Raw genomic sequence first — 230,686 nt, 5'->3', positions numbered from 1 at the left:
ACCCACGAGCCGGCCAACCTCGACGGTGTGGACACCGTGGTCTACTCGTCGGCGATCCCGGCCGACCACCTGGAGATGGTGGAGGCCCGGCGACGCGGCCTGCGGGTGCTGCACCGCTCCGAGGCGCTCGCGGCGGCGATGACCGGCCGGCGGGCGGTGGCGATCGCCGGTACCCACGGCAAGACCACCACCACCTCGATGGTGACGATGGTGCTCCAGCAGGCCGGGGAGGACCCGTCGTTCGTCATCGGCGGGGAGATCTCCGAGGTGGGCTCGGGCGCGCACCACGGCACCGGGCAGTACTTCGTGGTGGAGGCCGACGAGAGCGACCGGTCGTTCCTGATCTACCGGCCCTTCGTCTCGGTGATCACCAACATCGAGCCCGACCACCTGAACACCTACGGCGACTTCGCCACGCTGAAGGCGGCCTTCGCCGACTTCGCCCGACTCACCGACCCGGCGGGCTTCATCGTCACCTGCGCGGACGACCCGGCCGCCCGGGAACTGGCCGCGACGCTGCGGGCCGAGGGGCGCCGGGTCTACACGTACGGCGAGTCGCCCGACGCCGACCTGCGGGTGACCGGCATGTCGTCGTCGGCCCGGGGGGCCCGCTACCTGGCCGAGGTGGACGGACGCGCGCTCGGGGAGATCCGCCTGCCGGTGCCCGGCCGCCACATGGGACTCAACAGCGCCGCAGCGGTGCTCACCGCGTACCTGCTGGACCTTCCGCTGACCGCCACCACGGACGCGCTGGCGGCCTTCCCCGGCGTCCGGCGGCGGTTCGAGCGCAAGGGCGTGGCCGACGGCGTCCTGGTCTACGACGAGTACGCCTACCACCCGACCTCGATCACCCTCGCCCTGCGGACGCTGCGCGAGGTGGCCGGGGACGGCCGGTTGATCGTGGTGTTCCAGCCCTACCGGCTCTACCGCACCCGCGACCTCCAGGCGGAGATCGCCGAGGGGCTCGCCATCGCCGACGAGGTGGTGCTGCTGGAGGTCTTCGGCCCGGGTGAGCTGCGCCAACCGGGGGAGGGGTCGGCCGCCCTGATCGAGGCGATCGACCTGCCGGCCGAGCGGAAGGTCTTCGTCGACTCGTGGGAGGCGGCGCCGGTGGAGGTGGCCCGCCGGGCCCGGCCCGGCGACGTGGTGGTCACCATGGGCGCGCCGCCGATCTCGCTGATGGGCGACCAGCTCCTCGACGCGCTGCTGGCCCGCACGGGCACCCCCGGTGCGGCCGGCCCGGCGGTATCCGGGGCTCCGGTCGGCACCACTCCGGCGGCCTCCGAGGCCCCGGTCGGCACCACCACCGCCCCGGTGACCGACGCCACCGGGGCCACCCCGGCGGCCGGTACGGACGGCGCGTCGCCCGCGGCCGGATGAGTCCCGGCCCGGCGCGGGGGCGGACGGCCGGCGCGGAGCCCGGGGGGCGGCGCGGCCCGGCCCGCCGGTGGCAGCTGGTCCGGGCCGGCACGGACGCGGTGCCGCCGTCGACCCGCCGGTTCATGCAACGGGCCCGGCAGCGTCGGCTGCGCGCCGCGCTGCCGTGGGCGCTGGCGGGCGGGGTGCTGCTCCTGGCCGGGCTGGTCGCGTGGGTGCTGCTCGGCACCGGCCTGTTCGGGGTCCGCGAGGTGCGGGTGGTCGGGGCCGACCTGGTGACGCCGGTGCAGGTCCGTCAGGCGGCGGCGGTGCCGGACGGTGTCCCGCTGGCCCGGGTGGACCTGGCGGACACGGCCCGCCGGATCGGCGAACTGCCGCCGGTGGAGCGGGCCACGGTGACCCGGGACTGGCCGGGCGCCCTGGTGGTACGGGTGGTGGAGCGGACGCCGGTGGCGGTGGTCCCACAGGGGGAACGGTTCGTCGTGGTGGACCGGTTCGGGGTGGCGTTCCGTACGGAACCGGCGCGCCCGGCGGGTCTGCCGTTGGCGCGGGTGGCCCGTCCCGGACCGGACGACCCGGAGACCCGGGCGGCGCTGGAGGTCCTCGCCGCGCTCACCCCGCAGCTGCGTGAGGCGCTGGTGGACGTCACGGTGGAGGGACTGGCCCGGATCACGGTCCGCCTCTCCGGTGGACGCACGATCGTCTGGGGCGACGCGACCCGGGGCGAGGACAAGGCCCGGGTGGCGACCACCCTGCTCGGTCGGAATGCCGACACCATCGACGTCAGCGCCCCCGACGTGGTGACGTTCCGGTGAACCGGGACGCTGGGAAGGGTGAGCCTGCCCGCTCTCCACGACGACACGCCGGTCAGGTCCTTGGTTCATCGCGTAGGGACGCTTACGTTGCCCGGAAGAGGATCAGTAGTTGACATAACTGTAAGCCTCTAGTAGAGGGTGAAGGTTAGCCCTTCGTCTTCACGGGTGATAGTTGACGTCGACGGCGATCCGGGGCGAGCCGTCGGTCGGCGTGGCCAATCTCGAAGGGAAAGGACCGGAGATGACACCTCCGCACAACTACCTGGCGGTCATCAAGGTCGTCGGCATCGGGGGCGGCGGCGTCAACGCCGTCAACCGGATGATCGAGGTTGGGCTCAAGGGCGTCGAGTTCATCGCGATCAACACCGATGCGCAGGCGCTGCTGATGAGTGACGCCGACGTCAAGCTCGACGTCGGTCGTGAGTTGACCCGGGGGCTCGGCGCGGGCGCCAACCCCGACGTGGGCAAGAACGCCGCCGAGGACCACCGCGACGAGATCGAGGAGGTCCTCAAGGGCGCCGACATGGTCTTCGTGACCTGCGGCGAGGGCGGCGGCACCGGCACCGGGGGCGCGCCGGTCGTGGCCAACATCGCCCGCAAGCTGGGGGCGCTGACCATCGGTGTGGTCACCCGGCCGTTCTCCTTCGAGGGCAAGCGGCGGCAGGTGCAGGCCGAGTCCGGCATCGAGGAACTGCGCAACCAGTGCGACACGCTGATCGTCATCCCGAACGACCGGCTGCTGGCCCTCGGCGACCGGGGCATCAGCATGATGGACGCCTTCCGCCAGGCCGACCAGGTGCTCCTCTCCGGTGTGCAGGGCATCACCGACCTGATCACCACGCCCGGTCTGATCAACCTGGACTTCGCCGACGTCAAGAGCGTGATGAGCGGCGCGGGCAGCGCGCTGATGGGCATCGGCAGCGCCCGGGGCGAGAACCGCGCGGTCGAGGCGGCCGAGGCGGCCATCTCCAGCCCGCTGCTGGAGCAGAGCATGGACGGCGCGCGCGGCGTGCTGCTCTCCATCGCCGGCGGCTCCGACCTGGGCCTGTTCGAGATCAACGACGCGGCCCAGCTGGTCACCGACGCGGCCCACCCGGACGCGAACATCATCTTCGGCGCGGTCATCGACGACGCCCTCGGCGACGAGGTGCGGGTGACCGTGATCGCGGCGGGCTTCGACGGTGGCGCGCCGGCGTACAAGGCGGTCGAGTCGGGGCGCAAGAGCAACCAGAACCAGCCGACCACCCCGCCCTCGCCGGTGCCGCCGCAGACCACGATGCCCCCGCCCACCCAGTCGCCGCGCCGGGTCCTCTTCGACGACGTCGACGTGCCCGACTTCCTCAAGAACGGGTCCTGAGTCGCGCCCATGACCGACCGAACCACCCCGGTACGACCCGACCGCCGCGCCGAACTCGCCGCCGGGCTGGCCCGGGTACGGGCGCGGATCGCCGAGGCATGTGCCGCCGCCGGGCGGGACCGCGCCGAGGTGACGATGATCGCGGTGACCAAGACGTACCCGGCCGGCGACGTGCTCGCGCTGGCCGGGCTCGGCGTCGTGGACGTGGGGGAGAACCGCGACCAGGAGGCGTCCGACAAGGCCGCCGAGGTGGCGGCGGCCGGGGTGCGTCCCCGGTGGCACTTCATCGGGCAGCTCCAGCGCAACAAGTGCCGCTCGGTGGTCCGCTACGCCGACGTGGTGCACTCAGTGGACAGCGTCCGGCTGGCCGACGCGCTCGGTGCTGCGGCCAGCCGGGAGCGGGACCAACCACTGGAGACGTTGGTGCAGGTCAGCATCGACGGTGACCCCGGCCGGGGTGGAGCGCTGCCGGATTCCGCCGACCCGGACCGGGGCCTGCACCGGGTGGCCGAGGCGGTGGCCGGGACCGGTCCGCTGCGGCTGGCGGGGCTGATGGCGGTGGCGCCGCTGGGCTGGGAGCCGCAGCGGGCGTTCGCCCGGCTCGCCGAGGTGGCCGAGGAGTTCCGGACCGTCCATCCGGGGGCCACCGCACTCTCCGCCGGCATGAGCGGCGACCTGGAGGTCGCGATCGCGTACGGCGCGACACATGTCCGCGTCGGCAGCGCGTTGCTCGGAATGCGTCCCACGCTGCGGTAGCCTTCGCGGGAAAGCAAATTACATCAGTGTTGTTTGGGCCGGCGTCCCACGTCGGGGGTCAGGCGGACGACCGCGAATCGTCCGCTGTGGTTGCCGGCCCGGTCCGGTGGGCAAGGGGAGTCCCACACGCGACACGCGACACGGGCACGGGGGCGCGTGCCGCACTGCGGACGGAAGGGCGCGGCGATGGGTGCACTGCGCAAGGCGGGGGTCTGGCTCGGTCTCGTCGAGGAGGACGACGAGCGGGGCTACGACGACGGCGGCTACGAGAAGGGCAGCTACCGCGACTCGCGGTACCGGCAGAGCCGGTACGCCGAGGAGTTCGCCGAGGACGACGAGGACGAAGCCGACGACCCGCCGGCTCCCCGGCCACGGCCGGGTGAGCGGAGCCGGCTGAGCGAGCGGGCGACCACCCGCACGGAGAGCGACCGTGGGGACGGCGACCGGTTGGAGCGTGCCGACCGGACGGAGCGGGCGAGTGTCCGCTCGATCACCCGCTCCGGCGCCGGTGAGGGTTCCGGCGTGGCCTACCACACCCGGGACAACCTCGCCCTGGCGCCGCAGACCCAGCCCCGGGAGCGGACCGTGGTCGCCGAGGAGGAGCAGCGTTACCAGATCACCACGCTGCACCCGACGACCTACCGCGAGGCCCGGACCATCGGTGAGCACTTCCGCGACGGCGTTCCGGTGATCATCAACCTCACCGAGATGGACGAGGCGGATGCCCGCCGTCTGGTGGACTTCGCCGCCGGTCTGGCGTTCGGGCTGCGGGGTACGATCGAGCGCGTGACCAACCGGGTGTTCCTGCTCTCGCCGGCCAACGTCCAGGTCACCGCGGAGGACAAGGCCAAGATCGCTGAGGGTGGCTTTTTCAGCCTGGGGTAACACCCCCCGACCGAGGGACGTCGCCTGCTGTGTTGTCGATCCTGCTCCAAGTGCTGTACCTGATCCTGTACGTCTTCCTGCTCCTCCTCCTGGCCCGTTTCGTGCTCAGCGCCGTCCTCCAGTACGGTCGCCGCTGGCAGCCCGGTCGGGGAGCGTCGGCGGGACTGGAATCCGTGTGGAGCGTCACTGATCCGCCTCTCAGGGCGTTGAGGCGGGTGATCCCTCCGCTGCGGATTGGTACCGTGAGCATCGACCTGGCTTCCCTTGTGCTCCTGGTTATCCTGTTCGTGCTGATGGAGTTCGTGTTAAGGCGGCTGATCCTCGGGTGATTGCCCGGTGACAGCCCGCTACGCGGCCGCAACTGACCCGAGGAGTTTCGATGCCGCTGACCCCGGCCGACGTCCACAACGTCGCCTTCAAAAAGCCGCCGATCGGCAAGCGGGGGTATGACGAGGAGGAGGTTGACGCCTTCCTGGACGAGGTCGAGCGCGAGCTGGCCCGTCTGATCGAGGAGAACAACGAGCTCCGCGCCCAGGTGGAGCGCGGTGGTCGAGGTGGTGCCCCGGCCGGCCCCGGTGCCGACGCCCGGCTCGCCGCCGAACTCAACGACATCAAGGCCCAGCTCGACCGGGCGCAGCGGGACAAGGCTGCCGCCGAGCAGGCCGCCCGCGCCATGCAGGCCGAGCTGGAGCAGGTCCGCTCCCAGGGTGGCCCGGCTCCCGCCGGGGACGGTGAGCAGCAGGCGCTGCGGGTGCTGATGATGGCCCAGCGCACCGCGGACGACCACCTCTCCGACGCCCGCCGCGAGGCCGACCAGCTCCTCTCCGAGGCCCGGACGAAGGCCGAGGAGGTCACCCGCGAGGCCCGCAACAAGGCCGACGCGCTGGAGCGGGACGCCCGGCAGCGGCACCAGGAGGCGATGGGCGGGCTGGACGCCAAGCGCACCGCCCTGTCCAAGCACATCGAGGAACTCAAGCAGTTCGAGCGGGAGTACCGCACCCGGCTCAAGGCGTACCTGGAGAGCCAGCTGCGTGACCTCGGTGCCCGGGGGCAGGACATCGAGGCCGACATCAACGGCGGCGAGGGTGGCCGCAGCGTCGGCAGCGGTGGTCTGGCGACCGCCGGTCTCGGCGGGTCGTACAGCGGGAGCCGCACCAACGCTCTCGAAGCCGGCCACTGAGCCCTCGACCAGCTGATCCGGATCAGCACGACGCGACGGGGGTGAGCCGTGATAGTGGGAAGTCTCCTGCTCATCCTCGTCGCCGTCGTGCTCCTGGTGGCCGGTCTCGTCGGCGGCTCCAGCGTCCTGCTGATCGCCTCGATCGGGGCCAGCCTCCTGGCCGCCGTGGCTCTCGTGGTGGGTGCCCGCCAGGTGGCCGCCGCCCGGGCGGCGGCGGATCCGACGGGCCCGCCCGCCCGTCCGGCCGACCTTAGGCGTGAGCCGGCGGCGACCGGGACGACGTCGACCGACGCCCGGCGTACCGTCGGGCCGACCGTACCGACCCAGTTCGCCTCCGCGACGGACGGCACCGGTGGCAGCGGGTGGCGGCAACCGCCCGGGTCGCCGGTGGCCGGCCCGGAGCCGCACGCCCCGCCCGGATCACCGGTCGACGCGCCCCGGGACGACGACCCCGGGGCGGCGGTCGACGAGCCCGGCGTGCAGGAGGTCTCTCCGGCCGACGCGGCCCGGGTGGCCCGCCTCGCCACCGAGGTCCAGGTGGTCGACGGTCGGCCCCGCTACCACGTCGCCGACTGCCTGCACCTGCTCGGCCGGGAGCCCGAGCCGCTGCCCGCCTCCGAGGCCGTCGAGCTGGGTTTCACCCCCTGCGCGGACTGCGCGCCGGACACCGCCCTACTCGCCGACTCCCGCCCGTCCTGACCGGTCGCCGTGCCCGGGGAGGAGACGCTGTCCGTCGCGGTCCGGGTCAAGCCCGGCGCGTCCCGGGCGCGGGTGGGTGGGCGTTTCGACGGTCCACACGGGCCGGCCCTGGTGATCGCGGTGAACGCCCCGGCGGTGGACGGCCGGGCGACCGAGGCGGCCCGTCGGGCGCTGGCCCGTGCGCTCGGCGTACGACCGGCCGCGGTCTCCCTGCGGGCCGGCGCGGCGAGCCGCGACAAGCTCTTCCTGGTGGCACACCCCGAGCCGGCCGTGTCCGCGCTGCTGTCCCGGCTGCGCGACGGACCGGACGGGTGACGGCCGTCCGGGGCCGACGCCCGTGACGCACAACCTGGACGTCGCGCTGCTGGTCGGCGCGGCGGTCCTGTTGGTCGCCATCGGCGCGGTCCGCTTCTCCACCCGGCTGGGTGTGCCGAGTCTCCTGGTCTACCTGGCGCTCGGCATGGTGATCGGCCGGTCCGGTCTCGGCATCCGGTTCGACGACGCCGAGCTGACCCGGATGCTCGGCTTCTGCGCGCTCATCGTGATCATCGCCGAGGGCGGGCTCACCGCCCGGTGGAGCACCCTTCGTCCGGTGCTCGGGCTGGCCACCGCGCTCTCCACGGTGGGCGTGCTGGTGAGCATCCTGGTGGTCGGGTTCGCCGTCCACCTCCTGCTCGGCCTGGACTGGCGGCTGGCCCTCCTCTACGGCGCGGTGCTCTCCTCGACCGACGCGGCGGCGGTCTTCGCCACCCTGCGCCGGCTGCGCCTGCCGCCCCGGCTGGTGGCCACCCTGGAGGCGGAGTCGGGGATGAACGACGCCCCGGTGGTGCTGCTGGTGGTGCTGCTGTCCCGGGGCTTCCCGCTGGCCCACCCGTGGTGGTACGAGCTGCTCCTGGTCGGCTACGAGCTGGCGGCCGGGGCGGCGGTGGGCTTCGCCGCCGGGTACCTCGGCCGGCTGGCGTTGCGCCGGGCCGCGCTGCCCTCGGCGGGGCTCTACCCGATCGCGGTGGTGGGGTTCACCGTGCTGGCGTACGCGGTCGGGGCGTCGGTGCACGCCTCGGGGTTCCTCGCCGTCTACGTGGCCGGGGTGCTGCTCGGCAACGCCCGGCTACCGCACCGGCAGGCGATCCTCGGCTTCGCCGACGGGCTGGCCTGGCTGGCGCAGATCGGCCTCTTCGTGCTGCTCGGCCTCCTGGTGACCCCGGCCCGGCTGGACGAGGCGATCCTGCCGGCCGTGGTGGCGGGCCTGGCGCTGCTCTTCGTCGCCCGTCCGCTCAGTGTGGCCGCCTCGGCCCTGCCGTTCCGGTTCGGGCTACGGGAGCAGGCCTTCCTCTCCTGGGCGGGGCTGCGGGGCGCGGTGCCGATCGTGCTCGCCACCATTCCGCTCTCCACCCGGGTGCCCGACGCGGACCGGCTCTTCGACTCGGTCTTCGTGCTTGTGGTGATCTTCACGTTGGTGCAGGCCGGGACGTTGGCCCCGGTCGCGCGCCGGCTGCGGGTGACCGCGCCGGCCGAGGCGGCGGAGATCCGGGTGGAGACGGCCCCGTTGGAGCGGATGCGGGCGGACCTGCTCCAGCTGGAGGTGCCGGACGGCTCCCGGCTGGCCGGGGTGCACGTCGACGAGTTGCGGCTGCCGCTCGGGGCGTCGGTGACCCTGGTGCTGCGGGACGGCACCGGATTCGTGCCCGGCCCGGACACCCGGCTCAAGGTCGGGGACAGCCTCTTGATCGTGGCGACGGCCGGGGTGCGGGACGAGACGGAGCGGCGGCTGCGGGCGGTCAGCCGCCGGGGCCGGTTGGCCCGGTGGTTCGGGGAAAGCGGGGATGACCGGAGCGACTGACCTGGTATTGTCCTTTTGCCCCGATTGAGGATTGTTCGGGGATGAAATAGGGGATATCGGTGCGGCACGTTGTCGGACGCCTGTACGTTCCGTATTCTTCTGAATCTCTGGAGTGCGCGACGACTGTCGCGCGCCCCTTTTGTTCATGGGGGACGCCACCGCCGGCGGACCCCGTCCAGGCACCGGGGACCGCCGCGGCTGCCGCGGCCGAGGGAGTGACGATGGCGAAGCCAGACACCAGGACCGCCGGCCGGAAACCGACGGCGAAGTCCCCCCGCAGCGCCGCCGAGACCGAGAAGATCCGGGCGGCCCTGGCGGCACGGCGTGACGAGTTGCGCGCCGAGTACGATCACACCCTGAGCGAGATCACCGAGCTCCAGCGCGACCGGTTGACCGACTCGGCGGGCGACGACCCGGCCGACACCGGCGCCCGGACCTTCGAGCGGGAGCAGGAGATCTCTCTCGCCAACAACATCCTGGAGCGGATCACGCAGGTCGAGCGGGCACTGGAGCGGCTCGACGAGGGCGGTTACGGCTGGTGCGAGCGGTGCGGCAACCCGATTCCGGTGGAGCGGCTCGCCGCCTTCCCGTCGGCCACCCTCTGCGTGACCTGCAAGCAGCTGGAGGAGCGGCGCTGAGGCGTGCTCCCCGGCGGCCGGGCCGAGGTCGGTGAGCGATCACCGCGGAGCGTCGATGGGGAGCACATGACGGCAGCAGGGCCGGACGGGCCCGGAACCGCCGAGCCGGGCGGTGGCGGGCCCGGACGCCGCGCGATCGCGGTCCTCGCCGGCACCGCCGGGCTCGCCTTCCTGGCTGATCAGTCCACCAAACACCTCGCGCTGGCCACACTGGACGACCGTGACCCGGTCCGCCTGCTCGGCGGGACGGTCCACCTCACCCTGACCCGCAACAGCGGGGCGGCGTTCAGCCTCGGCGCCGACCACACCTGGATCTTCTCCGTGATCACCCTCGCGGTGGTCGGCTGGATCGGCTGGATGGCGCTCCGGCTGCGGTCGGTGCCCTGGGGGCTCTCGCTCGGCCTGGTGCTCGGGGGCGCGTTCGGCAACCTGGCCGACCGGATCTTCCGGGCACCGGGGTACTTCGTCGGCCACGTGGTCGACATGGTGAGCCTCTTCGACCCGTACGGCCGGGTGTGGCCGGTGTTCAACCTCGCCGACAGCGTGCTGGTCTGCGGAGTGGTGCTGGCCGTCGTCCTCGAACTCACCGGTCGGCAACGCGACGGCACCCGGCTGCGCGGGGCCGGCTCCGCGCCGGCCGCCGGGAGCCCGAAGGAGCCGACCGACGGTCCCCGACGGCGGGAGACGACCTCCGTCGAGGACCAGCGGGAGACAACCGACGTCGAGCAGCGGGAGCGGGCATGAACACCACGTCGTACGGTGGCGGCGACCACCGGTCCCTGCCGGTCCCCGACGGTCTGGACGGCATGCGGCTGGACCAGGCCGTGGCCCGGCTGTTCGGGCTCTCCCGTACCGCCGCCGCGGCCCTGGTCGACGCGGGCGACGCCCTGGTCGACGGGGTGGCCCGGGCGAACTCGCACAAGGTCAAGGCCGGCTCCTGGCTGGACGTGACCCTGCCCGCGCCGGCCGCCGCGCCGACCGTGGTGCCGCAGGCGGTGCCGGGGCTGCGGGTCGTGCACGCCGACGACGACATCGTGGTGGTGGACAAGCCGGTGGGCGTGGCCGCCCACCCCAGTCCCGGCTGGACCGGGCCGACCGTGATCGGCGGGCTCGCCGCGATCGGCCACCGGATCTCCACCAGCGGCGCGGCCGAGCGCCAGGGGGTGGTGCACCGGCTCGACGTGGGCACCACCGGGATCATGGTGGTGGCCAAGAGCGAGCAGGCGTACACCGCGCTGAAGCGGGCCTTCAAGTACCGCGAGGTCGACAAGCAGTACCACGCCGTCGTGCAGGGGCACCTGGACCCGCTGCGCGGCACCATCGACGCCCCCATCGACCGGCACCCGCACCACGACTACCGCTGGGCGGTGGTCTCCGGCGGCAAGCCGAGCATCACCCACTACGACACGGTGGAGGCGTTCCCGGCGGCCAGCCTGGTCGACGTCCGGCTGGAGACCGGTCGGACCCACCAGATCCGGGTGCACTTCTCCACGCTGCGCCACCCGTGCGTGGGCGATCTCACCTACGGCGCCGACCCCACCCTGTCGGCCCGGCTCGGCCTGTCCAGACAGTGGCTGCACGCCCGCGCGTTGAGCTTCCTGCACCCCCGAACGGGGGACGAGGTCCGCTTCGTCAGCGACTACCCTGACGACTTGGATCGCGCGCTGGGACGCCTGCGCGACTGACGTCCCGGCCACGGCAGCGGTCCACCGGTCACCCATCCGAGGAGGGGGCGGTCGCCGTGCGCGCCGGTGAGCTGTTGCGTCAGCTGGACGAGCGGTTCCTGCCGTCGCTGGCCCGGGCCGTGAACGGCCCCGCCTCCCGTCCGCGGCTGTTGGGCTGGGTCGCGCTCGTCTCGGTGAGCGCGGTCCTGCTCACCGCGGTCTGGGCCACCGACCGCCCGCCGACCGGCGACCGGACGGTGGGCGAGGTGACCCGGGTCGGAGTGGGCCAGGGCGACTCGATTCCCGGCTACCTGCGCTCCGCCGGCGACGAACTCGCCGCGCTGCCCGACCCGGCCCCGTCGGCGTCCGCCGGGTCGACCTGGGCGCTGGTCTCCCTGGCGGAATACCTGCCGCCGGACCGGCTCGCCCCGGTGCTCGGGGACGTTCCGGTCTCCGCGGTCTTCGGGCGGGTGCCGCTGCCCGGTCGGCAGACTCAGATCGTGCGCATTCCGGCGCGGCGCGTCCCCGAGGACGTACGCGCCGGGATGGTCGAACTCGCCGACCGCAAGGACCGGGAGGCGGCCGACTACCGGACCCGCGGCGCGGAGCTGACCGGCGACGGGCCGCGCGAGCGGGAGCTGCGCCAGCTCTACGACAGCGGTGCCGAGGTGGCGGCGGCCGAGGCGGCGGCGTACCGGGCCGGTTGTTCCTGCGTGTACGCGGCGGTCGTCCGGGCCGAGCCGGCCCGGCTGCGGACGGTGGCGGCCCGCCCCGGCGTCCGGACGGTGGACCCGGCACCCGAGGTCGAGCGGCTGGACCGGACGGTCTTCACCCCGCCCCTGCCCGAGCAGGAGGACCTGGTCCGCCCGCCCACCGACGAGCAGCTGCCGAGCGCGCCGCCGTCGTTCCCGACCACCGGCAGCCCTACCGCCACCGGCACACCGGGAGGTACCGTGACCAGCGCCCCGGCCCTGACGGCACCGGCCAGCCCGCCCCGACCGGGCGGGACGACCACGGTACCGCCGGAGCCGTCCGGGGCGAGCACGTCCGGGGCGATCGACGGGGACGGTTCCGAACCGACACCGTGAAGCCGGCGACGGGGAGGTGCGCGTACGGGTGTGGTCCGAATAGGGTTGGCTTCGTAGCCTGTCAGGCGGAGACCGATGGCGCTGGGGAGGGCGAGCCTTGGACGGCACCGAGACCGGTTGGGGTCGGTCGGCCGAACCAGCACCGCGTTGGCGCACGCTGCTCGACCGGGCTCGGCTCGGTGGCCGCGGCGGCGGGGAGCAGGTCGAGACCGACCGGGAGGTGGACGAACCGTTCCTGCCGCCGGCACCGGACCCGTTGCCCCGGCGCGGTGGTGGCAACGGCTACGCCGGGCGGGCGCGGGCGATCGAGCCGGCGTACGGCGGGGAGTACCGCTCGGATCCGGGGTACCCGGTGGAGCCCGACCGCCCGGTCGAGTCGGCGTACCGTGCCGACTCCGGCTACCGGGCTGATCCCGGGTACCGCGTGGAACCGGTCTACCAGGGCGGAACGACGTACCCGGCCGAGTCGACCTACCGCGTCGAGCCGGCCTACCGCACCGACGCCGACTCCGGCTACCGCGCGGGTTCCGGCTACCGCGCCGAGGACGGCTACCGCTCCGGCGACGGCTACCGGTCCGGCGAGGGCTACCGCGCCGACGACGGCTACCGTGCCCAACCGGCCTACCGCCAGCCCGAGCCGGCGTACCCGGCGGAACCGGCGTACCCGGCCGAGCCGAGCTACCGGGCGGAGCCGGCCTACTCCGAGCAGACCTACCCCGTCGAGCCGGCCTACGTGATGCCGGTGGAGCCGGTCTACCAGCCCGAGCCGGCCCACCCGGTCGAGCCGGTGTACCGGGAGCCGGCCCCGTCGGCGGAGTCCCGGTACGCGCTGCTGGAGCAGTACCGGCACAACCCCTACCCCGCCGAGAGCCGCTACGGGGCGTTGGAGGGCGGCTACCGCCAACCGGAGCCCGCGTACCCGCCGCCGGTGGCCCGGGCGGCGGTGCCGGCGGTCGTCGACCGGAGCTACCCGGCCCGGCTGGAGTGGCGCCCGCAGACCGTCGAGAGCGAGCAGGAGCGGGCCGCGGCGATCCTGCGTCGCGACTTCGGCACCCCCCGGGTGCTCGCCTTCGCCAACCCGAAGGGCGGGGTGCACAAGACCACCGCCACCGTGCTGGCCGCCGCGACGGTGGGCAGTGTGCGGGGGCGGGGTGTGCTGGCCTGGGACGACAACGAGCTGCGCGGCACCCTCGGGCTGCGCGCCGGCAGCGCGCGACACGCCCGGACGATCCGGCACCTGATCGCCGACCTCGCCACGATCGAGATCAGCCAGGGCCCCGACCTGGTGGAGCAGCTCGACGACTACCTGCGGCACGCCTCCGACGGCTCGTACGACGTGCTGGCCGGGGAGGAGAGCCCCCGCTTCGCCCAGAAGCTCGACAAGTACACCGTCCAGCGGGTGCTCGACCTGCTCCGCCGTACCCACGACGTGATCTGTGTGGACACCGGCAACAACGTGGAGAGCCCCAACTGGCGGGCGGTGATGAACGCCGCCGACCAGCTCGTGCTGACCACGGTGCCCCGGGAGGACGCGGCGTTCAGCGCCGACTGGATGCTGGACCTGCTGCACGAGGTCGGTATGGGCGAGCTGGCCGACAACGCGGTCACCCTGCTCTCCTGTCCCAACCCGGACCGCTCCCCGCTCCTGGACGACCTGCAACGGCACTTCGCCACCCGGACCCGGGCGGTCGCGGTGGTGCCCTACGACCCGGCCCTGGAGACCGGCTCGTCGATCGAGTACCACCAGCTCCAGCCGGCGACCCGCGAGGCGTGGCTGAGCGCCGCCGCGGTGATGCTGGAGCCCTTCGCCCGGTGACCTCGTGGTCGGCCACCGCCGTGCCACCACGTCGGGCTGCCTGAGAGGATCACCGGGTGAGCCCGGCAAGCCCCGATCCCGACCGCCCCGTCGACCCCGCCGACGCGGCGCACCCCCCGCATCCCGGCGCCGACGGACCGGCTGTCGTCGCGCCCCCGACCGGCGTCGGCATGCCGGCCGGCGCAGGCGGACCGATCGACGTCGACGGACCCGGTGGCGTCGGCATGCCGGCCGGAGTCGTCGCGCCGGCCCGGTGGGCGCCGGCCCGGATGGCCGGTGCGCTCGGACTGCTGACCCTGCTGGGCGTCCCCCTCGGGCTGCTCTGGGCGGCCCTCGCCCCCGGCACGCCGGTGATCAAGAGCGCCGACGGCGCGGTCTACGCCGAGGCCCAACCGGAGCAGCCGATCGCGGCGGACGGTTGGTTCAGCCTCCTCGGCCTCGGGTTCGGGATCCTGGTGGCACTCGGGCTGTGGTTCCTGCTGCGCCGCCACCGGGGTCCACTGGGGCTGCTCGTGGGCGTTCTCGGCAGCCTGGGCGCGACCGTGGTGGCCTGGCAGCTCGGCCGGCGGATCGGGCTGGCGGAGTTCCAGCGGCTGCTGGTCGAGGCACCCGTCGGGCGGCACTTCGACAAACCGGTCGACCTGCGCGCGGGCGGCGTCGACCAGGTGCTCGGAGTGCTGCCGGTGCCGTACGGCAACCTGCTGCTGCCGGCGTTCGCCGTCGCCGTGACGTACACCCTGCTGGCCGGCTGGTCCCGGTGGCCGTCGCTGCGCCCGGAGCCGGAGCAGGTCAGTTGGGTGCCGGCGGGGACGCCAGTTCCCGCAACGGCACCGGAACCGCCCGCACCTGACGCAGCAGAGCCGCCTCGCGGTTGAGCAGCCGCAACTCGGCGCGGAGCCGGCCGGCGGTGTCGTCGATGGCGAGCAGCCGCTGCCGGTCGGCCACGGTCAGCGCGGCGGTCGCCGCGACCAGGTGGGACAGCACCGTCGGGTCGTCGGGCAACTGCTCGGCGATCGCCTCCGGATCGGGTCGGATCAGCGCGAGGTACTGCCGGAAGACCGCGATCACCCGGGCCGCCAGCAGCCCGGTCGCCTCGTCGGGGTCCTCCGGTTCGGGCAGCCACTCCACGTCGGCGGTGAGGTACGGCGCGGCGTGCTCGTCGACCCGGGCCAGCCGGAACCGCCGCCGGCCAACGGTCACCACGTCGAAGCCGCCGTCGGCCAGTTCGGTGACCTGGCGCAGCTCGGCCGTGCAGCCCACCTCGTGCAACGTCATCCCGGCCAGCCCCGGCGGCGACCCGTCGGCCGGTGCGGGCGGGGCCACCTCGGAGCCGCGCTCGATCGCCACCACCCCGAACTCCCGGCGGGTACCCTCGGGAGACGCGACCAGGTGGCGGATCAGCGCGCGGTATCTCTCCTCGAAGATATGCAGCGGCAGCACCAGCCCGGGGAAGAGCACCGTCTGGAGCGGGAACACCGGCAGCCGTGCGGTCACGCCGTCGAGGGTAGCCCGATCCGGTGGGGCGTGGCTCGCCCCACCGTCCCGGCGTTCGGACGCCCCACGGGCGTCGCGCGCCCGGCCGCCTAGACTCGCAGTGTGCTGAATCGGATCGACCTGCGGGGGAGCGACACCGACCCGCGCCGCCTGCTGCCCCGTGCCCGGCTCGACGTCTCCGCCGCGGTCGAGCGGATCCGCCCGCTCGTCGAGGCCGTGCGGGAGCATGGTTACCCGGCGATCCGGGAGGCGAGCGAACGGTTCGACGGGGTGGCCCCGGAACAGCTGCGGGTGCCGGTCGAGGCCATCGCCGCCGCCGAGGGGACGCTCGACCCGGACGTGCGCGCCGCGCTGCTGGAGTCGATCGCCCGGGCCCGCCGGGTCCACGACGACCAGCGCCGCACCGACCACACCACCCGGGTGGTGCCCGGCGGCACGGTCACCGAGCGCTGGGTGCCGGTCGACCGGGTCGGTCTCTACGTCCCCGGCGGCCTGGCGATGTATCCGTCCACCGTGGTGATGAACGTGGTCCCGGCCCAGGCCGCCGGGGTCCGCTCGCTGGTCGTGGCCAGCCCGCCGCAGCAGGACAACGGCGGCCTGCCGGACGCGCGCGTGCTGGCCGCCTGCGCGCTGCTCGGCGTCGACGAGGTGTACGCCGTCGGTGGCGCCCAGGCGGTGGCGATGCTGGCGTACGGGTCGACCACCGACGCCGCCGGAACGACCCGCTGCGCACCGGTCGACATGATCACCGGGCCGGGCAACATCTGGGTCACCGCCGCCAAGCGGCTGCTACGCGGCGTGGTCGGCATCGACGCCGAGGCGGGCCCGACCGAGATCGCCATCCTCGCCGACGACACCGCCGACCCGGCGCACGTCGCCGCCGACCTGGTCAGCCAGGCCGAGCACGACCCACTGGCGGCGAGCGTCCTGGTCACCTGCTCGGTGGCGCTGGCCGACGCGGTGGACCGCGAGCTGACCCGCCAGGTGGCCGCCACCAAGCACGTCGAGCGGGTCACCACCGCGCTCACCGGGGAGCAGAGCGGCATCGTCCTCGTCGACGACCTCGCCGCCGGGCTGCGGGTGGTCGACGCGTACGCCGCCGAGCACCTGGAGATCCAGACCGTCGACGCCCGCGAGTGGGCGTTGCGGGTGCGCAACGCGGGGGCGGTCTTCGTCGGCCCCTGGTCGCCGGTGTCGCTCGGCGACTACTGCGCCGGCTCCAACCACGTGCTGCCCACCGGCGGCTGCGCCCGGCACTCCTCCGGCCTGTCCGTGCAGTCCTTCCTGCGCGGCATCCACCTGGTGGAGTACACCGAGGAGGCGCTGCGCGAGGTGGCCGGGCACGTGGTCACCCTGGCGACCGTGGAGGACCTGCCCGCGCACGGCCAGGCGGTGCGGGCCCGCTTCCCCGGGGAGTCCCTGTCGTGACCGCCCCCGACGACCTGCCGATCCGCGACGACCTGCGCGGCCTGCGCCCGTACGGCGCGCCGCAGCTCGACGTGGCGGTGCGGCTGAACACCAACGAGAACTCCTACCCGGTGCCGGAGCCGGTGGTCGAGGCGATCGGCAAGGCGCTCGCCGCCGAACTGCGTGACCTCAACCGCTACCCGGACCGGGACGCGGTGGCGCTCCGCGCCGACCTGGCCGGCTACCTGGGCCACGGCCTGACCGGCGAGCAGGTCTGGGCGGCGAACGGCTCCAACGAGATCCAGCAGCAGCTGCTCCAGGCGTTCGGCGGCCCGGGACGGGTGGCGCTGGGCTTCACGCCCGCGTACTCGATGCACCCGCTGCTGGCGCTGGGCACCGGCACCGCCTGGCAGCCGGCCCGGCGCGGCGCGGACTTCGCTCTGACCGTGGACGACGCGGTGACGCAGGTCCGCGAGCACCGTCCGGACGTGGTCTTCCTCTGCTCACCGAACAACCCGACCGGCACCGCGCTCGACCCGGAGGTGGTGGCCGCCGTCCTGGACGTGGCCCCCGGCATGGTGGTGGTCGACGAGGCGTACGCCGAGTTCGCCCGCCCCGGCACGGTCAGCGCGCTGGCGGTGCTTCCCGGCCATCCGCGCCTGGTGGTGACCCGGACGATGAGCAAGGCGTTCGGGTTCGCCGGCGGGCGTCTCGGCTACCTGGCCGCCGACCCGGCCGTGGTGGCGGCGGTGCAGCTGGTGCGGCTGCCGTACCACCTCTCCGCGCTGACCCAGGCCGCCGCCCGGGCGGCGCTGGCCCACCGGGACGCCCTGCTCGGCACGGTGGCGGCGATCAAGGTGCAGCGGGACCGGATCGTCACCACCCTGCGTGACCGGGGCCTGCGGGTCGCCGACAGCGACGCCAACTTCGTCCTCTTCGAGGTCGGCGGGGACCAGTCCGTGGCGTGGCGGGTCCTGCTGGAGCGGGGTGTGCTGGTCCGGGACGTCGGCCTGACCGGCTGGTTGCGGGTCACCGCCGGCACCCCGGCCGAGACCGACGCCTTCCTGGCCGCGATGGAGGAGATCCGGTGAGGACAGCGCGCGCCCCGCAGTCGCGAACGAGAGGTTACCCAGCATGAGCCGGACCGCCCGGGTGGAGCGGACCACCAAGGAGACCAGGGTGCTCGTCGAGATCGACCTCGACGGCACCGGCGCGGCGGAGATCAGCACCGGGGTCGGCTTCTACGACCACATGCTGCACCAGATCGCCCGGCACGGCGGCTTCGACCTCACCGTGCGGACGGTCGGCGACCTGGAGATCGACGCCCACCACACCATGGAGGACACGGCGCTCGCCCTCGGCGCCGCGTTCGACCAGGCGCTGGGGGACAAGGCCGGCATCCGGCGGTACGGCTCGGCGACCGTCCCGATGGACGAGGTGCTCGTCCGCGCCGCCGTCGACCTCTCCGGCCGGCCGTACGTGGTGCACGACGAGCCGCTGCTCACCCCGTACATCGGGCCGGTCTACCCGACCAGCATGACCCGGCACATCTGGGAGTCGTTCGGGCAGGCGGCCCGGATCACCCTGCACGTGGACGTGCTCCGGGCGGCCCGCCCCGGCGGCCACCCGGACGCGCACCACGTGGTGGAGGCGCAGTTCAAGGCGGTCTCCCGGGCGCTGCGCGAGGCCACCGCGATCGACCCGCGCTCGGCCGGCGTGGTGCCGAGCACCAAGGGGGCGCTGTGACCGCCGGAACGGGGTGCCGCTGATGGACACGGTGCTCCCCTCGTTGCTGCTGATCCTCGCCGGCCTCCTGGCCGGCGGGGTGGTCTCCCTGCACCGGCAGGGCGCCGCCCGGGGCGTGGTCGTGGTGACCGCCCTGCTCGCCCTGCTCGCAGGCGTCGGGGGCGTGCTCTGGCTGATCCCGTTGGTGACGTCGTGAGCCGCGTCGTGGTGCTCGACTACGGGTCGGGCAACCTGCGGTCCGCCGAGCGGGCGTTGCAGCGCGCCGGTGCGGACGTGACGGTCACCGCCGACCTGACCGCCGCGGCCGCCGCCGACGGGCTGGTGGTGCCGGGTGTCGGGGCCTTCGCCGCCTGCATGGCCGGGATCGAGGCGCTCGGTGCCGGCCCGGTGATCGCCGACCGGGTCGCCGCCGGGCGACCGGTGCTCGGCATCTGCGTCGGCATGCAGGTGCTCTTCTCCCACGGTGAGGAGCACGGGGTGGTGACCCGGGGGCTGGGTCTGCTGCCGGGCGGGGTGACCCGGCTGGCCGCCACCCGGTTGCCGCACATGGGCTGGAACACGCTGCGCCCGCCGGCCGGCTCGACGCTCTTCGCCGGGCTGCCGGAGGGGGGACGGTTCTACTTCGTCCACTCGTACGCCGTCGCCGACGTGGCGGCGCTGACTGCAGCCGGGGCCGTGGTGACCACCGCCCGGCACGGGGACGACTTCGTCGCCGCCGTGGAGCGGGGCGCGCTCTCGGCCGCCCAGTTCCACCCGGAGAAGTCGGCCGACACCGGTGCCCTGCTGCTGCGCAACTGGCTGGGCACGCTGTGACCGGCGATGGCTGAGCCCGGTCGGGTCGGCCGGTGAGCAAGGAACGGGCCCGGCTGCGGGCCGCCCGGGAGGCCGAACGGGAACGGGACCGGGCCGTACGGGCCCGTCGGGTGGCCCGGCGGGAACGCCGTCGCGCGCTGCTGCGCCGGCTGAGGCCGGGTTGGCGGCGGCGGCGTACCGGCCGCCTGCTGGCCCGCCGGAGCCGGGCCGAGCGCGCCGGCATCGTGGTGCTGACCCTGGCCGTGCTGGGGTCGATCTGGACGCTGGTGCCCGATCCCGCGCTGCGGGTGCTGCTGATGGTGCTACTACTGCTCGTACTCCCGGCGATCGTGGTGATCGCCCTGGACCGCCGTACCTGATCCGAGGAGAACACGTTGAGTCTGACCCTGCTGCCCGCTGTGGACGTCGCCGACGGGCAGGCCGTCCGTCTCGTGCAGGGCGCCGCCGGTAGCGAGACCGCCTACGGCGACCCGCTGGAGGCGGCGCTGGCCTGGCAGAACGACGGCGCGGAGTGGATCCACCTGGTGGACCTCGACGCCGCCTTCGGTCGGGGGTCGAACGCCCCGCTGCTCGCCGAGGTGGTGCGGCGGCTGGACGTGAAGGTGGAGCTGTCCGGCGGGATCCGGGACGACGCCTCGCTGCGCGCCGCACTGGCCACCGGTGCGGCCCGGGTCAACATCGGCACCGCCGCGTTGGAGGACCCGCAGTGGTGCGACCGGATCTGCGGCGAGTACGGCGACCGGGTGGCGATCGGGCTGGACGTGCGCGGCCGTACCCTCGCCGCGCGGGGCTGGACCCGCGACGGCGGCGACCTCTTCGAGGTGCTGGAGCGGCTGGACAAGGCGGGGGCGTCCCGGTACGTGGTGACCGACATCACCAAGGACGGCACCATGCGCGGGCCGAACCTGGACCTGCTGCGCGAGGTCTGCGCGCGTACCGACGCCCCGGTGATCGCCTCCGGCGGTGTCTCCACCCTGGACGACCTGCGGGCCCTGGCCACCCTGGAGCCGGTCGGCGTGGAGGGCGTGATCGCCGGCAAGGCGCTGTACGCCGGCGCGTTCACGGTGGCCGAGGCGCTGCGCGTGCTCGCCGACGCCTGAACCGGCACCCCGGCCCGGCACCCACCGGGCCGGGTCCCGCCCACCCAATTGAGTTGTGCGCAATCAAATTGCGCGCTACCTTTGCCGGGTGGACGACGACCTGGTGCTGCGCCGACAGGTGTGCTTCGCGCTCTACACCGCCTCCCGGGCGGTCACCGACGTCTACCGGCCGATCCTCGACGAGCTGGGGCTGACCTACCCGCAGTACCTGGTGCTGCTGGTGCTCTGGGAACGCGGCGAGGCCGCCCCGACCGTCTCCGAACTCGGCGCCGACCTGCGGCTCGACTCCGGCACGCTCTCCCCGCTGCTCAAGCGGCTGGAGGGGGCGGGCCTGCTGGTCCGCCGCCGTGCCGCCCGCGACGAACGGCGGGTGGAGATCGAGCTGACCGCCGCCGGGCGCGCGCTGCGGGACCGGGCCTGCGACGTGCCGCACCGGGTCGCCGCGTCCACCGGACTCACCCTCGACGAGCTGGTCGCGCTCCGCGACACCCTCACCCGGGTGACCGAGACCATCCACCGACACAAGGGGAAGTGACCACCATGCAGGTGCTCTACACCGCCGCCGCCCACGCCACCGGCGACGGCCGCGACGGCCACGTCCGCACCTCCGACGGCACGGTCGACCTCGATCTGGCCGTCCCGAAGGAGATGGGTGGCGCCGGCGGCGCGGCCAACCCCGAGCAGCTCTTCGCCGCCGGGTACGCCGCCTGCTTCCACTCCGCGCTGCGCCTGGTCGCCCGCAGGGCCAAGGCCGACGTCAGCGGCTCGGTCGTGGACGCCGAGGTGGGCATCGGCCCGAACGGCGACGGCGGCTTCACCCTCACCGTCGGCCTGGTGGTCGACCTGCCGTCGGTGCCGCGTGCCGTCGCCGAGGACCTGGTCGCCCGGGCCCACCAGGTGTGCCCGTACTCCAACGCCACCCGGGGCAACATCGACACCACCCTGACCGTCCGGGACGCCGCATGACGGTCAACCGGGAGATCCACCTCGCGTCCCGGCCGGACGGCTGGCCCACCCCGGAGAACTTCCGTCTGGTCTCCACGTCCGTCCCGACCGCCGGGGACGGTCAGCTCGTGGTCCGCAACGTGGTCATGTCCGTCGACCCGTACATGCGGGGGCGGATGAACGACGTGAAGTCCTACGTCCCGCCGTTCCGGCTCGACGCCCCGCTCGACGGCGGCGCGATCGGCGAGGTGGTGCAGAGCCGGGCCGAGGGGTACGCCCCCGGTGACCTGGTGCTGCACGGCCTCGGCTGGCGGGAGTACGCCCTGCTCGACGCCGGCTCCGCCCGCCGGGTCGACCCGGCGCTCGCGCCGGTGAACGCGTACCTGAGCGTGCTCGGGATGACCGGCCTGACCGCGTACGCCGGCCTGCTGGAGGTCGCCGGCATGCGTGCGGGCGAGACCGTGTTCGTCTCCGCCGCCGCCGGTGCGGTGGGCAGCCTGGTCGGGCAGATCGCGAAGCTGCGGGGCGCGGCGCGGGTGGTCGGCAGCGCCGGCTCACCCGCCAAGGTCGAGCGCCTGCGCGCGCTCGGCTTCGACGTCGCCTTCGACTACCACGACGGCCCGGTCCGCGACCAGCTCCGCGCCGCCGCCCCGAACGGGATCGACGTGTACTTCGACAACGTCGGTGCCGACCACCTGGAGGCGGCGATCGCCGCGCTGCGCCCGCACGGCCGGGCGGCGATCTGCGGCATGATCGCCCACTACAACGCCACCGAGCCGCCGCCCGCCCCGCGCAACCTGGCGCTGGTGATCGGCAAGCAGCTCACCCTGCGCGGGTTCCTCGTCAACTCCTACGGCCACCTGCGCGAGCAGTTCGTCGAGGAGGCATCCGGCTGGCTGCGCGAGGGTCGGCTGCACCAGGACGAGACCGTGGTCGACGGCATCGAGAACGCCCCGGCGGCCTTCCTGGGCCTGCTCCGCGGCGAGAACCTCGGCAAGATGCTCGTCCGCCTGTGAGCTCCACCACCCCGCCCGGGTGGTAACCGAGTCCCGCCCACCCCACCCCACTTCACCCCGGCCCGGCCGGGTGGTAGCAGGGGTCCCCTGTTACCGCTTTTTGTCGAGGAGGGGGCCCCTGCAGACACCCCAACCCCCGGCGCGTGCCACGGGCTGGGGGCGTCGGCGGGCCGGGGTGGCGGAACGGGGTGGGCGGTAGGCTCGCGGCATGACGGTGGCGGTACGGGTCATTCCCTGTCTGGACGTGGACGCCGGACGCGTGGTCAAGGGCGTCAACTTCGTCGACCTGCGGGATGCCGGCGACCCGGTCGAGCTGGCCGCGGCGTACGACCGGGCCGGCGCGGACGAGCTGACCTTCCTCGACGTGACCGCCTCCTCCGACGACCGGGGCACCATGCTCGACGTGGTCCGCCGGACCGCCGAGTCGGTCTTCATTCCGCTCACCGTCGGCGGGGGCGTGCGCCGCGTCGCCGACGTGGACGTGCTGCTCCGGGCGGGCGCGGACAAGGTGGGAGTGAACACCGCCGCCATCGCCCGTCCCGAGCTGATCGCCGAGATCGCCGAGCGGTTCGGCCGGCAGGTGCTCGTGCTCTCCCTCGACGTGCGGCGGGCACCGGCCGGCACCTCCGACAGCGGGTTCGAGGTGACCACCCACGGCGGACGGCGGGGCACCGGCCTGGACGCGGTGGAGTGGGCGCACCGGGTGGCCGTGCTCGGCGCGGGCGAGATCCTGCTCAACTCGATGGACGCCGACGGCACGAAGGCTGGCTTCGACCTGGAGCTGATCCGCGCGGTACGGGCGGTCGTCGACGTACCGGTGATCGCCTCCGGCGGGGCCGGGGCGGTGGCCCACTTCCCGCCGGCCGTGGCGGCGGGCGCCGACGCGGTGCTCGCGGCCAGTGTCTTCCACTTCGGTGAGCTGAGCATCGGCGACGTCAAGGACGCGCTGCACGCCGCCGGGCACCCGGTCCGGCTGCCGGTGGCCGCCCCGGCCGGGGTGCCCGCCGAGGCCTGACGCCTCCAGCCGGAGCCGGGCCGCCCCGGCCGCCGGAGTCCCCGGTGGGCGGGTCAGCCCCGGTCGCGGCCCGGACCGCCGCCCTCCGGTGAGCGGCGTGGGGTCGGGATCGACCGCTTGACGTACTCGTGGACGGCGGCGGCGTGCTCCTCCTCCGGCAGCACCCAGTCGGCCTGTCCCGGTGCGTGTCGCCGGCTCAGCGCGGTCTGCACCGTGTCGACGGCGGTGGAGAGCCCGGCGGCCGGCCGGGTCCGCCAGAGCTGCTCACCGGCCGGTGTGATCCGGAACCAGCCGTCGGTGACGCTGACCAGACCGGCGCCGGCCAGGCGACGCACCGCCGTCTCCACCTCGTGCCGCTGCGGAATCGCCTGGTTGAGGTGATCGGCGGTGGAGAGCACGTCGGTGAGGCGGACCCCCTCCGGCCGCCGGCTCGACGGGGCCCGGCGGTGCCGTCCGGCTCCGCTGGCGATCACCAGTGCCACGAAGATCCAGGCGTCCGACCAACGCCATCCCTCAGCCCCCATGGGGAAATGATGCCGGCTGAGTGGCCCGGAGTAAAACATCCGGTTCGGCGCTCGCGGGACGCCCAGCTCAGACCGGTTCGGCCAGTGGTCGTACCGGCGCGTCGGCGCCGGAGACGGTGACCAGGGGGAGGAACGCCTGGGTCAGCGGGCCGATGGCCAGCGCGTAGGCGACCGTCCCGACGCCCACCGTGCCGCCCAGCAGCCAGCCCAGCGCGAGTACGGCCACCTCGATGACGGTTCGGACCAGGCGGACCGACCGGCCCGGGTGACGGGCCACGTACCCGGTCATCAGCCCGTCGCGCGGCCCCGGACCGAGTCGGGCGCCGAGGTAGAGGGCGGTGGCCAGGCCGTTGAGCAGGATGCCGGCGGCGAGCAGCGCGGTCCGGGCGGCGACCGGGCGGACGTCGGGCAGCAGCGCGAGGCTGGCGTCGATCACCAGACCGACGACCAGGACGTTGCTCACCGTGCCCAGGCCGGGACGTTGCCGCAGCGGCAACCAGAGCAGCAGCACCAGCAATCCGACCAGGATGGTGGCGGTGCCGAAGGAGAGCCCGGTGTGCCGGGCCAGCCCCTGGTGGAAGACGTCCCACGGGTCCAGCCCGAGGTTCGACTCGATCATGAAAGCCATGCTGACGCCGTAGAGCGCCAGTCCGGCGAAGAGCTGGACCAGGCGTCGGGGCAGCCGGTCACGGAGGTTGCCAGTCGGGGCCATGCATGCCAACCTAAGGGCCAATCGCGGCGGTTCGAGAGAGCCAATCGGGAGGGAGTGGCCATGACCAGCCAGGTTCGCGGGGGACAACTGGCCCGCCTGCTCGGTCAGTGGCATGCGCTGCCGGGCCGCCGCCGGTCCCCGGACTACGCCGCTCTCGCCGCCGCCGTCCGGGGCCTGCTCGCCGACGGCCGCCTGCCGCTGGGGGTACGCCTGCCGGCCGAGCGGGAACTCGCCGAGGCGCTGCGGATCAGCCGGACCACGGTCACCGCCGCCTACCGGGAGTTACGCGAGAGCGGGCACCTGAACAGTCGGCGCGGGGCGGGGAGCTGGACCATGCTTCCCGGCGGTCACCGGGTCGCCAGCTCCGGCCTGTGGACGCCCCAGGACGACCTGGACATGATCGATCTGGGCATCGCGGCGCTGGCCGCCCCGCCGGAACTGGTCCCGGCCACCCGGGCCGCCACCGAGGACCTGCCCCGCTACCTGGGCAGCGCCGGCTACCACCCGACCGGGATCATCGAGCTGCGGGAGGCGATCGCCCGGTCGTACGCCGAGCGCGGCCTGCCCACCAGCCCCGAGCAGATCATGGTCACCAACGGCACCCAGCACGCCCTGGACCTGGTGCTGCGGTTGGCGCTCGCCCCGGCCGGCAGCGTGCTCGTGGAGTCGCCGACCTATCCCAACGCGCTGGCCGCCCTCGCCGCGCGGCGGGCCCGGATCGCCACCCACGGGCTCGCGCTCGACGCCGGCTGGGACGCGGACCTGTTGCTGGCCAGCATCCGCCAGTCCCGACCGCGGCTGGCCTACCTGATTCCCGACTTCCAGAACCCGACCGGCCACCTCATGCCGGTCGATCTGCGCGAGCGGGTGGTCGGGGCGGCCCACGCGGCCGGCACCGACCTGGTGGTCGACGAGTCCTTCGTCGACCTGCCGCTGGACGGCACGCCGGTGCCCCCGCCGACTGCCACCTTCGACCGGCACTCGCGGGTGATCACGATCGGCGGGATGAGCAAACCGTACTGGGGTGGACTGCGCATCGGCTGGGTGCGGGCCTCCGCCCCGCAGGTGCAGCGGCTGGCCGCCGCCCGGATCGGGGTCGACATGTCCAGCCCGGTGCTGGACCAGCTCGTCGCGGTCCACCTGCTCGCCGACGCGGCGACGATCGTGGCCGCCCGCCGGACGCAGCTCGCCCACCAACGGGACGCGCTGCTGGCCGCGTTGGCCGAGCGGTTGCCGCAGTGGCGGGTCGCCGTGCCGCGCGGCGGGGTGACCCTCTGGGCGGAACTGGACGGGCCGGTGTCCAGCGCCCTGGCCCGGGCCGCCGAGGAGGTCGGCGTACGCCTGGCACCCGGCCCCCGGTTCGGGCTGGACGGCACGCTGGAGCGCTTCCTGCGGCTGCCGTTCACCCTGCCCGCCGCCGATCTGGTCGACGCCGTGCACCGGATCGCCGCGGTCCGGTACGACCTGGACCGGGCCGGCCGTCCGCAGTGGCGCGAACCCTCCGTCATCGCCTGAGCGCCGCCCCCGGGTGGCCGTCCGGCGCACGCACCCCTCGGCCGGCCGGCCGGGACACGGACCGGCCCCGGGCGGGTTCCCTCGCGACGAGAGGGTCCGCCCGGGGCCGGGTGGTGGGTCAGATCTCGGCGAGCGCGCCGTCGTACATCTTCTCGATCTCGGTGGCGAAGTTGTTCTCCACCCCGCGCCGCTTGATCTTGAGCGACGGGGTGATCTCGCCGTCCTCGATGGTCAGGTCGCGCGGCAGGATGGTGACCTTCTTGATGGTCTCCCAGCGGTTGAGCTTGCTGTTCAGCTCCGCGACGTACCCCTCGACCATCTCCTTCGCCTGCGGCGAGGTGACGATCGCGGTGTAGTCGCGACCCGCCAGCGGCCCGCCCGCCGCCCAGCCCTTGATCGCGTCCGGGTCGAGGGTGACCAGCATCGTGCAGAAGTTGCGGGCCTGGCCGATCACGAGCGCCTGCGAGGTGTACGGGCAGATCGCCTTGAACATGCCCTCGATGTGCGACGGCGCGACGTACTTGCCGCCGGACGTCTTGAACAGGTCCTTCTTCCGGTCGGTGATCTTCAGGTAGCCGTCGGCGTCCAGCGTGCCGATGTCCCCGGTACGGAAGAACCCGTCCTCGGTGAAGGCGGCGGCGGTCTCCTCGGGCAGGTTGTGGTAGCCGCGCATCACCGGACGGCCCCGGAGCAGGATCTCCCCGTCGGTGTCGATGCGGCACTCCAGATCGCCCATGGCCTGCCCGACGGTGCCGATCCGCAGCCCGTCCGGCCGGTTGACGAAGTTGCCGGCGCTGGTCTCGGTGAGGCCGTACCCCTCGGAGATCGGCAGGTTGGCCGCGGCGAAGAAGGTGGCGATCTCCGGGCTCAGCGGAGCGGACCCGGAGACCAGCACGCGGATCCGGCCGCCGAGCCGGTCCTGGATCTTGCTGAACACCAGCTTCTCGGCCAGCCGGTGGCGCAGCCGGAGCCCGCCCGGGACCGGCTTGCCGGCCTGCTCCAGGGCGACCTTCTCCTTGCCGACCCGGACCGCCCAGGCGAAGATCTTCGCCTTCACGCCGCCGGCGTCCCGCGCGGTGGTGACCGACTTGTTGTAGACCTTCTCGAACACCCGGGGCGCGCCGCACATCAGCGTCGGACGGACCACGGAGAGCAGTTCGACCAGCTTGTCCACCCGGCCGTCGACGTAGGTCGGCAGGCCGACGTGGGTCGCCCCGCAGAGCAGGGTCTTGCCGAACGAGTGGGACAGCGGGAGCCAGAGGTACTGGAGGTCGTCGGCGCGCAGCAGCCCGACGTCGGCCTGCGCGACCCCCTCCCAGCACCAGCCGCCGTGCAGCAGCTCGACGCCCTTGGGGCGACCGGTGGTGCCGGAGGTGTAGATCAACGTGGCCAGGTGGTCCGGCCCGAGTTCTTCGACGATCCCCTCGACCAGGCCCGGTTCGGCGGCGAGCGCCCGCGTGCCCCGCTCCTCCAGTTCGGCGAGCGTGAGCTGGGGGACGGCCGCGCCGGGGTCGGCGGTGCCGTCGAAGAGGACCACGTGGGTCAGTGCGGGCAGGTCGGCCCCGGCGATCTTGGCAGCCTGGGTGGGGTTCTCGGCGAAGAGCACCCGCGAGCCGGAGTCGGCGACGATGTAGCAGGTGTCCTCCGGCTCGGTGGTCGGGTAGACCGTGGTGGTCGCCCCGCCCGCGCACATGACGCCGAGGTCGGCGACGACCCACTCCAGCCGGGTGTTGGCCAGGATGGCCACCCGGTCCTCGAGTCCGATACCCAGACCGTGTAGGCCGGCGGCGACCGCCTTGGCCCGGTGCCCCACCTGTTCCCAGGTCAGCCAGACCGGTCCCGAGTCGTCGGGGGCGGGGTGGGCGAAGGCGGGGCGGTCCGGGGTGGCCGCCACGCGCTTGAGGAACATGTCCGGGATCGAACGGTACGGTACATCGAGAGCCATCGCTGTAGCCGCCTTCAGGGGGTGGTGACGTGATCGTGGTCACGCTGGGTCTGCGGTTACCGAAGGGTATTGCGTACACCCGGTCATCGGCTAGCCCCGGTCCTCCGGGGCCCCGTGTCCCGGGTCGTCAGGCGTACCGGGAGGCGGCGAGTGACCAGTCCCAGGTGGCCCGGATCCAACCCCGGCGGGCCGCCACGAACCGGTGGGTGGCCGGGTCGGCCGTGCGCAGCAGCGCCGTCTCCCGCTCGGTGTACGCCGCCAGCGCCCGGTTGAACAGCTCCGCCGCGGCCAGCAGGGCGGCCTGCTCGGCGTGCTGCTCCTCCCCGGCGATGGCGGCGACCAGGTTGTGCCCGTCGCCGGTCAACCGGTACTCCTTGCCGTAGGAGAAGACGTCGTTGCACCAGCAGACCAGGTCCGCGGCGAGGGTCTCCAGGGCGGCCAGCGCCGGGTCGGTCCGCTCGTCCGGCGGCGGTCCGTCGTACGCCAGGTCGGTGAGGGTGAAGCTCGGGTGGACCGCGCCGGTGTGCCGGCGCATCTGCACGTACTCGGCGACGCCGGGCACCCGCCGGTGCTCCCGGTTGGCCGCCTCCCACAGCAGCGCCAGGAGGTACTCCCGCAGCTGCCCGGTGAAGGCGAGCAGCACCGCCGGACGGGCGCGCGCGCGGACCCGTCGGCACAGGTCGTGCAGCGCGACCCCGCGCGGGCCGGTGGTGCCGAGCAGCGCTGGGGGCGCCGGGTCACCGCGCAGGTCGAGGACGTCGAGCAGGCCGGCCACGGTGGGGGCCAACCGGGTCGGTGTGTCGCCCAGCCCGTCCTCGTCGCAGGCGTCGTCCACCGCGAAGAGCCAGGTGATCAGATCGGTCAGCAGGCGGAGCCGGGCCACCGGTGCCTCCGGGCAGGCCCGCCCGGCCAGGTCGGCGGCGGCGGCCCCGGCGAGCCGTCGTCGGCTCTCGGCGGACCCGGTCAGGCCCAGCCGGTCGGCCCAGTCGGCGCTCTCCCGGGCGACCTCGGCGACCGCCGGGTGACACCGGCCCGGGAACGGCGGTTCCCGTAGCGTAGAAAGCGCGAAACTCCGCATGCCACCCCCTGCCACACCGTCCCGGGCGGGGCGGACCGACAAATCCGTGCGGGGGCAAGATATCGGACTTGTTCTTTCCGTTCGCCCCCGCCCCGGTCCGGGACGGTCGCGCCCCTGCCCGGCGGCCCGGTGGCCGGCCGCGGGGTCGGTCAGAGGCCCAGCTTGGCGGTACGCAGCCGGTCGGCGGTCGCCGCCGGCCCGTCCAGTTGCACCCGGGCCGCGCGCTGGCGTCCGGAGAGGAAGAGGGTCAGTTCACCGGGGGCGCCGACCAGCCGGAGCGCCTCGCCGCCGCGCCCGCAGCGCACCTCCCCGTGCCCCGGGGCCTGGACGAGCAGGCTCGCCGGGAACCGGCGCAGCGCGAACCGGGCCATCGGGGCGACCCGCTTCCACAGCGCGGCGTGCAGCCCGACCGGCAGGTCGCGCGGCTGCCAGCCGGGGCCGGCCCGCCGGACGTCCTCGTGGTGGATGAAGAACTCCATGGTGTTGACCAACTCGTCGGTCAGCGGGTTGCTCAGCGGGCTCCACGCCGGCGGCTGGCGCACCTGCGCCACCAGTTCGGCCCAGGGGCGTGCCGCGATCCGCAGCCGCACCCGCTCGGCGTACCCGCGCAGCGGTGGCAGCAGGATCCCGCCCGCCGCGTCCGGCCGGCGCTCGCGGACCACCAGGTGGGCGGCGAGGTCCCGGGCCACCCAGCCCTCGTTCAGGGTCGGCGCGTCGGGGCCGAGGGCCAGCATGAGGTCGGCGAGCGCCTGGCGCTCCGATCGGGCGTACCGCGACATTCCCCGATGGTAGGCCGCGCCCCGCCGGACCACCCGACGTGGCGCGGCGCACTCTTGCCACACCGGACAATTCCGAACCCGGGTCGGCGTGCGGGACGCCGACCGGTAAGGATGAGGGAGATAATTGCGGCTTACGGCGGGGGAAGTAGAGCGTGTCGAGCAGGACGAGTACGGCCGTGCTCATCCGGGGCCTCCGGGTCCTCGGGCGGGCCGTCCGGGAACAACCACGGATCTTCACGATCGCGGTCGGCGGCAGCTTGCTCTTCGGCGCGATGGTGATCGGCAGCGCGTACGTGATCGGCGCGGTGGTGGGCGACGTGGTGGTGCCCTCCATCACCCGGGGCTCGGTGGAGACCGGCGTGCTGGCGCTGGCCGCCGCCGCCCTTCTCGGGATCAGTGTGCTGCGGGTGATCGGCATCTTCGGGCGGCGTCTCGGCGCCGGCTACATGCAGTACCGCCTCCAGGCGGCCTACCGCCGCCGGGTGACCCGACGCTATCTGGAGCTGCCGCTGGCCTGGCACCAGCGGCACGCCACCGGCACCCTGCTCTCCAACGCCAACTCCGACGTGGAGGCCGCCTGGTACCCGATCGCGCCGCTGCCCTTCGCGGTCGGGACGCTGGTGATGGTGGTCGGGGCGGTCGTCACGCTCTTCCTCACCGACTGGGCGTTCGCCCTGGTCGGGGTGGCCGTCTTCCCCGCCCTGTTCGCGCTCAACGTGGTCTACTCCCGGCGGATGGCCCCCCGGCAGGCCCGCGCCCAGCAGTTGCGCGCCGAGGTCAGCGGCATCGCCCACGAGAGCTTCGACGGCGCGCTGGTGGTCAAGACGATGGGCCGGGAGGCGCAGGAGACCCGCCGGTTCGCCGCCCGCGCGGGTGAGCTGCGCGACGCGCTGATCGCCGTCGGCCGGCTGCGCGGTCTGTTCGACCCGCTGCTGGAGACCCTGCCCAGCATCGGCACCCTGGCGGTGCTGGTGGTCGGGGCGGTCCGGTTGCGTCAGGACGCCATCACCGTCGCCGAGCTGGTCAGCGTCGCGTTCCTGTTCACCGTGCTGGCCGTACCGGTGCGGGCCATCGGCTGGGTCCTCGCCGAGTTGCCGCGCAGCGTGGCCGGGTGGGACCGGGTGCAGCAGGTGCTCCGCGCCACCGGCGAGATGGCCTACGGGGACCGGGTCCTCGACCCGGCCGGCGGCGGGCCGGCCACGCTCGCCTTCACCGACGTCTCCTTCCGGTACGAGCCGGCCGAGGCGCACCTGCCCGGCGCCGAGGTGCTCGGCGGGGTCACCTTCACCGTGCCCGCCGGGCGCACCGTCGCCCTGGTCGGCCCGACCGGGGCCGGCAAGTCCACCATCACCGCCCTGGCGGTACGCCTGGTCGACCCGGACGCGGGCACCGTCACCCTGGACGGGGTCGACCTGCGGGAGCTGACCGCCGCGTCGCTGGCCGGCAACGTCGCGCTGGTCGCCCAGGTGCCGTTCGTCTTCGACGACACGGTGCGCGCCAACATCACCCTGGACCGGCCGGGGATCAGCGACGACGACGTCTGGGCGGCACTGCGGCTGGCCGAGGCGGACGGGTTCGTCGCGGCCCTGCCCGAAGGGCTGGACACCCGGGTCGGCGAGCGGGGCACCTCGCTCTCCGGCGGTCAGCGGCAGCGCCTCACCCTGGCCCGCGCGCTCGCCGGCCGGCCCCGGCTGCTGGTGCTCGACGACGCGACGAGCGCGGTCGACCCCCGGGTCGAGGCGGCGATCCTGGCCGGGCTGCGCTCGTCGGCGACCGACGGAACGGGTCCGGGCACCTCGATCATGGTGGTGGCGTACCGGCGGGCCACCATCGCCCTGGCCGACGAGGTCATCTACGTCGAGCAGGGCCGGGTGGTGGCCCGGGGCACGCACGCCGAGCTGCTCGCCACCGTGCCCGGCTATGTGGACCTGGTCACCGCGTACGAGCAGGCGGAGACCGACCGCGAGCAGGCCCGTACCTACCAGGACCCGGCGGTGGTCCCGGTGACCACCGGCCTCGAAGTGGAGATGGACCGGTGAGCGTGAGGAGTGAGCTTGCGAGCCCCGCAGTCGCGAACAGTGAAGGCCCGGTGAGCGTGAGGAGTGAGCTTGCGAGCCCCGCAGTCGCGAACAGTGAAGGCCCGGTGAGCGTGCGGAGTGAGCTTGCGAGCCCCGCAGTCGCGAACGAGAGGCTGACCCGGTGAGCGCGGTCGTGGTGGAGGAGAAGGTGGAGCCGGTGGGCGGGACGGGCCAGCCGACGGAGCGGGCCGAGACGGCCTGGCGCACGTTGCGCCGCGGCCTGGCCCTCTCCCCGGAGCTGCGGGTCGGCCTGGCCGGCACGCTGGCCCTGGCGCTGGTCTTCATGGTCGGTCGGGCCGCCGTGCCGGTGGCCGTACAGCAGGGCATCGACCGGGGCCTGGTCGACGGGATCGACCTGGGCACCGTCGGGACGGTGGTCGCGCTGACCGCCGCGACGCTGGTGGTGACGACGCTCTGCGGCTACCTGATGATGCGTCGGCTGTTCACGGTCAGCGAGACGGCGTTGGCCAACGTCCGGACCCGGGCGTTCCGGCACGTGCACGACCTGTCGATGCTGCACCAGCAGTCCGAGCGGCGTGGTTCGCTGGTCTCCCGGGTGACCAGCGACGTCGACCAGATCACCCAGTTCCTCCAGTGGGGCGGGGTGATCCTGATGATCAACCTCGGTCAGCTGGTGGTCACCACGATCGTCATGTTCGTCTACTCCTGGCAGCTGACCCTGGTGGTCTTCGCCGCCTTCCTGCCGGCCGTCCTGGTGATCCGGGCCCTCCAGCGCCGCCTCGGCGCCGCGTACGGGGTGGTCCGGCAGCGGCTGGGCGCGCTGCTCGCCACGGTCGCGGAGAGCGTGGTCGGTGCGTCGGTCATCCGGGCGTACGGGATCGCCGGCCGGACCGCCCGGCGGCTGGACGAGGCGATCGACGACCACCGGCGGGCCCAGCAACGGGCCATCCGGTTCAGCATCCTGGGCAGCTCGGTCGGGGAACTGGCGGCCGGTCTCGCCCTGGCCGGGGTGGTCGTGGTCGGGGTGAGCCTCGGCGCGGACCAGACGCTCTCGGTCGGTCAGATCACCGCGTTCCTGTTCCTGGTGACCCTCTTCATCCAGCCGGTGCAGATCGCCACCGAGGTGCTCAACGAGGCGCAGAACGCGATCGCCGGCTGGCGGCGGGTGCTGGACGTGCTGGACCTCACCCCGGACGTGGCCGACCCGGGGGAGCAGGGGCGCCAGCTGCCACCGGGCCCGCTGGACGTCCGGTTCGCGCAGGTGGGCTTCGCGTACCCGGGTGGGCCGCCGGTGCTGCACGACATCGACCTGGAGATCCCGGCGAAGACCCGGGTGGCGGTGGTCGGCGAGACCGGCAGTGGCAAGACCACCTTCGCCAAGCTGCTCACCCGGCTGATGGACCCGACCACGGGCACGGTGCTGCTCTCCGGCGTGCCGCTGGACCAGGTGCGCTTCGACTCGCTGCGCTCCCGGGTGGTGATGGTGCCGCAGGACGGCTTCCTCTTCGACGCGACGGTGGGGGAGAACGTCCGCTTCGCCCGGCCGGACCTGAGCGACGAGCAGCTCGTCGCGGCCTTCACCGAGCTGGGGCTCATCGACTGGTTGGAGGGGCTGCCGTCCGGGCTGGACACCCCGGTCGGGGAGCGGGGCGAGGCGCTCAGCGTGGGGGAGCGGCAGCTGGTCGCGCTCGCCCGGGCGTACGTCGCCGACCCGGACCTGCTGGTGCTGGACGAGGCGACCAGCGCGGTGGACCCCGCCACCGAGGTGCGGCTCCAGCGGACCCTGGACGCGGTGACCCGGGGCCGGACCACGCTGGCCATCGCCCACCGGCTCTCCACGGCGCAGGCGGCCGACGAGGTGATCGTGGTGGACCGGGGCCGGGTGGTGCAGCGCGGCCCGCACGACGAGCTGATCCGGGAACCGGAGTCGGTGTACGGGCTGCTCTACGCCTCCTGGCTGGAGCAGACGCGGTGACCCGGCGGCGGTCGGTGGCGGATCGGCTGGACGCCCGTGTCCGGGTGCTCTAACCTTCCAGGTTAGGTTAGCCTAACCTACGGAAAGGGGCGATCATGCGACCGAGCAGCGCCGAGACGGTCCGGACCCTGGTCGCCGGCAGCCTCCCCGGGCTGGTGCACCTGGCGCACCGTCCGGGGCCGTACCAGGTCCGGCACGTCACCGACCCCGACGGTCGGGTGCTGATGCTCGTGCCGGTGGTCAGCGACCTGGCCGCCGCGCTGCGCCCCACCGGCGACGTCGCCGTGGTGCTCGACGTGCTGGACCTGCCCCCGGCGGCGGGCGCGCCGTCGCTGGGCCGGGCCTGGGTCTCCGGCTGGGCGGCGCTGCTTCGCGGGGCGGACGTCCGGGACGCCGCAGTGGACTTCGCCGCCGTGGAGCCGACCGGTGACCTGCTCGACGTCGGCACCCGGTTCCGGCTGTACCGGTTCGAGGTGGCCGAGGCCCGCCTGGACGTCGCCGGGGAGGTGCGACGCGTCCCGCGCGACGAGTACGCCGCCGCCGACCCGGACCCCCTGCACCCGGTGGAGGGCGCGCTCCTGGCCGACTTCGCCGAGCACCACGGCGACCAGATCGCCGCCTACCTGCGACGGCAGCTCGGCCGGCTCGGCGAGCGGGCCGGCGCGCCGCCCCGGATCGTCCGCGTCGACCGGTACGGCCTGGTGGTGTCCCTCGGCGGGCCCGGCGCCCGGCAGCGGGCCCGACTGGCGTTCCCCCGGCCGGTCGCCGACCACGCCGACCTGGCCCGGCTGCTGCACCCGGTGCTCTGCCGACGTCAGGCGTCGCCCCGTCCGGCCTGACGGGTCAGTCGGGGAAGACCCCGTCCAGTGGCCCGGTCAGGTAGCGCTGGACGCCGGGACCGATCGCGGTGACCAGGGTCTCCGACGGCGTGGAGGCCAGCGGTTCCAGCCGGATGACGTACCGCATCAGCACCAGCCCACCCATCTGGGTGGCGGCCAGGGAGCCGCGCAGCGGCAGTTCGGCCGGGTCGGCGTCGAGGTGCTGGAGCACCCGGCGCAGCACCTGGGTGACCAGGAACTCCCGTAGCAGCCGGGCGGTCCAGTCGGTGGTCACCGCCGAACGCAACAGCGCGACCCCGGCCATGCCGGCCGGTGAGTCCCAGACCGCGAGGAAGGCCCGGACCAACCGTTCGCCGATCCGTTCCGGATCGCCGTCGAGCACGCCGGGCAGCAACCGCGCGGGGTCGATCGGGGCGTTCATCGCGGCCAGGAAGAGCTTGTCCTTGCTACCGAAGTAGTGGTGGACCAGGGCCGGGTCCACTCCGGCCGCGCCGGCGATCGCCCGGATCGACGCCGCGTCGAAACCCCGGGCGGCGAACGCCGTGCGGGCCGCCGCGAGGATCGCCTCCCGGGTGTCCGGGTTGCCCGGTCGTCGTCCGGTCCGTCCGCTCATCGCCGCCTCTCGCTCGTCACCCCGCCCGCCGGCCGGTGTGGGGTCCGTCGCCGGCGGGCGGACCGTGTCCGGACCTCGTCAACCGCTGCGCCGGCGCAGCGTGGCCGCGGCGAGCACCAGGGCCAGCAGCGCCGCCCCGGCCAGCACCGCGAGGTCCCGCCACATCGTGGCGGTGGGCTCGGCGTGCGCGCCGACCTCCCGCAACGCCTCGACCGCGTACGACAGGGGGAACACGTCGCTGACCGCCTGGAGCCAGCCCACCATCTGCTCCCGCGCGACGAAGAGCCCGCAGAGCAGGAGTTGGGGGAAGACCACGACCGGAAGGAACTGTACGGCCTGGAACTCGGTACGGGCGAAGGCGCTGCACAGCAGCCCCAGCGCCATGCCGAGCAGGGCGGTCACCACGGCGATCACGATCACCAGCGGGGCGCTGCCCGCGGTCTCCAGGTCGAGCAGCCCGTACGCCACCACGGCGACCACCGTCGCCTGCACCGCGGCGGCCAACCCGAACGCCAGCCCGTAGCCGAGGAGCAGGTCGAGCTTGCCCAGCGGGGTGGTGAGCAGCCGTTCCAGCGTCCCCGTGGTGCGCTCGCGCAGCATCGCGATGCTGGTCAGCAGGAACATGATGGTGAAGGGGAAGACGCCCAGCATGACCAGGGCGACCCGGTCGAAGGTGGAGGGTTGCCCGGGTGGGGTGGGCTGCTCGGAGAACATGAAGTAGAGCAGCACGAGCAGCAGGCTCGGCACCACGAGCAGCAGGGCGATCGTCCGGGGGTCGTGGCGGAGCTGACGCAGCACCCGCCCGGCGGTGGCCGCCACGATGCGCGGGTTCACGACTCCTCCCGTCCGGCGCGCGCCTCGGTCGCCCGGATCAGGCGCAGGAAGGCCTCGTCCAGGTCCGTCACGCCGGCCGCGGCGCGTACCCCGTCGGGGGTGTCGTCGGCGAGCAGCCGGCCCTGCCGGATCAGCAGCAGCCGGTCACAGCGGGCGGCTTCGTCCATCACGTGACTGGAGACCAGCAGGGTGGTGCCGGCGGCGGCCAGCTCGTGGAACCGGGCCCAGAGGTCGGCCCGGAGCACCGGGTCCTGCCCGACGGTCGGCTCGTCGAGCACCACCAGCTCCGGCTGGCCGACCAGGACGCAGGCCAGCGAGACTCGACTGCGCTGCCCGCCGGAGAGCGCGCTGGCCAGTTGCCCGGCCGCCTCGGTGAGCCCGACCTCGGCCACCGCGCGGTCGGCGTCGGCCCGGCCGCGCCCGTGCACCGCGGCGAAGTACCGGACGTTCTCCCGGACCGTCAGGTCGGCGTAGACGCTCGGTGCCTGGGTGAGGTACCCGACCTGCCGCCGCAGGGCCGCCGTCCCGGCCGGTCGGCCGAGCACGGTCACCGTGCCGGAGCTGACCGTCTGCACCCCGACCACCGCGCGCATCAGCGTGGTCTTGCCGCTGCCGCTCGGGCCGAGCAGCCCGGTCACCGTGCCGCGTGGTACGGCGCAGCTCACGCCCTCCAGGACCCGGCGCCCGCCCCGGTCGACCACCAGGCCGTCCAGGGTGATCGCGTTGTCCATCCCGCCTCCCCTCAATTCATCACCCGTTGAACTCAACGGTAGATGACTTCTCGGCCATACACAACGGACCCCTCCTGCCACGCCGCCACCGACCGGTTCCGATCAGCCGTCCCCCGGTCGCCGGCCCGCCGTGTCGCCCCGCGGCGTCCCCGGGACCTCGACGGGCTGGTCCCTGGAACCGGGACGGGCTGGGGGCGTCCGCGCCGCGTGCGGGACAATGGGTGACTGTGCCCGTACCTGACGCGCCGGTGACCGGCGTCCCCGCCAGCCCGCACCACCCCGCCCCCACCGGGCCGGTCCGCCCGTCCCGGCTCGACCCGGCCATCGCCGCCCGGCTCCGCCGGGGTCCCGACGGCCTGGTCGCCGCTGTGGTCCGTCAGCACGACTCCGGTGAGGTGCTGATGGTCGCCTGGATGGACGACGAGGCGTTGCACCGCACGTTGACCACCGGTCGGGCCACCTACTGGTCGCGCAGTCGCCAGGAGTACTGGGTCAAGGGCGCCACCTCCGGCCACCACCAGTACGTCCGCTCGGTGGCCCTGGACTGCGACGGCGACGCGCTGCTCGTCAGCGTCGACCAGGTCGGCCCGGCCTGCCACACCGGCCGGCGCAGCTGCTTCTCCGCGGAGCTGCCGGTCGTGACCGGCCGCCCCGGTGAGCCGCCGGTCGGGGACCTGCCGGTCACCGAGGGCGCGGTGGGTGCGCCATGACCGACGGCGTGGTGAGCCCCGACCTGGCCACCTTCACCGACCTGGCGGCCCGCTGGCGGGTCGTCCCGGTCATCCGGCGGCTGCTGGCCGACGGCGAGACCCCGGTCGGGGTCTACCGCAAGCTCGCCGGTGGCCCGGGCACCTTCCTGCTGGAGTCCGCCGAGCAGGGCGTCGGGTCGGCCGGGCTGGCCTGGTCCCGCTACAGCTTCATCGGCGTGCGCAGCAGCGCCACCCTGGTCGAGCGGCACGGCCAGGCCACCTGGCTCGGGCAGCCCCCCGCCGGCCTGCCCACCGGGGGCGACCCGGCCCGGGTGCTGCGCGACACGGTGACCGCGCTGGCCGGACCGGCGTTCGACCCGACCAGCGGCATGCCCCCGCTGACGGGCGGCATGGTCGGTTACCTCGGGTACGACCTGATCCGTCGCCTGGAACGGCTGCCCACGCTCAGCGAGGACGACCTCGGTGTGCCCGAGCTGGGCATGATGCTCGCCACCGACCTGGTCGTCCTGGACCACTACGAGGGCTCGGCGATCCTGATCGCCAACGCGGTCCTGCCCCCGCCGGACGAGCCGGACCGGGCGGCCGAGGTGACCGCCGCCTACCACCACGCGATCGGTCGCCTCGACGCGATGACCTCGGCGCTCTCCCGGCCGAACCCACCGATGATCTCCACGGTCGACCGGCCGCCGGTCGGCGCGGTGACCTGCCGGACGGCCGAGGGGAGCTACCCGAAGGCGGTCGAGGCGGCCAAGGAGGCCATCCGGGCCGGGGAGTGCTTCCAGATCGTGCTGGCGCAGCGCTTCGAGCGGCGCACCCACGCCGACCCGCTGGACGTCTACCGGGTGCTGCGCACCACCAACCCCAGCCCGTACATGTACCTGCTCCGCTTCGACGGCTTCGACATCGTCGGTTCCTCGCCGGAGGCGCACCTGAAGGTCACCGGCAGCGACGACGGGCAGCGCCGGGCGCTGCTGCACCCGATCGCCGGCACCCGGCCCCGGGGCGTCGACCCGGAGCACGACGCCCGGCTCGCCACCGAGCTGCTGGCCGACCCGAAGGAGCGGGCCGAGCACGTCATGCTGGTCGACCTGGGCCGCAACGACCTGGGCCGGGTGTGCCGGCCGGGCTCGGTCGAGGTGCCCGAGTTCGCCACCATCGAGCGGTACAGCCACGTCATGCACATCGTCTCGACCGTGGTCGGCACCCTCCGTCCGGACGCCACCGCGTTCGACGCCCTCGCCGCGACCTTCCCCGCCGGCACCCTCTCCGGTGCGCCGAAGGTCCGGGCGATGGAGATCATCGAGGAGTTGGAGCCGGTCCGCCGGGGCCTCTACGGCGGCACGGTCGGTTACTTCGGCTTCGGCGGGGACCTGGACATGGCGATCGCGATCCGGACCGCCCTGATCCGGGACGGCTGGGCGTACGTCCAGGCCGGCGCGGGGGTGGTGGCCGATTCTGATCCCGCCGCCGAGGACCGGGAGACCCGGGCCAAGGCCGCCGCGGTGCTCGCCGCCATCGCCGCCGCCGAGACCCTCCGGCCGGCCCGGTGAGCGCGAGGAGTGCAGCGCAGCGGAGCCCCGCAGTCGCGAACGGAAGGTGGGCCCGATGAGCGGTACGCCGCCGTCGCCGGCCGGGCGGCGCGAGATGACGTACGCGGTGCTGCTCTGCCTGGCCGGAGCGGGACTGGCGGTCTGGGCGGCGACCCGGACCTGGGCGGTCGAGGTGACCCCCCGGCCGGTGCCGCTCCCGGCGCTGCGGGAGGAGCGGTCCGGGGCCGCCCTGCTGCCCTGGCTGCCCGCGCTGGCGGTGGTCGCGCTGGCCGGCGCGGGGGCGGTGCTCGCCACCCGGGGCGGGCTGCGTCGCCTGGTCGGCCTGCTGATCCTGGCGCTCGGCGCGGCCGTGGCGGCCGGCGGCGGGTACGCCCTGGCCGCCGGGTTCGCCGGTGACGTCAGTCGACAGTGGCCCGCCCTCTGCCTGCTCGGCGGGCTGCTCGCGGCGGCCGGTGGGGCGTGGACGGCCCGGCGCGGGTCGGCCTGGCCGGCGATGGGTGCCCGCTACGAGCGCCCGGCCCGGGGCGGTGCCACCACCGCCGACGGGCCGGCGGCCCCCGGTGCGGTGGCGCCGACGTGGGGGAGAGGCACCACCGACGCGTGGGACGCGCTGGACCGGGGCGAGGACCCGACGGTCAGCTGACCGGCTGCCGCTCGTCGGTCCGGGCGGCGGCCCGGGCCGCCGCCAGCTCCTCCACCAGGCGGTTCAGTTCGGCGCGGCGGTCGGCGCGGGCCCGGTCCGCGCAGACCGCCTCCCATGCGTTGCCCCGGGCGGTGCGTATCCGCTCCTCGCCGACGACCGCCCGCTCCAGGGTGTGCACCACGCCGACGGCGAGCGAGGCGACCGTCCGGGAGATCGTGGTGAGTCCGATGGTCGATGGAGGCTGGCCAGTACTCATGATCACTCCGCAACGGGATCGTTGGGTCGGTGGGGCGGGCCCGTTTCCGAGTCTGCCCGAAGCTGATGCTGCCGGCTTCACGTTTCGCCGTGATGACCGCCGCATCAACACTCCATCGGAGCGAACGCCGTGGTCAGGGTCGTTCGTCCTTGACCTTCGTCACACCGGACCTGACGGTTCCGCCCGCCGGTCGGGGACGGGACGCCTCGCGCGGACAACGGCCGGCGGTGGTGTCATGATGATGAGGATGATCGATGAGCCGGTGGCGGCGGGCGGTGGGGACGATCGCGGTGGTCGACCCGACCGGTTGCGCTGCGTGTTTTTCCACTCACCGGAAGTCGGTCGTTATGCCCCAGCCCATCTCGTGAAGCGCGCCATACCCCCCCACCTGGGGTTCAGCGCCGCCACCTAGCATCGGCCCATGACACCCGGAGAGGGGAGTCCGTTGGTGACTGCTGAGCATGAGCACGCGGAGGGGGACGAGGCCGGTCCGACGGCGCCCGCCAGCGTGCTCGACGAGATCCTGGCCGGCGTACGTGAGGACGTCGCCCGCCGCCAGGAGCAGATCCCGCTGGAGCGGATCCGCGAACTCGCCGCCGCCGCCCCGCCACCGCTGGACGCGTACGCGGCCCTGCGGCGGCCCGGCGTCGCGGTGATCGCCGAGGTGAAACGGTCCTCGCCGTCGCGTGGGCAACTCGCCGAGATCGCCAACCCCGCCGACCTGGCGGGGGAGTACGCCGCCGGCGGCGCCCGGGCGATCAGCGTGCTCACCGAGGGACGCTGGTTCGGCGGGTCGCTGGACGACCTGGCCGCCGTGCGGGCCGCGGTGAACGTCCCGGTCCTGCGCAAGGACTTCGTGGTCTCCAGCTACCAGGTCCACGAGGCGCGGGCGCACGGCGCCGACCTGGTGCTGCTGATCGTCGCGGCGCTGGAGCAGAACGCCCTGGTCGGGCTCCTGGAGCGGATCGAGTCGCTCGGGATGACCGCGCTGGTCGAGGTGCACGACGAGGAGGAGGCCGACCGGGCCCTGGAGGCCGGTGCCCAGGTGATCGGGGTCAACGCCCGCGACCTGCGCACCCTGGAGGTCGACCGGTCGGTGTTCGAGCGGATCGCGCCGGGCCTGCCCAGCAGCGTGGTCAAGATCGCCGAGTCCGGCGTGCGCGGCCCGCACGACCTCATCCGGTACGCCTCGGCCGGGGCGGACGCCGTCCTGGTCGGCGAGGGCTTGGTCACCCAGAAGAGCCCCCGCGAGGCGGTGTCGGAGCTGGTCAACGCCGGCAACCACCCGGCCACCCCACGTCCGGTGCGCTGAGGCGTACCGGTCCCGCCCGAGCCCGTCAGCACCGAGAGGACCAGACCACCGATGAGCGCCAACGCGCGGCCCGGCGCGGCCGGTCTGCTCCCCGACCCGGCCGGCCACTTCGGCCGGTACGGTGGCCGGTTCGTCCCCGAGGCGCTCGTCGCCGCGCTGGACGAGCTGGACGCGGCGTACCGGCACGCGATGACCGACGAGACCTTCCTCGCCGAGTTCGACGCGTTGCTGCGCGACTACGCCGGCACCCCGTCCCGGCTCTACGCGGCGAACCGGTTCTCCGCCAAGGTCGGCGCGCGGGTGCTGCTCAAGCGGGAGGACCTCAACCACACCGGGGCGCACAAGGTGCGCAACGTGCTCGGTCAGGCGCTGCTCACCCGACGGATGGGCAAGACCCGGGTGATCGCCGAGACCGGCGCCGGGCAGCACGGCGTGGCCACCGCCACCGCCGCCGCCCTGTTCGACCTGGAGTGCGTCGTCTACATGGGTGAGGTCGACACCGAGCGGCAGGCGTTGAACGTCGCCCGGATGCGGATGCTCGGCGCCACCGTCGTCCCGGTCACCAACGGCTCGCGCACCCTCAAGGACGCGATGAACGAGGCGATGCGCGACTGGGTCGCCAACGTCGACGACACCCACTACCTGATCGGTACGGCCGCCGGCCCGCACCCGTTCCCGGCGATGGTCCGGGACTTCGTCCGGGGCATCGGCGAGGAGGCCCGGCAGCAGTGCCTCGACCTCACCGGCGCGCTGCCCGACGCGGTCGCCGCCTGTGTCGGCGGCGGCTCCAACGCCATCGGCGTCTTCCACGCCTTCGTCACCGACCCGGACGTCCGGCTGTACGGCTTCGAGGCCGGCGGCGAGGGCGTCCGGACCGGCCGGCACGCCGCCAGCATCACCGGCGGTTCGTCCGGCGTGCTCCACGGCACCCGGACCTACGTCCTCCAGGACGCCGACGGGCAGACCATCGAGTCGCACTCGATCTCCGCCGGCCTGGACTACCCGGGCGTCGGACCGGAGCACGCCTGGCTGCACGACAGCGGCCGGGCGACGTACGAGCCGGTCACCGACGACGAGGCGATGGCCGCGTTCGAGCTGCTCTGCCGTACCGAGGGGATCATCCCGGCGATCGAGAGCGCGCACGCCCTGGCCGGCGCGATGAAGATCGCCCCCCGGCTCGCGGCCGAGCTGGGCCGGGAGCCGGTCATCGTGGTCAACCTCTCCGGCCGGGGCGACAAGGACGTCCACACCGCCGGCGGGTACTTCGGCATCCTCGACAGGGAGTGACATGAGCCGGATCGGGGTCGCCTTCGACAAGGCGCGCGCGGAGGGCCGGGCCCTGCTGATCGGCTGCATGCCGGCCGGCTTCCCGACGGTCGAGGGGAGCATCGCGGCGATGACCGCGATGGTCGAGGCGGGCGTCGACGTCATCGAGGTGGAGATCCCGTACTCCGATCCGGTGATGGACGGGCCGGTGATCCAGAAGGCCAGCGACATCGCCCTCGCCGGAGGCGTGCGGACCGCGGACACGCTGCGGATCATCGAGGCCGTCGCGGCCACCGGCGCGCCGGTGGTGACGATGACCTACTGGAACCCGGTCGAGCAGTACGGCGTGGACGCCTTCGCCCGGGACCTCGCCGCCGCCGGCGGCACCGGTCTGATCACGCCGGACCTGATCCCGGACGAGGCCGACGAGTGGCTGGCCGCCTCCGACGCGCACGGCCTGGACCGCACGTTCCTGGTGTCGCCCTCCTCCACCGACGCGCGGCTGGCGATGACCGTCGGACACTGCCGGGGCTTCGTCTACGCCACCGCCGTCATGGGCGTGACCGGTGCCCGGGCGAAGACCTCCGAGGCCGCGCCGACCCTGGTCGCCCGGGTCCGTGCGGTCACCCCCGACCTGCCGGTCGGGGTCGGGCTCGGCGTGGGTACGGGCGCGCAGGCCGGCACCGTCGGCGGGTACGCCGACGGCGTGATCGTGGGCAGCGCGCTGATCCGCTGCCTGCTCGACGCCCCCGACCAGGCCACCGGTCTGGCCGCGCTGCGCACCCTCTCCGCCGAACTGGCCGAGGGCGTCCGGACCCGCTGACCGGTCCGCCGGCGCGGTGGTCAGCCGCCGGAGCGGTGGTGACCGGACGGTCCGGACGAGCCACCGGAGCCGGGACCGTCACGGGCGGCGGAGAGTCAGGCAACCTCCGCCGGGTCCACGATGTCGTCGACGGACGGTTCCACGGTGTCGCGGATGGCCGGTGTCGGCTCCCCCGGGCGGACCGTGGGCAGTCCGGGACCGGGGTGCGGTGCCACCTCGCGGAGCACACCGGAGCAGCCGGCCGTCGCGTCGGCCACGGCCCAGCGGGTGACCGGGGTGACCGGTTCCGGCAAGCCGCAGGGGTCGTGCCAGGACAACCGGCAGCCCCCGCCCGGTACGCCAGCCGGGGCGGTGCCCCGGACCCGGGCCCGGAGCACGTGCACCAGGACGTCCGGCCGTGGGCCGGCCCGCCCGGCCGGCGGCGCGACCGGCGCCGAGGGCAGGTGGTAGATGCCGACGAGGTCCACGACCTCGACGGTCAGGCCGGTCTCGGCGTGCACGTCGCGCACGATCGCCTGACCCGGGCTCTCGTCGGGGCGGGACCGGCCGCCCGGCAACGCCCACCGTGCCGACCGCCGGTCCTGCCGGCAGAGCAGCACCCGCCCGGCGTCGTCGGTGACGACCGCGGCGACCGCCCAGGTGAGCGACCTCATGGACAAACAGCCTACGGCCCCCCAAACCAGAAGTCATCCGCTGGCAGCGGGCACCGGACCGGGATGTCACCGACCCGGGAAACAGCGGTAGCGTGTGCACCCGTGACTCTCGCCTCGCTGACACCCCAGGCGGCCCTGCCCAGCCCCAGCACCGCCGTCTGGCAGCTCGGTCCGGTACCGATCCGGGCGTACGCGCTGTGCATCGTCGCCGGGATCGTGGTGGCCTGCCTGGTCACCGAGTACCGGCTGCGTCGCCGGGGGGTGGCCCCGGGCGCGGTGCTGGACATCGCGGTCTGGGCCGTACCGGCCGGCATCATCGGAGCGCGGATCTACCACGTGATCACGTCCCCGGGAAAGTACTTCGGCACCGGTGGCGACCCGCTGGCGGCCTTCGCCATCTGGGAGGGCGGCCTCGGCATCTGGGGCGCCGTCGCCGGTGGCGCGGTCGGCGCGTGGCTCGCCGCCCGCCAGCTCGGCATCCCGTTCGCCGTGGTGGCCGACGCCCTCGCCCCCGGGCTGCCGCTGGCCCAGGCGGTGGGCCGGTTCGGCAACTGGTTCAACAACGAGCTCTACGGTGGCCGGACCACCCTCCCCTGGGGGCTGGAGATCCACCGGATGGACCCGGACAACCCCGGTCGGGCACTGCGCGACGAGGCCGGTCAGCCGATCCTCGAACCGGGCCTCTACCACCCGACCTTCGCCTACGAGGCGCTCTGGAACGTGGGCGTCGCCCTGCTGGTCCTCGCCGTCGACCGCCGGTTCCGGCTGGGGCGGGGCCGGGCGTTCGCCCTCTACGTGATGGGTTACACCGCCGGCCGGTTCTGGATCGAGCTGATGCGGACCGACGAGGCCACCGAGATCCTCGGCGTCCGGCTCAACGTCTGGACCTCGGTGCTGGTCTTCCTCGGCGCGCTGGTCTACTTCCTGCGGGCCCGGGGCCCCCGCGAGTACCTGGTGCCGATCCCGGCCGACGCGCCGGCCGCGGTCACCGACGGCGGGGACGTCTCCCAGCGTGACCTGTCCCGCACCGAGACCAGCTCCGACCTGGCCGCCCCGCGCGGCTACCGGGTGGTCGGCGAGGAGCAGTTCCGGGCGTACCGGGAAACCGGCACGCTGCCCGACGGACCCGCCGGAACGGACGGCCCCGCGCCGGAGCCGGACGAGCCGGAGCCGGCCGGTCCGGAGCCGGAGCCGGCCGTCGGTCGCGGCGGTGTGGACAGCTCCCGGGACACCGACGCCGGCCCGCGTTCCACCGACCGCGACAGCTGAGGCGGACATGGCAGTGCGGACCGCCGTGGTGGTGGGCGCCGGCATCGGCGGCCTGGCGGTCGCCGGTGCGCTGGCCCGCTCCGGCTGGCAGGTCACCCTCCTGGAACAGGCCGACCGGGTACGCCCCGAGCCGACCGCCGTGGTGCTCTGGCCCAACGGTGTCCGGGCGCTGCGCGCGCTCGGCCTCGGTGCCGGCCTGGACGCGGTCGCCACCCCGCTGCCCGACGGGGGCATCCGTCGCCCCGACGGGCACTGGCTGGTGCAACCCCGACCCACCCCGTCGGAGCGGACACCGGTCGTGGTGCACCAGGAGGACCTGCACGACGCCCTCGTCGCCGGCCTCGGCGACCGGGTCGACCTGCGCACCGGGGTGACCGTGCGCACCGTGCGCACCGGTGGGAACGGGCGACCCTCGGTCGGTGACGGTCACCAGCAGCACGAGGCGGACCTGATCGTCGCTGCGGACGGCGTGGAGAGCGTGATCCGCCGCCAACTCGCCCCCGAGGCCAGGGTGGTCGCCTCCGGCAGCGCCACCTGGCGGGCGGTGATCCCGTGGTACCGCGCGCCCCGCGTCCCCGCCGACCAGCCGCTGGGCGGGGAGATCCTCGGGGCGGGCTACCGCTTCGTCTCCGCCTCGCTGGGGGACCGGGGCTCCGCCGGGGGGACCGCCCGGGGCGGCGTCTACTGGGTGGCCACCGCGGCCGGTGCGCCCCGTCCGGAACCGGCGGAGACGCAACTCGGCCTGCTCCGCCGCTGGTTCGCTGGCTGGCCCGCGCCGGTCGACGCGCTGCTCGCCGCCACCGAGCCCGCCGACCTGGTGCAGCAGGAGGTCCGCGAACTGCGTCCGCTGCCCCGCCAGTACGCCTTCCGGTCGGGTCCCGGCGGGGTGGTGCTGCTCGGCGACGCCGCGCACGCCATGCCGCCGCATCTCGGGCAGGGCGCCTGCCTGGCCTTCGAGGACGCGGCGACCCTCCAGTCCCTGCTCCGCGAGGCCCGGCTGCCCGACGCCGTCACCGGGTACGACCGGACCCGTCGGCCGCGCGTGGCCGCCGTGGTCCGGCAGACCCGCCGGATGTCGGCGGTGCTGCAGACCCGGGGGCGTCTGGCGCTCCGGGCCCGGGACGCCGCGCTCGGCCCGATCACCACCCGCCTGCTGGGCAGCGCCGCCTCGTCGGCCGCCCAGTGGCGTCCGCCCGCGTCGTCCGCCTGAGGCCAGCGACCGGCCAGCCCACCCGGAGCGGCGGCTGCCCAGCCCAGGCGGTACGGCGGCTGTCTCAGGGCAGCACGGGGGCAGGCTCGGCGATGCAGGCGGTGCCGACCCGGCGGAAACCGACCCGGACGTACACCCGGGCGATCTCCTCGCTGCCGGCGGAGAGGAAGACCAGGTCGGTGCCGGCGTCCCGCAGCGCACGGGCCAGGGTGGCGGTCACCGCCGCGCCGAGGCCCCGACCCCGGGCGACCGGCAGGGTGGCCACCCCGGCGATCTCGGCTACGTCGCCGACGCGCATCGCCATTCCGCAGGCCAGCACCCCCTCCTCGGGCGTACCGGCGAGGGCCGAGACGCGCCGCCCGTCGGCGGTGCGGGTGGTTTCCTCCTCGACCGCCGCGAGATCCAGTTCCTCGACGGCCGCATCCCGCTCGCGTGGGCCGGCGTCGCCCGCGCCGGTGCCGGGCGTGCTGAAACCGACCGCGGCCACCGCCCGCCGGATGGCCACCTGCGCGGCGAAGTCCGGCGCCGCCGGATCCAGCAGCCGGACCGGTACGTCGGTGAGCCCGGCCGGGTCCGGACACGCTGCCGGATCGAGGACCAGCAGCGGGGCCTCCAGCACGGCCAGTCCCGCCGACCGGGCCACGGCCAGCAGGCCCGGGGTCGTCTCGTGGACCCACTCGAAGGCCTCCGGCAGCCCCAGTTCGCGCTGCCGCGCCCGGACGTCGTCGATGTCGGCGACCGACGGTGTTCGGGTGGCGTCGAGCCGGGGTCGCGCGTAAAACGGCCATCCGGCACCCTCCCGGACGAAAAGCACCAGCGCACCGATGGACTCGGCACGGGCGGCGTCCCGGGGCACGGCGTCGTAGAAGCGTTCCAACCGGTCGAACAACCCAACGGGTACGTGATCCACCGCGCGAGACTACATGTCCCAGATGTTGGAAGTGTGATCAATCCTTACTGGTCTTGCGGGTCGCGCCCTAACGTAGACTCAATAGACCCTTGAGGGCCGACGTCGTCCCGACCGTGTCACCACCTGAGCGACGACAGGAGGCCCGGTGGCCTTTCCGTACCCTCCCCACCCCCAGTCCGCCCCGTCCGCCGGCCCGCGCCCGCACGCCGGTGCGGCTCCCGCCCAGGGCCTCTACGACCCGGCGAACGAGCACGACGCCTGCGGTGTGGCCTTCGTGGCGGACCTGTACGGGCGACGCTCCCACGAGGTCGTCGCGAACGGCCTCGGCGCGCTGTGCCGGCTCGACCACCGGGGCGCCCGGGGCGCGGAACCGAACACCGGTGACGGCGCGGGCATCATGATCCAGGTGCCGGACGCGTTCCTCCGCGCCGTGGTGGACTTCCCGCTCCCACCCGCCGGCCAGTACGCCACCGGTCTGGTCTTCCTCCCCGACGACGACGCGGGCGAAGCCCGCGCCCGCCGGGTGCTGGAGAAGTACGCCCTGGTCGAGGGGGCCGAGGTGCTCGGCTGGCGGGACGTGCCGGTCGACCCGAGCGACCTCGGCGAGACCGCCCTGGCCGCGATGCCCCGGGTCCGGCAGCTCTTCCTCGCCGCGAACCGGCTCACCGACTCGCCGGACGGTCCCGCCGGCTCCCCGCTGACCGGTCTCGACCTGGACCGGGTGGCGTTCTGCGTCCGCAAGCAGACCGAGCGGGAGACCGCCGAGCGGGGTGTGCCCGCGTACTTCCCGTCGCTGTCCGGGCGCACCATGGTCTACAAGGGGATGCTCACTCCCGACCAGCTCCCGGCGTACTACCCGGACCTGCGGGACAGTCGGGTGACCAGCGCGATCGCCCTGGTGCACTCCCGGTTCTCCACCAACACGTTCCCGTCCTGGCCGCTGGCGCACCCGTACCGGTTCATCGCCCACAACGGCGAGATCAACACGATCCGGGGCAACCGGAACTGGATGCAGGCCCGCGAGGCGCTGCTGCGGACGGTGAAGCTGCCGGGCAACATCCGCCGGCTGTTCCCGATCTGCACCCCGGCCGCCTCCGACTCGGCGAACTTCGACGAGGTGCTGGAACTGCTGCACCTGGCCGGGCGGAGCCTGCCGCACGCGGTGCTGATGATGATCCCCGAGGCGTGGGAGAACGACCCGGACATGCGCGCCGACAAGCGCGCCTTCTACCGGTTCCACGCCAGCCTGATGGAGCCGTGGGACGGGCCGGCCTCGGTGGCCTTCACCGACGGCTCGGTCGTCGGGGCGGTGCTGGACCGCAACGGCCTGCGTCCGGGCCGCTGGTGGCGCACCGCCGACGGCCTCGTGGTGCTCGGCAGCGAGGCGGGCGTGCTCGACCTCGACCCGGCCCGGGTGATCGCCAAGGGGCGGCTCCAGCCGGGGAGGATGTTCCTGGTCGACACCGTCGCCGGCCGGATCGTGCAGGACGACGAGATCAAGGCCGAGCTGGCCGCCGCCCAGCCGTACGGCGACTGGCTGCACGCCGGGCTGATCGAGCTGGACGAGCTGCCCGCCCGCGAGCACACCGTCTACACCCACGACTCGGTGCGCCGCCGGCAGCAGACCTTCGGCTACACCGAGGAGGAGCTGAAGATCCTCCTCGCGCCGATGGCCCGCAGCGGCGCGGAGCCGATCGGCTCGATGGGCACCGACACCCCGATCTCCCCGCTCTCCACCCGGCCGCGGCTGCTCTACGACTACTTCCACCAGCTCTTCGCGCAGGTCACCAACCCCCCGCTGGACGCCATCCGGGAGGAGCTGGTCACCAGCCTCCAGACCACCATCGGCCCGGAGGGCAACCTGCTCGACCCGGGGCCGGCGAGCTGCCGGCAGATCGTGCTGCCGTACCCGGTGATCGACAACGACGAGCTGGCCAAGCTCCTCTCCGTCGACGACGACGGGGACCTGCCCGGCTTCAAGGCGGTCCGGGTCTCCGGCCTGTACCGGCTCCGCGAGGGCGGGGCGGGCATCAAGGCCCGGCTGACCGAGATCTGCCGGCACGTCTCCGAGGCGATCGAGGACGGCGTGCGCATCCTGGTCCTCTCCGACCGGGACTCCAACGCCGACCTGGCCCCGATCCCGTCGCTGCTGCTCACCGCCGCTGTGCACCAGCACCTCGTCCGGGAGCAGACCCGCACCCAGGTCGCGCTGGTGGTGGAGTCCGGCGACTGCCGGGAGGTGCACCACGCGGCCGTGCTGATCGGGTACGGCGCGGCGGCGGTCAACCCGTACCTCGCCTTCGAGTCCGTCGAGGACATGATCGCCACCGGGGCGCTGCCCGGCGTGGCGCCCGCCAAGGCGGTCCGCAACTACGTCAAGGCGCTCGGCAAGGGCGTCCTGAAGATCATGTCGAAGATGGGCATCTCCACCGTCTCGTCGTACTGCGGCGCGCAGGTCTTCGAGGCCGTCGGGCTGGACACCCAACTCGTCGAGCGGTACTTCCGGGGCACCCCGAGCACGATCAGCGGCATCGGGCTGGACGGCATCCACACCGAGGTCGCCGCCCGGCACGCCCTGGCCTGGCCCGCCCCGGGCACCCCCGCCTCGCCCCGGCTGGAGGTGGGCGGCGAGTACCAGTGGCGGCGCGAGGGCGAGCTGCACCTGTTCAACCCGGAGACGGTCTTCCTGCTCCAGCACGCCACCCGCAGCCGGCAGTACGACATCTTCCGCGAGTACACCAGCAAGGTCGACGCGCTCGCCGCGCGGGCCGGGTCCCTGCGCGGCCTGTTCACGTTGCGCACCGGCGTACGGCCCCCGGTGCCGATCGAGGAGGTCGAGCCGGCCAGCGAGATCGTCAAGCGCTTCGCCACCGGGGCGATGTCGTACGGCTCGATCTCGGCGGAGGCGCACGAGACCCTGGCCGTGGCGATGAACCGCCTCGGCGGCAAGTCCAACACCGGCGAGGGCGGCGAGGACTCCGACCGCCTCTACGACCCGGTACGCCGCTCGGCGGTCAAGCAGATCGCCAGTGGCCGGTTCGGGGTGACCAGCGAATACCTGGTCAACGCGGACGACCTTCAGATCAAGATGGCGCAGGGCGCGAAGCCCGGCGAGGGCGGGCAGCTCCCCGGCAACAAGGTCTGGCCGTGGATCGCCCGGACCCGGCACGCCACCCCGGGCGTCGGCCTGATCTCCCCGCCGCCGCACCACGACATCTACTCGATCGAGGACCTCGCCCAGCTCGTGCACGACCTGAAGTGCGTCAACCCGGCCGCTCGGGTGCACGTCAAGCTGGTCAGCGAGGTCGGCGTGGGCACCGTCGCGGCCGGCGTCGCCAAGCTCAAGGCCGACGTCATCCTGATCTCCGGCCACGACGGCGGGACGGGCGCGTCCCCGCTGAACTCGCTCAAGCACGCCGGCACCCCCTGGGAGCTGGGCCTGGCCGAGGCGCAGCAGACGCTGCTGATCAACAAGCTCCGTGACCGGGTCACGGTGCAGGTCGACGGGCAGCTCAAGACCGGTCGGGACGTGCTCGTCGCGGCGCTGCTCGGCGCGGAGGAGTTCGGCTTCGCCACCGCACCGCTGATCGTCGCCGGTTGCGTGATGATGCGCGTCTGTCACCTGGACACCTGTCCGGTCGGCATCGCCACCCAGAACCCGGTGCTGCGCGAGCGCTTCACCGGCAGCCCGGAGTTCGTGGAGAACTTCTTCCTCTTCCTCGCCGAGGAGGTCCGGGGCTACCTGGCCGAGCTGGGGCTGCGCAGCATCGAGGAGGCGATCGGGCAGGTCGAGCTGCTCGACGTCGCCCCGGCGGTGGAGCACTGGAAGGCCAAGGGGCTCGACCTGGCCCGCGTCCTGCACCTGCCGGAGCTGCCCGCCGGCGCCGCCCGGCGTGGCGTCCGCGCCCAGGACCACGGCCTGGAGCACGCCCTGGACAACGAGCTGATCCGGCTGGCCGGGCCGGCCCTGCGTGACGGCACGCCGGTCCGGGTCGAGGTGGCGGTGCGCAACGAGCACCGCAGCGTCGGCGCGATGCTCGGCGGTGAGGTGACCCGCCGGCACGGCGGCACCGGTCTGCCCGACGACACCATCGAGTTCGTGCTGCGCGGCACGGCCGGCCAGTCGTTCGGCGCGTTCCTGCCGTACGGGGTGACCCTGCGGCTGCACGGCGACGCCAACGACTACGTCGGCAAGGGTCTCTCCGGGGGGCGGATCGTCGTCACCCCGGACCGGGCCGCCCCGTTCGTGTCCGCCCAGGCCGCGCCCGGCGACCGCGCCGAGGACCAGATCATCGCCGGCAACACCATCCTGTACGGCGCCACCGCCGGTGAGGTCTTCCTGCGCGGCCGGGTGGGAGAGCGGTTCGCGGTCCGCAACTCCGGCGCGACGGCGGTCGTCGAGGGTGTCGGCGACCACGGCTGCGAGTACATGACCGGCGGCACGGTGGTCGTTCTCGGACCGACCGGTCGCAACTTCGCCGCCGGCATGTCCGGTGGTCTCGCCTTCGTGCACGATCTGGACCGCCGTCGGGTCAACACCGAACTGGTGGATCTCGCGCCGCTGCGCGACGAGGAGCGTGAGCTGCTGCACGACCTGGTCCGCCGGCACGTCGCCGAGACCGGGTCGACGGTCGCCGAGGATCTGCTCAAGCGGTGGCCGGAGGCGGTGGAGGAGTTCACCGCGGTGGTCCCCCGGGACTACCGCCGGGTGCTGGACATCATGCGGGCCGCCGAAGCCGCCGGCCGCGACGTCGACGATGCGGTGATGACCGCGCTGTCCGCGCCGGCCGCGCCGGCCCACCGGACGGTGGCGGCCCAGGAGGTGGCTCGTGCCTGACCCGAACGGTTTCCTGCGCTATCCCCGGCGGTTGCCGGAGCGCCGCCCGGTGCCGGTGCGGATCAGCGACTGGCGGGAGGTGTACCCGCCCGCCGGGGAGGGCCTCGTGCGCGAGCAGGCCACCCGGTGCATGGACTGCGGCGTCCCGTTCTGCCACGACGGCTGTCCCCTGGGCAACCGCATCCCGGACTGGAACGACCTGGTCCGGACCGGGGACTGGGCGGCGGCGGTGGGGTCGTTGCACGCCACCAACAACTTCCCCGAGTTCACCGGTCGGCTCTGCCCCGCGCCCTGCGAGGCGGCCTGCGTGCTCGGCATCGGCGACGACCCGGTGACCATCAAGCAGGTCGAGGTGGAGATCGCCAACGCCGCCTTCGACCAGGGCCTGGTCGTCCCCGCGCCGGTCGCACCGCCGACCGGCCGGCGGGTCGCGGTGGTCGGCTCCGGCCCGGCCGGCCTGGCCGCCGCGCAGCAGCTGGTCCGCGCCGGTCACGCGGTCACCGTGTACGAACGGGACGACGCGATCGGCGGCCTGCTCCGGTACGGCATCCCCGACTTCAAGCTGGAGAAGGAGCACATCGACCGGCGGCTGGTCCAGCTCACCGCCGAGGGGGTGGAGTTCCGCACCGGCGTGAACGTCGGCGTGGACGTCACCGCCGAGCAGCTCCGCGCCGGGTACGACGCGGTGCTGCTGGCCTGCGGTGCGCTCGCCGGCCGGGACACCCCGCAGACCCCGGGCCGTGGGCTGCGCGGCGTCCACCAGGCGATGGAACACCTGGTCGCGGCCAACCGCGCGGTCGCCGAGGCGGGGGACGGGCCGGTCGGCTCGACCCCGATCGACGCGGCCGGGAAGCACGTGGTGATCATCGGTGGTGGGGACACCGCGGCGGACTGCCTCGGGGTGGCGCACCGGCAGGGCGCGCTCGGCGTCCACCAGCTCGACCTGTACCCGGAGCCGCCGCACACCCGCGACGCCGCCCGCGACCCGTGGCCGACCTGGCCGTGGCTGCTGCGCAGCTACCCGGCCCACGAGGAGGGCGGCCAGCGGGTCTTCGCCGTCGCCGTGCAGGAGTTCGTCGACGACGGCACCGGCGGCGTCCGGGCGGTCCGGATCGCCGAGGTGACCGTCACCAAGCGCGACGGCCAGCGGATCGTCACGCCGGTGCCCGGCTCGGAGCGGGAACTGCCGGCCGACCTGGTGCTGCTGGCGATCGGCTTCGAGGGCACCGAGGAGCAGCCGCTGCTCGCCCAGTTCGGGGTGACCCGCAACACCCGGGGCGCGGTCGACGCCCGCCCCGACTGGCAGACCGACGCCGACGGGGTCTTCGTCGCCGGTGACATGCACCGGGGCGCGTCCCTGATCGTCTGGGCGATCGCCGAGGGCCGGGCCGCCGCCGCCGCGATCCACGCCCACCTCGGCGGCGCGGGGACGCTCCCCGCGCCGGTGACCGCCTCCACGCGGCCGCTCGCCGCGCGCTGACCCCGCCACGGGTACGGCCGGCCGCACCACCCGGTGCCGCCGGCCGTACCCGTCCCTGCCCCGGACCGGCCCCGTCCTGCCGCCGGCCGCGTCCGTCCCTGCGGGCGGGCGTGTCGCGCGCCGGACCGGGACGTGCGCACCGGCCACTGTGGAGCTGCCCCGTCCGTGCGCCCGCCAGCGGTGCGGCGCCGACGACCGGCCGGGGCAGCCCCGCGTCGGCGACCACCGCCTCGGCCTCCCCGGGACGTCCGCGCTTGCCACGCTGGGCGACATGCTCCGGTGTGCACGGACGGCCACGTGGGGGATGTCGGATGCGGGAGTCCACGGCTCAGGAACAGCAGCAGCAGCCCACCCCGGGGCGCGACCGCCTCCCCGCCGGGGGCCGCCTTCCTGCGCTGGATCTCCAGCGACGACCTGCTCGACCGGCCGCGCTGCGTCCCCGGCGGTGACCAGGTCGGCGAACGGGTCAGCCTCGCCTACGACGCCACGACGATGGTGGTCCGCGCGGTGGAGAGCCTGGCCACCCGTCTGCACCACGACGACAGTCCACGGTGGCGGCCCGAGGCGGTCAACCCGGTCGGCGTGCACGCCGAGGTGCTCCGCCAGATCGACGGGGACGGCTACCGGGGAATCTCCGGGCTGCTCCGGGTGGACGTCGACAGCGGTGTGCCCGAGCAGAAGCGGCTGGCGATGATGCGGGTGGAGCGGGTGCCCGACGTGACCGCCGAGCCGGTCGAGGTCTTCCACTGCGGGGTGGCCGACACGTGGCAGCAGGACCCGCCCTGCGCGGCGTCCCGCCCAGCCGTCCGCTGACCCGCCTCCCGCCCATCCGTGGAGGTGCTCACGCACTTCCATGCATCGGGATGTTTCGATAGCATTACCGCCTGGTAACCGCCCCGGACCCTGGCCACGCGCGCGGCTGAAGGTTCCACCACCTCGTCATGTGGAGGACCGTCCATGCCCCACCGCCCGCTGGCCCGTGCCGTCACCGCGTTGGCCGCGCTGGTCGCCACCACCCTCGCCGTCCTGCTCGTCCCCGGTGCCGCCCAGGCCGCCGCCATCCACTACGTCGCCCTCGGCGACTCCTACTCCTCCGGAGTCGGCGCCGGTTCGTACGACCCCAACACCTGCCTGCGCAGCTCCAAGTCGTACACGACGCTCTGGGCGCAGCAGCACGCCGTGGCCAGCTACAAGTTCCCGGCCTGCGGCGGCGCGAAGACCGACGACGTGCTGAACGAGCAGATCGGCTCGTTGGACGCGACCACCACCCTGGTCACCATCACCATCGGCGGCAACGACGCCGGCTTCTCCAGCATCCTGGAGAACTGCCGGTTCGGCAGCGAGTCGGACTGCACCAACCGGGTGAACGAGGCGAAGACGTTCGCCACCACGGTGCTGCCCGGCCGGCTCGACGCCACCTACGCGGCGATCCGTAGCCGCGCCCCGAACGCCCGGCTGATCGTGCTCGGCTACCCGCGTCTGTTCGAGACCGGATCGTGCGGCCTGCTCGGGATGAGCACCTCCAAGCGGATCATCCTCAACGAAGCCGCCGACCTGCTCGCCTCGGTGACCGCCGGTCGGGCGGCGGCGGCCGGTGCCACCTTCTCCGACACCCGCTCCTACTTCGCCGGGCACGGCGTCTGCGCCAGCACCCCGTGGATCAAGGACGTCACCGGCCTGATCGAGGCGTACCACCCGAACGCCGACGGCTACCGCTACGGCTACCTGCCCGCCCTGAACGCCGTCACCGGCTGACCTCCTGGGACCTTCCTGTCACCACCACCTGTGGCCCGGCGGCCGACCACCCCCCCCGGTCGGCCGCCGGGCCACCCCCTACGCACCCGTCCCGGCCGCTCCCTCGGCGCTCTGCCAGGCAGCGGTGAGCAGGTCGTCCAGGTCGGCCGGGGGTAGGCCCTCGTCCTCGAGGAGGCCGAGCAGGAGAAGGATCCGGGCGGTCAGGGTGGCCGCCTCCTCCGGCGGGGGAGAACCCTCACCGAGGGCCGCCCGCAGCACCGCCTCGGCCAGCGTCGGGTCCACGTCCAGGCCGGTGGCGTCGTACCGCTCCCGGGCCGAGGCGACGAAGCGGATCAGCGGGGCCCGGTCCTGCTCTGGCGGGAACCGCCGCCGCGCCGCCACCAGCAGCGCCCCGGCCAGCAGATCCGCCCAACGCTGCCACTCGGGCTCGGCGAAACCGCGCACCTGCCGCTCGTGGCGGTCCAGCCGGCCACGCAGCAGGCTGCGCAGCGCCGTCTCCGGGTCCTTCGTCATCGTCGTCCCTCCTGGTCCGGCCCGAGGCGGGTCGCCCGCCCCCGGGAGACGTCGTTCGTGGGTCGCCCGGCCCCGGGGCGTCGTTCGCGGGCCATCCGCCCCCGGTCGATGCCCTCGCGGCGGTGCCGGTCGCGCACCAGGCGCACCGCCGCGCGTACCCCGGTGGCGATCTGGTCGGGCGAAGCCGCCGGCCGCGCGGGACGGCTGCCCGGCGCGGGCGCGGGCGTGCCGGCCAGCCGGGCGACGTGCCGGTCGGCGGCCCGCGCGCCGATCGCGAGTCGGGCCGCGACCAGGTCCAACCGGGCGACCGCCGTCGCGCAGCGCCGGGCCGCGACCAGCGCGTCCACCCCTGCCGTACGACGCAGCAGGTCCTCGGCGGCGCTGACCCGCCGCCGCATCCGGGCGGCGAGCGCGGCGACCCGTTCGGCGTCGGCGCGGGCCACCCGCAGCCCGGCCAAAATGTTGCTCGCCGGGCTGGCGACCCGGTCGGACTGGCTGATCGTGCCGGTCGTCCCGCCCGGCGTGGCGGTGCGCGCCTCGGCGAGCCGGGCGTACAGCAGCGCCAGCGTCCGCCAGCACTCGGTCAGGGTCTCCGGCCAGGGCAGGCTGGCCGCCGAGTAGTGCACGAAGCGGGTCCGCGCGGCGCGCTGCTCGTCGCACGGGCCGGGCCGCCCGCACTCCCGGCAGATCCCGGTGTACGTCACCGTCCGGTGCCCGACGACGGTGCGGCGCGCGTCGTTGAGCTGCTGGCGGGCGTACGTGGTGAAGCGCCCCCGGTTCACGGCCGGGTGCCGTTCGGGTGGCCCTTGACCAGCAGGGCGAACCGGACCTCGGGGCAGGGGTAGTCCTCGCCGCAGCCGCACACCAGCCGGACGACCCGGCGGGCGGGATGGGCGAAGAGGATGTCGTCGGCGTCCTCGGTGTCCTGCGCGGACGCGAAATCGGAGAGGTGCTGCACGGGCGTGTCTCCCGTCTGGGTCGGTCGTCGCTCCTTGCCGTCGTGCCGTCGTGCCGTCGTGCCGTTGTGCTCCGCGACGGGCCGGGCGTGGGCAGGCTCCGCCGCACGCCCGGCCGACCAGGGGGAGCGGCCGACCGGGCGCGTACTGCGGTGGGGAAGTGACCGCCTCCGGGTTTGCAGACCTGGGAGCCGGTCGAGCCGAGCTTTACACAACTAGTCACCTAAAGCAAGAACAACAACACGTTACTTGTCACGTGAAGTGCCTCGTGATCAAATGGCGGTGCAGACCTGGGAGTGCAGATGCCCGTCAAACCCAAGTGGGAGCAGCTCGCGGACCACATCCGTGGGCGTATCGAGTCAGGAGAGCTGGCGCCCGGCGACAAGTTGCCGTCGACGGCGCAGCTCAAGGAGCAGCATGGCGTGTCCGCGACCGTCGTCCGTCAGGCGATCCTGGTCCTCCAGACGCAGGGTTGGGTGCAGGGCGTCCATGGCCTCGGAGTGTTCGTCGCCGAGCGGTAGCTGACTGGCCCGCCCGGATTCCGGCCGGGCCTTCTGTGAACTCCGTGAATCTCGAGACAGCCGAGGTCCGTGCTCCTGACGGCTCTATCTGCGCAAAGTGATGGCGTCTGTCAGCCAGCGACACCATCACCTTGCGGATATGTAGCCAATCAAGCCCGCTGAACGAAGCTACCGAATCTCCTGTAATGCTCCGGCACGGATGGCGGTTTCCAATACATCAGGCAAGGCCCCGTTCGCCTTGTTGACATGGATCTCCACGTGATTGCTAGCGCGCGAGATCGCCAAGTAGAGCTGGGAAAGCAAATGCCTCGTCTGAGGCCACCTCGCGTGGCGCCGCATGCGCGGCAGACCGGCCACGATCACCGTTTCGAACTGTAGCCCAGCCACGTACTCGGCCGGAGCCACAACAACAGTACGTTTCTCGTACTGCAGGCTGGCAAGGTCGTCCCGGCTGCCCAGCACGTTTACCCGTCCTACGTCTGAGTCGAACGCCGCCTCATAGAGATCCAAGGCGTCCTTGTCGACGAGAACGACAGCCACTCGGCCACCGTCCGGCCGATTGGTCCATGCGCGAGCCGCACGAAGCGCGTTTCGAGCCTCCTCGTGTACATCAGCATGCCGGTGCAACATTGGAGCCTTCGCTGACGGGGATTTGGCACGCACCTGTTCTAGATCGAGTTCCCAGTCGTCGCCGAGGTCGAGCTGCGGCCAACTCTTGTTGATGTGCCGCAACAGAGCTAGAACCTCCTGCCCAAATCGGTGCACCCGGGTGAGAGAATGCTGCTCTACATCGCCCATGATCGCGCTAGCGCGCCCAGGCTCGTCACGGATGATGGAGCGACCGGCGACGCCGGTGTAAACGATCTCCGCCGACTGGCGGGGGTCGAGCGCCATAAACATCTTTGGATAGGTCTTCGGATCCTTCGTTAGGTGATGGAGGGCGCGCCGTTCCTGCTCATTGAATAAATGTAGTTCGTCAACGAAGATAAGATCATATCCATCGGTCCGGCGCTGGTACTGCCAGCTACTCTTCTCGAGATCCTTGACGAAGTCGTTGATGATTTGATCCGAGCTGATCAGGTTATCGGCGCGCAGACTGTCCACATAGTAACCATAAACAGTAAGAATAAAGTCTTTTTCGGCGTCTGCCTCTAGTGACATCATCCAGGATGCACGCTTGAGTTCCCGATACTCCTGAATTGCATCGTGCGCGCCGGGCACGATGCCCTCTGGGCCGAGAACACAGGCGAATTCGTTCAGCACCTCCCAGGCAAACAATCGAAAGTCGTCGCCGTCCGGATCGCTTTCGACGGTGTGCGCGAAGTCGGGTCTCACGCGGCTGCGATAGGCAGGCCAGTCGGTCAAAACCGCTTGGCTCAGCAGCGACTTGACGCGGGCTAGCTGCTCCTGCTTGCCTTCGTGGCTGTCCTCGCCGAGTGGCTCGAGTCCTGCCGGCAACATCGTGTTGAATAATAGGCTTCCGGCGCTGAAGAGAGGGAACACGTCGATGTCCTGGGCCGCGTTTCCTTCGTCCATGGTGCGCAAAAGCTGATCAATTTGGGTCTGCATTGCCCAGCTGTGCGTCAGGAACAAGATCCGGAGGCGCTTCCCTTGGCGGTGTGCCTCAATCACCTCGCGGATGGCTTTGAGGAGAAGGCAGAGTGTCTTTCCCGTCCCGGCAGGGCCGCGCAGCTTGACTGGCGGCGTGCGCTCGAGGAACCGCCGCTGGTCCTCGCTAAGGTGAGGTAGCCATTCCGTGTACGTGCGGCCGCGAGAAGTGGCGTCGAACGTGGCGCTTAGCGCAACCATCGGTGGCACCAGACTAGTGTCGCGCGGCGTATCCGTGAATCTTGTACGGGCTTCGTGCAGAGCCTCTTCCCAAAAGAGGACTGCGTCGTCGTATCGAGAGTAGTCAGGCCGGAAATCTTGCAGCGTGATGATGTGATTCGGCGGGGAGAGCCGCCAGAACAACACATCAGCCGAGCCGTTTGGCCTGTTCTCGGCCGTCCATCGGCTCATCCGGTCCGTCTTGGTGCGGCGGCTCCCAAAGAACGAAAACAGGTTCTTGTGGTGGAAGGCGTACCAGTCGCGAGGTAGGGACACCGGTGGGGCAGCTGCTACAATCGCGGCGCGGTGAACCCGCTCTAGTATTGATTTCTTCATCCAGCGGCTGTTGGCGACACCAAAGGGTTCCTGGTCCAGAATTACAATGCGTCGAGTCGCCCGTTCGTCAGACTCGTGGATAAAGAAAACGGTGTCACCGAGTTCGACGCGCTCTACCTGCCATTCTGCGCATTCGTCGCCAGACATGCTGCTAAACCAACTGGTCTCGGCCGCCACAAGGCAGGCTTGCAGAGATGCGATGCTGAAGACGTAGTCGGTGGTCAACTCTTACTCCGGTTTCGGCTCGGGCGCTAGACGGGATTCAAAGATCAGGTTACGTGCCGCTTCGTACTCTTCAGGAAGCCCGATCGCCGCAAAAACGTCTGCCATTTGCTGCGTCAGACGGTACACGTACGGTGCGCGCAGCCGTGAGGTACGACTGGCGACAACGCTTCGGCCGTCCTTGTGGTAGTACGAGGTGGAAATTTGGCGTAGATGTGTTTCGCGGATCAGTCGAAGATATGCGACGTATCCTCCGGTGTTCTCCTGGTCTAGGGAACTGATAAAGAAGACATCGCCAGGCAGGTTTTTGAGTCGATCACGTACATCGCTCAACAGTACTTCATCTGCCGATCTCCTTTTGGAGGATTGGTATATAGACGTTAATGCCGCGAACTGTTCGTTGTAGTTTGAGGACTCCTGTACCCGACCGCATACGCCAACCTCATGTACCATTGCTGCGAGAGCCTCTGCATCCTTTGGTTTTACGCCTCCGAGGTGAGTGTCGAGGTCGCGCAGGCCTCCATCCACGGTGGCGAGTACCTCGATAGCGCTTAAGGAAAGCCCTGGCCTAATGCCCAGGTCTTCTTCGAGCCGGGCGATCATCTCCGACATTTGTCGAAGGGTGCGTTTCCGGCGGTCGCCCGCGATTCTGGGGATGATTCGCCATGCGAGGTAGTCGCGCAGCGGCATGATCGGCACATACGACAGAATGCCGCCGTGTTTATTGTTGGCGATGTCGCAGTCCGCAGTGACGATTACCCCCGCCTTTTGCCAAACGTCATCCGTTGGAGCGTTGCGGAATATAAATATGTCGCCTTGACGGATGGGGGCGCCGTCGACGACGGGGCCACATTCCATGAACGCCTCGTCCATCGCGCCATCATTGTGCCATAGATGTTGCCGTGTCAATCCCTGTCATCCAATCGGACAATTGGCCCATATTGTTGCGATCCTGGGTTCGCTGAAGTGGTTCAAGATGACCTTGTAGTTCAGCGAGGTGGACTTAAGGCGGGGCCGGTCGTAAGTTGCTAACTCCCAGGCTGCTTGCGTGCACGTTGTCAGCCCGCAGCATCAGGGCAGCCCGCACTGCGTTCGGTGGTTGCGGATCAGGTCCGCGAGGCGGTTGAGGGTGCGGTTGGACAGGGGAATCGCGGCAGGGTAAGACAACACAGCGAGGCTCCCGGTGGGGGCATCGGGTTTTGGTCGAGTGCTGTCTAACCGGGAGCCTCGCCCTATGTCGATCCCCGCCCTGCCCCACCACCCGTGACCAGCCCTGTCACGATGAAATGGCTCAATGGGTGGAGCGATCGAATTGACCGACCGATTCGCGGAGCGCGGGGATGGGGAGTGACGTGTCGGGTGCGTGGGGCGGTCGGGCGGGGAGTTGGACGGGTTCCGGATCGGGTACGTGCCGGGCCGGTGTCGGTGACCTGGTCACGGAATTCGCCACCGAGTGGGACGACGTACGGTTCGCGTCGCGGATGTGGGAGCGGGAGACCGTCGACGGCGCTCGAGTCGATATGCGGGTGCACGTCCTGCGTGGTGACCGCCTCGCCAGCCTGGCCAACCTGCGGGACTTCCTCGCCGAATACCACGAGCGCGATAGCAGCACCCCGGCACTGATCGAATCCCGCATCGGCACCGCACCCGGCATGATCGGCGCGACCGAGGCGTTCTGGCTGGTCGCGCCGGGGATCGGGGTCAACGTCATCGTCGCGCCCGAGGCCGTCGACCTACCGGGTCTCGCCGCCGTGGCGGGCAGCATCGTGCCGGTGGAAGCCTGAAAGTCATGGACGACTCACAGATCTGTCCCCCGAACGGGGGACAGCGGAATCCGAAACCGACTCTCTATCCTGTCCTGTTCATCGTGCACAGTGGACGTGGAGAGTCGTGGATCCTCGGCAGGTACGGCGTCTGGCGGAACAGTCCGCCAACTTCGGGTTCTTGGCGGATCATCCGCTGCTGGTCTGGTACGGCGCGGGTGCTGAACTGCTCGTGTACGTTGACGCCCAGTCGGCGATGTTCAAGGCGCGGACCTTCGGTGACGTGCTCGCCCGCGACCTGGTCCGCCGAACAGGGGCGAAGCCCGAGCGCGACAGCTTCTACCACCAGGTGGAGGCGCTGTACGCCGAGGGCACCCTCACGTCGAGCGTGCACGCGGCCTTCGACCGGCTCCGGGACACCGGAAACCAGGCCGTGCACGATCACCTTGGCGAGGTGCGGCACGCGCTGGAGCTGCTGCGTACCTGCTTCGAGTTGGGGCTGTGGTTCCACCGCGCGCTGACCGGTGACCGTACCCCGATCGGTTTCGTGCCGCCGGTGCCGCCGGCCCGGCAGGTGCCGGCGAGCGTCGCGGAGGGCCTCCAGGCGGAGATCGACCGCTACAAGCGGGAACTGGCCGAGACGAAGCTGTTGCTGGAAGGCGCGTCGTCGCTGACCCAGGCGCACGCCGAGGCGACCATGGCCGCGGATCGGGCGGTCCAGGAGGCACAGGCCCGCCGGGGCCGGGCGGCGGAGTTGGTCGCGAGCCTGGAGCCGGCCGCCGAGCTGGCGAAGCGCGAGTTCGACGACAAGCCGGCGGCGAGGGTGTCGGCCGTCAAGCGGGAGGAGTTCATCACCCGGGCCCGCCGGGCGTCCCGGGAGCCGTTGAACGAGGCGCAGACCCGCGTGGAGATCGACCGGCAGCTCGGCGACGCCGGCTGGGTCGTCCAGGACGAACGGGACATCAACCTGTTCGCCGGCTCGGGCGTCGCCGTGCGCGAGGTAACCCTGGCGACCGGCCGGGCCGACTACCTGTTGTACGTCGACCAGCGGCTGGTCGGCGTGATCGAGGCGAAACGCGAGGGCACCGGGCCGCGCGGGGTGGAGGCGCAGCTCGACCGGTACCGCAACGGGCTGACCGCCGACCAGCGGCTCAACGCCTGGCGGCGGGACGAGCCGTTGCCGTTCGCGTACGTCGCCACCGGCACCGAAACCACCTTCCTCAACGGGCTGGACCCGTACCCCCGTACCCGTGAGGTCTTCGCCGTCCACCAGCCGGAAACCCTCGCCCGGTGGATGCGGGAGGCGGAGGCCGACCCGGCGGCACCGACCCTGCGCGCCCGGCTGCGGCAGTTGCCGGAGCTGGACCGGCTCGGCCTGCGTCCCGCGCAGATCGAGGCTGTAGAGGGCCTGGAGAAGTCGCTCGCCGAGGATTTGCCGCGCGCTCTCGTCCAGATGGCCACTGGCGCGGGGAAGACCTTCGCCGCCGTTACCCTCAGCTACCGGCTGCTGCGGTACGCCCGCGCGGGCCGGATCCTCTTCCTGGTCGACCGGAACAACCTGGGCAAGCAGACGCTGCGGGAGTACGCGGGCTACCAGGCCCCGGACGACGGGCGGAAGTTCACCGAGCTGTTCAACGTCGACCGGCTCACCGCGGCCGGCATTCGGGACTCCTCCAACGTGGTGATCTCCACCATTCAACGCCTCTACGGCGCGTTGCGTGGAGTCGAGCTGCCCGACGCCGACCTGGACGATGCCGCCTACGACAGTTACGAGCGGGACGATCCGGCCGAGGTGGGCTACCACCCGGGCATCCCACCGGAGACGTTCGACGTGATCATTGTCGACGAGTGTCACCGCTCGATCTACGGCAAGTGGCGGGCGGTGATCGAATACTTCGACGCCTTCGTGGTCGGGCTGACCGCCACCCCGGTCAAGCAGACCCTCGGCTTCTTCCAACAGAACCTGGTCTCCGAGTACACCTACGAACAGGCGGTCGCCGACGGGGTCAACGTCCAGTTCGAGGTGTACCGGATCAAGACAGCGATCACCGAGGGTGGGGAGAAGATCGAGGCGGGCACCGTCGTACCGCTGCGCGACCGCCGCACCCGCGCCGAGCGCTACGAGGAACTGGAGGACGACTTCACCTACGGCGGTAACCAGGTGGGCCGGTCGGTGATCTCCGAGGGGCAGCTCAAGCTGGTGCTGGAGACCTTCCGTGACCGGCTCTTCACCGAGATCTTCCCCGGTCGGGACACCGTGCCGAAGACGCTGATCTTCGCCTGCGACGACAACCACGCCGAGGACATCGTGCAGATGGTCCGGTTGGTCTTCGGCCGGGGCAACGACTTCGCCCGCAAGATCACCTATTCGTCTCGCCGCGACGGGCACGACCCGGAAACCCTGATCCAGGCGCTCCGCAACAGTCCCGAGCTGCGGATCGCGGTGACGGTCGACATGATCGCCACCGGCACCGACGTGAAGCCGCTGGAGTGCCTGCTCTTCCTGCGGCCGGTGCGCACCGCCACGTACTTCGAGCAGATGAAGGGACGCGGCGCACGGACCATCGACCCCGCCGACTTCCAGGCCGTCACCCCCGACGCGCAGATCAAGGAGCGGTTCGTCATCGTGGACGCGGTCGGTGTGACCGAAGCCGACCTGGACGAGGCGGTGCCGCTGAACCGGCACACCGAACAGCAGGTCTCCCTGCGTGACCTGCTGCGCAAGGCCGGCACGCTGACCGCCGACGCCAACGAGGTGGCCACCCTCGCCGCCCGGCTCGCGCGGCTCAACCAGCAGTTGACCGACGCTGAGCGGCAGGAGCTGGCCGAGCTGGGCGGGCAGCCGCTGACCGGGATCGTGCGCGGCCTGGTCGACGCCATCGCCCCGGAACAGCTCAACCCGGCAAAGGCGGCCGGGCCTGCGGCCGTACGCGACCTGCTCGCCGCCGCGCTGCGCCCGCTGGCGGCCAACCCGCCGCTGCGCGACCGCATTCTGGAGATCCGCCGCTCGCACGACATCACCTACGACGAGGTGAACCAGGACCGGTTGATCTCGGCGGCCGGCGTGCCGGCGGCGGAACGCGCCACGGTCACCCGGCGCACCTGGCGCGAATACATGGAGGAACACCGCGACGAGATCGCCGCGTTCCAGGTCTTCTTCGAGGGAAAGGGCCGCATCGGCTACGACCAGCTCAGGGAGCTGGCCGCCCGGATCGCCCGACCGCCGCAGGCGTGGACCCCCGACTCGTTGTGGCAGGCGTACGTCCAACTCGGACAGGCCGCAGCCGAGCCCGGTCCGCGCGGGGTGACCGACCTGGTTTCCCTCGTGCGCTACGAGTTGGGCCTTGACCAGGAACTACGTCCGTACCGGAGCCAAGTTGAGGAGCGCTTCCGTAACTGGTTGGTCAGACAGGAACAGGCCGGTGCTACCTTCACCGCCGACCAGGTGTGGTGGCTGGAGAGGATCAAGGACGTGATAGCGGTCAGCGTGGAGATCACACCGGACGACCTGGACGGCGCGCCGTTCACCGAGCGCGGCGGCGTCGACGGGTACATCCACACCTTCGGCAACCGCGCCGAACCCCTCCTCACCGAACTCAACCAGGAGCTTTCCGCGTGACCGATCTGCCCAGCGGCTGGGAATACACGACCCTTGGGGAAATTGCTGATACGGCGCTGGGAAAGATGCTTGACCGAGCCAAGAGTTCGGGTCGGCACCTGCGTCCATATCTCCGTAACGTTAACGTGCAGTGGGGTCGCATCGACCAGTCCGATGTCCTGACTATGGATATCCCGCCGGAGCAAGAGGATCGCTTCCGTCTGGTGGATGGTGATCTACTGGTCTGCGAAGGCGGTGAGATCGGACGCAGTGCGGTATGGCGTGGCGGTGATAGCTACATGGCCTATCAGAAGGCTCTTCATCGGGTTCGCCCTCGAGGTGGCATTGAATCCCTGTACCTGCGTTATTACCTGGAGTACTTGAGCCTTCGCGGTGGGCTTCTGGAATGGGCTACCGGAAGCACAATAAAGCACCTGCCTCAGGAGCAACTCAGGCAGATTCCCGTTGCAATTCCGCCACTCGCCGAGCAGGGCAGGATTGTGGCAGTGCTTGAAGGTCAGCTCTCCTGTCTGGAGGCTGCCGATGGTAGCCTGAGCGCGATTAAGCTTAAGCTTGATTCCTGGCTGCGCTTGCAGGAAGATCGCGCAGTGATGGGGTTGACGAGTGTGGACTGCGAAGAGCTGAATGAGTTGGGGTCGGAACTTCACGCTATTCTCGAACTCCGGCAAGAGCGAGTCTCTAAGCGACGCAGGGAGCCTGTTGGTCCTGTGGAGGAGGTGCCGAATCTACCTGTCGGATGGGTCACGGCTTCGGTTGATCAGGTCTGTTGGAATATTGAATATGGAACATCGGCGAAGGCGGGCCCGAAGCTTTCTGGATCTGATATTCCGGTCTTTAGGATGGGTAACATCAAGAATGGTAAGATTGTAACCGATTTCCTGAAGTACCTGCCCGATTCTCATCCTGATCTGCGCTTGTTGATGTTGGACGAGGGGGATGTGCTGTTCAATCGAACGAACAGCTTTGAGTTGGTCGGTAAGTCTGCTCCCTACTGGGCTGGTCTAGGTCCTGCGACCTTCGCCTCATATCTGATTAGGTGTCGACTTGTTCCTGGCGTGGAATCGGCCTGGCTCTCTCTGGTCATCAATAGTCGCATTGGTAGGGCGTATGTGCGTTCCGTGGCGAGTCAGCAGGTGGGTCAGGCCAATGTGAATGGCAGTAAGCTCGCCGCGCTCCCTGTGCCCCTGCCGCCCCTCGTGGTTCAGCGGAAGCTACTTTCCCTGCTAGCTGAGGCTCGAGAGCAAGCAGATCGGCTACGCCAGGCCGCAGTGGACAGCGAAAGGAGAAGGAATCAACTCAAGAATGCGCTGCTCTCTGAGGCGTTTGCGGGGCGGTTGGTGCCGCAGGACCCTAAGGACGAGCCGGCGTCGGAGTTGTTGGCGCGGATCAGGGCTGAGCGGGCGGTAAACGTACCGAAGCAGCGCGCCCGTTCCCGGCGTACCTCGAAAGACCTGCCGGCACCACCGACCAGGGTGACCGGCGACGACTACCAGCAGGAGACCTTGCCGCTGTGAGCACTCTGGATTCCCGCCAACTGGTGCAGAAGCTCTGGAACTACTGTGATGTGCTCCGCGACGACGGCGTGTCGACCATCGACTACGTCGAGCAGTTGACCTTCCTGCTCTTTCTCAAGATGGCCGACGAGCGGGCTGACCGGAAGATGCGCCCGGAGCAGATCGTGCCGAGCGAGCTGGGCTGGCAGACCCTGCTCGACGCCGAGGGGCCTGCCCTGGAGACGCAGTACAAGCGGATCCTCACCGAGCTGGGCAGGCAGGGCGGCACCCTCGGCACGATCTTCCGCAAGGCGCAGAACAGGATCCAGGACCCGGCGAAGCTCAAGCGGCTGATCGTCGACCTGATCGGCAAGGAGAACTGGTCGCAGGCCGGGGTCGACGTCAAGGGCGACGCCTACGAGGAACTGCTCGCCAAGGGCGCGGAGGACGCGAAGTCCGGCGCGGGGCAGTACTTCACCCCGCGTGCGCTGACCACCGCGATGGTCGACTGCATGCTGCCCACCCCGGACGACACGATCACCGACCCGGCCTGCGGCACGGGCGGCTTCCTGCTCGCCGCGTTCGACCACATCCAGCGCCACCACGGCAGCACGCTCACCCGCGACCAGCGGCAGAAGCTCGCGCACGGCGCGATCACCGGCACCGAACTGGTCGAGGGGACAGCCCGGCTGGCGGCGATGAACATGCTGCTGCACGGCATCGGTACGCCCGGCGGTGAGTCGCTGATCGCGGTCGAGAACGCGCTCGGCCGGGAGCCCAGCCGCCGCTACAGCCTGGTGCTGGCGAATCCGCCGTTCGGCCGTAGCTCCTCGATCCGGATGGTCGGCCAGGACGGGCGGGCCGCCGACCGGGGCGACGGCGCGATCGAGCGTCCGGACTTCTGGACGACCACCGCCAACAAGCAGCTCAACTTCGTCCAGCACATCGCCTCACTGCTGGAGATCGACGGCCGGGCGGCGGTCGTCCTGCCGGACAACGTGCTCTTCGAGGGCGGCGCGGGGGAGACCATCCGGCGCCGGCTGCTCAAGCAGTACGACCTGCACACCATGCTGCGCCTGCCCACCGGCATCTTCTACGCGGGTGGGGTCAAGGCCAACGTGCTCTTCTTCGAGCGCAAGCGTGCCCGCGAGGAGCCCTGGACCACCAAACTCTGGGTGTACGACTTCCGCACCAACGAGCACTTTACGCTCAAGCAGAACCCGTTGCGTCGGGAACACCTTGACGACTTCGTGGCCTGCTACCTGCCTGGCAAGGACCGCGCCGAGCGGGTCGAGACCGAGCGTTTCAAGGCGTTCACGTACGACGAACTGATCGTCCGGGACAAGGTGAACCTCGACATCACCTGGCTCAAGGACGCCTCCCTGGAGGACGCCGACGCGCTGCTCCCGCCCGAGGTGATCGCCCAGGAGATCGTGGAGGACCTGCAAGCCGCCCTCCGCGAGTTCACCGCCATCGCCGAAGCTTTGGCGGCTCGCTCGTCGGAGACGGACGGCTGAGCGGCGAAGGGCCGAGGAGAGCGCGGGTACTGAATGCCAGATCCCCCGCATGGCGGAGGTTCCCGATTCGAACGGAATAGAAGGAAGCGCCCGCATGGCCCCGGCCTTCGCCGATTCTACCCAGGGATCAACTCACTGAGTCGGTCGAGAGTGTACGTCTCGGACCCGTCCGGCAGGCCCTCCGGTGCCTCGATGCCGACGTAGGTGACCGGCTCGTCCGGCGGCCGGCCGTCCCACGTCGTCACCTCCGCCTTCGTACGCCACCGGTCGACCAGGTAGGCCATGGTGAGATACCCCCGCTCCGGCAGTGCGCGTACCCGGTCGGCTGTGGTGAAGGTGTTGCCCTCCACCCGGTTGAACGACGGCGCACCCCGCAGGTACAGGTGCAGCCACACCGCTTGCCAGCCGTGCCCGCTCCGGGCGAACACCATCGGCAGCGCGACCCGGCCCTGGCCGCGCAGGTGCGAACGCGCCCGTACGGTGCGCGAGTTGCCGTGGCGCGATCCGTTCTTCCGGCGGAGGAGGCGCAGCCGTCTCCGTGACCGCCCGCGCCGACGCTGCGGGCCGCCTGCGGCAGCTTCCGGAACCTGGACCGGATCGACCCAGCACGGCAGTCGCCGCGCTGCTCAGCGGCAGCCACCGCGTCGAAGATCCGCCTCCGTCGTGCGGCGACCCACGTCAGCGAAGTGATCTCGACAAGGACCGGCCGGCGGGTGGGGCCGACGGTCCAGGATCACCCGGGAACGGGGGATCAGCCGGTGACAGTCAGTGGAACCGGCAGGCCCTGCTGTACGTCGAGGACGGCTCGCTCACCGAGCGGTTGCTCCAGGTCGACGGTGGTGGTCCGGGGCGCGCCCATACCCGGGCATGTCTCGTCGGGCGCGTGCGGGTGCCCGACGACGATGACGACGACCGCATGGGCCGACTCGACGGCCTCCGCGCTGTAGTCGGCACCGCACGGCCGGTTTCCCGCATCCGGGGCGCCGGTGAAGGCGACGGTCAGCCGTCGGCTGGCAGTGGTCGTGCTCGCCGACTCGATCGGCAGGCCGGCGGGCGAGTCGTAGGAATCCCAGGACGGGGGTTCGACCGTGACCATGGCCGACGTGGCGACAGCCACCCGGGTGGCCCGTACCGCCGTTCCGTTCAGCGTGTACTCCCAGATCGGCGCTGTCGCCGGTCCGCGTGTGGTCGGGATCCGCGCTGTGGTCAGGCGCGCACCGGTGACCTCCAGCGGTACGCACTCGGGGCAGCCACCGGCACCGGTCGCTGCCATCTGGTGCAGTGCCTCCTCGGCCGAGAGCAAGGGGACCGACGTGGTCGTGCCGTCGTCCCAGACCACCTGTCCGGTCGGATGCGGCACGGCGGGCAGCGCGTTGCTGGCGGAGACCCGGCCGGACATCAGCGCCTGTTTGTCGTCCCCGTTCGTGGGTTCCCAGTCGCCGACCTGGCCGGTCAGGTTCCCGACCGGAACGAAGCGGCGGCCGCCGCCGGCGTCGAGGACTGCCCTGTCGTACCGGGCCAGGTGGTCGCGCGCCTGCTGGCGTTGCCTGTCCAGACCCTGACCACCCGATCCGCCCTCGGCGGTGGCGCAGCCGCCCGCCATCGCGGCCAGCGTGATCCAGAGCAGCCAAGGCCGTCGGGTCATCCCCGCTCACCTCCATGCCTCTCGACCGCAAGGATCCCACGGGGTCCAGGAGCAGCGACGGCTCGATGCCGAATCGGTACGCCCCCGTTGGTGTGCCGTGGCGTCGCCTTCTCGGTCCCCGTCGAGTTCCTTGACCCGAGAGGTCCCAGCATCAGGAGGTACGTCCGGTGCGCCCGCCCCCCGACGTGCGTCAAGAATGGACAGGTCGACGGGGAGTCGACCCCGAGCGGGACGTGACGGGACCGCACCGAGCGCGAAGGTGGCGACGTGGCCAGGCTGCTCTACTCAGCATCGATGTCGACCGACGGGTTCATCGCCGGACCGGGCGGCGACATGTCGTGGCTGACGCCGTATCTCGGCCCGAACCCGACCATGGACGACGTCGCCGCGCGTACCGGCGCGTTGCTCGTCGGCCGGCGGACCTTCGGGGGTGACGACCCGTACCGGGATCTGCCGGGAGAGGGGGAGGCGTTCGGCGGCGGCTGGAGCGGACCGCAGTTCGTGCTCACCCACCGCCCGCCGGCCGACCCGGTGCCCGGCGTCACCTTCGTCACCGACCTGCCGACGGCCGTGGACCGGGCGCGGGAGGCGGCCGGCGACGGGTACGTCAACGTCCTCGGCGCGGACGTCGCCCGGCAGTGCCTCGACGCCGGCCTGCTGGACGAGGTGCTGCTCTGTGTCGTACCCGTGCTGCTCGGCGACGGGGTGCGGCTGTTCGACCATCCGGGCGGGAGGACCGTCCGGCTCGAACCGGTCAGCGTCACCCCGGCCCCGCCGGCCACCAACCTCTGGCTGCGCGTGGTGCGCTGAGCGCCCGGCGGTACGGCGAGGGGGTCCCCGGATCGGGGGCCCTCTCGTGTCGTCCGGGGACACCGGTCATTACCCGCCCGTAACTTGTCATTGACGTTGACGAATTCTTGCGGGCATCATGTGTCCACGATCGATCGGACGTCCCCCGCCCGCCTCCCATCACCACCGGGACCACCCCCACGGAGGGCGCAGCCATGCTGCTCCGAAAGATCCTCGTCACCGCCACGGCCGCCGCCGCGATCCTGGTGCCGGCCACCGCCGCCACCGCCGCCCCGGCACCGGTACCCGCCGAATCCGCCACCACGACCACGACCACGAGTACGACCGCGACGGGCGATGTCGGCGCGTCCGCCACCAACCCGGTGATCGTCGTCGGCGGTCTCTCCGGCGTCGCCATCGCCTACGAGCCGCTCGCCGCCCGGCTGCGCGGCGATGGTCACCGGGTCAGCATCTACCAACTTCCCGGCCTCGGGCTCGGCGACATCGCCGCCTCCGCCCGCTCCTTCAGCGGGTACGTCGCCCAGGTGCGCGCCAACACCGGCGCGGCGAGGGTCGACCTGGTCGCCCACTCCGAGGGAGGTCTGGTCTCCCGCTACTACCTGAAGTACCTGGGCGGCACCGGCTCGGTCGGCCGTCTGATCACCCTCGGCAGCCCGCACTACGGCACCTACATCGCCGACATCGCGAAGTTCCTCGGCCTCGGGGACTGCATCGGGATCGTCGCCTGCCAGCAGATGGCCATCGGCTCGGCGTTCCTCAACGACCTGAACGCCGGTGACGACACGCCGGGCACGGTCCGCTACACCACCATCCGTACCCTCCAGGACGAACTGGTCCGGCCCACCCAGAACGCCACGCTCGCCGACGGCGCGGTCAACGCCCTCGTCCAGACCTGGTGTCCGGTACGGATCGTCGGGCACCTCGGGCTGGTGCTCGACGGCACCACGTACACCATGGTCCAGGACGCCCTCGCCGACCGGTCGATCACGCCGAACTGCTTCGCGATCTGACCCGACCGCCACCCCGGTGTCGCCGTCGTCACGCGTCGCCGCAGAATCCATAATCGTCAGCGACAACTGCCCTCCAGAGAGGACACTCGTGAAGAACAGGATTCTGCGCGCGTCGATGGTGATGGGTCTGGTGCTCGCCGGCTCCGCCGTGGTCGCCGCGCCGGCGTCGGCCACCGAGGCTCCCAACGACCCCATCTGCACCCTCAACCAGAACACCTGGTTGCGGGACGCGGAGCACGGCAGCGTGCTGCTCACGCTGACGGCGGGGCGCGGGTTCCGGTGGCACCGGATCGGCTCCGACATCGGTACGGGCGTGGTGTGGTACTACGGGCACGGGGCGGAGGCGCCGTGGCAGGACGGCTGGGTCCCGAAGGACAACCTCTCCGGCTGCTACTGGCCGTAGGACGTCGGGACGCCCCGCGTGGCGTCCCGACCAGGGTGGCCGTGCCGGTCCAGGCCGCACGGCCACCCGTCCTCAACCGTCCCGCTCACACGGCCCGGCTGAGCGCCTCGTACTCCTCGTCGGTGAGGGTCACCTCGGCGGCGGCCACGTTCTCCTCCAGGTGCGCCACGGACGACGTACCCGGGATGGGAAGCAGGACCGGCGACCGGCGCAACAGCCAGGCGAGCGCGAGCTGCGCGGGCGTCGCGTGGTGGTCGGCGGCGACCGCGTCCAGCGGGCCGCCGGGGCGGGCCAGGTCGCCGGTGGCGATCGGGAACCACGGGATGAACGCCAGGTCGTGCCGCTCGCAGTGCTCCAGCACCGGCTCGGCCCGCCGGTCGGCCAGGTTGTAGAGGTTCTGCACCGACACGATCGGCGTGACCGCCCGGGCCTGCTCGATCTGCTCCACCGTCACCTCGGAGAGGCCGATGTGCCGGATCTTGCCCTCCTGCCTGAGCAGCGCCAGCTCACCGAGCTGGTCGGCGAGCGGCACCTGCGGGTCGACGCGGTGCAGCTGGTAAAGGTCGATGGTCTCCAGGCCCAGGTGGCGCAGGCTCAGCTCGCACTGCTGGCGCAGGTACTCCGGCCGGCCGACCGGGCGCCAGTCGTCCGGGCCGGAGCGGGTCAGCCCGGCCTTCGTCGCGATCACCAGGTCGTCGGCGTACGGGTGCAGCGCCTCGCGGATCAGCATCTCGCTGACGAACGGCCCGTACGAGTCGGCGGTGTCGACGAACGTGACGCCCAGCTCCACCGCCCGGCGCAGCACCCGCACCGCCTCGGCGGGGTCCTTCGGGTCACCCCACACCCCCGGCCCGGTGAGCTGCATCGCCCCGTACCCGAGGCGGTCGACGGGCAGGTCCCCGCCGATCCGGTACCGCCCCGACGCCTTCGCCGGCTGACCGCTCGTTCCGACTGCCATGATCCAGGTTCCTCCCGTACGTCACACCGTCCACCTGCGGTCGTTCGCTCTTACCCGGCTCACCGCCCCCGACGCCTCCACCGGGTGTGTGCCCGAGCACCGTCAGCGGTGCGCGCCGGGGTGCGCGGGGTGGTTGCAGGGGGCCCTTCCTCGACAGAAAACGTGAACAGGGGACCCCTGCTACCACCTCAGGAGGGCTGGCGCCGGCTCAGACGCGGGCGCCGAGGATCGCGTCGGCGGCGCGCCAGGCCAGCGCGGCGACCGGGCCGTTGATCCAGCCGGACACCAGCACCGGCAGCACGGAGGCGTCCACCACCCGCAGCCCGTCCACCCCGCGCACCCGCAGGTCCGCGTCGACCACGTCGGCGTCGTCCGGGCCCATCGCGCAGGTGCCGACGGCGTGGTAGCCGCAGTACCCGTGCGCCAGCGCCGCGTCGAGGATCTCCTGCTCGCCGCGGACGGCCGGTCCGGGCAGCGTCTCCGACACGATCCGCCGGGCGATCGGCCCGGCCGCGAAGAACTCCCGCATCCGGCGGAACGTCGCCACCGCCACCGCCCGGTCGTACGGGTCGGTCAGGTAGCGCACCAGGATCCGGGGCGGGGTCGCCGGGGTCGGGCCGGTGATCTCCAGGCTGCCCTCGCTCTCCGGACGGGTCACCCCGCCCAGGCACATCAGCCCGGCCTCCCGTTCCAGCTCCAGCGCGTGGCCGGGTCGGGGTGGCGCGGCGGAGAACGGGGCCATCAGCAGGTGTGCGTCCGGCCGCTCCCGGTCCGGCCCGGAGCGCAGGTACGCGGCCACGTCGTGCACCGGCAGGGCGAGCGGCCCCCGCCTGGCGACCAGCCAGCGCACCGCCGCCAGCGACTGCCCGAGGACGTTGTTGAGCAGGGGGTTGTATCCGATCTGACCGGTCAGCCGGTACTGGAGGGCCATCATCCGGTGTTCCCGCATCCCGGCGCCGACCCGGGGACGGTCGGCCAGCACCGCCACCCCGGCGGCGCGCAGCGTGTCGGCCGGGCCGATCCCGGAGAGTTGGAGCAGTTGCGGGCTGGCGATCGCGCCGGCCGCCAGGATCACCTCGGCGCGGGCGTAGAGGTCGACGCTGCGCCCGGCGCGGTGCACGCGTACCCCGACCGCCCGGCCCCGGTCCACCAGCACCCGCTGGGTGACCGTGCGCACCAGCACGGTCAGGTTGGGCCGGTCGCGCACCGGGTGCAGGAAGGCGTCGGCGGCGCTGACCCGCTGGCCGTCCCGGATGGTCGCCGTGGTGTAGCCGATCCGCTCGTCGTCGCCGTCGTTGAGGTCGTCGGTGCGGCGCAGCCCCTGCCGCACCCCGGCGTCGATCATCTCCTCGCAGAGTTCGTTCGTGTCGACGGCGGTGGACAGGCGCAGCGGGCCGCCGTCCGCACCGGCGTCCGCCGTCCGGTAGGGGCTGTCCTCGATGCGCTGGAACACCGGGCGCATCGTGTCCCACCCCCAGCCGGGGTTGCCCCGGTCGGCCAGCGCGTCCCAGTCGGCCGGGGCGCCCCGGCCGTAGATCATGCCGTTGATGGAGCTGGAACCGCCGACCAGCCGCCCCCGCTGCCACACCTCCTGCTGCCCGGTGGAGGTGGTGGCGGGGTAGTGCCAGGCCTTGCTCCGGTCGTCCATGAGCTTGGAGAAGCCCTTCGGGATGCGGACGAAGAGGCTGCTGTCCCAACCGCCGGCCTCGACCACCAGCACCCGGGTGGCCGGGTCCGCGCTGAGCCGGTGCGCCAGCACGCAGCCCGCCGTGCCCGCGCCGACCACGACGTAGTCGAACTCTTCCACACTGGACCCCCGGTCCTGATCGATGGATCAGACCGTAGCCGGTCGGTCACTCACCGGACATCGGGGGGTCGGTCGCCGGCCACCGCCGGATCGCCGAGGACGCCCGTGGCCGCGCGGCCATCCCGCAGGGGTACGGCTGGACGCGTCGTCGCACCGGGTGGTGACGAACGGGCTGGCCGGGTGGGTCGCGGCGTCGCGGATCCCGCCGTGCCGAGGGACGACCCCACCGGAGGAAGACGGCGAGGGGTACGATTTCCGGCGCGCGGTCGCCGATGCCCGCCACCTCAACGTCCCGGTGTGGCGTCGCCCACCGGCCATACGCGCCCCGCGCGTCGTTGGAGAACTGTTCCGCATTCTGCAAGAGGGTCGGCCCCCAGTCCGGCCCGGGGGAGAGACTAGCCTGATGGGCGTGACACGCCGCGCGAAGATCGTCTGCACTCTCGGTCCCGCCACCGCCTCGCCGGAACGCATCCGCGGGCTGGTCGAGGCGGGCATGAACGTGGCGAGGCTGAACTTCAGCCACGGCAGCCACGCCGACCACGAGGCCGTGTACCGGCTGGTCCGGGAGGCGGCCGAGACGGCGGGCCGTCCGGTCGCCGTCCTGGCCGACCTCCAGGGCCCGAAGATCCGCCTCGGCAAGTTCGCCGACGGGCCGCACGAGTGGCGCACCGGCGACTCGGTGGTGATCACCGGTGACGACGTGCTCGGCACCAAGGACCGGGTGTCCTGCACCTACCGCAAGCTGCCGCAGGAGGTGAAGCCGGGCGACCGCCTGCTGATCGACGACGGCCGGGTCGCCGTCGAGGTCACCGACGTCACCGGCAACGACATCCGCTGCCTGGTCACCGAGGGGGGCCCGGTCTCCAACAACAAGGGCGTCTCGCTGCCCAACGTGGCGGTCAGCGTGCCGGCCATGTCGGAGAAGGACGCCGAGGACCTCCGCTTCGCCCTCGGGCTCGGGGTCGACCTGGTCGCCCTCTCCTTCGTCCGCTCGGCCGAGGACATCAAGCTCGTCCACGGGATCATGAGCGAGGTCGGGGTGCACCGGCCGGTGCTGGCCAAGGTCGAGAAGCCCGAGGCGGTCGACCACCTCGAGGCGATCGTGCTGGCCTTCGACGGGGTGATGGTGGCCCGGGGCGACCTCGGTGTCGAGTTGCCGCTGGACCAGGTCCCGCTGGTGCAGAAGCGGGCGGTGCAGCTCTGCCGGGAGAACGCCAAGCCGGTCATCGTGGCCACCCAGATGCTCGACTCGATGATCGAGAACTCCCGGCCCACCCGGGCCGAGGCCTCCGACGTGGCCAACGCGGTGCTCGACGGCGCGGACGCGGTGATGCTCTCCGGCGAGACCAGCGTCGGCAAGTATCCGGTGCTGACCGTCAGCACCATGGCGAAGATCGTCACCACCACCGAGTCCGGCTCGTTCGCGGTGCCCCGGCTCCAGCACGACCCGCGCACCCACGGCGGCGCGCTGACCTCGGCGGCCTCGTCGATCGCCCGGGCCATCGGCGCGAAGGCGCTGGTCGCCTTCTCGCAGACCGGTGACACCGTGCGCCGGCTCTCCCGGCTGCACTGCGACCTGCCGCTGCTGGCGTTCACCCCGGTCCCCGAGGTCTACCGGCAGCTTGCCCTCTCCTGGGGCGTGCAGACCTTCCTGATGCCGTTCGTGGAGCACACGGACGACATGTTCCGCCAGGTCGACCAGGCGCTGCTCGGGCTCAACCGGGCCAACCCCGGCGACTACGTGGTGATCGTCGCCGGCAGCCCGCCCGGCACGCCCGGCTCCACCAACACGCTGCGCGTGCACCAGCTCGGATCGCTCGTGGACGCGGCCTCGGCGCGGGCCTTGCAGTGACCGACGTCCTGACCGGCCAGGCCGCCGTCGACCAGCTGCTGGAGGTCCTCGACCTCGCGCCGACCGGCGCGACGTCCTTCCGGGGGATCAGCCCCCCGGTCGGTCCGCAGCGGGTGTACGGCGGCCAGGTCGCCGGTCAGGCCCTGGTGGCCGCCGGCCGTACGGTCGTCCCGGAGCGGTTCGTGCACTCGCTGCACGGCTACTTCGTCCGTCCCGGTGACCCGAACGAGCCGATCGACTACCAGGTGGAGAACGTCCGCGACGGGCGGTCCTTCTCGGTCCGCCGGTCGGTGGCGTACCAGCACGAGAAGCCGATCTTCTTCATGTCGGCTTCGTTCCAGCACCGGGAGGAGGGGCTGGACCACCAGGCCCCCACCCCGCCGGACGTGCCCGTTCCCCAGGACGTGCCCACCATGACCGACCGGCTCGCCCGCTACCCCGAGCGGCTCGGCATCTGGGCGATGATCCCCCGCCCGATCGACGTCCGTTACGTCGGCGAACCCGGCTGGGTGCGCCCCGGCGACCGGCCCCCGGATCCGCACCAGCGGGTCTGGATGCGTATCGACGGCAAGCTCCCCGACGATCCGCTGCTGCACGCCTGTGCCCTGACGTACGCCTCCGACCTGACCCTGCTCGACTCGGTGCTGTCGGTGCACGGCGAGGTCTGGGGGCCCGGCGGCGTGGTCGGGGCCAGCCTCGACCACGCGCTCTGGTTCCACCGCCCGTTCCGGGCCGACGAGTGGTTCCTCTACGACTGCTGGAGCCCCTCGGCCTCGGGCGGCCGAGGGCTCGCCACCGGACGGATGTTCACCACCGACGGCGGGCACATCGCCAGCGCCGTGCAGGAGGGGCTGCTGCGCCGGGTCGAGGGATGACCTGCCGGGGCGATCGGCGAGCCGGTCCGACTGGCCGGTAACCTCTCTGACATGCGCCTCTCCGCCCGGGTCGACTATGCGTTGCGGGCGACCGCCGAACTCGCGGCGGTCGCCGGTGACGGACCCGGACGGACCCGCCCGGTCACCGCCGAGCAGATCGCCCGGGCGCAGGACATCCCACCGAAGTTCCTGGAGAGCATCCTGCTGCAACTGCGCCGGGGTGGCATCGTGCACGCCCAGCGTGGCCCCGAGGGCGGCTACTGGCTGGCCCGCCCGGCCGCCGAGATCTCGCTCGCCGAGGTGATCCGGGTGATCGACGGCCCGCTCGCGCACGTCCGGGGGCACCGTCCGGAGCAGGTCGGGTACCACGGGGCGGCGCGGTCGTTGCAGGAGGTGTGGATCGCCCTGCGGGCCAGCGAGCGGGAGATCCTCGAACTGGTCACCGTCGCCGACGTGGCCTCCGGGACCCTGCCCGAGCGGGTCAACCAACTCGCCGCCGACCCCCGCGCCTGGAGCTGACCCGGCACCCGTCGTACGGCCCGTCCTGTCCCACTCCGCAAACAGCACTTGACCCGGGGCCGCTACGTGCCGCATTGTCGACCAAGCCGATAGGGGATACCTAAAAGCTTGGGAGGGTGCGGTGCGCAAGCTGTTGGTACTGGCGTTGGTCGGCCTCGCCGCCCAACTGGTGGACGGCTCGCTCGGCATGGCCTACGGGCTGACCTCCTCGACACTGCTGCTCCTGGCCGGGGTCGCCCCCGCCGCCGCGTCCGCCTCGGTGCACCTCGCCGAGATCGGCACCACCCTCGCCGCCGGGGCGGCGCACTGGCGGTTCGGCAACGTCGACTGGCGGGTGGTCAGCCGGATCGCCCTGCCCGGCGCGATCGGAGCCTTCGCCGGGGCCACCCTGCTCAGCTCCCTCTCCACCACGTCCGCCGCCCCCTGGATGGCCGGCATCCTCTTCACCCTCGGCGCGTACCTGCTGGTGCGTTTCTCCCGACCGCTGCGCACGAACCCGCAGGCGGGTCGGCTGCGCGGCCGGTTCCTCGGTCCGCTCGGCCTGGTCGCCGGCTTCGTCGACGCCACCGGGGGCGGGGGATGGGGCCCGGTCGCCACTCCGGCGCTGCTGGTCTCCGGACGGATGGAACCCCGCAAGGTGATCGGCTCGGTGGACACCTCCGAGTTCGTCGTCGCCAGCGCCGCCAGCGTCGGCTTCCTGATCGGCCTCGGCTCGGAGGGCTTCGTGCTGCCGATCGTGGCAGCCCTGCTGGCCGGCGGGCTGATCGCCGCCCCGGTGGCCGCCTGGCTGGTCCGCATCGTCCCGGCCCAACTGCTCGGTGCGGCCGTCGGCGGGGTGATCGTGCTGACCAACGCCCGCAGCCTGGTCCGCGCCGCCGGTCTGGACGGGCCGGCCCCGGTCGCCGTCTACGTGCTCCTCGGCCTCGGCTGGCTGACCGCCCTCGTCCTGGCGGTCCGCGTGCTGCGGCGGACCCGGTCCGCCGCGCGATCCGCCCGGGCCGCCACCGGGTCGGAGCCCGGTTCGGAGCCCGCTGCGGCCGCCACCGGCTCGGAGCCCGCTGCGGCCGCCACCGGTTCGGAGCCCGCTGCGGCCGACGCCGCGGCGCAGCCCCTGGTCGTCGCCGAGCGCTGACCCGGTCGGGAACGCCTCGGGTCGCGTGGTCGCCGGGGTCAGCGCGTCGGGCGGTCGTCCTCGGGGAGTAGACCGTCCGCCGTGGTGCGCAGCAGTTCCCACGCCTCGTCGACGTGCTCGTCGCGGGTCTGCGGGGAGCCGACCGCGAGGCGCAACGTGTACCGGCCCCCGACCCGGGTGTGCGTCAGGTACACCCGGCCGGTGGCGTTGACCCGCTCCAGCAGCGCGGCGCTCGGCTCGTCCCCGGCCCGCAGCCGGAAGCAGACAAGCGAGAACGGATGCGGGGCGGTCAGCTCGAACCGGTCGTCGGCGCGGATCCGGTCGGCGAACCGGGCGGCCAGGGCCACCCCGGAGCGGATGTGCGCCCGCAGTCCCTCGACGCCGTACCAGCGGAGCACGAACCAGAGCTTCAACGCCCGGAACCGGCGACCCAGCGGCACCTGCCAGTCCCGGTAGTCGATCACCGCTCCGGACTCGGTGGCCGCGTTGCGCAGGTACTCCGGCAGGACGGTCAGCGCCTCGACCAGCTCCGCCGCGTCGGCCACCCAGAACGCGTCGCAGTCGAAGCCGGTGAGCAGCCACTTGTGCGGGTCGAAGCAGTACGAGTCGGCGTACTCCAGGCCCGCGTGCGACCAGCGCAGCTCGGGGCAGACCGCCGCCGCTCCCGCGTACGCCGCGTCCACGTGCAGCCAGACGCCGTACTCGGCGCAGATCGCGCCGATCTCCCGCAGCGGATCCACGGCGCTGGTGGAGGTGGTCCCGATCGTCGCCACCACGATCGCGGGCACCTCGCCGGCAGCCAGGTCGGCCTCGATCGCGGCCCGCAGCGCCGCCGGGCGCATGGCCTGGGTTTCCGGGTCCACCTCGATCGGGCGCACCCCCTCGTCGCCCAGGCCGGCGATCCGGGCCGCCTTCTCGATCGAGGAGTGGCCCTGGGTGGAGGTGTAGGCGCGGTAGCGGCGGTCGACGCCCACGCCGCGCCACCGGCCCCCGCTGGCCCGGTGCAGGGCCGTCAGGGTGGCCACCAGGGCCGCCGAGGAGGCCGAGTCCTGGATCACCCCGCCGCCCCGCCCGGACGAGTGGAACCGCTCCGGCAGGTCGAGCAGCCCCGCCAGCCAGTCGAGCATCCTCGTCTCCAACTCGGTGCAGGCCGGCCCGGTGGCCCAGAGCATGCCCTGCACGCCGAGCCCCGAGCTGACCAGGTCGCCGAGGACGCTCGGGCCGCTGGTGTTGGCGGGGAAGTAGGCGAAGAACCCGGGATGCTGCCAGTGGGTGAGCCCCGGGGTGACCACCGAGTCGAGATCGGCGAGCACCGCCTCGATCGGCTCGCCGGCCGTCGGCGGGCCGGCGGGCAGCGCGGCGGCGACCGTCCCCGGCGGGTCCTGCGACGTCACGGGGCGCGCGTCGAGCGTCGACCAGTAGTCGGCGATCCAGTCCACCACCGCGTGACCGGCGCGGCGGAACTCCTCGGGGTCCATGTGAGCTGCCACCCGACGAGTCGACCAACAATCCGTACCCGAGGCAAGGAGGTGTGACGTGCCCCAACGGCAGGCACCGGGCCGAAGCCGCGGAATCCGCACAGCTCCGGCCCGGTGCACCACACCGCAGCACCCCCGACCCGTCCCGACCGGGGATGCCCTACCACCACCGGAACCCACGTTAGGCGACCCCCGCCACCGGTGGGTGAAGCCGGTGTGAAGATCGTGTTTCGGGCATCTTGCCCGAGCTGGGGCAGTGGGTGTTGTGTCCCGGAATAAGGTCTCCTATCCTGCACGGTGCGCGGAGCCCTCTTCGCCGGCCCGGGTCCGCCCGTGCCGGACCAGCAGCACGGCGGGCCGCCCCGTCGACCGGGCAAGGTCGACGGCGACGTCGCCGTGTGCCCCGACCTCCCCGGAGGCCCGCGCATGCGTACCCGGACATCCCGCACCGCCCTCCTCGCCGCCACCGTCGCCGGTGCCCTCGTCGCCGGCGGCCTGACCACCGTGGTCGCCTCGGCCGCCGCCCTCGGCTGCCGTGTCGACTACCGCCTCGTCAACGAGTGGCCCGGCGGGTTCGGCGCCACCGTCGACGTGACCAACCTCGGCGACCCGGTCACCGGCTGGACCCTGACCTGGTCCTACGACGCCGGACAGCAGGTCACCAGCGCCTGGAGCGCCGTCGTCAGCCAGGCCGGCGCCCAGGTCACCGCCCGCAACGTCGACTACAACGCCGTGATCGGCACCGGCGGCACCGTCTCGTTCGGCTTCAACGGCAGCTGGGACGGCACCCGCAACCCGGCGCCGACCAGCTTCGCCCTCAACGGCACCACCTGCACCGGAAGTACCACCCCGACCACCGCGCCCGCCACCACCGCCCCGCCCACCACACCCCCGCCCACGACGCCCCCGCCCGGGGCGAAGCAGGTGGAGAAGCTCGACCGGGGCCTGATCAGCGTCCGGTCCGGCACCGGCAACCTGGTCTCCTGGCGACTGCTCGGCACCGAGACCAGCGGCGTGGCGTTCCATCTCTACCGGGACGGCACCCGGATCACCACCACCCCGATCACCGGTGCCACCAACCACCTCGACGCCGGTGCCCCCGCCGGTGCCCGTTACACCGTCCGGGCCGTCGTCGGCGGCGTCGAACAGCCCGCCTCCGCGCCCGCCCTCACCTTCGCCAACGGTCACCTCGACGTGCCGATCCAGGCCCCGCCCGGCGGCACCACCGGGACCGGCGAGGTCTACACGTACGTCGCCAACGACGCCTCCGTCGGCGACCTCGACGGCGACGGCGACTACGAGATCGTGCTCAAGTGGGACCCGTCCAACGCCAAGGACAACTCACAGTCCGGCTACACCGGCAACGTGTACGTCGACGCGTACACCCTCACCGGCACGCGGCTGTGGCGCATCGACCTCGGCCGTAACATCCGTGCCGGTGCCCACTACACCCAGTTCCAGGTGTACGACTACGACGGCGACGGGGATGCCGAGGTCGCCATGAAGACCGCCGACGGCACCCGCTCCGGCACCGGCCAGGTGATCGGATCCGCCTCCGCCGACCATCGCAACTCCAGTGGTTACGTCCTCGCCGGCCCGGAGTACCTCACCATGTTCGACGGCCGCACCGGCGCGACCCTCTCCACCGTCAACTACGACCCGCCGCGCGGCACCGTCTCCTCCTGGGGCGACAGCTACGGCAACCGCGTCGACCGGTTCCTCGCCGCCACCGCCTACCTCGACGGCCAGCGCCCGTCCCTGATCATGGCCCGTGGCTACTACACCCGCGCGGTCATCGCCGCCTGGGACTTCCGCGACGGCACCCTGACGAAGCGGTGGACCTTCGACTCGAACGCCAGCGGCAACGGCGCCGCCTACGGACAGGGCAACCACAACCTCTCCGTCGCCGACGTCGACGCCGACGGCCGCCAGGAGATCGTCTACGGCGCCGCCACCATCGACGACAACGGCCGGCTGCTCTACTCCACCGGTTACGGCCACGGTGACGCCCTGCACGTCGGCGACCTCGACCCCACCCGTCCCGGACTGGAGACCTTCAAGGTCAGCGAGGACGCCAGCAAGCCCAGCTCCTGGTTCGCCGACGCCCGCACCGGCCAGATCATCTGGTCCACCCCCGCCTCCGGAGACAACGGCCGGGGCGTCTCCGCCGACATCTGGGCCGGCAGCCCCGGCGCGGAATCCTGGTCGTCGGCGGTCTCCAACGCTGCCAACACCCGGGGTCAGAACGTCGGCCGCAAGCCGTCGTCGGCGAACTTCCTCGCCTGGTGGGACGGGGACCCGGTCCGGGAACTCCTCGACGGCACCCGGATCGACAAGTACGGCACCAGCGGCGACACCCGCCTGCTCACCGGCAGCGGCGTGTCCTCGAACAACGGCACCAAGTCCACCCCGGCGCTCTCCGGCGACCTCCTCGGCGACTGGCGCGAAGAGGTGATCTGGCGCACCAGCGACAACACCGCGCTGCGCATCCACAGCACGCCGACGCCGACGGGCACCCGGATCCACACCCTGATGCACGACCCGCAGTACCGGACCGCCGTCGCCTGGCAGAACACCGCCTACAACCAGCCGCCGCACCCGAGCTTCTTCATCGGCGACGGCATGACCACCCCGCCCACCCCGAACATCTACCTACGCTGACCCGCCCCGGTGGGTCCCGCCCGACCGGCGGGACCCACCTCCGGCACGGATCAACCCGCACGCGCCGCAGGCCGCCGGGCACGGATCAGCCCGCGCGCCGCAGGCCGCCGGCCACCCGCTCCGCGATCAGCTCGAACGACCGCACCCGGTCGGCCACGTCGTACACCAGGGTGGTCAACATCAGCTCGTCGGCCCGGGTCCGCTCCAGCAGCCCGTCGAGCTGCCGACGCACCGTCTCCGGCGAGCCCATCAGCTGGCCCTCCCCGCGCTGCGCCACGAACTGGCGCTCCAGCTCCGTGTACGGGTACGCCGCCGCCTCCTCCGGGGTGGCCAGTGGCTCCGGCCGGCCCGAGCGCAACCGCAGGAACGACAGGGCCGCCGGTGCGGCCAGCCACCGCGCCCGCTCGTCGGTCTCCGCGCAGACCGCGTTCGCCGCCACCATCGCGTACGGCCGCTCCAGCCACTGCGACGGCCGGAAGCTGCGCCGGTACAGCGCCAGGGCCGGCTCGGTGTTCGCCGCGCTGAAGTGGTGCGCGAACGAGAACGGCAGACCGAGCGCCCCGGCCAGCTGCGCGCTGAACCCGCTCGACCCCAGTAGCCAGATCGCCGGCCGCTCACCCCGCCCCGGCGTCGCCACGATCGGCCCCGGCCGCTCCCCGCTGAAGTAGTTCATCAGGTCGGCCAGTTCCCGGGGGAACCCCTCCGCCGACAGTCCCTCCACGGTCCGCCGCAACGCCAGCGCGGTCACCTGGTCGGTGCCCGGCGCCCGGCCGATCCCCAGGTCGATCCGGCCCGGGTGCAGCGCCTCCAGGGTGCCGAACTGCTCGGCCACCACCAGGGGCGCGTGGTTGGGCAGCATCACCCCGCCCGAGCCCAGCCGGATCGTCGAGGTGTGCGCGGCCAGGTGGGCGATGAGCACGGCCGGCGCGGAACTCGCGATCGCGGGCATGTTGTGGTGCTCGGCCACCCAGAACCGGTGGTAGCCCAGCTCCTCGGTGCGCCGGGCCAGCTCGGTGGTGTGCGCCAGCGCCGCCCCGGCGGACGTCCCGGCGGCGACCGGAGCAAGATCAAGAACAGACAACGGTACGTCGATCACACGCCTGACCAACCCGGCCCACCCCCGCCTTGTTCCAGCAGGGGCCCCCTGTTACCGCTTTTTGTCGAACAGGGGTCCCCTGCTACCACCCAGCCCAGCCCAGCCCAGCCCAGCCCAGCCCGTCCGGCCTGGCCCGGCCCAGTCCGTCAGCCCGGTCCGTCAGCCCAGGCCCCGGACCTGTTCGAAGATGAGGCTCGTCTGGGTGTGGTGCACCGCCGGATCGACCGCCAGGTGATCCAGCACGAAGTCCCGCAGCGCGTCCCCGGACGCCGCCCGCACGTGCAGCACGTAGTCGTCCGCCCCCGCCACGTGGAACACCGAGACCACCCCCGGCAGCCGCACCGACCGGGCCCGGAACGCGTCCACCGCGGCCCGCTCGTGCGCGGTCAACCGCACCGACACCAGCGCCTGCAACGGCAGGCCCACCGCCGTCGGATCGACGTCCGCGTGGAACCCCCGGATCGCCCCGCACTCGCGCAACGCCCGGACCCGGCTCAGGCATGTCGACGGTGCCACCCCCACCCGTTCGGCGAGCGCGTTGTTCGGAATCCGCCCGTCCCCGGCGAGCACGGCGAGGATCGCCCGGTCGGTGTCGTCCAGGGCGGCGAACCGCCGTACATCATTCGGTGCGACTGCCATCCACCCATGATCCACCGAAGATCCGTCGATGCTCAAGCAGCGACACAGAATCTTCTGCGGATCACTTGCTCCGCATCGCCATGATGTTCGAGGCTTCCGCCATGACCGCCCTGGACACCCGGGCCGTGCACGCCGGCCGCGACGACCTCGCCGGCCTCGGCGTCCACGTTCCGCCCATCGACCTCTCCACCACCAACCCGCTGCCCTCGGTGGAACAGGGCGGTGACGCGTACGAGACCCTCGCCACCGGCGGCTCGCTGCCGGCCGGCGGCAACGCCGTCTACCAGCGCCTCTGGAACCCCACCGTCGCCCGCTTCGAGACCGCCCTGGCCGAACTGGAGGGCACCACCGACGCCGTCGCCTTCGCCAGCGGCATGGCCGCCGTGACCGCGGCACTCCTCGCCGCCACCCGTGACGGGAACCGGCACGTCGTCGCCGTCCGCCCGCTCTACGGCGGCACCGACCACGTGCTCGCCACCGGGCTGCTCGGCACCGAGGTCACCTGGGCCCGGCCCGACGAGGTCGCCGCCGCCGTACGCCCCGACACCGCCCTGGTCGTCGTCGAGACCCCCGCCAACCCCACCCTCGACCTCGTCGACCTGACCGCCCTCGCCAGCGCCGCCGGTGACGTCCCGCTGCTGGTGGACAACACCGTCGCCACGCCCGTCCTCCAACGACCGGCCCGGCACGGCGCCACCCTCGTGCTGCACAGCGCCACCAAGAGCATCGGCGGCCACGGCGACGTCCTCGCCGGGGTCGTCGCCTGCGACCGCACCTGGGCCGCCCGGCTGCGCCAGGTCCGGGCCCTCACCGGCGCGATCCTCCACCCGCTCGGCGCGTACCTGCTGCACCGTGGCCTCCAGACCCTCCCGTTGCGGGTCCGGGCCCAGCAGGCCGGCGCGGAGAAACTCGCCGCCTGGCTGGCCGGCCACCCGGCTGTCGCCCGGGTGCACCACCCCAGCGTGGCCGACCCCGCCGGGCTGGTCGGCCGCCAGATGTACGGCACCGGCAGCCTGCTCGCCTTCGAGGTACGCGGTGGCGCACCCGTCGCCTCCGCCGTCGCCGGAGCCTGCCGGCTGATCACCCACGCCGTCTCGCTCGGTGGCGTGGACACCCTGATCCAGCACCCGGCGTCGCTGACCCACCGACCCGTCACGGGGGACGCCCGCCCGGCCGCCGGACTGCTGCGCGTCTCCGTCGGCCTGGAGGACCCGGACGACCTGCGCGCCGACCTCGCCCAGGCGTTCGACTCGGTCGACGGCCTAAAATTCTGAAGCGGCGGTGGTAGTGGAACGCCCCTCCCGTTCGTCACTCAGGTGACGAGACCCTCGTCGACCCGGACCGGCGAACCCCGATCGTCACCCGCGCCGACGAACACCGAGAGGAGCACGACCATGGACCCGGTCACCACGAGCACCACCGGCACCGCGAGGAGGGCCGCCCGATGAGGTACCTGATGCTGGTCTGCACCGACCCGGACCACCAGCCCGGCCCGGACGACGCTGCCCCGGACGTCGAGGACTGGGTCGCCGAGATGGACGGCAAGGGTGTCCGGCTGATGGGCAGCCGGACCCGACCGGCCAGCGACGCCACCACCGTCCGGGTCCGCGACCGCCAGGTGCTGCTGACCGACGGCCCGTACGCCGAGACCAAGGACCAGATCGCCGGCTTCGACATCATCGAGTGCGCCGACCTCGACGAGGCCGTCGAGGTGGCGTCCCGGCACCCGATGGCCTGGGCAGGGAAGATCGAACTCCGCCCGTTCTGGCCTGACGACGAGGACTGAGCACGGAAACGGACGACGCCGGTGCCGGCTGAGTTGACCGAACGCATCGCCGGGATCTACGCCGACGCGTGGAGCCGGATCGTGGCCACCATGATCCGGCTCACCGGCGGCGACTGGCACCTGGCCGAGGAGTGCGCCCAGGACGCGTTCACCCAGGCCCTGCGGAAATGGCCGGAATCCGGCGTACCCGACCAGCCGCTGGCCTGGCTGACCACCGCCGCCCGGCACCGCGCGATCGACCGGATGCGCCGCGCGTCGACCGAGGCCGCGAAGCTACGGGAGATGGCCGCGACCGGCCCGGAGCCGCCGCCCTACCACAGCGACAGCGACATCCCGGACGAACGCCTGGAACTCGTCTTCACCTGCTGCCACCCGGCGCTGAACCTCGACGCCCAGGTGGCGCTGACCCTGCGCAGCCTGACCGGCATGAGCACCGCCGAGATAGCCCGGGCGTTCCTGGTGTCGGAACGCACCATGGGCCAGCGCCTCTTCCGCGCCAAACAGAAGATCGCCCACGCCCGCGTACCGTTCCGGGTGCCGCCGGCGCACCTGCTCCCGGATCGGCTTCCTGCCGTCCTCCACGTGCTCTACCTGCTGTTCAACGCCGGCTACGGCGACCCGGAGAAGGCCCGGCTGAGTCGGGAGGCCATCCGGCTCGCCCGGGTGCTGACCGCCGCGCTGCCCGACGAACCCGAGGCCCTCGGCCTGCTCGCCCTGATGCTGCTGCACGACGCCCGGCGGGATACCCGTACCGATGCCGCCGGTGACCTGGTCACCCTGGCCGACCAGGACCGCTCGCGCTGGGACCGGGACCGGATCGCCGAGGGCGCCGCCCTCTGCGAACGCGCCCTGCGCCACCGGCGCGCCGGGCCGTTCCAGCTCCAGGCGGCCATCGCGGCGTGCCACGCCACCGCGCCGGTCGCGGCCGACACCGACTGGCCGCAGATCGTCGGGCTGTACGACCACCTCGCCCGCGTCGCCCCGAGCGTGATCGTGGACCTGAACCGGGCGGTCGCGGTCGGCATGGCCGACGGGCCGGAGGCGGCCCTGCCCCTGGTCGACGCGATCGCCTCCACCGGGCAGCTCGACGGTTACCACCTGCTGCACGCCACCCGCGCCGACCTGCTGCGCCGCGCCGGCCGGACCGTGGAGGCGGCGGACGTTTACCGGACGGCGCTCGACCTGGCCCCCACCGACGCCGAGCGCCGGTTCCTGCGCGGCCGGCTGGACCTCTGCTGACAGCTGTGGCTCTGCGGAAGCGGGGTGCGCGCCGCCCTGGCCGGTCGGCGGGCCGCCCCGGTCAGGACTTCGGGCCGACGTACCGGTCGAGCAGGGCGACCGCCTCCCGCCGCGCCACGGACAGCGAGTTGCGGCGGTTCATCCGCCAGGACACCCCGAGCAGGTCGAGCGCGTGCCGGCAGAGGCCCGAAGTCTCCGGGGTGGGCCGCGACGATCTCCCGCTGCCAGTCGGCGAGCGCGATCGGCCGCTCGTGCTTGCGACCCGGCCCGTGCTGCGGCAGCAGACACGGCCAGTGAGCTCCGTAACGGTCGTGTAAGGAAGGCCGACGGCACGTGCGGCCTCGGCGACCGTATGGCCGGACAGGTAGAGCCGCCGGTCGCGGACGTCGGGAGCGGGCATGGCGTCATCATCGAACGCCTGTATGACAAAAGTGCCGGGAGCGGGATTCGAACCCGCAAGCCCTTTCGGGCAGAAGTGTTTGAGACTTCCGTGTATGCCGTTCCACCATCCCGGCGGGTGGGCCTAACTGTACCGGACTAGGCTTCTGCGAGAACATGGGTGGGTAGCGGTTTGATGATCGACGGTGGGAGTTGGGCTGGTGGCCGAGACGCAGACGGATGCCGAGCGCAGGCGCGTGTTGATCGCGGAGGATGAGGCGCTGATCCGGCTCGACCTGGCCGAGATGCTCGTCGAGGAGGGCTACGAGGTGGTGGGGGAGGCCGGCGACGGCGAGACCGCCGTCCGGCTCGCCGAGGAGCTCAAGCCCGACCTCGTCATCCTCGACATCAAGATGCCGATCATGGACGGCCTGGCCGCGGCCGAGCGGATCGCCGGGGCCCGGATCGCTCCGGTGATCATCCTGACCGCGTTCAGCCAGCGGGACCTGGTCGAGCGGGCGCGGGCGGCCGGCGCGATGGCGTACCTGGTGAAGCCCTTCCAGAAGAGCGACCTGGTGCCGGCGGTGGAGATCGCCCTCTCCCGCTACTCGGAGATCGCCGCGCTGGAGGCCGAGGTCGCCGGGCTGACCGACCGCCTGGAGATCCGCAAGACGGTGGAGCGTGCCAAGGGTGCGCTGATGACCACGTACAACATGACCGAGCCGCAGGCCTTCAAGTGGATCCAGCGGACGGCGATGGACCACCGGATGACCATGAAGGAGGTCGCCGAGCGGATCCTGGCGGAGACCTCCGGCGGTGAGGTGGCGCCGTCGGCGTCGTGACCGCGACGCTGTCGGGGCCACCCGGTCGGGGCCGGGACCGATAGCATCTCGTCCATGTCTCGTCGGCGCGTGGTGGCGCTGTTCGCTCTGGTCGCCGTGCTGCTGTCCGGCTGCGGGCGGGCACCGGGCCGGGGCACGGACGACGACGCCGCCGTCCGGCCGCTGGCGCTGGCCTGGCAGTCGCTGAACCTGCCCACGCCGCCGGGGTCGCCCGGTCGGCTGCTGGTCCGCGACGTGGTGGCCTGCGCCGGCCGGTGGTACGTGGTGGGTGCGGTCGCCGACGCGGCCGGTGACACCCGGCCGGTGGCCTGGTCCAGTCCGGACGGTCTGCTCTGGACGGCGCTGCGGATGCTGCCGCAGTCACATTACGGCCGGCAGCACGTGCTGTACTCGGTGGCCTGCCGCGACGACCGCATCGCGCTGCTGGGGGCGAAGAGCGGCGGCGCGCACGGCAATCCGCGGACGAGCACCTGGCGGCAGCTGCCGGACGGGTCACTGACCGAGACCGCCGCCCCGTTCGAGTTGTTCGGCGGGCCGCGCGCGGTGAACGTGGCCCGGATCACGGCGGGCCCGGCGGGTTGGCTGATCGCGGGCAGCCGCCGGGACGGCGCGGCGGTCTGGGCGTCGGCCGACGCGGTCCGGTTCGAGCTGCGGGAAGGGGTGGCCGAGCTGGCCGGGGACGGCCGGGGCCGTACCTCCGCCCACGACGCGGTGGCCGGCCCGTCCGCCGGTTGGTTCGTCGCCGGTTCCCTCCTGCCTGCCGGTGGCGGTTCCCTCCTGCCGGTGGCCTGGACGTCCGGCGACGCGGTGACGTGGCGCCGGTGGATGCTGCCGGCGACCTCCGGCAAGGGGCAGGCGCAGCGGGTGGCCCGGGTGGGGTCGACCGTGCTGGTGGTCGGGTCGCGGGGTGACGGGTTCGGCGCCTGGCGGTGGGACGGGACGGACTGGCGCGAGGCGGGTGCGTTCGGCGCGGCGGCGGGGCCCGGGGTGCCGTGGGTGGACGGGCTGGCCGTGGTCGGGGCGCAGGTGGTCGCGGTGGCCGGGGACGGTGGCGGGTACGGGATGTGGCACTCGCCGGACGCGGGGGGTTCGTGGCGGCCGGTGGGGATGCCGGCGGCGGTGCCCGACGGTGGCGATTCGGCGGTGGCCGTGGCGGGTGCCGGCGACCGGCTCGTCCTGGTGACCGACGACGGTGCGTCGTCCCGGGTCTGGTCGGTCCGGGTCCAGGACGTCGGCCGGTAGCTCCGCGGGCGGGTGGTCCGGTCGGCACACGGGTCGGGCGGCTGGCCGGTACGGTGAATCGCCCACTCTTACAGTCACCGTCTTTGATTTACCACGGTCTGTAACGGTTCGGTCAACGACAACTGCCGGGTCTTACGTCACAGCTCAGCGTGGGATAACGTCCCGCCCCAGACCGGCGACGACGGTCTGGTTCGTCCGCCCCCGCAAGAGCCAGTTTGAAGCGGGTGGTTCGGGCCATGGGACGGAGGAGGGTTCGGGCCTTGAGGCAGAAGCTCGCACGCGTGATCGGCGGCGTGGCCATGATGGCGCTCGTCGCGGGTGGCACCGCGTGCTCCAGCGGCAGCGACGACACCGCGTCCGGTGGGGACGCGTGCGGCAACAAGATCGCGTTCTTCGGCGCACTGACCGGTAGCTCCGCCGCTCTCGGTATCAACGAGAACAACGGCGTGAAGCTGGCGGTCGAGCAGTACAACAAGGCGAACCCCGACTGCAAGGTCGAGCTGGTTCCCCTCGACTCCCAGGGCAGCCCGGACCAGGCGCCCGGTCTGGCGCAGAAGGCCATCGACGACACGAAGCTCCTCGGCATCGTCGGGCCGGCCTACTCGGGTGAGTCCGAGGCCGCGGGCCCGCTGTTCAACGAGGCCGGCCTGGTCACCATCACCCCGTCCGCCACCCGGCCGAGCCTCGCCGACCAGAAGTGGAAGACCTTCTTCCGCGCGGTCGGCAACGACTTCAGCCAGGGCCCGGCGGCCGGCAACTACATCAAGAACGTGATGAAGGCCGACAAGGTCTACGTCATCGACGACCAGTCGGCGTACGGCGCGGGCCTGGCCGACGAGGTCAAGAAGGTCCTCGGCCCGGTGGTCGTGGGCTCGGACAAGGTCCAGGGCGAGGGCAAGCAGACGGACTTCTCCGCCGTGGTCACCAAGGTCAAGGCCGCCGGGGTGAAGGCGATCTTCTACGGTGGCTACTACCAGGAGGCCGGCCTGATCCGTAAGCAGCTCACCGCTGCCGGGGTCACCGCGCCGCTGGTGGCCGGCGACGGCGTGAACGACGCCGCCTACATCACCTCCGCCGGTCAGGCCGCTGCCGAGGGCACCATCCTCACCTGCCCGTGCCAGCCGGCCACCGAGGCGCGGGGCACCTTCGCCCAGGAGTACAAGGCGCTGACCGGTGCCGAGCCGGGCACCTACAGCGACACCGCGTACGACGCGGCGAACATCCTGCTCGCCGGGATCAAGGCGGGCAAGACGACCCGTCCGGCGCTGCTCGAGTTCGTGAAGGGCTACAGCGGCGAGGGTGTCGCGGCGACCTACAAGTTCGTCGAGGGCGGCGAGCTGGACCCGGCGCAGGTCAAGGTCTGGGCGTTCAAGGTCACGGGCGGCAAGGTCGTCCCGGACCAGGAGATCCCGAAGTCCTGACGGCCGGTCGCTGCTGAAGCGGTTGAATTCGTGATCGCGGGTGCGGCCGGGAGCTCGCTCCCGGCCGCACCCGAACTCTTTCCAGACCTGATGGAGCGTCCCTCCCTTGGACTTCGACGGCCTGTTCTCCAACTTCGGGGAACTCACGACGACCGGCCTGACGCAGGGCGCTATCTACGCCCTGGTCGCGCTGGGGTACACGCTGGTGTACGGCGTGCTGAGACTCATCAACTTCGCCCACTCCGAGGTGTTCATCGCGGGCGCCTTCGCGGCACTGTGGACGTGGGGTGCGTTCGGCCTCGACCAGGACTCGGTGGTAACCGGGTTCGGATCGATCGTATTCTATCTGTTGGTGGCGATGCTCGCGGCTGCGGCGGCGTCCGCCCTGACCGCTACGGTGATCGAGCGGGTGGCCTACCGGCCGCTGCGTCAGCGTAACGCCCCGCCACTGGCCTTCCTCATCACCGCGATCGGCGCGTCGATCGCCATCGCCGAGGCGTTCGGCATCTACACCCGCCGGCTGCCGCAGGGCATCCCGACCATCGTCGCGAACGACACGGTCTTCTCCGTCGCGGGCGTGCCGATCACCAAGGTGCAGATCCTGACGATCGTCGCCGCGCTGGCCATGATGATCGCGCTCGACTTCTTCATCAACCGGAGCCGGATCGGCCGGGGCATCCGGGCGGTGGCCCAGGATCCGAACACCGCCGCCCTGATGGGCGTCAACAAGGACCGGATCATCCTGATGGTCTTCATCGTCGGCGGCGCGATGGCCGGTGTCGCCGGCCTGCTCTACGACGTGCGGATCGGCAACCTGACCTACAGTGTCGGCTTCCTCCTCGGGCTCAAGGCGTTCACCGCCGCCGTGCTCGGCGGGATCGGCAACCTGCGGGGCGCGCTCGTCGGTGGCCTGCTGCTGGGAGTGGTGGAGAACTACGCCTCGGGCCTGTTCGGCTCGGAGTGGAAGGACTTCGCGGCGTTCGCCGTCCTGGTGGTGCTGCTGATGTTCCGGCCGACCGGCCTGCTGGGTGAATCGCTGGGGAGGGCACGGGCATGACGACCGTACTGGAGCGGGTGCGCTCCGGCCGTCAGGCGGCCGGGGAACGTTGGCGGGACATGCCGCGCTGGGTGCGCTGGGCGGTCCTGGCCGCGGTGATCGTGTTCTTCTACGCGTTGCCGAACAAGGAGTTCTACCAGTACCTCGGGCCGATCCCGACCACGGGCTCGAACTTCACCCAGGTGCTCTTCACCGTCTCGATCTACGTGCTGCTGGCCGTCGGTCTGAACATCGTGGTCGGCTTCGCCGGCCTGCTGGACCTCGGTTACTTCGGCTTCTTCGCCGTCGGCGCGTACACGGTGGCGGTGCTGACCTCGCCGACCAGCGACCTGAAGACCCTCTGGCCGTGGCTGCTCGCGGTGCCGCTCGCGATCGCGCTGACCATGCTCTCCGGCGTGATGCTCGGTACGCCCACCCTGCGCCTGCGCGGCGACTACCTGGCGATCGTGACCCTCGGGTTCGCGGAGATGATCCGGATCGCCGCGGTCAGCTCGGAGTTCCTCAAGGGGCAGCGGGGCTTCAACCAGATCCCGCACCCGCCCGGCAAGTACGCCGACGGCAAGCCGTTCTTCGGCGTGCTGGACGCGCGACCGTACTACTGGCTGGTGCTGACCCTGATCATCCTGGTGGTCATCGGGGTGCGGAACCTGGAGCGCAGCCGGGTCGGCCGGGCCTGGGTGTCGATCCGGGAGGACGAGGACGCGGCCCAGCTGATGGGTGTGCCGACGTTCAAGTTCAAGCTGTGGGCGTTCGCCGCGGGCGCGGCCATCGCCGGCCTGGCCGGGGCGCTGTTCGCCGGTAAGCAGAACTTCGTCAACTCGCAGAACTTCGAGCTGCTCAACTCGATCATCATCCTGGCGGCGGTGATCTTCGGTGGCTCGGGCAACATCTTCGGGGCCATCGTCGGCGGCGGCCTGGTCGCGTACATGATCGAGCGGTTCCGGGGCATCGAGCTGTTCGGTGTCGAGCTGTACGAGTACCGGTTCCTCTTCTTCGGCCTGGTCCTCGTCATCATGATGATCTTCCGGCCGGAGGGTCTGATCCCGAACCGACGACGAGCGGCGGAGTTCAAGGATCGCCGCAAGGAGGTGACCGTCGGTGAGTGAGACCGAGCAGAAGCCGGTCGTGCCGGCGCAGGCGACCGCTCCGGCCGCCGAGACGATGAAGAACCGCGAGCCGCTGCTGGAGGTCGACAACGTCACGCTCCGCTTCGGCGGCGTGGTGGCGCTGGACAAGGTCGACTTCACCCTCTACAAGGGTGAGATCCTCGGCCTGATCGGCCCGAACGGCGCGGGCAAGACCACCTGCTTCAACGCGATGACCGGCATCTACCAGCCCACCGAGGGGCAGATCCGGTTCCGGGGCGAGAAGATCAGTGGCAAGAAGCGGCACCAGATCACCCAGATGGGCATGGCGCGGACGTTCCAGAACATCCGCCTGTTCCCGGAGATGACCGCCCTGGAGAACGTGCAGGTCGGGGCGGACGCGCACCACAAGACCAGCGTGATCTCGGCGCTGTTCCGGCTGCCCCGGCACCGCCGGGAGGAGCGTGAGGGACGCGAGAAGGCCCAGCGGCTGCTGGAGTTCGTCGGCATCCCGCACCGGCTGCACGAGTACGCCCGCAACCTCTCCTACGGCGAGCAGCGGCGGTTGGAGATCGCCCGGGCGCTGGCCACCGACCCGGTGCTGCTCTGCCTGGACGAGCCCGCCGCCGGGTTCAACCCGGCGGAGAAGGAGGAGCTGCTCCAGCTCATCCGGCAGATCCGGGACCAGGGCGTGACCGTCCTGCTGATCGAGCACGACATGCGCCTGGTCATGGGGGTCACCGACCGGATCGTGGTGCTGGAGTTCGGGAAGAAGATCGCCGAGGGACTCCCCGCCGAGGTGCGGGACAACCCGAAGGTGATCGCGGCGTACCTGGGGGTACCGGACGATGCTGCTTGAGATCGAGGACATGAGCCTGCTCTACGGGCGGATCAAGGCGCTGCACGGCATCAGCCTGACCGTCGACGAGGGCGAGGTCGTCGCGCTGATCGGGGCCAACGGCGCCGGCAAGACGACCACCATGCGGGCCATCTCGGGCATCCGGCCGATCGCGTCCGGGAGCATCCGGTTCAACGGCGAGGACATCTCCAAGCTCCGTGCCGACCTGCGGGTGCGACGCGGCCTATGCCAGGCGCCGGAGGGCCGGGGCATCTTCCCGGGCATGACGGTGCTGGATAACCTGGACATGGGGGCGTACACCCGCCGGGACCGGTCCGGGATCGCGCAGGACCTGAAGCGGGTGCTGGAGTTGTTCCCGCGCCTGGCCGAGCGGCGCAAGCAGGCCGGCGGCACCCTCTCCGGCGGTGAGCAGCAGATGCTGGCCGTGGGGCGGGCGCTGATGAGCCGGCCGAAGCTGCTGCTGCTGGACGAGCCGTCGATGGGTCTGGCCCCGATGCTGATCCAGCAGATCTTCTCGATCATCACGGAGATCAACCAGCAGGGCACCACCATCCTGCTCGTGGAGCAGAACGCGCAGCAGGCCCTGGCCCGGGCACACCGCGCGTACGTGCTGGAGACCGGCCGGATCGTCAAGAGCGGCACCGGCGCCGAACTCCTGCACGACCCGGCCGTCAAAGAGGCGTACCTCGGCGTGGCCTGACCGGCCCGTCACCCCTCATTCCAAGGAGCCCACACATGTTCAGGACCAACGGAGGCCGCCGTGCGCTGCTCGGCGCCACCGGCGCGGTGCTGCTCGCCCTTCCGCTCGCCGCCTGTGGCGAGAAGGAGGAGACGGGGAACGAGCCCGGTGCCGGCCCCTCGGTCACCTCGTCGGTCGACGCGGCCCTGGCCGCCAAGGTGCCGGACGCGATCAAGGCCGACGGCGTGATCAAGGTCGGCACCGACTCCACCTACGCCCCGGCGGAGTACCTCGACACCGACGGCAAGACGGTGATCGGCTTCGACATCGACCTGTTCAACGCGGTGGCCCAGAAGCTCGGCCTGAAGGCCGAGTACGAGTCCGCCCCGTTCGACGCGATCCTGCCCGCCGTCTCGTCGGGCAAGTACGAGATCGGTGTCTCGTCGTTCACCATCAACGCCGAGCGGGTGCAGAGCGTGCACATGGTGAGCTACTACTCGGCCGGCACCCAGTGGCTGGCCAAGGCCGGCGCCACGATCGACATCGAGAACGCCTGCGGCAAGAAGGTCGCCGTGCAGACCGGTGCGGTCCAGGTCGACGACCTGAAGGCGCGCTCGAAGAAGTGCACCGACGCCGGCAAGCCGGCGATCACCATCGACCAGTACCAGGGGCAGAGCGACGCGACCGCCGCCGTGGTCAGCGGCAAGAACGACGCGATGCTCGCCGACTCGCCCGCCGTGGCGTACGCGGTGAAGCAGAGCAACGGTCAGCTCCAGCTGGTCGGGGACATCTACGAGTCGGCGCCCTACGGCTACGCGGTCAACAAGCAGCAGCAGGCCTTCGCCGAGGTGCTGAAGGAGGCCGTGCAGGCGGTCATCGCCGACGGCACGTACGAGGCGGCCCTGAAGAAGTGGGGCGTCGAGGGCGGCGGCATCACCACCTCGGCGCTGAACCCGACCAGCTGAGCATGAAGGTCGGAACGGAACCATCCGAGCGGGCACGGCCGGAACCCATCCGCGCCGTGCCCGTGCGGCGTCCCGGGCGGTGGGTCGCGGTCTTCGTCATCGGGGTGCTGGTCGCCATGTTCGTCCACCTGCTGGTGACGAACAAGGCGTTCAACTGGTCGTTCATGGTCGACGAGATGTTCCGTCCGCCGATCATGGAGGGGCTGCGGGGCACCATCGCGCTGACCGTGCTCGCGATGCTGATCGGCGTGGGGCTCGGCATCGTCATCGCGATCATGCGGCTCTCGGAGAACCCGATCCTGCGCGGCGTCTCCTGGGTCTACACCTGGTTCTTCCGGGCGGTGCCGCGGCTGGTGCTGGCGATCCTCTTCGGCAACCTGGGCATCCTCTGGTCGCGGATCGAGGTCGGGCTTCCCTTCGACCGGCAGCTCGGCGCGCTCTTCGGCGTGGACGACTTCGAGGCGCGGCTGTTCGGCTTCTCCGCCGTCGACATCCTCACCGGGTTCGTCGCCGGCATGCTCGCCCTCGGCCTCTCCGAGGCGGCGTACATGGCGGAGATCGTCCGGGCCGGCATCCAGTCCGTCGACGAGGGGCAGACCGAGGCCGCCCAGGCGCTCGGCCTGCGCCGCTCGCAGATCCTGCGCCGGATCGTGCTGCCGCAGGCGATGCGGGTGATCATTCCGCCGACCGGCAACGAGACCATCGCGATGCTGAAGGACACCTCGCTGGTGGCGTTCGTGCCGGTCTCCACCGAGCTGTTCTTCCAGCTCAAGGGCGTCGGCACCCGGACCTTCCAGGTCTTCCCGATGTACGTCGCGGCGTGCCTGTGGTACCTGCTGCTCACCAGCGTGCTGCTGGTCGGGCAGTACTACCTGGAACGGCACTTCTCCCGGGGCGTCGGTCGCAGCGCCCGGGCGAAGACCACGCTGCGCGGGATGACCGCCGAGACCGGCGGCCGGACCGGGGAGGTGGTGCAGGGTGACTGAGCCGACCGCGAAGACATCGGCCGGGGCGCCGGACCTGATGGTGCGGACCGAGCAGGTGCACAAGTCGTTCGGGTCGATCGAGGTGCTCAAGGGCATCGACCTGGAGGTGCGGTCGGGTGAGGTGTGCTGCCTGCTCGGGCCGTCCGGCTCCGGGAAGTCCACCTTCCTGCGCTGCATCAACCACCTGGAGAAGATCAACGCCGGCCGGATCTGGGTGGACGGCGAGCTGATCGGCTACCGGGAGCGGGGCGGAAAGCTGCACGAGATGCGGGAGAAGGAGGTCGCCGCCCAGCGCCGCGCCATCGGCATGGTGTTCCAGCGGTTCAACCTCTTCCCGCACATGACCGTCCTGGAGAACATCATCGAGGCCCCGGTGCAGTTGGGCCGGGAGAAGAAGGCGGCGGCCCGGGAGCGCGCCGCCGCCCTGCTGGACCGGGTCGGGCTGGGCGACAAGCTCGGCAACTACCCGGGTCAGCTCTCCGGCGGCCAGCAGCAGCGGGTGGCGATCGCCCGGGCACTGGCCATGCGGCCGAAGCTGATGCTCTTCGACGAGCCGACCAGCGCGCTCGACCCGGAACTGGTCGGTGAGGTGCTGGACGTGATGAAGGACCTCGCCCGTGACGGCATGACGATGATCGTGGTGACCCACGAGATCGGCTTCGCCCGCGAGGTCGGCGACTCGCTGGTCTTCATGGACGACGGCGTGGTGGTGGAGTCCGGTCCGCCCCGTGAGGTGCTGGCCAACCCCCGGCACAACCGCACGCGGGACTTCCTGGCCCGGGTGCTGTGACGCGGGTGCCGCGGCGGGAACCGGCCGCCGCGGCACCCACTCCCGTCACACCCGGATCCCGCGTGGGCCGGTCGCACCGAGGGCTGTCGGGGGTACGGGCTAGAGTCGCCTCCGTGACAGCTACGACCCCGCGCCTGCTCCTCGTCGACGGCCACTCCCTGGCCTACCGGGCCTTCTTCGCCCTGCCGGTGGAGAACTTCTCCACCTCGACCGGGCAGCCGACAAACGCGGTCTACGGCTTCACCTCGATGCTGATCAACGTGCTCCGCGACGAGCAGCCCACCCACATCGTGGTCACCTTCGACGTCTCCCGTCGTTCCTTCCGCACCGAGAAGTACGCCGAGTACAAGGCCGGTCGCAGCGAGACCCCGGCCGACTTCGCCGGCCAGGTCAGCCTGGTCAAGGAGGTCCTCGCCGCGCTGCGTGTCCCGGTGGTGGAGAAGGAGGGGTACGAGGCCGACGACGTCATCGCCACCCTCGCCTGTCAGGCCCGTGACCAGGGCATGTCGGTGCTGATCTCCACCGGCGACCGGGACGCCTTCCAACTCGTCGACGACCACATCACCGTGCTCTACCCCCGTAAGGGCGTCTCCGACCTGGCCCGGATGGACGCCGACGCGGTCGAGGCGAAGTACGGCGTCCGCCCCGAGCGCTACCGCGACCTCGCCGCACTGGTCGGCGAGACCAGCGACAACCTCCCCGGCGTCCCGGGCGTCGGCCCGAAGACCGCCGCCAAGTGGATCAGCCTGTACGGCGGGGTGGAGGGAGTCGTCGCGCACGCCGACCAGATCAAGGGCAAGGCCGGCGACAACCTGCGGGAGCGGCTCGCCGACGTGCTCCGCAACTACGACCTCAACTGCCTGGTCGCCGACCTCGACCTGCCGCTGCGCCCCGAGGACGCCCGCTGGACCGGCTGGGACCGGGAGGCCGTGCACCAGGTCTTCGACACGCTCCAGTTCCGCATCCTGCGTGACCGGCTCTACCAGTACCTGGAAGCGGTCGAGCCGGAGGCCGAGGCCGGCTTCGAGCTGACCGGCGAGCTGCTCACCGAGCCGGGTGCCCTGGCGGCGTGGCTGGACGCCCACGCGTCGGCCGACGTCCCGGTCGGGATGGCGGTCAAGCTCGACACCGGTCCGAACCGCCGGCACACCGCCTCGGTCGTCGGCCTGGCCCTGGCCACCGGGGCGGGCGCGGCGGCCTGGTGCGACCCGGCCCGCCTGACCCCGGCCGACGAGTCGGCGCTGGCCGCCTGGCTCGGTGACGCCGCCCGGCCCAAGGTGCTGCACGACAGCAAGCCGGCGGTGCTGGCCTTCGCCGCGCACGGCTGGGAACTCGCCGGCATCCACCGGGACACCCAGATCGCCGCCTACCTGGCCCGTCCCGACCAGCGCTCGTACGACCTCACCGACCTTGCGCTGCGCTACCTGCACCGGGAGCTGCGGGTGGACGCCCCGGAGAACGGCCAGCTCACCCTGGACGGCTTCGGGGACGACGGGGCCGCCGAGCAGAACCTCATGCTCCAGGCGCGGGCCACCCTGGACCTGGCCGACGCGATCGACGCCGAGCTGTCCCGCGACGGCGAGCAGTCCGCCCGGTTGATGGCCGGGGTGGAGCTGCCGCTGATGCGGGTGCTGGCCGCGATGGAGCGGATCGGCATCGCCGCCGACACCGACTACCTGCACGAGCTGGAGGCGCACTTCGCCGGTGAGGTGAAGGGGGCCGCGCAGGCCGCGTACGCCGAGATCGGGCGGGAGTTCAACCTCGGCTCGCCGAAGCAGCTCCAGGAGATCCTCTTCGGCGAGCTGGGCCTGCCCAAGACGAAGAAGATCAAGACCGGCTACACCACCGACGCGGACGCCCTCGGGTGGCTCCACGCGCAGACCCAGCACCCGATCCTGGCGCACCTGCTGCGGCACCGGGACGTCGCCAAGCTCAAGTCGACCGTCGACGGCCTGCTCAAGTCGGTCTCCGACGACGACCGGATCCACACCACCTTCAACCAGACGGTGGCCGCGACCGGCCGGCTCTCCTCCACCGAGCCGAACCTCCAGAACATCCCCATCCGCACCGAGGAGGGGCGGCGGATCCGCCGGGCGTTCGTGGTCGGAAAGGGGTACGACTGCCTGCTCACCGCCGACTACAGCCAGATCGAGATGCGGATCATGGCGCACCTCTCCGCCGACGACGCGTTGATCGACGCGTTCAACTCCGGGGCCGACTTCCACGCGGCCACCGCCTCGTCGGTGTTCGGCGTACCGGTCGAGGAGGTCACCGCCGACCAGCGGCGCAAGATCAAGGCGATGAACTACGGCCTGGCGTACGGGCTCAGCGCGTTCGGTCTCGCCCAGCAGCTCGGGATCACCGCCGAGGAGGCCCGGGGCCTGATGGAGAACTACTTCGCCGGGTTCGGTGGCGTCCGCGACTACCTGCGCACCGTGGTCGACAAGGCCCGCCAGGACGGCTACACCTCCACCGTGCTGGGCCGTCGCCGCTACCTGCCCGACCTGGTCAGCGACAACCGGCAGCGCCGGGAGATGGCCGAGCGGATGGCACTCAACGCCCCGATCCAGGGTTCCGCGGCCGACATCATCAAGCTCGCCATGCTGCACGTCGACACGGCGCTACGGGACGCCGGGCTGCGCTCGCGGATGCTGTTGCAGGTGCACGACGAACTGGTCTTCGAGGTGGCACCCGGGGAGCGGGAGGCGCTGGAGGCGCTGGTGCGGCGGGAGATGGGCGGGGCGTATCCACTCTCGGTGCCGCTGGAGGTGTCGGTGGGCGACGGCCGCGACTGGAACAGCGCCGGCCACTGACGCCCCCCCGGCCCCCACGCCGGCCCCCACGTCGCGCGCCCCCGCCGCCCTGTCGATCATGGACTTTCGGCACTGCCCGAACCTCGCAATCGTCACCAATCACGTGCCTCGGCTCCATGATCGGCGGAGGGTGGGGTTCCGGGCTGCCCGGAACCCCTGGCGTGGTCCGGGCCGTGGCTAGCGGGCCGGGCCGCGGCGGGACTCGGGCGGGGTGCCGTGCCGCTCCAGGGCGCGGCGGGAGGGGCCGCCGGGCGGCGGCAGCGGCGCCTTGAGCGGGTCGTGACCCCAGTTCATCAGGGAGTACCGCCACCTCGTGTCGCGGACGTCCCCGGACGGGCGCTGGGCCATGTGCCGGCGGACGTACCCGATGACCTTGCGCATGTGTCGGAAGTCGGCCTCCGACAGCTCGGCGCGCTTGCGACGCAGCAGGTTGACGATTCGTCGGCCCGACTCGTGCCCGACCGTCTCGCCGCTCTGCTTACCCTTCCGGCGCCAGCCGACGTGCTGGGACTCCTCGGTCTCCAGCCACCTCGACAGCTCGCCGGGCTTCATGTTCACCGCGTCGGTGAACTCCCGGTAGGTGTCCCGGCCCTGCTCATCGCTCTTCATGGCGCAACGCCTCCGGCCTGTGCGCGACGTCCCGGCCCGAGTCGTCGTTGCGGATGCGGTACTGCGGGTGCTCCGGGGACGCGTTCACCGCGTGCCCCCGCACGTGCGTCCGGTCGACCAGCTTCTCCTTGACCACGCCGTGTGCCCGGCCGCTGTGGCTGGCCCAGGAGACGTGGTCGCCCTCGCGGAACTCCCTGTCGGCCATGCCCGCCGGGTACCCGTCGCCGGTGCGCGGAAACCGGGCCGCCGGCGTCAGGGGGCGATCTCGGCGACCGGCAGCATGATGTCGAACGGTTGGTCAGCTCGTGGGCTTCTCGGTGACGAAGATGGCGGTGCCGGGGAAGAGCCGCCCACGCAGCGGGCTCCACTGGCCCCAGATCCCCTGGTGTCCCTCCGGCCACTCCGGTTCGACCAGGTCGATCAGGCGGAACCCGGCACCGACCAGCTCCCGGATCCGGTCGCCGAGGGTGCGGTGCTGCTCGACGTAGGTGGCGACGCCGTCCTCGTCCTGCTCCACGTAGGGGGAGCGGTCGAAGTAGGAGTGGACGGCGGTCAGCCCGCCCTCGCCCGGGTCGTCGTAGAAGATCCAGCGCATCGGGTGGGTGACCGAGAAGACCCACCGCCCGCCGGGGCGCAGCACCCGGGCCACCTCGCGCATCACCGCCGCCGAGTCGGCCACGAACGGGATCGCGCCGAACGCCGTGCAGACCGTGTCGAAGGCCGCGTCGGCGAAGGGGAGGGCCAGTGCGTCGGCCTGTATCAGCGGGACGCGTACCCCGCTGCGGTCGGCGGCCTGGGCGGCGTGCCGCAGCATGCCGGCGGACAGGTCGAGGGCGACCGGCCTGGCCCCCTGGGTGGCCAGCCACCGGGCGGCGGCTGCGGCCCCGCAGCCGAGTTCCAGGATCCGCCGGCCGGCGAGGTCGCCGAGCAGCCGGGCGTCGGCCTCGTGCAGTCCCTCCGGGCACCAGACGAAATCCACCTCGCCGAGGAAGTGGCCGTGTTCGGCCTGGTAGTCGTCGGCGTCGGTGTCCCACCAGCGGCGGTTGGCCCGGCGCGCCTCGGCGTCGCCGACCCGGCGGCGCAGTACCCGGTTGTCGTCCACGCGCCCACGCTAGGCCCCACCCGCCGGGCGACTGTCGTCGGTGCCGGCCCACGGGTGTGACGCCTGTTACAGAAGTGGGGGATTGCGGGCGATTCATCGGCTTTTGCAGCTGGCGCGCCCCGGAGAGGATGGGAGGCCTTGCACGCTGTGGTAATGCACCCGGTAGGCTAGACGATGCGCTCGCGGATCGTGTGTCTCGGCAGGGAGCAGGCGCGCGGTCAACGGAGCCACATCATGATCTCACTAGGCGATCGTTCGGTGTGCCCGGAGGCGGATCCGCTGGCGCGAACAGGTCACTGCGACACAAGCCTGCTGTGACAAACCATCCGACCGGAGCAACCGCCCACATGACGAGCAGCATCGAGGCCCCCTCGAGCGCCACCCGGGTCACCCACGACGATCTCGGTTCCGAGGAGGCTTTCCTCGCCGCGATCGACGAGACCATCAAGTACTTCAATGACGGCGACATTGTCGAAGGCACCGTCGTCAAGGTCGATCGGGACGAGGTCCTGCTCGACATCGGCTACAAGACCGAGGGTGTCATCCCCTCTCGGGAGTTGTCGATCAAGCACGACGTGGACCCGGCCGAGGTGGTGTCGGTCGGTGACCAGATCGAGGCCCTCGTCCTCCAGAAGGAGGACAAGGAGGGGCGTCTGATCCTCTCGAAGAAGCGGGCGCAGTACGAGCGGGCCTGGGGCACGATCGAGAAGATCAAGGACGAGGACGGTGTCGTCCGCGGCTCGGTCATCGAGGTGGTCAAGGGCGGCCTCATCCTCGACATCGGGCTGCGTGGCTTCCTGCCCGCCTCCCTGGTCGAGATGCGTCGTGTGCGTGACCTCCAGCCGTACGTCGGCCGGGAGCTCGAGGCCAAGATCATCGAGCTGGACAAGAACCGCAACAACGTGGTCCTGTCCCGCCGGGCCTGGCTCGAGCAGACCCAGTCCGAGGTACGGACCGAGTTCCTCAACAAGCTCCAGAAGGGGCAGGTCCGCAAGGGCGTCGTCTCCTCGATCGTCAACTTCGGCGCGTTCGTCGACCTCGGCGGCGTGGACGGTCTGGTGCACGTCTCCGAGCTGTCCTGGAAGCACATCGACCACCCGTCCGAGGTCGTCGAGGTGGGCCAGGAGGTTGAGGTCGAGGTTCTCGACGTCGACCTGGACCGTGAGCGGGTCTCGCTGTCGCTGAAGGCGACCCAGGAGGACCCGTGGCGTCAGTTCGCCCGCACCCACGCGATCCAGCAGATCGTGCCGGGTAAGGTCACCAAGCTGGTGCCGTTCGGTGCGTTCGTCCGGGTGGACGACGGCATCGAGGGTCTGGTCCACATCTCCGAGCTGGCCGAGCGCCACGTGGAGATCCCGGAGCAGGTCGTCCAGGTCGGCTCCGAGGTCATGGTCAAGGTCATCGACATCGACCTCGAGCGTCGGCGGATCTCGCTCTCGCTCAAGCAGGCCAACGAGGGCTTCGTCGAGGGCGAGGAGCACTTCGACCCGACCCTCTACGGCATGGCGGCGACCTACGACAACGAGGGCAACTACATCTACCCGGAGGGCTTCGACCCGGAGACGGGCGAGTGGCTCGAGGGGTACGACAAGCAGCGCGAGACCTGGGAGAACCAGTACGCCGAGGCTCGTCAGCGTTGGGAGGCGCACACCAAGCAGGTGCAGAACTCCCGGGCCGCCGACGCCGAGGCCGCTGCCAACCCGGCCCCCGCGGTCACCGGCGGCACCACCTCCTCGACCAGCCCGGCCCCGAGCCGGCAGACCGAGGAGCCGTCCGGCACCCTGGCCACCGACGAGGCGCTCGCCGCACTGCGGGAGAAGCTCGCCGGCGGCAAGTGATCCACAGGCACCACCCGAAGGCCCCGTCCCCGGCTCCCCACGGCGGACGGGGCCTTCCCCTTTCCCGACCCGACCGACCCGCCCCGACCGACCCGACCGGTCCGACCCGATCCGGCTCCGACCCGACCCGATCCGGCGCCGCCTCGTCGACGGCCCGCCTCGCCTGGACCGGACGGGGTCGATCGGGTTCACTGGTGCGGTGTTGAAGGTGGGCCTGACCGGAGGCATCGGTTCCGGTAAGAGCGCGGTGGCGGCGCGTTTCGCGCGACTCGGCGCGGTGGTCGTCGATTCGGACCGGATCGCCCGGGAGGTGGTCGCCCCGGGCAGCGACGGGCTCTCCGAGATCGTCGCCACCTTCGGCGCGGGGGTGCTCGCCCCCGACGGTTCCCTCGACCGGCCGGCGCTCGGCGCACTGGTCTTCGGTGACGAGGCGGCGCGTCGTCGACTGGAGGCGATCACCCACCCGCGCGTGCGTGCCCGTTCCGCCGAGCTGGCCGCCGCCGCGTCGCCCGAGGCGATCGTGGTCAACGACGTACCGCTGTTGGTCGAGGTCGGGCTGGCCCCGACGTACCACCTGGTGGTGGTGGTGCGGACGGCGCCGGAGATCCGGCTGGCCCGGCTGGCGCGGGACCGGGGAATGAGCCGGGCGGAGGCCGAGCGGCGGATCGCCGCCCAGGCCGACGACGCCCGCCGCCGGGCCGTCGCCGACGTCGTGCTCGCCAACGACGCCACCCTCGACGACCTGCACGACGCGGTGGACGCGCTCTGGCACGGGCGACTCGTGCCGTACGAGGAGAACCTGCGCCAGCGCCGGGTGGTCCGGGTGCGGCAGGTCCGGCTCGCCGAGCCCGATCCGACCTGGCCGGCGCAGTACGACCGGCTCGCCGCCCGGATCCGGCACGCGTTGGGCCCCGCCGACGTCCGGATCGACCACATCGGCTCGACCTCGGTTCCGGGCCTGCCCGCCAAGGACGTCATCGACGTCCAGCTCGCCGTGTCCTCGCTGGACGAGGCGGACGGCGTGGTCGCCGAGCGGCTCGCCGCCGCCGGGTTTCCCCGGTTCCCCGGCGAGTGGTGGGACAGCCCCCGCCCTCCGGGTGGGAAGCCCTGGCCGAAGCGGTTGCACGGCAGCGCCGACCCCGGCCGGCCGGTCCACCTGCACGTCCGCGAGGCCGGCTCACCGGGCTGGCGGTACGCGCTGCTGATGCGCGACCACCTGCGGGCCGACCCGGAACAGCGGGCGGCCTACCTGGCGGTAAAGCGCGCCGTGGCGGCGACCGCCCCGGACAACGTCGGGTACACCACGGCCAAGGAACCCTGGTTCGACGAGGAGCAGGGCCGCGCCGAGGCGTGGGCCGCCCGTACCGGCTGGCGTCCCTGACCGGACGGTCGGCGTCGCCGCCCGGGGTGCGACACCTCCGGCCGGCACGGTCGGGTCAGCGGGTCGACGAGCGGGGGACCGGGACCGGGGGCAGTCGGGGTACCGGTGCCTGCACCAGGTCCAGTTGGGCCCACGCGCCGATCCCGGTCCGCAACTCCAACCGGAGCAGGACACCGGAGCGGTCGAGCCAGTACCGCAGCGCGTGTCGTCCGTCGTGCACCTCGATGACGTCCACCGGTTGCCTGCCGGCGTTGTCCCGCCGCAGCCAGGTGGCCCGGTCCGGGTCCGGCGGCTCCCGGCCGGCCCGCAACGCCGAACCGACCAGCAGGTCCAGCTCACCCGGGCCGATTCGGCCCCGCTGCCAGCGGGCGTCGCGGGGTGGCGGCAGGGGCGGCCGGGCATCCGGGGCCTCGTCCCCGACCGGCACCTGTGTCCGGGCTACCCCCGACCGGTCGTGGCGGGTGAGGGTCCGCTGCTCCGGCGCGTCGAGGTCGGTCGTGGCGAGGTAGGCGACCTGTCCACGCCAGTCCAGCCAACCGCCACCCCGCAGGTTCGCGCCGGTGCCGGCGGGGACGGCGAGGGTGAGCGCGGTGCCGCCGAGGGCCCGGTTCCGGGCCGGCATCCCGGTCAGCCGCTCCGCCTCCTCCCCGGTCAGGTCCCGGGGCAACCCCCGGGTGCCCCCGAGGGCGGCCACCGGGTGCAGCGGCGGGCGGTGCGACCGGTCCAGATCCAGTGTCACCGGTACCGCGCCGGGGAGCCGGGCCGTCAGGCGGTGCAGTCGGGCGTCCCGATCCACCCAGTAGCGCCACCCGTCGTCGGGCGGAGGTCGGGTGGGCGTGCCGCTGGCGGGGGAGTCGGGCGAGGCCGGCGGGTCCGCCATGCGGAACACGTCCACCGGGGTGCGGCCGACGGTGTCCCGGGCCACCCAGCGGGCACCGCCCAACCGTGCGACCGGGTCGGGCCGGTCGGCGGAGAGCGCCAGGAGCAGATCGAGGAGGGCGGCCACCGGCGGGCGACCCGGCAGGTCGCGGATCCGCCAGTTGTCGGCCGGGGGCACCAGTGGCGGAACGGCCGGGGTGAGCACGGCGGCCGGGTCGGGACGGACCGCCACGAGATCGGGGGTCGCCTGCACCAGCCCGCGGAGCGGACCGGCCCCCGGGCCGCCGACGTCGAGGTACACCAACGGCCGGGTCCAGTCGACCCAGCCGACCGCCTCGACGCGGTCGCCGCCCCGGCCGACGGTGGCCCGCAACCCGGCCCGTCCGTCCCGGTAGTTCGTGACCCGGACGGCGGCCAGCCGTTCGGCCTCGGCGACGGTGAGCGCACGGGCCGGGGCGGGCGGGTCGGGCTGCCAGGTGAGCAGCCCGGCGACCAGGGCCGAGGCGGTGACGGCCGCCACGACGCCGAGCCCGACCAGGCGGGTGTGGCGCCGGCGTGTGGACCGGGCCGCCCGGCCGTCGGCACCCGGGTCGCGACGAGCGGTCCGGGTGGTGGCGTCCCGACCGCGACGGACCGTCCGGGTGGTGGCGTCCGGGTCGCCGCGGACGGCCGGATCGGCGTCGCCCGGGGCGGGCGCGTGTCCGGGTCCCGGCTCGGGCGATGTCTCCACGAGTGGTGAAACGCCCCGACCGGGCTGGGGTGACGAGCAGGGGCGCTCGCGGCGGCCGGTCTGCGCGCTCGGCGCGACCGCACCGGGGGCGCACGCCGGTCGACCCGGGTGCCGCGGCCCCTGCGCCGGGCGGGTCGGCCGACGAGGGCCGGGCCCCGGCCCGGTCGGCCGCCGCGAGCGGCCTACGGAGCACACCTTAGCGTGGTGAGATGTAGCCCACAACGAGAATATCGAAGCTGGTCAGGGTAGGTCCCGGGTTCGGGCCGGAGTGTCACACCCGCGGCGTACCGTTGGGTCATGGCGCTCGACATCCCCCGTCTCGACGGACGTTTCCAGGTCGTCAGCGATTTCCAGCCGGCCGGCGACCAGCCCGCCGCCATCGACGACCTGGAGCGGCGTGTCCGCCGGGGCGACCGGAACACGGTCCTGCTCGGCGCGACCGGCACCGGCAAGAGCGCCACCACCGCCTGGCTGGTCGAGCGCCTGCAACGGCCGACGCTGGTCCTCGCCCCCAACAAGACCCTCTGCGCCCAGTTGGCCAAGGAGTTCAGCGAACTGCTCCCGCACAACGCGGTGGAGTACTTCGTCTCCTACTACGACTACTACCAGCCCGAGGCGTACATCCCGCAGACCGACACCTACATCGAGAAGGACTCCTCGATCAACGAGGAGGTCGAGCGGCTGCGCCACTCGGCCACGATGTCCCTGCTCACCCGGCGGGACGTGATCGTGGTGGCCACGGTCTCGGCGATCTACGGCCTGGGCACCCCGGAGGAGTACCTCGACCAGGCCGTCCGGGTCACCGTCGGGCAGGAGGTCGACCGCGACCAGCTGCTGCGGCGACTGGTCGAGATCCAGTACACCCGCAACGACATGGCCTTCCAGCGCGGCACGTTCCGGGTCCGGGGCGACACCCTGGAGATCATCCCGGCGTACGAGGAGATGGCGCTGCGGATCGAGCTCTTCGGCGACGAGGTGGAGAAGCTCTACTACCTCAACCCGGTCACCGGCGACGTGGTACGCGAGATCCCCACTCTGTTGATCTTTCCGGCCTCGCACTACGCCACCGGCGCGGAGCGGATGGAGCGGGCCGTCCGCGACATCGAGGCGGAGCTGGCCGAGCGCCTCGCCGAGCTGGAACGGCAGGGGAAGCTGCTGGAAGCGCAGCGACTGCGGATGCGCACCACCTACGACCTCGAGATGATGCGGCAGGTGGGCTTCTGCTCCGGCATCGAGAACTACTCCATGCACATCGACGGCCGGCTGCCCGGCAGCCCGCCGCACTGCCTGCTCGACTACTTCCCGGACGACTTCCTCACCGTCGTCGACGAGTCGCACGTGACGATCCCGCAGATCGGCGGCATGTACGAGGGCGACGCCTCCCGCAAGCGGATGCTGATCGACCACGGGTTCCGGCTGCCCAGCGCGGCCGACAACCGGCCGCTGCGTTTCGACGAGTTCCTGGAGCGGGTGGGCCAGATGGTCTTCCTCTCCGCCACCCCGGGCCCCTGGGAGATGGGGCAGGCGCAGGGCGAGTACGTCGAGCAGGTGATCCGTCCGACCGGGCTGGTCGACCCGGAGGTCGTCGTGAAGCCCACCAAGGGGCAGATCGACGACCTGATGCACGAGATCCGCCTGCGTACCGAACGCGACGAGCGGGTGCTGGTCACCACGCTGACCAAGAAGATGGCCGAGGATCTCTCCGACTACCTGTTGGAGAACGGCATCCGGGTGCGCTACCTGCACTCCGAGGTCGACACGCTGCGCCGGGTGGAGCTGCTGAGCGAGCTGCGCAAGGGCGATTACGACGTGCTGGTCGGCATCAACCTGCTCCGGGAGGGTCTCGACCTGCCCGAGGTCTCCCTGGTGGCGATCCTCGACGCCGACAAGGAGGGCTTCCTGCGCAGCGGCCGGTCGCTGATCCAGACCATCGGCCGGGCGGCCCGGAACGTCTCCGGTCAGGTGCACATGTACGCCGACAAGATCACTCCGTCGATGGCCGAGGCGATCGACGAGACCAACCGGCGGCGGGCCAAGCAGATCGCGCACAACGAGGCCAACGGGATCAGCCCCGAGCCGCTGCGCAAGAAGATCCACGACATCCTGGACGACATCTACCGCGAGGCGGAGGACACCGAGACCGACCACCGGGTCGGCGGTGCGGTACGCCAGCTCTCCCGGGGCAAGGCCCCGGTCAAGGAGACCCGCAGTCGCTCCCGGGTGACTGCCGGCCCGTCCCGGGAGGGGATGGCCCGCGCCGACCTCGCCCAGCTCATCCAGGAACTCAACGACCAGATGCTCGCCGCTGCCCGGGAGTTGCAGTTCGAACTGGCCGCCCGGATCCGGGACGAGGTCGCCGAACTCAAGAAGGAGCTGCGGGGCATGGACGCGGCCGGGGTGAAGTGACGTCCCGGGGGCGGGCTCACCGGTCGGTGGGCAGGATGTCCCGATCGTCGGACCGCCGTGCCCCGTCTGCGTCCCCGGGTCGCCGGACCGTGGGCGACGCGCCGGCACCTCTTGTTGCTCTCTGTGAGCAGGGTATTGCGTTGGGTTTCCGCCGCCCGTAGTCTCCGACGGTGGGAGGCCGGATGCCGCTGCCAACGAGTCCCGTTATCCGCCGGGCGCGCCTGGGCGCGGAGCTGCGCCAGCTTCGTCGCCAGGCGGCGCTCACCCTCGAGCAGGTCTGCGAACGGCTGGGCTGGGCTTCCACCTCCAAACTGTCCCGGATCGAGCTGGGGCAGAGCCGCCCCGACCTGGCGGACGTCTTCGACCTGCTCGACGTCTACGAGGTCCCGGTGGCGCAGCGGGAGGCGCTCATCGTCATCGCCCGGGACGCCGCGACCAACCGGAGCTGGTGGAAGGCCCTCGGCGAGATGGGGGAGCGGCAACGCACCTACGCCGAGCTGGAGGCGGGGGCGGCCACCATCTTCGAGTACCAGCCCGCGGTGGTGCCGGGGCTGCTCCAGACCCGGGCGTACGCGCGGCTGCGGGTGGCCGCCGGCCGGCTGATCGATCCCGAGATCGACGTGGAGGCGGACACCCGGGCCCGGGCGGCCCGCCAGGACGTGTTGCAACGGGCGGATGCGCCCCGCTACACCGCCGTCCTCGACGAGGCGGTGCTCACCGGCGCCGGCCTCGCCGCCCCGGTGTGGCGGGACCAGGCGCGGCACCTGGTGGCGGCGGCCCGGCGGACGAACGTGACGATCCGGGTCCTGCCCCGGGGTGTCGCGGTGGCCGGGAGTGTGATGCACCCGCTGACGCCGTTCTCCTGCTACGCCTTTCCGGATCCGGCCGACCCGCGCACCGTGGTGCTGGAGGCGCTCACCACCGACCTGCGGCTGACCGCCGAGCCGGACGTCCGTCGCTACGAGCAGATCGCCGGCTGGCTGCTCGACGCGGCCCTGTCCGCCGCCGACACGATCGAGCTGCTCACCCGGCACGCGGCCGAGGAGTGAGCCGGCAGCTGGGCCGTGTCCCCGACGTCGCTCAGGCGTACCGCTGGAATCCGCCCTCCGAGTCGATGACCTGACCGGTGACCCAGCGGGCCTCGGGTGAGCAGAGGAAGGCCACCAGGCGCGCCGCGTCCTCCGGCGTGCCCCACTGCCCGCCGGGGAAGTGGCGGGCCACCGCGGCGTGCACCTCGGGCGGGGCGTAACCGGTGTCGGTGGGGCCGGGGTTGAGGCAGTTGACCGTGATTCCCCGGGGCGTCAGCAGGGGCGCGAGCTGGGTGGTCAGGTTCTCCACGGCGGCCTTGCTCACCGCGTACGCCAGTTCGTCCGGCATCGGACCGAGCCGCTGCCCGCTGGAGAACAGCACCAGCCGACCGCCGGCACCGCCGGTGAACGCGGCGGCGAAGGCCTCGGCCAGCAGCAGCGTCGCCCGGACGTTGACCAGCAGGTGCCGGTCGATCTCGCCCGCCTCCAGCGTGCCGAGCGAGGTGCGGGTGGAGTAGGCGTGCACCGCCACCACCGTGTCCAGCCGGCCGTACCGCCGGACGGCCTCGGCCACCAGGTCGGCCGGTGCGGCCGGGTCCAGCAGGTCGGCGGTGACGTGGTGGGCCGCTCCGCCCAGCTCGGCGAGGAGGTTCGGCACGCCCTGCGGGTCGCCGCCGTAGGGCTGGGCGTCGTCGTAGCGGGGCAGGCCGGTGAGCAGGAGCCGGTGACCCGCCCCCGCGAGGGCTCGGGCGACCGCCGCGCCGATGCCGATGCCCCGACTGACTCCGGTCACCAGGGCCACCCGCTCGGTCATGCCCGCGAGCCAACCACAGGTGCCGGGCGGACGCGATGGCTTTTCGCTGCCCCGGGTCCCGCCCTCCGGACCTCTCTCGTCGACGCCGGGCGGCGCCGTCAGGCCGGTACGTCGACGAAGTGCTCGACCCGCGGAGGGCCGGCGAAGTGCGGTCCGATCAGGGCCCGCCACTGCGTGAACCGCTCGGTGCCCCGGAACTCGCGTTCGTGGGCCTCGACGGAGTCCCACTCGACGAGCAGCACGAACCGCGACGGCGATTCGACGCCCCGGGTCATCCGCACCGAGCGGCAGCCGGGCGTGCTGGCGAGAATCGGGTGGCCCTGGGCGTACGCGGCGGCGAACGCGTCCTCGTGTCCGGGCAGTACGTCGATGAGCGCGACCTCAAGCACCATGCCCCGCAGCCTGCCATGCCGGTCGACGGCCCCGGGCGGCGGTGCGGTCCCGTCCCACACCGGACGGGCGACGGCTGTGCCGGACAGGCGACGTCGGCTGTGCCGGCCGGCCTCATGCCGCGCCGGAGTTCACCAGCTTGCACCTAGCCTCCTAGGACGCACTGCACGATGTGTCACCTCGCGCCTACCGCGAATCACCCCTGGTGGTACGCCGGAACGCCGGCCGCCCGCTTCGGGACCCCGGAACCGGTGACAGGCAAGAGAACGTGACGTGGTCGGCATTCGTCGTGCCGGAAGATGCGCCGGGAGGCGTGCATGGTGAACAATGACCGCTGAGGAGGGGAGTATCCCTCGCGACGGTGTCGTCAGCACGGTCGAACGTCCCCGACGGTCGACCCGGCACCATCGGTCACCGATCCGTTCGCGGAGCGGTGGCGGGAGAGACCTCCGACAGTCACCAAAGTCAGCGTCACCGGCACACCGAGCCCTGCCATGCCCCTTGTCCGACGGGGTTGCGGTGTGCCTGTCGCTGTGTGTCTGCCGGAGGATATGCTGTGAACGTGTCCGGACTGGTCTGGGCCGTGACCCTGATCGCGCTGACCGCGATCCTGGTTTTCGACCTGTTGGTAATCGGCCGTCGCCCCCATGAGCCCAGCGTCCGCGAGTCCAGCCTCTGGGTGGGCTTCTACGTCGGTCTGGCCCTGCTCTTCGGCGTCGGCCTCTGGGTGTTCGGCGGCGGCAAGGTGGCCGGTGAGTTCTACACCGGCTGGCTCACCGAGTACAGCCTCTCGGTGGACAACCTCTTCGTCTTCGTGATCATCATGGCCCGGTTCGCGGTGCCCCGGCAGTACCAGCAGAAGGTGCTGCTGATCGGCATCGTGCTGGCGCTGATCATGCGGGGTGGCTTCATCGCGGCCGGCGCGGCGCTGATCTCGCAGTTCACCTGGGTCTTCTACATCTTCGGCGCGTTCCTCATCTACACCGCGATCAACCTGGCCCGGCAGGGCGAGCCGGACGAGGACGAGTTCACTGAGAACGTGCTGATCCGGTGGAGCCGGCGCGCGCTGCCCATCTCCAACGGCTACGACGGCGCGAAGATGACCACGCGGCTGTACGGTAAGCGCCTCTTCACCCCGATGCTGATTGTCATGATCGCGATCGGCACCACCGACCTGATCTTCGCGCTGGACTCGATCCCGGCGATCTTCGGCATCACCCAGGAGCCGTACCTGGTCTTCACCGCGAACGTCTTCGCGCTGATGGGGCTCCGGCAGCTCTACTTCCTGCTCGGTGGTCTGCTCGACCGTCTGATCTACCTCAGCACCGGCCTGGCCGTGGTGCTCGGCTTCATCGGCGTCAAGCTGATGCTGGAGGCCCTCGCCGAGAACAATCTGCCGTTCCTCAACGGTGGCGAGCACGTCAGCTGGGCCCCGCACATCCCGATCTGGCTCTCGTTGATGGTCATCCTCGGCACGCTCGCCGTGGCGACGATCGCCAGCCTGATCAAGTCGTCCCGGGACCGCCGCCGCGAGCTGCTGGCCGTCAAGCACTGACCGACTCACCGCCTCGGGGCGTCCGCCGGATCCGGCGGACGCCCCGAGCCGTCTGCGGGCCGGGGTGACCGCCGGGTTCAGACGCGGTGTACGCCGACCAGGGTGGCGGTCCGGTCGTCGGGGAGGCGTTCCTCGAGCACCCGGCGGCGCTGGTAGCAGGCGTGCAGCATGCGGCGGTCGTCGCCGGGGCGCGGTGGCGCGCTGACGATGCCGACGTGGTGGATCCCGCTGCCGTCCCGGGCGAAGAAGTACAGGTCGCCGGCGCGTTCGGTGCCGAACTCCACGGGGGTGGTCGCGGCGGCCTGCTCCCCGGCGTCGCGGGGCAGCTGGACCCCGAACCGCCGCCAGGCCAGGTGCACCAGACCGGAGCAGTCGATCCCGGCGGGGGACGTACCGCCCCAGATGTAGACGACGTCGCGGAGCCGCTCGGCGACGGCGAGCACCTCGTCCGGGGCCGGGGGGTGGGTCGGCAGGGGGACGGTGTGGTGGTCGGGGAGCCAGAGCGGTTCGGGATGCCCGGGGGCGTGTACCGGTCGCCAGCCGTCGACGGCCGGACCGGCGGGGGTGAGCCGGGTGCCGAGGACGACGCCGGAGATCCGGACGTCACCGTGCGGGGTGGCGTGCAGGGCGGTGACGGTGGCGTCGACGACCAGCGGGTCGGTGACGGTCGGGGTGCCGGTGGGTGCGGCGGCGAGCTGGCCGGTGGGCAACCAGCCGGGGTAGCCGCGTGGGTCGAGGTCGACGGCGGGCTGTTCGACGGCGACGACCCGCACCCAGCCCCGGGGGCCCGTCTCGGTGACCAGCACCTCCTCGCCGAGCAGCAGCTGGCTCAGGACACAGTCGCCGACCTGCTGGTCGGTGTCCATGCCGGCGATCCAGGCTGCGGTGTCGACGTGCGCGCCGAGCGCGGGGGCGTCGATCGGGCGGACCGCTTCGGGGCCGCTCCAGAGGGTCGCTACGCCGACCCGGACGACGGCCCGCTGGCCGGCTCGCAGTTCCACGTGCACTCCCAGGCGTCGGGGGGTCGTTGCGGTGACCTTATGAAAGATTCCAACGGTCATCAAGCACGTGGCTGGATCTTTGCTTCATCGATCGACTTCACGCCGAGACCGGGGGCGTCGGGGAGCACCACGGTCGCGCCGTCGTACCGCATGCCGCCGCGCACCGGCGACCAGGCCAGCCACCAGGCGGCGTCGAGGTCGGGCACGACGGTGGTGCCGTAGGCGGCGACCAGGCTGGCGGCGGCGCCGACGCCGATCTGGCTCTCCATCATCGACCCGACCAGCGTGCCGACGCCGTGGGCGGCGGCCAGGTCGAGCAGGGTACGGGCCGGGCGCAGTCCGCCAGCCTTGGCGAGCTTGACGTTGACCAGGTCGGCGGCGCGGCGGCGGATCACCTCGACCAGGTCGCGCGGCCCGAAGACGGACTCGTCGGCGAGGATCGGTACGTCCACCCGGTCGCTGACCCAGGCCAGCCCGTCCAGGTCCCAGTGGGCGACGGGCTGTTCGACCAGTTCGACGTCGAGCCCGGCGTCCTCGATGCCGCGGATGACCCGGACCGCCTCGCGGGGCGTCCAGCCCTGGTTGGCGTCGAGGCGGATCCGCACCCCGGGGCCTACCGCCGCGCGGACCGCGCGGACCCGGTCCAGGTCGCCGGCGGCGTCGGTGCCGACCTTGAGCTTGAGCACGGTGAAGCCGTCGGCCGCGCGGTGCCGGGCGGTGGCGGCCAGGTCGACGGCGTCCCCGGCGGAGACGGTGACGTCGGTGGGCACGCGCCGGCTGGTGCCACCGAGCAGCCGCACCAGGGGTACGCCGAGACGGCGGGCGGCGAGGTCGTGCAGGGCGGTGTCGACGGCGGCCTTCGCCGCCTCGTTGCCGGCGACGGCGCGTTGGATCTCGGCGCAGCGGGCGTTGAGGTCGTCGGCGTCGCGTCCGGCGATCAGCGGGCCGAGCATCTCGTGGACGCAGGCGCGGGAGCCGTCGATCGACGCGCCGGTGACCTGCCAGACCTGCGGGGCCTCCCCGAACCCGGAGCGTCCCTCGTCGTCGACGATCTCGACGACGAGGGTCTCGACGGTGGTGGTGCGGCGCAGGGCGGTGACGAAGGGGGTGTGCAGCGGGGCGGAAAGCCGGTGGGTGCGGACAGCGGCGATCGACATTGCGGCACCCTATACGGACGGACGCGGGTAGGGGAGGCCGGATGACGGTGCGGGACTGGGAACTGGTGGGCGCGCCGAACGCGCGGGACCTGGGTGGTCTGGTCGGCGCGGACGGGCGGCGGGTGCGGGCGGGGTTGCTGCTCCGTACGCCGGCGTTGGGGCGGCTGACCGACGAGGACCTGCCGGTGCTGGCGACGCTCGCCCCGGCGTGCGTGGTCGACCTGCGGTATGCCGCCGAGATCGCGGAGGCCCCGCCGGACCGGCTGCCCGGTGAGCCGACGGTGGTGCACCTGCCGGTGCACGACGCGGCGCACCCGGTCTTCACCTACGTCTCGGCGTTGCTGCTCGGGCATGACCTGGAGGCGTACGGGGCGTTGGCGGAGCAGGGCACCCCGGCGGCGATGGCGGCGATCTACCGGTGGTTCGTGACCGGGGAGTCGGCGCGGCGCGGGTTCGGTGCCGCGCTGCGGCTGGCTGCCGACCCGGCGAACCTGCCGCTGGTGTTCCACTGCTCGGCGGGCAAGGACCGCACGGGCTGGCTGGCGGTGGTGCTGTTGACCGTGCTGGGGGTGGACGAGGCGGCGATCCGCGCCGACTACCTGCGGCACAACGAGTTGACGGTGAGCCTGCGGGAGGTGCTGCTGGAGGCGATGCGGCGGCGTCGGCCGGAGCTGGACGTGGACGCGGTGCGGCCGGTGCTGGAGGTCCGGCCGGAGTACCTGGACGCCGCCTACGACGAGGTGGTCCGGGTGCACGGGTCGTTCGAGGCGTACCTGCGCGACGGGCTGGGCGTGACCGACGAACTGGTCAGCGCGGTGCGGGCGAACCTGCTGGAGTGAGCCGGGCGGCCCAGCCGGTGACGATGAGCGCCTGCCCGAGGCAGTAGGTGGCCATCACCCACACCCCGTGGCCGGGGAGCTGGCCGACGTCGGCCACGCCGGTGGCGATGATCAGGTCGGACAGGAGGAAGAGCCCGCCGCCGAGGGCGACGCGGGGGCCGTGCGCGGCGGCGGTGGTGGCCATGGTGGCCAGCGCGACGGCGTAGCCGGCGACGGGCAGGGCCAGTCCGGCGTCGGTGAGGCCGGGCCACATCCAGACCAGGACGGCGGCGGTGCCGGTGGCGTATCCGATGCCGACGGCGACCAGCGGCGGGCGGAGCAGCGTCCGGGCGGCGCCGTGCCGGGTGAACGCGGTGATGTAGCACAGGTGCGCGCCGAGGAAGAGCGCCATGCCGACGAGGAACGCGGCGGTGCCGTCGACGAGGAGGGCGATGTCGCCGCCGGTGGAGAGGACCAGTGCGGCGAGGACCAGCCGGTCCGGTCGCCGGCCGTGGGCGGCGGCGGCCAGGGTGAGGTACGCGGCGAGCGCCGGGATCAGCAGCGGTTTGCTGAGCAGGACGCCGAGGCGGTGGTCGGTGGCGACGGCGGTGAGGTTGGCTGCCGTCAGGGTGGCGAAGACGAGCAGCGGCAGCCGGTGGTACGGCATGAGGGCTCCTGGTGGGGGTGGGGGAGCGGGGTGGTCGGCCGTCGGACGGCTCGCCGGGGCGTGGCCGGCACCGGGTTCAGGGGGCGGGCCGCAGGTCGTGGCGGGCCGCCCAGACCTGGGCGGAGACGTCGGCGAGCAGCCGGCAGGCGTCGGCGTCGGTGAGGTCGGTGGTGGTGCAGACGGCGAGCACGTACGGGGGCGCGTCGTGGGGGAGGACCACGCCGACGCCGTGCCGGACGCCGGTGACCCAGCCGTTCTTGTGGGCGATGGGCACCCCGGCGGGGAGTCCGGCGGGGAGGTCCTCGCGGAACTCCTGGGCGCACAGCACGTCGAGCATGGTGGCGCAGCTGGTGGGGGTGGCGACCGGGCCGGGGCGGGTGGCGCCGACGGCGAGCGCGCCGAGCAGGGCGGCGAGGTCGGCGGCGGTGACCAGGTTGGTGATGCCGGCGGCGCGGGCGGCGGAGTCCTCGATGCCCCGCCCGGTGACGCTGTGCCGGGCGCCGGCCAGGGTCCAGACGTCGGCGACGGCGGGGAACCCGACATGGCCGAGGAGGATGTTGGTGGCCAGGTTGCTGGAGCGGACGATCATGCGCTCGGCGAGCCAGCGCAGCGTGGCGGTGCGGTCGAGGCGCTGCCAGACGGCGTCGTCGTTGTCGTAGTCCGGGGTGAGGCGGAAGCGCGGCCCGTCGGGGTGGGCGGACGGGAAGTCGTTGTGCACCGGCACCGCCGTGTCCGGGTCGAGGGTGCCGGCGTCGGCGGCCCGGTAGAGGGCGGCGAGGACGGCGACCTTCATGGTGCTGGCCGCGTAGTGGGGGGTGTGCGCGGCGTGGGTCCAGGTGGGGTCGGCGCCGGGGCGACCGACGTGTGCCGAGACGGTGCCGGGCACAGCCGCCAGGCGGGCGTCGAGGTCGTCCCAGGTCATGGCGGTGACCGTAGCCGATGGCCGGTGGGTCGCGGGGGCCGGTGCGGCCCCCGCGACCGGTGTCTCAGCCGGCGTGCTTGCGCCGGGCGGCCATCCGGCCGCGCTGGGTCTGGTCGAGGACGACCTTGCGGATGCGGACGGCGGCCGGGGTGACCTCGACGCACTCGTCCTCGCGGCAGAACTCCAGCGCCTGCTCGAGGGAGAGCTTGCGGGGCGGGATGAGCTTCTCGGTCTCGTCGGCGGTCGACGAGCGCATGTTGGTGAGCTTCTTCTCCTTGGTGATGTTGACGTCCATGTCGTCGGAGCGGGAGTTCTCGCCGACGATCATGCCCTCGTACACCTCGGTGCCCGGCTCGACGAAGAGCTGGCCGCGCTCCTGGAGGTTGGTCATGGCGAACGCGGTGACCGCGCCGGCGCGGTCGGCGACCAGGGAGCCGTTGTTGCGGGTGCGCAGCTCCCCGAACCACGGCTCGTAGGACTCGAAGACGTGGTGCAGGATGCCGGTGCCCCGGGTCTCGGTGAGGAACTCGGTGCGGAAGCCGATCAGGCCGCGCGCCGGGACCAGCCACTCCATCCGGATCCAGCCGGTGCCGTGGTTGACCAGCTGCTCCATCCGGCCCTTGCGGGTGGCGAGGAGCTGGGTGATCGCGCCGAGGTACTCGTCGGGGGCGTCGATGGTGAGCCGCTCGACCGGCTCGCAGGTCTTTCCGTCGATCTCGCGGGTGACCACCTGCGGCTTGCCGACGGTCAGTTCGTAGTTCTCCCGGCGCATCTGCTCGACCAGGATGGCCAGGGCCAGCTCGCCACGGCCCTGCACCTCCCAGGCGTCCGGGCGCTCGGTGGGCAGCACCCGCAGGGACACGTTGCCGACGAGTTCCTTGTCCAGGCGGTCCTTGACCATCCGGGCGGTGACCTTGGCGCCCTTGACCCGGCCGACCAGCGGGGAGGTGTTGGTGCCGATGGTCATCGAGATGGCCGGCTCGTCGACGGTGATCAGCGGCAGCGGGCGGGGGTCCTCGGCGTCGGCGAGGGTCTCGCCGATCATGATCTCGGGGATGCCGGCGACCGCGATGATGTCGCCCGGCCCGGCGGAATCGGCGGGCTTGCGCTCCAGGCCCTCGGTCATCAGCAGCTCGGAGATGCGGACCCGCGCGGTGGTGCCGTCGGTGCGGCACCAGGCGACGGTCTCGCCCTTGCGGATGGTGCCCTGCCGGACCCGGCACAGCGCGAGGCGGCCGAGGAACGGGGAGGCGTCGAGGTTGGTGACGTGGGCCTGGAGCGGGGCGTCCTCGTCGTACGTGGGCGGCGGGATGGTGTCGAGCAGGGTGCGGAAGAGCGGTTCGAGGCTGTGGCTGTCGTCGGGGACGGCCCCGTCGGCGGGCTGCGTGAGGGAGGCGATGCCGTCGCGGGCGCAGGCGTAGATGATCGGGAAGTCGATCTGCTCCTCGTCGGCGTCGAGGTCGAGGAAGAGCTCGTAGGTGTCGTCGACGACGTCCTTGATCCGCGCGTCCGGGCGGTCCACCTTGTTGATCACCAGGATGATCGGCATCCGCGCCTTCAACGCCTTACGGAGCACGAAGCGGGTCTGCGGCAGCGGGCCCTCGCTGGCGTCCACGAGCAGCACCACCCCGTCGACCATGGTCAACCCACGCTCGACCTCGCCACCGAAGTCGGCGTGGCCGGGGGTGTCGATGATGTTGATGGTGACCGGGCCGGAGCCGTCCGCCGGGAGGTAACGCACCCCGGTGTTCTTGGCGAGGATGGTGATGCCCTTCTCCCGTTCCAGGTCCATCGAGTCCATCACCCGCTCGGTCGTCTCGCCGCGGGCGCCGTAGGCGCCGGCCTGCCGCAACATGGCGTCGACCAGCGTGGTCTTGCCGTGGTCGACGTGGGCGATGATGGCGACGTTGCGGAGGTCGGTGCGAAGCTGCATGGTTTCCATCCTCTCGTCCGCCGGATCAGGGGCGGCGTCGGGGTCACCCCGGAGCCGGCCCGGATTCCCCGTGAAACTCCTGTCACACTCGGTACTGGTGCTGGCATGCTGACCGTCGTGTGTCGGGGGCTTGAGTGCACGATCTGGTGAACCTGCTGCAACACCTGCCGGCCGAGCTGATCTACCTGGCTGCGGCGTTGATCGTCGCCGGGGAGACGGCGCTGCTCATCGGCCTGGTCGCGCCGGGCGAGGCGACGCTGCTGCTGGTGGGCTTCCTCTCGTTCACCGGCACGTTGCGCCTGGGCCCGGCGATGCTGGTCATGATCACCGCCGCGGTGCTCGGTGACACCCTCGCCTACCGCTCGGGTCGGCGGTACGGCCCCCGGCTGCGCGCCTCCCGCTGGGGTGCCCGGGTCGGTCCGCACCGGTGGGGTCGCGCCGACGCGATGCTGGAGCGGCTGGGCGGGCGGGGGGTGCTCGCGGCCCGCTGGGTGGCGTTCGCCCGCACCCTGGTGCCCCGGCTGGCGGGGGCGGCGGGGCTGCCGTACCGCCGGTTCCTGCCCTGGAACGTCGGCGGCGTGGTCACCTGGGTGGGTGGTTCGGTGCTGGTCGGCTACCTGGCCGGCGAGTCGTACGAGACGGTCTCGGCGTACCTGGGGCGGGCCACCGGCGCGGTGCTGGTGCTGGCCGGGTGCGTGCTGGCGATCGTGCTGGCCGGCCGCTGGCTGGGGCGCAACCCGGACCCGGCGCGGGCGCTGTTCGACCGGGCGCTGGCGGTGCCGCCGCTGAGCTGGGTGACCCGCCGGTACGGGATCCTGCTGTTCCTGCTCGGCGCCCGCATCGGCGCGACCTGGGCGCTGCTGCTGAACGTGACGGCCGGGTTGGCGCTGCTGTTCGGTGCCGGGCTGGTGATCGCCTGGCTGCTCGGCGCGGTGGTCCGGCACAGCGGCCTGGCCTCGGTGGACGCGGCGATCGCGCAGTGGTTCGCGTCCCGGCGCACCCCGGGTGCGGTGGACGTCACCCTGGCCGTGGTGTCGGCGTTCCGGGGGCCGGTGCTGATTCTGGTGGTCGCCCTGGTCGCCGGGGTGCTCGCCTGGCGGCGACGGACCTACCGGGCGGACCTGCTCGGCCTGCTCGGGACGGTGGGGGCGTTCGTGCCGCTGGTGGTGCTGGCGGTGGTGGCCGACCTCACCTCGCCGTCGGAGGCGTTGCTGTTCCCCACCCAGATCGCGGTGGTCTCGGCCGGCTTCTGCACCCTGGCCTGGTTGCTGGCCCGGGGTGCCCGTTGGCCGGTGGCGGTGGCCGGGTGGACGGGCGCGGCGGTCGGCAGCGCCGGCATCGGTCTGGCCCGGCTCTACCTGGGACTCAGTTCGGCCAGCGGGACGGTCAGCTCGGTCCTGCTGGGGGTGCTCTGGACGGTGGTCTTCGTGGTCGCCTGGGCCACCCACGACCGCGCCCAGCGCACCGAGGCGCTGGCCCCCGCCCCCCGCCCGCCCGAACCGGCCGGTCCGGCCGGTCCGGCCGTTGTGGACGGTGCCGACGCGTCGGGTGGTAGCAGGGGCCCCCTGCAGTCGTTTTCTGAGGAGCAGGGGGCCCCTGCAACCACCCGGGGCGCCGACGCCCCACCCGTCGACGACCGTGCCGTGCCGTCCCCGCCGGCCGGTGGCGACGAACCCGGGCCGCTTGCGTACGGGACATCCGGACGGCCGGATGGCTGCTAGGGTGCGGCCTCGACACGGGGGAAGGGTGGGGGCATGCGGGTGTTCGCGCGTCGGATCGGTGTGGCGGTGCTCGCCGGGGTGCTCCTGGCCGCCCCGCTGACCGGCTGCGGTGGCCAGCGGGACACGGCCACCGAGGCGGCCGCCGGTGCCGCGGAGGTGCCGGTGGACCTGCCCGTCGGGGAGTCGTCCATCCCGGACGCGTCGCCGTCGGCGGTCGAGTCGATGGGGCGGGGCCCGTCGGCCACGCCGAGCCGCTCCGGCACGCCGTCGCCGACGGCGAAACCCGCCCCGAGGCGCACCGCCGGGCCACGGGCCACCCCGAAGCCGCCGACCGAGACGAAGGTGCCGCCACCGCCGCCGAAGCCCGCCCCGAGCGGATGCCAGCCGACGTACTCCGGTACCCAGGCCAGCCGTGCGCAGGTGAAGTCGGCGCTGGCCGACGCGGCGGCGCGCACGTACTGGCCGACGTCGGCGCCGGACATCCGGATCCCGCTGAACCTGGTCAAGGCCACCGCCTGGCAGGAGAGCGGCTGGCAGTCGAACATCGTCGCCTGCGACGGCGGGATCGGGCTGATGCAGGTGATGCCGGGTACCGCGGACTGGATGAACCAGCGCTTCGGCCAGTCGTACGACGTGCGCGACTACCGGGACAACGCCTACCTGGGTGGCACGTACCTGGCGTGGCTGACTAAGTACATCGGCGACATGTACTTCGACGCCGACTACCGGCTCGACGCCGACCTGTGCTCGGCCGAACTGGACTCCTGCCTGCTCAACGCGGTCATCGCCGCGTACAACTACGGCCACCACGCGGTCGCCCGGGAGGGCGAGCCGCTGACCGTGCCCAACCCGGGGTACGTGCGCAACGTGCGGGCGCTGATGACCGAGTGCGTCTGCCTGGACTACTGACCTCCGGGCGAACACGGGCGTGAACTCCGGGTGGCCGTGAGGTTGCCAACGTCGATCGGCATGGCGAGGATCACGGGGGCGGTCGGTGTCCGCTGACCGACCCGGCGACGAAGGAGTCCCCTCATGTCCGACGTGAACCGGCGTGGTCTGCTGCGCGGTGCGGCCGCGGTGGCCGGCGGCGCGGTCCTCGGTGGTCCGTTCCTCGGGTTCGTGGCCCGCGACGCCGCCGGTGCGGCCGGCCGGCGGCCCCGTCCCCGGCCGGCCCTCGAACCGGTGGCCGACCTGCGGGACGGCAAGGTGCGGCTCTGGCTGCCCGACGGTTTCCAGTACCGGTCCTTCCACGACACCGAGTCCCCGGTGACGCTCGACGACGGCACCGTCCTGCCCGGCCGGCACGACGGCATGGGCGCCTTCCCGGGGCCGGACGGCACCGTGCGGCTGGTCCGCAACCACGAGATCAACGGGCCCGTTCCGGCCTTCGGTGACGCCGCCGAGGCGTACGACCCGATGGCCCCGGGCGGTACCACCACCGTCGAGGTGACCCGGTTCGGTGAGGTCCGGCGCTCCTGGACCAGCCTGAACGGCACCATGATGAACTGCTCCGGCGGGCGGATGCCGTGGGGCAGCTGGATCACCTGCGAGGAGACGGTCAACGGCCCGGACGTCGGCCCCGACTACACCGGCGCGCCGAACGTGTCTCTGACCCGGCGGCACGGGTTCGTCTTCGAGGTCCCCGCCGACGGGCGCGGCGACCGGCAGCCGGTCACCGCGGCCGGCCGGTTCTGCCACGAGTCGGTGGCGTACGACCCGCGCGGCGGGCACCTCTACCTGACCGAGGACAACTTCGGCTACGCCTCCGGTTTCTACCGGTACACCCCGCCGCAGGACCCGATGCGGATCGGCCGGCTCGCCGACGGGGGCCGGTTGCAGATGCTGGCGGTGCGGGGGCGGCCCAACCGGAACCTGGCCGCCGCGCAGCGGCGGCACGCGACGTACCGGGTGGAGTGGGTCGACGTCGACGACCCGGCGCCGGCGTTCCCGTACACGCCGGGGCAGCCCGCGCCGACCAGCAACGACACCGCGCTGACCCACGTGGCGCGGCAGGGCTGGGCGCAGGGGGCGGCGTACTTCTCCCGCCTGGAGGGGGCGGTGTACGACGACGGGGTCGTCTACTTCACCTCCACCCAGGGTGGCGGCGCGGCGGAGACCTCCGTCGGGCCGATCGTCGACGGTTACGGCAACGGGCACGGCCAGGTGTGGGCGTACGACTGCCGGTCGCAGGTGCTGCGCCTGGTCTACGAGTCGCCCGGCCCGGACGTGCTGGACTTCCCGGACAACGTCACCACCAGCCCGCGCGGCACGCTGGTGGTCTGCGAGGACAACACGTCGGACAACTTCATCCGCGGGCTGACCCCGCGCGGGGACCTGTTCGACATCGCCCTGAACCGGCTGACCAGCAGCACCGGTGCGGACCGGTCCAACGACGAGTTCGCCGGGTCGACGTTCAGTCCGGACGGGCACACCCTGTTCGTCAACATCCAGGCAAGCCGGGGGATGACCTTCGCCATCTGGGGTGACTGGGCCCGGCTCGGGGTCTGAGCGGTCCCGGTGGGTGGCCGGCGAGGTCGGCCGGCCACCCACCGGGTCGTCGCACCGGGTCAGTCCCGGGTGGTCACCGCCTCGCGCGCGGCGGTGGCGTCGACGGGTTCCGGGTGGATCCGCCCCGGCCACCAGAACCGGTCGCCGAGCAGGAACGCCAGCGAGGGCACCAGGACCGTGCGGACCAGCAGCGTGTCGAGCAGGACACCGACGCAGACGATGACGCCGATCTGGGTGAGCAGGATCAGCGGCAGGACGCCGAGGACGGCGAAGACCGCGGCGAGCAGGACCCCGGCGCTGGTGATGACCCCGCCGGTGACCCGCAGCGCGGAGAGCATCCCGTCCCGGGTGCCGGTCCGCCGGGCGTCCTCCCGGGCCCGGGTGACCAGGAAGATGTTGTAGTCCACCCCGAGGGCCACCAGGAACACGAAGGCGATCAGCAGGACCCCGCTGTCCAGCGCCGGGAACCCGAGCACGTGGTCGAAGAGCAGCCACGCCCCGCCGAGGCTGGCGAAGAACGACGCCACCACGGTCAGCACCAGCAGCAGCGGCGCGAGCAGCCCGCGTAGCAGGGCCACCAGGACCGCGAGGACCAGCAGCAGGATGATCGGCAGGATGAGCTGCCGGTCCCGGTCGTCGGCCCGGTCGGAGTCGTACGTCGCGGCGACCGTGCCGCCGACCACCGCGCCGGAGAACCCCTCGACGCCGTCGACGGCCGGGGGCGCGGAGCCGGGCACGGCGGCGACCGCGTCCCGTAGCGCCTCGACGGCGCGGTCGGAGGCGGCCGTGCCGGGTTCGGCGTCGAGCACCACGTCGACCTGGGCGACGGTCTGCCCGGCGTCGCCGGGGCGGGCGGAGGAGACCCCTGGTACGGCCGCGGCGGCCTCGGTGACCGCCCGCACCGCGCCGGGGGCGGTGAGGACGGCGACCGGTTGGGTGGCACCGGCCGGGAAGGCTCCGGCGAGGGTCTTCGCCCCGGCGACCGCCTCCGGTTCCACCCGGAACTGCTCGGTCTCGGACAGGCCGGTGCGGATGCCGAGCCCACCCAGCGCGAGGCCGGCGAGCAGGAGGGTGGCCAGCGCCGCGACCGGCAGTGGCCGGCGGATGACCGCCTCGCCGAGCCGGCCCCACAGCCGGCCCTCGCGGGCCTCGCCGCCGACGTGGGGCACGAACGGCCAGAACAGTCCCCGGCCGAAGATCACCAGGGCAGCGGGGAGGACGAGCAGCGCGGAGAGCATGGCGAACACCACGCCGGTGGCGCAGGCGACGGCGAGCGCCCGGTTGGTCTCCTGCTCGGACAGCAGCAGGGTGAGCACGCCGAGCACCACCGTGCCGCCGCTGGCCAGGATCGGCTCGGCGGTACGGCGCAGGGCGGCCCGCATCGCGGCGAACCGGTCGGCCTCGCGACGCAGTTCCTCCCGGTAGCGGGCGATGAGCAGCAGGGCGTAGTCGGTGGCGGCGCCGAAGACCAGCACGCTGGCGATGCCGGTGACCTCGCCGCTCTGGAGGTTGATGCCGACCGCCGGGACGATGGTCTCGATGGCCCGTATGGTGGTCTGTTCGGTGGCGGCCACGATGGCCAGCGGCACCAGCCACAGGAACGGGCTGCGGTAGGTGATGAACAGCAGCACCGCCACCACGCCGGCGGTGACCGCGAGGAGGGTGACGTCCGCGCCCTCGAAGACCCGGCTGAGGTCGGTGGCGAACGCGGGTGCCCCGGTGACCTCGGCCCGCAGCGGGTCGGGCAGGCCGGTCAGGCTGTCGCGCAGGTCGCCGACGCGCGCGGCGACGGCCTCCTGCCCGTCGGTGGTGGACATCGGCACGGCGAGCAGGGCCACCGTGCCGTCCGGGGAGACCTGCGGTGGGGCGATCCGTCCGCCGACGGCGAAGCGGCCCAGGTCGCCGACGGCACCGGTGACCCGGTCGCGGTCGGCCCCGGTGAGCGGGCCGCCGTCGGCGCGGCTGACCACCACGATCGCCGCCTGGACGTCGCGGGACGGCAGTTGGTCCTGGAGGCGCTCGGCCTGGGTGGACTCCCACTCGGCCGACAGGCCGGTGGCGGAGACGGGGGCGGGATTGTCGGGTCGGGGGAGGCCGAAGACGGCTCCGGCGATCACGATCGCGGCCGCCACGGTGAGCCACGCGGCCAGTCGGCTGCGGGCGACGCGGGTGAAGACGGACATCGGGCTGCCTCACGGTCTCTCAACGGGTAAATTCTCAGCTGCCAAGTATCTTGATGGCCGAGATTAACGACTGCTGAGTTATGCTGCAACCGGGACAACGACACGGGGAGAAGCGACGCAACGTGGCAGGGCACGGGATGTACCGGCGGCGCGACACCCGACGCGAGCACCTGGTCGCCGAGATCACCAACGACCTCCGGCGGTACGCGGTGGACGCCCAGCACGTCGCCCACGCCTTCGCCGGCCTGCACGGACTCGGCGGCACCGACCTCCAGGCGCTGATCGCGGTGATGGACGCCGAACTGCGCGGCGACCCGATCACCCCCGGCCGCCTCGGCGAGCAGCTCAACCTCTCCTCCGGCTCGGTCACCGCCCTGGTCGACCGCCTGGAACGCGCCGGGCACCTCCGCCGCGACCGGGACACCACCGACCGGCGCAAGATCCTGCTGCACTACGCCGAGCAGGGCGCCGCCGTCGCGATGGAGTTCTTCCGGCCGCTCGGCGCGCGCACCGACGCGGTGATGGCCGGGTTCACCGACGACGAGCTGGAGGTCGTGCACCGGTTCATGGTGGGGATGAGCGCCTCGCTGCGGCAGCACCGCGACGACGTCCGCGCCGCCCGCCCCGAACCGGCCCGACGCCGGGCGGAGTAGATGCTCACCCGGCTCGCCTCCGGCCTGCTGCGACTGCCACCGGCCCGCGCCCGGGTCACCCTGACGCGGGACGTCGCGGTGCGCGTCCGCGACGGGGTGACGCTGCGCACCGACCACTACGCGCCCGACCCGCCCGACGCCCCCACCGTGCTGATCCGCACCCCGTACGGGCGGGGCGGACCGATGCGGCTGCTCGGCCGGCTCGTCGCCGCCCACGGCTACCACGTGGTCGTCCAGTCCTGCCGCGGCACCTACGGCTCCGGCGGCGCCTTCGAGCCCCTCGTGCACGAGCGCGCCGACGGCCTCGACACCCTCGACTGGCTACGCCGGCAACCCTGGTACACCGGCGCGTTCGGCATGTTCGGCGCCAGCTACCAGGGCTTCGTGCAGTGGGCGCTGGCCGCCGAGGCCGGCGACGAGCTGCGCGCCATGGTCGCCGTGGTGACCGCCTCCACCACCCGCGACTCCACGTACGCGGGGGAGTCGTTCTCGCTGGACACCGTACTGACCTGGGCGGAGCTGCTCCAGGCCCAGACCGTGCCCTGGCTGGCCCGGCAGTGGGAACTCAAACGCGGTCAGCCCCACCTCGCCGCCGCCCTCGCCCACCTGCCGCTGGCCGAGGCGGACCGGATCGCCACCGGGGTCACCGTCCCGTTCTTCCAGGAGTGGCTGCGCCACCACACGCCCGACGCGGCGTACTGGCGGGACCGGGTCTTCGACAGCCGGCTCGCCGAGGTGCGCGCCCCGGTGCTGATGGTCAGCGGGTGGCACGACATCTTCCTCCCCGCCCAGCTCGCCGACCACGCCGTCCTGCGCGCCGCCGGCACCCCGTGCCGGCTGACCGTCGGCCCGTGGACGCACGGCAGCCCCGGGCTGCTGCTCGCCGCGCTGCGGGAGGGGCTGGACTGGCTCGACACCCACCTCGCCGGTCGTCGCCCCGTCGCCGGCACCGCCGGGGTCCGCGTGCACGTCGGCGGGGACGGCGGCGGTTGGCGGGACCTGCCGGACTGGCCGCCGCCGGGTGAACGGAGCAGCTGGCACCTGCACCCCGGCGCGGCGCTGCGACCGGAACCGTCGACGGAGTCGCCCCCCGACCGGTTCCGGTACGACCCGGCGGACCCGACCCCGTCCCTGGGCGGGCCGCTGCTGGTCGCCCAGCGGGCCGGCCCGGTGGACAACCGTCCGGTCGAGGCCCGTCCCGACGTGCTCACCTTCACCAGCGCCCCGCTGGCCGCGCCGCTGGAGGTCGTCGGCCCGGTGCACGCCGAGATCTACGTCCGCAGCGAACTGGCGCACCTGGACGTCTTCGTCCGCCTCTGCGACGTGGACCCGCGCGGCCGGTCGTGGAACGTCTGCGACGGGCTGGTGCGGCTCTGGCCGGGACGCTTCCCGACCGACGACACCGGCGCGGTCCGGGTGCCGGTGCCGCTCTGGCCCGTGGCGCACCGCTTCGCCCCCGGGCACCGGCTACGGGTGCAGGTCACCGGCGGTGCCCACCCCCGGTACGCCCGCAACCCCGGCACCGGCGAACCGCTCGGTACGGCGGTCACCCTGCGGGCCGGCTGGCGGGAGGTGCTGCACGACCCGGCGCACCCGTCGGCGGTGCACCTACCGGTGCCGTGACGCACGCGGTGGCGGCGCCCCCGAGGGTGCGCCGCCACCGGCACGGTCTACAGCGGGCGGACGTTGTCCGCCTGCGGACCCTTCTGACCCTGGGTCACCTCGAACTCGACCTTCTGTCCCTCGTTCAACTCCCGGTAGCCACTCGTCGCGATCGCCGAGTAGTGGACGAAGACGTCCGGTCCTCCGCCATCCTGCTCGATGAAGCCGAAGCCCTTTTCAGAGTTGAACCACTTGACCGTGCCGGTTGCCATGCATCTCTCCCTGTTGCCATGGGTGACCACCGGCGTCTGGCCGATGATCGCCCTGTACCTCCCCGACAGTAGCCGCCCGCGCCCCCGTACGCTGGCCGAAGTGCCGGGTCGATTTGTGAAACCGCCCCGTCGCCGGGTCGATGACGGCATGCTTGCCCGAATGGACGGCGCGACGCGGGACGCCGCCGCCGCGTTGCGGCGGGAAATCCACGCACCCGGACATGGTCCCGACCGGCTGCGGCTGGCGCCGACCCCCCTGGTGCCCGAGGTGCGGCTGCACGTCGCCGAGGACGCCATCCTCTGGTGGGCCCGGATGGAGGCCGCGGCCGGACACCGGCTGCCCGCCCCGTACTGGGCCTCGGCCTGGGCCGGTGGCCAGGCGCTGGCCCGCTACCTGCTGGACCATCCCCGGGTCGCGGCCGGACGCCGGGTGCTCGACCTCGCCACCGGCTCCGGGCTGGTGGCCATCGCCGCCGCCCTGACCGGGGCGGCGCGGGTGCGGGCCAGCGACATCGACCCGTACGCCGTGGCCGCCGTGGGTTTCAACGCCCACGCCAACCGGGTCGCCGTCGACGCCAGCGCCACCGACCTGCTCGACACCGACGGCGGTGACGTCGACCTGCTGCTGGCCGGGGACGTCTTCTACGACCGGCCGATGACCGACCGGGTGCTGCCCTTCCTGGAGCGGGTCGCCGCGCGTGGCGTGGACGTGCTGGTCGGCGACCCGGGCCGGGGCTACCTGCCGGAGGAACGGCTGGAGGCGCTCGCCGTCTACCGGGTGCCGAGCACCGAGGTCGCCGTCGAGGCGCCGGTGCGCCGGGTGCGGATCATGCGCCCGCGCCGCCGTCCCGGGTGACACCCGACCCCCGGTCCGGGTCGTTCTCAGGGAAAAGCCGGGGCCAAAGCCCCATGTGTACGGTGGTGACCCCGGCATAGCCTCATCCGCATGACGGATTGGCTGGCCCAGATCGGAGAGCTCCCCACCGTGCTGCTGATGGGGGTGCTCGGTGTGGTCATGCTCTTCGACGCCATCCCGCTGCTCGGTGTGCTCGTCCCGGGCGACGTGGCGGTGCTGGCGGCGGTCGGGGTGGGGCAGCCCGCCGCGACGTTCGCCTCGTTCACCGCGGTCGTCGGGGGATGCCTGGCCGGCTGGTCGGCGAGCTACCTGGTCGGTCGCCACTACGGGGGACGGCTGCGGGCCAGCCGGATCGGGGACTGGATCGGAGAGGACCGCTGGGCGGCCGCCGAGGGGATCCTGCACCGGGGCGGCGGCCGGATGGTGCTGGTCGCGCCCTTCCTTCCGGTGTTCAACGCGCTGCTGCCGCTCGCGGCGGGCGGCCTGCGGATGCCGTACCGGCGTTTCGTGGCCTGCGCCGCCTCCGGGGCGGTGCTCTGGGCGGGCCTCTACGTCGTGCTCGGCTCGCTGGCCCGGTCGCTGGGTGGTCTGCTGCCGGGGGATTCCGCAGCCTGGGGCACCCTGGGGTTCGGCATGCTCTTCGGCATGGTGGTGCTCCTGGCCAGCCGTCGCCGGCTGCGCGGCGCGGCCGTCGCCGCCAGCGCCTCGTAGCGACGAGACGCCGGGACGGCGCGACCGCGCCGGCCGGGGTCAGACCGGACCGGATGGCCGGTCACCCGGGGCGGTGCCGGGCCGGTGGCGCGGCCGCGAGGGTCACCGGCTCCGCACCCACGGCCACGCACCCGCCCGGCCGCCCTCGATCAGCGGCACCATCCGGAACGCGGCATCCGTCAATCCCGCGAACACGTGCCGGTTGCCGCCGCCGGACGGGGCGTGCCCCAGCCGGTAGCCGGCCAGGTTCCACGTGTACAACGGCACCGTGGCCGGCACCGACCGGGTCACCTCGTCGCCGTCGACACCGGCCTGCTCGTCGGTCAACACGACCACCCGGTCGTGCCGGGCGACGTGCTTGCGCAGCGCCGCGGCGGTCGCCGTGCCACCGCCGAGGAACCAGCCGCCCGCCTGCCAGCGTTCGATCGACCGCAGCAGCGACTCGCCCCTCCGGAGCGGAAACACCTTGGTGTGCGCGCGCTCCGGGTCACCCCAGCTCCGGGCCGTCGAGGAGAAGGACACCACGTCCGCGCGGGCACACCGCTGGGCGAGGGCGACCCCGAAGACGACGGCGGCGTCCCACCGCCGGACGGTGCCGTCCTTCGAGAACGTGTCGGTCATGCTGCCCGACGTGTCGACCATGACCAGCGTCCGGCCGGGAAGGGACGGGACGTTGGCCAGGGCGTGGGTGAGCGCCCGGTCGAGCGGGTACGACCACCGCAGCGACGGGGCGGCCCGGTACGCGGACAGGAACCGCATCGGCATCTGCCGGGACCGCGCCACCTCGGCCGGGTCGGCCAGCCGGGCGGCCACGGTCGCGGCCACCTCGTCGGAGACGCCCGCCTGGTCGAAGTTCCGCAGGTTCCGCAGGAGCGCCATGTAGCCCATGGACGGGACGAGCGCCTCCCACAGCTTCGCCCGGTCGACCCGGTCACCGGCCAGGGACAGGGCGTCCTCCCACGTCATGCCCGCCTCGCGGAGCCGGTCGGCGTCGAGCAGCACCGTCGGGTCGGCGACGGCGGCGGCGCGCAGTGCGACGTTGCGGTGGAGCACCGGAAGCGAGTCCGGGATCGGCTTGTCGCGGTGGTGCCGGCGGTCCAGGGCGTGCGCGAAGAGGTCACCACGCCAGGGGGTGTCGGCGCTCGGGTGCACGAGGTCGACGACGTCACCGAACCGGAAGCCCTTGCTGGCGGTGTCGTACTTGAGCAGGGACCGCTCGGTGTACAGGCGCAGCAGGGAGTCGGCCACGCCCCGCTTGACCGGCTTGGGCACGGCGCGGCCGTGGCGGGACGTCCAGTAGGCGAGTGCCTCACCCGGCTCGTCCGCCCGCTGTAGCACGTCGGCGACGATGCGGCGGGAACCGGGAATCCCGGCCGACACCATGGCCTTGGCGGCCTCCAACGCGCCGACGAGAGCCGCGCTGCGCAGGTTCGCGTCGCCGCGCAGCCAGCGCAGGAACTCGCCGGTCCACTCCGGGTCCTCGACGGCCACCCGGTGGACCAGGTCGACGTAGCGGCTGTCGCGGGCGTCCGACGACTCGTAGAAGGTCTTCTCGCCGACCAGGTTGGTGACCGCGAGGAGGAACAGTTCCGACCTGGCGTCCCGCGCGTAGCCGGGAGCTCCCTCACCGGTGGTGCCGGTCGGCACCGACTCGCTGACGACGGGCGAGGTGCTGGCCGGGCGGAAGACGTTGCGGATGGCGTTGAACTTGCTCATGGATGAGATCTGCCTCCACGCACCGGGAGGAGGCATGCGTCCAGAGTGCGGGTGCCCGAGATCAAGGCGGTGGCGGTGACGAAAGCGCTCTGGGCCGCTGAGCTACCCCGGCACGGCCGGGGGCGGGATTCGAACCCGCGACCTCTCCATTACCAGTGGAAGTAACCGCAACCTACGCACCGGGCACCCGCATCTGAAGTTGTTGCCACTCCCGAGATCAGGGGTGCTCCCCGGCATGGTTTCTTGGCAGGAAGTAGCCGTGGAGCCGCGCACCGGGAGGTGCCGCGCCAAGCTATCACCCGGCATGTACCACCGACGAGCCGATTTGGTCGGCCCGTCGGTGGGCAGGAGTTTGATTCCGGGGTTCTTGCCGGGCTGACGGCGTTCTGCTCCGCTCGAAGGAGCCCAACGCGAAGACCATCTTCGCTGTGGACGTCAACCGAAGAAGTTCCCGCCGCTCGTCGGCTATGGGCTCCTCGTCGACTCGGATCCGGAAGCCCGCTCGGCAATCCGGCACGTTCGACGACACCCCACGTCCCGCTCCGGCTGTGAGGACGGGCGGTGCCAGGACCGCCTTGTCCGCCCTCCCAGCGGCGGGGTTCCCTTCCTGGAGGTCCATGTTCGCCGCTGCTCAGCAGCAGGCGCAGCCCGCGAAGAAGCCTCTCCACGACGGGCACCGCCAGGTACTCGCCGCCGTCCGCGACGGACGCACCTCCCCGAACGCGATCCGCGAAGCCACCGACTACTCCGGACGTCAGGTGTACAGCCTGCTCAACGAGCTGGTGGAGACGCACGGGGTGGTGCGATCGGCCGGTCACGGTCAGTATGTGCTGACTGACAACCGGGAGGTGGCTGCCTGATGACTGATCGTTCCGCGTCGGCTGTTTCCGGTCAACGGAACTGCGCCCTCTACCGGTTCTGGGTGCGCCACCCCGAAACCGGTGAGCGCGCCCTCGGGTACATCGGGGAGACCGGACGGCTGCCGTTCCAGCGGCTGATGGAGCACATCTACCAGCAGCCGTGGGCAGACACCATCCTCGCGTGGGAGGTCGACCCCATCACCTTCCCCCACAAGGCTTCCGTGCTGGCCGCCGAGCGCAGGGCCATCGAAACCGAGCTACCGCTGTACAACGTCGACGGGAACCTGGCCAACCCGGGCCGGATCCCACCCGGCCGGGCAGTCCTCCAACGGCAGGCCCGCGACCCCGGCTGGGTGCAGCCGCAGCGGAACGTACGGGTGCCCCGTCAGCGGGCACCCCGAACCACTGCCGCACCGCGCCCAGTCCGACGCACCGCACCCCCTTCGCAGCTCACCCGCTGGTGGAGGAAGTACCAGACCACCATCTCCGTGTGGGCCGTGCTGTGGCTGCTGCTGTGGGCTGTTCTGTGGTGGCTCGGCCGGAACGCTTGGACCGGCTGGGAAGAACCACGTAACGCCGCGATCCTCGCCTCCATCGCGTGGGCTCTCGCCCTGTGGGGCCGCCTGGGTGCCGGCAACCGCCGACCACCCCGACGCACCCGCGCCCGGAAGAGGACCCGCCGGTGACGCCCGCTCTCTGGCTGTGGCTGATCCGCGACCGCGACAACGTCGACCGATAGGCTGTCAGCGTGTGGCCTGAGCAGTGAGAACACCCGCTGACGGCCGGGGTGGCGGAGATTCGCACCCGCCACCTCGGCCCGTACAGGGCTCTTCTGCGCGGGGAGGTCAGCCGCACTGAGGCAGCGCAGTGGTCAGCGGACCTCGACGCACACCAGGACGACGTCACCACCAGCCGTGCTGACGCTGCAGCCCTGCCACCAGAACCAGCAGGATGATGCCCAGCCCGAACCACGCAGAGCGTAGGCGAGTAAGGGGCGGATCGTCTCGGAGCGGTTCGGTTCTCCGAACCGGTGGCGTCGGCTGGCCCGCGATGTGGGGGTCAACGTGGTGGCGAACCTCATCGCCATCCGCATGTGGTTGCGGTGAGGCGGACTACGGGAGGTCGAACAGGGTGGGTGCGTCCGGGTCGGGTTCCGAGCGTGGTCGGGGGATGCAGGGTGGGAGTAGGCCGCGCTGCCGGGCGCATTCTTCGCCGTAGCCGTCGTGGAGCCGCCTGGTGGGTACGGGCCGGCGGCAGCATCGGCAGCGTGGCGGTGGTGGCTCGGGTAGCTGTAGCAGCGGTTCCGGGGTTGTGTGGTTCATCGGCTGGCCTTCCATTCTGCTAGCACTATGGCTGCTCGGGTGCTGGCGTGCCGAACGGGTCGTCGCCGATGAGGAGGGGTAGGTCGTAGATGGACAGGTCGGGGCGTGTCCGTGCGTAGCGGACGTGGTGCCCTCAGCAGCCGTGCTCGTAGGCGGCCTGAACGTCGACCACGACCGTCGGTTGAACCTGGGTGTAGCGCAGGGGTACGGGCGGTCCCACTGACCGGTCCAGGTGGCCGGTAGTGGCTGCGTGCGAACGCGAAAGGCCCGGAGCCGACGACGGTCGGCCCCGAGCCTCCTGGCCACGAAGGGTGATCTACCAGCCGCGGGCCCGCCACTGCGGCACCGCCGGGCGCTCCGCGCCGAGCGTGGAGTCCTTGCCGTGGCCGGGGTAGAACCAGGTCTCGTCGGGCAGCCGGTCGAACAGCTTGTGCTCGACGTCGTCGAGCAGCGAGGCGAACCGCGTCGGGTCCTTGTCGGTGTTGCCGACCCCGCCCGGGAACAACGAGTCGCCGGTGAACAGGTGGGGGATGCCGGCCGGGTCCCGGTAGAGCAGGGCGATCGAGCCGGGGGTGTGCCCCACGATGTGGATCACCTCCAGCGCGCAGTCGCCGACCGGCACGGTGTCGCCCTCGGTCAGCGTCTCCGACTTGATCGGCAGCCCCTCGGCGTCGTCCGCGTGCACCAGGGACCGGGCGCCGGTGGCCGCGACAACCTCTTCCAGGGCGACCCAGTGGTCCATGTGCCGATGGGTGGTGACCACGGCGGTCAGGCCGGCGTCGCCGACCAGGTCGAGCAGGCGGGGTGCCTCGTTGGCCGCGTCGACGAGCACCTGGTCACCGGTGGCCTGACAGCGCAGCAGGTAGGCGTTGTTGTCCATCGGGCCCACCGACAGCTTGGTGATGGTGAGCCGGTCGAGTTCGCGTACGGCCGGCGGGCCGCCGGGGGTGACGTCTCCGCGGTAGGTCATCGGGGTTCTACATCCATTCGGGTGGGAGCGGGAGAGGGCGGTCGGGAGCGACGGTGAGCGTCCGGCCGTCGGCGCGGCCGGTGAGCCAGGCGGCCAGCTCGGAAGCGGGACCGGTGATCGTCGGGGCTGCTGCGGGGGCACCGACGACGAGCTGGTGCCGGACACCGTCGAACCGCAGCACCATGGCCGGGGCGTCGGCCCGGTCGGCCAGCCCGGCGGTCACCTCGTGCAGCAGTCGGTGGGCGAACGCCTCCGACCAGTCGGCCGGCTGGTAGCCGGCGGCGAGGTCGACGTGGTGCACCTCGATCTCCCGCAGCCGGCCCCAGACGAGCGTGGCCGCCGGCAGCGGGCCGCGTCGCCCCTGGACGCTGGCGGCCCACGCCTCGACCGGCATGGCGGCGACCGCCTCGGCGAACCGGTCGGTGCACCGGCGCAGGTCGTCCAGGTGGGCCTCGGGTGGTCGGGTCGCGCCGGCGGTGATGTCCGCCTCGCGGGCGGCGTCGCTGGCGTACATCGGGACGTGCTCGCCGGTGCGGGCGGCGGTGAGCAGGTTGACCAGCCCGTCGGCGTTGCGGGCCAGGTGGGCCAGGACGTGTCCCCGCGTCCAGCCGGGCAGCAGCGACGCGTCGGCCAGGTCGGCGGCGTCGAAGCGGGCGGCGGTGCGGAGCAGTCGGTCCGTGGCGGCGTCCACCTCGCTCATGAGCAGAAGCGGATCGGTCACGTGGCCGACCCTATCCCCACCGGGTGCCGGCGTGCGGTGGAAATCGGTTTCGGCGTGTCGGCGTGCCACCTACCGTCGACGTCGACGCAGGCGACGGTTCACCACGGGGGTGTCGTTTCCGCTGGCCGCGTGCCCGCCGACCACTCGTTCGCAACCGATGGGGATGCCATGACGATCGATCTCACCGCCCTCGGCTGGGATGCCGCCCGCGCGGCGGCCGCCCGGCGTGGGCAGCGTCCCGGCCGGGTGGCCCGGGTCGACCGGGGGGTCTGCACGGTGCTCTGCGCCGAGGGGCCGGTCCGGGCGAGTCTGGGCGGCGCGGTCCTGGCCGCCGCGGCACGTGACCTGACCAACCTGCCGTGTGCCGGGGACTGGGTGCTGCTGGGCGCCTGGCCGGACGGGCCGGTGACCGTGGAGAAGGTGCTGCCCCGTCGGACGGCGCTCGTCCGGCGTACCGCCGGCCGGGACGCCAGCGGGCAGGTGCTGGCGGCGAACCTGGACGCGGTCGCCGTGGTCGAGCCGGTGCACCCCACGCCGGACGTCGCCCGCCTGGAACGGCTGCTCTCCCTGGTGCACGCCTCCGGGGCCCGGCCGCTGGTCGTGCTCAGCAAGGCAGACCTGGCGCCGGACGCGGCGGCGGTGGCCCGCCAGCTCGCCGAGGTCGCGCCGGGCGTGCCGGTGCTGCCGGTCAGCGCGGAGCGCGGAGCGGGGCTGGACCCGCTGCGCGCCGAGGTCGCCCCGGGCCGGACGCTCGGGCTGCTCGGGATCTCCGGCGCGGGCAAGTCGAGCCTGGTCAACGCGCTGGCCGGGGCGGTGGTGATGCCGACCCAGGCGATCCGGCGGGTCGACGGCAAGGGGCGGCACACCACCACCTGGCGGGCGCTGGTGCCCATCCCCGGCGGTGGTGCGGTCCTGGACACCCCGGGCGTACGGGCGGTCGGCCTGCTGGACGGTGCCGACGGCCTGGACCGGGCGTTCGCCGACGTCACGGCGCTCGCCTCGACGTGCCGCTTCGCCGACTGCGGGCACGCTGTCGAGCCGGGGTGTGCGGTCCGGGCGGCGCTGGAGACCGGCGAGTTGACCGCCCGGCGCTGGGAGAGCTGGCGCAAGCTCCAACGGGAGCTGGCGGTCGAGAGCCGGCGACGGGAGGCCCGGCTGGCCGCCGACCGGCGGGGCGGCTGGCGGCGCGGGCGACGGCACACCGCCCGGCCCTGAGCCGCCCCGGCGCGCCGCCGGGCTGCCGGGGCCGGGCACGGGCCGGGTGAGCTGGGGGAATGCGTCGGCGCGGGAAAGTGTCGTACCCCGGGGCTAGAGTTGCCGGGGCGCTTTCCCTGCGCCGACCGACCGCTCGGATTGCCATCAGAGCGGGACAGATCACCTCATCTTCCTGAATCCTGGAGTACTCGGACAGTGGCCGACCGTCTGACAATCCGTGGCGCCCGCGAGCACAACCTGCGTGACGTCAGTCTCGACCTGCCCCGGGACGCGCTGATCGTCTTCACCGGGCTCTCCGGGTCGGGCAAGTCGAGCCTGGCCTTCGACACGATCTTCGCCGAGGGGCAGCGGCGCTACGTGGAGTCGCTCTCCTCGTACGCCCGGCAGTTCCTCGGTCAGATGGACAAGCCCGACGTCGACTTCATCGAGGGCCTCAGCCCGGCCGTCTCGATCGACCAGAAGTCGACCTCGCGCAACCCGCGCTCCACCGTCGGCACCATCACCGAGGTCTACGACTACCTCCGGCTGTTCTTCGCCCGGGTCGGTGAGCCGCACTGCCCGGTCTGCGGCGAACGGATCTCCAAGCAGAGCCCGCAGCAGATCGTCGACCGGGTGCTCGCGATGACCGAGGGCACCCGGTTCATGGTGCTCGCGCCGGTGGTCCGCGGGCGCAAGGGCGAGTACGTCGACCTCTTCGCCGAACTCCAGGGCAAGGGGTACGCCCGGGCCCGGATCGACGGCGTGGTGCATCCGCTGACCGAGCCGCCGAAGCTGAAGAAGCAGGAGAAGCACACCATCGAGGTGGTGATCGACCGGCTCACCGTCAAGCCCAGCGCCAAGCAGCGGCTGACCGACTCGGTCGAGGCCGCGCTCGGGCTCTCCGGCGGGCTGGTCCTGCTCGACTTCGTCGACCTCCCCGAGGACGACCCGGAGCGCGAGCGCCGTTACTCCGAGCACCTGGCCTGCCCGAACGACCACCCGCTCGCGATCGAGGACCTGGAACCCCGGGTGTTCTCCTTCAACGCCCCGTACGGTGCCTGCCCCGAGTGCACCGGCCTGGGCACCAAGAAGGAGGTCGACCCGGAGCTGATCATCCCCGACCCGGAGCGCACCCTGCGCGAGGGCGCGATCCAGCCCTGGGGAAGCGGGCACAACCTGGAGTACTTCCTCCGCCTGCTGGAGGCGCTCGGCGAGAGCGAGCACTTCGACCTGGACACCTCGTGGCGGGCGCTGCCGGCCCGGGCGCAGAAGACCATCCTGCACGGCTCCGGCGACCAGGTGCACGTGCGCTACCGCAACAAGTACGGCCGTGAGCGTTCCTACTACACCGGCTTCGAGGGCGTGGTGCAGTGGATCGAACGCCGGCACACCGACACCGAGTCGGACTGGTCGCGGGAGAAGTACGAGGGCTACATGCGGGACGTGCCCTGCGCGGCCTGCGGTGGTGCCCGGCTCAAGCCGGAGGTCCTCGCGGTCACCGTGGCCGGCAAGAGCATCGCCGAGGTCTGCAACCTCTCGGTGGGGGAGTGCGCCGACCTGCTCGCCGGCATCGAGTTGACCGACCGGCAGAAGATGATCGCCGAGCGGGTGCTCAAGGAGATCAACGCCCGGCTGCGGTTCCTGCTCGACGTCGGCCTGGACTACCTCTCCCTCGACCGCCCGGCGGGCACGCTCTCCGGGGGCGAGGCGCAGCGGATCCGGCTCGCCACCCAGATCGGGTCCGGCCTGGTCGGCGTGCTCTACGTGCTCGACGAGCCGTCGATCGGCCTGCACCAGCGGGACAACCACCGCCTGATCGAGACCCTGCTGCGGCTGCGCGGCCTGGGCAACACGCTGATCGTGGTCGAGCACGACGAGGACACCATCCGGGTGGCCGACTGGATCGTCGACATCGGGCCGGGCGCGGGCGAGCACGGCGGCCGGATCGTGCACTCCGGCTCGGTGCCCGCCCTGCTCGACAACCCGGAGTCGGTCACCGGGGCGTACCTGTCCGGGCGGAAGTCGATCCCGACGCCGGCGCGGCGCCGCCCGCAGACTCCGGACCGGGAGCTGGTCGTGCACGGCGCACGGGAGCACAATCTGCGCAACCTGACCGTGGCGTTCCCGTTGGGGCAGCTCATCGCGGTCACCGGGGTCAGCGGCTCCGGCAAGTCGACCCTGGTCAACGACATCCTGTACACGGTGCTGGCCAACCAGATCAACGGTGCCCGGCTGGTGCCCGGCCGGCACACCCGGATCACCGGCCTGGAGCACGTCGACAAGGTCGTCGGCGTCGACCAGTCCCCGATCGGCCGTACGCCCCGGTCGAACCCGGCCACCTACACCGGGGTCTGGGACCACGTCCGCAAGCTCTTCGCCGAGACCACCGAGGCCAAGGTCCGGGGGTACGGCCCGGGCCGGTTCTCGTTCAACGTCAAGGGCGGCCGGTGCGAGGCGTGCTCCGGCGACGGCACCCTGAAGATCGAGATGAACTTCCTGCCCGACGTGTACGTCCCCTGCGAGGTCTGCAAGGGCGCCCGGTACAACCGGGAGACCCTGGAGGTGCACTACAAGGGCAAGACCGTCTCCGACGTGCTGGACATGCCGATCGAGGAGGCGGCCGAGTTCTTCTCCGCCATCCCGGCGATCCACCGCCACCTGAAGACCCTGGTCGACGTCGGTCTCGGCTACGTCCGCCTCGGCCAGCCCGCGCCGACGCTGTCCGGCGGTGAGGCGCAGCGGGTCAAGCTCGCCTCCGAGTTGCAGAAGCGCTCCACCGGCCGGACGGTCTACGTGCTCGACGAGCCGACCACCGGCCTGCACTTCGAGGACATCCGCAAGCTGCTGATGGTCCTGGAGGGGCTGGTCGACAAGGGCAACACGGTGATCACCATCGAGCACAACCTCGACGTGATCAAGACGGCCGACTGGCTGATCGACATGGGTCCGGAGGGCGGTCACCGGGGTGGCACGGTGCTCGCCACCGGCACCCCGGAGGAGGTCGCCGAGGTGTCCGAGAGCCACACCGGTCAGTTCCTGCGCCCGGTGCTCGGCCTCGACGGCGAGGCCCGGGGTGCGACGGCGGCCACCGGCCGGGCGGCGAAGGCCAACGCCGGTCGGTCCCGCACCAGCACCACCCGGCGGTCGCCGGCCCGGTCCCGCTGAGGGCGGGCGGGGTGTCGCCCCGGCGGTGGTTGAACCGTCCGGGACAGTGGTCCGTACTTGCAGGCATGGCCGCGGATCATGGAGGGCGGCACGGAGTGCGAGAGAGAGGTCGGGCATGAGTGACGACAACGGGCTGACCGGGCCGGCCACCCGACGAACCCTGCTCGCCGGGGCCGGCGCGGTCGGCGCGGCGGTCGTCCTGACCGCCTGCGGCGGTGACGACGAGCCGGCGGGTTCCGGCTCCGCGGCCCCGACCAGCGGTGGTCCGGGCGTGTCGCCCAGCGCCGACGCGGGCGGCGACCGGGGCGCGGCCGACGCCATCGTCGGCACCGCCGACGTCCCGGTCGGCGGCGGGGTCATCTTCGCCAGCAAGGGCGTGGTGATCACCCAGCCCAGCGCCGGGGTGTTCAAGGGGTTCAGCCCGATCTGCACCCACCAGAAGTGCCCGGTGTCCAGGATCGACGGCGGCACCATCATCTGCACCTGCCACAACAGCAAGTTCTCGATCGAGGACGGCTCGGTCAAGGGTGGCCCGGCCAAGCAGCCGCTGCCGGCGAAGGAGATCGTCGTCGACGGCGACCAGATCCGCCTGGCCTGACGGACACCGGGGCGGCCGGCACGCGGGACCGTGCCGGCCGCCCCGGCCTTTCCGACGGCGCGTCGGGTGTGCCCACCGGCCCGGCGTGGAGCGGGCGGCCCCGGCCGCCCGCTCCCGCCACGGTGTCAGTGGGTGTACACCGCCATCTCCCAGAGCGAGAAGCCGTAGGTGGTGGCCCGGGTCAGGCCGCGCATGCGCACGTACCGGGCGTTCTCGGTGGGGAAGGCGATCGCGTCGGTGCCGCCGTCGCCGGCCGTGGTCGACCAGGCGGTGCGCCAGGTGGTCCCGTCCGTGGAGACCTCGATCCGGTACGACCGCGCGTACGCCGCCTCCCAGGCCAGCACCACCCGGCTCACCGGCCGGGCCGAGCCAAGGTCGACGGTGAGCCACTGGTCGTCGGCCTTGGAGCTGGACCACCGGGTGCCCAGATCCCCGTCCACCGCCCGCGTGGCGGGGTAGCCGAGCTGACTGCTCGACGCGGTCACCGGCCGCTGCGCGGCCAGGTTGGTCAGGTCGTCGCCGCGCTTCGCCGGGAAGGAGACGACCTGCTGGTAGGTGGGCCGGTTCTGCCAGGCGATCGGGGCGTGGGTGATCCCGCCCAGCGGCGACTGGACGATCGCGTCGGCGCACCACTGGTCACCGGCCGCGCAGGTGCTGTCCCCCGGGTAGGTCTGGGTGGCCGGGGTGGCCGCCGCCGCACCGAGCGTGTCGAGCAGGATCTGCCGGCAGCCGGTGAGGCTGCCGTCGCCGCAGTGGGTGCGGCCGAGGCCGCCCGCGACCGGGTCGCCGAGCACCGCGCGCAGGTCCTTGTCGACCCAGCCCCACCAGCCGTACTGGAACGCGGAGCCCTTGTGGGTCTGGGTCGTGCTGGCCGACCCGGGCAGGGTCGACTTGTCGCCGGACTGGTGGCCGGAGGGGGACTCGTTGACCGCGAGGGTGTTCACCAGCGCCTGGTAGAGGTCCGCGCCGAGCGGTGCGGAGAACATCCCCTTGACCAGCAGCGGCCACCAGGCGTCGAAGGTGCGGATCGCCTCGGCGTGCCGGTAGACCTTCGAGCCCTTCGCGGTCTCCACCCGCAGCGCGCCGTCCTGCCGCCACGCCTTGAGTCGGCTGATCTCGGCGGCCAGGGTGGCGTCGGTGACCGGCTGGCTCTCCAGCACCCGGATCAGCTCGTCGAGTACCTCGGCGCCGCGCAGGTCGGTCAGGCCGGCCCGTTCCACCAGCGAGGTGAGCGAGGCCCGGTCGAACTTCTGTCCGGACGCGATCGCCGCCTTGATCGGCTTGTCGAGCAGGTCACCCCGGTGCACTGCGCCGAAGCTGAAGTTGCCGTCGGCCGCACCGAAGTCCTTGGCCTGCTTGTTGTTCCAGCTGACGTAGTAGTCCTGGTTCTTCGACTGGGGGTGGGCGGACAGCGGCGCGGACCGGGCGGTGTTGGTGGCCGGGTCGAAGCCCTGCCACTCGTACGCCGGCTCGGCCTTCATCGGCAGGTTCGGATTGGACCCGGCGGCGCGCAGCGGGTTGAGGCCCGAGTTCAGGTACGCCGACTCGGTGGAGTTGACGTAGAACCAGTTGAAGGCGTAGTCGACGTTGTTCGCCGAGGCGATGAAGGCGTCGGCGGAGCCCATCTGGGCCGGGTCGTTGAACAGTTGGAAGCCGATCGCGGAGTCGGCCTCGTGCCGGTAGGTGGAGCGCAGCTGGGTTAAGGCGTGCGGCCGGCCGCCCACGGTGCCCCGCCAGGCCACCAGGCCGAGCTTCGTCCGCCAGGTGACCAGCCGGTACGACCCGGCCGGCGTGCTGTCGGCCAGGGTGGGCTTCCACGCGTTGACGTGGGACAGCTTCTCCATCGGGAGGCACTGCCCCCGGAAGAGGTAGTGGTCGCTGCCGAGCGTCGGCGCGCTGCCGTCGGGGGTGCAGAGCGGCACCGCGTACGTGTCGGTGATGTCCTGGACCGCGGAGGTCGCGCTCCACGCGTAGTCCTGGCCCCGGCCGAGCAGCACGTAGAGGTTCAGCCCGGCGAAGGCGGCACCCCGGGCGCTGATCCCCGGCCCCTGCAACTCCTGGACCATCAGCAGCTGGGGTGCGAAGTACCCGGTCTGCGGGCCGAAGACGGCGATCGGGTGGCCGGTCGCGGAGTGCGCGGCGGAGATCACGGCGGCGTTGGACATGCCCCGGTGGGCCGGACTGATGGTCAGCCCGGAGAGCGCGGCGGCCAGGTCCGCGCCCCGGGTGGTGGCGGTGCTGCCGGCGGAGCCGGTGGGGTCGGTGAAGACCGGCTCGGGGCGGGCCGAGCCGGCATCCGGCAGCGCCACGCTCGCCGCGTTCGGGTCGGCGGCTCCGTACGGGAAACTCTGCCCGTCGTGCAGGGTCAGGACGGCCTCCGGGTCGTTCTGACCGCGGAACGCGTTCCACACCCGGTCGCCCTCGGTCGGGCCGTACTTGGCCCGGGCGGCGATCCGGACCAGCGCGGACTGCATCTCGGCGCCGCCCCCGCCGCCGAACAGGCCGCCGACCACCCCGGCGATGGCGATCAGGTCGGTCATCGTGAACGGCTCCGGGCCGCCCTCGTTGGTGATCGCGTCGAGGTGCCCGGTCAGCACGTACTCGCCCGGGCAGTTGCGGTCGTCCATGCAGTCGCGGACGTAGGCGTTGATGCCGGCGATGTACTCCTGCACGTCGGCGTAGAGCTGCTCGCCGCGCGGGCCCTTGGTGCGCAGCGCGTCGACCTGGGCCTGGAGGTCGGCCTCGGTGTACGGCGAGTTGCGCCAGACGCTCTGCTCCAGGGCCCGGTTGCCGGGCGCGCCGCCGGCGAACGGGGTGAGGATGCCCCGCCCGACGCGTCGCAGCAGGTCGATGGTGAAGAGGCGGTCCTCGGCGCCGGCGTACCCGGCGCCGTACATGGTGCCGCCCCGGGTGGTGCCGGTGATGTGCGGGACGCCGGTCGCCTTGTCCCGCACGATCCGTACGTCGGCGCGCGGCGAGTACTCCCGCTCGACCTGGCTGGGCGGCACGCCGAAGGACGCGTCGTTGAAGAAGGAACCGATCTGGTCCTGACGGAGTCCGGCGTAGCCGTAGACGAGGTCGGCGTACCGGCCGAGCTGGTCGCCGGAGTGCCGGGGCAGGGTGCCCAGCGTCTGGTGGGCGAGGATCTCGACCAGGGTGGCGTTGCCGTTCTGGCCGGGCGGCACGATGTCGCCGCACTCACCGAGGCAGTAGTCGTTGGCGGCGAACGTGGTGGTGCCGGTGCCCTTCGCGACGACGGCGGGCGCGCCGGCCGCCGGGTCAGGTGTGGGGGAGACGAGCAGGGCGGCGAGGCCGACGACGGCGGTCGCGCCGGCCAGGAGACGGCGGGTGGTGGTGGGACGGGGCATGTGATCCTCCGCAGGCTGGGGATCATGACGCGGGACGGGAGTGCCGGGTGTGACGTGAGGAACATTCGGTTACCGGATGGTAGGCCGGACCGGCCAGCATTGGAAGACGTCAATCGAGGTCCCGGTCCGAGGTGTTGAGTGTGCCGGGATTGCTCGATAGCCTTCGATCTCTGGTGTCGTCGCCGGGCCGGGCGCGGCCCACGTCGGGAAGGGAAGCCGGATGATCTCCGTACGCCTGCTCGCGTCGGCGGCGCTGCTCGCCGCCCTGGTCCCCGTCGCGACACCCGCCGCGGCGGCACCCGCGCCGGCCGCCACGGGCGCCTTCTCGGTGCTCACCTACAACGTCGCCGGCCTGCCCGAACCGCTCTCCGACAGCAACCCGGCCGTCAACACCGGCCCGATCGGCGAGCGGGTCAACGCGTACGACATCGTGCACGTCCAGGAGGACTTCAACTACCACACCGACCTGTACGCCACCGACCGGCACCCGTACCGGACCCGGACCAGCGGGCCCGTGCCGTTCGGCAGCGGCCTGAACACGATGTCGAACCTGCCGTACTCGAACTTCCACCGGGTGACCTGGAACCGGTGCGCCGGCACCGACTGCCTCACCCCGAAGGGCTTCACCGCCTCCCGGATCCAGCTGGCCGAGGGGGTGTTCGTCGACTTCTACAACGTGCACGCCAACGCCGGCAGCGACGAGCGGGACCTCGCCGCCCGGCGGGACAACCTCGCCCAGCTCTCGGCGTACATCACGGCCAACTCCGCCGGCAACGCGGTGGTGGTGATGGGCGACCTGAACGTCCGCTACACCCGCACCGGCGACACCATCCGGGAACTGGTCGCCGCCAACGGCCTCACCGACGTCTGGGTGGAGCAGGAACGCGGCGGCGTGCCCCCGGCGCTCGGCAGCCCGGCGCTGACCTGCGACCCGGCCAACGTCACCAACGCCTGCGAGGTGGTCGACAAGATCCTCTACCGGAGCAACGCGTCGGTCCAGCTCGACCTGGTCCGCTACGCCAACGAGCACCAGCGGTTCCTGGACCCGGCCGGCGAACCGCTGTCCGACCACTACCCGCACGCCGCGTGGTTCTCCTGGAGCCTCGCCGGCTGACCACCGGGTGACGGGACCGGCCGGCGGGCCGGCGACCCGTCGAGGCGGCCCGCACGTCACCGGGGGTGTCGGTCCCAGCGGCTAGGCTCGCACGTGTGGCCGACCCGTCGACGTACCGCCCCGCCCCCGGCACCATCCCCGAGTCGCCGGGGGTCTACCGGTTCCGCGACGGCACCGGCCGGGTCATCTACGTCGGCAAGGCCAAGAACCTGCGCAGCCGGCTCAACTCGTACTTCGCCGACCCGGTGGGTCTGCACCAGCGGACCCGGCAGATGGTCTTCACCGCCGAGTCGGTGGAGTGGACGTCGGTCGCCACCGAGGTCGAGGCGCTCCAGCTCGAATTCACCTGGATCAAGCAGTTCGACCCGAGGTTCAACGTCCGCTACCGGGACGACAAGTCCTACCCGTACCTCGCGGTCACCCTCGACGAGGAATACCCCCGCCTCCAGGTGATGCGCGGCGCGAAGCGCAAGGGCGTGCGCTACTTCGGGCCGTACTCGCACGCCTGGGCGATCCGCGAGACCCTCGACCTGCTGCTGCGGGTCTTCCCGGCGCGGACCTGCTCCGCCGGGGTCTTCAAGCGGGCCGGTCAGGTCGGTCGCCCGTGCCTGCTCGGGTACATCGGCAAGTGCTCCGCGCCCTGCGTCGGCAGCGTCAGCGCCGAGCAGCACCGGGACATCGTCGACGCCTTCTGCGACTTCATGGCCGGCCGCACCGACACCATGGTCCGCAAGCTCGAACGGGAGATGACCGAGGCCAGCGAGCAGCTGGAGTTCGAGCGCGCCGCCCGGCTCCGCGACGACGTCGCCGCGCTGCGCCGGGCGATGGAGAAGCAGACCGTCGTCCTCGGCGACGGCACCGACGCCGACGTGGTCGCCTTCGCCGACGACCCGCTGGAGGCCGCCGTCCAGGTCTTCCACGTCCGCGACGGCAGGGTCCGGGGCCAGCGCGGGTGGGTCGTGGAGAAGACCGAGGAGCTGACCACCGGCGACCTCGTCCACCACTTCTGCACCCAGGTGTACGGCGGGGAGCAGGGCGAGGCCGACGTGCCCCGTGAACTGCTCGTGCCCGAGCTGCCCGGCGACGCCGACGCCCTCGCCGACTGGCTCTCCGCCCGGCGGGGCAGCCGGGTCACCCTCCGGGTGCCGCAGCGGGGCGACAAGCGGGCCCTGCTGGAGACGGTCGGCCGCAACGCCAAGGACGCCCTCGCCCGGCACCGGCTGCGTCGCGCCGGTGACCTGACCACCCGCAGCAAGGCGCTCGACGAGATCGCCGAGGCGCTGGCGATGGACACCTCCCCGCTGCGCATCGAGTGTTACGACGTGTCCCAGAACCAGGGCACCGACGTGGTGGCCAGCATGGTCGTCTTCGAGGACGGCCTGCCGCGCAAGAGCGAGTACCGCCGGTTCATCGTGCGGGGCGCCACCGACGACCTGTCGGCCATGTCCGAGGTGCTGCGCCGCCGCTTCGCCCGCTACCTCGACGCCCGCGCCGAGACCGGCGAGATCGGCGAGGAGATGGCCGCCGACCCGGACCGCCCCGGTATCGACCCGACCACCGGTCGGCCGCGCAAATTCGCGTACCCGCCGCAGCTGGTCGTGGTCGACGGCGGCCCGCCGCAGGTGGCCGCCGCCGCGGCGGCCCTGGCCAGCCTGGGCGTCGACGACGTGGCGCTCTGCGGACTGGCCAAGCGGCTGGAGGAGGTCTGGCTGCCCGACGACGAGTTCCCGGTCATCCTGCCGCGCACCTCCGAGGCGCTCTACCTGCTGCAACGGGTCCGCGACGAGGCGCACCGGTTCGCCATCACCTTCCACCGCCAGCGCCGCTCCAAGCGGATGACCGAGTCGGCTCTGGACACCGTTCCCGGCCTCGGCGAGGTCCGCCGCAAGGCGTTGCTGCGGCACTTCGGGTCGTTGAAGCGGCTGTCGGCGGCCAGCGTCGACGAGATCACCGAGGTCCCCGGGATCGGCCCGCGCACCGCCGAGGCGATCCTCGCGGCGCTCGGCGCGGGCGAACAGCCCGCCCGCTCCTGAGGTCAGGTCACTCCGCGAGGACGGCGAGGATCTGCTCGCCGTACTTGGCGAGTTTGTTCTCGCCGACGCCGCTGACCCCGGACAGCTCGGCCAGGGACGTCGGCGCGTCGGTGGCGATCTGCCGCAGCGTGGCGTCGTGGAAGATCACGTACGCGGGAACGCCCTGCTCCTTGGCGGTCGCCGCGCGCCAGGCCCGCAGCCGCTCGAACACCGGCGCGGCCTCGGGCGACATCTCCACGGCAGGAGTCGTCCCGCCCCGGGCCGCCTTCGCGGTCTTCCCGGTCGACGCCGGCCGCTCCGGCTCGCGGCGCATCATCACCGTGCGCCGCCGGCCCAGCACCTCGGCGCTCGCCTCGGTCAGTGCGAGGGTGCCGTAGTCGCCCTCGACGGCGAGCAGCCCTTCGGCGAGCAGCTGCCGCACCACCCCCCGCCACTCGGCCTCCCGCAGGTCGGTGCCGATGCCGAAGGTGCTCAACGAGTCGTGCCGGTGCTGGACGATCTTGTCGTTGCTGCGGCCCAGCAGAATGTCGACGCAGTGTCCCGCGCCGAACTTCTGGTTCCGTTCCCGGTGCAACCGGTAGACCGTGGAGAGCAGCTTCTGCGCGGCGACGGTGCCGTCCCAGGTCTCCGGCGGGCTCAGGCAGGTGTCACAGTTGCCGCAGCCGTCACCGGTCGCCGGCTGGCCGAAGTACTCCAGGAGCTGCGCCCGCCGGCAGCGGACCGTCTCGCAGAGCGCAAGCATGGCGTCCAGGTGGGCGGCCAGGTTGCGCCGGTGGGCGAGATCCCCCTCCGACGTGTCGATCATCTTGCGCTGCTGCACCACGTCCTGGAGCCCGTACGCCAGCCAGGCGGTGGACGGCAGCCCGTCCCGCCCGGCGCGGCCGGTCTCCTGGTAGTAGCCCTCCACCGACTTCGGCAGGTCCAGGTGGGCGACGAAGCGGACGTCGGGCTTGTCGATGCCCATGCCGAAGGCGATGGTCGCCACCATCACCAGCCCCTCCTCCCGCAGGAACCGCCGCTGGTGGGCGGCGCGGGTCACCGCGTCCAGCCCCGCGTGGTACGGCAGCGCGGCGATCCCGTTGGCCACCAGGAACTCGGCGGTCTTGTCCACCGAGGCCCGGGAGAGGCAGTAGACGATGCCGGCGTCGCCGGGGTGCTCGTCGCACAGCAGGCTCAGCAACTGCTTGCGCGGCTCCCGCTTCGGCACGATCCGGTACTGGATGTTCGGTCGGTCGAAGCTGGCGACGAAGTGCCGGGCCTCGGTCAGGTCCAGCCGGGTGGCGATCTCGGTCCGGGTCGCGGAGGTCGCGGTGGCGGTGAGCGCGATGCGCGGCACCTCCGGCCAGCGCTCGTGCAGCATCGACAGGGCGAGGTAGTCGGGGCGGAAGTCGTGGCCCCACTGCGCCACGCAGTGCGCCTCGTCGATGGCGAACAGCGCGATCCGGCCCCGGTCGAGCAGCTCCAGGGTGCCCCGGCTGCCCAGCGCCTCGGGCGCGAGATAGAGCAGGTCGATCTCCCCGGCCACGAACTCCGCCTCGACCAGCCGGCGGGTGTCCAGGTCGAGGGTCGAGTTGAGGAAACCGGCCCGGACGCCGACCGCGCGCAGCGCGTCCACCTGGTCCTGCATCAGCGCGATCAGTGGCGAGACGACCACCGCCACGCCGTCGCGCAGCAGCGCCGGGATCTGGTAGCAGAGCGACTTGCCGCCACCGGTCGGCATCAGCACCAGCGCGTCGCCACCGCCGGTCACGTGCTCGACGACCTCCTGCTGGAAACCCCGGAAGGAGTCGTAGCCGAACACCCGCCGCAGCACGTCCAGCGGGGTCTCGGTACGCAGCGCGGCGGGGGAGTCCATCGGGGGATTGTACGAGCGCGGAGTGACCCGCTGACGGCTGGCCGAGCGCGGGTCGGCCGGTACCCGTTCCCGGGCTCTGCCGGAGCCCTGGGCGATGCCAGGATTTTACCCACTGTTCCCGCGCACGACCCATTCTCCTTGCGTCCCTGTGTGGCGTAACAGAAAAGACGCGAAAAGCTACGATCCGCTAAATCCGGCGGTCGGTCGCATTCAGCCAAACGGCGGAGGGTAGCGCCGCCTTTCGGGCTGTCGTCAATCGCCTTGGTAGGCCGTCTGAGCTGCACCGGGCGGCCGGAGCCAATTGTTGGATCACGCTAATGTAAAGCGCTGCCAACCGTATTTCTCTGATCGGTCCAGCCGCGTATCGTGCCGGGTCGTGTCCCTATTCCGAACCATCGGCGGTTGGCCAGGACCGCCACGGTGAATGTCCGCGCCCGCCTGGGCGCGGCCGGGTAACCGACACCGGGCCGACAGACAGGCCAGACAGCTCACCCTGACCGTCCGGAGGCCCGCGTGCCAGCATCCCGCACCGCCCGCGTACGCCGGCACAACGGCTCGTCCGACCAGCCGAACCGGTTGTGGTCGGTCCGAACCCAGCTACTCGCCCCGATCCTGATCGCCACCCTTGGCCTGCTCGGCCTCGGCGCGGTGCAGACCAGTACCGCCCTCTCCGCCTCGGCCGACGCCCAGCGGGCCCGGGTGCTGGCCGGTGCGGCCACCGCGACCGTGCAACTGGTGCACGAGGTGGAGCGGGAGCTCACCGAGACGGTCGCCCTGCGCGGACGCGGTGGGACCGCCGGGCGGCAACTGGTCGACGCCCAGCGCCAGCGCGGCGACTCGGCGGTGCGGCGGTACCGCGCCGCCGCCGAGGACGCCCGCGCCGCCGCGCCCGGGCTGGCCCGGGTACTGGACAGCACCGACGAGCAACTCGCCCAGCTCGCCGATGCCCGGTCGGTGGCGCTCAGCGACCGGCCGGCCGACTCGCTCTACCTCAACCTGGTCGACTCGCTGCTCGCCGTTGCCGACGCGCTGCCGGCGCAGGTGCGCAACACCGAACTGGCCAACGCGGCCCGGGAGGTGGCCTCGGTCGCCGCCCAGGAGCACATCGCCGCCCTGGAACGGGACCTGCTCCGGGCCAGCTTCAACCGTGGCACGCTGAGCAAGGAGGACCTGGTCCGCGTCGCCCATCTCCGGGGCGCCCAGGAACAGCGGCAGGCGGAGTTCTCCCGGATCGCCAGCCCCGAGGCCTCGGCCACCCACAGCCGGCTGATGACCGGTCCGGACGTCTCCACCGCCCGCCGGATGCGCGACCAGGTGCTCAGCGTCGACTCCGACTCCGATGCCCTGCGTACCGACGGCGACGCCTGGTTCGTCGCCCAGAGCAGCGTCATCCGCCGGTACAACCTGGTCGGGCGGGACCTCTCCGAACAGCTCGACGCGCGCGCCACCGAGCTGGCCACCGACGCGCGCACCAGCGCCCTGGCCACCGGGGCGGTCACCCTGGCGCTGGCCCTGCTCGCCTTCCTGACCGCCACCCTCCTCGCCGTACGCACCAGCCGCCGACTACGCGAACTGCGGGCCGCCGCGCTCATCATGGCCCGTCGTGAGCTGTCGGAACGGATCAGCGCGATCACCTCCGGCGTCCCGCAGGACCCGAACGGCACCTCGGCGTTGGAGCGCACCGCCGCCATCGCCCGGGGGCGCGACGAGATCGCCCAGGTCGCCGAAGCGTTCGACACCGTCAACCGGGCCGCGCTGCACCTGGCCGGCGAGCAGGCGGAGCTGCGGGTCGACGTGACCCGGATGGTCGAAGCGCTGGCCCGCCGGATCCGTACCCTGATCACCCGTCAGCTTCGGCTGCTCGACGAGTTCGAGCGCGAGGAGACCGACCCGGACGCGCTGGCCCGGCTCTTCGCCCTCGACCACCTGGCCGCCCGGATGCGCCGCAACGGTGAGAACCTGCTGGTGCTGGCGGGCGGCGAACCGGGCCGCGCCCAGGAGGGCGCCTACCTGCTGACCGACGTGGTGACCGCCGCCGCCTCGGAGATCGAGGACTATGTCCGGGTCGAGGCCGACCTGCCAGCGGTGGGGATAGCCGGCAACGCGGTCGGCAACCTGGTGCACCTGCTCGCCGAGCTGCTGGAGAACGCCACCGCGTACTCGCCGCCACACACCAACGTCCAGGTCGACGGCCGGCGTACGGTCGACGGCCTGGTCATCCGGGTGCACGACCAGGGCATCGGCATCAGCGACGCCCGCCTCGCCGAGATCAACGAACGGCTCAGCGCACCGGCCACCCTGTCCAGCGCGGCGGCCGGCAGCATGGGCCTGCACGTGGTCTCGCACCTGGCGGCCCGGCACCAGATCCGGGTCTCGCTGCACACCACCGGCAGCGGCACGATGGCCAACGTCGAGCTGCCCGAGTCGATCCTCACGCTGCCCCAGTACACCTTCCGGCACGGCCCCCCGAGCATCGAGCAGGCCCGCGCCGTACCGACGGCGACGAACTCGCCGGTCACCTGGTTCCACGCCGGCGCCGGGGCACCGGTCGGCCCGGAGTGGCTGACCCCGCCGGGTGTTGCGGGTCAACCGTCTCGGCCGTCTGTCGGTCCGGGCCGGGACCCGTCTGTCGGTCCGGGTCGGGAACTGCCACGGCGGGCCAAGGGGCAGGGGCTGATGGCCGAGCTACAGGCGCCCCCGCCGGCAGCGGCCAGGCAGTCCGACGAGTTGCTCGATCCGGAGATCGTACGAGCCCGACTGTCCGCACTGGCCGAGGGCGTGGCCACGGCCATGCGGCGCAGTCAACCCCCAGATCCGACCAGGAGGCAGCAGTGAGCCATTCCACCAGCGCCGGGCTCGACTGGCTGCTCGCCAGCTTCGCCGACCAGGTCCCGGACGTGGCACACGCACTCGTGGTCTCCGGCGATGGTCTGCGGCTGGCGGCCTCGCCGGGGCTGTCGATCGATCAGGTCGACCAACTCGCGGCGGTGATCAGCGGACTGGCCAGCCTGACCACCGGTGCCGCCCGGTTCATGGCCGCCGGCCGGGTCCGCCAGCAGATCGTCGACATGGACGGCGGGGTGATGCTGGTGATGGCGGTGGGCACCCGGGCGCTGATCGGGGTGTTGGCGGCACCTGGCTGCGACCTCGGGCAGATCGGCTACGAGACGGCGATGTTGGTGCAGCGGGTCGCCGAGGCGCTCGAACCGGCGGCCCGGGCATGATCCGCCGACGGACCGTACTGGCCGCTCCGCTGCTGTTCGCGCTGGGCGCCACCGGGTGCGCCGACGACCCGACGGCGGCGGACGCCAGCGAGGCCTGGCACGACGGGCGGATCTTCCTCGCCACCGGTAACACCACCGGCGTCTACTACCAGCTCGGTGGGGGCTACGCCGACATCATCAGCCGGCACCTGCCCGGGTACGAGGCGCGGGCCGAACCGACCGGCGCGTCCGGGGACAACATCCCCCGGGTGGTCAGCGGGGACATGGAGATCGGTTTCAGCTCGGCCGACACGGCGGCCGACGCCAGCGCCGGTCGGGGTGCCTTCCAGAACCGTCCTCAGCCGGTGCAGGCACTGGCCCGGATCTACAGCGACTACATCCAGGTGGTCGTCCGGGCCGACGCCGACATCGTGACCATGGACGACCTGCGCGGCAGGAACGTCTCCACCGGCTCGCCCCGCTCCGGCACCGACGTGATCGCCACCCGGCTGCTCACCGCGGCCGGCCTGGACCCGGAACGCGGCATCCACCGGGAGCGGTTCTCGCTGCCGGAAACCGTCAAGCGGATGCGGGCCGGGACCCTGGACGCGTTCTTCTTCTCCGGCGGGCTGCCCACCCCCGGCATCGCCGACCTGGTCAGCAGCGACGTCGGGAGGTACGCCTTCCTGCCGATCGCCAGCCTGGTCGGTGCGCTCACGAAGGTCTACGGGCCGGTCTACACCAGCGCGGTGCTGGCCAAGGACGCCTACGGGACCCGCCGGGACGTGCCGACCATCACCGTGCCCAACCTGCTGCTGGTCAGCCCGGCGATGCCGGAGAAGCTGGCGTACGACCTGACCCGGCTGCTCTTCGCGCATCAGGCCGAGCTCGCGACCGTGCATCCGGAGGGGCGGAACTTCGCCAGGCAGACGGCCTCGAATGCCGACCCGATCCCGCTGCACCCCGGCGCGGCCCGCTTCTACCGGGGCGGCTGACGCCCGGTCGCGCCACCGTCCCGGCGCCGGGCGTGGGTACCGCCCTCGTCGGCAGTGGCCACCGAGTTCGTGTGGACCGGGCCCGACACGCGCCCCTGGGCCGTCCGGTCAGCGGACGGTGATGTCGACGCGGCGCTGCGCGCCGGAGCGGACGTCGACGGCCGGGGCGGTGACCGGGGGCGAGCCGTCCGCCGGCACGACGTCGACCTCGTACCGCCCGGGGGCGAGCTGCCAGCGGAAGTAGCCGTCCTCGTCGGTGGTCACCACCACCTCCGGCACCGGCACCGGGGGAGTGTCGAGGGACCGTACCCGGATCACCGCGTCGACGACCGGGGCGCCGGACGGCGTGCGGACCCGTCCGCTGACCACGCCCCGTCGTCCGGGGCGGTCGTCGTCGTCCGCCTCGGGGCGCGTGTCGTCGTCCGGCTCGTCCGGCCGGTCGCTCACCGGTTGGCTGGGGCTGCCGGTGGCCGGTGCGGGGGTGTCCACCGGACCGGCGTCGCCCTGGCACCCGGCGAGCAGCGCGCCGAGGGCGACCAACGACAGGCCGAGTGGGCGCAGGCGCGTTCGCATCTTCGTGTCCGTCCCCTTTCCTGACCCGTCGCGACCATCGGTGCCCGACCGGCGGTGGGCGTCGGTCGGAATCGGAAGAACGACAGGACCCCGGTCTGGTCGCCCGGTTTGGGTCACTTCTAACATGGCCACCGAGCGTGGATGGCCGGAACGCGGAATCGGGCAGGCACCCTGGTCGCGGTGCACGGAAGCGGGCCTGCCGGGAGCGGGGCGTGCCGGGCGCGCCGGTGAACGGGGTCGGAGGGCGCCGGACCGGGGGCGGGATAGAGTCGCTCACTGACGTTCGCGGTCGGTGGTGGCCGCGGGGCCACCGCCGGGGGGTAGCAGGTGAACGAGGCGCTGACAGGCCAGGCTCCGGTGGCTGAGGGCTCCACACCGGCAGAGCCGTACGCCGAGGGGGAGACGAGCCTGGTCGTGGTCACCGGGCTCTCCGGCGGTGGCCGGAGCACGGTGGCCCGGGCCCTGGAGAACGTCGGCTACTACGTGGTCGACAACCTGCCCCAGGCGCTCCTGCTCGACATGGCCGAGCTGGCGTCGAAGGCGGGCGGTGCGGCCCGGCGTACCGCGATGGTGCTGGACGTCCGCTCGCGCGCCTTCTCCACCGACCTGGCCGGCGCGATCCGCGAGCTGAAGGAGCGCGGCTTCTCCCCGCGCGTGGTCTTCGTCGACGCCGACGACGAGGTGCTCATCCGGCGGTTCGAGAGCGTCCGCCGCTCGCACCCGTTGCAGGGCGACGGCCGGCTGGCCGACGGCATCGCGGTCGAGCGCAGCCTGCTGGAGGAGGCCCGCGACCAGGCCGACGTGATCGTCGACACCAGCCACCTGAACGTCAACCAGCTCCGCCGGCGCATCGAGGAGCTCTTCGGCGAGGAGGACGCCCGGCGGCTGCGGGTCACCGTGCTCTCCTTCGGTTTCAAGTACGGCCTGCCGCCGGACGCCGACTTCGTGCTCGACGCCCGCTTCCTGCCGAACCCGTTCTGGGTGCCGGACCTGCGCGAGCAGACCGGTCGGGACGCGCCGGTCAGCGAGTACGTGCTCGGCCAGGAGGGTGCCGAGGCGTTCGTGTCGGCCTACGCCGACCTGGTCAACGCCACCACCGCCGGTTTCGAGCGGGAGGGCAAGCGGTACCTGACGGTGGCGGTGGGCTGCACCGGCGGCAAGCACCGCAGCGTTGCGATCACCGAGGAGCTGGCCGCACGGCTGCGCCAGTCGGGTCTCGCCGCCAACGCCCAGCACCGGGACCTGGGGCGCGAATGACGGCGACGAAGGTGGTGGCCTTCGGCGGCGGGCACGGCCTGTCCGCGTCGCTGCGGGCGTTGCGCCGGTGCGCTCCCGAACTCGACCTCGACATCACCGCCGTGGTGACCGTGGGCGACGACGGCGGTTCCAGCGGCCGGCTGCGCGCCGCCCGGGGCGGGCTGCCCCCCGGTGACCTCCGGCAGGCGCTGGTCGCGCTGGCCGGGGACCACCCGACCACCCGCCGCAGCGCGCGGCTGTTCCAGCACCGGTTCGCCCGTACCGGTGCCGATGTCGTCGCCACCCCGGCCGGGGTCGCGGTCGGGGCCGGCGTCGGCGGTACGCCCGCCGCCGACGGCCCGGCGACCCGGGGCGGGACGTCGACCGGGGTGTTCGCGTCGACCGGGAACGGGGACGGGCCCGGCGGGTGCGCCGACGGCCTGGACGGGCACGCGGTCGGCAACCTCGTGCTGTTCGGTCTGATGGAGCTGCTCGGCGACCCGGTGGTCGCGCTGGAACACGCCGGCACCATGCTCGGCACGGTCGGCCGGGTGCTGCCGATGTCCTGCGAGCCGGTCGGCATCGAGGCGCAGGTGCGCGGCGTGGATCCGACCCGCCCGGACGAGGTCCGCACCGTACGCGGGCAGCACCAGGTGGCGGTCACCACCGGTCGGGTGGAGGCGTTGCGGCTCACCCCGGCCGCACCGGTCGCCTGCCCGCAGGCGGTGACGGCGATCCGGGACGCCGACTGGCTGATCTTCGGACCGGGGAGCTGGTACACCAGCGTCCTGCCGCACCTGCTGGTGCCCGGTTTGGCCGAGGCGGTCGTCGCCAGCCCGGCCCGGCGGCTGGTCACCCTGAACCTCTCCGCCGAGAAGGAGACCCAGGGGCTCTCCGCCGCCGGCCACCTCGCCGCGCTGCGTCGCTACCTCCCGGAACTCGTGGCCGACTGCGTGCTCGCCGACGACCGGGTGGTGACGGATCCGGAGTCGCTGGCCCGTGCGGCAGAATCCCTGGGTGCCCGGCTCGTGCTCGCCCCGGTCGCCGTCGCCGACGGCAGTCCCCGGCACGATCCGGCCGCCCTGGGCGCCGCCCTGGTGCCTGTCCTGGGCGCCGCTCGTTAAGCACCTACGTAATCACCGGCGGCACGCCGGAACCGGTCCGTGAGGGGACGCACAATGGCGATGACGGCTGCGGTCAAGGACGAGCTGAGTCGGGTCGACGTGCCCAAGCCCTGCTGCCGGCGGGCGGAGATGACCGCCCTGCTGCGGTTCGCCGGTGGGCTGCACATCGTCTCCGGTCGGGTGGTGGTCGAGGCGGAACTGGACACCGGGGCGGTCGCCCGACGGCTGCGCCGCGAGATCGCCGAGGTCTACGGCTACCCGAGTGAGATCCACGTGCTCGCCTCCGGCGGCCTGCGCAAGGGCAGTCACTTCATCGTCCGGGTGGTCAAGGACGGCGAGTCACTGGCCCGGCAGACCGGGCTGCTGGACGTCCGGGGCCGTCCGGTGCGCGGCCTGCCCCCGCACGTGGTCGCCGCGAACGTCTGCTGCGCGGTGTCGGCCTGGCGGGGCGCGTTCATGGCGCACGGCTCGCTGACCGAGCCGGGCCGGTCCAGCGCCCTGGAGATCACCTGCCCCGGCCCGGAGTCGGCACTGGCGCTGGTCGGCGCGGCCCGCCGGATCGGGATCACCGCCAAGAACCGTGAGGTGCGCGGCGTGGACCGGGTGGTGGTCAAGGACGGCGACGCGATCGCCGCGCTGCTCACCCGGGTCGGTGCCCACTCCAGCGTGCTGGCCTGGGAGGAGCGCCGGGTGCGGCGTGAGGTCCGGGCGACGGCCAACCGACTGGCGAACTTCGACGACGCCAACCTGCGCCGGTCGGCGCGGGCGGCGGTCGCCGCCGCCGCCCGGGTGACCCGGGCACTGGAGATCCTCGCCGACGACGCCCCGGAGCACCTCACCTCCGCCGGCCGGCTGCGCCTGGAGCACCGGCAGGCCTCCCTGGAGGAGCTCGGCGCGCTGGCCGAGCCGCCGCTGACCAAGGACGCCATCGCCGGCCGGATCCGCCGGTTGCTCGCGCTGGCCGACAAGCGCGCCCGCGACCTCGGCATCCCCGATACCGAAGCAGCCGTCACGCCCGACATGCTCGTGGTCTGATAGGACGGTGGGGCGCTGACGGGGTCCGGGCCACGCCCCGGCGCAGCGCGCCGTCGTGCGCTCGGATAGGGTCGCAGCGTACGGCAAGGGGGCCGGCAACTGGCTTCCCCCGCCGTACCCACCGCCTCGGCGGTCTGGTCCGTCGGACCGCGGCGGGGTGGCCGAGATGAACTGTCAACGGCCGGCTCCAGCGGTCGGCGCACATCAACTCGCCGGCCGCCGTCTGGCGCCGGCGGACCAGAACGCGAGGAGATGGGACCTGTGACCATCCGGGTTGGCATCAACGGCTTCGGCCGCATCGGCCGCAACTTCTTCCGGGCAGTCCTGGCGTCCGGCGCGGACGTCGAGGTCGTCGCCGTGAACGACCTGACCGACAACGCGACGCTCGCCCACCTGCTCAAGTACGACAGCATCCTCGGCCGCCTCCCGCACGAGGTCAAGGCCACCGCCGACGAGATCACCGTCGGTGCCCAGACCATCAAGGCGTACGCCGAGCGCGACCCGGGCAAGCTGCCCTGGGGCGACCTGGGTGTCGACGTGGTCATCGAGTCCACCGGGTTCTTCACCGACGCCACCAAGGCCAAGGCGCACGTCGACGGCGGGGCCAAGAAGGTCATCATCTCCGCCCCGGCGAAGAACGAGGACGTCACGGTCGTCATGGGCGTCAACCACGACGACTACGACCCGGCCAAGCACACCATCATCTCGAACGCCTCCTGCACCACCAACTGCCTGGCCCCGATGGCGAAGGTCATCCAGGACACCTTCGGTATCCAGAAGGGCCTGATGACCACCATCCACGCGTACACCCAGGACCAGAACCTCCAGGACGCGCCGCACAAGGACCTGCGCCGGGCCCGCGCCGCCGCGCTGAACATCGTGCCGACCTCCACCGGTGCCGCCAAGGCGATCGGCCTGGTCCTGCCCGAGCTCAAGGGCAAGCTCGACGGCTACGCGCTGCGGGTGCCGATCCCGACCGGCTCCGCCACCGACCTGACCGTCGAGGTCGGCCGGGAGACCAGCGTCGACGAGGTCAACGCCGCCATCAAGGCCGCCGCCGAGGGTCCGCTCAAGGGTGTCCTGGTCTACAACGAGGACCCGATCGTGTCGGCCGACATCGTCACCCACCCGGCGTCCTGCATCTTCGACGCGCCGCTGACCAAGGTGATCGGCAACCAGGTCAAGGTCGTCGGCTGGTACGACAACGAGTGGGGCTACTCGAACCGCCTGGTCGACCTGGTCAAGCTGGTGGGTTCGTCGCTGTGACCATCCGTACCCTCGATGACCTGCTCGCCGAGGGGGTTTCAGGTCGGCGCGTCCTGGTACGCGCCGACCTGAACGTGCCACTCGACAAGCAGACCGGTGCCATCACTGACGACGGGCGCATCCGGGCGGTGCTGCCGACCCTCGACGCGCTGGTGCAGGCCGGCGCGAAGGTGGTCGTCTGCTCGCACCTGGGCCGCCCGAAGGGCGCGCCGGACCCGCAGTACAGCCTCCGGCCGGTCGCCGGTCGGCTCGGTGAGCTGCTCGGCGCGCCGGTGCACTTCGCCACCGACACCGTCGGCGACTCGGCCCGTTCCACCGTCGAGGCGCTGGCCGACGGCCAGGTCGCGCTGCTGGAGAACCTCCGCTTCAACAAGGGGGAGACCAGCAAGGACGACGCCGAGCGGGCCGCCTTCGCCGACCAGCTCGCCGCGTTCGGCGAGGCCTACGTGGACGACGCGTTCGGCGCGGTGCACCGCAAACACGCCAGCGTGTACGACATCCCGGCCCGGCTGCCGCACGTCGCCGGCCGCCTCGTGCTGCGCGAGGTGGAGGTGCTCGGTCGGCTGGCCGGCGAGCCGGAGCGCCCGTACGTGGTGGTGCTCGGGGGTTCCAAGGTCTCCGACAAGCTCGCGGTGATCGAGGCGCTGCTGCCGACGGTCGACCGGCTGCTCATCGGCGGCGGGATGTGCTTCACCTTCCTCAAGGCCCAGGGCCACGAGGTGGGCACCTCGCTGCTGGAGGAGGAGATGGTCGAGACCTGCCGCACCCTGCTGGAGCGTTCCGCGGGCAAGATCATGCTCCCGGTCGACGTGGTGGCGGCGGACGCCTTCGCCCCGGACGCCGCGCACGACACCGTCGCCGCGGACGCGATCCCGGCCAAGCGGCTCGGCCTCGACATCGGCCCGGAGACGGTCGCCGGCTTCGCCGCCGCGCTCGCCGACGCGAAGACGGTCTTCTGGAACGGCCCGATGGGCGTGTTCGAGATGCCGGCGTTCGCGAACGGCACCCGGGGGGTCGCCGAGGCGATCACCAAGACCGACGCGTTCACCGTCGTCGGCGGCGGTGACTCGGCCGCCGCGGTGCGGGCGCTCGGGCTCGACGAGTCCTCGTTCGGGCACATCTCCACCGGCGGGGGCGCCTCGCTGGAATACCTCGAGGGCAAGACCCTCCCCGGCATCGCGGCACTGGAGGACTGATGGCGGCGGTCACCCGCCGGCCGTTGATGGCCGGCAACTGGAAGATGAACCTGAACCACTTCGAGGCGAACCTCCTGCTCCAGAAGCTGGCGGCCAGCCTCAACGAGAAGCAGCTCACCGACGTCGAGTGCGTCGTCCTGCCGCCCTTCACCGACCTGCGGACGGTGCAGACCGCGGTCGACGGCGACAAGCTGCTCATCGGCTACGGGGCCCAGGACCTCTCCCCGCACCAGTCCGGGGCGTACACCGGGGAGATCTCCGGGGCGATGCTGGCGAAGCTCGGCTGCTCGTACGTGGTGGTCGGGCACTCGGAGCGGCGCGCGTACCACCACGAGGACGACGCCCTGGTCAACGCCAAGGTCACCGCGGCGCTCGGCAACGGGCTCACCCCGATCCTCTGCGTCGGCGAGGGGCTGGACGTCCGGGACGAGCAGCGGCACGTCGTGCACTGCCAGGACCAGCTCACCGCCGGCCTGAAGGGGCTCAGCGCCGAGCAGGTCACCAAGGTCGTGATCGCGTACGAGCCGGTCTGGGCGATCGGTACCGGCAAGACCGCGACCCCGGAGGACGCCCAGGAGGTGTGCGGGGCGGTGCGTGAGCGCCTGGCCGAGCTGTACGACCAGGCGACCGCGGACCAGGTCCGGATCCTCTACGGCGGGTCGGTCAAGGCGTCGAACGTCGCCGCGATCATGGCCAAGCCGGACGTGGACGGCGCGCTCGTCGGCGGCGCCAGCCTCGACGCCGAGGAATTCGCACAGATCTGCCGCTTCCCGGAGCACATCACCCGCTGATCGCTCGCTATCCTTGACTCCGCCCGTCCGTCGGTCGGTGCCGCACGCCCGACACGCGCGGGGCGAGGATCGCAATGAGAGGACTGACCCCAGCCATGCCGACTTGGTTCGCATACACGTTGATCGTGTTGCTGACGATCACGAGCATCATGCTCACCATGCTGATCCTGCTGCACCGGGGCAAGGGCGGCGGGATGTCGAGCATGTTCGGCGGTGGGGTCAGCTCCAGCCTCGCCGGCTCCTCCGTGGCCGAGAAGAACCTCGACCGCTACACCGTCCTGGTGGGCATCGTCTGGTTCGCCTGCATCATCGGCCTCGGGCTCTGGCTCAAGCTGGCGGTTCCCGCCTGAGCGAGCCTTCCCGTCGTAGGCACCTGCGCGCGGCCCGTACCCACGGGCCGCGCGCAGTTTTTTCCGCTCCAGGTGGTTGCAGGGGCACCTTGCCGTGCGGAAAGCGGTAGCAAGGGCCCCTGCGACCATTCAGCGCAGGCTGCGGAAGCGGGGGCGTACGTCCACCGCCGCGGCCCGGTCGAGCAGCCAGAGGGTACGGCTGACGCCCGCCGCCCCGGCTGCCGGCAGCTGCACCGGGCCGGCGCCGTCGAGCGCCATGTGGACCGCCGCCGCCTTGTCCGATCCGCTGGCCACCAGCCACACCTCCTCGGCGGTGTTGATCGCCGGCAGGGTCAGGGTGATCCGCACCGGCGGCGGCTTCGGGCTGCCCCGGACCGCGCTGACCGGCCGGCTCTCGTAGTGCACCCGGTGCTCGGGGAAGACCGATGCCACGTGGCCGTCCTCGCCGACGCCGAGCAGCAGCACGTCGAAGTGGGGCAGGGTGGCGTGCCCGGGACGGGCCGCGGCGGCGAGTTCCTCGGCGTACCGGGCGGCTGCCACCTCCGGGTCCGCCCCGTCCGGGCCGTCCGAGGCCGGCATCGGGTGAACCCGGGCCGGGTCGAGGGGGAGCAGGTCGAGCAGTTCCGCCCGGGCCTGGGTCTCGTTGCGCTCCGGGTGCCCGGCCGGCAGGAAACGCTCGTCGCCCCACCAGACGTCCACCCGTGCCCAGTCGACCGCGTCCCGGGCCGGCAGGGCCACCACCGCCCGGTACACGGCGGCGGCGATCCGGCCCCCGGTCAACACCACCGACGCCTGGCCCCGGTCGGCCTGCGCGTCGAGCAGCTTCACCAGCAACCGGGCCGCGACCGCCTGCGCCAGCAGGTCGGCGTCGGCGTGTACGGCGACACTCGCCTCACTCATCACGTGCCTTTTTCTCATCGACCGCAGGGCGTCCCGCCCGGCGGTACGTGTCGTCGCCCGGGCGGCCCCGCCCGTGGTGGTCGTCGCCGGGCCGTCCCGCCCGTCACCCGGATCGCGTGACGGGCGGGAGCAGGCCCGGTGGTCAGGATGGCGCGTTGGTCGAGGCGTGCGTGGTGACGCCCGCCTCGGCGCGGCGCGCGGTGGCCGGGTCCTTCCAGACGTGCACCCGCTGGGCGGGACGGTCGTCCAGCCCCGAGAGCCCCGCCGCCGCGCCGAGAGCCTCGGCGTACACCTGGTCGGCGTCCAGCCGGCGCAGCTCCTCGGCCAGCTCGTCACCGAGCGGCCGCCGCACCAGCGGCAGGTCCCGGTCGGCCTGGCCAGTACGCCGGAACTTCGCCGTGCTGTCCTCCCGGGTCAGGGTCAGCTCGTCGCCGTTGGCGCAGCGCAGCTGCACCTCGCGCATGCGGGGCTGGCCGTCGGCGTGTTCCCAGCGCGGCTCGATGCCGAGCCGGCCACCCAGCCAGCCGCACATCAACGCCGCCGTCGGGTCGGTCCGGGGTGCCACCACGGTCGCCTCGGTGACCCGCGCCTGGGTGGTGTCGAAAGCCCCCGCGACCAGGGTGCGCCACGGGGTGATCCGGCTCCAGGCCAGGTCGGTGTCGCCCGGGGCGTAGTCCCGGGCCCGCTGCCGCAGCGCCTCGATCGGGTCCGCCGCCTGGGCGGCGTCGGTGATCCGCCGGTCGGCGACCACCCCGAGGAAGTCGGTGGCGATCTCCTCGGGAGGCTCGGCGTGCCACCAGGTCACCACCGGCACGTCCGGCACCAGCAGCGGCATCACCACGGACTCGGCGTGCAGCGCGAGCCGACCGTACATCCGGGTGACGACCGCCTCGCACGGGCCGAGCCGGCCGCCGACGACGATCTCGGCGTCCAGCCGGTTGTGCTCCCGCTCCACGTCCGAGCGGACCACGACCAGCAGCCGGCACGGGTGGGCGGCGGCGGCGATGGTGGCCGCCGCCTCCGCCTCCCGGACGCGCTTCTCGTCCACCACCACGATCAACGTGAGGGCCATGCCGCTGGCCACCCCGCCCGCGCTGCGCCGTTCGGCGGCGAGCGCCTTGACCACCTCGTTGCCGGTGGTGTCCCACAGCCCGATCATGCTCGTCTCCAGGCCCGGCCCTCGTGGGCCAGCATCTCGTCGGCCGCCCGGGGACCCCACTCACCGGCCCGGTACGGCTCCGGCTTCGTGCCCGCCCAGGCGCGCTCCAGTGGGTCCACCACCTGCCAGCTCTGCTCCACCTCGGCGGCGTCCGGGAAGAGGGTGCGGTCACCGATCAGCACGTCCAGCACCAGCCGCTCGTACGCCTCCGGGCTGGCCTCGGTGAACGCCTCGCCGTACTGGAAGTCCATGGCGATGTCCCGGACCTCCATGGTGGTGCCCGGCACCTTGGAGCCGAACTTCAGCACCACGCCCTCGTCCGGCTGGACCCGGATGACGAGCTGGTTGTTGCCGAGCATCTCGATGTCGGCGTCGTTGAACGGCAGGTGCGGGGCGCGCTTGAACATGATGGCGACCTCGGTGACCCGCCGGGGGAGCCGCTTGCCGGCGCGGATGTAGAACGGCACCTCCGCCCAGCGGCGGTTCTGGATGCCGAGCCGGACGGCGACGTACGTCTCGGTGGTGGAGTCCGCCGGGACGCCCTCCTCGTCCAGGTAGCCGACCGCCCGCTGGCCGCCGACCCAGCCGGGTAGGTACTGGCCCCGCACGGTGCCCTGGCTGATGTCCTCCGGCAGCGTGATCGCCCGGAGCACCTTGAGCTTCTCGGCCCGGATCTCGTCGGCGCCGAAGCTGGTCGGCTCCTCCATCGCCACCAGGGCCAGCAGTTGCAGCAGGTGGTTCTGGACCACGTCGCGGGCGGCCCCGGCGGAGTCGTAGAACCCCGCCCGACTGCCGATGCCGACGTCCTCGGCCATGGTGATCTGCACCGAGTCGACGTAGTGGGAGTTCCACAGCGGCTCGAACAGGTTGTTGGCGAAGCGCAGGGCGAGGATGTTCTGGACCGTCTCCTTGCCCAGGTAGTGGTCGATCCGGAAGACGTCCTGGCTGGTGAAGACGTCGTCGACCAGGTCGTTGAGTTCCTTCGCCGAGGGCAGGTCGTGCCCGAACGGCTTCTCCACCACCACCCGCCGCCAGCCTCCGGAGCGGGCGTTGTCGGCCATGCCGGTGCGGGCGAGCTGCTTGAGCACCACGGGGAACGCCGCCGGGGGGATGGAGAAGTAGAAGGCGGCGTTACCGGTGATGCCGTGGGTGGCGCGCAGCTCGTCGAGCGTGGCCGCGAGGTGGTCGAACGCGGCGTCGTCGTCGAACGACCCGCCGACGAACTTGATGTTGCCGGCGAGCCGCGCCCACACCTCCTCCCGCCAGGGGGTGCGGGCGTGTTTCTTGGCCGCCTCGTGGGCCAGCGACTCGAAGTCGCCGTCGCCCCAGTCCCGGCGGGCGAAGCCGAGGACCACGAACCCCGGGGGCAGCAGCCCTCGGTTGGCCAGGTCGTAGACCGCGGGCAGCAGTTTCTTGCGGGCCAGGTCGCCGGTGACGCCGAAGATCACCAGAGCGCAGGGCTCCGGGATCCTCGGCAGCCGCCGGTCCTGCGGGTCGCGTAGCGGGTTCACGCCGCCTCCTCGCTCCGCCGGATCCGTTCCGGTCATCGTCACGTCCGGAGCTGTCGGGCCGCGTCGAGCAGCTGGGCCACGCCCGCCGCCCGGTCGGTCAGGTGCAGCCGCAGCAGGGGACGCTCCCGGCCGGCCAGGGCCTGCCGGTCACCGGCGGCCTGCGCCGCCTGGAGTTCGCCGAACGTGTACGGCTTCCCGGGGACCGGCAGGTCCTCGGCGACCGCCCCGGTGAGCTGGAGGAAGCTGCCGACCTGCGGGCCGCCCTTGTGGTACTGGCCGGTGGAGTGCAGGAAGCGCGGTCCCCAGCCGAAGGTGACCGGCCGTCCGGCCGCCCCGGCCAGCAGCGGTCGCAGCTCGGCCGCGTCGGCGTCGGCGAACCGGTCGAGGTACGCCATGACCGCGAGGTAGCCGCCGTCGGCCAGCCCGTCGAGCAGCCAGCGCAGCACGCCGGTCAGCTCGCCCGGGGCACCCGCCGGGGCGTACACCTCGATCGCGCCGGAGGTGAACGACGGCTCCTCGGTGACCGGCCCGGCGGCCAGGATCCGGTTGGTGTTCTCCTTGCTCTCGGTCACGTTCGGCTGGTTGAACGGGTCGATGCCGAGTACCGCCCCGGCCACCGCCGTGGCGTACTCCCAGGTCAGGAAGTGCGCGCCGAGCGGGCCGTTGACCGCGACGTGTGGCTGCGCCCCGCCACCGGGTATCTCCCCGGCCGGCAGCGCCCCGCCGTAGCTGACGGTGAGAACGTCGTCCCCGGTCACGCCGGGGCTGTCCGGTGCCTCCACCACCACGGGCAGGATGCCGACGCCGGCCTTGCCGGTCGACTCGGCGACGAGCTGCTCGGCCCAGTCGCCGAGCCCCTCGATGCCGGTGCCGTCGCTGACCAGGGCGACCTTGTCCCGGCCCTGGGTGGCGGCGGCGCCGAGCGCGGCACCGAGCGCCAGGCCCGGGTTGTCGCGCTCGCCACCGAAGCTCTCCGCGAGCGCCTCGGCCTCGTCGATCAGCTCGGCGACGTCGACCCCGGCCAGCGCGGACGGGACCAGCCCGAACGCGGTCAGCGCGGAGAACCGGCCGCCCACCTCCGGGTCGGCGAGCACCACGTGGGCGCCCATCTCGGTGGCCGTCGCCTCCAGCGGGGAACCCGGGTCGGTGACGATCACGAAGTGCCGGCCCGCCTCGGCCTCGGTCAGCCCCGCGTCGAGGAACGCCTGCCAGTACGCCCGCCGGTGGCTGTCGGTCTCGACGGTGGAGCCGGACTTGCTGGCCACCACGACCACCGTCCGCTCCAGCCGGTCGGCCAGCGCCGCCCGGACCTGCCCCGGGTCGGTGGTGTCCAGCACGGTCAACGACTTGCCGAGGGTCCGGGCGATCACCTCGGGAGCCAGCGAGGAGCCGCCCATGCCGGCGAGCACCACGTGGTCCAGGTCGCCCAGCTCGGTCTTCAGCTCGGCGAGCTGGGGCAGCAGCTCCCGACTGCGGCGGTGGGTGTCCACCCAGCCCAGCCGGATCTTCGCCTCCTGCTCGGCCTCCGGACCCCAGATGGTCGGGTCCTTCTCCGCCAGTCGCCCGGGCACGCCGGAGCGCACCAGCGCGTCCCGGGTGGAGGTGGCACCGGCGGCGTCGACCGCCGCCGCGCCGTACACCGCCAGTCCGGCAGCGGCCTCCACCGGGCCGTCCAGCAGGTCACTCACGCCTTGCCTCCTCGCTGCGCCGCTTCCAGCGACGTCCGGACCCCGTCGAGCAGTTCCTGCCAGCTCGCCTCGAACTTCTCCACACCCTCACGTTCCAGGGTGGCGATCACGTCGGCCATGTCCACGCCGACCGACTCCAGGTCCGCGAAGACCTGCCGGGCCTCGTCGTACCCGTCGGTGACCGTGTCGCCCCGGGTCTCGCCGTGGTCGGCGTAGGCGTGGATCACCGGCTCCGGCATGGTGTTGACGGTGCCGGGGGCGATCAGCTCCTCGACGTAGATCACGTCCCGGTAGTCCGGGTTCTTCGTCGAGGTGGACGCCCAGAGCGGGCGCTGCGGGTGCGCGCCGGCGTCGGCGAGGGCCCGCCAGCGGTCGGAGGCGAAGACCTCCGCGTAGCGCTCGTACGCCAACCGGGCGTTGGCCACGGCGGCCTTGCCGCGCAGCCCCTTCGCCTCGGCGGAGCCGATCTTCTCCAGTCGCTTGTCGATCTCGCCGTCCACCCGGGAGACGAAGAACGAGGCGACCGAACCGATCGTCGACAGGTCGTGGCCGTTCGCCTTGGCCTGCTCCAGACCGGCGAGGAAGGCCTCCATCACCTGCGTGTAGCGGTCCAGCCCGAAGATCAGCGTGACGTTGACGCTGATCCCCTCGGCGAGGGTCGCGGTGATCGCCGGCAGCCCGGCCTCGGTCGCCGGGATCTTGATGTAGAGGTTCGGCCGGTCGACCAGCCACCAGAGGGCCTTGGCCTCGGCGACCGTCTTCAGGGTGTCGTGGGCCAGCCGCGGGTCCACCTCGATGGAGACCCGGCCGTCCACCCCCGCGCTGCCGTCGTACGACGGGCGCATCACGTCGCACGCCCAGCGCACGTCGTACGTGGTGAGCATGCGGACGGCCTCCTCGACCTGCACCTCCCGCGCGGCGAGGTCCCGCACCTGCCAGTCGTACTCGTCGGCGTCCTTGAGCGCCTTCGCGAAGATGGTCGGGTTGGTGGTCACCCCGGCCACGTGCTTCTCCCGCCGGAGCTGGTCCAGCCCGCCCGAGCTGAGCCGGGTCCGGGAGAGATCGTCCAACCAGACCGCCACACCTGCGGCGGTCAACTCGCGCAACCTGTCAGTCATACCGTTCACGCTCCCCTCAGTTGCCGGTGGTGAAACCGGTGATGTCGCCGATCCGGGTGAGCGACGCGTGCGCGGCGGCCACGATCCGGTCGGGGGTGAAGCCGAACTGCTCGAAGAGCATCGAGTGCGGGGCGCTGGCCCCGTAGTGCTCCAGGCTGACGGACTCGCCGCTGTCGCCGACGACGCCCCGCCAGGACATGCCGATGCCCGCCTCGACGCTGACCCGGGCCTTCACGCCGCGCGGGAGCACCGACTCGCGGTACGCCTCGTCCTGCGCGTAGAACCACTCCTGGCAGGGCATCGAGACGACCCGGGTGGGGGTGCCCCGCTCCTCCAGCCGCTCCCGCGCGGTGAGGCAGAGCTGCACCTCCGAGCCGGTGCCGATCAGGATCACCTGCGGCTTGCCGTTGCTCGCCTCGGCCAGCACGTAGCCGCCCCGCGCCACGCCCTCCGCGCCGGCCAGCGTCGAGCGGTCCAGCGTCGGCAGCGGCTGGCGGCTCAGGGCCAGCGCGGTCGGACGGTCGGTGTGCTCCAGCGCCGCCCGCCAGGCCCACACGGTCTCGTTGGCGTCGGCCGGGCGCACCACGTCCAGGCCGGGGATGGCCCGCAGCGCGGTCAGGTGCTCCACCGGCTGGTGGGTGGGGCCGTCCTCGCCGAGGCCGATCGAGTCGTGCGTCCAGACGTAGACCACCGGCAGCTTCATCAGCGCGGCGAGCCGCACCGCCGGGCGCATGTAGTCGCTGAAGACCAGGAAGGTGCCGCCGTACGGGCGGGTGCCGCCGTGCAGCGCGATGCCGTTGAGGATCGCGCCCATGGCGTGCTCGCGGATGCCGAAGTGCAGCGTGCGGCCGTACTCGTGGCCGGGGAACTCCTTGGTGGCGTGGCTGGCGGGGACGAAGGACGGCTCGCCCTTCATCGTGGTGTTGTTGCTCTCCGCCAGGTCGGCCGAGCCGCCCCACAGCTCCGGCAGGACCGGGGCGAGGGCCTCCAGGACCTTGCCGGAGGCGGCCCGGGTGGCGACGCCCTTGGCGTCCGCCGGGAAGGTGGGCAGCGCGTCGGCCCAGCCCTCCGGCAGGGTACGGGTGGCCAGCCGGTCGTAGAGGGCCTTGCGCTCCGGGGCGGCCTTCGCCCACCCGTCGAACGCGGCCTGCCACTCCTGCTGCTCCTGCGTCCCCCGGGTGAGGGTCGTGCGGGTGTGCGCGAGCACCTCCTCGCTCACCTCGAAGTTGCGCATCGGGTCGAAGCCGAGCAGCTTCTTGGTGGCGGCGACCTCGTCGGCGCCGAGGGCCGAGCCGTGGATCTTCCCGGTGTTCTGCTTGTTCGGCGCGGGCCAGCCGATGATGGTGCGCAGCGCGATGAACGAGGGGCGGTCGGTCTCGGCCTTCGCGGCGAGCAGCGCGGCGTGCAGCGCCTCGACGTCCTCGTGGTACTCGCCCTGGTCGGCGTCGCCGCGCCGCCAGTCGACGGTCTGCACGTGCCAGCCGTACGCCTCGTAGCGGGCGGCGACATCCTCGCTCTTGGCGATCCGGGTGTCGTCCTCGATGGAGATCTCGTTGTCGTCGTAGATCAGCGTGAGGTTGCCCAGCTGCTGGTGACCGGCGAGGGCGCTGGCCTCGTGGCTGATGCCCTCCTCGATGTCGCCGTCGGAGGCGATGCACCAGATGTGGTGGTCGAAGACCGACGCGCCGCCAGCGGCGTCCGGGTCGAACAGGCCGCGCTCACGGCGGGCCGCCATCGCCATCCCGACCGCGTTGCCCAGCCCCTGCCCGAGGGGGCCGGTGGTGGTCTCCACGCCCGGCGTGTGCCCGTGCTCCGGGTGGCCCGGGGTGAGCGAGCCCCACTGCCGGAGCGCCTTCAGGTCGTCCAGGCCCAACGGGTAGCCGGTGAGGAAGAGCTGGATGTAGAGCGTGAGGCTGGAGTGGCCGGCGGAGAGGACGAAGCGGTCCCGCCCGGGCCAGTTCGGGTCGGCCGGGTTGTGCCGCATCACCTTGTTGAAGAGGAGGTACGCCGCGGGCGCGAGGCTCATCGCCGTACCGGGGTGGCCGTTGCCGGATTTCTCCACGGCGTCCATGGCCAGCACTCGGACGGTGTCCACGGCCCGCCGGTCGAGGTCGGACCAGGTCAGGGTTGTCTGTTCGGGTCGGTTGGCAGCCACGATGGTTGTGCTCCTCGGCAGATGGGCGGAACCCTCGACAGATGACCCTATCGAGCGGGGGTAAACCCCCGCCCAGGGATCTCTGCATGCGGTTTGGCCCGGGTCGTCCGGGTCACCCGCCCGCGCGGGGGTCGGTGTTCCGGCAGGCCGTGCGGATGTGATGACGGGCACGGGGGACGGGGTGAACGGGCTGCGCGGATCACGCCGCGTAGGCTGTCGGTCGGTGTGTGCGTCCGGCAACCGGCCGCCGCCGAGCCGATCTCCTGCCGATGCCGGAAGGTGGCCGTCCGTGAGCATGATCACCGAGCGCCCCGTCAACAGTCCCGCCGCACGGCCTGCGGCGGAGGTGACGTCGGAGGGCGTCGGTGCGCGGCGGAACGCGCGGGCGGTGGTCGCGGCGTACGTCGCCCTCACCAAGCCGCGCATCGTCGAGCTGCTCCTGGTCACCACCGTCCCGGCGATGATGCTCGCCGCCGAGGGGATGCCGTCGCTCTGGCTGGTCGCGGTCGTGGTGGTCGGCGGCGCCCTCGCCGCCGGCGCGGCCAGCGTGATCAACTGCTACATCGACCGGGACATCGACCAGGTGATGCGGCGGACGAAGCGTCGCCCGCTGCCCACCCACACGGTCACCCCGCGTAACGCCCTGGTCTTCGGGCTCGTCCTGGCGGCCGTCTCGGTGGTCCTGATGGCGGTCTTCACCAACTGGCTGGCCGCCGGGCTGACCCTGGCCGCCATCGTCTACTACGACCTGGTCTACACGCTCTGGCTGAAGCGGACCACCCCGCAGAACACGTTCTGGGGCGGGGCCTGCGGCGCGGCCCCGGTGCTGATCGGTTGGGCGGCGGTGACCGGCTCGCTCGCCCCGGCGGCGTGGGCCCTGTTCGCCGTGGTCTTCTTCTGGCAGATGCCGCACTTCTACGCGCTGGCCATCAAGTACAAGGCGGACTACGCCCGCGCCGGCATCCCGATGCTGCCGGTGGTGGCCTCCACCCGTCGGGTCAACGCCGAGATCATCATCTTCACCTGGCTCACCGTGTTCTCCTCGCTGGCGCTCTGGCCGCTCGGCATGAGCCCGATCTACGGCGCGGTCGCCCTGGCGGTCGGGGCGGTGTTCATCGTCGAGGCGCACAAGCTGTGCCGGCGTTCCGTCCGGGGCGAGGCGGTGAAGCCGATGCGGCTGTTCCACTGGTCCACGACGTACCTGACCATCCTGGCGGCGGCCGTCGCGCTCGACGCGCTGCTGTAGGGCACCGGCCCGCAGCGGGTCAGGCGCTGTCATTTTTCTGTCATCTTCCGCGCCTGATTTGCCCCGAAAGATCGGGACATGTCGTGCCGAATTGTCTGTGGTCTACCTTAAACCTCGGGGTAATTGGCATCACAAATAGTTCATGGTTCTCGCCCATCCGTGGCGGCATCTGCTTACGCTGCCCGGCATGGCAGATGGTTCCGATACGACGCTGACGGCTGATCAGATCGTCTCCGGCGAGGCCCCCAACGGCGGCCTGGTCTCCGGCATCCGGTCGTTCGCCGCCGGGCACGGCGGCGCGACGGCGGTCATCGAGTACGTCGGCAAGCGGGGCGCGCGCATCGTGCTGCTGGGCTCCGACGGCGAGTGGGGAGACCAGTTCGCCGAGGGCACCGACGTGGCGCGACAGGCCTGCGCGCTGGCGGGGGTCGCCGTGGAGAACGCCTGGGAGCGTGAGCTGATGGACCAGATGCGGCCGAGCAACGACCTGTGGCGGTCGATGGCCCGCCGCACCATGGCGCGATAGACGGCCGGACGACCTTGACCCACGATCACCAGCCGACCCGGGGGGAACCCCGGGTCGCTCTCGTCACCTGCACCGACCTGCCCGACCTCGAACCCGACGACCGGCTCCTGCGGGCCGCGCTGGCCGCCCGCGGCGTGCACGTCGACACCGTCATCTGGGACGCCCCGGACGTCGACTGGGCCGGCTACAACCTGGTCGTGATCCGTTCGACCTGGGACTACGCCGTCCGTCGCGACGAGTTCGTCGCCTGGGCGCACACCGTGCCCCGGCTGGCCAACCCGGCCGACGTGGTCGCCTGGAACACCGACAAGCGCTACCTCGACGCGCTCTGGGCCGCCGGGGTGCCGACCGTGCCCACCACCTGGGTCGTACCCGGAGAGCCCGGGCAGCTGCCGGAGCGGGGCGAGTACGTCGTCAAGCCGGCGGTCAGCGCGGGCAGCCTGGACAGCGGCCGGTACGACCTGGGCGACCCCGAGCACCGTCAGCTCGCCGCCGACCACCTGACCCGGCTCGGCACCGCAGGGCGGGTCGCCATGGTGCAGCCGTACCTGCACGGGGTCGACACGGCGGGGGAGACCGCGCTGCTGTTCGCCGGAGGGCCCACCGGCCCCGTGTTCAGTCACGCGATCCGCAAGGGCGCCATGCTCGCCGGCCCCGACCTGCCGTCCGAAGAACTGTTCCGGACCGAGCGCATCGATCCGCGCACCGCCACCGCAGAGCAGCTCGCGGTGGCCGAGCGGACGCTCGCGGCGGTGCCCGGTGGTGCGGAGCGGCTGCTCTACGCCCGGGTCGACCTGATCCCCGGCCCGGACGGCACGCCGGTCCTGGTCGAGCTGGAACTGACCGAGCCGTCGCTCTTCCTCGGCCACGCCGAGGGTGCCGCCGACCGCTTCGCCGACGCGGTCGTGTCCCGCCTACGGGCCACCGCCTGACCGGCGTCCCACCGCCCGCACCCCACCCGACTCCGCAACCCTCATCTGCATCTGCACCTGCACCCGCGCCCTCGCCCGTGCACGCGCGCTGCCGACGCTGAGGTGGTAGCAGGGGTCCCCTGTTACCGCTTATTGAGGAGCAGGGGACCCCTGCAACCACGCGGGCAGGCGCGCGGCAGGTGGGCAGGCAGCGGCCGGGTGGCGGCAGCGGGTGAGACGGCAGCGGGGGGAGTGGAGCCGGTGCGGCGGGGATCAGCTGCCCACGCGGCGGCGACCGGGTGGCGCGGATGGATCAGCTGTGTGCGGCGGCGACCGGGTGCGCCTCGGCGTCCGTCGCCGCCCCGGCGGAGGTTGCCGAAGCCGGGGCGGGGCGCCGCTCGCGGGTCGACCACTGGACCGACAGGGTGGCCAGCAGCACCAGGCACGAGCCGAGCATGTGCGCGCCCACCAGCAACGCCGGCAGGTGGGTGAGGTACTGCACGAAGCCGATCAGTCCCTGACCCAGCTCCACCGCCAGCAGCACCAGCGCCGCCCGGGCCGCGCCGGTCGCGCCGACTGCCCGGAAGGCGAAGACGAGCGCCACGGAGAGGCCGATCAGCAGGAAGACGCTGTCGGCGTGCACCTGGGCGATCGACTCCGGGTCCAGCCCGTTGCGGGCCGCGCCGTGGTCGCCGGCGTGCGGGCCGCTGCCGGTGACCCAGGTGCCGATGACCAGCACCGCGACGCTCACCAGGGTGGTGAGCCAGGCCAGGGTGCGCAGCGGGGCCGGCACCACGGCCACCGTCGGGCCGTCCGGTTCCTTCGTGCGCCGCCAGAGCGCGTACGCCGCCGCGATCACCGCCATCGAGGCGAGGAAGTGCAGCCCGACCACCCACGGGTTGAGGTTGGTCAGCACGGTGATCCCGCCGATCACCGCCTGGGCCGGGATGCCCAGGAAGACCGCGACCGCCAGCGGGAGCAGGCTGCGCCGGCGGGACCGGTGCAGCAGTACCGCGACCAGGGTGGCCAGCGCGATCAGCCCGACCGCGAAGGTGAGCAGCCGGTTGCCGAACTCGATGGCGCCGTTGATGCCCATCTCGGCGGTCGCGGTGTACGACTCGTCGGTGCACCGGGGCCAGGTGGGGCAGCCGAGACCGGAGTCGGTCAGTCGGACGGCCCCGCCGGTGACCACGATTCCGACGTTGGCGATGATCGAGGCGAGCGCGAGTCGGCGCAGCAGGGCGGCGGAGACCGGGAACCGGGCGGGTCGCATCACACCGCGAATCCTACGCACTGTAGTGCTCGGGTCTCCGGTGGCTCCATGAGCGCGGTGGTTCGGATCACCGGAACCCGGGTTTGCGGCCGTCCCGCGAATTACGTAACGTGGGCGTTGTGAAAAACGCGGCGGCGCTCTCCGGGCAGCGGCCGGCGGCCGGTCCGGTCGTCGGGGTGCCCGCGTCCGCGGCCGACGTCTCCACCCGTGAGCGGGTCACCCAGCTCCTGCTGGAGCGGGGTGCGACCACCGCCGTGCAGCTCGGCGACGCGCTGGGCCTCAGCCCGGCGGCGATCCGCCGCCACCTCGACGCGATGCTCGCCGACGGCGACGTGGTCGCCCGCGAGCAGGCGGTGCGGGCCCACCGGGGCCGGGGCCGTCCGGCCAAGGTCTTCGTGCTCACCGACGCCGCCCGGGGCCGCTGCGGCACCCACCACTACGACAACATGGCCACCGCCGCGCTGCGCTGGATCGCCCGTACCGGCGGCCCTCAGGCGGTCGAGGCGTTCGCCGCCGAGCAGGTCTCCGCGCTGGAGCGCCGGTGCCGGGCGGCGATGGAGGGCGCCGGGGAGGACCCCCTCGCCCGCGCCGAGGCGCTCGCCGGTGCGCTGACCGCCGAGGGCTACGCGGCCAACGCGTCCACGATCGCGTCCGGCGGCCAGCTCTGCCAGCACCACTGCCCGGTGGCGCACGTGGCCGCCGAGTTCCCCCAGCTCTGCGAGGTCGAGACCTCGGTGATCTCCCGTCTGGTCGGCACGCACGTGCAGCGTCTGGCCACCATCGCCCACGGCGACGGGGTGTGCACCACGCACATCCCGGGCCAACCGGGGCGTGTTCCGTCCGGTAAGACCGTCTCCACTGTGAGGACAGATAGATGACCGAGCAGATCGTTCAGCCCCTGACCCAGGAGGAGCAGCTCGCCGCCCTCGGTCGCTACGAGTACGGCTGGGCCGACTCCGACGTCGCCGGGGCGACCGCCCAGCGTGGCCTCAACGAGGCGGTGGTGCGGGACATCTCGGCCAAGAAGAACGAGCCGGCCTGGATGCTCGACCTGCGTCTGAAGGGTCTGCGGCTGTTCGGCCGCAAGCCCATGCCGGCCTGGGGCGCCGACCTCACCGGGATCGACTTCGACAACATCAAGTACTTCGTCCGCTCCACCGAGAAGCAGGCCGCCAGCTGGGAGGACCTGCCCGAGGAGATCAAGAACACCTACGACCGGCTGGGTATCCCCGAGGCGGAGAAGCAGCGGTTGATCGCCGGTGTCGCGGCGCAGTACGAGTCCGAGGTGGTCTACCACAAGATCCGTGAGGACCTGGAGGAGCAGGGTGTCCTCTTCCTCGACACCGACACCGCCCTCAAGGAGCACGAGGACGTCTTCAAGGAGTACTTCGGCACGGTGATCCCGGTCGGCGACAACAAGTTCGCCGCGCTGAACACGTCCGTCTGGTCCGGTGGCTCGTTCATCTACGTGCCGAAGGGCGTGCACGTGGAGATCCCGCTCCAGGCGTACTTCCGGATCAACACGGAGAACATGGGCCAGTTCGAGCGGACGTTGATCATCGTCGACGAGGGTGCGTACGTGCACTACGTCGAGGGCTGCACCGCGCCGATCTACTCCTCCGACTCGCTGCACAGCGCGGTCGTGGAGATCATCGTCAAGAAGAACGCCCGCTGCCGGTACACGACCATCCAGAACTGGTCGAACAACGTCTACAACCTGGTCACCAAGCGCGCCGTCTGCCACGAGGGCGCGACCATGGAGTGGATCGACGGCAACATCGGCTCCAAGGTCACCATGAAGTACCCGGCGGTCTACATGACCGGCGAGCACGCCAAGGGCGAGGTGCTCTCGGTGGCGATGGCCGGCGAGGGGCAGCACCAGGACGCCGGAGCCAAGATGGTGCACGCCGCGCCGCACACGTCCAGCACCATCGTGTCGAAGTCGATCGCCCGGGGCGGCGGCCGCACCTCGTACCGGGGCCTGGTCCAGGTGATGGAGGGGGCGCACCACAGCGCGAGCACGGTCAAGTGCGACGCGCTGCTGGTCGACACCATCTCCCGCTCGGACACCTACCCCTACGTCGACATCCGCGAGGACGACGTGTCGATGGGGCACGAGGCGACCGTCTCCAAGGTCAGCGAGGACCAGCTCTTCTACCTGATGAGCCGGGGCATGAGCGAGGACGAGGCGATGGCGATGATCGTGCGCGGCTTCATCGAGCCGATCGCCAAGGAGCTTCCGATGGAGTACGCCCTGGAGCTCAACCGCCTGATCGAGCTGCAGATGGAGGGCGCGGTCGGCTGACGCCGTCCCCTCCCACGGGCGGGCCGGTCCACACCGGCCCGCCCGCCATCTCACACCGGACACCGCTGACGCGAGAACTGATCAAGGAAGAAATGACTACCCAGGCTTCCGCGCCACCGCCGAGCACCAAGTCGCAGGCGCTGCGCTCGTACGACGTCGCCGACTTCCCGGCCCTCACCGGCCTCGAGGAGGAGTGGCGCTTCACCCCGCTCAAGCGGTTGCGGGGGCTGCTGGACGGGACCGTCACCGACGAGTCCGCGCACTGGCCCGCGGTCGACGTCGGCCCGCTGCCGGACGGGGTCACCGTCGGCACGCTGGCCGAGGACGACCCGCGCCGGGGCAGCGTGCTGACCCCGTTCGACCGGGTCAGCGCCCGCGCCTACGGTGAGGCGGGCCCCGGCCGGTTGATCCGCATCGCCCCGCAGGCCGTGGTCGGCGAGCCGGTGACCGTCACCGTGCAGGGTGGTCCCCGCGACGTGCTCTCCTTCGCGCACACCTTCGTCGAGGCCGGCGCGCTCTCCGAGTCGGTCGTCGTGGTGGAGCAGGTGGGCAGCGGCACGCTCGGCGAGAACGTCGAGGTGTCCGTCGGTGACGGCGCGAAGCTCACCCTGGTCACCGTCGCCGACTGGGCCGACGACGCGGTCCAGGCCCAGCACCTCAGGATCCGGCTGGGGCGCGACGCCCGGGTGACGCACGTGCAGGTCACCCTCGGCGGCGACCTGGTCCGGCAGTTCACCAGCGTGGAGTACGCCGGCCGGGGCGGCGAGGCCGAGCTGTACGGCGTCTACTTCGCCGACTCCGGCCAGCACCTGGAGCACCGACAGCTGGTCGACCACAGCATCCCGGACTGCCGCAGCCACGTCGGCTACCGGGGCGCGTTGCAGGGCGCCAGCGCCCGCACGGTCTGGGTGGGTGACGTGCTCATCCGCGCCGAGGCGACCGGCACCGACACGTACGAGATCAACCGGAACCTGCTGTTGACCGACGGCGCGCGGGCCGACTCCGTACCCAACCTGGAGATCGAGACCGGCGAGATCGCCGGCGCGGGCCACGCCAGCGCGACCGGTCGTTTCGACGACGAGCAGCTGTTCTACCTGATGGCCCGGGGCATCCCGGAGGCCGAGGCCCGCCGCCTGGTGGTCCGGGGCTTCTTCGCCGAGATCCTCAACAAGATCCCGGTGGAGTCGCTGCGGGAGCGGCTCGGCGAGGCGATCGAGGCGCGACTGACCAAGGCCGGCGCCTGATGATCAAGATCTGCTCGACCGAGGACGTGCCGAAGGGCACCGTGATCAGCGCGAACGTCGACGGCACCCCGGTCGCCCTCGTGCACGGTGAGGACGACGCCTTCTACGCCGTCCACGACGAGTGCTCGCACGCCGCCGTGGCCCTCTCCGAGGGCGAGGTGTCCGGCTGCACGCTGGAATGCTGGCTGCACGGCTCGCGTTTCGACCTGCGTACCGGTGAGCCGAGCGGACTGCCCGCCACCGAACCCGTACCCGTCTACCCCGTCGAAGTCCGCGACGGCGACATCTACGTCAGTCTCACGCCGAGCAATGGAGTGACCCGATAATGAGCACCCTGGAGATCCGCGACCTGAAGGTGTCGGTCAAGCTGCCCGAGGGTGAGCTCAAGCCGATCCTGGACGGCGTCGACCTGACCGTGAAGTCGGGCGAGACGCACGCCATCATGGGCCCGAACGGCTCCGGCAAGTCGACCCTGGCGTACTCGATCGCCGGTCACCCGAAGTACGAGATCACCAGCGGTACGGTGACCCTCGACGGCGTCGACGTGCTGGCGATGAGCGTCGACGAGCGGGCCCGCGCCGGTCTCTTCCTGGCCATGCAGTACCCGGTGGAGATCCCCGGCGTCTCGGTGGCGAACTTCCTGCGCACCGCCAAGACCGCCATCGACGGCACGGCCCCGAAGCTGCGCACCTGGGGCGGCGAGCTGCGCGGCGCGATGGAGCGGCTCCAGATGGACCCGGCCTTCGCCCAGCGCAACGTCAACGAGGGCTTCTCCGGCGGTGAGAAGAAGCGGCACGAGATCGTGCAGCTCGAACTGCTCAAGCCGAAGATCGCGATCCTCGACGAGACCGACTCCGGCCTCGACGTCGACGCACTGCGAGTGGTCAGCGAGGGGGTCAACCGGGTCCGTGACACCGGCGACACCGGCCTGCTGCTGATCACCCACTACACCCGCATCCTGCGCTACATCAAGCCGGACCACGTGCACGTCTTCGTCGCCGGCCGGATCGTCGAGCAGGGCGGCCCGGAGCTGGCCGACAAGCTTGAGGACGAGGGCTACGAGCGGTACGTCGCCGGAGCCGGCGCGGCGCGGGTCTGAGGCGGCGATGACCTCCCTGACGATCCCGGCGGGCATGCCGCAGTACGACGACGTGCCACGCTTCGACGTCGCGGCGGTGCGCGCGGACTTCCCGATCCTCGGCCGGGAGGTCAACGGGCACCCGCTGGTCTACCTCGACAGCGCCAACACCTCGCACAAGCCGCGCCAGGTGCTCGACGTGCTCGCCGAGCACTACGCGATGCACAACGCCAACGTGTCGCGCTCGGTGCACACCCTGGGCACCGAGGCCACCGAGGCGTACGAGGGGGCACGGGCGAAGGTCGCCGGGTTCGTCAACGCGCCCAGCGTGGACGAGGTGGTCTTCACCAAGAACTCCACCGAGGCGATCAACCTGGTGGCGTACGCCTTCTCCAACGCCTCGCTGCGCGCCGACGCCGACCCGAGGTTCCGGCTCGGCCCCGGTGACGAGGTGGTCATCTCCGAGATGGAGCACCACTCGAACATCGTCCCGTGGCAGCTGCTCTGCGAGCGGACCGGCGCGACCCTGCGCTGGTTCCCGGTCACCGAGCACGGCCGGCTGGACGACTCCGGCCTGGAGGACCTGGTCACCGAACGGACGAAGATCGTCTCGCTGGTGCACGTGTCGAACATCCTCGGCACGGTCAACCCCACCTCCCGGATCACCCAGCGGGTCCGCGAGGTCGGGGCGCTGCTGCTCTGGGACTGCTCGCAGTCGGTGCCGCACATGCCGGTCGACGTGGTCGACCTCGACGCGGACTTCATCGTCTTCACCGGGCACAAGATGTGCGGCCCGACCGGCATCGGCGTGCTCTGGGGCCGGTCGGAGCTGCTGGCGGCGATGCCGCCCGTGCTCGGCGGTGGTTCGATGATCGAGACCGTGACGATGGCCCGGTCGACGTTCGCCGCGCCGCCGGCCCGGTTCGAGGCGGGCACCCCGCCGATCGCCGAGGCGGTGGCACTCGGCGCGGCCGTGGACTACCTCACCGGCATCGGCATGCGGGCCATCCAGTGGCACGAGAAGGAACTGACCGCGTACGCGCTGGACGCCCTGGCGACCGTGCCGGGGCTGCGGATCTTCGGCCCGGCCGTGCCGGTGGGTCGGGGCGGCACCATCTCGTTCGCCCTCGGCGACGTGCACCCGCACGACGTCGGGCAGGTGCTCGACTCCCTCGGCGTGCAGGTGCGGGTGGGCCATCACTGTGCCCGCCCGGTGTGCACCCGGTTCGGGGTGCCGGCGATGACCCGGGCCTCGTTCTACCTCTACACCACCACCGGGGAGATCGACGCCCTGGTGGCGGGACTGGAGCAGGCACGGAAGGTGTTCGCCTGATGCAGCTCGACCAGCTCTACCAGGAGATCATCCTGGACCACTACAAGCGCCCGCAGGGTCGCGGTCTGCGCGACCCGCAGGAGCCGGGGGACCGGGTCGCCGAGGCGCACCACGTCAACCCGACCTGCGGGGACGAGGTGACCGTCCGGGTCGCGACCGACGGCACGGTGCTGCGCGACATCTCGTACGACGGCATGGGCTGCTCGATCAGCCAGGCGTCGGCGAGCGTGCTGCACGAGCTGCTTCGTGGCCGCGACGCGGGAGACGCGTTCGTCGTGCACGAGGCGTTCGTCGAGCTGATGTCCGGCCGTGGCCAGGTCACGCCGGACGAGGACGTGCTCGGTGACGGGGTAGCGTTCGCGGGTGTCGCCCGCTACCCCGCCCGGGTCAAGTGCGCGCTGCTGCCGTGGATGGCGTTCAAGGACGCCGCGGCACGCGCGGGGGTGGGCGCGAGCCCGGAGGTGAAGGCATGAGTTCTGAGGACACCGCGACGGCCCCCACGCCGTCGCCCGAGGCGGCCGTGACGCCGCCCGACAGCGCCGCGACGGCGTCGGCCGACGGGGTTGCGGCTTCGTCGGCCGAGGATGCCACCACGGCGTCGGCCGGAGAGGTCACGACCGCCGGGTCGACCGGCGGCAAGGCCGCCCTCGCCGACATCGAGGAGGCGATGAAGGACGTCGTCGACCCCGAGCTGGGCATCAACGTGGTCGACCTCGGCCTGGTGTACGGGGTGCACGTCGACGACGACAACATCGCCACCATCGACATGACCCTGACCTCGGCGGCCTGCCCGTTGACCGACGAGATCGAGGCCCAGTGCCGCCAGGCGCTGACCACCGGGCCCGGTGGGGGACTGGTCAACGACTTCCGGATCAACTGGGTGTGGATTCCGCCATGGGGCCCCGACAAGATCACTGACGACGGCCGGGAGCAGCTCCGCGCACTCGGTTTCAACGTCTGACCCGACCGCTCGTCGTCGAGGGTGTCGCCCCGCACCGGGGTGGCACCCTCGACGCGTCTGGCGTAAACCGGTCGCGGGGAGGGCCGTCCGGGGCCGACGATGACCGGATGCACGAGTCGTACCGCAGCAGTGTCCCTGTCGCCCCGGCCCCCGCCGCCGGCCGACAGCGCACCCTGCCGCGCTCCGGCCCGTGTCCCGACCTGCCGTCGTGAGCGCCTTCCTCGCCGGCCTGGTCGCCGGCTACGGTGTCGCCGTCCCGGTCGGCGCGATCGCGGTGCTGGTCGTCGGCCTGACCGCGCGTACCTCGTTCCGGGTGGGAGCCGCGGCCGCGCTCGGTGTCGCCACCGCCGACGGGCTCTACGCCGCCGTCGCCACGCTGGGCGGGACGGTGGTGGCCGGGCTGGTCACCCCGGTTGCCGGCCCGTTGCGGCTGGTCGCCGCCGGGGTCCTGCTCGCCCTCGCCGTCCACGGCGCGTGGCGGGCCCTGCGCCAGCGCGCACCGGCCACCGCCACGGCACCGGCCCGACGGGGACTGGACACCCCGTCGCGGGCCTTCCTCGGCGTCCTGGTGCTGACCCTGCTCAACCCGGCGACGATCGTCTACTTCGCGGCGCTCGTCCTCGGCCGCTCCGATGCCGCCGAACCGCTGGCCGCCGGGCTCTTCGTGCTCGGCGCGTTCCTCGCCTCGGCGAGCTGGCAACTTCTCGTCGCCGCCGGTGGCAGCCTCGTCGGCCGGGCGCTGACCGGCGCCCGTGGCCGGCTGGTCACCGCCCTCGCGTCGAGCACGATCATCGCCGCCCTCGCCGTCGCGATGCTGGTCGGCTGAGAGCGGGGCGATGGGCGGTGTCGCGGTCGTGCTTAGGTGGTCTCCTTGGGGAGCCCGGTCGACGGTACGGGCACGAGCGGAGGGACGGTGGGCATGCGCAGTTGGCCGGCACCGGGTGGGGGACGCTGGGTCGAGGTCGAACCGGGCCGGATCACCCGCTGGGTCGACGGGTTCACCACCCGGCACGGCACCCCGACCACCACCGCCCAGCCGTACGGCCTCCTGCTCACCGCGCCCGACGGCGCCACCGCCGAACTGCACGCCCCACCCGGCGCGCCAGCCACCCCGGATGTGAGTGGATTCGCGGCGGCGGCCACCACCTCCCGCCGGATCGGCCTGCTGCTGGTGCGCAAGGGCGGGGTGGCGGTCGGGGTTGCCGACGGCGACACGCTGACCACGTCCAAGGTGGACACGCGCTATGTGCAGGGGCGCACCGCCGCCGGGGGCTGGTCCCAGCAGCGCTTCGCCCGCCGCCGCGACAACCAGGCCAAGGCGGTCCTGGACGAGGCCGCCGACCTGGCCGTCCGACTCCTGCTCCCCGAGGCGTCGACGCTCACCGCCCTGGTGACCGGCGGCGATCGACGGTCGATCGACACCGTCCTCGCCGACCGTCGCCTCGCTCCGCTGGCGGCGCTGCGCGCCGAGCGCCTGCTCGACGTCCCCGAACCCCGGCACGCCGTCCTGCTCGCCGCCATCCCCGCCGCCCACGCCGTCCACGTCCTCGTCCGCGACCCCACCTCCGGAACCTAGAAGCCGCCCCGGTTCCGGACGAAGATGTCGGTCACGCCGTTGGTGTCGTCAGGTACGAGGTTGGTCGCCGGAGACTGGTAGGTGATGTAGCGGCCGTCGGCGCTGATCGCCGGGAATTCGCTGTGCTGGTTGGCCTGGTTGCCGCTGCTGGAGACGCTGACGCGGCGGGTGGTGCCGGTGATCTGGTCCCGGACGAGGATGTCGGTGACGCCGTTGGTGTCGTCGGGTACGAGGTTGGTCGCCAGGGACTGGTAGGTGACGTAGCGGGCGCTCGCGCTGATCGCCGGGCTTCGGCTGACGTTGTTGGCCTGGTTGCCGGTGGTGGAGACGCTGATCCGGCGGGTGGTGCCGGTGGCCCGGTTCCAGACGAAGATGTCGGTGGCGTCGTTGGTGTCGTCGGCGACGAGGTTCGAGGCGTCCGAGGCGTAGCTGACATAGCCGCCGTCGGCGCTGAGTACCGAGGTGAAGCTGCTGTTGTCGCCCTGGTTGCCGGTGGTGGAGACGCTGATCCGGCGGGTGGTGCCCGTGGTGCGGTCCCAGACGAAGATGTCGCTCTCGTCGTTGGTGTCGTCGGGTACCAGGTTCGAGGCACCCGAGGTGTAGCTGACATAACGACCGTCGGCGCTGATCGCCGGATCGAAGCTGTCTCCGTCGCCCTGGTCGCCGGTGGTCGACACGCTGACACGGCGGGTGGTGCCGTTGATCTGGTCCCGGACGAAGACGTCGTAGGCGCTGTTCGTGTCGTTGGGTACGAAATTGGTCGCCAGGGAGTGGTAGGTGATGTAGCGGCCGTCGGCACTGATCGCCGGGAGTTCGCTGTAGTGGTTGGCCTGGTATTCGTTGGTGGAGACGCTGACGCGACTGGTGGTGCCGGTGGCGCGGTCCCGGACGAAGATGTCGCTCTCGTCGTTGGTGTCGTCGGGTACGAGGTTGGTCGCCAGGGATTGGTAGGTGACGTACCGGCCGTCGGCGCTGATCGCCGAAGCCCGGCTGAAGTGGTTGGCCTGGTCCCCGGTGGTGGAGACACTGACGCGGGTGGTGGTGCCGGTGATCCGGTCCCGGACGAAGATGTCGCTGACACCGTTGGTGTCGTCGGGAACGAGGTTGGAGGCGTCCGAGTCGAAGGTGACGTAGCGGCCGTCGGCGCTGATCGCCGGGTCGTCGCTGCGGTCGTTGCTCTGGTCGCCGGTGGTGGAGACGCTGACCCGGGTGGTGGTGGCCCACTTCGCGACGGCCGGTGGGGCGGCTGCGATGACCACTACCGCGGTGACTGTCGTGGTGAGCAAAATTCGCATAGGTTGCATCCTGCTTTAATCCCCTCAAGTCGGGCAAAGTGTGGATCCAGCGTCGTCCGATGGAATGGGCAGGGGCAAGGGCGGCAACGGGGGAGAGGTTCGGCTGTCCTCGATCGGACACGCGCGCCGGATGGTCGGCCGGAGCCGCTCGGGCTTCGTAGCCTCCCGATGGGTGGCCCACTTCCTGGCAGCTCAGCCACACGACACGCCGAGCCCATTCCACCGCACCCAGCCACGAGTCGCCTGGCCCATAGCGGACGACTGATCCGGACGGGCGTTGTCCACAGTCGGGTGACTGTCCACAGATCCGGGTGGCGGCCGGTTGCCCAGCGCGGGCCGGTTCGGCACGGTCGACGGCGTGAACGAGGTGCTGCGGGACCTGGTGGAGCGGAGCGGCGGACTGGTCACCCGCGCGGTGGCGACGCAGGTGGTGCCGCCGTGGACGCTCCAGTACGCGTGCGCCACCGGACACCTGGTGCGGGTGTTGCCCGAGGTTTTCGCCGCAGTGCACCTGCTGGGCCCTCACCCCGGTCTTCCCACACTCAGCCGCCTCCACCCCGCACTCGGACACCGGGCGGTCTGCGCCTGGGCCGACGGCCGGGCCGCGCTCAGCCACCTCAGCGCGCTCCACGTGTGGGGCCTGCGTCAGCAGACGACCGGCGACGTCCTACACCTGAGCGCAGCACTGAACCCCACCATCCGGTCCCGTGCCGGCGTACGCGTGCACCGACGGCACGGCTTTATCGTCGAGTCGCCTCAGGTGGTGCAGAGGAACGGCCTGCCGGTGACCCGCCTCGACCAGACCCTGGTCGACTCATGGCCCCTGTTGCCGACGGACGACCGACGGGCACCGGTGATCCGAGCAGTCAACGACCGACACACCACCCCGGAACGGCTGCGCCACGCCCTGGACAGCACCCCGAGGCTGGTCGACCGGGCTGCCCTCCGGACCCTGCTGACCCGGCTCGCCGAGGGCTGCCGGAGCCCGCTGGAGATGTGGGGGCACGAGCGCGTCTTCACCGGCCCGGGGATGCCACCCTTCCAGCGGCAGGTCCGCGTCACGGTCGGGCGGCGCACGATGTACCTCGACATGTTCGCGGAGCGGGAACGCGTCAACATCGAACTCGACGGCGCGACCACGCACGGCGACCCGGGACAGCGGGAGATCGACCTGCGCCGGGACGCCCTGCTGGCGAGCATCGGCATCCTGGTGGTCCGCTTCGCCCACCGCCGCCTCGTGCACGAGGTCGACCAGGTACGCCGGGAAACCCGGGCGATCCTTGCCAGCCGCGCGACCTGACCAGCATCACGCCCCTTGGATGTCGCCGTTGGACCGGGCGCAACCCACACGGCCCAGGATTGCGACCTGACCGTCATACTCGGTCGTCGGCCCGGGCGACATCGTGGACTCGTAGGGTGGGTGGCCATGGCAGCACGAGGATTGCCCGAGGCAGCGGTGGCTCAGGTGCGCCGTTGGTGCGCGGAGCAGGTGCCCGAGCATGTCCGTGAGCAGGTGCGCATCGACGGCTGCTCAGCACCAGGTAGTGATCGCAGGGGTGGGAGCTGATGTCCAGGCCGGAGAGGGCGTCGCCGTAGTTCTTCACGTTCACCGTCCGCCCGGCGAGCGGACCGGAGCGGAAGACGCCGTCGTAGCCGGCCTGCACCGCGGTGCAGGCGAGCTCGATGTCGAACACCCGCGCGGCGATGAACTCGCCGATGTTGCCGGGGTGGGCGGGACGCCCGATCAGTGCCGTGATCCGGTCGTCCAACTCCTCGCGGGCCCGCAGCAACGTCGCCAGCTGGCGCAGACCCTCAGTTCTGACGTCCACCTTCCACTATGGACGTCGTTCCGTGCCGCAGGGCACCGAGGCTGCGCCCCTGGCGAGCCGGTGCAGGCCGGCGGGCTGGACGAAGAGTCCCCGCTTGGCGGTGGCCAGGCCCTTGGCGTCGAGCACGTAACCGGTCAGCCAGACCCAGCCGTCGAACGTCGGCCGGTCGAGGTGCACCGCGACCACCCGCAGCGTCAACGCCCGTTTACCGCCGAACTGCACCGAGGCGCAACCATCGACCCGCAGCAGATCGCCGGGCCTGGGGCACACCGCTACCAGTGCCCTCGGTTGGGCCGGCACTGGCGGGCGTGCAGGGTCTGCCAGTCGCGCAGTGCCCGCTTGAGCCGCTCGTTCTCCTGGTCGAGCAGGTTGAGCTGCCGGTACAGGTCGGCCAACTCGTCGGCGAGGTCGGCTAGGAACCCGCGCACCTCGTCGGCGTCGACACCGCGCCGACGCGGACTGAACTCGCGGTTGCGTACCTCGTGCGGGGTCGTCCGGTGCGGCAGGCCGGTGCCGTAGGGCTGGCCGGAGCGGTACACCTGGGCCACGTCGGTCCTTTCCGGGGCAGCGGAGGGCGGAGGGTCCGTGCGGGAGGAAGGGCGGGCCGCCGCACGCCGGCATGCGGCGACCCGCCCGGCACTGCCACCGCAGCTCCCATCAGCGGTACGGAGACAGCGCGGTCCAGGGGGTCGGGGCAGGCACGCGTAACCCACCCCGACCCAGGGGGAACGAGCCAATCCCGTTGCCACACGAGGAGTAGCTCGTCGGTAACTCTAACGGCTTAGCCGTTTAAGTCAACGGTTGGTTGTTGTGTCGGGGCTGCTCGTGATCGAATTGGTGTGCCACACGAGGAGTGCCATGCCAACGACACCCGACTACCTGCGCATCGCCGATGACATCATCGGCGCCATCAGGGAGAAGAAGCTCAGGCCCGAGGACAAGCTGCCGTCGATCGCCCAGATGGCGGCGGACTACAGGGTCGGCACCTCCACGATTCAGATGGTCTACGTTCGACTGGAGGCGCTACGCGTGATCCGCCGGCACCAGGGCAAGGGGATCTTCGTTACGGATCCGAAGACCTGGATGCGGGAGCCGTAGGAAGCGTTGTGGGGTCGTGGCGACTGCGGATCGGAGGACGCATGACGCCGAGATCCAAGGCCGCAGCTTCGCTCTTCCTGCTGATCCTCCTGGCTGGATGTGCCGACGACAGCTCGCCGGGTGTCGAGGCGGGGGCGACGTCCCGTCAGCTTGCCACCGAAGGACCCTCCGCCTTCCCCAACCAGGGCGAGTTGAACGACATCGCGGCCAGGGTGAGGCAACTGGGTGAGGGTGCACTCGCCCTGATCTACGCCGGCATCGCCATCGACGTGCATGATGACCGTGTCGATGTGTGGGTGACGGATCCGCCCCGGTTCAGGGCGGCAATCGGTGGAATGCCCTGGACCCAGCGGGTGAGGCTGCATCCGGCCCGACACGCGGCGGCAGATTTGGAACCGACCTTCCAACGGATCCTGCGCGAGCAGGACCACTGGCGGCAGCAGGGGCTGCCGGTGGTGCAGTCGGGCGTGCGACACGACGGCGCTACCCTGGCATCCCGATGTGCTTCTCCATGCAGGCCGACACCGGTAACCCCTGGGACGAGCGTCGGTGACGTCCGCCGTCGTCCGGAGCCGGTTGCCGCCGGGCGGGAGACGGCATGAGTCCCGCCCGGCTGCTGCGGACTACACGCTGCCGCTGAAGGTGTCGCACTGCTTCGGGTCGCCGGACTCGTACCCCCGGGTGAACCACTCGCGGCGCTGCTCCGACGTGCCGTGGGTGAACTCGTCCGGGTTCACCGGCCGGTTGGCCCGCTTCGAGATGGCGTCGTCGCCGATCTTCTCGGCGGCGTCGATGGCCTGGCTGATGTCCTGCTCGCTGATGCTGGTGAAGATCTTCTGGCCGCTCGCGTCGGCGGTGCCGGTCGCGTTCTTCGCCCAGGCCCCGGCGTAGCAGTCGGCCTGGAGTTCCATCTTCACCGAGAGCGCGTTGGCGTTGTTCGGGTCGCGCTGCTGCTGGCGGCGCACCTGCTGCTCGGTGCCGAGCAGGGTCTGCACGTGGTGGCCGTACTCGTGGGCCAGCACGTACGGCTGGGCGAACTCACCGGAGGCGCCGAGCTGGTCGGCGAGGACCTGGTAGAAGGTGAGGTCGATGTAGACCTGCCGGTCGGCGGGGCAGTAGAACGGGCCGACGCCGGAGTCGGCGTTGCCGCAGCCGGTGGAGACGGCCCGGCTGAAGAAGACCGTGTCGGCCGCCTGGTACCGCTCGCCGAACCGCTCCGGCAGCGCCGTCTGCCAGTACGCCTGGATCGAGTTGACGTAGAGCGTGTTGCGGCAGTCGAGCTGGTCGAGGGCGTTGTCGGCGGAGCACTTCTGCTCCAGCGACGAGTTGTCACCCTGATCGGACCCGCCGCCGTCGATGGCCGCGTTCAGCCCGAACCCGCCACCGACCAGAGCCACCACCACCGCGATGAGCAGGCCGACCAGCCCGCCCTTGCCCCCGCCGCCGACCGGGATGGGGATGCCGAGGCCGCCTCCGCCGCCGGACCCTCGCCGGTCGTCGACCTGACTGGTGTCGATGCGCGCGTTCTCGTTCAGCTCCATGGTGACCCCGATCTCTGCCAGCTCCGGGATGAGGTGACGGACGAGGTTCCGGTACCCGATGATCTTGTGAGGTAATCCGGGCCGGGCCGAACGGGCCGCCCGGTACAATCGGATCGTGCTGCTCTGCGAAGGCTGAACCGCCCCGCGCCGACGGGTGAATCGATCCCGCCGGCGTTTTCGCGTGCCCTGAGTCAGCCCTTTGGCCCCTGAGAGCGAGTTCGCCACAATGATCACTGCCACCGGCCTGGAGTTGCGCGCCGGCGCCCGGATCCTGCTGTCCGACACCACCCTGCGGGTACAGCCGGGTGACCGGATCGGCCTGGTCGGCCGGAACGGCGCGGGCAAGACCACCACCCTCAAGGTGCTCGCCGGGGAGGGGCAGCCGTACGCCGGCCAGATCGACCGGCGCAGCAACATCGGCTACCTCCCGCAGGACCCGCGTACCGGCGACCTGGAGGTCACCGGCCGGGACCGGGTGCTCTCCGCACGCGGCCTGGACGTGCTGATGACCCAGATGCAGGAGATCGAGGCCAAGCTCGCCGACGGCGCGGACGAGCGCCTGGTCCGCCGGTACGGCGCGCTGGAGGACCAGTTCGCCTCCCTCGGTGGGTACGCCGCCGAGGCGGAGGCCGCCCGGATCTGCGCCAACCTCGGCCTGCCCGACCGGGCGCTCGCCCAGACGATCGGCACCCTCTCCGGCGGCCAGCGACGCCGGATCGAGCTGGCCCGGATCCTGTTCCGGGACGCGGGTGAGAACGGCGGCGGCATCCTGCTGCTCGACGAGCCCACCAACCACCTCGACGCCGACTCGATCACCTGGCTGCGCAGCTTCCTCGCCAACCACAAGGGCGGCCTGATCGTGATCAGCCACGACGCCTCGCTGTTGGAGGCGGTGGTCAACAAGGTCTGGTTCCTCGACGCCACCCGGAGCGTGGTCGACGTCTACAACCTGGGCTGGAAGGCGTACCTGGAGGCGCGGGAGACCGACGAGCGCCGCCGCCGCCGGGAGCGGGCCAACGCCGAGAAGAAGGCCGGCGCGCTGATGGCCCAGGCCGACAAGATGCGGGCGAAGGCCACCAAGACCGTCGCCGCGCAGAACATGGCCCGCCGCGCCGAGCGGCTGCTCTCCGGGCTGGAGGAGGTGCGGGTCTCCGATCGGGTCGCGAAGGTGCGGTTCCCCACCCCGGCCCCGTGCGGCAAGACCCCGCTGACCGCCACCGGCCTGTCGAAGTCGTACGGCTCGCTGGAGATCTTCACCGACGTGAACGTGGCGGTGGACCGGGGTTCCCGGGTGGCCATCCTCGGGCTCAACGGTGCCGGCAAGACCACCCTGCTGCGGATGCTCGGTGGCCTGCTCCAGCCGGACACCGGCTCCGTCGACGCCGGCCACGGCCTGCGGCTCGGCTACTACGCGCAGGAGCACGAGACCCTGGACGTGGACCGGACGGTGCTGGAGCACATGCGCAGCGCCGCGTTCGAGCAGTCCGACACCGACCTACGGAAGATCCTCGGCGCGTTCCTCTTCTCCGGCGAGGACGTGGACAAGCCGGCCGGGGTGCTCTCCGGTGGCGAGAAGACCCGGCTGGCGCTGGCCACCCTGGTCTGTTCCGGGGCGAACGTGCTGCTGCTCGACGAGCCGACCAACAACCTCGACCCGGTCAGCCGGGAGCAGGTGCTCGACGCCATCGCCCGCTATCCCGGGGCGATCGTGCTGGTCACCCACGACCCGGGGGCGGTCACCGCGCTGAAGCCGGACCGGGCGATCCTGCTGCCCGACGGCGACGAGGACGCCTGGAGCGACGACCTGCTCGAGCTGGTCGAGCTGGCCTGAGCGACGACCTGTTCGAGCTGGCCTGAGCGGGGCCTGGACGGACTTGAGCTGAGCGGCGGTCGGGGCCCGTATTCCGGGCCCCGACCGCCGGTGTGCGCGGTCAGGCCGGCGTGGGCTCCGCGGGGTCACGCCCGGCGGGTACGCGTACGCCCTCCGGGCCCGTCGCGCCGGCTGCCGTCGGCTTCTTCGGCCACTCGTCGACGAGCACCGACCAGACCTGGTTGTCGTGCCGCTGGCCCCGGTAGGGGAACGCCGAGCGCAGCACGCCGTCGAGGTGCATGCCGAGCCGCTGGGCGACGGCGGCGCTGCGGACGTTGTGGGCGGCGTTGACCCACTGCACCCGGTGCAGGCCGCGCTCGTGGAACGCCCAGTCGATCATGTGCCGGATCGCCCGGGTGACCAGTCCGTGCCCCTCGGCGGAGCGCTCCAGCCAGCAGCCCACCTCGCAGGTGCCGCTGCGGGCGTCCAGGCTGACGAAGAGCGTCCCGCCGACCAGGACGCCGTCGCGCCAGATGCCGTAGATCCCGCCGGTGTCGGCGGCCCGACGGTCGGCGTGTCGCTGGAGCACCGCGCGGGCCGACTCCAGGTCGGTGCTCAGCCCGGCGAACGGGACCCACGGGTCGACGTACTCCCGGGCCCGGTCCATGTGCGCGAGGAACTCGGCCGCCTGCCATGGTTCCAGCGGGCGGAGTTGGGCGTCCTCGGTGAGCGGGACGGCGAACACGTTTCTCTCCCTTCACCCGAGCAGGTCGACCAGGTGGCCGACCACCCCGGAACCGGCCAGGATCACCACGCCGATGGCCACGAAGATCACCGGCACCAGCCAGTGTCCGGCCCGCTCCACCAGCCGGACCACCCGGGGGTGCCCACCGAGCCGGGCCCCGGCCAGGCACCACAGCCCGACGCCGGCCACGAAAACCAGCAGGAACACCAGGGCCTCGGCGGGTGCGAGGGTGCGGAACACCGGCACGTACACGGCGATGTTGTCGGCGCCGTTGGCGATGGTCACGCCGGCCACGCCCGCCACGCCGCCGACCACCGCCGCAGCCTCGTCGGCGTCCCGGCGCAGCAGCGCCCGCACGCCGAGCGCGACCGGGAGCAGGCCGAGCAGGCCGGTCCACGGCTCGGGCACCACCAGCAGGCCGGCGGCGACGACCACGGCGGCCGCGACCAGCGCGGCGATGCCGGCGTACTGGCCGGCGACGATCTGCCACCGGCGGGGCCGGCCGGTGGCGCGGGCCGCGACGAAGAGCACGGTGAGTACCACGATGTCGTCGACGTTGGTCGCGGCGAACACCACGGCCGCGCCGGCCGCGGTGCCGAGGGGGTCGGTCACGGAGGCAGGGTACGCGGTCCGTTCCGGTTCCGGTGCGCACCGACATCGGTCCTGGTCAGTGCGGGTCGTCGCGTCCGGTCGACACGGGGTCACCCGGCCGTGTCATCACTCTATCGGGAACCTGACACTGCATAGCGTGTCGATTGGCGAAGAGTTGATATCTGGCGCATGATCGTTCGAGGCGGTCTAATAGGTTGGACCGTTATCCGAACCGCACAGTCTGCGACGTGAGGAATCAGCATGGCAGCCACTGGCACAGCCACCAGCACTGAGAAGGGTCGCCGGATCGTCGGAGCCGAGCGTCAGACACTCGCGAAGGACCTCGTAAAGCGGTACACCGGGGGCGAGAGCATCCGCGCCCTCGCGGCCTCGACCGGCCGATCCTACGGGTTCATCCACCGCGTGCTCACCGAGTCCGGGGTGCAGCTCCGGCAGCGCGGCGGCGCCCGTCGCCGCAAGAAGGCGTGATCCGCCCGCCAACGTCGTTCCGTCCCGCCGCGCCCCGGACCGCCCGGTGACGACCGGGCCCGGGGTACGGCTGGAGTGCGCCGGCCCGGTGGCCACCGTGACGTTGTGCCGTCCCGACGTGCTCAACGCCCAGACCCCGGCCATGTGGCGCGCCATGAGCGACTTCTCCCGAACTCTCCCCGGCGACGTCCGGGTGGTCGTCGTGCGCGGCGAGGGCCGGGCGTTCTCCGCCGGGCTGGACCTGTCCGTCGCCAACGCGACCGGGCCGGGCTCCTTCGCCGAGCTGGCAACCCTGCCCGAGTCGGAGTGCGCCGACCGGATCGCCGAGTTCCAGTCGGCGTTCACCTGGCTGCACCGGCCGGACGTGATCTCCATCGCGGCGGTGCAGGGGCACGCCATCGGTGCGGGCTTCCAACTCGCGCTCGCCTGCGACCTGCGGGTGCTCGCCGAGGACGCCCGACTGTCGATGGCCGAGGTCACCCTCGGGCTGGTGCCCGACCTGGCCGGCACCGGTCGTCTGGTCGACCTGGTCGGCTACTCCCGGGCCCTGGAGATCTGCGCCACCGGCCGCCGGATCGACGCCGCCGAGGCCGACCGGATCGGCCTGGCCACCGTCGTGGTGCCAGCCGCCGAGCTGGCGGGGGCGACGAGTGACCTGACCGCCGCTCTGCTGGCCGGCAACCGGGACGCGGTGATCGAGATCAAGGCCCTGCTCGCCGGCGCGGCGCGCCGGACCCCGGCGGACCAGCAGCGCGCCGAGCGCGAGGCACAGGTCCGGCGACTGCGGGACCTGGCGGGACGCGGGGAATGACGTCAAGGACCGGACGCGCGGCATGATGTAAGGACCGTTCGGGAAGAATCGGATTACCGCCGAGGTTGTCGTAGGCGTCGGGAGAATCGACCTGACAGCGCGGACGGTCCCGCGCGACCCGGAGGTGACGCGTGAATCCCAACAGCGGCATGGGTGGCATGGGCGGCTGGAGCATGCTCCGCTCGATGCGCAACTCCGACGACGTCTCCGCCCACCGGCTCAACCGGGGCACCGGGCGGCGGATCGTCGCGTTCGCCCGACCGTACCGCCGGGACATCGCGGTCTTCCTGGTCACCGTGGTCCTTGCCGCGATCATCGGGGTCGCCACACCGGTGCTCGCCGGTGACGTCATCAACGCGATCACCGGCGGCGCCGCCGGGGCCGGCGCCACCGTGGTCCGCCTGGCCCTGTTCATCGCCGGCCTGGCCGTCGCCGACGCGCTGCTCTCCCTGGCCCAGCGCTGGTACTCCGCCCGGATCGGCGAGGGCATCATCCTCGACCTGCGCACCCGGGTCTACGACCACGTCCAGCGCATGCCGTTGCAGTTCTTCAGCCGCACCCAGACCGGAGCGCTGGTCAGCCGGCTCAACAACGACGTGATGGGCGCCCAGCGGGCGTTCACGTCGACCCTGTCCGGCGTGGTCAGCAACGTCATCCAGCTGGTCCTCACCGCAGCGGTGATGTTCACCCTCTCCTGGCAGATCACCGCCCTGTCACTGGTCCTGCTCCCGATCTTCATCATCCCGGCCCGCCGGGTCGGTAAGCGGCTGGCCGAGATCACCCGCGAGTCGTACAACCTCGACGCCCAGATGAACGCCACCATGACCGAGCGGTTCGGGGTGGCCGGGGCGATGCTGGTCAAGCTCTTCGGCACGCCCGAGGTCGAGGCCCGGCGCTTCGCCGGCCGGGCCGAGCGGGTGCGCGACATCGGCATCCAGTCGGCGATGTACTCGCGGACCTTCTTCGTGGCGATGCTGCTGGTCGCCTCGCTGGCCCAGGCGCTCACCTACGGCCTCGGCGGGTGGCTCGCGGTCACCGGCGCGGTCAGCGCCGGCACCGTGGTCACCCTGGCCCTGTTGCTCACCCGCCTCTACGGGCCGCTGACCGCGCTCTCCAACGTCCGGGTCGACGTGATGAGCGCGCTGGTCTCCTTCGACCGGGTCTTCGAGGTGCTCGACCTGAAGCCGGGCATCGAGGAGAAGCCGGACGCGGTGGCCGTGCCACGCGACAACGGGCGGGTCGAGTTCCGCGACGTGCGGTTCCGCTACCCGAGCGCGGCCGAGGTGTCACTGGCCTCCCTGGAGGAGGTCGCCGCCCTGGACCGCCGGGCCAACGAGCCGGTGCTGCGGGGCGTCTCGTTCACCGTCGAGCCGGGTCAGATGGTCGCCCTGGTCGGGCCCTCCGGTGCCGGGAAGTCCACCCTGTCGATGCTGATGTCCCGGATCTACGACGTCACCGAGGGGCAGGTGCTGGTCGGCGGCGTGGACGTCCGGGACGCCACGCTCGCCTCGCTGCGCGACGAGATCGGTGTGGTCACCCAGGACTCCCACCTGTTCCACGAGACCATCGCCGAGAACCTGCGCTACGCCAAGCCGGACGCCACCGACGACGAACTCTGGAACGCGCTGGCCGGCGCGCAGGTCGCCGACCTGGTGCGCGCCCTGCCCGACGGGCTGGAGACCATGGTCGGGGAGCGGGGCTACCGCTTCTCGGGCGGCGAGAAGCAGCGCATCGCCATCGCCCGGCTGCTGCTGAAGGCCCCGTCGATCGTGATCCTCGACGAGGCCACCGCCCACCTCGACTCGGAGAGCGAGGCGGCGGTGCAGCGGGCGCTGTCGGTGGCGCTGGCCGGGCGTACCGCGCTGGTGATCGCCCACCGGCTCTCCACCGTGCGGGACGCCGACCAGATCCTCGTCCTCGACGAGGGGCGGATCGTCGAGCGTGGCCGCCACGACGAGCTGGTCGCGGTGGGCGGTCTCTACGCCGAGCTGTACCGCACGCAGTTCGCGGTGGCCGACTCGCCCAGCCCGTACGCCGACGCGACCGGCCCCGAGCCGGTGGTCACCACGGTGCCGATGGCGGCGTACGTCGCCGAGCAGGCCCTGCCGCCGTCCGCCGCCAACTGACCCAGGCGGCTCGCCGCCGGTCAGGCCGGTTCGCGTACCGCGGCCCGCAGTTCGCCGAAGGCGGCGCCGAGCGTCTCGGCGGTGAAGTGGGCGTTCAGGCCGCTCGGGTTCGGCAGCACCCAGAGCCGCGCGCCGCCGAGGGGTTCCGGCTGCGGGCCGAAGGTGGCCTTCGGCCGGGCGAAACCGGTCCGGTACGCGGTCACCCCGACCACCGCGACCCACCGGGGCCGGTGCCGGGCGACCTTGTCGGTGAGGATCCGTGCCCCCGCCAGCAGCTCGGCGGCGGTCAGCTCGTCGGCGCGGGCGCTGGCCCGGGCCACCATGTTGGTGATGCCGAGACCGAGGGCGGGCAGCTCGTCCTGCTCGCTGGGGTGCAGTTGGCGCGGGGTGAACCCACCGCGGTGCAGGGCGGGCCAGAACCGGTTGCCGGGGCGGGCGAAGTGCCAGCCGGTCGCCGCCGACCACAGCCCCGGGTTGATGCCGACGAAGAGGACGTCCAACCCGTCGGCGAGCACGTCGGGGATGGTCCGGTCCGCCGCGGCGGCGAGCTGCTCCCGGGTCGGACGGGGGGACGGCACCGGCGGTGCGGTCACCGGGCCACCGCTTCGGGACGACCGGAAACCGCGTCGGTCGCCGTTGCGCGGGCCGGTCACAGGTCGCGGGTCGCGCCGCCGTCGACCGGGACGGTCACCCCGGTCAGGTAGCCGGCGGCGGGGGAGAGGACGAACGCGGCGACCCGGCCGAACTCCACCGGATCACCGAAGCGGCGCAGCGGGATGCCCGCCTCCGCCTCGGCGCGGGCCCGTTCGGCGTCGCCGCTCGCGGCGAGGAGCTGGCGGTTGCGGTCCGTCATGATCCGTCCCGGCAGCAGCCCGACCACCCGGACGCCCCGGGGACCGTACTCGTCGGCGACGTCCTTGGCCACACCGGCGAGGCCGGGGCGCAGCCCGTTGGAGATGCCGAGGCCGGCGATGGGATACCGCGCCGAGGTGGAGAGCACCAGCCCGATCGCGCCGCCGGCCGGCAGCGCGGCGGCGACCGTCCGGACCGCACGGACCGTGCCGAGGAACACCGTCTCGAAGGACTCCCGCCACTGCTCGTCGCGGATGCTCGCGGCGGTGCCCGGGGGCGGTCCGCCGACGGAGACCAGCGCGCCGTCCAGCCGGCCGAAGCGCTCCCGGGCGGTGTCGACCAGCCGCTGCGGCAGGGCCGGGTCGGCCAGGTCACCGGCGATCCCCACGGCGTGCGCCGGGCCACCGAGCCGGGTGGCGGCGGCGGAGACCGCCTCGGCGTCCCGGGCGGAGAGCACCACCTTCGCCCCGTCCGCGACGAGACACTCGGCGGTGGCGTAGCCGAGCCCACGGGAGGCGCCGGTCAGCACGTACACCCGGTCGGCGAGTCCGAGATCCATGCCGTCGATCCTGCCGCAGCCGGTGAGGACCGCTGCCGCCGGGTGCCGTCACCACCGCCGGATGCCAACTGGTTCACCGGCCGGGAACGGAGGTCGCCAACTGGGTACCTCGTTCGGTCCGATCGAGGATCAGAAAGATCAATTCCCGCTTTCCTCGCGCCGTCACCGAAGGTCTCGTTGCCGTCGTCCAGCACTTCTGCGGGGCAATCGGATCCGTCACCTGAGAGGGCTCGTCCGGTGTCCGCCGGGCTGACGCGATCTGCTCTTTCGAGGGTGTTCACCAGACCTGCGTGGTGACTATCGTGTCCAACATGGACGCCGAGCAGCAGTGGCTGAGTGAACTGTCGAAGCGCGCCCAGTCCAAGCAGATTGCCCTGGTCTGTGGAGCCGGCGTCAGCGCCTCGATCAGCGGCGGTGTCGAGGCGGCCACCTGGCGAGGGCTGATCCTGTCCGGCCTGCAGTATGTGAGCAGCATTGACGACGGACTGCAGCAGATGGGTGTGGCCTACTCGCAGATTCTGTCCGACCAGCCGTCGGCGAACAGTTACATCGCTGTCTCCGAGTGGCTCCAGCGGTCCTTCGAGACTATTTCGCTCGGTGAGCGCAGGGCGTGGCTGGCTTCGACGGTCGGTAAACTACGGCCCGTCGACCGGTCGTTGGCGACCATCTTCCGGTGTCGGGTCCCGATCCTGACGACGAACTACGACGACCTGGTCGAGGAGTTGAGCGGGCGGCGCTCCTTCACCTGGATGGATCGCGACGACATCGATCGATACCATGACACTCCGCAGGATTACGTGTTCCATCTGCACGGTCACCACGACCGGCCGCAGTCCGTGATCCTCTCCGGTGGCGACTACGAACGACTTGCCTCGGCCGGTCTTGCCACGGAGGTCCTCCGCGCCCTGTCGGCGAATCACACACTCGTGTTCGTCGGCTACGGGGCAGGGCTCGAGGATCCGCACTTCAGTGCCTTCCTCGACTGGTTCAACCAGAAGTTCGAGAAGACCGTGCGCCGGGCCTACGTGCTCGTACGGAGGACGGAGATGCCGGCGAAGAAGCTGGTCGGCAGGCTGGCCTACCTTCCGTACGGTGACGAGTTCGGAGACCTGCCGGGGTTCCTGCGTGACGTTCTCGGCCTGGACGCCGGCGCGGATCCGGACGTCGCGGAAGACGAGCGGTCGACGGTTCCGCCGCAGCCGGTCGGCGAGAGTGACGACGGGCTCGACCTCCCCGAGTCCGTGCAGAAGAACATGACCCGGCAGATCGGGGCACGCGTCGAGCGCGGCGACGCGCAGAACGCCATGTTGGCTGCTGCCCTGCGTGCCCTCGGCACGAGAGGGACGTCGCTGATCAGTGCCGTGACGGGCTCCGGGAAGACCACGGTGGCGCGGGTGGCGATGAACCTGGCGGTCAACCGTGCGAGGTCGGCGATAATGATCCTGCCGACCAAGGCCCTCGTCACCCAGGAGGTGCGCGAGTGGGAGGCATGGATCGCGGCCTGGCTGGAAGCGGAGCGGAAGATCCGCGTCTACGGTTCGTCCCGCGACTACCCCGAACACGACTCGCCGGTGTCGAAGGGTCGGTTCGAGATCGCGATCGCCATCTACGAGAAGCTCGCCGGATATCTCGTCTCCGGTCAACGCACCCTCGCGGGAACCCAACTTCTGGTGGTGGACGAACTACAGACCCTGGTCGAGGACAAACGACGGGCCGCAAAGCTCGAAGGACTTCTCACCATGGTGCGCCTGATGCACCCCGACGAGCGGCCGGGCATCCTCGGCCTCTCCGCGACCATGTCGGAGCAGTCGACGGATCTGCTGAGAAGGTGGTTGGGCGTCGACACCTTCAATTTCATCCAGAGCAGCGAACGCCCGGTCCCGCTCGACACCTACGTGGTGGACGCCAACCGGTGGAGGATCCTGCGGGACGCCCACCTGCTCAATCTCGAGCAGAGTGACCAGGCCGTGGGGCCGCCCGAGGACCAGACGCACGACCTGGGCGCACGCGCGAGGGGGGCCGACTACGGCATGCTGCAGGTGCGGGGACTGAGTACCGCGCCACTCGCCATCGCACTGGTCACCCGACTGCTTACCGAGGACCCGGCGAGACGGATCCTCGTCTTCGTGCCAGGACGGACCGCCGCCCAGGAGTTGGCCTCAGCCATCCAGCGCAGCCTCGATGCCGCGCTTGGCAGGTGCCGGCACCGCGGTTCGCCCTGGCAGGTCGGTCGGTTCGCCCCCGACAACATCGACGAGCAGACGGCACAGTCCCGGATGTTGGAGATCAAGAACTCGGATCTTCCGCTCTCCGACGACGTGATCCGAGGGCTTCGCACCGGCGTCGCGTACCACAGCGCCCGGCTCGCGCCCAAGCTCCGCCGCGACCTCGAGCAGGAGTTCCGCGACCCGCGCGGCATCCTGCGGGTGCTGGTGGCGACGGACACCCTCGCCATCGGCGTGAACCTGCCCGCCGACGCGGTGATCGCGACGAGCATCTCCGGCTACGGGTCCGACCGGCGTCGGCGTCTGAGCATGCCGTCGGAGCTGGACAACAAGGCCGGCCGGGCCGGCCGTCGAGGCGTCGTGCAACGGCCCAGAGGCGAGTTCTACGTTCTCGTGCCGAGCCAGCGGGACCTGGAAAACGTCGCGGAGTTGACGGCCACCCAGATTCGTACGTTGTCCTCGCTCGACGGTGTGTACGCCCACTACGTGATCGGGCGTCAGCGAACGCCGCGTGTCAGTGGCCAGATCCGCGATCTGGAGGACGTGTCCCTGCTCGCCCTACAGGTACTCAGCGCGGACGGCTTCGGCCGTCGGCCCGCGGACTTCGAGGCTCGGGTGGCCTCGATCCTCAATGCCCTCCTCGCGGCCCAGGAGCCCGACTCCCGGTTGCCTTCGGTCTCCGAGGTGCTGGAGAAGCTCCGGGGCCTCAAGCTCATCGGCAGTGCGGACGCGCCCAAACAGCAGCCCACCCGGCTCGGTGACGCGCTCGCCCGCTCTGCGCTCTCTCTCCACAGCGCCCACATCCTCGAACGCCTGGCGCGCCTCGCGACCGAGGGCACCGGTGACATCGACCTGCTCTTCAACGCGTGCCGCAGCGAGGAGATCGAGAGCGTCACCGCGTGGGTGGGGCTGCCCGGCGTCCACCCCCGCCACTATCCGTCCCTCAAGGAGAACATCCAGACGTACGCGATGGCCTACTGCCACGAGGACGCCACGCGGAGATCGTATTGCGCCCAGTACTTCGGTGATCGACGGTACGCCCTCCCTCGCCAGTTCGTCAGCGAGGGACAGGCCGTGATCTCCAAGGAGCTCCGCGGGCTTTTCGAGCGCGGGGTCGAGGAGGTCGAGGACCGGGACGCCACGGCGTTGCTACGGGCGCTGGTGGCGTTCGAGTGGAGCCGTGGGATTCCGTTCGAGCAGATCAAGGCGAGGTTCTCCGCAGCCATCCGGTCCGACGAGCCCCAGCGCGGGGAACGGCCGGTCGAGCTCAACCTGCACTACAGCGACATAGAGCAACTGTGTGAACAGGTGGCCGGGGTGATCCGTGGCGCGGCCAGCGTCTCCTTCTCCGACAGTCACGACTGGTCCAGCCGGGTCATGCTGCTCGCGTTGCAGACGGAGGTCGGTCTGCCCGCCTGGCTCGCCCCCATCGCCAAGCTCCGCCTGGACGCCCTGCACCGCAACCGGCTGGCGAAACTGTGGGAGGTGCCTCCGGTGAACGAGGGCTGGGCCTCGATCCTGGACCTGCCCGGTATCGCCGACCATCCCGCCATCAGCGAAGCCCAGCGTGAGGTCGCCCGGGAGCGGTTGGAGCGTCGCGAACGCGAGGAGTCGGAGTTCCGACACATGGTGTCGAGAGAATGGGCGAACGTCGTGGTGCCCGGCCCGGACAGTATGACCTTCGACGACCTGGGTGAGGAGTTGCAGGCGGCGGACCCGGCAGCGTACGTCGAGCTTTTCGCCGGTCTCGGCTCCGGGCTGGGTGTGGACGTCCAGACGCGGATCGACGACTCGCACTACGAAGCACGCTGGAGCGTCGGGGAGGAGTCGATCGTCGTCGCGGTCCCGGCGGGCGAGCTGGGCCAGGAGGAGGTCGACTTCTTCGCGAACCGGGACGCCCTGGTGGTGCTGCGCTCCCGTCTGCGGCCGTCCGGCCTGAACGCTCTGGCCAGGAGACCCACGGTCGCGCGGTTCGTGCAGCCTGAAGTGATCCTCTCCCTGATCGCCCGTCTCGTCGTCGTGCGCGGTGCCGGCATCGATCCGGCAGAGGTCATCGAACGCCTCAGCGATCTGCGGGTCAGCGTCATCGACGCGGAGAGCCATGTGGTGGTCTCCGACCGACCGGTCTCTCCTCCTCCCTTCGTGGGCCGGATGCCCGACATGACGACCGGCCCTCGACTCTCGGACCGCCAGACGTCCGAGGACGACGCCGACTGAGGATCTGGTGCGTTGACCGGGCGGCTCGGCGTGACGCTGACCGCTTCGACGGGACACCGAGGGGGAAGTTATGCGGGCCATGTTCGGCCGGCTTCTGGCCGACGTGCGGCACTGGCGGAACCTCGATCTCTACACCGTGGCGCTGGTGACCCTGGTCGTCGCGGCACTGACGATGGTGGGTGCTGATCTCCCGGACGATGTGCGCTGGTCGGTGCTCTTCGGCGCGCTGGGCCTGTTGGTGCTGCGGACGGCAGCGGCCACCTGGACAGCCGGCTCGAGCGATCGGGTACTGCTGGACCGTTCGGCGTTCCTGACGGATCCGGTCAACGAGAGGCTGCGTGGGGCCAGGGAGGTTCTCGTCTTCGCGCCGACGGCCGAGAACTTCCTCAACCGGGAACGGTGCGAGCTCCTGCGTACCGGGCCGCTCGCGAGACGGGACGGGTCGGTGCGGGTGGTGGTGCTGGGACAATCGGAGACCGAGGACGTCTCCGCCGTCGTACGACAGCTCGACCTTCTGCTCGAGATCCCGGTCCAGCAGGTGGCCGACTCCTTGCGCGAGACGCATCAGCGACTCGCCAGCATGGCGCGCTGGCAGGTGCCCGGCGCCTTCGGGTACCGGACCCTCCCGTTTAGTCCCGGCTTCAGCATCGTTGCCGTCGACCCGTCCGGCAGGGACGGCTTCGTCGTCGTGGAGTTCCACGGCTTCCGCAGTGACACGATCACCTCCCGGATGCACCTGCGACTGGTACGCGGGCGGGACGACCCCTGGTACGACTACTGGCTGGAGCAGTTTCACGCGATCTGGCGATCGGCTGAGCCACGACAGGGGGCGTGACGACGCCTCGCCGGAACCTGACGGTTCAACCGGGGTGCCGGGTGCCGTGCAGGCGTACCCGACCGGCGAGCTGCACCGCGACGGCGTCGCCGACCCGGACGACGGCCGGCAGCCGACGGAGGCGGGGTGGCCGCTCCCCGTCGTAGTGGCTGGTGGCCTCGCGGACGGCGAGTTCCCCGGCGGCCATCGGCGGCAGCGTGCCGTCGGCCCGCAGCGTCCGGGCGAGGTCCCAGCCGTCGCGCAGGCCGCCCCGGGTGGGGCGCCCCGCCGCCCACCCGAGGAACGTCGCCGGCCAGGCGCGACCGAGGCCGGCGGCGAGCAGTGGCCAGTGCCGGCCGACCTCCCCGGCCCGCTTGCGCAGGAGCGCCGTCCGCGCCGCGTCGAGCCGGTGGGTGTCGAAGCCGGGCGGCGCGTCGGCCCCGGCGACCAGCGCCGCGACCAACGCGGCCTGCCGGTCGGCCAGGCTGCCGCTCACGTGATCACCGGCCAGCCGGCGGCGGTGGCGAGCGCGTCCAACTCGGCGCGCAGCGCCGCCGCCGGGGGATACCGCCCGTCCCGTTCGAGCAGCAGCGCGGGCGGGCGGTGCCGGGCGCAGAGCGCGCCGACCAGGTCGAGGACCTCCGGCGGTACCGGGTCGGTGTGCGTGTCGTGGTAGAGCCCGTCATGCTCGGCGCCCCCGGCGACGTGCACGTACGCGATCCGTTCGAGCGGGAGCCGGTCGAGCAGCGCGACCGGGTCGGTGCCCCGGTTGCGGGCGTTGGCGTACACGTTGGCGATGTCGAGCAGCAGCAGGGCGTCGGTGCGTTCGAGGATCTCGGTGACGAACGCCCCCTCGTCCAGTTCGTCGTCGGGCCAGTCGAACAGGGCGGCGATCGGCTCCAGCGCGATCGGCACCGGCAGGTCCGCCTGTGCCCGCCGGACGTTGGCCGCCACCGCCTCGACCGCCTCCCGGGTGCGCGGCAGCGGTAGCAGGTGACCGGCCTCCACCCCGCCGGCCCGGACGAAGGCGATGTGCTCGCTGACCAGCGGGGCGTCGAGCAGGTCGGCGACCGCGGCCAGGTGGGCCACCCGGGTCGGCTCGACCGGGTCCGCGCCGCCGAGGGAGAGCCGCACCCCGTGCGGTACGACGGTGACGCCGGCCGCCCGCAACTCGGCGAGCCCGGCCGGCGGTGGCCCGGCCGGGGCGACACCCTCCGCGATCACCTCGACGAAGCGCAGGCCGGGCAGGTCGGCGACGAAGCCGGCGATCTCCGGCCGCCACCCGATGCCGACACCCGCCGGCGGTCCTGCCCGGCTCGCGCCGACGGACCCGGTCGTGCGGGGCGGCGTGGTCATCCCCCGCACCCGCCGCCGCACCCGCCACCGCCACCGCAACTGCTCCCACCACCGCAGCTGCTGCCCCCGCTGTCCCCGCCACCGCTGTCCCCGCCCCCGGCGCTGGTGCCGCTGCCGGCGGCCTGCCGCTGGATCGCGGCGGCGTCGGCGAAGTCGGGGTCGAACGCCCAGAGCGTGGCTGCGCCGAACAGCGCCACGCCCATCGCCGCCCCGGCCGCGCCGTAGGTGGCGTACGCGGGCGAGGCGGAGGGCGTCAGGTACCGGTAGTGGGCCCGCAGGTTGCTCAGGGCGGTCCGACCGGCGCGGGTCCGGTACGGCACCCGGGCGGCCTGCACCACGAAGATCACCGCGAGCACGACCATGGCGGCGACGAGGAAGCCCACCGGCTGGTCGTTCCGGATCCCGGCGAACAGGCGCAGGACGCCAACGAGGAGCAGCAGGAACAGCAGCGCCGGACCGAACCGGGCGGCACGACGCCGGTCGGCGTCGAGGGCCAGCCCCCGGTTCTCCAGGTCCTGGCGCAGTTGGCCGAGCGCGGTGGCCACCCAGTGGTCCTGCGGCAGGTCGCCGGTGCGGACGCCCCGCCCGGCCGCGTGGTGCACCGCCTGGTCCAGCGCGGTGGCACCGGCGGGCAGCGGACCGGTGGCCCGTAGCAGTTTGCGCCGGTCCGCCCCGACCGCCCCGACGCTGCGCAGGGCGCCGATGGAGCTGTAGACGGCCAGCCGCGCGCCGCCGTTGAGGTATGCCGCCTGCTCCGGGCCGAGGTGGTCGTAGCCGGGCGGCCGGCGACCGTCGAAGAGCCAGGCGCGGTGGAGGGTCGAGCCGAGCACCACCAGCGCGGCGACCAGGAGGTAGCCGGCGAGGAAGGTGGGGCCGGAGATACCCCAGGTGTCGCCCGGTGCCGCCAGTAGGGTCATCGTCTCTGCTCCTGTCCGCGAGGGGTGGCGGCCCCATTGTGGAGTAGGCCCGCCAGCGAGGGAACGGCCGGTGAGCTGCCGTCATGCGCCGATCCGGCGATCCCGACGCTCGGGTCGCGACGGGCGCGCCGGGGTGGGTCGCCGGGGAGCGGCGGAGCGCGCCGGAGCCGGTCAGCGGCGGCGCACCGCCTCCTCGACCAGGTCGAGCACCGGACCGAGGTCACCGGCGGGGCGCCCCATCGCCAGGTGCAGCACCAGGCCGTCGTAGGCCAGTTCGAGGAAGCGGGCGAGTACGTCGATCGACACGTCCTCGCGGAGCACGCCGGCCTCGCGCTGGCGGGCCAGCCGCTCCCGGGTCGCCTCGGCGATCGCGGCTGAGCGCTCGGCCCAGCGGCGGGCGAAGGACGGGTCGGTCCGCAGCCGGCGGGAGACCTCCAGCTGGCTGCCGAGCCAGCCGGCGGTGTCCGGGGACATCGCGCGGGCGAGCAGGTCCCGCATGACCTGCACCAGGCCGTTGCGGGCCACGGTCTCCACCATCGCCGCCGCGTCGTCCTCGGCGACGGCGAGGAAGAGGGAGTCCTTGTCCCGGAAGTGGTGGAAGATCGCCCCCCGGGAGAGACCGGTAGCCTCCTCCAGCCGGCGGACGGTGGCTCCCTCGTAGCCGTGCCGGGCGAAGCAGGCCCGCGCGGCGGCGAGGATCTCCTGGCGGCGCGCGTCGAGCTGGTCCTGGCTTACTCTGGGCACGTCCCGATCGTTCCAGGTGCCCCGCCCCGATGCAAACCGTACGTACGGCTTGAGACTCTGTCCGGCCGCCGGAGCGCCGCCTACGATCGCGGGATGACGTCCCTGCCCTCCGCCACGTTGACCGTGGCCGCCGTCCAGGCCGACCCCGTGCCGGGTGACGTGGCCGGCAACGCGTCGAGCGCCGCCCGGCTGGTGCGTCGGGCGGTCGACTCCGCCGCCCGGCTCGTGGTCCTGCCCGAGCTGTTCCTGTCGGCGTACCATCCGCCGGTCCTCGGGGCCGACCCGGCCGGCACCGACGTCGCGGCCGGGCCGGACGCCCTGGTCGCCGATCCCCGGCTCGACCCGGTGCGCGCGGTGGCCCGGGAGACGGGCACGGTGGTGGTCCTGAGCGCGGCGGTCCGGCACCCGGACCAGCGACGGACCATCTCCGCCCTGGTCGTCGACCGGGCCGGGACGGTCCGCGTCGGCTACGACAAGCAGCAGCTCTGGAGCGAGGAACGGAAGCTGTTCACCCCGGGCCGGCGTGGGGCGACGCTGACGGTCGACGACTGGCGGTTCGGCCTCGGCATCTGCTACGACGGCTGCTTCCCCGAGCACGGTCGCGCCGCGGCAGACGACGGGGCGCACGGCTACCTCTGCCCGAGCGGCTACGTGGTCGGGTCCGCGCACCGACGGGACGTCTACTACGCGGCCCGGGCGCTGGACAACACCATGTACGTCGTGTTCGCCAACTCCGTCGACGGCGTCGACCCCTGGCGGTTCAACGGCGGCGCGGCGGTCTACGACCCGGAGGGGCGGTGCCTGGTGCGCGGCGCGGACACCGGGGAGGCCGTGCTGGTCGCGACGCTCGATCCGGAGCAACTGGCCCGGACCCGCGCCGACCATCCGATGCTGGCCGACCGGTTGCCCGACCAGGGACCCGAGCGGAACCGGGTCACCGGCTGAGCCCACGACCGTCGAACCGCCCGCAACCCGGCGGCGGTAAATCGGTTGCCATCCGGACGCACGGTGGCGAGCATGGTCCGCGCAGAGCGCACTCCGGGCGTCGCCCGGTCGAGGAGAGGGGGTCGGTCATGGCCGTCTTCGCAGGGTCCATCCACCTGCCTCAATCAGCCTCGATCAAGGGATCACCGACCCAGTGCGTGAACACGACATCGACCCGTCGGCGCGCGAGCGCCGACCGCGCGGCAAACGCCGCTTCGACGACGACGAGACACCGTTCCTGAAGCACGGCCGGCAACCCCGGCCGGCATCCGTCTCCGACGACGGGGACCCCGACCATCCGCTGGTCGGTGACCGCTGGTCGACCTGGGACCAGGCGATCCACGGCCCCGAGCCGTACCCGGACTGGGTGGTCACCGAACTCGCCGCCCAGGACACCGAACTCGGGGTGCTCAAGACGGGCAAGGAGGCGGACGTCCACCTCGTCCGGCGTGCGGTGCCCGACACCGACCGCTCCTGCCTGCTGGCGGTCAAGCGTTACCGGGCTCCGGAGCACCGCCTCTTCCACCGGGACGCCGGTTACCTGGAGGGCCGCCGGGTGCGGCGTTCGCGGGAGACCAGGGCGATGGCCGGCCGTACCAGCTTCGGGCGGCAGATGATCGCCGGGCAGTGGGCGGCGGCCGAGTTCGCCGTGCTCTCCCGGCTCTGGGAGATCGGGGTCTCCCTGGGTACGGTCGCCGTGCCGTACCCGGTGCAACTGATCGGCACCGAGCTGATGCTGGAGTTCATCGGCGACGTCGACGAGGGGCAGGCCGCCCCCCGGCTCGCCCAGCTGCGGCCCGAGCCGGACGAGCTGCGCGGGCTCTGGGAGCAGCTGGTGGACGTGCTGGTCGTGCTGGCCCGCACCGGTCACGCCCACGGCGACCTGTCGCCGTACAACCTCCTGGTGCACGACGGCCGGCTGGTCCTCATCGACCTGCCGCAGGCCGTCGACGTGGTGGCGAATCCGCAGGGGGCGGAGTTCCTGGCCCGGGACGTCCGCGTCGTGAGCACCTGGTTCGCCGCCCGGGGACTCCCGGCCGAGCTGACCGATCCGGCCGCGCTGACCGGGCAGTTGTTGCGGGAGGCCGGACTGCGCTGACCGGGCAGTCGCCACGTGCTGCCGGACTGCGCTGACCGGTGCACGGGCCGGCCCCACCGACCGGGCGGGGCCGGCCCGCACCGGGTCACTGGAGGTAACGTTCGACCTCCGGCACGGGCCGGACGCCCTGGCTCTCCGGGTCGTTGTGGGTCTGCCGGGCCGCCCGGCGGCGACGGAGCAGGTCCCAGCACTGGTCCAGTCCCTCCTCCAGTTCGCGCAGCCGCGCGCGGGCGTCGTCGTCGGTGCCGGCCTGCGCGGACTGCGCGTCCGCCCGGAGCCGGTGCTCCTCGTCGACCAGCTCGGCGATGCGGTTCAGGATGGTCTTGTCGTCCATGTGTCGAGCCTGGCACAGGCCGCCGGGCCGCGCCCGGCTTCCCACGCGTCGGCGACGGTTCGGGTAGGTTGCCAGCCGATGACCGTCACCATCCGCCGATTCCGGCCCGAGGACGCCACCGACGTGGCCGCGGTGCTCCGGGTCGCCGCGCCGTACTGGGTGTTCAGCGCGGTGGCGCTGCGCTGGCAGGCGGCCCACGGGGCGCCGGCGGCGCGGCACCGGATGCTGCTCGCCGAGGTCGACGGCGAGGTGGTCGGGGTCGCCCGGACCGGACTGCTGCACGAGAGCGCCGAGCCGGGACTCGGTTACGCCAACCTGAACGTGCTGCCGCAGCGGCGGGGCAGGGGAGTGGGTTCGGCCCTGCTCGCCGCCGCCGAGGAACGGCTGCGGGCGATCGGCGTGCGGGTGGCGTACGCCAAGGTGACCGACGACCCGGCGGCGGTGGGCTTCGCCGAGCGGCACGGCTACCGGCGCGGGCGGGCCACCACCCACCTGCGGCTGGACCTGGCCACGGGGGCGCTGCCGGCGCCGCCGGCCCTGCCCGGGGTGCGGATCGCCAGCGCGGCCACGCTGGCCGGGGACCCACGTCCGTTGTACGAGGCCGACCTGGACGCCTCGCGGGACGAGCCGGGTGACGTGGGCATGGACGCGACCGGCTACGCCGACTGGCGGACCACCTACTGGGACCGTCCGGACCTGGACCGGACACTGACGACCGTGGCGATCTGCGACGGGGTGGTGGCGGCGTTCAGCTTCGCGCTGACTGATGGCTCAATCCGTTTCCAGTCGGGGATGACCGGGACGCGGCGGGCGTACCGAGGGCGCGGGCTGGCGGGCGCGGTGAAGCGCGCCGCGCTGCACCGGGCTGCCGAGGCGGGCTTCGCGACCGCTCTGACCAGCAATGATGCGGGAAACGAGGCGATGCTGGCGATCAATCGCCGGCTCGGGTACGTCCCGGTGGCCGCCGAGTGGCGGTACCGGCGGACGCTGTTCCGCTGACGACCTGCGCAATTGTCCTTTATGGACGGCGCAATTGTTGTCAACGAAAATTTCTCGCCCCCGCTCTGGTGAACCGGACATCGTGATGGCATGCTCAGCGGGTCCTGTGACTCGGAATGACGGTTCCGCGACTCAGTGGTGATACCGGGAGGAGCCCAGAAGGTGGGAACACCGCACCCCTCCCCGGCGCATGTCAGTCGTCCCACGAGGGTCCCCCTGCGCCGGATGCTGCCCGCCCTGGTCCGCGATCCGGCCCGCGCGCTCATCGACGCGGGTAACCGGACCGGGGGCAACCTCGCCCGCATCAACCTCGGCTCGTTCCGCCCCTATCTGGTCACCCATCCCGAACACGTGCAACACGTGCTGCGGGAACGGGCGGAGAACTACGAGCGGGCCGGTGACGGGCTGTTCTGGCGACCGGTCAAGCGGCTCTTCGGCGAGGGGATCCTCGGCGAGGGGCAGATCTGGTCGGCCAGCCGCCGGATGCTCCAGCCGATGTTCACCGCCAAGCGGGTCGAGTCGATGATCGACGGGATGGCCGAGGCGATCTCCGACGCCGTCGACGAGCTGGGCACCCCGTCCCGCGTCGGACGACCGGTCGACATCGGTGCCGAGCAGGCCCGGATCGTCTGCCGGGCGATCATGAAGGTGCTCTTCGCCGACAAGATCTCGGTGGCCGACGCGATGCGGGTCGTCGACGCGCAGGACGCCATCGCCAGCGCGGTGATCCCCCGGATCGTGGTGCCCTTCGCACCGCTGTCGCTGCCCATGCCCGGCGACCGGACCTTCCGCCGGGCCGTCCGGGTCGTCGACGACGTCCTCGTGCCCATCGTGCGGGAATCCCGGGCCACGGCGGAGGAGGGCGACGACATCATCTCCACCCTGTGGCGGGCGCGTACCGACGACGGCCGGCAGCTCGACGAGCGGCAGGTCCGCAACGACACGGTGGCGATGTTCGCGGCCACCACGGAAACCACCATCAACGTGTTGACCTGGCTCTGGCCGCACCTGGACGAGCACCCCGAGGTCGCCGACCAGCTCTACGAGGAGATCAACCGGGTGGTGGGCGACGAACCGGTCCGCCGCGAGCACCTCGGCGAACTGCGCTACACCCGGATGGTCCTCGACGAACTGCTGCGCCTGTACCCGATCGGGTGGCTGATTCCCCGCCGCGCGGTCGCCGCCGACGTGGTCGGCGGCGTGCGGATCGAGGCCGGCGCGACGGTGGTGGCGAGCCCGCTGATCACCCAACGGATGTCGGCGTTCTGGGACCGGCCCGACGAGTTCGACCCGGAGCGGTTCCGCCCCGAGCGCGTCCGGGCCCGGCACCGCTACGCCCACTTCCCCTTCGGCGGTGGCCCGCACCAGTGCCTCGGCATGTACCTGTTCTACCTGGAGGCGCAGCTCATCGTCGCCACGATGCTGAGCCGGTACCGGTTCCGGCTCGCGCAGCCCGGGGTGCCCGGGCTGCGGCTGGCGGCCGCGCTGCGTCCCCGCCGCCGGGTGGAACTGACCCTCACCGGCGCGGCGCCCTCGGCCGCCGCCTGAGCGGAGCGGACGGAATGGACCTCAACACCCAGGCCGCGGAGGCCGTCGAGCAGGGCCGGATCTGTGCCCTCGCCGCCCGGGGGCAGCGCGACCTGCAGAAGCTCGCGGCCGGGTACCCGGAGCTGTTCTCCGGTGCGCCCTTCGACGCCGCCCTGTTCGGCAACATCGCCATGGCCATGGCGTTCAGCGCACCCTGGTGCACCCTGGAGGAACTGCGGGTCACCAACCGTGCCGTGCTGTGGGGGTTCGCCCTCGACTGGCAGGTGGACTACCTGGCGAAGTCCCGGACGGAGATCGACCGTCTGACCGAGACCAGCCTCGCGGTGGTCGACGGTGCCACCCCGGCGTCGGACGACCCGTTCGCCCGGTTCTTCGCCGAACTCTGCGCCGACCTGGCCGCCGCGCCGGCGTACCCGCGCCTGCGTGACGCGTGGCGGGCCGCGGTGCACCGGACGCTGGCCGCGATGGCGGTCGAGTGGGAGTGGCGGGCGGCCCGGCGGGACCTCACCGGCACGCTGCCGACCTTCGAGGAGTACCTCGCCAACGCCGACAACCTGGCGTGCACGGTGGTCAACGTCGCGCACTGGATCCACACCGGCGACGACGGGACCCACCGTTCGCTGTCCCGGCTGGTCGAGGCCAGCGACGAGGTGCAGCGGGTGCTGCGGCTGGTCAACGACCTCGGTACGTACCAGCGGGACCTGGAGTGGGGCGACCTCAACGCGATCATGCTGGTGGCCGACCGGGCGGAGGTCGAGCAGCGGGTCGAGGTCCTCACCGGACGCTGCCACGAGCTGCTGGCCCCCCTGGCGGAGGAGTGCCCCCGGCAGGCGACGTACCTCGCCCGGCAGGTCGGCTTCACCAGCGGCTTCTACCGTTCCACGGACTTCTGGGGGGCTCGGTGAGCGCGAGGAGTGCAGCGGAGCGGAGCCCCGCAGTCGCGAACGGAGGGGAGGCTCGGTGAGCATCCTCGCCGCCGTCGGGGACCTGCTCGGCGAGATGACGGCGACCCCGACGGGACAGTCCTCGGTGTCGGTGTACGAGACCGGGCGCCTGGTCAGCCTGTCGCCGTGGTTGACGCTGCACGCCGCGCGGATCCGCTACCTGCTCGACGCGGAACACCCGACCGGCGGCTGGGGAGGCCCCGGCGGCTACGGTCTGGCACCGACGCTCAGCGCCACTGAGGGACTGCTCGCCGCGCTGCGCCGAGGTGACCTGGCCGGGACGTCGGACCCGCTCCACCGGGGCGCGGTCGCCGCGGTGGACCGGGGACTGGCCGTCCTCGGTGACCGGCTCGCCGCCGTTCCCGCGTCGGCCCTGCCGGACATGCCGGCCATCGACCTGATCGTACCGGCCCTGGTGGAGGCGCTCACCGTCCACCTGGACGCGATGCGGGACGACCCGGTGACCGGATTGGAGCGGTGGCGGACCGCGCCCCGGTTGCCGTTGCCGCCGGGTATGACGCCCACCCGGTTGGCCCGGGTCCGCGCGGCTCTGACGTCGGGCCATCCGCTGCCGGAGAAGCTGATGCACGCGCTGGAGGTCGCCGGTCCGGCGGCGCGCCGGGCGGCCGGGGTCGTCCCGGTCGGGCCGGGGACGGTCGGCGCCTCACCTGCGGCGACGGCCGCCTGGCTCGGCGTCCCCGACGCCACCACCTCGGCCGCGCGGGCATACCTGGAGGGGGTCGTCCGCCAGCACGGCGGGCCGGTCCCGTGCACCAGCCCGATCAGCGTCTTCGAACGGTCGTGGGTGCTCAGCACGCTGTCGAGGGCCGGGGTGCCGCTGAGTGCCCCGCCGCCGGTGCTGGCCAGCCTGCGGGACACGCTCGGCCCGGCCGGCACGGCCACCGCCCCCGGTCTGCCGGTGGACGCCGACACCACCTCGGTGACCCTCTACGCGCTCGCCCGCGCGGGTCAGCCGGTCGACCCGTCGAGTCTCCGGTCCTTCGACACCGGGGAGCACTTCTGCACCTGGCCGAAGGAGGACGGCGCCTCCATCACCACCAACGCGCACGTGCTGGACGCCGTCGGCTGGCACCTGCGGCACGGCGGTGCGCGGGCGGAACACCTCGCCCCGGTGGTGCGCCGGCTGACCACCTGGCTCGCCGAACGGCAGGCACCGGAAGGCTCGTGGAGTTCCGACCGCTGGCACGCGTCGCCGTACTACGCCACGAGTTGCGCGGTGCTCGCCCTGCACGGGTACGGCGTCGGCGCGTCGGTGGAACCGGTGGTGCGGCGGGCGGTGTGCTGGGTGCTCGCCGGTCAGCACCCCGACGGTTCCTGGGGGCGGTGGGGCGGTACGGCCGAGGAGACCTCGTACGCCCTCCAGGTGCTGCTCGCCGCCGGGCAGGCCTCGTCCGACCAGTGTGCCCAGGCGATCGCACGGGGCTGGCGGTGGCTGGTCACGATGGACGGTTTCGACGGTGGACCGGCGCTCTGGCACGACAAGGATCTGTATCGTCCGTCACTGATCGTCCGCGCGGCGGCGCTCGCGGTGACCTGGTGGGGACGCACGTCGGCCGGTCCGGATCCGGTCGAGGCGGGCCCGTCTTCCCGTAGCGCCATGATCAGGATCGCTTGAGTGAACCTCCCGACGCTGCTAGCGTGCGCCGGGGTCGATCGGTGCGTCGACCGCCCACGCTCGGGCACGTCAATCGAATACCCGGCCAGGACGGTGTAATGGGTTCCCGCAGTACGAATCTCCGTACGAAAGTCGTCGCACTGCTCGCGTCGCTCGTCGCGCTCTGGGCCTTCGCGGCGTGGGTGACCGTCGGGGACGGCTTCAACCTGCTCGGGGTCCAGACCCTCAACGCCCGGGTCTTCGCGCCCAGCGAACCGCTGCTGCTGCAGTTGCAGAAGGAACGTCGTCTCTCCCTGGCGTACCTGGGACGGCCGGAGGCCGGGCAGCTGGAGGCGTTGCGCGCGGAGCGGGACCGCACCGACGAACTGGCCCGCGCGTTCGAGGCGTCCGCGGTGAACTGGCGTACCGAGATCCCGGCGAGCACCGAGGTCGAGCGGGCGGTGGACAACGTGCTCACCGGCCTGGACGAACTCTCCCGGACCCGGACGGCGATCGACGACAAGAGCATCGACCGGGCAACGGCCCTGACCTCCTATGTGGAGGTGGTCGACGCGATGTTCCGGCTCTACGACGAGCTGGGTGGTCTCGACGACCAGCAGGTCGCCCACGACACCGCCGCCCTGATCGAGCTCAACCGCGCCCGGGAACTGCTGTCCCAGGAGGACGCGCTGCTGCACGGCGCCCTCGCCGCCGGTCGGGTCACGTCCGCCGAGCAGGCGCAGTTCGCGCAGCTGGTCGGTGCTCAGCGGTACATCGCAGCCAGCACCATCAGCGCCCTGCCCGTGGCGGACCGCAACCGATACCAGCAGATGTCCCAGGGGGAGGCGCACCAGCGCCTGCGCACCCTGGAGGACCGGGTCATCCAGGCCCGCAACACCGAGTCGCGCCCCCCGGTCGAGCTGGACGCCTGGCGGAGCGCGGTCGACCCGGCGTTGCAGCAGCTCAACGACGTCGTGGGTGCCGGCGGCGACGATGTGGTGGACCGGGCCACGCCGGTGGCCGTCGGGGTCATCACCCGGCTGGTGCTGGCCACCGGTCTGGGTCTGCTCGCCGTCGTCGCCTCGATCATCGTCTCGATCACCACCGCCCGGGCGCTGCTGCGGCAGCTGGAGCGCCTGCGGGAGGCCGCGTTCCAGCTCGCCCGGGAGCGGCTGCCGAACGTGGTCGAGCGGCTCGGCCGGGGCGAGGAGGTCGACGTGGCCGCCGAGGCGCCTCCGCTGGAGTTCGGCGACGACGAGATCGGGCAGGTGGGCCAGGCCTTCAACGTCGTGCAGGAGACCGCGATCCGGACCGCCGTCGAGCAGGCCGAGTTGCGGCGCAACGTCCGCGACGTCTTCCTCAGCCTGGCCCGGCGGACCCAGGCCCTGGTCCACCGGCAGCTCACCCTGCTCGACGCGATGGAGCGGCGGGAGAACGACGCCGAGGAGCTGGAGGACCTGTTCCGGGTCGACCACCTGGCCACCCGGATGCGGCGCAACGCGGAGAACCTCATCGTCCTCTCCGGCTCCACCCCGGGCCGGGCGTGGCGACGCAACGTCCCGATGGTCGACGTGGTCCGGGGCGCGGTCGCCGAGGTGGAGGACTACACGCGGGTCAACGTGCTGCCGCTGGGGCAGGTCTCGCTGGCCGGTCGTGCGGTGGGTGACATCATCCACCTCCTCGCCGAGCTGATCGAGAACGGGCTCTCGTTCTCGCCGCCGCACACCACGGTGGAGGTGCGCGGGCAGTTGGTGGCCAACGGTTTCGCCCTCGAGATCGAGGACCGGGGCCTGGGCATGAGCGAGGAGGACCTGGCCGCCGCCAACGAGCGCATCGTCGACCAGTCGGAGCTGAACCTCGCCAACGCCACCCGGCTCGGCCTCTACGTGGTCAGCCGGCTGACCGAACGGCACGGGATCCGGGTGCACCTGAAGGAGTCCCCGTACGGTGGCACCACGGCGGTCGTGCTGATTCCGCTGGCGCTGGTCACCGCCGACGAGGAGGAGCCCGGTGCGCCGGGCACCCCCCACGCCGGTGCCGTCGAGCCGCCGGTCGGGCCCGCCCTGATCGGCACCGAGCCGTCCGGTCCGCGTCCGGCCCTGCCGGTGGCGCTGGCCGAGCCGGGGTCGCCGCGCCGGGTGCCCGAGGGCACCGGCGACGAGCCCGACCAGCTCCCCACCCGGGTACGGACGACGCTGGAGCGCCCTCGGGCACCGCAGGACACGCCGGCCGAGAGCGGGACCGGCCTGCCGACCCGCTCCCGACTCTGGTCGGAGCAGTCCGCGCTGGACGGTCCCACCTTCCCGACCGGCCTGCCGGTGGCCACCCCGCGTACCGAACCCGCGCGGAAGGTGGAGCACGGTGGCCCGACCCCGTGTCCGGCGGCGGAACCGCCCCGCACGGAGTCCGGTCTGCCGATGCGGGTCCGCCAGGCGAACCTCGCGCCCGAGTTGCGGGACGAGACGCCCGTCGTGGACACCCCGGAGGACGACGAGGCGGTTCGTCCGCCCGAGCAGGTCCGGCGGATGATGAGTTCGTACCAGACCGGTACCCGGCGCGGCCGTACCGACGCGGCCCGGCTGCTGGGTGGTCCGGCCCGCGGTCCGGAGCCGGCGGACGCGCCGGACGACGAGGACCGGCAAGCGACGTGAGCGGGGCGCGGTGGCGGGCGATCCCGTCCACCGGCCCTGGAGTGAGCCCAGACGAGCACGGCGACCAGCCGGGTTGAGAAGAGGACGACGAGTGGCGCAGAAGACGGCTTCGAGTGCCGACCTGACGTGGTTGTTGGATGATCTGGTCGGCCGGGTGAAGCAGGCCGAACACGCTATCGCTCTCTCCACGGACGGCCTGCTGATGGCCTCGTCCCGGGGGCTGAGCCGGGACGACGGCGAGCACCTGGCGGCGATGGCGGCCGGCATCCAGAGCCTGGCCCGGGGGGCGGGCAAGCGGTTCGGTGGCGGGCAGGTGCAGCAGACCATCATCGAGATGCAGTCGTCGTTCCTGTTCGTCACGGCGGCCGGTCGTAACGCCTGTCTCGCCGTGCTCGCCTCGGAGGACGCCGACGTGGGGCTGATCGCGTACGAGATGGCGATGCTGGTGACCCGGGTCGGCAAGTACGTCGCCTCGCCGTCCCGATTGTCCGAGCAGTCGGCCACCGCCGAGAAGTAGCCCGTCATGACCGTTACCGGGGGGCCGATGGAAGAGCAGTGGGTGGACGACCATGCGGGACCGGTGGTGCGCCCGTACGCGGTGACTCGCGGACGGGCCCGACCGGTCACCGGCACGTTCGACCTGATCTCCCTCGTGACGGCGATCCAGTCGGATGTCACGCCGGAGGCGGGTCTCGGGCCGGAGCACCTCGCGATCGTGGGGCTCTGTCAACGGATGCAGTCCGTCGCGGAGATAGCGGCGCATCTCGACCTGCCGGTGGGCACCATCCGGGTGCTCCTGGGTGACCTGGTGGCCCGCAATCTGGTGCAGGTCCGTGAGCCGCGGGCCACCGGCGGCCTTCCCGACGACAGCATTTTCGAGGCGGTTATCAATGGACTACGGGCACTCTGAGCAGCCGGCGGAGACGGTGCCCACTGCGATCAAGATCTTGATCGCGGGTGGTTTCGGCGTGGGCAAGACGACCATGGTCGGCGCGGTGAGCGAGACCCGACCGCTGCGTACCGAGGAGGTCCTCACCGAGTCGGGGGTCGGCATCGACGACCTGTCCGGGGTGGAGGACAAGGCGACCACGACCGTGGCGATGGACTTCGGCCGGATCACCATCAGCGACGACCTGGTGCTCTACCTCTTCGGCACGCCGGGCCAGGACCGGTTCTGGTTCGTCTGGGACGAATTGGCGCTCGGCGCGCTCGGCGCGGTGGTCCTCGCCGACACCCGTCGCCTGGCCGACTGCTTCCCCTCGATCGACTACTTCGAGGGACGGGGCACCCCGTTCGTGGTGGCGGTGAACTGCTTCGAGGGAGCCCGGCGCTACCAGCTCGACGAGGTGCAGGCGGCGCTCAACCTGGACCCGGACGTGCCGGTGCTGCTCTGCGACGCCCGGCAGCGGCAGTCCAGCAAGGAGGTCCTCATCACCCTGCTGGAGCACGCCATGAAGGTCCGGGCCGCGCGCAGCGCCGCCGGGGGCTGACCGTAGGCCGGTGACCGGGAACGGGGGTGCCGCGACGGGGACCGGAACCGGGGTTCACGGGGCAGGTTCGGTCGTCAGCCGGTAGCACTCGATGGTCCTGAGGACGTCCCGCCGCACCGTCGCCTCGTCGGGGCCACGGAAGCGGAAGGCACCGCCCACGTGGAGATAGCCCCCGGTACCGTCGAAGACCTCGCCGACCTCGGGGAGGACCTCGGCGTGGATTCCGTCGACCACACCCCGCAGCGACGTCCGCGCGACCACCCGGCTGGGCAGCGGACGCGGCTCGGGGAAGATGAGCCAACCACCCCCGGTGGGCTCGGTGTGCGCCGAGGCGGGGGTGGCCGGCGGGAGACCGACCGTCAGGCGGAACGTCTCCGCGAGCAGGTCGATGCCGAACAGTTCCCGGTGCAGGTCCGGCAGGGGCCCGCCACCGGGGCGCAGCCCCACCTCCAGGAAGACCAGTTCGTCGCCGGGGGTGTGGAACAGTTCCAGGTGGAACGGACCGTCCACCAGATCCAGTGCGTCCAGGCAGCGCCCGGCGAAGTCGGTCACCCGGTCGCGGAGCGGGCCCGGGTCGAGCAGCACCGATCCCAGGGGGCTGCCGTTGGCGAAGTCGAAGCAGGTGTTCACGTACGCCGAGGCGCTCACGAAGTGGAAGCGTCCGCCCCGGCGTACCCCGTCGACGTGCAGCACCCGGCCCTCGATCAGCTCCTCGCACTCGTGCGCGGCCAGGTCCAGCCCGGTCAGGGCCTCGGCCAGCTGCTCGGCCGTGTCCACCCGCCGCACCCCGGCCGAGGCGACCCCCGAGCGCGGCTTGACGATGACCGGTAGCCCCAGGCTGGTGACGATGTCCTTCGCGAGCAGCGTCGGATCCGTACCGGGGACGAGTTCGGTGAACCGTGGGGTACGCAACCCGGCGGCGGCCACGCGCTCCTTCATGTACGGCTTGTCGCGGAAGCGCCGCGTGAACTCGTGGTTCCACCCGGGCAGCCCCAGCGCCTCCCGCAGCCGGGCGGCGGTCAGCAGATCCCACTCGGAGATCCCGACGACGCCGGAGAAGGACCCCAGCCTCGCGGTCAGTGCCCGGGCCACGGGCAGCACCGTGTGGAAGTCGAGATCCGTCACCACGACGGTGTCGAGAGCGTTCGCGGTGTCCAGGACCGACGTGCCGGCGGCCAGGGTCAGGTAGGCCATCCGTCCCTCGTGCGGCCGGAGATACCGGTGGTACTCCCCGAACTCGTTGCCGAACCGGTTGAGGACCAGGTAGCGCGGTACGTCGCTCATGCCGCATCCTCGCTCTGCCGGACGGCGGGCGCGGTCCCGACCGGTGGCGTGCCCTCGGCCGGTGGTGCGGTATCGGCCGGTGTGGAGGAGCGCTCGGCGGCCAGGCAGATCACCGCGCCGACCGCCGCCGTCCCGACCAGGAGCAGCAGGACGTCGCGGATGGTGTCCACGGTCGGCGCGGTGCCGCTGCCCTCCCGGAGCACCGCGCCCATCACGGCGGTGCCCACCATCGAGCCCACCTGCATCGACGTGACCAGCACCCCGGCGGCGCCTCCGGCGGACTCCGGCCGGACCCGGTGGAGCGCGACGGTGGCCAACGGGGTGAAGAGGAAGGCGTTGCCGATCCCGATCACCACCATCGGCGCGACCAGTCCGGCCCAGCCGGCCTCCGACCGGGTCTGCGTGAACGTCCAGAGCAGACCGGCGACCGTGGCGGCCATTCCGAAGAGCAGCAGGTGCCGGCCCTCGACCTTCTCCGAGAGCTTGCCGGCCACCGGGTCGAACACGACCGAGAGAAGCGACGCCACCATGAGCAGCAGCCCGGCCCGCCACGCACCGAACTCCAGCACGGACTGGAAGGTCACCGAGAGCACGACGATGAGACCGATCACGGTCAGCGAGACCACGACGGAGAAGACGTTCATCACCGCGAAGTTGCGGTCCCGGAAGAGCGCGAACGGCACCAGCGGTTCGCGGTCCTGGCGGCGCCGCTGCTGCGCCAGGAAGACGGCGAAGAGCACCAGCCCGGCCGCGATCACCGCCCAGATCCCGCCGTTCCACGAGTACCGCGCGCCCTGACTGAGCCCGAAGGCCAGCAGGAGCAGGAAGGCCGTGGCCAGCATGACACCGGCGAGGTCGAGCCGGTGCTCCTTGCGCCCACCGGTCGCCGGGATGGTCGCCGCGGCGAGGGCCAGCATGACCACGCCGACCGGGATGTTGACGAAGAAGACCCAACGCCAGTCGAGGCTGCTCACCAGGAATCCGCCGACGACCGGGCCGAGCACGGCCGCCGTGCCGCCGACGCCGCCCCGGATGCCCAACGCCATGCCGCGCCGTTCCGGCGGGAACGCCTCCACCAGCAGGGCCATGGTCTGCGGGACGAAGAGGGCCGCGCCCACCCCCTGGACCGCGCGGGCGGCGATGAGCTGGCCCGGACCGTCGGCCAGGCCACCGGCGAGACTGAAGACGGTGAACACCGCGACGCCGAGGAGGAAGATCCGCCTGCGCCCGTAGAGGTCGCCGAGGCGGCCCGCCGTGATCAGCAGGGCGGCCAGCGCGAGGATGTAGCTGCTCAGCGCCCAGACCACCTGGTCCAGTGAGGCGTCCAGGTCCCGCACGATCTCGGGGATCGCGATGGCGAGCACCGCGATGTCCAGCTGGGACATGAAGTACGCCAGGCACAGCACGGCCAGGATGGCCCACGGATTGCCGCGCAGTCTCGTCGTCACCGGTCACGCCAGATCATCGGGGGCACCTTGTTCGTCCGTTCCACCCGGTGCAGTCTCGCGACCCGCTCGACGGTCACCGCCTCCGGGTAGGTGTGCAGGATCGGGGGAAGGTCGTACCAGGTCCGGACCAGCCAGTCCCGGACTTGCGCCGGATCGGCCTCCCCGGTGAAGTGCACGCTCATCTGCCGTACCGAGTGCCGTGACTCCGGACTGCGGGTGAGGACGAGCTGCGCCTCGGTCACGCCGGGATTCTCCCGCACCCCGGCGAGGATCTCGCCGATGCCGAAGAGCGAGCCGTAGAGCTTGATGGCGTCGTCGGCCCGGCCGACCACGCGTAGCGCCTGCGGCCGTCCACACCGGCAGGAGGCGGCCGCGACCCGGTCGCCGAGCCGGTAGCGGACGGTCGGCACCGTCCACCCGTCGCCGGTACGGGAGAGCAGCGCCCCGTCGTCGTCGAGTTCCAGCAGCTGGTCCGGCATCAGGTGCAGGGTCGACAGGTCACAGCCGGGGTCGTTGGTGGCGATGACGAAGGTCTCCACCGAACCGTAGTTCGCCCAGAAGCGTGCCTGCGGGAAGGCCGCCCGCACGGTCGCCTCCTTCGCGGGGGTCCACGGCTCGGCCATCCAGATCACGCGGCGGACGTCGAGGTCGACGCCGTGGTCGAGCACCCCCCGGGCCAGGTCGGCCAGCGCGGTGGGCGTTCCGGCCAGCGCGTCGACGCCGACCTCCCGGAAGATGGGCAGCCAGTCCGCGACCTCGTCCGGTCCGTACGGGCCGGCGGGCAGGACGTGGCACCGGCTGCGCTCGGCCAGCGTCTGCATGTAGTAGTGCGACGCCCACAACCGGCCCGGCGTGAAGAGGTTGAGCAGCACGTTTCCCGGTTCGAGCGGTCGCCAGACGGCATGGAGCCGGTCGATGGCCTGGTGGTGGGCGACGAAGGTCAACTTCGGTCGTCCGGTGGTGCCGCCGCTGGACATCACCGCCGCGCCGCCGTCGGCGGTGAGGTGCCGTGACACCGCGAGGATCTCGGCCGGGCCGGTGACGGTGAGGTCGGCCAGCCCGGTGACGGAGTCCGGCACCGGCGCCCCACCGATCGCGGCCAGCTCCTTCGCCTGTACCAGCAGCCCCTCCCAGGGCAGCTCCCCGATGATCATCGACTCTCCCGGTCGGCCAGCCAGCGCGCGTGACCCCGCTGGTACGCCTCGAACCGGGCGGTGACCAGGGACCGGGCGACGACGTCCTGCTCGGCGTCCATGGAGAACCCGATCGCCCCGTCCACCTCGATCTCGGAGAGCCAGAACCGCTCGCCGTCGGAGATGAAGTCGACCGAGAAGTACGGCGTGGGCAGGCGCTCGGTCAGGTAGGCGACGGTGCTGTCGAGTTCGGCCGGCAGGTCGGTGAACGCCCGGTCGTGCCGGCCCCCCACGGTCTTGGTGACCATCAGGCAGTAGCCCTCCTTGCCGCCCTGCAACACGGTGTGCGCCCGCCCGTCGACGACGTACACCCGGGTCTCGCGGGGGTCCCGGACGTAGGGCTGGGCCACCAGCGGCGTGTCGGATCCACCGGCCAGGCCGATCACGCCGCGCAGGTCGTGCACGTTGTGCACCACCGAGATGCCGAGGCCCATGCCCCAGTTCGCCGGTTTGATGATCATGGGATAGTCGAGGCCGGCGAAGGCCTCGTCGTAGTGCCCGGTCATCGCCTCGCGTCCGCTGGCCACCCGGACCGTGGGCAGCGGCGGCACCGGGCTCTGCGCCAGGTGCACGACGGTGGCCAGCTTGTCCTCGCCGAGGTAGGTGAGCCAGGGTGGGATCGGCAGGTAGAAGCCGAGCGTCTCCAGGACGGTGAAGAGGTAGACCTGGTTGGCGACGTCGACCACCTGGTGCGGCAGGGAGTAGATGGCCGTGACGAAGATGGTGTCCTCCGGCGTGACCCGCTCACCGTTGAGGTACACCCGGGGCCGCGCGGGATCGGTCGCGTCGACCGCGACCTCCTCCGGCTTGTGCAGGCTCATCCGTAGGCCGAGCGTGGCGGCGATCTCGCGGTAGGCGCCCCAGACGCCCTGCTCCTCGTAGTCGCGCTGCCAGGCGGTGCCGCGGTCGGGATAGATCCAGCACAGTCTCGTCGCGGGGCTGGGCGAGGTGGTCAACGGTTCTCCTTGACGAAGTCGCGGAGCACCGAGGTGAACTTCTCAGGCTCCTCCAGGAACGGCATGTGCCCGCTGTGCGCGAAGGTCGCCAGCCGGGCGTCGGGCATGGCCCGGTGCAGCCACGCCCCGACGTCGGTGGGGTAGACCTGGCTCTGCGCGCCGTGCACGAGCAGCGTGGGCAGCGTGGTCGTGGTCAACTGCTCCCGCCAGTCCCGGGTCAGCACGTCGAGCCAGAGCGCCAGCACGGAGACGACCGAACAGCTCCGCGTCTCGGTGACGAGCCGCTGGAGTCGGGCCGGGTCGGGCGTGGACCCGGCGGCGAAGGAGCGGCGCACCAGATCGTCCAGGAACCCCTGCGGATCGGTCCAGATGGCGCGCTGGGTCTGGATCGCGCCGGCCGCGTCGAGCCCGCCGAAGGCGGCGTGTGTCCAGTCCGGGCCGGCCAGGATCCGTGGCGACATCTCGACCGAGACCAGCTTCGACACCCGGTCCGTACCGAAGAGGTCCAGGTAGGTCCAGGCGACGCCCGCGCCGAGCGACCAGCCGACGAGCGTCACGTCCCGCAGTTCGAGGCGGTCGACGACCGCCCGGACGGCCCGTGCCGCGTCGTCGATGGTCCAGCCCGGCGACGGATCGGGGGTGTCCCCGTGACCGGGCAGATCCACGGTCACCACGTCGTGGTCCTGGCTCAGGTCGGCCGCCACCTCGTCGAAGTAGGCCGAGGTCATCGCCAGCCCCGGGATGAAGAGCAGGGTGGGTGTCCGGCTCAGTCGGCGGTGGCGGAGCAGGTTCGCGCTCCGGTGTGCGGGCACGGCGGTTTCCCCTTCCGGCGAGGACACCCACTGACGGCGCAGGAGTGACTTGTGCGGCTTGCCGACCGCGGTGTAGGCGAGGGCCGCCACGAGGTGGACCGGACCGGTCAGGCCGTGCCGGTCGAGCACGGCGCGGATCGACGCCTCGGCCTCCGCCGGGGCCACGTCCGGCTCGGGCCGGGCCACGATCACGACCCGGTCGCGGTAGGCGCCGGGCTCGACCGGCAGGGTGACCGACTCCCGCACCGGGCAGTGCTGCTGGATCTCCTCGTCCAGCATGGGCGCGAGCAGCAGGCCCTCCCGCGCCGCCAGCGCCTCGCTGACCCGGCCCAGGATCCGGTAGGAGCCGTCGGCGTTGCGCTGGGCGACGTCGCCGGTCCAGTACTCGCCGTCGCGGAAGGTGCGCGCGTGCGCCTCGGGGTTGTTGAGGTAACCCTCGCTGGTGTACGCGGACCGGAGCACCAGCTCCCCGACGGAGTCCGGAGCGGGACCCGGGCCGCCGTTCGGCAGGGGCTCCAGTCGGGCGCTCACCCCCCGCACCAGCGACATGTCCGCGTCGGTCTGCACCGTGTCGGTCAGGTTCACCGCGGCCAGGCCGAACTCGGTCGAGCCGTAGAGTTGCCGGATACGGATCCCGAGCACCGCGTCGGCGTCCCGGATCAGCTGCGGGCTGACGTACGTCCCACCGCAGAAGGGCAGCCGCAGCGAGCTGACGTCCGCGCCGCCGCGCCGCCGGGCGGCCTCGATGAGCTGCTCGTAGTGGCGGGGCAGCGCGCTGATCACCGTCGCCCCGCTGTCGGCCAGCGCCCGCAGCTGCTCCGCACCATCGGCGTGCGGGTCGCCGAGCACGAGTTCGCCACCACCGAGCAGGGCGGCGAAGACGTGCAGATCCGTGGCGTGTGCGACGTCCAGCGGGTGGCGGCAGAAGAAGACGTCCTGTGCGGTGAGCCCGGTGTGCCGGATCCACCGGCGTCGCTCGGCGACGAACCTGTCCTGCCGCCAGGCCATCATCTTGGGGAAACCGGTCGAACCGGAGGTCCACAGCAGCCGGAACCGGCCCCGGCCGGACGCGCCCGACGTGGGCGGGAGCGGGTCGGCCGTCGACAGGTCGGCGAGGTCCAGCACCGGGGTCGTGCCGGGCAGGGGAGCACGGCGGCCGTCCGCGACGACCACCGTCGGTCCGGTCAACTCCAGCGCCGTCCGCACGTCCTCGGTGCCGAACTCACGGATCATGGGTACGTACGTCGCCCCGAGCCGGGCGACCGCCAGCATCAGGGCGACGTAGCCGATGCTGTTGTCCATCGAGACCGCCACCACGTGACCGTCGCCCACCCCGGCACGGGCCAGGCCACCACCCACCCGGTCGGTCAGGGCGCAGAGCTGCGTGTAGGTCGCGGTGTCGCCGTCGGTGGTGCGGACGGCAGGAGCCCGCGGATCACGGTCGGCGACGGCGCGGACGGCGTCGTAGAGCACGGCGTTCCCCTTCGAGCGTGGGCGGACACGTCACCCGCGACCGGCGTCAGGCGGGCGCCCAACCCGCGTAGGCGGCGAACCGCCAGTCCTTGACCAGGCAGTCGACCTCCGCGAAACCGGCCTCGCGCAGCCAGCGCAACTGGCTGTCCAGGTCGGCGCAGATGTCGTGCTTCATGCGTTCCCGCCCGGCCGCCCATTCGTCGGGCGGGGTGTCGGAGTCGACCACGTGCCGTTCGTGGCGTTGGTCGTAGACGGCCTCGAGTGCCGGGAAAGGAGCCAGGATCTGGTCGACGTTGACGAATGCGCCACCGGGCTGTAGCGCGCCCAGGATCCGTTTGAAGAGGCCCTGTTTGTCGGTGTGCGACAGGTGGTGGATCGCCAGTCCGGAGACCACCGCGTCGAAGGGTTCGTCGGGCAGTGCCTGGGTGAGGTCGGCGACCCGGATCTCGATGCCCTGGTCACCGGCGAAACGCTGCCGCGCCTTCGACAACATGAGTTCGGAGCGGTCGACCAGGGTCAGGCGTGCATTCGGCAGGCTGCGGCGCAGGGTTGCGCTGAGCAGGCCGGTTCCGGCGCCGAGGTCGAGAATTCTGCCGTCGGACGGGACGTTGGCCGTGACCACGGCTGCCGCGCTCGAATAGAGCAGGTCGAACGAGGGGATGAGCTGACGTCGTAGTCCGTCGTACGACTCTGGATTCCACAGGTCCTTGTCGTTGGCAGGCGGACGGGCCATGCGACACCCTCCTGGTGGGAGCTTGTGCACGAGGTTCGACAGAAATCGACTCATGATCGCGTGATTGCGAAAGGCATCGTGACACGGCCGGTCGGCGTTCGCAGCCCTCGGTTCAGGAAGCGTTATTCAATCGAAATGCTTCCATGTGTCAGTGTGGATCGTGTTGTTCCATCGTCGTTTCGACATTCACAACGGCAAATCGCTCTGACCTGGGTGCCGGATGTCGCCGAGGCTCGTCGCGGTCGAGCGGCGTCGAGGTTTGCCGGTGTCGCGGTCGGGTGCGCCACGGTCGGATCGGCGTGGGCCGCCGTGCTGACCGGTCGCGACGACCCGGAGGTGTCGGCGGCGGATGCGCAGGACTGGCGCGGCGTCTCGACCGGTGCCGGACTCCGGGTGCCCGTGTCGCCGCCGTCCCGTCCGGGTGCCCGTGTCGCCGCCGCCCCGTCCGGGTGCCCGGTTGGTCCGGGTGCCCGTCGTCGGGTCCGGGTGTCGCGGTGGTGGGCGTCGGGTCCGGGTGTTCGCCGTCCGGGTGGTCGGTCGTCGCGTCCGGGTGTTCGGCGTCAGGTGGCTGATCTGGCGGCGCGGTGGTCGGGACATCGGTGGCTATTTATTGACATGCGGTGATGTGCGTTCCTAGCATGGGCGGGGAAAGCGCTTTCCAGATCGTAGGCCACCCCCCACCGGATCGCCAGGCCCCGCAACCGGACCGTCCCGTCCCGGATCGGCCGACGGCACGTCCCCGCCGTCCCCGCGCGTCCACCCCACCTGGCCGTCCGCCCTGCGAAAGGCGGAACCCCCGTGACCACCTCCAGCGCACCGCCCCGCCCGCCCCGATGGCGGCACCACGCCGCCGCCGGTCTGATCACCGCCCTCACCCTGTCCGCCACCGCCCTGCCGCAGCCGGCCGTGGCGGCACCGGGCGCGGCCGTCCCCACCCCGGTCGCCCCGGCCGTCACCGCAACGCCCGACGGCTTCGCCAGCGTCAACGCCCTCGGCCAGAACGGCACCACCGGCGGTGCCGGTGGACCGGTGGTCACCGTCACCACCGCCGCCCAGTTCCTGGACTACATCTCCCGCCCCGGGCCGTACGTCGTCCAGGTCTCCGGCACCATCACGCTGCCCACCGGGACCAGCGACGGGATGCACAACGTCGCCTCCGACAAGACCATCGTCGGGCTCGGCGCGAACGCCACCCTCTCCGGCGGCGGGCTGAACATCGGCGTACCGGTCGACGACGACGTCACGTCGCCCCCGGCGAACGCCGTGCACAACATCATCATCCGGAACCTGCACCTCACCGGGGCGACCGACGACCTGGTCAACGTTCAGATGTTCTCGCACCACATCTGGATCGACCACAACGAGTTCTCCAACGGCGACGACGGCGCGGTCGACATCAAACGCGGTTCCGACTTCGTGACCGTCTCCTGGAACCACTTCCACGACCACGACAAGACGTTGCTGCTCGGCCACGACGACGACAACGCGGCGCAGGACGTCGGCCGGTTGCGGGTCACCTACCACCACAACTGGTTCGACGCATCGGACCAGCGGAACCCACGGGTGCGCTTCTCCGCGCTGGCCCACGTCTACAACAACTACTACGACGACAACAGTTACGGCGTGGTCTCCACCAACGACTCGGCCGTGCTGGTGGAGAACAACTACTTCTACAGCGTCAACAACCCGGGCCGGGTCGACTTCAGCGGACCGCTGGGCCGGATCGTCGAGCGCGGCAACATCCTGGTCGCCTGCAACCACCCGATCGAGACGCGGGGCACCGTGCCCGACCCGCGCACGTACTACCCGTACACCCTGGACCCGGCGGCGAACGTGCCGACGATCGTCCCGGCCGGCGCCGGGGTCGGCCGGATCTCACCGACCTCGGATCCGACCGCCGCCGCCGCCGCGACCGCCGCCGGCCCTGGGGTCACCGCCCAGCCGGACGGCTTCGCCAGCGTCGACGCCCTCGGTCAGAACGGCACCACGGGTGGGGTCGGCGGCCCGGTGGTCACCGCGACGAACGCGTCGGACTTCCTGGAGTACATCGACACCGTCGGCCCGATGATCATCCAGGTCACCGGTCGGATCCAGATCAGCAGCAAGCAGGGCGTCCGCCCGAACAAGACCATCATCGGCGTCGGGAACGCCGAGATCACCGGTGGTGGCCTGGACTTCTACCGGTCGTACAACGTGATCGTCCGGAACATCAACTTCACCGATGCCGAGGACGACGCGATCAATGTCGGGCAGAACTCGCACCACATCTGGATCGACCACAATCGGTTCGCCGGCGCGGTGGACGGCTCGGTGGACATCGTCCGGGGCGCGGACTACGTGACCGTCTCCTGGAACCACTTCGACCACTCCGACAAGAGCATGCTGATCGGCCACTCCGACGGGTCCGGGTCCACCGACATCGGGCACCTGAAGGTGAGCATCCACCACAACTTCTTCGACAACAGCCGACAGCGGCACCCGCGCATCCGCTTCGCCGAGCCGGTGCACGTCTACAACAACTACTTCCTCGGCAACGAGCTGTACGGGATCGCCTCCACCGAGAACGCCGGGGTCGTCGTGGAGGGCAACTACTTCCGCGACGTACCGCACCCGATGTACTCGGCCAGCGGCTATGCCGACAGTGGTCCGGGTCGGGCGGTGCAGCGCAACAACGTCTTCGTCAACTCGGGTACCCCGGAGACCGCCGGTACGGTGACCGAGCCGCGGACGTACTACCCGTACACCCTCGACTCTGCGGCGAACGTGCCCGCCCTGGTGACCGCCGGTGCCGGCGTGGGCCGGATCTGACCTTCAGGCAGCCGCCACCCGCCCGCCCCCGCGTACTGCGCCCCGGGCACTGCAGGGGCCCCTTGTTCATCAAAAACGATGAACAAGGGGCCCCTGCTACCACGAAAAGCGGGTACGAGCTAGCTGGCGATCATCCGGCGCAGCACGTACTGGAGGATGCCGCCGTGGCGGTAGTAGTCCGCCTCGCCCGGGGTGTCGATCCGGACCACGGCGTCGAACTCCACGCCGGTGTCGGTGGTGACCTTCACCGTGCGCGGGGTCTCGCCGTCGTTCAGCGCGGTCACCCCGACGATCGAGAAGGTCTCGGTGCCGGTGAGGCCCAGGCTGTCGGCGGTCTCGCCGGCCGGGAACTGGAGCGGCAGCACGCCCATGCCGATTAGGTTCGACCGGTGGATCCGCTCGTACGACTCGGCGATGACCGCGCGGACGCCGAGCAGCATGGTGCCCTTGGCCGCCCAGTCCCGCGACGACCCAGAGCCGTACTCCTTGCCGGCCAGCACGACCAGCGGGACGCCCGCCTCCTGGTACGCCACCGAGGCGTCGTAGATCGAGGTCTGCTCACCGGTCAGGTGGTTGACGGTGACGCCGCCCTCGACGCCCGGCACGAGCTGGTTGCGCAGCCGGATGTTGGCGAAGGTGCCCCGGATCATCACCTCGTGGTTGCCCCGGCGCGAGCCGTACGAGTTGAACTCGTGGCGCGGCACGCCGTGCTCGGCGAGGTACTTCCCGGCGGGGGAGTCCGCCTTGATCGAGCCGGCCGGGGAGATGTGGTCGGTGGTGACCGAGTCGCCCAGCTTGGCCAGCACCCGGGCGTCGGTGATGTCGACGACCGGCTTCGGGTCCTTCTCCATGCCCTCGAAGTACGGGGGCTTGCGGACGTAGGTGGACTCGCCCGCCCAGGCGAAGGTGTCGCCGGTCGGGGTGGGCAGCGACTGCCAGCGCTCGTCACCGGCGAAGACGTCGGCGTACGCCGCGCTGAACCCGGTCGCGCCGATCGCGGAGGCGATGACGTCCTGGATCTCGGCGCTGTTCGGCCAGATCTCCCGCAGGAAGACCGGGTTGCCCTGGCTGTCCTCGCCGATCGGCTCGTTGGCCAGGTCGATGTCCATCGTGCCGGCGAGCGCGTACGCCACCACCAGTGGCGGGGACGCCAGGTAGTTCATCTTGACGTCCGGGTTGATCCGTCCCTCGAAGTTCCGGTTGCCCGACAGCACCGAGACGACCGCGAGGTCGGCCTCGTTGACGGCGGCGGAGATCTCCTCGGGCAGCGGGCCGGAGTTGCCGATGCAGGTGGTGCAGCCGTAGCCGACCAGGTGGAAGCCGAGCTTCTCCAGGTACGGCGTGAGGCCGGCCCGCTCGTAGTAGTCCATGACGACCTTGGAGCCGGGGGCCAGGGTGGTCTTCACCCACGGCTTGCGGGTCAGCCCCTTCTCCACCGCGTTGCGTGCCAGCAGCGCCGCGCCGATCATGACCTGCGGGTTGGAGGTGTTGGTGCAGGAGGTGATGGCGGCGATCACCACGGCGCCGTGGTCCAGCTCGAACTCGGTGCCGTCGGCGCCGGTCACCCGGGTCGGGTTGCTGGCCCGGCCGCCCGAGCCGACCGCGCCGTTGACCAGCTCACGGGGAGCGTCGGCGGGGTCGTTCGTGCTGTCGACGGCCGGCGAGTCGCTGGCCGGGAAGGACTCGGCGCTGGCCTCGTCGGCGCGGCCCTGCACGCCGAACGGCTTCTCCTGCTGCGGTACGCCGGGCTTCCGGTCGTCACCGCCGGTCTCGTCGGCGGCCACGTAGTCGGTCAGCGCCGAGCGGAACAGCGTCTTGGCGTTGCCCAGCGGCACCCGGTCCTGCGGGCGCTTCGGCCCGGCCAGGGACGGCTCGATGGTGCCCAGGTCCAGCTCCAGGCGCTCGGAGTAGTCCGGCTCGGCGTCCGGGTCGTGCCAGAGGCCCTGCTCCTTGGCGTACGCCTCGACCAGCGCGACCTGCTCCGGGCTCCGGCCGGTCAGCTCCAGGTAGCGGACGGTCTCGGCGTCGACCGGGAAGATCGCCACGGTGGAGCCGTACTCCGGGGACATGTTGCCGATGGTGGCCCGGTTGGCCAGCGGCACCGCGCCCACGCCGGGGCCGTAGAACTCGACGAACTTGCCGACCACGCCGTGCTTGCGCAGCATCTCGGTGATGGTCAGCACCAGGTCGGTGGCGGTGGTGCCGGCCGGCATCTCACCGGAGAGCTTGAAGCCGACCACGCGCGGGATGAGCATGCTGACCGGCTGGCCGAGCATGGCGGCCTCGGCCTCGATGCCGCCGACGCCCCAGCCCAGCACGCCCAGACCGTTGACCATCGTGGTGTGCGAGTCGGTGCCGACGACGGTGTCCGGGTACGCCTGACCGCCCCGCTCCATCACCGTACGGGCCAGGTACTCGATGTTGACCTGGTGCACGATGCCGGTGCCCGGCGGGACGACCTTGAACTCGTTGAACGCGGTCTGGCCCCAGCGCAGGAACTGGTAGCGCTCGCGGTTGCGCTCGTACTCCAGCTCGACGTTGCGGGCGAAGGCGTCCTCGCGGCCGAACAGGTCGGCGATGACCGAGTGGTCGATGACCAGTTCGGCCGGGGCGAGCGGGTTCACCTTGGCCGGGTCGCCGCCCAGGTCACGGACGGCCTCCCGCATGGTGGCCAGGTCGACCACGCACGGCACGCCGGTGAAGTCCTGCATCAGCACCCGGGCCGGGGTGAACTGGATCTCCACGCTCGGGTCGGCGGCGGCGTCCCACGCGCCGAGCTGCCGGATGTGGTCGGCGGTGATGTTCGCGCCGTCCTCGGTCCGCAGCAGGTTCTCCAGCAGGATCTTCAGGCTGTAGGGCAGCCGTTCGTGGCCGTCCACCTTACTGATCTTGAAAATCTCGTAGCTCGCGTCTCCGACGCGTAGCTGGGTCTTCGCACCGAAGGTGTCGAGGCTCGCCACGTCGTACTCCTTCACACCAGCGACCGTGAGTAGTCCTGAGCAGTCTGTCGCACCGGTCGGGGTGCCGCCCCGGTTAGGCGACACTAACCAGCGATATCGTCGTCCTACAAAACCGTACGTCCGTCTTGCTATTCGCGCAACCGGGTGCCAGGCTCTGGGACGGGAGGTCACCCATGATCCACGACCGGGGGTCCGTCGGGCTCACGCGGGTCGCGGAACCGGGGGTGA

202 protein-coding genes, 2 tRNA genes and 3 pseudogenes (1 of these 207 running past the window's edge) are annotated in these 230,686 nt (G+C 72.2%); 133 read left to right on the top strand and 74 right to left on the bottom strand.

All coding sequences use genetic code 11. The features are described 5' to 3' along the window. From murC to IGA62_RS03335, 16 genes are all read left to right on the top strand, one after another. Window positions 1-1,380, top strand: the 3' portion of a protein-coding gene (murC, locus tag IGA62_RS03410; RefSeq protein WP_145816280.1) for a UDP-N-acetylmuramate--L-alanine ligase. Its footprint begins 201 nt before the window's first position; the window shows 1,380 of its 1,581 coding nt (coding positions 202-1,581); its start codon lies off the left edge, out of view; the stop codon is at window positions 1,378-1,380. Further along, entirely contained in the window at window positions 1,377-2,192 is an 816-nt protein-coding gene (locus IGA62_RS03405) for a cell division protein FtsQ/DivIB (RefSeq protein WP_190289251.1), read from the top strand. Before murC ends, IGA62_RS03405 begins: the two co-directional genes overlap by 4 nt. Before the next feature lie 241 nt (window positions 2,193-2,433). Continuing rightward, window positions 2,434-3,549, top strand: coding sequence for a cell division protein FtsZ (gene ftsZ / locus IGA62_RS03400; RefSeq protein WP_091459915.1), 1,116 nt, complete (start codon window positions 2,434-2,436; stop codon window positions 3,547-3,549). A 9-nt stretch (window positions 3,550-3,558) separates the two neighbouring features. Continuing rightward, window positions 3,559-4,305 carry a YggS family pyridoxal phosphate-dependent enzyme gene (locus tag IGA62_RS03395; RefSeq protein WP_145816281.1) on the top strand — a complete coding sequence of 249 codons (747 nt, stop codon included), beginning with the start codon at window positions 3,559-3,561 and terminating at the stop codon, window positions 4,303-4,305. A gap of 186 nt (window positions 4,306-4,491) precedes the next feature. After that, window positions 4,492-5,190 (top strand): cell division protein SepF, encoded by a 699-nt coding sequence (locus IGA62_RS03390; RefSeq protein ID WP_145816282.1) that lies wholly within the window; start codon window positions 4,492-4,494, stop codon window positions 5,188-5,190. A gap of 29 nt (window positions 5,191-5,219) precedes the next feature. Continuing rightward, window positions 5,220-5,519: a YggT family protein gene (locus IGA62_RS03385; RefSeq protein ID WP_091459922.1), complete on the top strand. Its 300-nt coding sequence runs from the start codon at window positions 5,220-5,222 to the stop codon at window positions 5,517-5,519. 50 nt (window positions 5,520-5,569) lie between these two features. Further along, window positions 5,570-6,370 (top strand): DivIVA domain-containing protein, encoded by an 801-nt coding sequence (locus tag IGA62_RS03380; RefSeq protein WP_091459924.1) that lies wholly within the window; start codon window positions 5,570-5,572, stop codon window positions 6,368-6,370. Between the two features lie 48 nt (window positions 6,371-6,418). Next, window positions 6,419-7,069, top strand: coding sequence for a hypothetical protein (locus tag IGA62_RS03375; protein ID WP_145816283.1), 651 nt, complete (start codon window positions 6,419-6,421; stop codon window positions 7,067-7,069). A gap of 9 nt (window positions 7,070-7,078) precedes the next feature. After that, window positions 7,079-7,384, top strand: a complete 306-nt coding sequence (locus tag IGA62_RS03370) for a DUF167 domain-containing protein (protein ID WP_145816284.1) — start codon at window positions 7,079-7,081, stop codon at window positions 7,382-7,384. 22 nt (window positions 7,385-7,406) lie between these two features. Further along, window positions 7,407-8,909 (top strand): potassium/proton antiporter, encoded by a 1,503-nt coding sequence (locus IGA62_RS03365; protein WP_145816285.1) that lies wholly within the window; start codon window positions 7,407-7,409, stop codon window positions 8,907-8,909. A 221-nt stretch (window positions 8,910-9,130) separates the two neighbouring features. Then, window positions 9,131-9,547: a TraR/DksA family transcriptional regulator gene (locus tag IGA62_RS03360; protein ID WP_091463368.1), complete on the top strand. Its 417-nt coding sequence runs from the start codon at window positions 9,131-9,133 to the stop codon at window positions 9,545-9,547. A gap of 66 nt (window positions 9,548-9,613) precedes the next feature. Then, window positions 9,614-10,291: a signal peptidase II gene (gene lspA, locus IGA62_RS03355; RefSeq protein WP_145816286.1), complete on the top strand. Its 678-nt coding sequence runs from the start codon at window positions 9,614-9,616 to the stop codon at window positions 10,289-10,291. After that, window positions 10,288-11,232, top strand: coding sequence for an RluA family pseudouridine synthase (locus tag IGA62_RS03350; RefSeq protein WP_145816287.1), 945 nt, complete (start codon window positions 10,288-10,290; stop codon window positions 11,230-11,232). The genes lspA and IGA62_RS03350 overlap by 4 nt, the downstream gene beginning before the upstream one ends. A gap of 56 nt (window positions 11,233-11,288) precedes the next feature. After that, entirely contained in the window at window positions 11,289-12,299 is a 1,011-nt protein-coding gene (locus IGA62_RS03345) for a hypothetical protein (RefSeq protein WP_145816288.1), read from the top strand. Window positions 12,300-12,396: 97 nt separating this feature from the next. Next, a complete protein-coding gene (locus IGA62_RS03340) occupies window positions 12,397-14,115 on the top strand; it encodes a MinD/ParA family ATP-binding protein (protein WP_145816289.1) in 1,719 nt (572 codons plus the stop codon). Between the two features lie 56 nt (window positions 14,116-14,171). Then, the gene (locus IGA62_RS03335) at window positions 14,172-14,990 is read left to right on the top strand and encodes a DUF2567 domain-containing protein (RefSeq protein WP_145816290.1); all 819 of its coding nucleotides are present in this window, start codon (window positions 14,172-14,174) and stop codon (window positions 14,988-14,990) included. Here the strand turns inward: IGA62_RS03335 and IGA62_RS03330 are convergent. Further along, window positions 14,905-15,609, bottom strand: a complete 705-nt coding sequence (locus IGA62_RS03330) for an LON peptidase substrate-binding domain-containing protein (protein WP_145816291.1) — start codon at window positions 15,607-15,609, stop codon at window positions 14,905-14,907. The genes IGA62_RS03335 and IGA62_RS03330 overlap by 86 nt on opposite strands. Before the next feature lie 102 nt (window positions 15,610-15,711). Between IGA62_RS03330 and hisD the strand changes: the two genes are divergently transcribed. The 11 genes from hisD to hisF all read left to right on the top strand — a co-directional run bounded on the left by hisD (window position 15,712) and on the right by hisF (window position 23,651). Continuing rightward, entirely contained in the window at window positions 15,712-17,037 is a 1,326-nt protein-coding gene (hisD, locus tag IGA62_RS03325; RefSeq protein ID WP_145816292.1) for a histidinol dehydrogenase, read from the top strand. Beyond that, window positions 17,034-18,107: a histidinol-phosphate transaminase gene (locus tag IGA62_RS03320; RefSeq protein ID WP_145816293.1), complete on the top strand. Its 1,074-nt coding sequence runs from the start codon at window positions 17,034-17,036 to the stop codon at window positions 18,105-18,107. The genes hisD and IGA62_RS03320 overlap by 4 nt, the downstream gene beginning before the upstream one ends. A 43-nt stretch (window positions 18,108-18,150) precedes the next feature. Further along, complete coding sequence (hisB, locus tag IGA62_RS03315) at window positions 18,151-18,762, top strand: imidazoleglycerol-phosphate dehydratase HisB (RefSeq protein WP_145816294.1); 612 nt, start codon at window positions 18,151-18,153, stop codon at window positions 18,760-18,762. Between the two features lie 22 nt (window positions 18,763-18,784). Further along, on the top strand, window positions 18,785-18,958 hold the full coding sequence (locus IGA62_RS03310; protein WP_186499759.1) for a hypothetical protein: 174 nt from the start codon (window positions 18,785-18,787) through the stop codon (window positions 18,956-18,958). After that, window positions 18,955-19,575 (top strand): imidazole glycerol phosphate synthase subunit HisH, encoded by a 621-nt coding sequence (hisH, locus tag IGA62_RS03305; RefSeq protein WP_145816295.1) that lies wholly within the window; start codon window positions 18,955-18,957, stop codon window positions 19,573-19,575. Before IGA62_RS03310 ends, hisH begins: the two co-directional genes overlap by 4 nt. 32 nt (window positions 19,576-19,607) lie before the next feature. Further along, window positions 19,608-19,934 (top strand): hypothetical protein, encoded by a 327-nt coding sequence (locus IGA62_RS03300; RefSeq protein WP_145816298.1) that lies wholly within the window; start codon window positions 19,608-19,610, stop codon window positions 19,932-19,934. A 15-nt stretch (window positions 19,935-19,949) separates the two neighbouring features. After that, window positions 19,950-20,675: a bifunctional 1-(5-phosphoribosyl)-5-((5-phosphoribosylamino)methylideneamino)imidazole-4-carboxamide isomerase/phosphoribosylanthranilate isomerase PriA gene (priA, locus tag IGA62_RS03295; protein WP_145816300.1), complete on the top strand. Its 726-nt coding sequence runs from the start codon at window positions 19,950-19,952 to the stop codon at window positions 20,673-20,675. An 88-nt stretch (window positions 20,676-20,763) separates the two neighbouring features. After that, the gene (locus IGA62_RS03290; protein WP_145816302.1) at window positions 20,764-21,210 is read left to right on the top strand and encodes a MarR family winged helix-turn-helix transcriptional regulator; all 447 of its coding nucleotides are present in this window, start codon (window positions 20,764-20,766) and stop codon (window positions 21,208-21,210) included. A 5-nt stretch (window positions 21,211-21,215) separates the two neighbouring features. After that, window positions 21,216-21,641 (top strand): organic hydroperoxide resistance protein, encoded by a 426-nt coding sequence (locus IGA62_RS03285; RefSeq protein WP_145821833.1) that lies wholly within the window; start codon window positions 21,216-21,218, stop codon window positions 21,639-21,641. Beyond that, complete coding sequence (locus tag IGA62_RS03280; RefSeq protein ID WP_145816304.1) at window positions 21,638-22,636, top strand: NADP-dependent oxidoreductase; 999 nt, start codon at window positions 21,638-21,640, stop codon at window positions 22,634-22,636. Before IGA62_RS03285 ends, IGA62_RS03280 begins: the two co-directional genes overlap by 4 nt. Before the next feature lie 208 nt (window positions 22,637-22,844). Then, window positions 22,845-23,651 carry an imidazole glycerol phosphate synthase subunit HisF gene (hisF, locus tag IGA62_RS03275; RefSeq protein ID WP_145816306.1) on the top strand — a complete coding sequence of 269 codons (807 nt, stop codon included), beginning with the start codon at window positions 22,845-22,847 and terminating at the stop codon, window positions 23,649-23,651. A 53-nt stretch (window positions 23,652-23,704) separates the two neighbouring features. Here hisF and IGA62_RS03270 read toward each other — a convergent pair whose 3' ends face one another. Together IGA62_RS03270 and yczE are read right to left on the bottom strand one after the other, a co-directional pair. Then, complete coding sequence (locus IGA62_RS03270; RefSeq protein ID WP_145816308.1) at window positions 23,705-24,175, bottom strand: hypothetical protein; 471 nt, start codon at window positions 24,173-24,175, stop codon at window positions 23,705-23,707. 67 nt (window positions 24,176-24,242) lie between these two features. Next, the gene (yczE, locus tag IGA62_RS03265) at window positions 24,243-24,887 is read right to left on the bottom strand and encodes a membrane protein YczE (RefSeq protein ID WP_145816310.1); all 645 of its coding nucleotides are present in this window, start codon (window positions 24,885-24,887) and stop codon (window positions 24,243-24,245) included. Window positions 24,888-24,947: 60 nt separating this feature from the next. Between yczE and yczR the strand changes: the two genes are divergently transcribed. Further along, complete coding sequence (gene yczR, locus IGA62_RS03260; protein WP_145816312.1) at window positions 24,948-26,402, top strand: MocR-like transcription factor YczR; 1,455 nt, start codon at window positions 24,948-24,950, stop codon at window positions 26,400-26,402. A gap of 118 nt (window positions 26,403-26,520) precedes the next feature. Here the strand turns inward: yczR and IGA62_RS03255 are convergent, their stop codons facing one another. From IGA62_RS03255 to IGA62_RS03245, 3 genes are all read right to left on the bottom strand, one after another. Then, window positions 26,521-28,347 carry an AMP-dependent synthetase/ligase gene (locus tag IGA62_RS03255; RefSeq protein WP_145816314.1) on the bottom strand — a complete coding sequence of 609 codons (1,827 nt, stop codon included), beginning with the start codon at window positions 28,345-28,347 and terminating at the stop codon, window positions 26,521-26,523. 127 nt (window positions 28,348-28,474) lie between these two features. Next, window positions 28,475-29,425: a terpene synthase family protein gene (locus tag IGA62_RS03250; RefSeq protein ID WP_145816316.1), complete on the bottom strand. Its 951-nt coding sequence runs from the start codon at window positions 29,423-29,425 to the stop codon at window positions 28,475-28,477. Window positions 29,426-29,574: 149 nt separating this feature from the next. Beyond that, window positions 29,575-30,204, bottom strand: a complete 630-nt coding sequence (locus tag IGA62_RS03245) for a TIGR03085 family metal-binding protein (RefSeq protein WP_145816318.1) — start codon at window positions 30,202-30,204, stop codon at window positions 29,575-29,577. Between the two features lie 152 nt (window positions 30,205-30,356). Here IGA62_RS03245 and IGA62_RS03240 point away from each other — a divergent pair, with 152 nt between their 5' ends. The 3 genes from IGA62_RS03240 (at window position 30,357) to IGA62_RS03230 (ending at window position 35,057) form a co-directional block, all read left to right on the top strand. Next, the gene (locus IGA62_RS03240; RefSeq protein ID WP_145816320.1) at window positions 30,357-32,243 is read left to right on the top strand and encodes an ABC transporter ATP-binding protein; all 1,887 of its coding nucleotides are present in this window, start codon (window positions 30,357-30,359) and stop codon (window positions 32,241-32,243) included. Window positions 32,244-32,439: 196 nt separating this feature from the next. Then, a complete protein-coding gene (locus tag IGA62_RS03235; RefSeq protein ID WP_145821834.1) occupies window positions 32,440-34,218 on the top strand; it encodes an ABC transporter ATP-binding protein in 1,779 nt (592 codons plus the stop codon). 95 nt (window positions 34,219-34,313) lie between these two features. Then, the gene (locus IGA62_RS03230) at window positions 34,314-35,057 is read left to right on the top strand and encodes a DUF2470 domain-containing protein (RefSeq protein ID WP_145816322.1); all 744 of its coding nucleotides are present in this window, start codon (window positions 34,314-34,316) and stop codon (window positions 35,055-35,057) included. Between the two features lie 4 nt (window positions 35,058-35,061). Here the strand turns inward: IGA62_RS03230 and IGA62_RS03225 are convergent, their stop codons facing one another. The 3 genes from IGA62_RS03225 to IGA62_RS03215 all read right to left on the bottom strand — a co-directional run bounded on the left by IGA62_RS03225 (window position 35,062) and on the right by IGA62_RS03215 (window position 37,235). Continuing rightward, window positions 35,062-35,670, bottom strand: a complete 609-nt coding sequence (locus IGA62_RS03225) for a TetR/AcrR family transcriptional regulator (RefSeq protein ID WP_145816324.1) — start codon at window positions 35,668-35,670, stop codon at window positions 35,062-35,064. Between the two features lie 78 nt (window positions 35,671-35,748). After that, on the bottom strand, window positions 35,749-36,504 hold the full coding sequence (locus IGA62_RS03220; protein WP_145816326.1) for an ABC transporter permease: 756 nt from the start codon (window positions 36,502-36,504) through the stop codon (window positions 35,749-35,751). Then, window positions 36,501-37,235: an ABC transporter ATP-binding protein gene (locus IGA62_RS03215; protein ID WP_145816329.1), complete on the bottom strand. Its 735-nt coding sequence runs from the start codon at window positions 37,233-37,235 to the stop codon at window positions 36,501-36,503. Before IGA62_RS03215 ends, IGA62_RS03220 begins: the two co-directional genes overlap by 4 nt. Before the next feature lie 227 nt (window positions 37,236-37,462). Between IGA62_RS03215 and hisI the strand changes: the two genes are divergently transcribed. From hisI to IGA62_RS03200, 3 genes are read left to right on the top strand one after another with little or no spacing between them, the layout of a single operon-like run. Continuing rightward, on the top strand, window positions 37,463-37,945 hold the full coding sequence (gene hisI, locus IGA62_RS03210) for a phosphoribosyl-AMP cyclohydrolase (RefSeq protein WP_145816331.1): 483 nt from the start codon (window positions 37,463-37,465) through the stop codon (window positions 37,943-37,945). Beyond that, on the top strand, window positions 37,942-39,495 hold the full coding sequence (locus tag IGA62_RS03205) for an anthranilate synthase component I (RefSeq protein ID WP_145816333.1): 1,554 nt from the start codon (window positions 37,942-37,944) through the stop codon (window positions 39,493-39,495). The genes hisI and IGA62_RS03205 overlap by 4 nt, the downstream gene beginning before the upstream one ends. 55 nt (window positions 39,496-39,550) lie before the next feature. Further along, window positions 39,551-40,138 (top strand): Trp biosynthesis-associated membrane protein, encoded by a 588-nt coding sequence (locus IGA62_RS03200; protein WP_145816335.1) that lies wholly within the window; start codon window positions 39,551-39,553, stop codon window positions 40,136-40,138. Here IGA62_RS03200 and IGA62_RS03195 read toward each other — a convergent pair. Continuing rightward, complete coding sequence (locus tag IGA62_RS03195) at window positions 40,131-40,394, bottom strand: hypothetical protein (RefSeq protein ID WP_145816337.1); 264 nt, start codon at window positions 40,392-40,394, stop codon at window positions 40,131-40,133. The genes IGA62_RS03200 and IGA62_RS03195 overlap by 8 nt on opposite strands. A 508-nt stretch (window positions 40,395-40,902) precedes the next feature. Between IGA62_RS03195 and trpC the strand changes: the two genes are divergently transcribed. Genes trpC through trpA form a run of 3 tightly spaced genes read left to right on the top strand, consistent with a single transcriptional unit; the run spans window position 40,903 to window position 43,795 of the window. Beyond that, complete coding sequence (trpC, locus tag IGA62_RS03190) at window positions 40,903-41,706, top strand: indole-3-glycerol phosphate synthase TrpC (RefSeq protein WP_186500214.1); 804 nt, start codon at window positions 40,903-40,905, stop codon at window positions 41,704-41,706. Window positions 41,707-41,757: 51 nt separating this feature from the next. After that, entirely contained in the window at window positions 41,758-42,993 is a 1,236-nt protein-coding gene (trpB, locus tag IGA62_RS03185; RefSeq protein ID WP_145816341.1) for a tryptophan synthase subunit beta, read from the top strand. A gap of 1 nt (window position 42,994) precedes the next feature. Next, a complete protein-coding gene (gene trpA, locus IGA62_RS03180) occupies window positions 42,995-43,795 on the top strand; it encodes a tryptophan synthase subunit alpha (RefSeq protein ID WP_145816343.1) in 801 nt (266 codons plus the stop codon). Between the two features lie 95 nt (window positions 43,796-43,890). On the opposite strand, the gene IGA62_RS03175 is transcribed toward trpA, so the two are convergent. Further along, the gene (locus IGA62_RS03175; RefSeq protein ID WP_145816344.1) at window positions 43,891-44,448 is read right to left on the bottom strand and encodes an NUDIX hydrolase; all 558 of its coding nucleotides are present in this window, start codon (window positions 44,446-44,448) and stop codon (window positions 43,891-43,893) included. 102 nt (window positions 44,449-44,550) lie between these two features. On the opposite strand from IGA62_RS03175, the gene lgt reads away from it, so the two are divergent. Together lgt and IGA62_RS03165 are read left to right on the top strand one after the other, a co-directional pair. Next, window positions 44,551-45,717: a prolipoprotein diacylglyceryl transferase gene (gene lgt, locus IGA62_RS03170; RefSeq protein ID WP_190289250.1), complete on the top strand. Its 1,167-nt coding sequence runs from the start codon at window positions 44,551-44,553 to the stop codon at window positions 45,715-45,717. A gap of 13 nt (window positions 45,718-45,730) precedes the next feature. Beyond that, window positions 45,731-46,927, top strand: coding sequence for an FAD-dependent oxidoreductase (locus IGA62_RS03165; protein WP_145821835.1), 1,197 nt, complete (start codon window positions 45,731-45,733; stop codon window positions 46,925-46,927). 64 nt (window positions 46,928-46,991) lie between these two features. On the opposite strand, the gene IGA62_RS03160 is transcribed toward IGA62_RS03165, so the two are convergent. Then, window positions 46,992-47,837: a GNAT family N-acetyltransferase gene (locus IGA62_RS03160; protein WP_232624864.1), complete on the bottom strand. Its 846-nt coding sequence runs from the start codon at window positions 47,835-47,837 to the stop codon at window positions 46,992-46,994. 145 nt (window positions 47,838-47,982) lie between these two features. Between IGA62_RS03160 and gltB the strand changes: the two genes are divergently transcribed. The 4 genes from gltB (at window position 47,983) to IGA62_RS03140 (ending at window position 55,909) form a co-directional block, all read left to right on the top strand. After that, complete coding sequence (gltB, locus tag IGA62_RS03155; RefSeq protein ID WP_145816346.1) at window positions 47,983-52,674, top strand: glutamate synthase large subunit; 4,692 nt, start codon at window positions 47,983-47,985, stop codon at window positions 52,672-52,674. Then, window positions 52,667-54,154 carry a glutamate synthase subunit beta gene (locus tag IGA62_RS03150; protein ID WP_145816348.1) on the top strand — a complete coding sequence of 496 codons (1,488 nt, stop codon included), beginning with the start codon at window positions 52,667-52,669 and terminating at the stop codon, window positions 54,152-54,154. Before gltB ends, IGA62_RS03150 begins: the two co-directional genes overlap by 8 nt. Window positions 54,155-54,451: 297 nt before the next feature. Further along, the gene (locus IGA62_RS03145; protein ID WP_145816350.1) at window positions 54,452-54,967 is read left to right on the top strand and encodes a hypothetical protein; all 516 of its coding nucleotides are present in this window, start codon (window positions 54,452-54,454) and stop codon (window positions 54,965-54,967) included. 144 nt (window positions 54,968-55,111) lie between these two features. Continuing rightward, the gene (locus tag IGA62_RS03140; protein WP_145816352.1) at window positions 55,112-55,909 is read left to right on the top strand and encodes an SGNH/GDSL hydrolase family protein; all 798 of its coding nucleotides are present in this window, start codon (window positions 55,112-55,114) and stop codon (window positions 55,907-55,909) included. 78 nt (window positions 55,910-55,987) lie between these two features. Here the strand turns inward: IGA62_RS03140 and IGA62_RS03135 are convergent, their stop codons facing one another. From IGA62_RS03135 to IGA62_RS03125, 3 genes are read right to left on the bottom strand one after another with little or no spacing between them, the layout of a single operon-like run. Continuing rightward, window positions 55,988-56,422: a hypothetical protein gene (locus tag IGA62_RS03135; RefSeq protein ID WP_145816354.1), complete on the bottom strand. Its 435-nt coding sequence runs from the start codon at window positions 56,420-56,422 to the stop codon at window positions 55,988-55,990. Continuing rightward, on the bottom strand, window positions 56,419-57,204 hold the full coding sequence (locus tag IGA62_RS03130) for a hypothetical protein (RefSeq protein WP_145816356.1): 786 nt from the start codon (window positions 57,202-57,204) through the stop codon (window positions 56,419-56,421). Before IGA62_RS03130 ends, IGA62_RS03135 begins: the two co-directional genes overlap by 4 nt. Then, window positions 57,201-57,380 carry a hypothetical protein gene (locus IGA62_RS03125; RefSeq protein WP_145816358.1) on the bottom strand — a complete coding sequence of 60 codons (180 nt, stop codon included), beginning with the start codon at window positions 57,378-57,380 and terminating at the stop codon, window positions 57,201-57,203. Before IGA62_RS03125 ends, IGA62_RS03130 begins: the two co-directional genes overlap by 4 nt. Window positions 57,381-57,674: 294 nt before the next feature. On the opposite strand from IGA62_RS03125, the gene IGA62_RS03120 reads away from it, so the two are divergent. Continuing rightward, entirely contained in the window at window positions 57,675-57,899 is a 225-nt protein-coding gene (locus IGA62_RS03120) for a winged helix-turn-helix domain-containing protein (RefSeq protein WP_377464366.1), read from the top strand. Window positions 57,900-58,067: 168 nt separating this feature from the next. Here IGA62_RS03120 and IGA62_RS03115 read toward each other — a convergent pair whose 3' ends face one another. From IGA62_RS03115 to IGA62_RS03105, 3 genes and pseudogenes are all read right to left on the bottom strand, one after another. After that, complete coding sequence (locus tag IGA62_RS03115) at window positions 58,068-60,287, bottom strand: UvrD-helicase domain-containing protein (protein WP_145816361.1); 2,220 nt, start codon at window positions 60,285-60,287, stop codon at window positions 58,068-58,070. 3 nt (window positions 60,288-60,290) lie between these two features. Continuing rightward, window positions 60,291-61,157 carry a hypothetical protein gene (locus IGA62_RS03110; RefSeq protein ID WP_145816363.1) on the bottom strand — a complete coding sequence of 289 codons (867 nt, stop codon included), beginning with the start codon at window positions 61,155-61,157 and terminating at the stop codon, window positions 60,291-60,293. 213 nt (window positions 61,158-61,370) lie between these two features. Next, window positions 61,371-61,454: pseudogene (locus tag IGA62_RS03105) on the bottom strand (IS5/IS1182 family transposase); the annotation flags it as partial. Window positions 61,455-61,624: 170 nt separating this feature from the next. Between IGA62_RS03105 and IGA62_RS03100 the strand changes: the two are divergent. From IGA62_RS03100 to IGA62_RS03085, 4 genes are all read left to right on the top strand, one after another. Continuing rightward, entirely contained in the window at window positions 61,625-62,068 is a 444-nt protein-coding gene (locus tag IGA62_RS03100; protein ID WP_145816365.1) for a hypothetical protein, read from the top strand. A 106-nt stretch (window positions 62,069-62,174) separates the two neighbouring features. Further along, window positions 62,175-65,666, top strand: coding sequence for a DEAD/DEAH box helicase family protein (locus IGA62_RS03095; RefSeq protein WP_145816367.1), 3,492 nt, complete (start codon window positions 62,175-62,177; stop codon window positions 65,664-65,666). Then, complete coding sequence (locus tag IGA62_RS03090; RefSeq protein ID WP_145816369.1) at window positions 65,663-67,180, top strand: restriction endonuclease subunit S; 1,518 nt, start codon at window positions 65,663-65,665, stop codon at window positions 67,178-67,180. The genes IGA62_RS03095 and IGA62_RS03090 overlap by 4 nt, the downstream gene beginning before the upstream one ends. Beyond that, on the top strand, window positions 67,177-68,676 hold the full coding sequence (locus IGA62_RS03085) for a class I SAM-dependent DNA methyltransferase (protein WP_145816371.1): 1,500 nt from the start codon (window positions 67,177-67,179) through the stop codon (window positions 68,674-68,676). The genes IGA62_RS03090 and IGA62_RS03085 overlap by 4 nt, the downstream gene beginning before the upstream one ends. 116 nt (window positions 68,677-68,792) lie before the next feature. Here the strand turns inward: IGA62_RS03085 and IGA62_RS03080 are convergent. Together IGA62_RS03080 and IGA62_RS03075 are read right to left on the bottom strand one after the other, a co-directional pair. After that, a pseudogene (locus tag IGA62_RS03080) lies at window positions 68,793-69,167 on the bottom strand (hypothetical protein); the annotation flags it as partial. Window positions 69,168-69,427: 260 nt separating this feature from the next. Further along, window positions 69,428-70,321: a hypothetical protein gene (locus IGA62_RS03075; RefSeq protein ID WP_145816373.1), complete on the bottom strand. Its 894-nt coding sequence runs from the start codon at window positions 70,319-70,321 to the stop codon at window positions 69,428-69,430. 267 nt (window positions 70,322-70,588) lie between these two features. Between IGA62_RS03075 and IGA62_RS03070 the strand changes: the two genes are divergently transcribed. The 3 genes from IGA62_RS03070 to IGA62_RS03060 all read left to right on the top strand — a co-directional run bounded on the left by IGA62_RS03070 (window position 70,589) and on the right by IGA62_RS03060 (window position 72,544). Further along, window positions 70,589-71,131, top strand: a complete 543-nt coding sequence (locus tag IGA62_RS03070) for a dihydrofolate reductase family protein (protein WP_145816375.1) — start codon at window positions 70,589-70,591, stop codon at window positions 71,129-71,131. Window positions 71,132-71,325: 194 nt separating this feature from the next. Continuing rightward, window positions 71,326-72,141, top strand: coding sequence for a lipase family alpha/beta hydrolase (locus IGA62_RS03065; protein ID WP_145816377.1), 816 nt, complete (start codon window positions 71,326-71,328; stop codon window positions 72,139-72,141). Between the two features lie 88 nt (window positions 72,142-72,229). Next, entirely contained in the window at window positions 72,230-72,544 is a 315-nt protein-coding gene (locus IGA62_RS03060; RefSeq protein ID WP_145816379.1) for a hypothetical protein, read from the top strand. An 85-nt stretch (window positions 72,545-72,629) separates the two neighbouring features. On the opposite strand, the gene IGA62_RS03055 is transcribed toward IGA62_RS03060, so the two are convergent. Both IGA62_RS03055 and IGA62_RS03050 read right to left on the bottom strand, forming a co-directional pair. Continuing rightward, window positions 72,630-73,502, bottom strand: coding sequence for an aldo/keto reductase (locus IGA62_RS03055; RefSeq protein WP_145816381.1), 873 nt, complete (start codon window positions 73,500-73,502; stop codon window positions 72,630-72,632). Between the two features lie 208 nt (window positions 73,503-73,710). Continuing rightward, window positions 73,711-75,309, bottom strand: a complete 1,599-nt coding sequence (locus tag IGA62_RS03050; RefSeq protein ID WP_145816383.1) for a GMC family oxidoreductase — start codon at window positions 75,307-75,309, stop codon at window positions 73,711-73,713. A gap of 403 nt (window positions 75,310-75,712) precedes the next feature. On the opposite strand from IGA62_RS03050, the gene pyk reads away from it, so the two are divergent. From pyk to IGA62_RS03030, 4 genes are all read left to right on the top strand, one after another. Beyond that, window positions 75,713-77,161 (top strand): pyruvate kinase, encoded by a 1,449-nt coding sequence (pyk, locus tag IGA62_RS03045; protein ID WP_145816385.1) that lies wholly within the window; start codon window positions 75,713-75,715, stop codon window positions 77,159-77,161. Next, complete coding sequence (locus IGA62_RS03040) at window positions 77,158-78,036, top strand: acyl-CoA thioesterase (protein ID WP_186499760.1); 879 nt, start codon at window positions 77,158-77,160, stop codon at window positions 78,034-78,036. The genes pyk and IGA62_RS03040 overlap by 4 nt, the downstream gene beginning before the upstream one ends. A 51-nt stretch (window positions 78,037-78,087) precedes the next feature. Then, window positions 78,088-78,555 carry an RrF2 family transcriptional regulator gene (locus IGA62_RS03035; protein ID WP_145816389.1) on the top strand — a complete coding sequence of 156 codons (468 nt, stop codon included), beginning with the start codon at window positions 78,088-78,090 and terminating at the stop codon, window positions 78,553-78,555. A 121-nt stretch (window positions 78,556-78,676) separates the two neighbouring features. Beyond that, a complete protein-coding gene (locus tag IGA62_RS03030; RefSeq protein ID WP_145816391.1) occupies window positions 78,677-79,687 on the top strand; it encodes a sulfite exporter TauE/SafE family protein in 1,011 nt (336 codons plus the stop codon). A gap of 38 nt (window positions 79,688-79,725) precedes the next feature. Here the strand turns inward: IGA62_RS03030 and IGA62_RS03025 are convergent, their stop codons facing one another. Continuing rightward, a complete protein-coding gene (locus IGA62_RS03025) occupies window positions 79,726-81,177 on the bottom strand; it encodes a pyridoxal-dependent decarboxylase (protein WP_232624862.1) in 1,452 nt (483 codons plus the stop codon). A 414-nt stretch (window positions 81,178-81,591) separates the two neighbouring features. Between IGA62_RS03025 and IGA62_RS03020 the strand changes: the two genes are divergently transcribed. After that, window positions 81,592-83,826: a rhamnogalacturonan lyase family protein gene (locus tag IGA62_RS03020; RefSeq protein ID WP_145816393.1), complete on the top strand. Its 2,235-nt coding sequence runs from the start codon at window positions 81,592-81,594 to the stop codon at window positions 83,824-83,826. 85 nt (window positions 83,827-83,911) lie between these two features. On the opposite strand, the gene IGA62_RS03015 is transcribed toward IGA62_RS03020, so the two are convergent. Together IGA62_RS03015 and IGA62_RS03010 are read right to left on the bottom strand one after the other, a co-directional pair. Beyond that, window positions 83,912-84,922 carry an LLM class flavin-dependent oxidoreductase gene (locus tag IGA62_RS03015; protein ID WP_186499761.1) on the bottom strand — a complete coding sequence of 337 codons (1,011 nt, stop codon included), beginning with the start codon at window positions 84,920-84,922 and terminating at the stop codon, window positions 83,912-83,914. 159 nt (window positions 84,923-85,081) lie between these two features. Beyond that, window positions 85,082-85,561 (bottom strand): Lrp/AsnC family transcriptional regulator, encoded by a 480-nt coding sequence (locus IGA62_RS03010; protein ID WP_145816397.1) that lies wholly within the window; start codon window positions 85,559-85,561, stop codon window positions 85,082-85,084. Window positions 85,562-85,644: 83 nt separating this feature from the next. On the opposite strand from IGA62_RS03010, the gene IGA62_RS03005 reads away from it, so the two are divergent. From IGA62_RS03005 to IGA62_RS02995, 3 genes are all read left to right on the top strand, one after another. After that, entirely contained in the window at window positions 85,645-86,835 is a 1,191-nt protein-coding gene (locus IGA62_RS03005; protein ID WP_145821838.1) for a trans-sulfuration enzyme family protein, read from the top strand. Between the two features lie 170 nt (window positions 86,836-87,005). After that, window positions 87,006-87,347, top strand: a complete 342-nt coding sequence (locus IGA62_RS03000) for a YciI family protein (RefSeq protein WP_145816399.1) — start codon at window positions 87,006-87,008, stop codon at window positions 87,345-87,347. 21 nt (window positions 87,348-87,368) lie between these two features. After that, window positions 87,369-88,586 carry an RNA polymerase sigma factor gene (locus IGA62_RS02995; RefSeq protein WP_342353905.1) on the top strand — a complete coding sequence of 406 codons (1,218 nt, stop codon included), beginning with the start codon at window positions 87,369-87,371 and terminating at the stop codon, window positions 88,584-88,586. A gap of 432 nt (window positions 88,587-89,018) precedes the next feature. Here IGA62_RS02995 and IGA62_RS02985 read toward each other — a convergent pair. Further along, window positions 89,019-89,101 (bottom strand) — tRNA-Leu (locus IGA62_RS02985). A gap of 84 nt (window positions 89,102-89,185) precedes the next feature. Between IGA62_RS02985 and IGA62_RS02980 the strand changes: the two genes are divergently transcribed. The 11 genes from IGA62_RS02980 (at window position 89,186) to polA (ending at window position 101,703) form a co-directional block, all read left to right on the top strand. Then, complete coding sequence (locus IGA62_RS02980) at window positions 89,186-89,806, top strand: ANTAR domain-containing response regulator (RefSeq protein WP_145816401.1); 621 nt, start codon at window positions 89,186-89,188, stop codon at window positions 89,804-89,806. 54 nt (window positions 89,807-89,860) lie between these two features. Then, on the top strand, window positions 89,861-91,048 hold the full coding sequence (locus tag IGA62_RS02975; protein WP_145816403.1) for a hypothetical protein: 1,188 nt from the start codon (window positions 89,861-89,863) through the stop codon (window positions 91,046-91,048). Window positions 91,049-91,308: 260 nt separating this feature from the next. Beyond that, window positions 91,309-92,469 carry a branched-chain amino acid ABC transporter substrate-binding protein gene (locus IGA62_RS02970; protein WP_145816405.1) on the top strand — a complete coding sequence of 387 codons (1,161 nt, stop codon included), beginning with the start codon at window positions 91,309-91,311 and terminating at the stop codon, window positions 92,467-92,469. A 106-nt stretch (window positions 92,470-92,575) separates the two neighbouring features. Next, on the top strand, window positions 92,576-93,526 hold the full coding sequence (locus IGA62_RS02965; protein WP_145816407.1) for a branched-chain amino acid ABC transporter permease: 951 nt from the start codon (window positions 92,576-92,578) through the stop codon (window positions 93,524-93,526). Next, window positions 93,523-94,632 (top strand): branched-chain amino acid ABC transporter permease, encoded by a 1,110-nt coding sequence (locus IGA62_RS02960; protein WP_091460069.1) that lies wholly within the window; start codon window positions 93,523-93,525, stop codon window positions 94,630-94,632. Before IGA62_RS02965 ends, IGA62_RS02960 begins: the two co-directional genes overlap by 4 nt. 55 nt (window positions 94,633-94,687) lie before the next feature. Then, a complete protein-coding gene (locus IGA62_RS02955; protein WP_198501252.1) occupies window positions 94,688-95,470 on the top strand; it encodes an ABC transporter ATP-binding protein in 783 nt (260 codons plus the stop codon). Further along, a complete protein-coding gene (locus IGA62_RS02950) occupies window positions 95,460-96,170 on the top strand; it encodes an ABC transporter ATP-binding protein (RefSeq protein WP_145816411.1) in 711 nt (236 codons plus the stop codon). Before IGA62_RS02955 ends, IGA62_RS02950 begins: the two co-directional genes overlap by 11 nt. A 35-nt stretch (window positions 96,171-96,205) precedes the next feature. Beyond that, a complete protein-coding gene (locus tag IGA62_RS02945; protein ID WP_145816412.1) occupies window positions 96,206-97,114 on the top strand; it encodes an ABC transporter substrate-binding protein in 909 nt (302 codons plus the stop codon). Window positions 97,115-97,116: 2 nt separating this feature from the next. Then, window positions 97,117-98,100, top strand: coding sequence for an amino acid ABC transporter permease (locus tag IGA62_RS02940; protein ID WP_145816414.1), 984 nt, complete (start codon window positions 97,117-97,119; stop codon window positions 98,098-98,100). 37 nt (window positions 98,101-98,137) lie between these two features. Then, window positions 98,138-98,890 (top strand): amino acid ABC transporter ATP-binding protein, encoded by a 753-nt coding sequence (locus tag IGA62_RS02935; RefSeq protein WP_145821840.1) that lies wholly within the window; start codon window positions 98,138-98,140, stop codon window positions 98,888-98,890. 113 nt (window positions 98,891-99,003) lie between these two features. Then, entirely contained in the window at window positions 99,004-101,703 is a 2,700-nt protein-coding gene (gene polA / locus IGA62_RS02930) for a DNA polymerase I (protein WP_145816416.1), read from the top strand. A gap of 177 nt (window positions 101,704-101,880) precedes the next feature. Here polA and IGA62_RS02925 read toward each other — a convergent pair whose 3' ends face one another. The 3 genes from IGA62_RS02925 to IGA62_RS02915 all read right to left on the bottom strand — a co-directional run bounded on the left by IGA62_RS02925 (window position 101,881) and on the right by IGA62_RS02915 (window position 103,414). After that, window positions 101,881-102,312, bottom strand: a complete 432-nt coding sequence (locus tag IGA62_RS02925; protein WP_145816418.1) for a DUF3140 domain-containing protein — start codon at window positions 102,310-102,312, stop codon at window positions 101,881-101,883. After that, window positions 102,299-102,517: a hypervirulence associated TUDOR domain-containing protein gene (locus tag IGA62_RS02920; protein WP_145816420.1), complete on the bottom strand. Its 219-nt coding sequence runs from the start codon at window positions 102,515-102,517 to the stop codon at window positions 102,299-102,301. Before IGA62_RS02920 ends, IGA62_RS02925 begins: the two co-directional genes overlap by 14 nt. Window positions 102,518-102,610: 93 nt before the next feature. Beyond that, complete coding sequence (locus tag IGA62_RS02915) at window positions 102,611-103,414, bottom strand: class I SAM-dependent methyltransferase (RefSeq protein ID WP_145816422.1); 804 nt, start codon at window positions 103,412-103,414, stop codon at window positions 102,611-102,613. A gap of 347 nt (window positions 103,415-103,761) precedes the next feature. On the opposite strand from IGA62_RS02915, the gene rpsA reads away from it, so the two are divergent. Then, entirely contained in the window at window positions 103,762-105,252 is a 1,491-nt protein-coding gene (rpsA, locus tag IGA62_RS02910; protein WP_145816424.1) for a 30S ribosomal protein S1, read from the top strand. Window positions 105,253-105,451: 199 nt separating this feature from the next. Beyond that, a complete protein-coding gene (gene coaE, locus IGA62_RS02905; protein ID WP_145816426.1) occupies window positions 105,452-106,633 on the top strand; it encodes a dephospho-CoA kinase in 1,182 nt (393 codons plus the stop codon). A 55-nt stretch (window positions 106,634-106,688) separates the two neighbouring features. On the opposite strand, the gene IGA62_RS02900 is transcribed toward coaE, so the two are convergent. Beyond that, entirely contained in the window at window positions 106,689-108,242 is a 1,554-nt protein-coding gene (locus tag IGA62_RS02900) for a hypothetical protein (RefSeq protein WP_145816428.1), read from the bottom strand. 297 nt (window positions 108,243-108,539) lie between these two features. Here IGA62_RS02900 and uvrB point away from each other — a divergent pair, with 297 nt between their 5' ends. Continuing rightward, window positions 108,540-110,648 carry an excinuclease ABC subunit UvrB gene (uvrB, locus tag IGA62_RS02895; protein WP_145816430.1) on the top strand — a complete coding sequence of 703 codons (2,109 nt, stop codon included), beginning with the start codon at window positions 108,540-108,542 and terminating at the stop codon, window positions 110,646-110,648. Window positions 110,649-110,830: 182 nt separating this feature from the next. Beyond that, the gene (locus IGA62_RS02890) at window positions 110,831-111,697 is read left to right on the top strand and encodes a helix-turn-helix domain-containing protein (RefSeq protein ID WP_145816432.1); all 867 of its coding nucleotides are present in this window, start codon (window positions 110,831-110,833) and stop codon (window positions 111,695-111,697) included. A 31-nt stretch (window positions 111,698-111,728) separates the two neighbouring features. Here the strand turns inward: IGA62_RS02890 and IGA62_RS02885 are convergent, their stop codons facing one another. Continuing rightward, window positions 111,729-112,490: an SDR family oxidoreductase gene (locus IGA62_RS02885; RefSeq protein WP_145816434.1), complete on the bottom strand. Its 762-nt coding sequence runs from the start codon at window positions 112,488-112,490 to the stop codon at window positions 111,729-111,731. 98 nt (window positions 112,491-112,588) lie between these two features. Then, on the bottom strand, window positions 112,589-112,882 hold the full coding sequence (locus IGA62_RS02880; RefSeq protein WP_145816436.1) for an antibiotic biosynthesis monooxygenase family protein: 294 nt from the start codon (window positions 112,880-112,882) through the stop codon (window positions 112,589-112,591). A 554-nt stretch (window positions 112,883-113,436) separates the two neighbouring features. Between IGA62_RS02880 and IGA62_RS02875 the strand changes: the two genes are divergently transcribed. Beyond that, window positions 113,437-114,435, top strand: coding sequence for a TerC family protein (locus tag IGA62_RS02875; protein ID WP_145816438.1), 999 nt, complete (start codon window positions 113,437-113,439; stop codon window positions 114,433-114,435). Window positions 114,436-114,512: 77 nt separating this feature from the next. Here IGA62_RS02875 and IGA62_RS02870 read toward each other — a convergent pair whose 3' ends face one another. Next, window positions 114,513-115,436, bottom strand: a complete 924-nt coding sequence (locus IGA62_RS02870) for a C40 family peptidase (RefSeq protein ID WP_145816440.1) — start codon at window positions 115,434-115,436, stop codon at window positions 114,513-114,515. Window positions 115,437-115,495: 59 nt separating this feature from the next. Further along, window positions 115,496-116,593: a mandelate racemase/muconate lactonizing enzyme family protein gene (locus IGA62_RS02865; RefSeq protein WP_145816442.1), complete on the bottom strand. Its 1,098-nt coding sequence runs from the start codon at window positions 116,591-116,593 to the stop codon at window positions 115,496-115,498. Between the two features lie 41 nt (window positions 116,594-116,634). Here IGA62_RS02865 and IGA62_RS02860 point away from each other — a divergent pair, with 41 nt between their 5' ends. Continuing rightward, entirely contained in the window at window positions 116,635-117,432 is a 798-nt protein-coding gene (locus IGA62_RS02860; protein WP_145816444.1) for a tyrosine-protein phosphatase, read from the top strand. On the opposite strand, the gene IGA62_RS02855 is transcribed toward IGA62_RS02860, so the two are convergent. The 3 genes from IGA62_RS02855 to typA form a co-directional block, all read right to left on the bottom strand. Beyond that, window positions 117,401-118,078 carry a lysoplasmalogenase gene (locus IGA62_RS02855; RefSeq protein WP_145816446.1) on the bottom strand — a complete coding sequence of 226 codons (678 nt, stop codon included), beginning with the start codon at window positions 118,076-118,078 and terminating at the stop codon, window positions 117,401-117,403. The genes IGA62_RS02860 and IGA62_RS02855 overlap by 32 nt on opposite strands. 76 nt (window positions 118,079-118,154) lie before the next feature. After that, on the bottom strand, window positions 118,155-119,000 hold the full coding sequence (locus IGA62_RS02850) for a serine hydrolase (protein ID WP_145816448.1): 846 nt from the start codon (window positions 118,998-119,000) through the stop codon (window positions 118,155-118,157). A 64-nt stretch (window positions 119,001-119,064) separates the two neighbouring features. After that, window positions 119,065-120,933, bottom strand: coding sequence for a translational GTPase TypA (gene typA, locus IGA62_RS02845; protein WP_145816450.1), 1,869 nt, complete (start codon window positions 120,931-120,933; stop codon window positions 119,065-119,067). A gap of 134 nt (window positions 120,934-121,067) precedes the next feature. Between typA and IGA62_RS30540 the strand changes: the two are divergent. The 3 genes and pseudogenes from IGA62_RS30540 to IGA62_RS02830 all read left to right on the top strand — a co-directional run. Continuing rightward, a pseudogene (locus IGA62_RS30540) lies at window positions 121,068-122,468 on the top strand (DedA family protein); the annotation flags it as partial. Between the two features lie 219 nt (window positions 122,469-122,687). Then, on the top strand, window positions 122,688-123,563 hold the full coding sequence (locus IGA62_RS02835; RefSeq protein WP_145816454.1) for a lytic transglycosylase domain-containing protein: 876 nt from the start codon (window positions 122,688-122,690) through the stop codon (window positions 123,561-123,563). 123 nt (window positions 123,564-123,686) lie between these two features. Further along, window positions 123,687-125,162: an alkaline phosphatase PhoX gene (locus IGA62_RS02830; protein WP_145816456.1), complete on the top strand. Its 1,476-nt coding sequence runs from the start codon at window positions 123,687-123,689 to the stop codon at window positions 125,160-125,162. A 59-nt stretch (window positions 125,163-125,221) separates the two neighbouring features. Here the strand turns inward: IGA62_RS02830 and IGA62_RS02825 are convergent, their stop codons facing one another. After that, window positions 125,222-127,345, bottom strand: coding sequence for an MMPL family transporter (locus IGA62_RS02825; RefSeq protein ID WP_145816458.1), 2,124 nt, complete (start codon window positions 127,343-127,345; stop codon window positions 125,222-125,224). A 137-nt stretch (window positions 127,346-127,482) separates the two neighbouring features. Between IGA62_RS02825 and IGA62_RS02820 the strand changes: the two genes are divergently transcribed. Beyond that, window positions 127,483-127,998, top strand: coding sequence for a MarR family winged helix-turn-helix transcriptional regulator (locus tag IGA62_RS02820; RefSeq protein ID WP_145821841.1), 516 nt, complete (start codon window positions 127,483-127,485; stop codon window positions 127,996-127,998). Next, window positions 127,999-129,621: a CocE/NonD family hydrolase gene (locus IGA62_RS02815; RefSeq protein ID WP_145816460.1), complete on the top strand. Its 1,623-nt coding sequence runs from the start codon at window positions 127,999-128,001 to the stop codon at window positions 129,619-129,621. A 47-nt stretch (window positions 129,622-129,668) separates the two neighbouring features. Here IGA62_RS02815 and IGA62_RS02810 read toward each other — a convergent pair whose 3' ends face one another. Further along, window positions 129,669-129,872 (bottom strand): cold-shock protein, encoded by a 204-nt coding sequence (locus IGA62_RS02810; protein WP_088983014.1) that lies wholly within the window; start codon window positions 129,870-129,872, stop codon window positions 129,669-129,671. A 160-nt stretch (window positions 129,873-130,032) separates the two neighbouring features. Here IGA62_RS02810 and IGA62_RS02805 point away from each other — a divergent pair, with 160 nt between their 5' ends. Together IGA62_RS02805 and IGA62_RS02800 are read left to right on the top strand one after the other, a co-directional pair. After that, on the top strand, window positions 130,033-130,728 hold the full coding sequence (locus IGA62_RS02805; protein WP_232624861.1) for a class I SAM-dependent methyltransferase: 696 nt from the start codon (window positions 130,033-130,035) through the stop codon (window positions 130,726-130,728). Between the two features lie 90 nt (window positions 130,729-130,818). Then, complete coding sequence (locus tag IGA62_RS02800; protein WP_145816464.1) at window positions 130,819-131,439, top strand: DedA family protein; 621 nt, start codon at window positions 130,819-130,821, stop codon at window positions 131,437-131,439. 102 nt (window positions 131,440-131,541) lie between these two features. Here the strand turns inward: IGA62_RS02800 and IGA62_RS02795 are convergent, their stop codons facing one another. Together IGA62_RS02795 and IGA62_RS02790 are read right to left on the bottom strand one after the other, a co-directional pair. Continuing rightward, on the bottom strand, window positions 131,542-133,155 hold the full coding sequence (locus IGA62_RS02795) for a TROVE domain-containing protein (protein ID WP_145816466.1): 1,614 nt from the start codon (window positions 133,153-133,155) through the stop codon (window positions 131,542-131,544). 114 nt (window positions 133,156-133,269) lie between these two features. Then, window positions 133,270-133,340, bottom strand: a tRNA-Ser gene (locus IGA62_RS02790). Window positions 133,341-133,772: 432 nt separating this feature from the next. Between IGA62_RS02790 and IGA62_RS02785 the strand changes: the two genes are divergently transcribed. Continuing rightward, window positions 133,773-134,015, top strand: a complete 243-nt coding sequence (locus IGA62_RS02785; protein WP_145816468.1) for a hypothetical protein — start codon at window positions 133,773-133,775, stop codon at window positions 134,013-134,015. After that, window positions 134,015-134,701, top strand: coding sequence for a hypothetical protein (locus tag IGA62_RS02780; RefSeq protein WP_145816470.1), 687 nt, complete (start codon window positions 134,015-134,017; stop codon window positions 134,699-134,701). Before IGA62_RS02785 ends, IGA62_RS02780 begins: the two co-directional genes overlap by 1 nt. Window positions 134,702-135,653: 952 nt before the next feature. On the opposite strand, the gene IGA62_RS02775 is transcribed toward IGA62_RS02780, so the two are convergent. Then, window positions 135,654-136,307: an MBL fold metallo-hydrolase gene (locus tag IGA62_RS02775; RefSeq protein ID WP_145816472.1), complete on the bottom strand. Its 654-nt coding sequence runs from the start codon at window positions 136,305-136,307 to the stop codon at window positions 135,654-135,656. A 7-nt stretch (window positions 136,308-136,314) separates the two neighbouring features. Next, a complete protein-coding gene (locus tag IGA62_RS02770) occupies window positions 136,315-137,007 on the bottom strand; it encodes a maleylpyruvate isomerase family mycothiol-dependent enzyme (RefSeq protein ID WP_145821842.1) in 693 nt (230 codons plus the stop codon). Window positions 137,008-137,196: 189 nt separating this feature from the next. Between IGA62_RS02770 and rsgA the strand changes: the two genes are divergently transcribed. From rsgA to IGA62_RS02755, 3 genes are all read left to right on the top strand, one after another. After that, window positions 137,197-138,243 carry a ribosome small subunit-dependent GTPase A gene (gene rsgA, locus IGA62_RS02765; protein WP_145816474.1) on the top strand — a complete coding sequence of 349 codons (1,047 nt, stop codon included), beginning with the start codon at window positions 137,197-137,199 and terminating at the stop codon, window positions 138,241-138,243. 195 nt (window positions 138,244-138,438) lie between these two features. Then, complete coding sequence (gene uvrA, locus IGA62_RS02760) at window positions 138,439-141,387, top strand: excinuclease ABC subunit UvrA (protein WP_145816476.1); 2,949 nt, start codon at window positions 138,439-138,441, stop codon at window positions 141,385-141,387. Window positions 141,388-141,502: 115 nt separating this feature from the next. Further along, window positions 141,503-141,985: a Rieske (2Fe-2S) protein gene (locus IGA62_RS02755; protein ID WP_145816478.1), complete on the top strand. Its 483-nt coding sequence runs from the start codon at window positions 141,503-141,505 to the stop codon at window positions 141,983-141,985. 125 nt (window positions 141,986-142,110) lie between these two features. Here the strand turns inward: IGA62_RS02755 and IGA62_RS02750 are convergent, their stop codons facing one another. Next, window positions 142,111-145,353: a penicillin acylase family protein gene (locus IGA62_RS02750; RefSeq protein ID WP_145816480.1), complete on the bottom strand. Its 3,243-nt coding sequence runs from the start codon at window positions 145,351-145,353 to the stop codon at window positions 142,111-142,113. Window positions 145,354-145,573: 220 nt separating this feature from the next. Between IGA62_RS02750 and IGA62_RS02745 the strand changes: the two genes are divergently transcribed. Together IGA62_RS02745 and uvrC are read left to right on the top strand one after the other, a co-directional pair. Beyond that, on the top strand, window positions 145,574-146,467 hold the full coding sequence (locus IGA62_RS02745) for an exonuclease/endonuclease/phosphatase family protein (RefSeq protein ID WP_145816482.1): 894 nt from the start codon (window positions 145,574-145,576) through the stop codon (window positions 146,465-146,467). 95 nt (window positions 146,468-146,562) lie between these two features. Then, complete coding sequence (gene uvrC, locus IGA62_RS02740; RefSeq protein ID WP_145816484.1) at window positions 146,563-148,500, top strand: excinuclease ABC subunit UvrC; 1,938 nt, start codon at window positions 146,563-146,565, stop codon at window positions 148,498-148,500. A gap of 7 nt (window positions 148,501-148,507) precedes the next feature. Here the strand turns inward: uvrC and recQ are convergent, their stop codons facing one another. Next, window positions 148,508-150,355: a DNA helicase RecQ gene (recQ, locus tag IGA62_RS02735; protein ID WP_145816486.1), complete on the bottom strand. Its 1,848-nt coding sequence runs from the start codon at window positions 150,353-150,355 to the stop codon at window positions 148,508-148,510. 513 nt (window positions 150,356-150,868) lie between these two features. Here recQ and IGA62_RS02730 point away from each other — a divergent pair. From IGA62_RS02730 to IGA62_RS02720, 3 genes are read left to right on the top strand one after another with little or no spacing between them, the layout of a single operon-like run. Next, window positions 150,869-153,190, top strand: a complete 2,322-nt coding sequence (locus tag IGA62_RS02730; protein ID WP_145816488.1) for a sensor histidine kinase — start codon at window positions 150,869-150,871, stop codon at window positions 153,188-153,190. Further along, window positions 153,187-153,579, top strand: a complete 393-nt coding sequence (locus IGA62_RS02725) for a roadblock/LC7 domain-containing protein (RefSeq protein WP_145816490.1) — start codon at window positions 153,187-153,189, stop codon at window positions 153,577-153,579. The genes IGA62_RS02730 and IGA62_RS02725 overlap by 4 nt, the downstream gene beginning before the upstream one ends. Continuing rightward, window positions 153,576-154,553 (top strand): TAXI family TRAP transporter solute-binding subunit, encoded by a 978-nt coding sequence (locus IGA62_RS02720; RefSeq protein ID WP_145816492.1) that lies wholly within the window; start codon window positions 153,576-153,578, stop codon window positions 154,551-154,553. The genes IGA62_RS02725 and IGA62_RS02720 overlap by 4 nt, the downstream gene beginning before the upstream one ends. A gap of 108 nt (window positions 154,554-154,661) precedes the next feature. Here IGA62_RS02720 and IGA62_RS02715 read toward each other — a convergent pair whose 3' ends face one another. Further along, window positions 154,662-155,126: a carboxypeptidase-like regulatory domain-containing protein gene (locus IGA62_RS02715; protein ID WP_186499762.1), complete on the bottom strand. Its 465-nt coding sequence runs from the start codon at window positions 155,124-155,126 to the stop codon at window positions 154,662-154,664. Window positions 155,127-155,483: 357 nt separating this feature from the next. On the opposite strand from IGA62_RS02715, the gene rapZ reads away from it, so the two are divergent. From rapZ to secG, 7 genes are all read left to right on the top strand, one after another. Further along, window positions 155,484-156,383 carry an RNase adapter RapZ gene (gene rapZ / locus IGA62_RS02710; RefSeq protein ID WP_145821843.1) on the top strand — a complete coding sequence of 300 codons (900 nt, stop codon included), beginning with the start codon at window positions 155,484-155,486 and terminating at the stop codon, window positions 156,381-156,383. Next, window positions 156,380-157,486 carry a gluconeogenesis factor YvcK family protein gene (locus IGA62_RS02705; protein ID WP_145816497.1) on the top strand — a complete coding sequence of 369 codons (1,107 nt, stop codon included), beginning with the start codon at window positions 156,380-156,382 and terminating at the stop codon, window positions 157,484-157,486. The genes rapZ and IGA62_RS02705 overlap by 4 nt, the downstream gene beginning before the upstream one ends. A 54-nt stretch (window positions 157,487-157,540) precedes the next feature. Continuing rightward, the gene (whiA, locus tag IGA62_RS02700; protein WP_145816499.1) at window positions 157,541-158,521 is read left to right on the top strand and encodes a DNA-binding protein WhiA; all 981 of its coding nucleotides are present in this window, start codon (window positions 157,541-157,543) and stop codon (window positions 158,519-158,521) included. A gap of 261 nt (window positions 158,522-158,782) precedes the next feature. Then, complete coding sequence (gap, locus tag IGA62_RS02695; RefSeq protein ID WP_145816501.1) at window positions 158,783-159,787, top strand: type I glyceraldehyde-3-phosphate dehydrogenase; 1,005 nt, start codon at window positions 158,783-158,785, stop codon at window positions 159,785-159,787. Then, the gene (locus tag IGA62_RS02690; RefSeq protein WP_145816503.1) at window positions 159,784-160,983 is read left to right on the top strand and encodes a phosphoglycerate kinase; all 1,200 of its coding nucleotides are present in this window, start codon (window positions 159,784-159,786) and stop codon (window positions 160,981-160,983) included. The genes gap and IGA62_RS02690 overlap by 4 nt, the downstream gene beginning before the upstream one ends. Then, on the top strand, window positions 160,983-161,774 hold the full coding sequence (gene tpiA, locus IGA62_RS02685) for a triose-phosphate isomerase (protein ID WP_145816505.1): 792 nt from the start codon (window positions 160,983-160,985) through the stop codon (window positions 161,772-161,774). The genes IGA62_RS02690 and tpiA overlap by 1 nt, the downstream gene beginning before the upstream one ends. Before the next feature lie 95 nt (window positions 161,775-161,869). Beyond that, window positions 161,870-162,124, top strand: coding sequence for a preprotein translocase subunit SecG (secG, locus tag IGA62_RS02680; protein ID WP_145816507.1), 255 nt, complete (start codon window positions 161,870-161,872; stop codon window positions 162,122-162,124). Between the two features lie 129 nt (window positions 162,125-162,253). Here secG and pgl read toward each other — a convergent pair whose 3' ends face one another. The 6 genes from pgl to tkt all read right to left on the bottom strand — a co-directional run bounded on the left by pgl (window position 162,254) and on the right by tkt (window position 170,655). Continuing rightward, complete coding sequence (pgl, locus tag IGA62_RS02675; protein ID WP_145816509.1) at window positions 162,254-163,024, bottom strand: 6-phosphogluconolactonase; 771 nt, start codon at window positions 163,022-163,024, stop codon at window positions 162,254-162,256. A gap of 142 nt (window positions 163,025-163,166) precedes the next feature. Continuing rightward, a complete protein-coding gene (locus tag IGA62_RS02670; protein WP_145816511.1) occupies window positions 163,167-164,183 on the bottom strand; it encodes a glucose-6-phosphate dehydrogenase assembly protein OpcA in 1,017 nt (338 codons plus the stop codon). Then, a complete protein-coding gene (gene zwf / locus IGA62_RS02665) occupies window positions 164,180-165,730 on the bottom strand; it encodes a glucose-6-phosphate dehydrogenase (RefSeq protein WP_145816513.1) in 1,551 nt (516 codons plus the stop codon). Before zwf ends, IGA62_RS02670 begins: the two co-directional genes overlap by 4 nt. A 2-nt stretch (window positions 165,731-165,732) precedes the next feature. Further along, the gene (locus IGA62_RS02660) at window positions 165,733-167,382 is read right to left on the bottom strand and encodes a glucose-6-phosphate isomerase (RefSeq protein ID WP_145816514.1); all 1,650 of its coding nucleotides are present in this window, start codon (window positions 167,380-167,382) and stop codon (window positions 165,733-165,735) included. Beyond that, window positions 167,379-168,500 (bottom strand): transaldolase, encoded by a 1,122-nt coding sequence (gene tal / locus IGA62_RS02655; protein ID WP_145816516.1) that lies wholly within the window; start codon window positions 168,498-168,500, stop codon window positions 167,379-167,381. The genes IGA62_RS02660 and tal overlap by 4 nt, the downstream gene beginning before the upstream one ends. Window positions 168,501-168,516: 16 nt before the next feature. Beyond that, window positions 168,517-170,655, bottom strand: coding sequence for a transketolase (tkt, locus tag IGA62_RS02650; RefSeq protein WP_145816517.1), 2,139 nt, complete (start codon window positions 170,653-170,655; stop codon window positions 168,517-168,519). A gap of 289 nt (window positions 170,656-170,944) precedes the next feature. Between tkt and IGA62_RS02645 the strand changes: the two genes are divergently transcribed. The 3 genes from IGA62_RS02645 to IGA62_RS02635 all read left to right on the top strand — a co-directional run bounded on the left by IGA62_RS02645 (window position 170,945) and on the right by IGA62_RS02635 (window position 173,359). Beyond that, window positions 170,945-171,901 carry a heme o synthase gene (locus IGA62_RS02645; protein ID WP_145816519.1) on the top strand — a complete coding sequence of 319 codons (957 nt, stop codon included), beginning with the start codon at window positions 170,945-170,947 and terminating at the stop codon, window positions 171,899-171,901. Window positions 171,902-172,088: 187 nt separating this feature from the next. After that, the gene (locus IGA62_RS02640) at window positions 172,089-172,427 is read left to right on the top strand and encodes a hypothetical protein (RefSeq protein WP_145816521.1); all 339 of its coding nucleotides are present in this window, start codon (window positions 172,089-172,091) and stop codon (window positions 172,425-172,427) included. Between the two features lie 14 nt (window positions 172,428-172,441). Beyond that, the gene (locus IGA62_RS02635) at window positions 172,442-173,359 is read left to right on the top strand and encodes an ATP-grasp domain-containing protein (protein ID WP_145816523.1); all 918 of its coding nucleotides are present in this window, start codon (window positions 172,442-172,444) and stop codon (window positions 173,357-173,359) included. 292 nt (window positions 173,360-173,651) lie between these two features. Here the strand turns inward: IGA62_RS02635 and IGA62_RS02630 are convergent, their stop codons facing one another. Then, the gene (locus IGA62_RS02630) at window positions 173,652-174,632 is read right to left on the bottom strand and encodes a COX15/CtaA family protein (RefSeq protein WP_186499763.1); all 981 of its coding nucleotides are present in this window, start codon (window positions 174,630-174,632) and stop codon (window positions 173,652-173,654) included. Window positions 174,633-174,730: 98 nt separating this feature from the next. Here IGA62_RS02630 and IGA62_RS02625 point away from each other — a divergent pair, with 98 nt between their 5' ends. From IGA62_RS02625 to IGA62_RS02580, 10 genes are all read left to right on the top strand, one after another. Next, on the top strand, window positions 174,731-175,489 hold the full coding sequence (locus tag IGA62_RS02625) for a helix-turn-helix transcriptional regulator (protein WP_145816527.1): 759 nt from the start codon (window positions 174,731-174,733) through the stop codon (window positions 175,487-175,489). After that, window positions 175,486-176,916, top strand: a complete 1,431-nt coding sequence (gene sufB / locus IGA62_RS02620) for a Fe-S cluster assembly protein SufB (RefSeq protein ID WP_091460229.1) — start codon at window positions 175,486-175,488, stop codon at window positions 176,914-176,916. The genes IGA62_RS02625 and sufB overlap by 4 nt, the downstream gene beginning before the upstream one ends. Before the next feature lie 92 nt (window positions 176,917-177,008). Further along, window positions 177,009-178,160 (top strand): Fe-S cluster assembly protein SufD, encoded by a 1,152-nt coding sequence (sufD, locus tag IGA62_RS02615; RefSeq protein ID WP_145816530.1) that lies wholly within the window; start codon window positions 177,009-177,011, stop codon window positions 178,158-178,160. Beyond that, complete coding sequence (locus IGA62_RS02610; protein WP_145816532.1) at window positions 178,160-178,486, top strand: non-heme iron oxygenase ferredoxin subunit; 327 nt, start codon at window positions 178,160-178,162, stop codon at window positions 178,484-178,486. The genes sufD and IGA62_RS02610 overlap by 1 nt, the downstream gene beginning before the upstream one ends. Next, entirely contained in the window at window positions 178,486-179,259 is a 774-nt protein-coding gene (sufC, locus tag IGA62_RS02605; RefSeq protein WP_091460236.1) for a Fe-S cluster assembly ATPase SufC, read from the top strand. The genes IGA62_RS02610 and sufC overlap by 1 nt, the downstream gene beginning before the upstream one ends. A 7-nt stretch (window positions 179,260-179,266) precedes the next feature. Continuing rightward, window positions 179,267-180,571, top strand: a complete 1,305-nt coding sequence (locus tag IGA62_RS02600; RefSeq protein ID WP_145816534.1) for a cysteine desulfurase — start codon at window positions 179,267-179,269, stop codon at window positions 180,569-180,571. Beyond that, window positions 180,571-181,044 (top strand): Fe-S cluster assembly sulfur transfer protein SufU, encoded by a 474-nt coding sequence (gene sufU, locus IGA62_RS02595; protein WP_145816536.1) that lies wholly within the window; start codon window positions 180,571-180,573, stop codon window positions 181,042-181,044. Before IGA62_RS02600 ends, sufU begins: the two co-directional genes overlap by 1 nt. Further along, the gene (locus IGA62_RS02590; RefSeq protein WP_145816538.1) at window positions 181,041-181,532 is read left to right on the top strand and encodes a metal-sulfur cluster assembly factor; all 492 of its coding nucleotides are present in this window, start codon (window positions 181,041-181,043) and stop codon (window positions 181,530-181,532) included. The genes sufU and IGA62_RS02590 overlap by 4 nt, the downstream gene beginning before the upstream one ends. Window positions 181,533-181,722: 190 nt before the next feature. Further along, window positions 181,723-182,358: a LysE family transporter gene (locus IGA62_RS02585; RefSeq protein WP_145816540.1), complete on the top strand. Its 636-nt coding sequence runs from the start codon at window positions 181,723-181,725 to the stop codon at window positions 182,356-182,358. A 93-nt stretch (window positions 182,359-182,451) separates the two neighbouring features. After that, on the top strand, window positions 182,452-183,108 hold the full coding sequence (locus IGA62_RS02580) for an acVLRF1 family peptidyl-tRNA hydrolase (protein WP_145816543.1): 657 nt from the start codon (window positions 182,452-182,454) through the stop codon (window positions 183,106-183,108). Here the strand turns inward: IGA62_RS02580 and IGA62_RS02575 are convergent. Then, entirely contained in the window at window positions 183,105-184,403 is a 1,299-nt protein-coding gene (locus IGA62_RS02575; RefSeq protein ID WP_186499764.1) for a TolB family protein, read from the bottom strand. The two genes, IGA62_RS02580 and IGA62_RS02575, sit on opposite strands and share 4 nt — an antisense overlap. A 358-nt stretch (window positions 184,404-184,761) precedes the next feature. On the opposite strand from IGA62_RS02575, the gene IGA62_RS02570 reads away from it, so the two are divergent. Then, the gene (locus IGA62_RS02570) at window positions 184,762-185,703 is read left to right on the top strand and encodes a DUF559 domain-containing protein (protein WP_145816548.1); all 942 of its coding nucleotides are present in this window, start codon (window positions 184,762-184,764) and stop codon (window positions 185,701-185,703) included. 73 nt (window positions 185,704-185,776) lie between these two features. On the opposite strand, the gene IGA62_RS02565 is transcribed toward IGA62_RS02570, so the two are convergent. The 3 genes from IGA62_RS02565 to IGA62_RS02555 are packed head-to-tail and all read right to left on the bottom strand — an operon-like array spanning window position 185,777 to window position 186,780. Then, window positions 185,777-186,232: a hypothetical protein gene (locus IGA62_RS02565; protein WP_145816550.1), complete on the bottom strand. Its 456-nt coding sequence runs from the start codon at window positions 186,230-186,232 to the stop codon at window positions 185,777-185,779. A 6-nt stretch (window positions 186,233-186,238) separates the two neighbouring features. Then, on the bottom strand, window positions 186,239-186,454 hold the full coding sequence (locus IGA62_RS02560; RefSeq protein ID WP_232624859.1) for a hypothetical protein: 216 nt from the start codon (window positions 186,452-186,454) through the stop codon (window positions 186,239-186,241). A gap of 50 nt (window positions 186,455-186,504) precedes the next feature. Continuing rightward, window positions 186,505-186,780, bottom strand: coding sequence for a DivIVA domain-containing protein (locus IGA62_RS02555; RefSeq protein WP_232624858.1), 276 nt, complete (start codon window positions 186,778-186,780; stop codon window positions 186,505-186,507). Between the two features lie 310 nt (window positions 186,781-187,090). Here IGA62_RS02555 and IGA62_RS02550 point away from each other — a divergent pair, with 310 nt between their 5' ends. Both IGA62_RS02550 and IGA62_RS02545 read left to right on the top strand, forming a co-directional pair. Further along, window positions 187,091-187,330 (top strand): winged helix-turn-helix domain-containing protein, encoded by a 240-nt coding sequence (locus IGA62_RS02550; protein WP_145816552.1) that lies wholly within the window; start codon window positions 187,091-187,093, stop codon window positions 187,328-187,330. 41 nt (window positions 187,331-187,371) lie between these two features. Continuing rightward, the gene (locus IGA62_RS02545; protein WP_145816554.1) at window positions 187,372-187,932 is read left to right on the top strand and encodes a hypothetical protein; all 561 of its coding nucleotides are present in this window, start codon (window positions 187,372-187,374) and stop codon (window positions 187,930-187,932) included. 21 nt (window positions 187,933-187,953) lie between these two features. Here the strand turns inward: IGA62_RS02545 and ypfJ are convergent, their stop codons facing one another. Further along, window positions 187,954-188,871: a KPN_02809 family neutral zinc metallopeptidase gene (ypfJ, locus tag IGA62_RS02540; RefSeq protein ID WP_145816556.1), complete on the bottom strand. Its 918-nt coding sequence runs from the start codon at window positions 188,869-188,871 to the stop codon at window positions 187,954-187,956. A 226-nt stretch (window positions 188,872-189,097) separates the two neighbouring features. Between ypfJ and IGA62_RS02535 the strand changes: the two genes are divergently transcribed. Further along, window positions 189,098-190,702, top strand: coding sequence for an ABC-F family ATP-binding cassette domain-containing protein (locus IGA62_RS02535; protein WP_145816559.1), 1,605 nt, complete (start codon window positions 189,098-189,100; stop codon window positions 190,700-190,702). 100 nt (window positions 190,703-190,802) lie between these two features. Here the strand turns inward: IGA62_RS02535 and IGA62_RS02530 are convergent, their stop codons facing one another. Together IGA62_RS02530 and IGA62_RS02525 are read right to left on the bottom strand one after the other, a co-directional pair. After that, on the bottom strand, window positions 190,803-191,426 hold the full coding sequence (locus IGA62_RS02530; protein ID WP_145816561.1) for a GNAT family N-acetyltransferase: 624 nt from the start codon (window positions 191,424-191,426) through the stop codon (window positions 190,803-190,805). Between the two features lie 12 nt (window positions 191,427-191,438). Then, entirely contained in the window at window positions 191,439-192,038 is a 600-nt protein-coding gene (locus tag IGA62_RS02525; RefSeq protein ID WP_145816563.1) for a cadmium resistance transporter, read from the bottom strand. 240 nt (window positions 192,039-192,278) lie between these two features. On the opposite strand from IGA62_RS02525, the gene IGA62_RS02520 reads away from it, so the two are divergent. The 3 genes from IGA62_RS02520 (at window position 192,279) to IGA62_RS02510 (ending at window position 195,443) form a co-directional block, all read left to right on the top strand. Then, a complete protein-coding gene (locus IGA62_RS02520; RefSeq protein WP_007072022.1) occupies window positions 192,279-192,506 on the top strand; it encodes a helix-turn-helix domain-containing protein in 228 nt (75 codons plus the stop codon). Window positions 192,507-192,552: 46 nt separating this feature from the next. After that, the gene (locus IGA62_RS02515; protein WP_145816565.1) at window positions 192,553-193,317 is read left to right on the top strand and encodes an enoyl-CoA hydratase/isomerase family protein; all 765 of its coding nucleotides are present in this window, start codon (window positions 192,553-192,555) and stop codon (window positions 193,315-193,317) included. A gap of 149 nt (window positions 193,318-193,466) precedes the next feature. Further along, window positions 193,467-195,443 (top strand): ABC transporter ATP-binding protein, encoded by a 1,977-nt coding sequence (locus tag IGA62_RS02510; RefSeq protein ID WP_145821846.1) that lies wholly within the window; start codon window positions 193,467-193,469, stop codon window positions 195,441-195,443. A 20-nt stretch (window positions 195,444-195,463) separates the two neighbouring features. On the opposite strand, the gene mug is transcribed toward IGA62_RS02510, so the two are convergent. Together mug and IGA62_RS02500 are read right to left on the bottom strand one after the other, a co-directional pair. Continuing rightward, window positions 195,464-196,036: a G/U mismatch-specific DNA glycosylase gene (gene mug, locus IGA62_RS02505; protein ID WP_145816567.1), complete on the bottom strand. Its 573-nt coding sequence runs from the start codon at window positions 196,034-196,036 to the stop codon at window positions 195,464-195,466. A 56-nt stretch (window positions 196,037-196,092) separates the two neighbouring features. After that, on the bottom strand, window positions 196,093-196,854 hold the full coding sequence (locus IGA62_RS02500) for an SDR family oxidoreductase (RefSeq protein WP_145816569.1): 762 nt from the start codon (window positions 196,852-196,854) through the stop codon (window positions 196,093-196,095). A gap of 311 nt (window positions 196,855-197,165) precedes the next feature. Between IGA62_RS02500 and IGA62_RS02495 the strand changes: the two genes are divergently transcribed. Next, window positions 197,166-201,296 carry a DEAD/DEAH box helicase gene (locus tag IGA62_RS02495; protein ID WP_232625032.1) on the top strand — a complete coding sequence of 1,377 codons (4,131 nt, stop codon included), beginning with the start codon at window positions 197,166-197,168 and terminating at the stop codon, window positions 201,294-201,296. 70 nt (window positions 201,297-201,366) lie between these two features. Then, window positions 201,367-202,131 (top strand): hypothetical protein, encoded by a 765-nt coding sequence (locus IGA62_RS02490; RefSeq protein ID WP_186499765.1) that lies wholly within the window; start codon window positions 201,367-201,369, stop codon window positions 202,129-202,131. 25 nt (window positions 202,132-202,156) lie between these two features. On the opposite strand, the gene IGA62_RS02485 is transcribed toward IGA62_RS02490, so the two are convergent. The 4 genes from IGA62_RS02485 to IGA62_RS02470 all read right to left on the bottom strand — a co-directional run bounded on the left by IGA62_RS02485 (window position 202,157) and on the right by IGA62_RS02470 (window position 205,127). After that, a complete protein-coding gene (locus tag IGA62_RS02485) occupies window positions 202,157-202,606 on the bottom strand; it encodes a hypothetical protein (protein WP_145816575.1) in 450 nt (149 codons plus the stop codon). Then, window positions 202,603-203,466, bottom strand: coding sequence for a DUF692 domain-containing protein (locus IGA62_RS02480; RefSeq protein WP_145816577.1), 864 nt, complete (start codon window positions 203,464-203,466; stop codon window positions 202,603-202,605). Before IGA62_RS02480 ends, IGA62_RS02485 begins: the two co-directional genes overlap by 4 nt. Then, window positions 203,463-204,383: a TIGR04222 domain-containing membrane protein gene (locus IGA62_RS02475; protein WP_145816579.1), complete on the bottom strand. Its 921-nt coding sequence runs from the start codon at window positions 204,381-204,383 to the stop codon at window positions 203,463-203,465. The genes IGA62_RS02480 and IGA62_RS02475 overlap by 4 nt, the downstream gene beginning before the upstream one ends. Window positions 204,384-204,554: 171 nt before the next feature. Next, window positions 204,555-205,127: a TetR/AcrR family transcriptional regulator gene (locus tag IGA62_RS02470; RefSeq protein WP_091460277.1), complete on the bottom strand. Its 573-nt coding sequence runs from the start codon at window positions 205,125-205,127 to the stop codon at window positions 204,555-204,557. Window positions 205,128-205,220: 93 nt separating this feature from the next. Between IGA62_RS02470 and IGA62_RS02465 the strand changes: the two genes are divergently transcribed. Beyond that, a complete protein-coding gene (locus IGA62_RS02465; RefSeq protein ID WP_145816581.1) occupies window positions 205,221-206,072 on the top strand; it encodes a carbon-nitrogen hydrolase family protein in 852 nt (283 codons plus the stop codon). Between the two features lie 193 nt (window positions 206,073-206,265). Then, a complete protein-coding gene (locus IGA62_RS02460) occupies window positions 206,266-207,210 on the top strand; it encodes a serine protein kinase RIO (RefSeq protein WP_145816583.1) in 945 nt (314 codons plus the stop codon). Between the two features lie 85 nt (window positions 207,211-207,295). Here IGA62_RS02460 and IGA62_RS02455 read toward each other — a convergent pair whose 3' ends face one another. After that, window positions 207,296-207,544 (bottom strand): DUF2630 family protein, encoded by a 249-nt coding sequence (locus IGA62_RS02455; protein ID WP_091460285.1) that lies wholly within the window; start codon window positions 207,542-207,544, stop codon window positions 207,296-207,298. 78 nt (window positions 207,545-207,622) lie between these two features. Between IGA62_RS02455 and IGA62_RS02450 the strand changes: the two genes are divergently transcribed. The 8 genes from IGA62_RS02450 to IGA62_RS02415 all read left to right on the top strand — a co-directional run bounded on the left by IGA62_RS02450 (window position 207,623) and on the right by IGA62_RS02415 (window position 216,791). After that, window positions 207,623-208,543, top strand: coding sequence for a GNAT family N-acetyltransferase (locus IGA62_RS02450; RefSeq protein ID WP_145816585.1), 921 nt, complete (start codon window positions 207,623-207,625; stop codon window positions 208,541-208,543). A 225-nt stretch (window positions 208,544-208,768) separates the two neighbouring features. After that, the gene (locus IGA62_RS02445; protein WP_145821847.1) at window positions 208,769-210,091 is read left to right on the top strand and encodes a cytochrome P450; all 1,323 of its coding nucleotides are present in this window, start codon (window positions 208,769-208,771) and stop codon (window positions 210,089-210,091) included. Between the two features lie 14 nt (window positions 210,092-210,105). Further along, window positions 210,106-210,996: a terpene synthase family protein gene (locus tag IGA62_RS02440; protein WP_145816588.1), complete on the top strand. Its 891-nt coding sequence runs from the start codon at window positions 210,106-210,108 to the stop codon at window positions 210,994-210,996. Between the two features lie 55 nt (window positions 210,997-211,051). Continuing rightward, complete coding sequence (locus tag IGA62_RS02435) at window positions 211,052-212,671, top strand: prenyltransferase/squalene oxidase repeat-containing protein (protein ID WP_145816590.1); 1,620 nt, start codon at window positions 211,052-211,054, stop codon at window positions 212,669-212,671. 98 nt (window positions 212,672-212,769) lie between these two features. Then, on the top strand, window positions 212,770-215,301 hold the full coding sequence (locus IGA62_RS02430) for a sensor histidine kinase (RefSeq protein ID WP_145816592.1): 2,532 nt from the start codon (window positions 212,770-212,772) through the stop codon (window positions 215,299-215,301). A gap of 91 nt (window positions 215,302-215,392) precedes the next feature. Then, on the top strand, window positions 215,393-215,818 hold the full coding sequence (locus IGA62_RS02425; RefSeq protein ID WP_145816593.1) for a roadblock/LC7 domain-containing protein: 426 nt from the start codon (window positions 215,393-215,395) through the stop codon (window positions 215,816-215,818). Between the two features lie 6 nt (window positions 215,819-215,824). After that, window positions 215,825-216,211 carry a DUF742 domain-containing protein gene (locus tag IGA62_RS02420; RefSeq protein WP_091460300.1) on the top strand — a complete coding sequence of 129 codons (387 nt, stop codon included), beginning with the start codon at window positions 215,825-215,827 and terminating at the stop codon, window positions 216,209-216,211. Next, window positions 216,192-216,791, top strand: a complete 600-nt coding sequence (locus tag IGA62_RS02415) for a GTP-binding protein (RefSeq protein WP_145816596.1) — start codon at window positions 216,192-216,194, stop codon at window positions 216,789-216,791. The genes IGA62_RS02420 and IGA62_RS02415 overlap by 20 nt, the downstream gene beginning before the upstream one ends. Window positions 216,792-216,845: 54 nt before the next feature. On the opposite strand, the gene IGA62_RS02410 is transcribed toward IGA62_RS02415, so the two are convergent. Genes IGA62_RS02410 through IGA62_RS02385 form a run of 6 tightly spaced genes read right to left on the bottom strand, consistent with a single transcriptional unit; the run spans window position 216,846 to window position 224,690 of the window. Then, window positions 216,846-218,075 carry an ATP-grasp domain-containing protein gene (locus IGA62_RS02410; protein ID WP_145816598.1) on the bottom strand — a complete coding sequence of 410 codons (1,230 nt, stop codon included), beginning with the start codon at window positions 218,073-218,075 and terminating at the stop codon, window positions 216,846-216,848. Next, on the bottom strand, window positions 218,072-219,523 hold the full coding sequence (locus tag IGA62_RS02405; protein ID WP_145816600.1) for an MFS transporter: 1,452 nt from the start codon (window positions 219,521-219,523) through the stop codon (window positions 218,072-218,074). Before IGA62_RS02405 ends, IGA62_RS02410 begins: the two co-directional genes overlap by 4 nt. Continuing rightward, on the bottom strand, window positions 219,520-220,677 hold the full coding sequence (locus tag IGA62_RS02400; protein WP_145816602.1) for an AMP-binding protein: 1,158 nt from the start codon (window positions 220,675-220,677) through the stop codon (window positions 219,520-219,522). The genes IGA62_RS02405 and IGA62_RS02400 overlap by 4 nt, the downstream gene beginning before the upstream one ends. Continuing rightward, window positions 220,674-221,672: an ATP-grasp domain-containing protein gene (locus IGA62_RS02395; protein ID WP_145816604.1), complete on the bottom strand. Its 999-nt coding sequence runs from the start codon at window positions 221,670-221,672 to the stop codon at window positions 220,674-220,676. Before IGA62_RS02395 ends, IGA62_RS02400 begins: the two co-directional genes overlap by 4 nt. Then, window positions 221,669-223,957 (bottom strand): alpha/beta fold hydrolase, encoded by a 2,289-nt coding sequence (locus IGA62_RS02390; protein ID WP_145816607.1) that lies wholly within the window; start codon window positions 223,955-223,957, stop codon window positions 221,669-221,671. Before IGA62_RS02390 ends, IGA62_RS02395 begins: the two co-directional genes overlap by 4 nt. Before the next feature lie 46 nt (window positions 223,958-224,003). Further along, on the bottom strand, window positions 224,004-224,690 hold the full coding sequence (locus IGA62_RS02385; protein WP_145816609.1) for a class I SAM-dependent methyltransferase: 687 nt from the start codon (window positions 224,688-224,690) through the stop codon (window positions 224,004-224,006). A 798-nt stretch (window positions 224,691-225,488) separates the two neighbouring features. On the opposite strand from IGA62_RS02385, the gene IGA62_RS29900 reads away from it, so the two are divergent. Then, window positions 225,489-227,498, top strand: a complete 2,010-nt coding sequence (locus tag IGA62_RS29900) for a pectate lyase family protein (protein WP_190289249.1) — start codon at window positions 225,489-225,491, stop codon at window positions 227,496-227,498. 119 nt (window positions 227,499-227,617) lie between these two features. On the opposite strand, the gene IGA62_RS02375 is transcribed toward IGA62_RS29900, so the two are convergent. Then, window positions 227,618-230,473, bottom strand: coding sequence for an aconitate hydratase (locus IGA62_RS02375; RefSeq protein ID WP_145816611.1), 2,856 nt, complete (start codon window positions 230,471-230,473; stop codon window positions 227,618-227,620). Between the last annotated feature and the right edge of the window lie 213 nt (window positions 230,474-230,686).

Origin of the sequence: Micromonospora sagamiensis, assembly GCF_014680085.1 — a bacterium.
Lineage (GTDB): Bacteria > Actinomycetota > Actinomycetes > Mycobacteriales > Micromonosporaceae > Micromonospora > Micromonospora inyonensis.
This window is presented reverse-complemented; position numbering and strand designations above follow the sequence as displayed.

Coding starts and splice junctions, on each gene's coding strand:
- IGA62_RS03405 (WP_190289251.1), top strand. CDS start 1,377: ATGAGTCCCGGCCCGGCGCGGGGGCGGACGGCCGGCGCGGAGCCCGGG.
- ftsZ (WP_091459915.1), top strand. CDS start 2,434: ATGACACCTCCGCACAACTACCTGGCGGTCATCAAGGTCGTCGGCATC.
- IGA62_RS03395 (WP_145816281.1), top strand. CDS start 3,559: ATGACCGACCGAACCACCCCGGTACGACCCGACCGCCGCGCCGAACTC.
- IGA62_RS03390 (WP_145816282.1), top strand. CDS start 4,492: ATGGGTGCACTGCGCAAGGCGGGGGTCTGGCTCGGTCTCGTCGAGGAG.
- IGA62_RS03380 (WP_091459924.1), top strand. CDS start 5,570: ATGCCGCTGACCCCGGCCGACGTCCACAACGTCGCCTTCAAAAAGCCG.
- IGA62_RS03360 (WP_091463368.1), top strand. CDS start 9,131: ATGGCGAAGCCAGACACCAGGACCGCCGGCCGGAAACCGACGGCGAAG.
- lspA (WP_145816286.1), top strand. CDS start 9,614: ATGACGGCAGCAGGGCCGGACGGGCCCGGAACCGCCGAGCCGGGCGGT.
- IGA62_RS03350 (WP_145816287.1), top strand. CDS start 10,288: ATGAACACCACGTCGTACGGTGGCGGCGACCACCGGTCCCTGCCGGTC.
- hisB (WP_145816294.1), top strand. CDS start 18,151: ATGAGCCGGACCGCCCGGGTGGAGCGGACCACCAAGGAGACCAGGGTG.
- IGA62_RS03310 (WP_186499759.1), top strand. CDS start 18,785: ATGGACACGGTGCTCCCCTCGTTGCTGCTGATCCTCGCCGGCCTCCTG.
- IGA62_RS03285 (WP_145821833.1), top strand. CDS start 21,216: ATGCAGGTGCTCTACACCGCCGCCGCCCACGCCACCGGCGACGGCCGC.
- IGA62_RS03280 (WP_145816304.1), top strand. CDS start 21,638: ATGACGGTCAACCGGGAGATCCACCTCGCGTCCCGGCCGGACGGCTGG.
- hisF (WP_145816306.1), top strand. CDS start 22,845: ATGACGGTGGCGGTACGGGTCATTCCCTGTCTGGACGTGGACGCCGGA.
- IGA62_RS03270 (WP_145816308.1), bottom strand. CDS start 24,175: ATGGGGGCTGAGGGATGGCGTTGGTCGGACGCCTGGATCTTCGTGGCA.
- yczE (WP_145816310.1), bottom strand. CDS start 24,887: ATGGCCCCGACTGGCAACCTCCGTGACCGGCTGCCCCGACGCCTGGTC.
- yczR (WP_145816312.1), top strand. CDS start 24,948: ATGACCAGCCAGGTTCGCGGGGGACAACTGGCCCGCCTGCTCGGTCAG.
- IGA62_RS03255 (WP_145816314.1), bottom strand. CDS start 28,347: ATGGCTCTCGATGTACCGTACCGTTCGATCCCGGACATGTTCCTCAAG.
- IGA62_RS03250 (WP_145816316.1), bottom strand. CDS start 29,425: ATGCGGAGTTTCGCGCTTTCTACGCTACGGGAACCGCCGTTCCCGGGC.
- IGA62_RS03245 (WP_145816318.1), bottom strand. CDS start 30,204: ATGTCGCGGTACGCCCGATCGGAGCGCCAGGCGCTCGCCGACCTCATG.
- IGA62_RS03230 (WP_145816322.1), top strand. CDS start 34,314: ATGCGACCGAGCAGCGCCGAGACGGTCCGGACCCTGGTCGCCGGCAGC.
- IGA62_RS03225 (WP_145816324.1), bottom strand. CDS start 35,670: ATGAGCGGACGGACCGGACGACGACCGGGCAACCCGGACACCCGGGAG.
- IGA62_RS03215 (WP_145816329.1), bottom strand. CDS start 37,235: ATGGACAACGCGATCACCCTGGACGGCCTGGTGGTCGACCGGGGCGGG.
- IGA62_RS03205 (WP_145816333.1), top strand. CDS start 37,942: ATGACCGACGGCGTGGTGAGCCCCGACCTGGCCACCTTCACCGACCTG.
- IGA62_RS03200 (WP_145816335.1), top strand. CDS start 39,551: ATGAGCGGTACGCCGCCGTCGCCGGCCGGGCGGCGCGAGATGACGTAC.
- IGA62_RS03195 (WP_145816337.1), bottom strand. CDS start 40,394: ATGAGTACTGGCCAGCCTCCATCGACCATCGGACTCACCACGATCTCC.
- trpB (WP_145816341.1), top strand. CDS start 41,758: ATGAGCGCCAACGCGCGGCCCGGCGCGGCCGGTCTGCTCCCCGACCCG.
- trpA (WP_145816343.1), top strand. CDS start 42,995: ATGAGCCGGATCGGGGTCGCCTTCGACAAGGCGCGCGCGGAGGGCCGG.
- IGA62_RS03175 (WP_145816344.1), bottom strand. CDS start 44,448: ATGAGGTCGCTCACCTGGGCGGTCGCCGCGGTCGTCACCGACGACGCC.
- IGA62_RS03140 (WP_145816352.1), top strand. CDS start 55,112: ATGCCCCACCGCCCGCTGGCCCGTGCCGTCACCGCGTTGGCCGCGCTG.
- IGA62_RS03135 (WP_145816354.1), bottom strand. CDS start 56,422: ATGACGAAGGACCCGGAGACGGCGCTGCGCAGCCTGCTGCGTGGCCGG.
- IGA62_RS03110 (WP_145816363.1), bottom strand. CDS start 61,157: ATGGACGAGGCGTTCATGGAATGTGGCCCCGTCGTCGACGGCGCCCCC.
- IGA62_RS03100 (WP_145816365.1), top strand. CDS start 61,625: ATGGGGAGTGACGTGTCGGGTGCGTGGGGCGGTCGGGCGGGGAGTTGG.
- IGA62_RS03075 (WP_145816373.1), bottom strand. CDS start 70,321: ATGACCCGACGGCCTTGGCTGCTCTGGATCACGCTGGCCGCGATGGCG.
- IGA62_RS03065 (WP_145816377.1), top strand. CDS start 71,326: ATGCTGCTCCGAAAGATCCTCGTCACCGCCACGGCCGCCGCCGCGATC.
- IGA62_RS03055 (WP_145816381.1), bottom strand. CDS start 73,502: ATGGCAGTCGGAACGAGCGGTCAGCCGGCGAAGGCGTCGGGGCGGTAC.
- pyk (WP_145816385.1), top strand. CDS start 75,713: ATGGGCGTGACACGCCGCGCGAAGATCGTCTGCACTCTCGGTCCCGCC.
- IGA62_RS03035 (WP_145816389.1), top strand. CDS start 78,088: ATGCGCCTCTCCGCCCGGGTCGACTATGCGTTGCGGGCGACCGCCGAA.
- IGA62_RS03020 (WP_145816393.1), top strand. CDS start 81,592: ATGCGTACCCGGACATCCCGCACCGCCCTCCTCGCCGCCACCGTCGCC.
- IGA62_RS03010 (WP_145816397.1), bottom strand. CDS start 85,561: ATGGCAGTCGCACCGAATGATGTACGGCGGTTCGCCGCCCTGGACGAC.
- IGA62_RS03005 (WP_145821838.1), top strand. CDS start 85,645: ATGTTCGAGGCTTCCGCCATGACCGCCCTGGACACCCGGGCCGTGCAC.
- IGA62_RS03000 (WP_145816399.1), top strand. CDS start 87,006: ATGAGGTACCTGATGCTGGTCTGCACCGACCCGGACCACCAGCCCGGC.
- IGA62_RS02975 (WP_145816403.1), top strand. CDS start 89,861: ATGTCTCGTCGGCGCGTGGTGGCGCTGTTCGCTCTGGTCGCCGTGCTG.
- IGA62_RS02960 (WP_091460069.1), top strand. CDS start 93,523: ATGACGACCGTACTGGAGCGGGTGCGCTCCGGCCGTCAGGCGGCCGGG.
- IGA62_RS02955 (WP_198501252.1), top strand. CDS start 94,688: ATGAAGAACCGCGAGCCGCTGCTGGAGGTCGACAACGTCACGCTCCGC.
- IGA62_RS02950 (WP_145816411.1), top strand. CDS start 95,460: ATGCTGCTTGAGATCGAGGACATGAGCCTGCTCTACGGGCGGATCAAG.
- IGA62_RS02945 (WP_145816412.1), top strand. CDS start 96,206: ATGTTCAGGACCAACGGAGGCCGCCGTGCGCTGCTCGGCGCCACCGGC.
- IGA62_RS02940 (WP_145816414.1), top strand. CDS start 97,117: ATGAAGGTCGGAACGGAACCATCCGAGCGGGCACGGCCGGAACCCATC.
- IGA62_RS02935 (WP_145821840.1), top strand. CDS start 98,138: ATGGTGCGGACCGAGCAGGTGCACAAGTCGTTCGGGTCGATCGAGGTG.
- IGA62_RS02925 (WP_145816418.1), bottom strand. CDS start 102,312: ATGAAGAGCGATGAGCAGGGCCGGGACACCTACCGGGAGTTCACCGAC.
- IGA62_RS02920 (WP_145816420.1), bottom strand. CDS start 102,517: ATGGCCGACAGGGAGTTCCGCGAGGGCGACCACGTCTCCTGGGCCAGC.
- rpsA (WP_145816424.1), top strand. CDS start 103,762: ATGACGAGCAGCATCGAGGCCCCCTCGAGCGCCACCCGGGTCACCCAC.
- uvrB (WP_145816430.1), top strand. CDS start 108,540: ATGGCGCTCGACATCCCCCGTCTCGACGGACGTTTCCAGGTCGTCAGC.
- IGA62_RS02890 (WP_145816432.1), top strand. CDS start 110,831: ATGCCGCTGCCAACGAGTCCCGTTATCCGCCGGGCGCGCCTGGGCGCG.
- IGA62_RS02885 (WP_145816434.1), bottom strand. CDS start 112,490: ATGACCGAGCGGGTGGCCCTGGTGACCGGAGTCAGTCGGGGCATCGGC.
- IGA62_RS02880 (WP_145816436.1), bottom strand. CDS start 112,882: ATGGTGCTTGAGGTCGCGCTCATCGACGTACTGCCCGGACACGAGGAC.
- IGA62_RS02865 (WP_145816442.1), bottom strand. CDS start 116,593: ATGTCGATCGCCGCTGTCCGCACCCACCGGCTTTCCGCCCCGCTGCAC.
- IGA62_RS02860 (WP_145816444.1), top strand. CDS start 116,635: ATGACGGTGCGGGACTGGGAACTGGTGGGCGCGCCGAACGCGCGGGAC.
- IGA62_RS02855 (WP_145816446.1), bottom strand. CDS start 118,078: ATGCCGTACCACCGGCTGCCGCTGCTCGTCTTCGCCACCCTGACGGCA.
- IGA62_RS02850 (WP_145816448.1), bottom strand. CDS start 119,000: ATGACCTGGGACGACCTCGACGCCCGCCTGGCGGCTGTGCCCGGCACC.
- typA (WP_145816450.1), bottom strand. CDS start 120,933: ATGCAGCTTCGCACCGACCTCCGCAACGTCGCCATCATCGCCCACGTC.
- IGA62_RS02835 (WP_145816454.1), top strand. CDS start 122,688: ATGCGGGTGTTCGCGCGTCGGATCGGTGTGGCGGTGCTCGCCGGGGTG.
- IGA62_RS02830 (WP_145816456.1), top strand. CDS start 123,687: ATGTCCGACGTGAACCGGCGTGGTCTGCTGCGCGGTGCGGCCGCGGTG.
- IGA62_RS02825 (WP_145816458.1), bottom strand. CDS start 127,345: ATGTCCGTCTTCACCCGCGTCGCCCGCAGCCGACTGGCCGCGTGGCTC.
- IGA62_RS02820 (WP_145821841.1), top strand. CDS start 127,483: ATGTACCGGCGGCGCGACACCCGACGCGAGCACCTGGTCGCCGAGATC.
- IGA62_RS02815 (WP_145816460.1), top strand. CDS start 127,999: ATGCTCACCCGGCTCGCCTCCGGCCTGCTGCGACTGCCACCGGCCCGC.
- IGA62_RS02810 (WP_088983014.1), bottom strand. CDS start 129,872: ATGGCAACCGGCACGGTCAAGTGGTTCAACTCTGAAAAGGGCTTCGGC.
- IGA62_RS02805 (WP_232624861.1), top strand. CDS start 130,033: ATGGACGGCGCGACGCGGGACGCCGCCGCCGCGTTGCGGCGGGAAATC.
- IGA62_RS02800 (WP_145816464.1), top strand. CDS start 130,819: ATGACGGATTGGCTGGCCCAGATCGGAGAGCTCCCCACCGTGCTGCTG.
- IGA62_RS02795 (WP_145816466.1), bottom strand. CDS start 133,155: ATGAGCAAGTTCAACGCCATCCGCAACGTCTTCCGCCCGGCCAGCACC.
- IGA62_RS02785 (WP_145816468.1), top strand. CDS start 133,773: ATGTTCGCCGCTGCTCAGCAGCAGGCGCAGCCCGCGAAGAAGCCTCTC.
- IGA62_RS02780 (WP_145816470.1), top strand. CDS start 134,015: ATGACTGATCGTTCCGCGTCGGCTGTTTCCGGTCAACGGAACTGCGCC.
- IGA62_RS02775 (WP_145816472.1), bottom strand. CDS start 136,307: ATGACCTACCGCGGAGACGTCACCCCCGGCGGCCCGCCGGCCGTACGC.
- IGA62_RS02770 (WP_145821842.1), bottom strand. CDS start 137,007: ATGAGCGAGGTGGACGCCGCCACGGACCGACTGCTCCGCACCGCCGCC.
- rsgA (WP_145816474.1), top strand. CDS start 137,197: ATGACGATCGATCTCACCGCCCTCGGCTGGGATGCCGCCCGCGCGGCG.
- IGA62_RS02755 (WP_145816478.1), top strand. CDS start 141,503: ATGAGTGACGACAACGGGCTGACCGGGCCGGCCACCCGACGAACCCTG.
- IGA62_RS02750 (WP_145816480.1), bottom strand. CDS start 145,353: ATGCCCCGTCCCACCACCACCCGCCGTCTCCTGGCCGGCGCGACCGCC.
- IGA62_RS02745 (WP_145816482.1), top strand. CDS start 145,574: ATGATCTCCGTACGCCTGCTCGCGTCGGCGGCGCTGCTCGCCGCCCTG.
- recQ (WP_145816486.1), bottom strand. CDS start 150,355: ATGGACTCCCCCGCCGCGCTGCGTACCGAGACCCCGCTGGACGTGCTG.
- IGA62_RS02720 (WP_145816492.1), top strand. CDS start 153,576: ATGATCCGCCGACGGACCGTACTGGCCGCTCCGCTGCTGTTCGCGCTG.
- IGA62_RS02715 (WP_186499762.1), bottom strand. CDS start 155,126: ATGCGAACGCGCCTGCGCCCACTCGGCCTGTCGTTGGTCGCCCTCGGC.
- IGA62_RS02705 (WP_145816497.1), top strand. CDS start 156,380: ATGACGGCGACGAAGGTGGTGGCCTTCGGCGGCGGGCACGGCCTGTCC.
- whiA (WP_145816499.1), top strand. CDS start 157,541: ATGGCGATGACGGCTGCGGTCAAGGACGAGCTGAGTCGGGTCGACGTG.
- tpiA (WP_145816505.1), top strand. CDS start 160,983: ATGGCGGCGGTCACCCGCCGGCCGTTGATGGCCGGCAACTGGAAGATG.
- secG (WP_145816507.1), top strand. CDS start 161,870: ATGCCGACTTGGTTCGCATACACGTTGATCGTGTTGCTGACGATCACG.
- pgl (WP_145816509.1), bottom strand. CDS start 163,024: ATGAGTGAGGCGAGTGTCGCCGTACACGCCGACGCCGACCTGCTGGCG.
- IGA62_RS02670 (WP_145816511.1), bottom strand. CDS start 164,183: ATGATCGGGCTGTGGGACACCACCGGCAACGAGGTGGTCAAGGCGCTC.
- zwf (WP_145816513.1), bottom strand. CDS start 165,730: ATGACCGGAACGGATCCGGCGGAGCGAGGAGGCGGCGTGAACCCGCTA.
- tal (WP_145816516.1), bottom strand. CDS start 168,500: ATGACTGACAGGTTGCGCGAGTTGACCGCCGCAGGTGTGGCGGTCTGG.
- IGA62_RS02640 (WP_145816521.1), top strand. CDS start 172,089: ATGGCAGATGGTTCCGATACGACGCTGACGGCTGATCAGATCGTCTCC.
- sufB (WP_091460229.1), top strand. CDS start 175,486: ATGACCGAGCAGATCGTTCAGCCCCTGACCCAGGAGGAGCAGCTCGCC.
- sufD (WP_145816530.1), top strand. CDS start 177,009: ATGACTACCCAGGCTTCCGCGCCACCGCCGAGCACCAAGTCGCAGGCG.
- IGA62_RS02610 (WP_145816532.1), top strand. CDS start 178,160: ATGATCAAGATCTGCTCGACCGAGGACGTGCCGAAGGGCACCGTGATC.
- sufC (WP_091460236.1), top strand. CDS start 178,486: ATGAGCACCCTGGAGATCCGCGACCTGAAGGTGTCGGTCAAGCTGCCC.
- IGA62_RS02600 (WP_145816534.1), top strand. CDS start 179,267: ATGACCTCCCTGACGATCCCGGCGGGCATGCCGCAGTACGACGACGTG.
- sufU (WP_145816536.1), top strand. CDS start 180,571: ATGCAGCTCGACCAGCTCTACCAGGAGATCATCCTGGACCACTACAAG.
- IGA62_RS02590 (WP_145816538.1), top strand. CDS start 181,041: ATGAGTTCTGAGGACACCGCGACGGCCCCCACGCCGTCGCCCGAGGCG.
- IGA62_RS02580 (WP_145816543.1), top strand. CDS start 182,452: ATGCGCAGTTGGCCGGCACCGGGTGGGGGACGCTGGGTCGAGGTCGAA.
- IGA62_RS02575 (WP_186499764.1), bottom strand. CDS start 184,403: ATGCGAATTTTGCTCACCACGACAGTCACCGCGGTAGTGGTCATCGCA.
- IGA62_RS02550 (WP_145816552.1), top strand. CDS start 187,091: ATGCCAACGACACCCGACTACCTGCGCATCGCCGATGACATCATCGGC.
- IGA62_RS02545 (WP_145816554.1), top strand. CDS start 187,372: ATGACGCCGAGATCCAAGGCCGCAGCTTCGCTCTTCCTGCTGATCCTC.
- ypfJ (WP_145816556.1), bottom strand. CDS start 188,871: ATGGAGCTGAACGAGAACGCGCGCATCGACACCAGTCAGGTCGACGAC.
- IGA62_RS02535 (WP_145816559.1), top strand. CDS start 189,098: ATGATCACTGCCACCGGCCTGGAGTTGCGCGCCGGCGCCCGGATCCTG.
- IGA62_RS02520 (WP_007072022.1), top strand. CDS start 192,279: ATGGCAGCCACTGGCACAGCCACCAGCACTGAGAAGGGTCGCCGGATC.
- IGA62_RS02510 (WP_145821846.1), top strand. CDS start 193,467: ATGGGTGGCATGGGCGGCTGGAGCATGCTCCGCTCGATGCGCAACTCC.
- IGA62_RS02500 (WP_145816569.1), bottom strand. CDS start 196,854: ATGGATCTCGGACTCGCCGACCGGGTGTACGTGCTGACCGGCGCCTCC.
- IGA62_RS02495 (WP_232625032.1), top strand. CDS start 197,166: ATGGACGCCGAGCAGCAGTGGCTGAGTGAACTGTCGAAGCGCGCCCAG.
- IGA62_RS02490 (WP_186499765.1), top strand. CDS start 201,367: ATGCGGGCCATGTTCGGCCGGCTTCTGGCCGACGTGCGGCACTGGCGG.
- IGA62_RS02480 (WP_145816577.1), bottom strand. CDS start 203,466: ATGACCACGCCGCCCCGCACGACCGGGTCCGTCGGCGCGAGCCGGGCA.
- IGA62_RS02475 (WP_145816579.1), bottom strand. CDS start 204,383: ATGACCCTACTGGCGGCACCGGGCGACACCTGGGGTATCTCCGGCCCC.
- IGA62_RS02465 (WP_145816581.1), top strand. CDS start 205,221: ATGACGTCCCTGCCCTCCGCCACGTTGACCGTGGCCGCCGTCCAGGCC.
- IGA62_RS02455 (WP_091460285.1), bottom strand. CDS start 207,544: ATGGACGACAAGACCATCCTGAACCGCATCGCCGAGCTGGTCGACGAG.
- IGA62_RS02450 (WP_145816585.1), top strand. CDS start 207,623: ATGACCGTCACCATCCGCCGATTCCGGCCCGAGGACGCCACCGACGTG.
- IGA62_RS02445 (WP_145821847.1), top strand. CDS start 208,769: ATGCTGCCCGCCCTGGTCCGCGATCCGGCCCGCGCGCTCATCGACGCG.
- IGA62_RS02440 (WP_145816588.1), top strand. CDS start 210,106: ATGGACCTCAACACCCAGGCCGCGGAGGCCGTCGAGCAGGGCCGGATC.
- IGA62_RS02430 (WP_145816592.1), top strand. CDS start 212,770: ATGGGTTCCCGCAGTACGAATCTCCGTACGAAAGTCGTCGCACTGCTC.
- IGA62_RS02420 (WP_091460300.1), top strand. CDS start 215,825: ATGACCGTTACCGGGGGGCCGATGGAAGAGCAGTGGGTGGACGACCAT.
- IGA62_RS02415 (WP_145816596.1), top strand. CDS start 216,192: ATGGACTACGGGCACTCTGAGCAGCCGGCGGAGACGGTGCCCACTGCG.
- IGA62_RS02410 (WP_145816598.1), bottom strand. CDS start 218,075: ATGAGCGACGTACCGCGCTACCTGGTCCTCAACCGGTTCGGCAACGAG.
- IGA62_RS02400 (WP_145816602.1), bottom strand. CDS start 220,677: ATGATCATCGGGGAGCTGCCCTGGGAGGGGCTGCTGGTACAGGCGAAG.
- IGA62_RS02385 (WP_145816609.1), bottom strand. CDS start 224,690: ATGGCCCGTCCGCCTGCCAACGACAAGGACCTGTGGAATCCAGAGTCG.